General features: G+C 51.1%; 202 protein-coding genes, 9 tRNA genes, 3 rRNA genes, 3 pseudogenes and 1 other annotated feature (2 of these 218 cut by a window edge). Of the genes and pseudogenes, 108 read left to right on the top strand and 109 right to left on the bottom strand.

Going from position 1 to position 230686, the window contains the following annotated elements; translation table 11 throughout:
- The 4 genes in view from leuS to nadD are tightly spaced (at most 13 nt apart) and all read left to right on the top strand, a layout consistent with a single transcriptional unit that may run on beyond the window.
- Positions 1-1389, top strand: the 3' portion of a protein-coding gene (gene leuS, locus JC793_RS04900) for a leucine--tRNA ligase (RefSeq protein ID WP_218427668.1). 1194 nt of this gene lie to the left of the window's left edge; the window shows 1389 of its 2583 coding nt (coding positions 1195-2583); its start codon lies beyond the left edge, outside the window; the stop codon is at positions 1387-1389.
- A gap of 13 nt (positions 1390-1402) precedes the next feature.
- Positions 1403-1957, top strand: a complete 555-nt coding sequence (gene lptE, locus JC793_RS04895) for an LPS assembly lipoprotein LptE (RefSeq protein ID WP_107680533.1) — start codon at positions 1403-1405, stop codon at positions 1955-1957.
- Positions 1954-2997 (top strand): DNA polymerase III subunit delta, encoded by a 1044-nt coding sequence (gene holA, locus JC793_RS04890; RefSeq protein ID WP_218427666.1) that lies wholly within the window; start codon positions 1954-1956, stop codon positions 2995-2997. The genes lptE and holA overlap by 4 nt, the downstream gene beginning before the upstream one ends.
- Complete coding sequence (nadD, locus tag JC793_RS04885) at positions 2978-3634, top strand: nicotinate-nucleotide adenylyltransferase (protein ID WP_218427664.1); 657 nt, start codon at positions 2978-2980, stop codon at positions 3632-3634. The genes holA and nadD overlap by 20 nt, the downstream gene beginning before the upstream one ends.
- A gap of 1 nt (position 3635) precedes the next feature.
- Here the strand turns inward: nadD and JC793_RS04880 are convergent, their stop codons facing one another.
- Complete coding sequence (locus JC793_RS04880) at positions 3636-4355, bottom strand: SDR family oxidoreductase (protein WP_052926256.1); 720 nt, start codon at positions 4353-4355, stop codon at positions 3636-3638.
- Positions 4356-4458: 103 nt separating this feature from the next.
- On the opposite strand from JC793_RS04880, the gene JC793_RS04875 reads away from it, so the two are divergent.
- The gene (locus JC793_RS04875) at positions 4459-4818 is read left to right on the top strand and encodes a winged helix-turn-helix transcriptional regulator (protein ID WP_046893672.1); all 360 of its coding nucleotides are present in this window, start codon (positions 4459-4461) and stop codon (positions 4816-4818) included.
- On the opposite strand, the gene JC793_RS04870 is transcribed toward JC793_RS04875, so the two are convergent.
- Positions 4788-5315 (bottom strand): DUF1722 domain-containing protein, encoded by a 528-nt coding sequence (locus JC793_RS04870; protein ID WP_247717322.1) that lies wholly within the window; start codon positions 5313-5315, stop codon positions 4788-4790. The genes JC793_RS04875 and JC793_RS04870 overlap by 31 nt on opposite strands.
- Positions 5316-5602: 287 nt before the next feature.
- Here JC793_RS04870 and rsfS point away from each other — a divergent pair, with 287 nt between their 5' ends.
- The 10 genes from rsfS (at position 5603) to JC793_RS04820 (ending at position 15128) form a co-directional block, all read left to right on the top strand.
- Entirely contained in the window at positions 5603-5929 is a 327-nt protein-coding gene (gene rsfS / locus JC793_RS04865; protein WP_004240847.1) for a ribosome silencing factor, read from the top strand.
- Between the two features lie 3 nt (positions 5930-5932).
- Complete coding sequence (rlmH, locus tag JC793_RS04860) at positions 5933-6403, top strand: 23S rRNA (pseudouridine(1915)-N(3))-methyltransferase RlmH (RefSeq protein WP_004235593.1); 471 nt, start codon at positions 5933-5935, stop codon at positions 6401-6403.
- 56 nt (positions 6404-6459) lie between these two features.
- Complete coding sequence (mrdA, locus tag JC793_RS04855; RefSeq protein ID WP_166708925.1) at positions 6460-8340, top strand: peptidoglycan DD-transpeptidase MrdA; 1881 nt, start codon at positions 6460-6462, stop codon at positions 8338-8340.
- 5 nt (positions 8341-8345) lie between these two features.
- Positions 8346-9458: a peptidoglycan glycosyltransferase MrdB gene (gene mrdB / locus JC793_RS04850; RefSeq protein ID WP_052926296.1), complete on the top strand. Its 1113-nt coding sequence runs from the start codon at positions 8346-8348 to the stop codon at positions 9456-9458.
- Positions 9459-9475: 17 nt separating this feature from the next.
- Positions 9476-10465, top strand: coding sequence for an endolytic peptidoglycan transglycosylase RlpA (rlpA, locus tag JC793_RS04845; protein WP_046893670.1), 990 nt, complete (start codon positions 9476-9478; stop codon positions 10463-10465).
- Positions 10466-10556: 91 nt separating this feature from the next.
- A complete protein-coding gene (gene dacA / locus JC793_RS04840) occupies positions 10557-11771 on the top strand; it encodes a D-alanyl-D-alanine carboxypeptidase DacA (protein ID WP_046893669.1) in 1215 nt (404 codons plus the stop codon).
- A gap of 69 nt (positions 11772-11840) precedes the next feature.
- The gene (gene ybeD, locus JC793_RS04835; protein ID WP_046893668.1) at positions 11841-12104 is read left to right on the top strand and encodes a DUF493 family protein YbeD; all 264 of its coding nucleotides are present in this window, start codon (positions 11841-11843) and stop codon (positions 12102-12104) included.
- A gap of 143 nt (positions 12105-12247) precedes the next feature.
- Positions 12248-12880, top strand: coding sequence for a lipoyl(octanoyl) transferase LipB (gene lipB / locus JC793_RS04830; RefSeq protein WP_046893667.1), 633 nt, complete (start codon positions 12248-12250; stop codon positions 12878-12880).
- Positions 12881-13011: 131 nt separating this feature from the next.
- Positions 13012-13977, top strand: coding sequence for a lipoyl synthase (gene lipA, locus JC793_RS04825; RefSeq protein WP_107680377.1), 966 nt, complete (start codon positions 13012-13014; stop codon positions 13975-13977).
- 302 nt (positions 13978-14279) lie between these two features.
- The gene (locus JC793_RS04820) at positions 14280-15128 is read left to right on the top strand and encodes an EamA family transporter (RefSeq protein ID WP_166707212.1); all 849 of its coding nucleotides are present in this window, start codon (positions 14280-14282) and stop codon (positions 15126-15128) included.
- 91 nt (positions 15129-15219) lie between these two features.
- Here JC793_RS04820 and cspE read toward each other — a convergent pair whose 3' ends face one another.
- From cspE to mnmH, 3 genes are all read right to left on the bottom strand, one after another.
- The gene (gene cspE / locus JC793_RS04815; RefSeq protein ID WP_004235583.1) at positions 15220-15429 is read right to left on the bottom strand and encodes a transcription antiterminator/RNA stability regulator CspE; all 210 of its coding nucleotides are present in this window, start codon (positions 15427-15429) and stop codon (positions 15220-15222) included.
- A gap of 191 nt (positions 15430-15620) precedes the next feature.
- Positions 15621-16088: a methylated-DNA--[protein]-cysteine S-methyltransferase gene (locus tag JC793_RS04810; protein ID WP_218427661.1), complete on the bottom strand. Its 468-nt coding sequence runs from the start codon at positions 16086-16088 to the stop codon at positions 15621-15623.
- A gap of 181 nt (positions 16089-16269) precedes the next feature.
- Complete coding sequence (gene mnmH, locus JC793_RS04805; RefSeq protein WP_166707210.1) at positions 16270-17352, bottom strand: tRNA 2-selenouridine(34) synthase MnmH; 1083 nt, start codon at positions 17350-17352, stop codon at positions 16270-16272.
- A gap of 308 nt (positions 17353-17660) precedes the next feature.
- On the opposite strand from mnmH, the gene nrdH reads away from it, so the two are divergent.
- The 12 genes from nrdH to JC793_RS04745 all read left to right on the top strand — a co-directional run bounded on the left by nrdH (position 17661) and on the right by JC793_RS04745 (position 32049).
- Positions 17661-17879: a glutaredoxin-like protein NrdH gene (nrdH, locus tag JC793_RS04800; protein ID WP_046893662.1), complete on the top strand. Its 219-nt coding sequence runs from the start codon at positions 17661-17663 to the stop codon at positions 17877-17879.
- Between the two features lie 22 nt (positions 17880-17901).
- Positions 17902-18318, top strand: coding sequence for a class Ib ribonucleoside-diphosphate reductase assembly flavoprotein NrdI (gene nrdI, locus JC793_RS04795; protein WP_052926261.1), 417 nt, complete (start codon positions 17902-17904; stop codon positions 18316-18318).
- Between the two features lie 30 nt (positions 18319-18348).
- The gene (gene nrdE, locus JC793_RS04790) at positions 18349-20469 is read left to right on the top strand and encodes a class 1b ribonucleoside-diphosphate reductase subunit alpha (protein WP_218427659.1); all 2121 of its coding nucleotides are present in this window, start codon (positions 18349-18351) and stop codon (positions 20467-20469) included.
- Between the two features lie 22 nt (positions 20470-20491).
- Positions 20492-21454 carry a class 1b ribonucleoside-diphosphate reductase subunit beta gene (gene nrdF, locus JC793_RS04785; RefSeq protein WP_004235573.1) on the top strand — a complete coding sequence of 321 codons (963 nt, stop codon included), beginning with the start codon at positions 20492-20494 and terminating at the stop codon, positions 21452-21454.
- Positions 21455-22059: 605 nt separating this feature from the next.
- Complete coding sequence (gene proV, locus JC793_RS04780) at positions 22060-23265, top strand: glycine betaine/L-proline ABC transporter ATP-binding protein ProV (RefSeq protein WP_024474192.1); 1206 nt, start codon at positions 22060-22062, stop codon at positions 23263-23265.
- Positions 23252-24391, top strand: coding sequence for a glycine betaine/L-proline ABC transporter permease ProW (gene proW, locus JC793_RS04775; protein ID WP_218427657.1), 1140 nt, complete (start codon positions 23252-23254; stop codon positions 24389-24391). Before proV ends, proW begins: the two co-directional genes overlap by 14 nt.
- Before the next feature lie 88 nt (positions 24392-24479).
- A complete protein-coding gene (proX, locus tag JC793_RS04770; protein WP_046893657.1) occupies positions 24480-25478 on the top strand; it encodes a glycine betaine/L-proline ABC transporter substrate-binding protein ProX in 999 nt (332 codons plus the stop codon).
- 331 nt (positions 25479-25809) lie between these two features.
- On the top strand, positions 25810-27036 hold the full coding sequence (locus JC793_RS04765; RefSeq protein ID WP_218427655.1) for an MFS transporter: 1227 nt from the start codon (positions 25810-25812) through the stop codon (positions 27034-27036).
- Between the two features lie 484 nt (positions 27037-27520).
- A complete protein-coding gene (gene mprA, locus JC793_RS04760) occupies positions 27521-28036 on the top strand; it encodes a transcriptional repressor MprA (protein ID WP_107680386.1) in 516 nt (171 codons plus the stop codon).
- Between the two features lie 243 nt (positions 28037-28279).
- Positions 28280-29458: a multidrug efflux MFS transporter periplasmic adaptor subunit EmrA gene (emrA, locus tag JC793_RS04755; protein WP_046893654.1), complete on the top strand. Its 1179-nt coding sequence runs from the start codon at positions 28280-28282 to the stop codon at positions 29456-29458.
- Between the two features lie 12 nt (positions 29459-29470).
- Positions 29471-31003 (top strand): multidrug efflux MFS transporter permease subunit EmrB, encoded by a 1533-nt coding sequence (gene emrB, locus JC793_RS04750; RefSeq protein ID WP_166707205.1) that lies wholly within the window; start codon positions 29471-29473, stop codon positions 31001-31003.
- Positions 31004-31872: 869 nt separating this feature from the next.
- The gene (locus tag JC793_RS04745; protein ID WP_166707204.1) at positions 31873-32049 is read left to right on the top strand and encodes a hypothetical protein; all 177 of its coding nucleotides are present in this window, start codon (positions 31873-31875) and stop codon (positions 32047-32049) included.
- 47 nt (positions 32050-32096) lie between these two features.
- Here the strand turns inward: JC793_RS04745 and JC793_RS04740 are convergent, their stop codons facing one another.
- Positions 32097-33203 carry a tRNA/rRNA methyltransferase gene (locus tag JC793_RS04740; RefSeq protein ID WP_218427653.1) on the bottom strand — a complete coding sequence of 369 codons (1107 nt, stop codon included), beginning with the start codon at positions 33201-33203 and terminating at the stop codon, positions 32097-32099.
- Between the two features lie 180 nt (positions 33204-33383).
- On the opposite strand from JC793_RS04740, the gene JC793_RS04735 reads away from it, so the two are divergent.
- From JC793_RS04735 to JC793_RS04715, 5 genes are all read left to right on the top strand, one after another.
- Positions 33384-34088: a tRNA-uridine aminocarboxypropyltransferase gene (locus tag JC793_RS04735; RefSeq protein ID WP_218427651.1), complete on the top strand. Its 705-nt coding sequence runs from the start codon at positions 33384-33386 to the stop codon at positions 34086-34088.
- Between the two features lie 37 nt (positions 34089-34125).
- Positions 34126-36783, top strand: coding sequence for a bifunctional acetate--CoA ligase family protein/GNAT family N-acetyltransferase (locus JC793_RS04730; RefSeq protein ID WP_046893649.1), 2658 nt, complete (start codon positions 34126-34128; stop codon positions 36781-36783).
- Positions 36784-36966: 183 nt separating this feature from the next.
- Positions 36967-38325: a CDP-diacylglycerol--serine O-phosphatidyltransferase gene (gene pssA / locus JC793_RS04725; RefSeq protein WP_218428343.1), complete on the top strand. Its 1359-nt coding sequence runs from the start codon at positions 36967-36969 to the stop codon at positions 38323-38325.
- A gap of 55 nt (positions 38326-38380) precedes the next feature.
- Entirely contained in the window at positions 38381-38722 is a 342-nt protein-coding gene (locus JC793_RS04720; RefSeq protein WP_107680394.1) for a YfiM family lipoprotein, read from the top strand.
- Between the two features lie 445 nt (positions 38723-39167).
- Positions 39168-42749 carry an autotransporter outer membrane beta-barrel domain-containing protein gene (locus tag JC793_RS04715; protein WP_218427650.1) on the top strand — a complete coding sequence of 1194 codons (3582 nt, stop codon included), beginning with the start codon at positions 39168-39170 and terminating at the stop codon, positions 42747-42749.
- 151 nt (positions 42750-42900) lie between these two features.
- Here the strand turns inward: JC793_RS04715 and JC793_RS04710 are convergent, their stop codons facing one another.
- Both JC793_RS04710 and JC793_RS04705 read right to left on the bottom strand, forming a co-directional pair.
- The gene (locus JC793_RS04710; protein ID WP_218427648.1) at positions 42901-43134 is read right to left on the bottom strand and encodes a DNA -binding domain-containing protein; all 234 of its coding nucleotides are present in this window, start codon (positions 43132-43134) and stop codon (positions 42901-42903) included.
- A 1-nt stretch (position 43135) separates the two neighbouring features.
- Positions 43136-43612: a transcriptional regulator domain-containing protein gene (locus JC793_RS04705; protein ID WP_218427646.1), complete on the bottom strand. Its 477-nt coding sequence runs from the start codon at positions 43610-43612 to the stop codon at positions 43136-43138.
- 429 nt (positions 43613-44041) lie between these two features.
- Between JC793_RS04705 and JC793_RS04700 the strand changes: the two genes are divergently transcribed.
- The 17 genes from JC793_RS04700 to JC793_RS04620 all read left to right on the top strand — a co-directional run bounded on the left by JC793_RS04700 (position 44042) and on the right by JC793_RS04620 (position 65185).
- Complete coding sequence (locus tag JC793_RS04700) at positions 44042-45025, top strand: type VI secretion system protein TssA (RefSeq protein WP_166707197.1); 984 nt, start codon at positions 44042-44044, stop codon at positions 45023-45025.
- A 30-nt stretch (positions 45026-45055) separates the two neighbouring features.
- A complete protein-coding gene (gene tssB / locus JC793_RS04695; RefSeq protein ID WP_107680398.1) occupies positions 45056-45613 on the top strand; it encodes a type VI secretion system contractile sheath small subunit in 558 nt (185 codons plus the stop codon).
- The gene (gene tssC, locus JC793_RS04690) at positions 45610-47124 is read left to right on the top strand and encodes a type VI secretion system contractile sheath large subunit (protein ID WP_166707196.1); all 1515 of its coding nucleotides are present in this window, start codon (positions 45610-45612) and stop codon (positions 47122-47124) included. The genes tssB and tssC overlap by 4 nt, the downstream gene beginning before the upstream one ends.
- 132 nt (positions 47125-47256) lie before the next feature.
- Complete coding sequence (locus tag JC793_RS04685; protein ID WP_046893641.1) at positions 47257-47775, top strand: Hcp family type VI secretion system effector; 519 nt, start codon at positions 47257-47259, stop codon at positions 47773-47775.
- A 101-nt stretch (positions 47776-47876) separates the two neighbouring features.
- Positions 47877-48320: a type VI secretion system baseplate subunit TssE gene (locus JC793_RS04680; RefSeq protein WP_046893640.1), complete on the top strand. Its 444-nt coding sequence runs from the start codon at positions 47877-47879 to the stop codon at positions 48318-48320.
- A gap of 34 nt (positions 48321-48354) precedes the next feature.
- Positions 48355-50202: a type VI secretion system baseplate subunit TssF gene (tssF, locus tag JC793_RS04675; protein WP_218427644.1), complete on the top strand. Its 1848-nt coding sequence runs from the start codon at positions 48355-48357 to the stop codon at positions 50200-50202.
- A complete protein-coding gene (gene tssG, locus JC793_RS04670; RefSeq protein ID WP_052926273.1) occupies positions 50192-51166 on the top strand; it encodes a type VI secretion system baseplate subunit TssG in 975 nt (324 codons plus the stop codon). Before tssF ends, tssG begins: the two co-directional genes overlap by 11 nt.
- Before the next feature lie 37 nt (positions 51167-51203).
- A complete protein-coding gene (vgrG, locus tag JC793_RS04665) occupies positions 51204-53549 on the top strand; it encodes a type VI secretion system tip protein VgrG (RefSeq protein WP_166707195.1) in 2346 nt (781 codons plus the stop codon).
- A gap of 8 nt (positions 53550-53557) precedes the next feature.
- The gene (locus JC793_RS04660) at positions 53558-55762 is read left to right on the top strand and encodes a DUF2169 family type VI secretion system accessory protein (RefSeq protein ID WP_218427642.1); all 2205 of its coding nucleotides are present in this window, start codon (positions 53558-53560) and stop codon (positions 55760-55762) included.
- Positions 55763-55774: 12 nt separating this feature from the next.
- Complete coding sequence (locus JC793_RS04655; protein ID WP_218427640.1) at positions 55775-56878, top strand: pentapeptide repeat-containing protein; 1104 nt, start codon at positions 55775-55777, stop codon at positions 56876-56878.
- Positions 56871-57464, top strand: coding sequence for a DUF3540 domain-containing protein (locus JC793_RS04650; protein ID WP_218427639.1), 594 nt, complete (start codon positions 56871-56873; stop codon positions 57462-57464). Before JC793_RS04655 ends, JC793_RS04650 begins: the two co-directional genes overlap by 8 nt.
- 4 nt (positions 57465-57468) lie before the next feature.
- Positions 57469-57831 carry a PAAR-like domain-containing protein gene (locus tag JC793_RS04645; protein WP_046893634.1) on the top strand — a complete coding sequence of 121 codons (363 nt, stop codon included), beginning with the start codon at positions 57469-57471 and terminating at the stop codon, positions 57829-57831.
- Entirely contained in the window at positions 57824-58237 is a 414-nt protein-coding gene (gene tssJ / locus JC793_RS04640) for a type VI secretion system lipoprotein TssJ (RefSeq protein ID WP_218427637.1), read from the top strand. The genes JC793_RS04645 and tssJ overlap by 8 nt, the downstream gene beginning before the upstream one ends.
- A 129-nt stretch (positions 58238-58366) precedes the next feature.
- A complete protein-coding gene (gene tssK, locus JC793_RS04635; RefSeq protein ID WP_107680407.1) occupies positions 58367-59722 on the top strand; it encodes a type VI secretion system baseplate subunit TssK in 1356 nt (451 codons plus the stop codon).
- Positions 59719-61317, top strand: a complete 1599-nt coding sequence (icmH, locus tag JC793_RS04630) for a type IVB secretion system protein IcmH/DotU (RefSeq protein WP_218427635.1) — start codon at positions 59719-59721, stop codon at positions 61315-61317. The genes tssK and icmH overlap by 4 nt, the downstream gene beginning before the upstream one ends.
- Positions 61318-61336: 19 nt before the next feature.
- Positions 61337-64810 carry a type VI secretion system membrane subunit TssM gene (gene tssM / locus JC793_RS04625; protein ID WP_218427634.1) on the top strand — a complete coding sequence of 1158 codons (3474 nt, stop codon included), beginning with the start codon at positions 61337-61339 and terminating at the stop codon, positions 64808-64810.
- Positions 64811-64831: 21 nt separating this feature from the next.
- Entirely contained in the window at positions 64832-65185 is a 354-nt protein-coding gene (locus JC793_RS04620) for a DUF6277 family protein (protein WP_046893631.1), read from the top strand.
- Positions 65186-65241: 56 nt separating this feature from the next.
- Here the strand turns inward: JC793_RS04620 and JC793_RS04615 are convergent.
- The 13 genes and pseudogenes from JC793_RS04615 to rluD all read right to left on the bottom strand — a co-directional run bounded on the left by JC793_RS04615 (position 65242) and on the right by rluD (position 83171).
- Positions 65242-66619 (bottom strand): annotated as a pseudogene (locus JC793_RS04615) (carbohydrate porin).
- An 88-nt stretch (positions 66620-66707) separates the two neighbouring features.
- Positions 66708-67367 carry a beta-phosphoglucomutase gene (pgmB, locus tag JC793_RS04605; RefSeq protein WP_218427631.1) on the bottom strand — a complete coding sequence of 220 codons (660 nt, stop codon included), beginning with the start codon at positions 67365-67367 and terminating at the stop codon, positions 66708-66710.
- A complete protein-coding gene (locus JC793_RS04600; RefSeq protein WP_218427629.1) occupies positions 67364-70060 on the bottom strand; it encodes a glycoside hydrolase family 65 protein in 2697 nt (898 codons plus the stop codon). Before JC793_RS04600 ends, pgmB begins: the two co-directional genes overlap by 4 nt.
- Before the next feature lie 20 nt (positions 70061-70080).
- Positions 70081-71505, bottom strand: a complete 1425-nt coding sequence (treB, locus tag JC793_RS04595; protein ID WP_218427627.1) for a PTS trehalose transporter subunit IIBC — start codon at positions 71503-71505, stop codon at positions 70081-70083.
- Positions 71506-71624: 119 nt separating this feature from the next.
- Complete coding sequence (gene treR, locus JC793_RS04590) at positions 71625-72578, bottom strand: trehalose operon repressor TreR (RefSeq protein WP_247717321.1); 954 nt, start codon at positions 72576-72578, stop codon at positions 71625-71627.
- Between the two features lie 211 nt (positions 72579-72789).
- Positions 72790-72905, bottom strand: a 5S ribosomal RNA gene (gene rrf / locus JC793_RS04585).
- Between the two features lie 108 nt (positions 72906-73013).
- Positions 73014-75921 (bottom strand): 23S ribosomal RNA (locus tag JC793_RS04580).
- A gap of 315 nt (positions 75922-76236) precedes the next feature.
- Positions 76237-76312: transfer RNA gene (locus JC793_RS04575), tRNA-Ala, on the bottom strand.
- Between the two features lie 124 nt (positions 76313-76436).
- Positions 76437-76513 (bottom strand) — tRNA-Ile (locus tag JC793_RS04570).
- A gap of 66 nt (positions 76514-76579) precedes the next feature.
- Positions 76580-78122 (bottom strand): 16S ribosomal RNA (locus JC793_RS04565).
- Together the 16S, 23S and 5S rRNA genes with 2 tRNA genes alongside form the textbook arrangement of a ribosomal RNA operon.
- Before the next feature lie 629 nt (positions 78123-78751).
- A complete protein-coding gene (gene clpB, locus JC793_RS04560; RefSeq protein WP_218427626.1) occupies positions 78752-81325 on the bottom strand; it encodes an ATP-dependent chaperone ClpB in 2574 nt (857 codons plus the stop codon).
- Between the two features lie 121 nt (positions 81326-81446).
- Positions 81447-82184: a purine nucleoside phosphorylase YfiH gene (gene yfiH / locus JC793_RS04555; RefSeq protein WP_166707183.1), complete on the bottom strand. Its 738-nt coding sequence runs from the start codon at positions 82182-82184 to the stop codon at positions 81447-81449.
- 9 nt (positions 82185-82193) lie between these two features.
- Entirely contained in the window at positions 82194-83171 is a 978-nt protein-coding gene (rluD, locus tag JC793_RS04550; protein ID WP_046895225.1) for a 23S rRNA pseudouridine(1911/1915/1917) synthase RluD, read from the bottom strand.
- 137 nt (positions 83172-83308) lie between these two features.
- Here rluD and bamD point away from each other — a divergent pair, with 137 nt between their 5' ends.
- From bamD to JC793_RS04525, 5 genes are all read left to right on the top strand, one after another.
- Positions 83309-84043, top strand: a complete 735-nt coding sequence (gene bamD / locus JC793_RS04545) for an outer membrane protein assembly factor BamD (RefSeq protein WP_166708923.1) — start codon at positions 83309-83311, stop codon at positions 84041-84043.
- Positions 84044-84352: 309 nt separating this feature from the next.
- On the top strand, positions 84353-84697 hold the full coding sequence (gene raiA / locus JC793_RS04540) for a ribosome-associated translation inhibitor RaiA (RefSeq protein ID WP_004237887.1): 345 nt from the start codon (positions 84353-84355) through the stop codon (positions 84695-84697).
- A 122-nt stretch (positions 84698-84819) separates the two neighbouring features.
- Positions 84820-84941: a sequence feature (Phe leader region), on the top strand.
- Positions 84942-84970: 29 nt separating this feature from the next.
- Entirely contained in the window at positions 84971-86122 is a 1152-nt protein-coding gene (pheA, locus tag JC793_RS04535; protein WP_218427624.1) for a bifunctional chorismate mutase/prephenate dehydratase, read from the top strand.
- 154 nt (positions 86123-86276) lie between these two features.
- A complete protein-coding gene (epmA, locus tag JC793_RS04530; protein ID WP_046895222.1) occupies positions 86277-87254 on the top strand; it encodes an elongation factor P--(R)-beta-lysine ligase in 978 nt (325 codons plus the stop codon).
- Positions 87255-87422: 168 nt separating this feature from the next.
- Positions 87423-88088 carry a hypothetical protein gene (locus tag JC793_RS04525; RefSeq protein WP_218427622.1) on the top strand — a complete coding sequence of 222 codons (666 nt, stop codon included), beginning with the start codon at positions 87423-87425 and terminating at the stop codon, positions 88086-88088.
- 44 nt (positions 88089-88132) lie between these two features.
- Here the strand turns inward: JC793_RS04525 and tyrA are convergent, their stop codons facing one another.
- From tyrA to ffh, 7 genes are all read right to left on the bottom strand, one after another.
- Positions 88133-89254, bottom strand: coding sequence for a bifunctional chorismate mutase/prephenate dehydrogenase (gene tyrA / locus JC793_RS04520; RefSeq protein ID WP_166707180.1), 1122 nt, complete (start codon positions 89252-89254; stop codon positions 88133-88135).
- A gap of 17 nt (positions 89255-89271) precedes the next feature.
- Positions 89272-90366 (bottom strand): 3-deoxy-7-phosphoheptulonate synthase, encoded by a 1095-nt coding sequence (locus tag JC793_RS04515; protein ID WP_046895220.1) that lies wholly within the window; start codon positions 90364-90366, stop codon positions 89272-89274.
- Between the two features lie 435 nt (positions 90367-90801).
- Positions 90802-91155 carry a 50S ribosomal protein L19 gene (rplS, locus tag JC793_RS04510; RefSeq protein WP_046895219.1) on the bottom strand — a complete coding sequence of 118 codons (354 nt, stop codon included), beginning with the start codon at positions 91153-91155 and terminating at the stop codon, positions 90802-90804.
- A 60-nt stretch (positions 91156-91215) separates the two neighbouring features.
- Positions 91216-91968, bottom strand: a complete 753-nt coding sequence (gene trmD, locus JC793_RS04505) for a tRNA (guanosine(37)-N1)-methyltransferase TrmD (RefSeq protein WP_218427620.1) — start codon at positions 91966-91968, stop codon at positions 91216-91218.
- A gap of 39 nt (positions 91969-92007) precedes the next feature.
- The gene (gene rimM, locus JC793_RS04500; RefSeq protein ID WP_107679615.1) at positions 92008-92556 is read right to left on the bottom strand and encodes a ribosome maturation factor RimM; all 549 of its coding nucleotides are present in this window, start codon (positions 92554-92556) and stop codon (positions 92008-92010) included.
- An 18-nt stretch (positions 92557-92574) separates the two neighbouring features.
- A complete protein-coding gene (gene rpsP / locus JC793_RS04495; RefSeq protein WP_004237878.1) occupies positions 92575-92823 on the bottom strand; it encodes a 30S ribosomal protein S16 in 249 nt (82 codons plus the stop codon).
- A gap of 138 nt (positions 92824-92961) precedes the next feature.
- Positions 92962-94323 carry a signal recognition particle protein gene (ffh, locus tag JC793_RS04490; RefSeq protein ID WP_046895216.1) on the bottom strand — a complete coding sequence of 454 codons (1362 nt, stop codon included), beginning with the start codon at positions 94321-94323 and terminating at the stop codon, positions 92962-92964.
- A 183-nt stretch (positions 94324-94506) separates the two neighbouring features.
- Between ffh and JC793_RS04485 the strand changes: the two genes are divergently transcribed.
- Positions 94507-95298, top strand: a complete 792-nt coding sequence (locus JC793_RS04485; RefSeq protein WP_046895215.1) for a cytochrome C assembly family protein — start codon at positions 94507-94509, stop codon at positions 95296-95298.
- Between the two features lie 51 nt (positions 95299-95349).
- The gene (locus tag JC793_RS04480) at positions 95350-96642 is read left to right on the top strand and encodes a CNNM domain-containing protein (protein WP_166707178.1); all 1293 of its coding nucleotides are present in this window, start codon (positions 95350-95352) and stop codon (positions 96640-96642) included.
- A 71-nt stretch (positions 96643-96713) separates the two neighbouring features.
- Here JC793_RS04480 and luxS read toward each other — a convergent pair whose 3' ends face one another.
- The 19 genes from luxS to gpt form a co-directional block, all read right to left on the bottom strand.
- Positions 96714-97229, bottom strand: coding sequence for an S-ribosylhomocysteine lyase (gene luxS / locus JC793_RS04475; protein WP_052926464.1), 516 nt, complete (start codon positions 97227-97229; stop codon positions 96714-96716).
- A 163-nt stretch (positions 97230-97392) separates the two neighbouring features.
- Positions 97393-98952, bottom strand: coding sequence for a glutamate--cysteine ligase (gshA, locus tag JC793_RS04470; protein ID WP_052926452.1), 1560 nt, complete (start codon positions 98950-98952; stop codon positions 97393-97395).
- A 276-nt stretch (positions 98953-99228) separates the two neighbouring features.
- Positions 99229-99305, bottom strand: a tRNA-Arg gene (locus tag JC793_RS04465).
- Between the two features lie 24 nt (positions 99306-99329).
- Positions 99330-99406 (bottom strand) — tRNA-Arg (locus JC793_RS04460).
- Between the two features lie 52 nt (positions 99407-99458).
- Positions 99459-99535, bottom strand: a tRNA-Arg gene (locus tag JC793_RS04455).
- Between the two features lie 93 nt (positions 99536-99628).
- Positions 99629-99705 (bottom strand) — tRNA-Arg (locus JC793_RS04450).
- Positions 99706-99713: 8 nt separating this feature from the next.
- Positions 99714-99806, bottom strand: a tRNA-Ser gene (locus JC793_RS04445).
- 352 nt (positions 99807-100158) lie between these two features.
- Complete coding sequence (csrA, locus tag JC793_RS04440; RefSeq protein ID WP_004237871.1) at positions 100159-100350, bottom strand: carbon storage regulator CsrA; 192 nt, start codon at positions 100348-100350, stop codon at positions 100159-100161.
- Between the two features lie 229 nt (positions 100351-100579).
- Positions 100580-103207: an alanine--tRNA ligase gene (alaS, locus tag JC793_RS04435; protein WP_166707176.1), complete on the bottom strand. Its 2628-nt coding sequence runs from the start codon at positions 103205-103207 to the stop codon at positions 100580-100582.
- A gap of 371 nt (positions 103208-103578) precedes the next feature.
- Entirely contained in the window at positions 103579-104649 is a 1071-nt protein-coding gene (gene recA, locus JC793_RS04430) for a recombinase RecA (RefSeq protein WP_004237869.1), read from the bottom strand.
- An 88-nt stretch (positions 104650-104737) separates the two neighbouring features.
- Complete coding sequence (gene pncC / locus JC793_RS04425; RefSeq protein WP_112550334.1) at positions 104738-105259, bottom strand: nicotinamide-nucleotide amidase; 522 nt, start codon at positions 105257-105259, stop codon at positions 104738-104740.
- A 12-nt stretch (positions 105260-105271) separates the two neighbouring features.
- The gene (gene lplT / locus JC793_RS04420; protein ID WP_046895209.1) at positions 105272-106468 is read right to left on the bottom strand and encodes a lysophospholipid transporter LplT; all 1197 of its coding nucleotides are present in this window, start codon (positions 106466-106468) and stop codon (positions 105272-105274) included.
- On the bottom strand, positions 106465-108618 hold the full coding sequence (gene aas / locus JC793_RS04415; RefSeq protein ID WP_218427618.1) for a bifunctional acyl-ACP--phospholipid O-acyltransferase/long-chain-fatty-acid--ACP ligase: 2154 nt from the start codon (positions 108616-108618) through the stop codon (positions 106465-106467). The genes lplT and aas overlap by 4 nt, the downstream gene beginning before the upstream one ends.
- A gap of 153 nt (positions 108619-108771) precedes the next feature.
- Entirely contained in the window at positions 108772-109305 is a 534-nt protein-coding gene (gene aroL, locus JC793_RS04410; RefSeq protein ID WP_046895207.1) for a shikimate kinase AroL, read from the bottom strand.
- A 152-nt stretch (positions 109306-109457) separates the two neighbouring features.
- Positions 109458-110711 carry a glutamate-5-semialdehyde dehydrogenase gene (gene proA, locus JC793_RS04405; protein ID WP_052926448.1) on the bottom strand — a complete coding sequence of 418 codons (1254 nt, stop codon included), beginning with the start codon at positions 110709-110711 and terminating at the stop codon, positions 109458-109460.
- Between the two features lie 12 nt (positions 110712-110723).
- Complete coding sequence (proB, locus tag JC793_RS04400) at positions 110724-111827, bottom strand: glutamate 5-kinase (RefSeq protein ID WP_046895205.1); 1104 nt, start codon at positions 111825-111827, stop codon at positions 110724-110726.
- Between the two features lie 93 nt (positions 111828-111920).
- On the bottom strand, positions 111921-112322 hold the full coding sequence (gene crl, locus JC793_RS04395; RefSeq protein ID WP_080948057.1) for a sigma factor-binding protein Crl: 402 nt from the start codon (positions 112320-112322) through the stop codon (positions 111921-111923).
- Between the two features lie 68 nt (positions 112323-112390).
- Positions 112391-113638 (bottom strand): esterase FrsA, encoded by a 1248-nt coding sequence (gene frsA / locus JC793_RS04390; RefSeq protein WP_218427616.1) that lies wholly within the window; start codon positions 113636-113638, stop codon positions 112391-112393.
- Between the two features lie 9 nt (positions 113639-113647).
- The gene (gene gpt / locus JC793_RS04385) at positions 113648-114106 is read right to left on the bottom strand and encodes a xanthine phosphoribosyltransferase (protein WP_024472638.1); all 459 of its coding nucleotides are present in this window, start codon (positions 114104-114106) and stop codon (positions 113648-113650) included.
- Positions 114107-114374: 268 nt separating this feature from the next.
- On the opposite strand from gpt, the gene pepD reads away from it, so the two are divergent.
- Complete coding sequence (pepD, locus tag JC793_RS04380; RefSeq protein ID WP_166707172.1) at positions 114375-115835, top strand: beta-Ala-His dipeptidase; 1461 nt, start codon at positions 114375-114377, stop codon at positions 115833-115835.
- A gap of 54 nt (positions 115836-115889) precedes the next feature.
- On the opposite strand, the gene dinB is transcribed toward pepD, so the two are convergent.
- Complete coding sequence (gene dinB / locus JC793_RS04375) at positions 115890-116945, bottom strand: DNA polymerase IV (protein WP_166707171.1); 1056 nt, start codon at positions 116943-116945, stop codon at positions 115890-115892.
- A 215-nt stretch (positions 116946-117160) separates the two neighbouring features.
- Between dinB and JC793_RS04370 the strand changes: the two genes are divergently transcribed.
- The 3 genes from JC793_RS04370 to JC793_RS19505 all read left to right on the top strand — a co-directional run bounded on the left by JC793_RS04370 (position 117161) and on the right by JC793_RS19505 (position 119121).
- On the top strand, positions 117161-118012 hold the full coding sequence (locus JC793_RS04370) for a glycerophosphodiester phosphodiesterase family protein (protein ID WP_218427614.1): 852 nt from the start codon (positions 117161-117163) through the stop codon (positions 118010-118012).
- Positions 118013-118397: 385 nt separating this feature from the next.
- Positions 118398-118769, top strand: a complete 372-nt coding sequence (locus tag JC793_RS19510; protein ID WP_247717320.1) for a hypothetical protein — start codon at positions 118398-118400, stop codon at positions 118767-118769.
- Between the two features lie 22 nt (positions 118770-118791).
- The gene (locus JC793_RS19505) at positions 118792-119121 is read left to right on the top strand and encodes a hypothetical protein (protein ID WP_247717319.1); all 330 of its coding nucleotides are present in this window, start codon (positions 118792-118794) and stop codon (positions 119119-119121) included.
- 102 nt (positions 119122-119223) lie between these two features.
- On the opposite strand, the gene nqrM is transcribed toward JC793_RS19505, so the two are convergent.
- The 8 genes and pseudogenes from nqrM to JC793_RS04325 all read right to left on the bottom strand — a co-directional run bounded on the left by nqrM (position 119224) and on the right by JC793_RS04325 (position 126416).
- The gene (gene nqrM / locus JC793_RS04360; RefSeq protein WP_024472643.1) at positions 119224-119451 is read right to left on the bottom strand and encodes a (Na+)-NQR maturation NqrM; all 228 of its coding nucleotides are present in this window, start codon (positions 119449-119451) and stop codon (positions 119224-119226) included.
- Between the two features lie 18 nt (positions 119452-119469).
- Positions 119470-120507 (bottom strand): FAD:protein FMN transferase, encoded by a 1038-nt coding sequence (locus JC793_RS04355; RefSeq protein ID WP_218427612.1) that lies wholly within the window; start codon positions 120505-120507, stop codon positions 119470-119472.
- A 74-nt stretch (positions 120508-120581) separates the two neighbouring features.
- A complete protein-coding gene (gene nqrF, locus JC793_RS04350; RefSeq protein WP_054424757.1) occupies positions 120582-121808 on the bottom strand; it encodes an NADH:ubiquinone reductase (Na(+)-transporting) subunit F in 1227 nt (408 codons plus the stop codon).
- A 15-nt stretch (positions 121809-121823) separates the two neighbouring features.
- Complete coding sequence (nqrE, locus tag JC793_RS04345) at positions 121824-122420, bottom strand: NADH:ubiquinone reductase (Na(+)-transporting) subunit E (RefSeq protein WP_046895198.1); 597 nt, start codon at positions 122418-122420, stop codon at positions 121824-121826.
- 3 nt (positions 122421-122423) lie between these two features.
- Positions 122424-123052 (bottom strand): annotated as a pseudogene (locus JC793_RS04340) (NADH:ubiquinone reductase (Na(+)-transporting) subunit D).
- A complete protein-coding gene (locus JC793_RS04335; RefSeq protein ID WP_166707168.1) occupies positions 123045-123839 on the bottom strand; it encodes a Na(+)-translocating NADH-quinone reductase subunit C in 795 nt (264 codons plus the stop codon). Before JC793_RS04335 ends, JC793_RS04340 begins: the two are co-directional and overlap by 8 nt.
- Positions 123832-125070 (bottom strand): NADH:ubiquinone reductase (Na(+)-transporting) subunit B, encoded by a 1239-nt coding sequence (locus JC793_RS04330; RefSeq protein WP_218427611.1) that lies wholly within the window; start codon positions 125068-125070, stop codon positions 123832-123834. The genes JC793_RS04335 and JC793_RS04330 overlap by 8 nt, the downstream gene beginning before the upstream one ends.
- 2 nt (positions 125071-125072) lie before the next feature.
- Positions 125073-126416: a Na(+)-translocating NADH-quinone reductase subunit A gene (locus JC793_RS04325; protein WP_046895194.1), complete on the bottom strand. Its 1344-nt coding sequence runs from the start codon at positions 126414-126416 to the stop codon at positions 125073-125075.
- 413 nt (positions 126417-126829) lie between these two features.
- Here JC793_RS04325 and JC793_RS04320 point away from each other — a divergent pair, with 413 nt between their 5' ends.
- Entirely contained in the window at positions 126830-127576 is a 747-nt protein-coding gene (locus tag JC793_RS04320; protein WP_166707166.1) for a L,D-transpeptidase family protein, read from the top strand.
- Here JC793_RS04320 and JC793_RS04315 read toward each other — a convergent pair.
- Both JC793_RS04315 and lpcA read right to left on the bottom strand, forming a co-directional pair.
- Entirely contained in the window at positions 127546-128322 is a 777-nt protein-coding gene (locus JC793_RS04315) for a class II glutamine amidotransferase (RefSeq protein ID WP_052926443.1), read from the bottom strand. The genes JC793_RS04320 and JC793_RS04315 overlap by 31 nt on opposite strands.
- Before the next feature lie 207 nt (positions 128323-128529).
- Positions 128530-129108, bottom strand: coding sequence for a D-sedoheptulose 7-phosphate isomerase (gene lpcA / locus JC793_RS04310; protein WP_024472650.1), 579 nt, complete (start codon positions 129106-129108; stop codon positions 128530-128532).
- Between the two features lie 394 nt (positions 129109-129502).
- On the opposite strand from lpcA, the gene fadE reads away from it, so the two are divergent.
- The gene (gene fadE, locus JC793_RS04305) at positions 129503-131953 is read left to right on the top strand and encodes an acyl-CoA dehydrogenase FadE (protein WP_218427609.1); all 2451 of its coding nucleotides are present in this window, start codon (positions 129503-129505) and stop codon (positions 131951-131953) included.
- A 49-nt stretch (positions 131954-132002) separates the two neighbouring features.
- On the opposite strand, the gene JC793_RS04300 is transcribed toward fadE, so the two are convergent.
- The 3 genes from JC793_RS04300 to lysA form a co-directional block, all read right to left on the bottom strand.
- A complete protein-coding gene (locus tag JC793_RS04300) occupies positions 132003-133100 on the bottom strand; it encodes an ABC transporter substrate-binding protein (protein ID WP_218427607.1) in 1098 nt (365 codons plus the stop codon).
- Positions 133101-133130: 30 nt separating this feature from the next.
- A complete protein-coding gene (locus tag JC793_RS04295; RefSeq protein ID WP_247717359.1) occupies positions 133131-134081 on the bottom strand; it encodes an oxidoreductase in 951 nt (316 codons plus the stop codon).
- 333 nt (positions 134082-134414) lie between these two features.
- Positions 134415-135665, bottom strand: coding sequence for a diaminopimelate decarboxylase (lysA, locus tag JC793_RS04290; protein ID WP_218427604.1), 1251 nt, complete (start codon positions 135663-135665; stop codon positions 134415-134417).
- Positions 135666-135783: 118 nt separating this feature from the next.
- Between lysA and JC793_RS04285 the strand changes: the two genes are divergently transcribed.
- On the top strand, positions 135784-136698 hold the full coding sequence (locus tag JC793_RS04285; RefSeq protein WP_218427602.1) for a LysR family transcriptional regulator: 915 nt from the start codon (positions 135784-135786) through the stop codon (positions 136696-136698).
- Here the strand turns inward: JC793_RS04285 and JC793_RS04280 are convergent.
- Complete coding sequence (locus JC793_RS04280; protein WP_218427601.1) at positions 136688-137614, bottom strand: LysR family transcriptional regulator; 927 nt, start codon at positions 137612-137614, stop codon at positions 136688-136690. The two genes, JC793_RS04285 and JC793_RS04280, sit on opposite strands and share 11 nt — an antisense overlap.
- Positions 137615-137727: 113 nt before the next feature.
- On the opposite strand from JC793_RS04280, the gene JC793_RS04275 reads away from it, so the two are divergent.
- Positions 137728-138606, top strand: a complete 879-nt coding sequence (locus JC793_RS04275; protein ID WP_218427599.1) for an MBL fold metallo-hydrolase — start codon at positions 137728-137730, stop codon at positions 138604-138606.
- A 17-nt stretch (positions 138607-138623) separates the two neighbouring features.
- The gene (locus JC793_RS04270; RefSeq protein ID WP_243846718.1) at positions 138624-139238 is read left to right on the top strand and encodes a DsbA family protein; all 615 of its coding nucleotides are present in this window, start codon (positions 138624-138626) and stop codon (positions 139236-139238) included.
- Here the strand turns inward: JC793_RS04270 and JC793_RS04265 are convergent.
- Complete coding sequence (locus JC793_RS04265; protein ID WP_218427597.1) at positions 139218-139871, bottom strand: prepilin peptidase; 654 nt, start codon at positions 139869-139871, stop codon at positions 139218-139220. The genes JC793_RS04270 and JC793_RS04265 overlap by 21 nt on opposite strands.
- 241 nt (positions 139872-140112) lie before the next feature.
- Between JC793_RS04265 and rsmE the strand changes: the two genes are divergently transcribed.
- From rsmE to ruvX, 4 genes are all read left to right on the top strand, one after another.
- Positions 140113-140844: a 16S rRNA (uracil(1498)-N(3))-methyltransferase gene (gene rsmE, locus JC793_RS04260; RefSeq protein WP_054424789.1), complete on the top strand. Its 732-nt coding sequence runs from the start codon at positions 140113-140115 to the stop codon at positions 140842-140844.
- 9 nt (positions 140845-140853) lie between these two features.
- Complete coding sequence (gene gshB / locus JC793_RS04255; RefSeq protein WP_107679638.1) at positions 140854-141804, top strand: glutathione synthase; 951 nt, start codon at positions 140854-140856, stop codon at positions 141802-141804.
- A gap of 75 nt (positions 141805-141879) precedes the next feature.
- On the top strand, positions 141880-142443 hold the full coding sequence (locus JC793_RS04250) for a YqgE/AlgH family protein (RefSeq protein WP_166707159.1): 564 nt from the start codon (positions 141880-141882) through the stop codon (positions 142441-142443).
- Positions 142443-142865 (top strand): Holliday junction resolvase RuvX, encoded by a 423-nt coding sequence (gene ruvX / locus JC793_RS04245; protein WP_004237826.1) that lies wholly within the window; start codon positions 142443-142445, stop codon positions 142863-142865. The genes JC793_RS04250 and ruvX overlap by 1 nt, the downstream gene beginning before the upstream one ends.
- A 30-nt stretch (positions 142866-142895) precedes the next feature.
- On the opposite strand, the gene JC793_RS04240 is transcribed toward ruvX, so the two are convergent.
- A complete protein-coding gene (locus JC793_RS04240) occupies positions 142896-143918 on the bottom strand; it encodes a type IV pilus twitching motility protein PilT (protein ID WP_218427594.1) in 1023 nt (340 codons plus the stop codon).
- A 21-nt stretch (positions 143919-143939) separates the two neighbouring features.
- Between JC793_RS04240 and JC793_RS04235 the strand changes: the two genes are divergently transcribed.
- The 4 genes from JC793_RS04235 (at position 143940) to hemW (ending at position 146999) form a co-directional block, all read left to right on the top strand.
- Positions 143940-144638: a YggS family pyridoxal phosphate-dependent enzyme gene (locus tag JC793_RS04235; protein WP_218427592.1), complete on the top strand. Its 699-nt coding sequence runs from the start codon at positions 143940-143942 to the stop codon at positions 144636-144638.
- Positions 144639-144718: 80 nt separating this feature from the next.
- Entirely contained in the window at positions 144719-145267 is a 549-nt protein-coding gene (locus JC793_RS04230; protein ID WP_046895179.1) for a YggT family protein, read from the top strand.
- Between the two features lie 12 nt (positions 145268-145279).
- Positions 145280-145876 carry an RdgB/HAM1 family non-canonical purine NTP pyrophosphatase gene (gene rdgB, locus JC793_RS04225; protein WP_052926434.1) on the top strand — a complete coding sequence of 199 codons (597 nt, stop codon included), beginning with the start codon at positions 145280-145282 and terminating at the stop codon, positions 145874-145876.
- Entirely contained in the window at positions 145869-146999 is a 1131-nt protein-coding gene (hemW, locus tag JC793_RS04220) for a radical SAM family heme chaperone HemW (protein ID WP_166707155.1), read from the top strand. The genes rdgB and hemW overlap by 8 nt, the downstream gene beginning before the upstream one ends.
- Before the next feature lie 57 nt (positions 147000-147056).
- Here the strand turns inward: hemW and JC793_RS04215 are convergent, their stop codons facing one another.
- The 5 genes from JC793_RS04215 to trmB form a co-directional block, all read right to left on the bottom strand.
- Positions 147057-148013, bottom strand: coding sequence for a siderophore ABC transporter substrate-binding protein (locus JC793_RS04215; protein ID WP_054424799.1), 957 nt, complete (start codon positions 148011-148013; stop codon positions 147057-147059).
- A 160-nt stretch (positions 148014-148173) separates the two neighbouring features.
- Positions 148174-148902, bottom strand: a complete 729-nt coding sequence (locus JC793_RS04210; protein WP_054424802.1) for a DUF2884 family protein — start codon at positions 148900-148902, stop codon at positions 148174-148176.
- Positions 148903-148946: 44 nt separating this feature from the next.
- The gene (glsB, locus tag JC793_RS04205; RefSeq protein ID WP_046895174.1) at positions 148947-149873 is read right to left on the bottom strand and encodes a glutaminase B; all 927 of its coding nucleotides are present in this window, start codon (positions 149871-149873) and stop codon (positions 148947-148949) included.
- Positions 149874-149991: 118 nt separating this feature from the next.
- The gene (locus tag JC793_RS04200) at positions 149992-150318 is read right to left on the bottom strand and encodes a YggL family protein (protein ID WP_015422519.1); all 327 of its coding nucleotides are present in this window, start codon (positions 150316-150318) and stop codon (positions 149992-149994) included.
- Complete coding sequence (trmB, locus tag JC793_RS04195; RefSeq protein ID WP_112550321.1) at positions 150318-151037, bottom strand: tRNA (guanosine(46)-N7)-methyltransferase TrmB; 720 nt, start codon at positions 151035-151037, stop codon at positions 150318-150320. Before trmB ends, JC793_RS04200 begins: the two co-directional genes overlap by 1 nt.
- 228 nt (positions 151038-151265) lie before the next feature.
- Here trmB and mutY point away from each other — a divergent pair, with 228 nt between their 5' ends.
- From mutY to JC793_RS04175, 4 genes are all read left to right on the top strand, one after another.
- A complete protein-coding gene (gene mutY / locus JC793_RS04190) occupies positions 151266-152303 on the top strand; it encodes an A/G-specific adenine glycosylase (protein ID WP_218427590.1) in 1038 nt (345 codons plus the stop codon).
- Positions 152304-152327: 24 nt separating this feature from the next.
- Positions 152328-152600, top strand: coding sequence for an oxidative damage protection protein (locus JC793_RS04185; RefSeq protein WP_046895172.1), 273 nt, complete (start codon positions 152328-152330; stop codon positions 152598-152600).
- A gap of 67 nt (positions 152601-152667) precedes the next feature.
- Positions 152668-153744, top strand: coding sequence for a membrane-bound lytic murein transglycosylase MltC (gene mltC, locus JC793_RS04180; protein ID WP_218427588.1), 1077 nt, complete (start codon positions 152668-152670; stop codon positions 153742-153744).
- Between the two features lie 174 nt (positions 153745-153918).
- A tRNA-Phe gene (locus JC793_RS04175) sits at positions 153919-153994 on the top strand.
- 158 nt (positions 153995-154152) lie between these two features.
- Here JC793_RS04175 and JC793_RS04170 read toward each other — a convergent pair.
- The 5 genes and pseudogenes from JC793_RS04170 to JC793_RS04155 all read right to left on the bottom strand — a co-directional run.
- Positions 154153-154359: pseudogene (locus tag JC793_RS04170) on the bottom strand (IS3 family transposase); the annotation flags it as partial.
- Positions 154360-154415: 56 nt separating this feature from the next.
- On the bottom strand, positions 154416-154748 hold the full coding sequence (locus JC793_RS04165; protein ID WP_072125160.1) for a DMT family transporter: 333 nt from the start codon (positions 154746-154748) through the stop codon (positions 154416-154418).
- Between the two features lie 85 nt (positions 154749-154833).
- A complete protein-coding gene (locus tag JC793_RS04160; RefSeq protein WP_218427586.1) occupies positions 154834-156135 on the bottom strand; it encodes an HdeD family acid-resistance protein in 1302 nt (433 codons plus the stop codon).
- 27 nt (positions 156136-156162) lie between these two features.
- On the bottom strand, positions 156163-156573 hold the full coding sequence (locus JC793_RS19500) for a PAS domain-containing protein (RefSeq protein ID WP_247717318.1): 411 nt from the start codon (positions 156571-156573) through the stop codon (positions 156163-156165).
- Between the two features lie 25 nt (positions 156574-156598).
- Positions 156599-157438, bottom strand: a complete 840-nt coding sequence (locus JC793_RS04155) for an MASE1 domain-containing protein (RefSeq protein ID WP_247717317.1) — start codon at positions 157436-157438, stop codon at positions 156599-156601.
- A gap of 649 nt (positions 157439-158087) precedes the next feature.
- On the opposite strand from JC793_RS04155, the gene JC793_RS04150 reads away from it, so the two are divergent.
- The 10 genes from JC793_RS04150 to JC793_RS04105 all read left to right on the top strand — a co-directional run bounded on the left by JC793_RS04150 (position 158088) and on the right by JC793_RS04105 (position 168670).
- A complete protein-coding gene (locus JC793_RS04150) occupies positions 158088-158492 on the top strand; it encodes a DUF4878 domain-containing protein (RefSeq protein ID WP_218427585.1) in 405 nt (134 codons plus the stop codon).
- On the top strand, positions 158492-159055 hold the full coding sequence (locus JC793_RS04145; RefSeq protein WP_218427583.1) for a YiiX/YebB-like N1pC/P60 family cysteine hydrolase: 564 nt from the start codon (positions 158492-158494) through the stop codon (positions 159053-159055). The genes JC793_RS04150 and JC793_RS04145 overlap by 1 nt, the downstream gene beginning before the upstream one ends.
- Positions 159056-159097: 42 nt before the next feature.
- Complete coding sequence (gene rnz, locus JC793_RS04140; RefSeq protein ID WP_218427581.1) at positions 159098-160015, top strand: ribonuclease Z; 918 nt, start codon at positions 159098-159100, stop codon at positions 160013-160015.
- Positions 160016-160106: 91 nt separating this feature from the next.
- On the top strand, positions 160107-161030 hold the full coding sequence (locus tag JC793_RS04135; protein ID WP_046895165.1) for a LysR family transcriptional regulator: 924 nt from the start codon (positions 160107-160109) through the stop codon (positions 161028-161030).
- A 324-nt stretch (positions 161031-161354) separates the two neighbouring features.
- Positions 161355-162935, top strand: coding sequence for an L-lactate permease (locus tag JC793_RS04130; RefSeq protein ID WP_046895164.1), 1581 nt, complete (start codon positions 161355-161357; stop codon positions 162933-162935).
- 46 nt (positions 162936-162981) lie between these two features.
- On the top strand, positions 162982-164124 hold the full coding sequence (gene lldD / locus JC793_RS04125) for an FMN-dependent L-lactate dehydrogenase LldD (protein ID WP_166707145.1): 1143 nt from the start codon (positions 162982-162984) through the stop codon (positions 164122-164124).
- Between the two features lie 355 nt (positions 164125-164479).
- Positions 164480-166054 (top strand): PTS sugar transporter, encoded by a 1575-nt coding sequence (locus JC793_RS04120; protein ID WP_166707144.1) that lies wholly within the window; start codon positions 164480-164482, stop codon positions 166052-166054.
- 121 nt (positions 166055-166175) lie between these two features.
- Positions 166176-167018: a histidine biosynthesis protein gene (locus tag JC793_RS04115; protein WP_046895162.1), complete on the top strand. Its 843-nt coding sequence runs from the start codon at positions 166176-166178 to the stop codon at positions 167016-167018.
- Between the two features lie 43 nt (positions 167019-167061).
- The gene (locus tag JC793_RS04110) at positions 167062-167871 is read left to right on the top strand and encodes a Cof-type HAD-IIB family hydrolase (RefSeq protein ID WP_218427579.1); all 810 of its coding nucleotides are present in this window, start codon (positions 167062-167064) and stop codon (positions 167869-167871) included.
- 43 nt (positions 167872-167914) lie between these two features.
- Positions 167915-168670, top strand: a complete 756-nt coding sequence (locus tag JC793_RS04105; RefSeq protein ID WP_107679654.1) for a DeoR/GlpR family DNA-binding transcription regulator — start codon at positions 167915-167917, stop codon at positions 168668-168670.
- A gap of 2 nt (positions 168671-168672) precedes the next feature.
- On the opposite strand, the gene JC793_RS04100 is transcribed toward JC793_RS04105, so the two are convergent.
- Positions 168673-169350: a DUF421 domain-containing protein gene (locus JC793_RS04100; RefSeq protein WP_218427577.1), complete on the bottom strand. Its 678-nt coding sequence runs from the start codon at positions 169348-169350 to the stop codon at positions 168673-168675.
- Between the two features lie 310 nt (positions 169351-169660).
- Here JC793_RS04100 and JC793_RS04095 point away from each other — a divergent pair, with 310 nt between their 5' ends.
- Together JC793_RS04095 and JC793_RS04090 are read left to right on the top strand one after the other, a co-directional pair.
- Positions 169661-170170, top strand: coding sequence for a hypothetical protein (locus JC793_RS04095; RefSeq protein WP_112550312.1), 510 nt, complete (start codon positions 169661-169663; stop codon positions 170168-170170).
- A 430-nt stretch (positions 170171-170600) separates the two neighbouring features.
- Positions 170601-172601: a BCCT family transporter gene (locus tag JC793_RS04090; protein ID WP_218427576.1), complete on the top strand. Its 2001-nt coding sequence runs from the start codon at positions 170601-170603 to the stop codon at positions 172599-172601.
- Between the two features lie 44 nt (positions 172602-172645).
- Here JC793_RS04090 and hpaR read toward each other — a convergent pair whose 3' ends face one another.
- Positions 172646-173083: a homoprotocatechuate degradation operon regulator HpaR gene (hpaR, locus tag JC793_RS04085; protein WP_052926416.1), complete on the bottom strand. Its 438-nt coding sequence runs from the start codon at positions 173081-173083 to the stop codon at positions 172646-172648.
- A gap of 238 nt (positions 173084-173321) precedes the next feature.
- Here hpaR and JC793_RS04080 point away from each other — a divergent pair, with 238 nt between their 5' ends.
- The 4 genes from JC793_RS04080 (at position 173322) to ggt (ending at position 179372) form a co-directional block, all read left to right on the top strand.
- A complete protein-coding gene (locus JC793_RS04080; protein WP_218427574.1) occupies positions 173322-174794 on the top strand; it encodes an NAD-dependent succinate-semialdehyde dehydrogenase in 1473 nt (490 codons plus the stop codon).
- 147 nt (positions 174795-174941) lie between these two features.
- A complete protein-coding gene (gene hpaC, locus JC793_RS04075) occupies positions 174942-175466 on the top strand; it encodes a 4-hydroxyphenylacetate 3-monooxygenase, reductase component (RefSeq protein ID WP_052926414.1) in 525 nt (174 codons plus the stop codon).
- Positions 175467-175889: 423 nt separating this feature from the next.
- Positions 175890-177359 (top strand): dipeptide/tripeptide permease DtpB, encoded by a 1470-nt coding sequence (gene dtpB, locus JC793_RS04070; RefSeq protein ID WP_166707137.1) that lies wholly within the window; start codon positions 175890-175892, stop codon positions 177357-177359.
- Positions 177360-177608: 249 nt separating this feature from the next.
- Complete coding sequence (ggt, locus tag JC793_RS04065; RefSeq protein WP_166707136.1) at positions 177609-179372, top strand: gamma-glutamyltransferase; 1764 nt, start codon at positions 177609-177611, stop codon at positions 179370-179372.
- An 83-nt stretch (positions 179373-179455) separates the two neighbouring features.
- On the opposite strand, the gene JC793_RS04060 is transcribed toward ggt, so the two are convergent.
- From JC793_RS04060 to JC793_RS04035, 6 genes are all read right to left on the bottom strand, one after another.
- Positions 179456-180031 (bottom strand): TerD family protein, encoded by a 576-nt coding sequence (locus JC793_RS04060; protein ID WP_046895150.1) that lies wholly within the window; start codon positions 180029-180031, stop codon positions 179456-179458.
- Between the two features lie 63 nt (positions 180032-180094).
- Complete coding sequence (locus JC793_RS04055) at positions 180095-180673, bottom strand: TerD family protein (RefSeq protein ID WP_046895149.1); 579 nt, start codon at positions 180671-180673, stop codon at positions 180095-180097.
- Positions 180674-180715: 42 nt separating this feature from the next.
- Positions 180716-181750 (bottom strand): TerC/Alx family metal homeostasis membrane protein, encoded by a 1035-nt coding sequence (locus tag JC793_RS04050; RefSeq protein WP_046895148.1) that lies wholly within the window; start codon positions 181748-181750, stop codon positions 180716-180718.
- 22 nt (positions 181751-181772) lie between these two features.
- Positions 181773-182228: a tellurite resistance TerB family protein gene (locus JC793_RS04045; RefSeq protein ID WP_046895147.1), complete on the bottom strand. Its 456-nt coding sequence runs from the start codon at positions 182226-182228 to the stop codon at positions 181773-181775.
- A gap of 19 nt (positions 182229-182247) precedes the next feature.
- Positions 182248-183411, bottom strand: coding sequence for a TerD family protein (locus tag JC793_RS04040; protein WP_218427572.1), 1164 nt, complete (start codon positions 183409-183411; stop codon positions 182248-182250).
- Positions 183411-183998 (bottom strand): TerD family protein, encoded by a 588-nt coding sequence (locus JC793_RS04035; protein ID WP_046895145.1) that lies wholly within the window; start codon positions 183996-183998, stop codon positions 183411-183413. Before JC793_RS04035 ends, JC793_RS04040 begins: the two co-directional genes overlap by 1 nt.
- Before the next feature lie 294 nt (positions 183999-184292).
- Here JC793_RS04035 and JC793_RS04030 point away from each other — a divergent pair, with 294 nt between their 5' ends.
- From JC793_RS04030 to JC793_RS04005, 6 genes are all read left to right on the top strand, one after another.
- A complete protein-coding gene (locus tag JC793_RS04030) occupies positions 184293-185351 on the top strand; it encodes an ATP-grasp domain-containing protein (RefSeq protein WP_218427571.1) in 1059 nt (352 codons plus the stop codon).
- Positions 185352-185358: 7 nt separating this feature from the next.
- Positions 185359-186501, top strand: coding sequence for a phosphoribosyltransferase domain-containing protein (locus JC793_RS04025; RefSeq protein WP_218427569.1), 1143 nt, complete (start codon positions 185359-185361; stop codon positions 186499-186501).
- Positions 186491-187276, top strand: a complete 786-nt coding sequence (locus JC793_RS04020) for an HAD family hydrolase (protein ID WP_218427567.1) — start codon at positions 186491-186493, stop codon at positions 187274-187276. The genes JC793_RS04025 and JC793_RS04020 overlap by 11 nt, the downstream gene beginning before the upstream one ends.
- Entirely contained in the window at positions 187269-188351 is a 1083-nt protein-coding gene (locus JC793_RS04015) for a cysteine protease StiP family protein (RefSeq protein ID WP_218427565.1), read from the top strand. The genes JC793_RS04020 and JC793_RS04015 overlap by 8 nt, the downstream gene beginning before the upstream one ends.
- Positions 188348-189295: an HpcH/HpaI aldolase/citrate lyase family protein gene (locus JC793_RS04010; protein ID WP_112550304.1), complete on the top strand. Its 948-nt coding sequence runs from the start codon at positions 188348-188350 to the stop codon at positions 189293-189295. The genes JC793_RS04015 and JC793_RS04010 overlap by 4 nt, the downstream gene beginning before the upstream one ends.
- Before the next feature lie 165 nt (positions 189296-189460).
- The gene (locus JC793_RS04005; protein ID WP_046895139.1) at positions 189461-189943 is read left to right on the top strand and encodes a hypothetical protein; all 483 of its coding nucleotides are present in this window, start codon (positions 189461-189463) and stop codon (positions 189941-189943) included.
- Between the two features lie 58 nt (positions 189944-190001).
- On the opposite strand, the gene fbaA is transcribed toward JC793_RS04005, so the two are convergent.
- The 8 genes from fbaA to dnaQ form a co-directional block, all read right to left on the bottom strand.
- Positions 190002-191078, bottom strand: a complete 1077-nt coding sequence (fbaA, locus tag JC793_RS04000) for a class II fructose-bisphosphate aldolase (RefSeq protein WP_182107346.1) — start codon at positions 191076-191078, stop codon at positions 190002-190004.
- Between the two features lie 79 nt (positions 191079-191157).
- Positions 191158-192321 carry a phosphoglycerate kinase gene (gene pgk / locus JC793_RS03995; RefSeq protein WP_046895137.1) on the bottom strand — a complete coding sequence of 388 codons (1164 nt, stop codon included), beginning with the start codon at positions 192319-192321 and terminating at the stop codon, positions 191158-191160.
- A gap of 69 nt (positions 192322-192390) precedes the next feature.
- Positions 192391-193413, bottom strand: a complete 1023-nt coding sequence (epd, locus tag JC793_RS03990) for an erythrose-4-phosphate dehydrogenase (protein WP_052926407.1) — start codon at positions 193411-193413, stop codon at positions 192391-192393.
- Positions 193414-193678: 265 nt separating this feature from the next.
- Positions 193679-195673, bottom strand: a complete 1995-nt coding sequence (tkt, locus tag JC793_RS03985) for a transketolase (RefSeq protein WP_218427563.1) — start codon at positions 195671-195673, stop codon at positions 193679-193681.
- A 349-nt stretch (positions 195674-196022) separates the two neighbouring features.
- On the bottom strand, positions 196023-197360 hold the full coding sequence (locus JC793_RS03980) for a uracil-xanthine permease family protein (protein WP_046895236.1): 1338 nt from the start codon (positions 197358-197360) through the stop codon (positions 196023-196025).
- Positions 197361-197628: 268 nt separating this feature from the next.
- A tRNA-Asp gene (locus tag JC793_RS03975) sits at positions 197629-197705 on the bottom strand.
- Positions 197706-197871: 166 nt separating this feature from the next.
- Positions 197872-198126: a YkgJ family cysteine cluster protein gene (locus JC793_RS03970; RefSeq protein WP_046895235.1), complete on the bottom strand. Its 255-nt coding sequence runs from the start codon at positions 198124-198126 to the stop codon at positions 197872-197874.
- A complete protein-coding gene (dnaQ, locus tag JC793_RS03965) occupies positions 198123-198857 on the bottom strand; it encodes a DNA polymerase III subunit epsilon (RefSeq protein WP_166707128.1) in 735 nt (244 codons plus the stop codon). The genes JC793_RS03970 and dnaQ overlap by 4 nt, the downstream gene beginning before the upstream one ends.
- Before the next feature lie 61 nt (positions 198858-198918).
- On the opposite strand from dnaQ, the gene rnhA reads away from it, so the two are divergent.
- A complete protein-coding gene (rnhA, locus tag JC793_RS03960; protein ID WP_046895133.1) occupies positions 198919-199389 on the top strand; it encodes a ribonuclease HI in 471 nt (156 codons plus the stop codon).
- Between the two features lie 3 nt (positions 199390-199392).
- Here rnhA and JC793_RS03955 read toward each other — a convergent pair whose 3' ends face one another.
- Positions 199393-200124, bottom strand: coding sequence for a methyltransferase domain-containing protein (locus JC793_RS03955; protein WP_166707126.1), 732 nt, complete (start codon positions 200122-200124; stop codon positions 199393-199395).
- 40 nt (positions 200125-200164) lie between these two features.
- Here JC793_RS03955 and gloB point away from each other — a divergent pair, with 40 nt between their 5' ends.
- The gene (gloB, locus tag JC793_RS03950) at positions 200165-200947 is read left to right on the top strand and encodes a hydroxyacylglutathione hydrolase (protein WP_218427561.1); all 783 of its coding nucleotides are present in this window, start codon (positions 200165-200167) and stop codon (positions 200945-200947) included.
- 57 nt (positions 200948-201004) lie between these two features.
- Positions 201005-202402, top strand: coding sequence for a murein transglycosylase D (gene mltD, locus JC793_RS03945; protein WP_218427560.1), 1398 nt, complete (start codon positions 201005-201007; stop codon positions 202400-202402).
- 218 nt (positions 202403-202620) lie between these two features.
- Here mltD and JC793_RS03940 read toward each other — a convergent pair whose 3' ends face one another.
- The 8 genes from JC793_RS03940 to dgt all read right to left on the bottom strand — a co-directional run bounded on the left by JC793_RS03940 (position 202621) and on the right by dgt (position 215532).
- A complete protein-coding gene (locus JC793_RS03940; protein WP_166707123.1) occupies positions 202621-204006 on the bottom strand; it encodes an SLC13 family permease in 1386 nt (461 codons plus the stop codon).
- Positions 204007-204339: 333 nt separating this feature from the next.
- Positions 204340-205638, bottom strand: coding sequence for a phosphopyruvate hydratase (gene eno / locus JC793_RS03935; RefSeq protein WP_166707122.1), 1299 nt, complete (start codon positions 205636-205638; stop codon positions 204340-204342).
- Positions 205639-205711: 73 nt separating this feature from the next.
- Complete coding sequence (pyrG, locus tag JC793_RS03930; RefSeq protein ID WP_046895129.1) at positions 205712-207349, bottom strand: glutamine hydrolyzing CTP synthase; 1638 nt, start codon at positions 207347-207349, stop codon at positions 205712-205714.
- 223 nt (positions 207350-207572) lie between these two features.
- On the bottom strand, positions 207573-208361 hold the full coding sequence (gene mazG, locus JC793_RS03925; RefSeq protein WP_046895128.1) for a nucleoside triphosphate pyrophosphohydrolase: 789 nt from the start codon (positions 208359-208361) through the stop codon (positions 207573-207575).
- A gap of 265 nt (positions 208362-208626) precedes the next feature.
- Complete coding sequence (relA, locus tag JC793_RS03920) at positions 208627-210861, bottom strand: GTP diphosphokinase (protein WP_046895127.1); 2235 nt, start codon at positions 210859-210861, stop codon at positions 208627-208629.
- Positions 210862-210870: 9 nt separating this feature from the next.
- A complete protein-coding gene (rlmD, locus tag JC793_RS03915) occupies positions 210871-212253 on the bottom strand; it encodes a 23S rRNA (uracil(1939)-C(5))-methyltransferase RlmD (RefSeq protein ID WP_247717316.1) in 1383 nt (460 codons plus the stop codon).
- Between the two features lie 346 nt (positions 212254-212599).
- Positions 212600-213721: a glutamate-cysteine ligase family protein gene (locus JC793_RS03910; RefSeq protein ID WP_218427558.1), complete on the bottom strand. Its 1122-nt coding sequence runs from the start codon at positions 213719-213721 to the stop codon at positions 212600-212602.
- A 299-nt stretch (positions 213722-214020) separates the two neighbouring features.
- The gene (gene dgt / locus JC793_RS03905; RefSeq protein WP_218427557.1) at positions 214021-215532 is read right to left on the bottom strand and encodes a dGTPase; all 1512 of its coding nucleotides are present in this window, start codon (positions 215530-215532) and stop codon (positions 214021-214023) included.
- Between the two features lie 115 nt (positions 215533-215647).
- Here dgt and mtnN point away from each other — a divergent pair, with 115 nt between their 5' ends.
- The gene (mtnN, locus tag JC793_RS03900) at positions 215648-216349 is read left to right on the top strand and encodes a 5'-methylthioadenosine/S-adenosylhomocysteine nucleosidase (protein WP_054424051.1); all 702 of its coding nucleotides are present in this window, start codon (positions 215648-215650) and stop codon (positions 216347-216349) included.
- Positions 216346-217158 carry a vitamin B12 ABC transporter substrate-binding protein BtuF gene (gene btuF / locus JC793_RS03895; RefSeq protein WP_218427555.1) on the top strand — a complete coding sequence of 271 codons (813 nt, stop codon included), beginning with the start codon at positions 216346-216348 and terminating at the stop codon, positions 217156-217158. Before mtnN ends, btuF begins: the two co-directional genes overlap by 4 nt.
- Positions 217159-217234: 76 nt before the next feature.
- On the opposite strand, the gene JC793_RS03890 is transcribed toward btuF, so the two are convergent.
- Both JC793_RS03890 and JC793_RS03885 read right to left on the bottom strand, forming a co-directional pair.
- The gene (locus tag JC793_RS03890; RefSeq protein ID WP_218427553.1) at positions 217235-217417 is read right to left on the bottom strand and encodes a hypothetical protein; all 183 of its coding nucleotides are present in this window, start codon (positions 217415-217417) and stop codon (positions 217235-217237) included.
- Positions 217414-218934 carry an anti-phage dCTP deaminase gene (locus JC793_RS03885; protein WP_218427551.1) on the bottom strand — a complete coding sequence of 507 codons (1521 nt, stop codon included), beginning with the start codon at positions 218932-218934 and terminating at the stop codon, positions 217414-217416. The genes JC793_RS03890 and JC793_RS03885 overlap by 4 nt, the downstream gene beginning before the upstream one ends.
- A 239-nt stretch (positions 218935-219173) precedes the next feature.
- Between JC793_RS03885 and JC793_RS03880 the strand changes: the two genes are divergently transcribed.
- Positions 219174-220142: a macro domain-containing protein gene (locus JC793_RS03880; RefSeq protein WP_166707117.1), complete on the top strand. Its 969-nt coding sequence runs from the start codon at positions 219174-219176 to the stop codon at positions 220140-220142.
- A 49-nt stretch (positions 220143-220191) separates the two neighbouring features.
- On the opposite strand, the gene JC793_RS03875 is transcribed toward JC793_RS03880, so the two are convergent.
- The 6 genes from JC793_RS03875 to erpA all read right to left on the bottom strand — a co-directional run bounded on the left by JC793_RS03875 (position 220192) and on the right by erpA (position 227313).
- On the bottom strand, positions 220192-221046 hold the full coding sequence (locus JC793_RS03875) for a dimethyl sulfoxide reductase anchor subunit family protein (RefSeq protein ID WP_218427550.1): 855 nt from the start codon (positions 221044-221046) through the stop codon (positions 220192-220194).
- An 11-nt stretch (positions 221047-221057) separates the two neighbouring features.
- Entirely contained in the window at positions 221058-221600 is a 543-nt protein-coding gene (locus JC793_RS03870; protein WP_112550366.1) for a DMSO/selenate family reductase complex B subunit, read from the bottom strand.
- An 11-nt stretch (positions 221601-221611) separates the two neighbouring features.
- Positions 221612-224191 carry a molybdopterin-dependent oxidoreductase gene (locus JC793_RS03865; RefSeq protein WP_166707115.1) on the bottom strand — a complete coding sequence of 860 codons (2580 nt, stop codon included), beginning with the start codon at positions 224189-224191 and terminating at the stop codon, positions 221612-221614.
- Positions 224192-224223: 32 nt separating this feature from the next.
- A complete protein-coding gene (locus JC793_RS03860) occupies positions 224224-224910 on the bottom strand; it encodes a TorD/DmsD family molecular chaperone (RefSeq protein ID WP_218427548.1) in 687 nt (228 codons plus the stop codon).
- Positions 224900-226249, bottom strand: a complete 1350-nt coding sequence (locus JC793_RS03855; protein WP_218427546.1) for a radical SAM protein — start codon at positions 226247-226249, stop codon at positions 224900-224902. Before JC793_RS03855 ends, JC793_RS03860 begins: the two co-directional genes overlap by 11 nt.
- Positions 226250-226968: 719 nt before the next feature.
- A complete protein-coding gene (gene erpA / locus JC793_RS03850) occupies positions 226969-227313 on the bottom strand; it encodes an iron-sulfur cluster insertion protein ErpA (RefSeq protein ID WP_004235975.1) in 345 nt (114 codons plus the stop codon).
- Between the two features lie 239 nt (positions 227314-227552).
- Between erpA and hemL the strand changes: the two genes are divergently transcribed.
- From hemL to JC793_RS03835, 3 genes are all read left to right on the top strand, one after another.
- A complete protein-coding gene (gene hemL, locus JC793_RS03845; RefSeq protein WP_166707113.1) occupies positions 227553-228833 on the top strand; it encodes a glutamate-1-semialdehyde 2,1-aminomutase in 1281 nt (426 codons plus the stop codon).
- 159 nt (positions 228834-228992) lie between these two features.
- Positions 228993-229223, top strand: coding sequence for a hypothetical protein (locus JC793_RS03840; RefSeq protein WP_046895116.1), 231 nt, complete (start codon positions 228993-228995; stop codon positions 229221-229223).
- On the top strand, positions 229220-229546 hold the full coding sequence (locus tag JC793_RS03835) for a low molecular weight protein tyrosine phosphatase family protein (RefSeq protein WP_046895115.1): 327 nt from the start codon (positions 229220-229222) through the stop codon (positions 229544-229546). The genes JC793_RS03840 and JC793_RS03835 overlap by 4 nt, the downstream gene beginning before the upstream one ends.
- A 259-nt stretch (positions 229547-229805) precedes the next feature.
- Here the strand turns inward: JC793_RS03835 and JC793_RS03830 are convergent, their stop codons facing one another.
- Positions 229806-230378, bottom strand: a complete 573-nt coding sequence (locus tag JC793_RS03830) for a molecular chaperone TorD family protein (RefSeq protein WP_218427545.1) — start codon at positions 230376-230378, stop codon at positions 229806-229808.
- Between the two features lie 11 nt (positions 230379-230389).
- Positions 230390-230686, bottom strand: the final stretch of a protein-coding gene (locus tag JC793_RS03825; protein WP_218427543.1) for a dimethyl sulfoxide reductase anchor subunit family protein. The gene runs 606 nt beyond the window's last position; 297 of the gene's 903 nt are visible here — the last part of the coding sequence; its start codon lies off the right edge, out of view — the gene reads right to left on this strand; the stop codon is at positions 230390-230392.

The following is a 230686-nucleotide window of genomic DNA, read 5'->3' as shown; positions in this document are numbered from 1 at the left end:
ATTGCTGACAAACTGGTGGCACTCGGCGTCGGCGAACGCAAAGTGAATTACCGTCTGCGCGACTGGGGTGTTTCCCGTCAGCGTTACTGGGGCGCACCGATCCCGATGGCAACCCTGGAAGACGGCACCGTGGTACCGGTTCCGGAAGATCAGTTACCGGTTATCCTGCCGGAAGATGTGGTCATGGACGGTATCACCAGCCCGATTAAAGCCGATCCGGAGTGGGCAAAAACCACCATCAACGGACAGCCTGCCCTGCGTGAAACCGATACCTTCGATACCTTCATGGAATCCTCCTGGTATTATGCGCGCTACTGCTGCCCGGACTACGACAAAGGCATGCTGGACCCGGCTGCAGCCAACTACTGGCTGCCGGTCGATCAGTATATCGGCGGTATCGAACACGCCATTATGCACCTGATGTATTTCCGCTTCTTCCACAAACTGATGCGTGATGCAGGCCTGGTGAACTCAAATGAGCCGGCAAAAAATCTGCTGTGTCAGGGCATGGTACTGGCCGATTCTTTCTACTACACCGATACCGATGGTCACCGCGTGTGGGTTTCCCCGGAAGAAGCCATTCTTGAGCGTGATGATAAAAACCGTATCATCAAGGCAACAGATAAAGAAGGCCGCGAGCTGGTTCACACCGGCATGAGCAAAATGTCAAAATCGAAGAACAACGGCGTTGATCCGCAGATTATGGTGGAAAAATACGGCGCGGATACCGTTCGTCTGTTTATGATGTTTGCGGCACCACCGGAACTGACCCTGGAATGGCAGGAATCCGGCGTGGAAGGTGCAAACCGCTTTATCCGCCGTGTATGGCGTCTGGTGTATGAGCATGTTCAGAAAGGCAAAACCGCACCGCTGGATATCAGCAGCCTGACGCCGGCACAAAAAGATCTGCGCCGTTCCCTGCACAAAACGATTGCCAAAGTCAGCGATGATGCCGGCCGCCGTAAGCAGTTCAACACCGCCATCGCCGCGATTATGGAACTGCTCAACGAGTTACAGCGTGCACCTCAGGAAACAGAACAGGATCGCGCACTGATGCAGGAAGCACTGGATGCCGTTATCCGTATGCTGTCCCCGATTATCCCTCACGCCGGTTTCACCCTGTGGAAAGCACTGGGTCATGAAACCGATGTGGATGATGCACAGTGGCCGGTCGCCAGTGAAGAAGCAATGGTTGACGATACCAAACTGATTGTTATCCAGATCAACGGTAAAGTCCGCGGCCGTATTACGGTTGCCGCAGATGCGGAACAGGATGCGGTCATGGCGCTGGCGTCAGAAGAAGCGAATGTCGCGAAATACCTCGAAGGTGTGAGCGTTCGCAAAGTTATTTATGTGCCGGGTAAATTACTGAACCTGGTCGTCGGTTAATTAAGGAGATATCGTGCGACATCGCATTATCACGCTGTTGCTCGGGCTTGCGGTGCTGGTCACCGCAGGCTGCGGCTTCCATCTGCGCGGCACCACACAAATTCCGCCTGAACTGCAGAAAATGCAGATCAGTACCGGCGATCCGTATGGCGAACAGACCCGTGCTATCCGTCAGCAACTGCAGCTGAATAACGTACAGATTATTGAAAGCGGTGATGCCTCCGTTCCGGTACTGAAAATCACCGGTTCTTCCGAAGGTAAGGAAGAGACGGTATCCATTTTCCAGGACGGTAAAGCGGCTGAAAAAGAACTGGTTTATTTCCTGAATGCCCAGGTGATTATGCCGAACGGTTCGGTGTATCCGATCAATGTCCGCGTTGAGCGCTCATTCTTTGATAACCCGCTGGAAGCACTGGCAAAAGATGCGGAAAAAGACATGGTCCGCCAGGAAATGCGTGAACAGGCGGCAGCCCGTCTGGTCCGTAAACTGCTGATTATCCAGCCTTCAGAACAGCATAAGCAGGCTGAAAATGCCGAAGCGGCTGAGATTGTCGCACCGAAGGCATGATAAAAGTTTCACCAGAGCAACTCATCACGCAGCTCCGTTCGGGGCTGCGTGAACGTTACCTCCTCTGGGGGAACGAACCCTTATTACTCCAGGAATCCCGGGATGCCATCCGCCATGCGGCGCAGGAACAGGGATTTGACGAGCACTTTACCTTTTCACTTGAACAACATACTGACTGGGATGCGATTTTTTCTGTCTGCCGGTCACTCAGTCTGTTTGCCGGACGGCAGACACTCTCGCTGTATCTGCCGGAAAACGGTCCCAACGCCGCAATGGGCGAACAGCTTCTCCGGCTCGCCGGATTACTGCATCCTGATATTCTGCTGATCCTGCGCGGTCATAAACTGACCAAATCCCAGGAAAACAGCGCCTGGTTTAAAGCGCTGGCACAGGATGGTGTGTATATCGCCTGTATGACGCCGGATCTGAACCGGTTGCCGCAATGGGTCACCGCCCGGGCCGCACTGTTACAGCTTCAGCCGGATGAACAGGCTGTCCGCCTGCTCTGCTATTGCTACGAGGGCAATCTGCTGGCGCTGTCACAGGCTTTATCCCGCCTTGCCCTGATTTATCCGGACGGAAAACTCACCCTGCCCCGCGTGGAAGCGGCCGTTAATGATGCGGCACATTTTACCCCGTATCACTGGGTGGACGCCCTGCTGGCAGGAAAAAGTAAGCGCGCCTGTCATATTCTGACTCAGCTTCTGGCGGAGGATAACGAGCCGGTGATCCTGCTGCGCACCGCACAGCGCGAAGTGATGCAACTGCTGACGTTACAGCGGGAAAGCCGTCATCAGCCGCTGCGTACACTGTTTGACAAGCACCGTATCTGGCAGAACCGCAGGGGAATGATAACAGATGCCCTGGGGCGCCTTGATGCGCATACACTGCAGGTGGCGATATCCCTGATCACCCGTATTGAAATCCGTCTCAAGCAGGATTACGGGCAATCCGTCAGTGATGAGTTACTGACACTGACACTGCTTCTGAGCGGTAAAGCACAGACAGGACAGATCCTCTATGACGAACAACGCGGATAACCGGATTCTGGCGCTGTACGGCGGCACATTTGACCCGATCCACCAGGCGCACATCAATACCGTGAAAGCCATGGCGGCGGAAGCCGGTCTGGAACAGGTAATTTTACTGCCGAACAATGTCCCGCCGCACCGTCCGCAGCCGAAAGCCAATGCACAACAGCGGCTGATGATGGCCGGACTGGCGGTCAGCGGTGATCCGCTGTTCCGGGTGGATGACCGCGAACTGCACCGTGACGCGCTCTCCTATACCGTGGAAACACTGCGTCAGTACCGGTCAGAAATTGGTTCGCGGCGGCCGCTGGCCTTTATCATTGGTCAGGATTCTCTTCTGTCGATTGATACCTGGCATGAATGGGACAAGATTCTGACCCTGTGCCATATACTGGTCTGCAAACGGCCGGGGTACACCCTGGATTTTCCGTCTGAACGTCTCGCTGACTGGTTTGTTCAGCACCTGATCACCACACCGGACAGCCTTCACAAAAGACCGTCCGGCTATATTTTCCTGGCTGATACACCCCTGTTTCCGATTTCCGCCACCAATATCCGAGAACGGCTGAAAAACGGAGAAGACTGTCGTGATCAGCTGGCGCCCGCCGTTCAGGACTATATTCTGGCACAGGGACTTTACCGCTGACTCACCCTGCCTGCCGGGTTTTGGCAATCACAATCTCACGGATGCACACATCCTGCGGTTGCTGATAAGCAAACTGAATACAATCCGCGATTTTTTCCGGGTCCAGACCTGACTGAATCTCTTTTTTCCAGGTCTGGTAATTCTGCTTAATTTCCTCATTGGTGGTATGACTTAATAACGGCGTTTCCACCACCCCCGGCGCAATAGTAATTAAACGGACATTTGCGGATGCCACTTCTTCGCGGATATTTTCCGTAATAGCATGAACCGCAAATTTGGTACCGCAATACACGGAATGGCTGGGAAATGTTTTTCGTCCGGCAATCGAACTGATATTAATAATGGTACCTTCCTGACGCTCAACCATATCGTGCAATACAATATTAATTCCGGTCAGAACACCATTAATATTCACATCCACCATTTGCTGCCATTCTGCATAATCCTGATCATACGGATTATCCAGCAGCATGACGCCCGCACAGTTAATTAATAAATCCGTTTTGCCGTACAGGCTTTCCGCTTCGGCTATTGCGGCCTTCATGGCAGTAAGATCCGTTACATCCACACTGCGGCACAGACTGTCCGGCAGATGAAACCCTTCTGTAATCTGACTGCGGCGTGCCAGTAATAATACCGGATGCCCTGCCTGACTCATTCGTTTTGCCACAGATTCACCAATGCCGGAACTGGCGCCGGTAATAACCACTAATTTTTTCATTGCATTTGCCTTGAGAATATAAATAAAGTTGCATGATTTTATGCCTTGCATTACATATATCAAGAAGGCAGATTAATTTCACAAAGTAACCTGAAGGTAACTAATGGACGATAAAATAAAGAAAATTGTAGTGGTCAGTGAAATAGAAGTTACGCTGTCGGTTATCGGCGGGAAATATAAACCATTAATATTAAATTTATTATCTGAAAAAACCGTTCAGCGCTTTGGTGAAATACGGGCTTATATTGTCAATATTTCACAAAAAACATTAACCAATCAATTACGCGAGATGGAAGCAGATGGTTTACTTACCCGGACGGTCTTTGCCGAAGTGCCGCCCCGCGTGGAATACACAATTACAGATAAAGGCCGCTCACTGATCCCGATTCTGATGCTGATGTGTGACTGGGGCTATGAAAACATGGGCGATCGCTACACACTGCTGCGCCCGGAGTGTGACTGAGCCGGTGCTGCCGCCTGTAATATTGCCTGATCGCATAAATAATCTATCTGATAATGACGGGCAGTGGTGAGTAACAGATGCTTCACCCCCTCCGCCGGACAGGCACCGGTGCGGTAAGCCTCAATTGCCGCACTCATCTGCTGCTTTTCTGCCGGGCTCAGCAGGCGTTTAAAATAGCCCTGCATATGCATCAGCGCATTGGTCATATTGGCACGGGTCGCAGGCTGTGAAAATGCGGTCAGCAGTTCCCGCTGCCAGTGCGCGGCGGTTTCCGCCAGTTCGTCCGGCGATAATGTTCCCGCCTGTGACAACAATCGCCCGCTGCTTTTGTATATACGTGGTGAATAGGCCATCAGCGCATATTTATAACGGCTATGCTCACGGATCAGCCTGCCCGCACTGAGCGGCGGATTCAGTACCTGCGCGAGCGCCTGCTGTGCTGTCTGCCGCCATACTATTTCCTCCGGTTCTTCTTCCGGCTGCCGCTGATATGTCATATTTTCCGCCTTTTCATCTTTTATTGAGTGACTATAGTACAACACACACTGTTTCTGTTTTTCCTGCCCGTACATTTCCTTATATTTCTTTAATCTTTACTGCTTTGTATTCCCCCTGTTCGCTGTTATTCTTGCGGTGCCGGCGGCAACACAGGGCGAACCTCGCAAAATTACCCTGTGTAACGTAAAATAGCGATGATCCCCGGCACACAGCAACCCCGCGCCTGAACTGCATGGCGGTACTACTGACGGGGATGTGTTTCTGTTATCCATTAATCCGGAATAAGGTGAACCTTTTGCAAGGCACAGAATTGCTTGAGTTTATTATTGATAAACTCGAAGACTCAAAAGCGCAGGATATTATTACTATTGATGTACGCGGTAAATCCAGTATTACCGATCACATGATTATCTGTACCGGCACATCAAGCCGTCATCTGGCATCCGTGGCCGATAACCTCGTCACTGACTGCCGTCAGGCAGGTATGATGCCGCTCGGCGTGGAAGGTCAGGGAATTTCTGACTGGATTGTTGTCGATCTCGGTGAAGCTATCGTGCATGTCATGCAGGACGAAAGCCGCCGTATGTATGAATTAGAGAAACTCTGGAGCTGAGTGTTGAAGTTACAGCTCATTGCCGTCGGCACCAAAATGCCTGACTGGGTCGAAACCGGATTTCAGGATTATCTCCATCGCTTTCCGAAAGATATGCCGTTTGAACTGACAGAGATTCCGGCCGGAAAACGGGGGAAAAACGCGGATATTAAGCGTATCCTGGAAAAAGAAGGCGAATTAATGCTGGCGGCAGCGGGCAAAGGTAACCGGATTGTCACACTGGATATTCCCGGCGCACGCTGGGATACTCCGCAGCTGGCCGGTCAGCTGGAACGCTGGAAGCAGGACGGACGCAATATCAGCCTGCTTATCGGCGGCCCGGAAGGCCTTTCGCCTGCCTGTAAAGCCGCAGCAGAACAGAGCTGGTCACTCTCCCCGCTGACCCTGCCGCACCCGCTGGTGCGAGTGCTGGTCGCAGAGAGCCTGTACCGCGCCTGGAGTATTACTGCCAATCATCCGTATCACAGGGAATAACCGCAGTGCCCGGTCTGAATCCGCCTGACGGCGATAAGAAAAAACATAAGCAACGGATGGATTTCCGCGATTACAGTGCGGAATCCGCCCTGTTCATCCGCCGTGCGGTGGTTGCGTTTATCGGTATTGTTATTTTATCTGCCGTACTGGTGGTGAATCTCTATCATCTCCAGATTAACCGCCATGAAGATTATCAGACCCGTTCCAATGATAACCGGATAAAACTGGTTCCTATTCCGCCGAGCCGTGGCATGATTTATGACCGCAGAGGCACTCTGCTGGCGGAAAACAGAACGATTTATCAGCTCGAAATCATACCGGAGAAGGTCACTGACCTGCCGGATGTCCTGAATGAGCTGCGCGAAATCGTTGACCTGTCCGACGAAGACATCGCAAATTATGAAAAAGAGCGCCGCCGTTCGCGCCGCTTTACCTCTATTCCGCTGAAAACCCCGCTCAGTCAGATTCAGGTGGCGCGGTTTTCGGTTAATCAGTACCGTTTCCCGGGACTGGAAATCAAAGGTTATCAGCGCCGCTTCTACCCTTACGGGTCCGCCCTGACCCATGTCATTGGTTATGTGGCCAAAATTAACGACAAAGATGTCGAACGTCTGGATAAAGACGGGATTTTACCGAACTATGCTGCCACCCATGACATCGGTAAGCTGGGTATTGAGCGCTATTATGAATCCGTCCTGCACGGCAAAACCGGCTATGAGGAAGTGGAAGTCAACAGCCGCGGCCGGGTGATCCGCCAGTTACACGAGCAGGCACCGCAGGCCGGGAAAGATATCTATCTGACGATAGATCTTGAATTACAGATGTATATCGAAAAACTGCTGACCACCAGCCGGGCAGCTGTCGTGGTCAGTGATCCGCGCAACGGCGAAATCCTGGCGCTGGTGTCTAACCCGAGTTATGACCCGAACCTGTTTGTGAACGGCATTTCCGGCCCGGATTACCGCGGGTTGCTCAATAATCCGGATCGCCCGCTGATTAACCGTACGACTCAGGGACTCTATCCGCCGGCATCCACGGTGAAACCGTTTATCTCGGTGGCGGCTCTCAGTGAAAAAGTGATCACCCGCAACACCACCATTTTTGACCCGGGCTGGTGGCAGTTACCGGGTTCGGAAAAACGTTACCGCGACTGGAAACGCTATGGTCACGGCAATCTGAACGTAGTGAAATCGATTATTGAATCTGCGGATACCTTCTTCTATCAGGTGGCGTATGACATGGGGATCGACCGTCTGTCCGCCTGGATGACCCGCTTCGGTTACGGCGAATATTCCGGTATTGATCTGATAGAAGAATACAACGGTGTGATGCCGACCCGCGAATGGAAACAGCGGCGCTACAAGAAGCAATGGTATCAGGGTGATACCATCCCGGTCGGGATCGGCCAGGGATACTGGACATCAACCCCCATCCAGATGTCAAAAGCGCTGAATACCCTGATAAATGATGGTGTGGTAAAAACGCCGCATCTGCTGCTCGGTACCAAAGAGGGTGACGGCATGCTGCCGTATGAGCAGAAAGACTATATTACCATCGGTGATATTCATTCCGGTTACTGGGAGCTGGCAAAATCCGGCATGTACGGCGTGGCTAACGCGCCGAACGGCACCGGCCGTAAATTCTTTGCCGGAACACCATACAAAGCCGCCGCCAAGTCGGGGACAGCACAGGTGTTCAGCTATGAAACCTATAACGCCAGCAAACTGGCGGAACGTCTGCGCGACCATAAATTAATGATTGCCTACGCACCTTACGATAACCCGACGGTGGCAGTGACCATCATTCTGGAAAACGGCGGTGCAGGCCCGGCAGTAGGTACCCTGGTCCGTCAGATCCTTGATCATGTCCTGCTGGGTGATAACAACACGGTGCTGCCTGATGCCCCGCCATCGCCGCCCGGCAGTGAAACTGAGTAATGCCCATGACTGATAATCCGCGCAAAGTATCTCTGATGACCCGCATGCACATCGACTTCCCGTTGCTGGTGCTGCTGCTGATCCTGCTGGTTTACAGTGCGTTTGTACTGTGGAGTGCCAGCGGGCTGGACACGGAAATGATGGAGCGCCGCCTCGGGCAGATTTTCTCCGGTATCATTATTATGCTGATCATGGCGCAGATCCCGCCGCGGGTGTATGAAACCTGGGCGCCGCATCTTTATATTGTCTGTGTCATCCTGCTGGTCTTTGTCGATGTGTTCGGGCAGATCAGTAAAGGCGCACAGCGCTGGCTTGATCTGGGAATTGTCCGTTTCCAGCCGTCTGAGATTGCCAAAATTGCGGTTCCGCTGATGGTGGCGCGGTTTATGAACCGCGACCAGTGCCCGCCGACACTGAAAAATACGGCTATCGCCCTGCTGCTGGTGGTGGTACCGACATTACTCGTGGCCGCACAACCCGATCTCGGGACATCCATCCTGGTGGCGGCTTCCGGTATTTTTGTGCTGTTTCTGGCCGGTATGAGCTGGCGCCTTATCGGAATAGCCCTCCTGCTGCTTGCCGCCTTTATTCCGCTGCTCTGGTTTTTCCTGATGCACGATTACCAGCGCGGCCGCGTGATGATGCTGCTCGATCCGGAAACCGACCCGCTCGGTGCCGGTTATCATATTATTCAGTCAAAAATTGCCATCGGCTCCGGCGGGCTGGCCGGAAAAGGCTGGATGCTGGGCACCCAGTCCCAGCTGGAATTCCTGCCGGAACGTCATACTGACTTTATCTTTGCGGTCCTCGCGGAAGAGCTGGGGCTGGTCGGCGTGATCTTTTTGCTGGTACTCTATCTGCTGATCATTATGCGCGGGCTGATGATTGCCGCCCGTGCCCAGAATACGTTCGGGCGGGTGATGGTCGGTGGCCTGATGCTCATCTTCTTTGTCTATGTGTTTGTGAATATCGGTATGGTCAGCGGAATACTGCCGGTGGTTGGTGTACCGCTGCCGATGATGAGTTACGGCGGCTCCGCTCTGATTGTATTAATGGCAGGGTTTGGTATTGTCATGTCAATTCATACACACCGTAAGATGCTGTCAAAAAGCTTATAATACATTACGAGGTTTTCATGCGTTTACAATGGATTGCGGTCACAGCAATGGCCGCCCTGCTGGCAGGCTGCCCGTCAGTGCAACAGCCGGTTAAACAGACACCGCCGCCGGGACCGGCAAAAGAGATTCTCGGCGCCGTACCGGCCTATGAGCCGCTGCATCCGGGCGCGAATAATGATTATGTCCGTAATGGTCAGCAATATCAGATTGTCCGTGATCCGGAAAACTTCAGTCAGCAGGGTTATGCCTGGATTTACGGCCAGGCGCAGAACGGCAACCGGACAGCCACCGGCGAAATCGTCAACAGCGCCGAACTGACCGCCTCTCACCCGACTTTGCCAATCCCGGGCTATGCACGTGTGACTAATATGGCAAATAACCGCATGATGGTGGTACGGATAAACGATCGCGGCCCGTATATGCCGGGCAAACAAATCGGACTTTCCCGTGCAGTGGCAGATCGCCTGAACCTGCTGCCGAACACCAAAATTAAAATTGACCCGATTGTGGTCGCGGAAGACGGCTCTCTGAGCGGAACCGGGACTGTCGGCACCGTTGTCGCCAAACAGAGCTATGCCCTGCCGGGCCGCCCTGAGCTGGGAAAAACCAGTGCACTGGGTACACCGGTAACCAACACCACCCCGGTCGTGCCGATCAACAGCCGTCCGGTTATGGCACAACCGCAGCCTGAATCCGCACTTATCCCGGTCGTGAAACAGCCCGCAGCACCGGCAGATGCACAAACTGAAAACACAGACACTCCCGCACCGCAACCGGTCACGGTGAGTGGTTACCGTGTCCAGGTGGGTGCGGTGGCCAGTGAGGAACGCGCATCACAATGGCAGAAAGAACTCAGCGGCAAACTGGGCGTACCCGGAATGACAGAAACCGCAGGCGATATTTACCGCGTTCAGCTGGGGCCGTTTGCCAGCCGTGAACAGGCCGCAGAGGTTCAGGGACGCCTTCAGCAGCAGCTGAATATGAATTCATTTATCCTGGCACCGTAAAACAGGCTGTGATAACACTACGCGCTGTCATGGCACTTTGCTATGATAGCGTTTCTTTTTCACCGGCATCATCAATGTTGTTTTAACACTCATGAAATACGCAACGACTTATCAACACCGCGCCGGACGGCTGGCCGCATTCGGCCTGACCCTGGCATTGAGCGCCGCAGCTTCTGCCGCTGATGTTCCGAATCTGAATACCACAATCCCGGCCGTACCGGATATTGAAGCGGAATCCTATATTCTGATGGATTACCACTCCGGAAAAATACTGGCTGAGAAAAATGCCGATATCCGTCGTGATCCCGCCAGCCTGACCAAAATGATGACCAGCTATGTCATCGGACAGGCGATGAATGCCGGAAAATTCACACCGGAAACTATGGTCACTATCGGGGAAAACGCCTGGGCGACCGGTAACCCGGTGTTCCGCGGCTCCTCACTGATGTTCCTCAAACCGGGCGAACGCGTCAGCGTATCCGACCTGAGCCGCGGCATTAACCTGCAATCCGGTAATGATGCCTGTGTGGCGATGGCAGAATTTGTTGCCGGCGACCAGGAAACCTTTGTCAGCCAGATGAATGCTTATGTGTCACAACTCGGCCTGAAAAATACCCATTTTAAAACCGTTCACGGCCTGGATTCCGAAGGTCAGTACAGTACTGCCCGGGATATGGCTCTGATTGGTCAGGCCATGATCCGTGATGTGCCGAATGAATACGCTATCTATAAAGAGCGCTCATTCACCTATAATAATATTACCCAGCAAAACCGTAACGACCTGCTGGGTGATAAAAGCCTGAATGCGGACGGGATTAAAACCGGCCACACCAGCGGCGCGGGCTATAACCTGGTAGCGTCAGCCACTGAAGGGGATATGCGTCTTATTTCCGTTGTGATGGGCACCAAATCAGCCAAAGCCCGTAATGCGGAAAGCAAAAAACTGCTTACGTGGGGTTTCCGTTTCTTTGAAACCGTCAAACCGATGCAGAAAGATAACCCGCTGGTCTCGGAAATCGTCTGGTTCGGGGATAAAGACAAAGTGCAGTTAGGCGTGGAAAATGATGTCTATATCACTATCCCGCGCGGCCGCCTGAAAGATCTGAAAGCCGGTTTTGTTCTGACCAATCCGGAACTGCACGCTCCGCTGGCCAAAAACCAGGTGGTCGGCACGATTAACTTCCAGCTCGACAACCAGATTATTGAAACCCGGCCGCTGGTCGTCACTGAAGCGGTACCGGAAGGTAACTTCTTCAGTCGTCTGATCGACTATATCCGCCTGCTGTTTCACCGCTGGTTTGGCTGAAGACTTGAAATCAGATGAACTATCCCCATATTTAATTCATCTGAAGTTTTGCTTTATTAAGGAGCACCCATGAAAACCAAACTTGATGAACTGTTAGAGTTCCCCTGCTCATTTACCTACAAAGTGATGGGTGCCGCTGAACCGGAATTAGTGAATGATGTTCTGGAAGTGATTCAGCGCCACGCGCCGGGTGACTACAGTCCGTCAATCAAACCGAGCAGCAAAGGAACCTATCATTCCGTTTCTGTGACGATTGATGCGACACACATTGAGCAGATCGAGAATCTGTACGAAGAATTAGGCGCGTTAGAACGTGTCAGAATGGTGCTGTAATACCGTTATTTCTTCATCATTTCAGGCCGCCTTTCAGGGCGGCCTTTTTTTTTATCCTGCTGAACATTTTATGCCCGTCACTGGTACGTATTTGCCGTGCGCGTTATACTGCTGACCCGGCATACCGAACTGAAGATATCATTTTGCAAAATAACACCATCATTTTACGCCAGCTGGGCCTGCGGCCTTATCATCCTGTTTCCGAAGCCATGCACCAATTTACTGAGCAGCGTACTGCGGACACCGGCAACGAGATCTGGCTGGTCGAACATGAGCGCGTTTTTACCCAGGGACAGGCCGGTAAAGCAGAACACGTCCTGGCCCCCGGCGATATACCGGTGATCCAATCCGATCGCGGCGGCCAGGTGACGTACCACGGCCCGGGACAGCAGGTCATGTATGTGATGATTGACCTTAAGCGTGACAAAATCGGTGTGCGCGAACTGGTATCCGCTCTGGAAAATGCCGTGGTTGAAACCCTGAAACAGTGGAATATTGATGCTTATCCGCGCCCGGACGCCCCCGGCGTTTATGTGGCAGGTAACAAAATCTGTTCACTCGGTCTGCGTATCCGTAACGGCCGCTCATTCCACGGGCTGGCGCTCAATATCAATATGGATCTTGAGCCTTTTCACCGCATTAATCCCTGTGGTTATGCCGGTCTTGCCATGACGCAAATGGCTGATTTTGTTCCCGGTATTACCCTTGCGGATGTTCAGCCTGTGCTGACCGCACAATTCTGCCGGCAATTAGGATTCCAACTTGCCGCAGAATAGTGATATAATTTTTTTAACATTTTTAAAAAGATTTTTAAAAGATTGATGATATTGTTACATTCAGCAGACAGGCCGTCACCACGGCGCTCATCAATCACAATCCGATGAATCTAACCGGAAATGACATAAACATGAGTAAACCAATTCAGATGGAGCGCGGTATCAAGTACCGCGACGCCGATAAAATGGCGCTTATCCCGGTCAAAAACCTGGTATCAGAGACGACCGAACGATTACGCAAACCAAGCTGGATGAAAATCAAACTTCCGGCCGATTCCCATAAAATCAAGGGGATCAAAGATGCAATGCGCCGTAACGGCCTGCATTCTGTCTGTGAGGAAGCCTCCTGCCCGAACCTGAGCGAATGCTTTAACCACGGTACCGCCACATTTATGATCCTCGGGGCTATCTGTACCCGCCGCTGCCCGTTCTGTGACGTTGCCCACGGCCGCCCGAATGCACCGGATGCCAACGAGCCGCAGAAACTGGGTCAGACCATCAAAGATATGGGACTGCGCTATGTGGTGATCACCTCTGTTGATCGTGATGACCTGCGTGACGGTGGTGCTCAGCACTTTGCTGACTGTATCACCGCTATCCGCGATCACAGCCCGGCCATTAAAATTGAAACTCTGGTGCCGGACTTCCGCGGCCGTATGGATAAAGCACTGGAAATCCTGACCGCCACCCCGCCGGATGTTTTCAACCACAACCTGGAAAACGTACCGCGTGTTTACCGCCAGGTGCGCCCGGGCGCGAACTATGACTGGTCACTGAAACTGCTGGAACGCTTTAAAGAAGCGCATCCGGAGATCCCGACCAAATCCGGTCTGATGGTCGGTTTAGGCGAAACCAATGACGAGATCCTGGATGTTATGCGCGACCTGCGCCGTCACGGCGTCACCATGTTGACGCTGGGCCAGTATCTCCAGCCGAGCCGCCACCACCTGCCGGTTCAGCGTTATGTCAGCCCGGAAGAGTTTGAGGAAATGAAAGCCGAAGCCATGGCGATGGGCTTCACCCACGCTGCCTGCGGCCCGTTTGTCCGCTCTTCTTACCATGCTGATTTGCAGGCCAAAGGCGAAGAAGTTAAATAATTTCCCGCCGTTCTGTGAATACCGGAAACCGCCGCTGAAAAACGGCGGTTTTTTTATGCCGCTCCGGTGATGACGCCGGTAACGGGCAAAACGAAAAGTCGCTGTAAACACATCCTTTGCGCCCGGATCGCGCCATCCATGGCGCTTACGCTTTTCGTTCGCCTGCCCGTTACCGGTGTTTTACCTGACCGGAAAACAGCTCAATGATGTATGTCTTTTGTGCTCTGCCTCTCTGCCGCTATTCCCACTGCTACTGATACTGATTATGATGCGTGCCATAACACATTAATAATGAGTAAATTATGCAACGTAGTGGCGTTTTATGTCTGACCGCACTGGCTCCCGCCGTCTGGGGCAGTACTTACCTGGTGACAACCGAAATGCTGCCTGCCGGCTACCCGATGACTGTCGCTATGCTGCGCGCTTTACCGGCCGGTCTGCTGCTGATGCTGTTTATCCGTCAGTTGCCGAAAGGGATCTGGTGGGGGCGGATTTTCGTGCTCGGCGCGCTGAATTTCGCCGTGTTCTGGTGGCTGCTGTTTGTATCCGCCTATCGTCTGCCGGGCGGCGTGGCTGCGACGGTCGGCGCTATTCAGCCGCTGATAGTGCTGCTGCTCTCCCGTATGGTGCTGGGAAATGTGCTGAAACCGCTGGCGGTGATCGGCGCACTGTGCGGGATAGGCGGGGTGGCACTGCTGTTACTGACGCCGCAGGCAAAACTTGACACCATCGGTATCATTGCCGGGTTAGCCGGTGCCTTCTCCATGGCCGCCGGTACGGTACTGAGCCGCCGCTGGCAGCCGGATGTCTCACCGCTGACCTTTACCACGTGGCAGCTCACTGCAGGCGGATTACTCCTGCTCCCGGTCTCTCTGCTGCTCGAACCGGCACTGCCGCCGCTGACACTGCTCAATATCAGCGGATTGCTGTATCTGGGGCTGATTGGTGCAGCACTGACGTATCTGTTCTGGTTTCGCGGACTGGCGATCCTCGGACCGAATTCAGTCGCATCGCTCGGTTTTCTCAGCCCGCTGACTGCCGTATTGCTGGGCTGGTTTGTGCTGGATCAGCAATTGAGCCTGTTACAGTGTGCAGGAGTTATCGTGGTGATCGGCAGTGTCTGGCTCAGTCAGGTCGCTAACCGGCGCTGATATAAAAAAAACCCGTTACTATGGTGAGTAACGGGTTTTCGTCACGGTAATGTCGAATTAAAATAACGGCTACGGTATAGCGAGTTACAACTTAAATCGAGACAACGTTTGCAGCAGACGGGCCTTTTGCGCCATCAACGATTTCAAATTCCACTTTCTGGCCTTCTGCCAGTGTTTTGAAACCATCATTCAGAATTGCAGAGAAGTGAACAAACACATCTTTGCTGCCGTCTTCCGGAGTGATAAAACCGAAACCTTTTGCTTCGTTAAACCACTTCACGTTACCTTTGCGCTTTGACATTCAAAAAAACCTTTTTACAAGTGATAGTACTTCATCAGTACCCGGCCAGTCATCATCAGACTGTATTGATCCTGCCGGGCAATCTGGTTCGATACTAAACTACCCGTCGGATAATGGTATTCTGAGTGATATTTCGCTGATATACCAGAGGATTTGTCCTGGTTATTTCAGCGGACAATTGTATTTATCCCTCAGATGATCCCTTCATGGCGCAGCAGCCACTGCTTGATATCAAGGCCGCTGCTGTAGCCGCCCATTGAGCCGTCGTGTGCAATCACGCGGTGACACGGAATAATCAGACAAATCGGGTTACGCCCGTTTGCCATACCGACCGCACGGCAATAATTAGCCGATCCCAGTTTTAATGCCAGATCTTTATAAGACCAGGTAACCGCAAACGGAATCGTTGATAACTGCGCCCACACCCTGGTCTGGAATTCAGTACCGTGCGGATTGAGTTTTACACTGAAATCCTGTCGTTTCCCGGCGAAATATTCATCCAGCTCATGAATGCACTGTCTGATATGCGGATTATCACTGTCTGTCTGCTCCGGTGCAGTATCATCAAATCCCAGTTCAGTGATCCCCTGCTCATCCGCACTGATAATGATAAAACGGCGCGGAAATCCGGTTGGAGCCTTTATATAAGTCGTCGCCATACGTTTGCCCTTTGTGCTGGTTTTGCTATAGCAAAACCTAATTATGATAAAGAGACAAACATCATTTACGTCATTCATCTCACAACAGAGAAAATAACGAGGCAAATGAATTCATGCAAGTCAGTTCACCGGAAAATGATATCCCGGCGGACTGATTTATGACGAATGATGAGACAGCTGATTATTTCAGCCAGTCGGCGACGGCCTCATACGTGCCGCGAAAGAGGATGCGATCGGCTTTTTTACTCAGCTGATAGCGGTACATCGGGTCATAATATTCTTCCAGAAGCGGGCACAGCCACGAGAAATGCACTTCGGTATTGCCGCTGCGCCATTGCTCCGCGAGGGCACTATCGAGCAGTGCGGTCAGTTCCGCGGCACGCTGTGTGCCGAGCCGCCGCCGGATAGCAGACAGCCCGTGATGCAGATACTCGCTGTATGCCTCACGTCCCTTCTCTTCACCGTATGCGGTGGTGAAATCACAGGTCATGCGGTCAAAATACTCTTCTTTCAGGCGTTCCAGACGGCGCTCAAACGGATCTTCCACCACCACCAGCGACGCCTGTGCCATTTGTGCCCGCAGCGGCTCCGGCAGACCGTTAGCCCCGATAGCGCGGCCCTCATCTTCCAGCACCCAGCGGGTACAGGTTTCTTCTTTTTTTATCATCGCGGCAGCGAGATGGTTTTCAAATGTCGCCTGAGCAAACTGCGCCTCCAGCGTGCGGCCGAAAGACGATCCCCGGTGATGCGCCAGCCCTTCAAGGTCAATACCGTCAGCCAGTTCGCCCACCAGTGTGGTTTTACCGCTGCCGGTGCAGCCGCCGATCAGGATCACCGGACGTGCCACCAGCGCTTCCGTCACCTGAATGACCGCCTGGCGCAATGCTTTGTAACCCCCGGTGATCAGCGGGTATTCCGTCCCGGCCTCCCGCAGCCACTGCTGCACGATATGTGAACGCTGCCCTCCGCGGGCACAGCAGAGATACCCCTGCGGATATTCTGCACAGGCCGCCAGCCAGGCGGTCATCCGCTGCTCACGGATTTCACCGCTGACCAGCTGATGCCCCAGCGCAATCGCCTTTTCAGATCCCTGCTGCTTATAGCAGGTGCCGACAGCCGCCCGCTCCTCATCATTCATCAGCGGCAGGTTATGTGAAGCAGGCATCGCTCCCTGACTGAATTCGACCGGTGCGCGGACATCAATCAGCGGAGTATCAGAAGCAAGAAGTGTGCGGATGGTTCGGGAAGACGGGGCTAATTCCATAATAAATGTGTGATTTCAGTTCAGGTGCCAATAGATTCAGCTGTCTGTAAAAGACAGTTCAGATTTTTTTATTGTACGCCTGCCCGCGGCATTTGTCGCTGCGGATTTTCCGCCGCCGCATACTCACCGTACGGACAGTTCATCGTGCATTTACTCACATCCGGATTAATAATAGTGATAATCATTCAAATTACAAAAACACCATATATAGTGTGGTTGATATATTTAAAATCTACATATAGTATTCGAGACACAGCTAACCCACGATATCTGCTCATAACGGGCAGCCATAACCACGGGATACCACCATGACAGTGACTATCTACAGCAAACCCGACTGCGTACAGTGCAATGCCACCTATCAGATGCTGACACGGAAAAATATTCCGTTCAGTGTCATCGATATCACTCAGGATGAACAGGCGTATCAGCATGTCCGCACACTGGGCTATCAGCAGGTGCCGGTGGTGATCGCCGGTCAGGAACACTGGGCCGGGTTCCGTCCCGACAAACTTGCCGCCCTCTGAGCAGCATATCCCCGGAGGCACCATGACCACACAGGCACTGATTTATTTTTCCACCCGTTCAGAAACCTGTCACCGGTTCACTGAAAAGCTGGGAATTCCGGCCACCCGGCTGCCGGAAGACGGGAATCTGGCCGCCACACAACCCTTTGTGCTGCTGGTGCCGACCTACGGCGGCGGCCATCACAATGGTGCGGTACCGCGTCCGGTGATCCATTTTCTGAACCGCCCTGAGAACCGGGCATTGCTGCGCGGCGTGATTGCCGCCGGTAATACCAATTTTGGCCGCGCTTATGCCATTGCCGGTGACATTATCTCCGCCAAATGTCAGGTGCCGTTTTTATACCGCTTTGAACTGCTCGGCACGCAGGCGGATGTGGATAACGTCCGCCGCGGCTTACACCATTTCTGGCAGCAGCAGGCCGCTGAATCCGCCTGCTGAATGCTGCTTATCTGATACCGGAATAACACGATGACCACTGAATACACGGATTACCACGCCCTGAATGCCATGCTCAATCTGTATGATACAGAGGGAAAAATCCAGTTTGATAAAGATGTGACGGCCGCACACCACTACTTCCGTCAGCATGTTAATCAGAACACCGTGTTTTTCCATAATCTGCGGGAAAAGCTCGATTTTCTGATTAATGAAAACTATTACGAAGCTGATGTTATCGGACAATATGATTTTGAATTTATTAAAAATCTGTTCCGGCAGGCGTACAGTAAAAAATTCCGCTTTGCGACTTTCCTCGGTGCCCTGAAATATTATACCGGCTATACCCTGAAAACCTTTGACGGCCAGCGTTATCTGGAGCGGTTTGAAGATCGCGTCTGCATGGTGGCGCTGACGCTGGCACGGGGAGATACGAAACTGGCAGAACATCTGCTGGAAGAGATCATCAGCGGACGTTTCCAGCCCGCCACCCCGACGTTCCTCAACTGCGGCAAAAAACAGCGCGGGGAGTTTGTCTCCTGCTTCCTGCTGCGCATTGAAGATAATATGGAATCCATCGGGCGCAGTGTGAACTCGGCGCTGCAACTCTCGAAGCGCGGCGGCGGTGTGGCATTTCTGCTGACCAACCTGCGCGAATCCGGCGCACCGATCAAACTGATTGAAAACCAGTCCAGCGGCGTGGTACCGGTGATGAAGATGCTGGAAGATGCCTTTTCTTACGCCAATCAGCTTGGCGCGCGTCAGGGGGCCGGAGCCGTGTATCTGCATGCACACCATCCGGATATCCTCACGTTTCTCGATACCAAACGGGAAAACGCGGATGAAAAAATCCGCATCAAAACGCTCTCCCTCGGTGTGGTTATCCCGGATATCACCTTTGAGCTGGCCAAAAACAACGAGCCGATGTATCTCTTCTCCCCGTACGATGTTGCACGGGTGTACGGCAAACCGATGTCAGAGCTGAGTATCACAGAGCACTATACTGATATGGTCAACAATAAAGCCATCCGTAAGCGCAAAATCAATGCCCGTGAATTTTTCCGTATCCTGGCGGAGATCCAGTTTGAGTCCGGTTATCCCTACATCATGTTTGAGGATAATGTGAACCGGGCCAACCCGGTTGCCGGTTACATTAATATGAGCAATCTCTGCTCGGAGATCCTCCAGGTCAACAGCGCCAGTGAATACAACGACGACCTGAGCTACCGCCACACCGGCCGTGATATCAGCTGTAACCTCGGCTCGCTGAATATTGCGAAAATGATGGATTCCCCGGATTTCGCCCGCTCCGTTGACATCGCCGTGCGCGGACTGACGGCGGTATCGGATATGAGTGAAATACGCAGTGTGCCGTCCATTGATCACGGCAACCGCGGCTCTCATGCCATCGGGCTCGGGCAGATGAACCTGCACGGCTATCTGGCGCGGGAGCATATCCATTATGGTTCGGAAGAAGGTATTGATTTCACCAATATCTATTTCTTAACCATCGCCTACTATGCCCTGAAAGCCTCAAACCAGCTGGCGATTGAACGGCAGCAGACATTCCGTAATTTTGAACAGTCCGCCTATGCCAGCGGGGAATACTTCAGCAAATACATTGCGCAGAAATGGGAACCGGCGACAGAAAAAGTCCGCGCCCTGTTTGCGGATGCCGGAATTACCGTCCCGTCGCAGGCTGACTGGCAGCAGCTGAAAGAGAGTGTCATGGCGCACGGGTTGTACAACCAGAATTTACAGGCTGTTGCGCCGACCGGATCGATTTCCTATATCAATCACGCGACCTCCTCCATTCATCCGATTGTAGCCCGCATTGAGATCCGCAAAGAAGGTAAGCTTGGCCGCGTCTATTATCCTGCGGCGTATATGACCAACGATAACCTTGAGTATTACCGCGATGCCTATGAAATCGGGCCGGAAAAGATCATCGATACTTACGCTGCCGCCACACAGCATGTTGATCAGGGCTTGTCTCTCACCCTGTTTTTCAGTGACGAGGCATCCACCCGCGATATCAACCGTGCACAGATTTACGCCTGGCGCAAAGGGATAAAAACCCTCTATTACGTCCGTCTGCGCCAGTCCGCACTGGAAGGCACCGAAGTGGCGGGCTGTGTTTCCTGCGCCGTATAACCCATTTTTTAAGAGATATTATATGACCACATTAAGCCGCATTTCCGCGATCAACTGGAACCGGATTGAGGATGACAAAGACCTTGAAGTCTGGAACCGTCTGACCAGCAATTTCTGGCTGCCGGAAAAAGTCCCGCTCTCCAATGACATTCCGTCATGGCAGACGCTGACCCCGGCAGAGAAGCAACTGACTATCCGGGTCTTCACCGGGCTGACCCTGCTGGATACCATTCAGAATACGGTTGGCGCCCCTGCCCTTATCCCGGATGCCCTGACACCGCACGAGGAAGCCGTACTCTCCAACATCAGCTTTATGGAGGCGGTGCATGCCCGCTCTTACAGCTCGGTTTTCTCTACGCTCTGCTCCACACAGGAGATCGATGACGCCTACCGCTGGAGTGAGGAGGAACCGACACTGCAAAACAAAGCGGCGATTATTCTCGGTTACTATCGTGACCCGCACCCGCTGAAAAAGAAAGTCGCCAGTGTGTTTCTGGAATCCTTCTTATTCTATTCCGGCTTTTATTTGCCGATGTACTGGTCAAGCCGCGCCAAACTGACGAATACTGCCGATCTTATCCGCCTGATTATCCGTGATGAAGCAGTACACGGCTATTATATCGGTTATAAATTCCAGCGTTCATTACAGAATTATGACGAACAAACCCGTAAAGAAATAAAGGAATTTACGTTCAGTCTGTTATTTGATTTATACGAAAATGAAGTCAGTTATACACGAAAATTATATGACGGTGCAGGGTGGTCTGAGGATGTGATTAAATTCCTGCATTACAACGCAAATAAAGCACTGATGAATTTAGGCTATGAAGCGCTGTTTCCGGAGAGTGTGACAGATGTCAGCCCGGCAATATTATCGGCGCTGTCACCGGATGCCAACGAGAATCACGATTTCTTTTCCGGCTCCGGTTCTTCTTATGTGATCGGCAAAGCAGTGAATACCGAAGATGAGGACTGGGATTTTTAAATCAATAATTTCCGTTTAAGTGTCATGTGAAAAACACCGATTTTATTAATGCACTGATATTGCAGCATATTTATATCAGTGCATTTTTTGCTCATAAAACAACCTGAATTATCAATTTTTCCGGAGCTATTTTCCGGTTATTGGGGTATTTTTATCGAGTTATTTTTAAACTTAACCTAAATATCCATTATCACGACATTAATTACATATCATTATTAATAAGTATGTTTAATGTGGCGTGATTTTTTTTCACTGTTTTCGGGAGAAACATCACAACTTACTGACACCGGTATTATGCAGCGAAATATCATCATATTCTCTTTTCAGGTATTCCGGATAAAAAGCGGCTAAAACAAGCGCCTGGTTAACTTTCCGGGGATGTCTCTGTCTTATTTCCCGCAAGTCATTCATATATTAACAAATCGGTATATTTACCGGATATCAGTGATTTTACACTAAAAATATATCCGCTGTTTTTGATTAATTCTCATAAACAAGGGGTTGTCAGCATTATCTCGTATGCTAGGGTAAATAACGTTTTTTTTCAGGGAGAGGATTCACATTTACCCATTTCACATCCACGTTATTCTGAATGGATATACTGCATGGCAATAAAACTCGAAGTTAAAAATCTCTATAAAATATTCGGTGAGCACCCGAAACAGGCATTTGAATTATTAGAACAGGGCCTGGACAAAGAACATATCTTTGAAAAGACCGGTGCTACCGTCGGCGTACAGGACGCCAATCTGGCCATTGAAGAAGGCGAAATATTCGTCATCATGGGACTGAGCGGTTCAGGGAAATCCACCTTAGTTCGTCTTCTCAATCGCCTGATAGAACCGACCCGCGGCCAGGTGCTGATCGACGGCGAAGATATCGCTGTGATTTCTGATCAGGCACTGCGCGAGGTGCGGCGCAAAAAAATCAGTATGGTGTTCCAGTCCTTTGCTCTGATGCCGCATATGTCGGTTATCGATAATACCGCGTTCGGCCTTGAACTGGCCGGGATGAGCAAAGCGGAACGTCATGAACGCGCACTGGATGCGCTGAAACAGGTCAACCTGGAACAGTGGGCAAATTCCTATCCGGATGAGCTGTCCGGCGGGATGCGTCAGCGGATCGGGCTTGCCCGCGCGCTGGCAAATGACCCGGATATCCTGCTGATGGATGAGGCGTTCTCCGCCCTTGACCCGCTGATCCGCACCGAAATGCAGGATGAGCTGCTGAGTCTCCAGGGGGATAAACAGCGGACCATCGTCTTTATTTCCCATGACCTCGACGAAGCTATGCGTATCGGCGACCGTATTGCCATTATGCAGGGCGGTGTTGTGGTGCAGGTCGGTACACCGGATGAGATCCTTAATAATCCGGCCAATGATTATGTCCGCACGTTCTTCCGCGGCGTGGATATCAGTCATGTGTTCAGCGCCAAAGATATTGCCCGCCGCCGCGCGGATGCGCTGCTGCATGTGGCACCGGGATTCGGCCCGCGTTCGGCACTGAAAGTTCTCAATGATGATGATCGTGAGTACGGCTATCTGATTGAACGCGGACAAAAATTTGCCGGTATTGTTTCTGTTGCCTCTCTGGAGGCGGCACTGAAAGCGAAAAAACCTATCACAGATGCCATTCTGAGTGAGCCGCAGGCGGTCAGCGCCGACACGCCGCTGAATGAGCTGCTGACCGTTGTCGCGCAGTCACCGTGTGCAGTTCCGGTGGTCGGCAACAACAACCGCTATGCCGGGGTTATCTCAAAAGGGATGCTGCTGCAGGCTTTAGATAAGGAGACGCCGAATGAGCCGGAATAATCAACAGGATACAGAACTTGATCCATGGGCGGCAACGTCAGAACAGGATACTTCATCAGCACAAACAACCCCGGATGCCGCAGACAGCAGTGATCCGTGGGGAAGTGCCGCCGATACCGGCGGTGCGGATGCTGACCCGTGGGGCGGCGCGGCTGACAGCGGCAGCGACTGGCTGGATGCCGCACCGGCTGATACCGGCCCCGCCTTTGACTGGGCAAACCCGTTTGACCACTCGCTGATCCCGTTTGACAGCTGGGTAACCGATGCCATTAACTGGATTGTGCTGCACTTCCGCCCGGTTTTTCAGGGTATCCGTGTACCGATCGACTTTGTGCTCACGACCTTTGAACAGGGACTGACCGCTATTCCCGCGCCGATCGCGATTCTTATTTTTGCCCTGCTCGCCTGGCAGATGAGCGGTAAAGGACTGGGGATTGCCACTGTGGTATCACTGACCTTTATCGGTGCCATCGGGGCATGGAACGAGGCAATGGTGACATTATCATTGGTTCTGACCGCCCTGATGTTCTGTATTATCATCGGCTTACCAACGGGTATTGCCCTGGCGCGGCATGAACGCGCTGCAAAATTTATCCGTCCGCTGCTTGATGCCATGCAGACAACACCGGCCTTCGTCTATCTGGTGCCGATTGTCATGCTGTTCGGTATCGGTAACGTACCGGGCGTGGTGGTAACGATTATCTTCGCCCTGCCGCCGGTGATCCGCCTGACTATCCTCGGTATCCGTCAGGTGCCCGCCGATCTGGTGGAAGCGGCAGAGTCCTTTGGTGCCAATCCGCGCCAGATGCTGTTTAAAGTGCAGTTACCGCTGGCGATGCCGACCATCATGGCCGGGATCAACCAGACGCTGATGCTGGCACTGTCAATGGTGGTTATCGCCTCCATGATCGCCGTCGGTGGTCTGGGGCAGATGGTACTGCGCGGTATCGGCCGTCTGGATATGGGGCTGGCGTCAGTCGGTGGGGCCGGAATTGTGATTCTCGCCATTATTCTTGACCGCCTGACACAATCACTCGGGAAAGATTCCCGCAGCAAAGCCGGCCGCCGCTGGTATCACACCGGCCCTGCCGGGCTTATCACCCGTCCGTTCCGCCGCGCGCCGTAATCCGCGGCAGCGACAGGGAGCTTCCGCTCCCGCTCATTATCACCCTGCCGCTGTTATCCCGGCGGCAGGCACAACAAGAGGGAAAACGATGCGTAAGACAGCAATCGCAGCAATCGCCTTATCGGCACTCATTGGTACTCAGGCTTTCGCGGACACCGCACAGCCGGGCAAAGGGGTCAAAGTGCTGCCTGTACAAAGCACCATTACTGAAGAAACCTTTCAGACCCTTATCGTCAACAAAGCACTGGAAGAACTCGGCTATGATGTGCAGCCTATCCAGGAAGTGGATTACAACGTGGCCTATGCATCAATCGCCAACGGTGATGCCACCTTTATGGCAGTGAGCTGGGTACCGCTGCACAACTCCCAGTACAAAGCCGCCGGGGGCGACGACAAATTCTACCGCAAAGGGGATTATGTCGTGAATGCCGCCCAGGGGTATCTGATTGATAAAAAGACCGCTGAAAAATACCACATCACCAACATTGAGCAGCTGAAAGATCCGGAAATTGCCAAACTGTTTGACAGTAACGGCAACGGTAAAGCGGATCTGACCGGCTGTAACCCGGGCTGGGGCTGTGAGGCCGCCATCAACAACCACATGAAAGCCTATAAGCTGACAGATACGGTTGAGCACAACCAGGGGAACTATGCCGCGATGATGGCAGACACCATCACCCGTTATAAAGAGGGCAAACCGGTTCTCTACTATACCTGGACACCGTACTGGATCAGTGATGTCCTGAAACCGGGCCGTGATGTTGTCTGGCTGGAAGTACCGTTCTCCTCCATGCCTGACGGTGAGAAGATCGATACCAAACTGCCGAACGGCAAAAACTACGGCTTCCCGCCAAGCACCATGCATATTGCAGCCAACAAAGCCTGGGCTGAACAGAACCCGGCTGCCGCTGAGCTGTTTGCCGTCATGAAACTGCCGGTTTCGGCAATTAACGCCCAGAACCTGCGCATGCATAACGGCGAAAATTCACAGGCGGATATTGAACGTCACGCCAATGCCTGGATTAAAGCCAATCAGGCTAAGTTCGACGGCTGGATTGAACAGGCACGAAAAGCCGCTGATAAATAACCGGATCTGACATATCCGTCCGGCGGCCATAGCAATATGGCCGCTGAGATTGCTGACAAAGCAGGATAAAACGTGGTTTTTCCTGCTTTGTGTTATCAGCCGAAAATCAATAAATTGATTTTCCTGGTTTATTGTTACAACCTCTGGCGGTCGTCGCCCCCCCCTGCGGGTTTGTCAACGGCCCGGGCGGCCATAGCAATATGGCCGCTTTTTTTCCTCAACAAAACGTGATGAATCTCACAAAACCGATACCCTTTCCGGTCTGCTTTCTATATAGTACCGCTCCGTAGTACCCGTAATCATTTCATACTCAGTCAATCTTATAATAATCATGAAAAAGAAAACCATTGATGCGGTTCTGACACCTCAGCTTATCTGCCTGATGGCAATAGCAACCGGGTTGTTAGTCGCAAGTAACTATTATGCACAGCCTTTACTGGAGACGATTGCCGCACAATTCAGCGTGACTGCCGGTATGGCAGGCTTTATCGTCACGACCGCGCAGCTCAGCTATGCCGCCGGTCTGATGTTTCTGGTACCGCTCGGGGATAAATTTGAGCGCCGCAACCTGATTGTCACCATGACACTGCTGTCCGCTATCGGGCTGGTCATCTCCGCCCTGTCACAGACGCTCTGGCAGTTACTGCTGGGTACCGCACTGGCCGGGATGTTTTCCGTGGTGGCGCAGATTCTTATCCCGCTGGCGGCGACTATCGCCAAACCGCAGCATCGCGGCAAAGCGGTCGGGATCATTATGAGCGGCCTGCTGCTCGGTATTCTGCTGGCACGGACCGTGGCTGGTGTGCTCGCGGAATTCGGCGGCTGGCGGACAGTCTACTGGGCGGCTTCCGGACTGCTCGTTCTGCTGGCGCTGATCCTGTATCTGCGTCTGCCGCAGTACAAACAGGTGTCTGATCTGAAATACGGTCAGTTACTGGCCTCCATTGTGACACTGTTTATCCGCACCCCGGTTCTGCGTGTCCGCGCCGCACTCGGTGCCATTGTCTTTGCCGCATTCGGTCTGCTCTGGACATCAATGGCCTTCCTGCTGGCATCGGATCCGTTTAACTATTCCGAAAGCACTATCGGGCTGTTCGGCCTCGCCGGTGCTGCCGGAGCCCTGATGGCCGGTCCCGCCGGACGTTTTGCCGATAAAGGCAAAGGCCGTCTGACCACCAGCGCCGGTCTGCTGCTTCTGCTGCTCTCCTGGATACCGCTGGCGCTGAGCGGTTATTCTGTCGCGGCTTTTGTGGCCGGTGTGGTGATCCTTGATCTCGCCGTACAGGCTGTTCACGTCACCAATCAGAGTACCCTCTACCGGATGATGCCGGAGGCACGCAGTCGCCTGACCGCAGGTTATATGACCTGTTATTTCTGCGGCGGTGCATTCGGTTCACTGCTTTCCGGCTATGCATACAGCCACTACGGCTGGGATGGCGTCTGTTACAGCGGTGCTGCCGTCAGTGCCCTGGGCCTGGTGATCTGGCTTGCCGGGAAGAAGTATGATGTCCCGCAATCCGGCGAAACAGCCACGCATCAGCAGCCCTCACACACCTGATTCCTCCGTAAAAAGCACCTTCCGGTGCTTTTTACACTCAAAAATCAAACGAAAATCGCATAATAATCTACCACCCGTGGATTATCCCTTCATAAAAAGTTACAAATAACACTGTTAATCAAAGAAAATAATTTTTGACCACGTAAAATAGATACTACAGCAATAATCACTGACATAACGGCTAATGAAAGTCATTTGATATTCTTCATTATCATGGTTCACTAATAAAAATTGACGTAATTTATGAAGCAAAAATTACGCATAATCAGAGTCAGCCACTCGGTAATGAAAATGTAAGTGATTTGCTAAATAATAAGTGATATTTGTGACTAACATTCATAAAATTTATGAATCAGTTGGCATTATCAGAAAAAATGTAGTGATATTAACCTGCTATAATTGTTAAATTAATCTTTTGGCCGGCCATCCCGCCGGGTCATAGCCGGGTTAACATACCAACAGAAACTAATAAGGTATCTCAATAATGGAAAGTTCATTTACACCGACAGAAGAGTTGCTTAACAGCCGGATCACACAACAGAATAATCTGGGTGCGGATCTGCCGTATCAGGAAATTTTACTGACCCGGCTTTCAATGCACGTTCAGAGTAAATTATTAGAAAAACGTAACAATATGCTGAAATCTCAGGGGATAAATGAAACATTATTCATGGCCCTGATGATTCTGGATACTAAAGAATCTCACAGCATTCAGCCTTCAGAACTCAGTGCAGCACTCGGCTCCTCCCGCACCAATGCGACCCGTATCGCGGATGAACTGGAGAAAAACGGCTGGATTGAGCGCAAAGAGAGCCACAATGACCGCCGCTGCCTGCATCTGCACCTGACAGAAAAAGGTTCCGATTTTCTGCACAGCCTGCTTCCGCCTCAGCATGATGCATTACGTCATATCTGGTCAGCGCTGGACAATAATGAGCAGAAAGACCTGGAAAAACTGATGCGAAAATTACTTATTCAGCTCGATAAGAGCGACAACTAAATAACCTTTTATTGTTTAAGGTTAATGAATAAGAGCTTTTCTCAATAAGTATGTGTAAAAAAACCTTTTCTGTTGGCCCGGATCCTTTATTCTTCACAGGCTGACATTTCTGACATCAATTGATGTGCTGACCATCCCGGCTTGCAGTTGTCGTTAACCACAGTGACGACAATAGCAAGCCTGTCTTTGTTGCGGTTATGTCATACAACACCTTAAAAAAAGAACAAGACCCGGAGATAACTGATGAGTGTCAGTGAGGAAACTCAGGCTGCACAGCCCCCTGTCCGTAACAAAAAACGACAACGCCGTAATGCGCTGATGTTGCTGACGTTACTGTTTGTATTACTGGGGGCGGCTTATACCGTTTACTGGTTTATGGTACTCCGCCACCATGAATCAACCGATAACGCCTATGTGACCGGTAATCAGGTCATTGTGATGTCACAGGTATCAGGCAGTGTCACCACTGTCAGTGTGGATAATACCGACTACGTGACCGCCGGCACACTGCTGGTTCAGCTCGACAAACGGGATGCCGGACTGGCGCTGGAAAAAGCACAGGTCGCGCTGGCAAACAGTGTCCGCCAGACACATCAGCAGATGATCAACAGCCGCCAGTTACTGGCCGGTATTGAAGTCCGCCGTTCAGAACTGACCCGTCTGCAAAATGACCTCCGCCGCCGGGAAGTGCTGGGTGCGCAAAATCTGATTGGCAAAGAAGAACTTCAGCATGCCCGCGAAGCAGTAGTCAGCGCCAAAGCACAGCTGGATGTCGCCACTGAGCAGTTTAATGCCAATAAAGCCGTTATTCTCGATACCCCGCTGGGCGAACAGCCGGCAGTGAAACAGGCCGCCACTGAAGTGCGCAATGCCTGGCTGGCACTGGAGCGGACCGATATCCGCAGTCCGGTGGACGGCTATGTCTCCCGCCGCAGTGTGCAGGTCGGCGCACAGATCACACCAGCCACCCCGCTGATGGCGGTCGTACCGGCAACCGGCATGTGGATTGACGCCAACTTTAAAGAAACACAGCTCAGTGCTATGCGTATCGGACAGCCGGCTGAAGTGATCACCGATTTCTACGGCGATAAAGTGGTCTTCACCGGTACCGTTACCGGACTGGATATGGGTACCGGCAGCGCGTTCTCACTGCTTCCGGCACAGAATGCCAGCGGTAACTGGATTAAGGTCGTTCAGCGTCTGCCGGTGCGTATCGCACTGGACCCGGCACAGCTGGAGCAATACCCGCTGCGTATCGGTCTTTCCGGTGATGTCACCGTGGACACTCAGAATACTGACGGCCCGGTGCTGTCAAAAAGTGTGCGCACCGATCCGGCCTATCATACCAATGCCCTGAGCATTGATATGCAACCGGCTGATCAGATGATCTCAGAGATAATCAGCCGCAATGCCGGTCAGTAAGGAGTCAGGGTTATGCAGGCGCCACTGACCGGAGCAAAACTGGCCTGGATGACGATCGCCCTGTCACTGGCGACCTTTATGCAGGTGCTCGACTCCACCATCGCCAACGTGGCGATCCCGACGATCGCCGGTAACCTCGGTTCTTCTAACTCTCAGGGAACCTGGGTGATTACCTCATTCGGGGTGGCGAATGCTATCTCCATTCCGATCACCGGCTGGCTGGCCAAACGGATCGGCGAAGTCCGTCTGTTTATGTGGTCGACGGCATTATTTGCCATCTCTTCCTGGTTATGCGGTATTTCCAACAGCCTGGGCATGCTGATCTTTTTCCGCGTGATCCAGGGTCTGGTGGCCGGGCCGCTGATCCCGTTATCACAAAGTCTGCTGCTCAATAACTATCCCCCGGCAAAACGCACCATGGCACTGGCACTCTGGTCGGTGACAATTGTTATCGCCCCGATCTGCGGGCCGATCCTCGGCGGTTATATCAGTGACAACTATCACTGGGGCTGGATTTTCTTTATTAACGTGCCGTTCGGGATTGTGATCATGATGCTGACCGCAAAAACCCTGGAAGGCCGGGAAACCAAAACAGAAATTCGTCCGATTGATACCGTCGGGCTGATCCTGCTGGTGGTCGGGGTCGGCTGCTTACAGATTATGCTCGACCAGGGCAAAGAGCTGGACTGGTTTAACTCAACGGAGATTATTGTCCTGACCGTGATTGCGGTGATCGCCATCGCCTTCCTGATCGTCTGGGAGCTGACGGATGAGCACCCCGTGGTGGATTTATCACTGTTTAAAAGCCGGAACTTCACGATAGGCTGCCTCAGTCTCAGTCTTGCCTATATGCTCTATTTCGGCACCATTGTTCTGCTGCCGCAGCTGTTACAGGGGGTATTCGGCTACACTGCCACCTGGGCAGGACTGGCCTCCGCGCCGGTCGGTATTCTGCCGCTGCTGATCACGCCGCTTATCGGTAAATATGCGCATAAAGTGGATTACCGTATCATCGTGACATTCAGTTTCATTATGTATACCGTCTGTTTCTACTGGCGTGCCTATACATTTGAACCGGGCATGGACTTTGCTGCCGCTGCCTGGCCGCAGTTTGTACAGGGGCTGGCAATTGCCTGTTTCTTTATGCCACTGACCACCATTACCCTCTCCGGCCTGCCGCCGGAAAAAATGGCGTCGGCATCCAGCCTGTCAAACTTTACGCGGACGCTGGCGGGGGCTATCGGGACATCCATCACCACCACACTGTGGACGCAGCGGGAATCGATGCATCACGCCAATTTTGCCGAACATATCAACCCGTTCAGCCCGGATACACAGCAGATGTATCACACGCTGGGTGAAATGGGGATGTCGCAGCAGCAATCGTCGGCTTATATTGCAAAAGTGATCACCGACCAGGGGTTGATTATCTCTGCCAATGAGATTTTCTGGCTTTCAGCCGGTGTCTTCCTGGTACTGATGCTGCTGGTCTGGTTTGCCAGACCTCCGTTTACTGCCGGCGGCGGTGGCGGCGGCGCGCATTAAGAAAAAAAGAAAGGCACTTCGGTGCCTTTGAGATTGCTGACAAAGCAGGATAAAACGTGGTTTTTCCTGCTTTGTGTTATCAGCCGAAAATCAATAAATTGATTTTCCTGGTTTATTTTTACAACCTCTGCCGGTCGTCGCCAACCCCTGCGGGTTTGTCAACGGCCTGAAAGGCACTTCGGTGCCTTTCTTTTTATTTCCAACTTAAATAATAAGATGGGATATATTCATTTTATGATTTATTAAACAATAATAAAACACAACTTTATTAACAGAATAATCACTTGCTCTTAAAATCATTAAATTGCTATTCTTATTTCACCGCAGAAAAAGACATTTTTGGTTGCGGTATTAATATCACGGATGATTATTTATATAACATTCACAAGGGAGTGTGACCATGATTTAGCATCATTAATACGATTTGCCATAATTTTTATTTTTAATGCATATTTTTGCACCATGCTCCGGCATGGTTTTTTTATAATATTAATATCTGTTATTAATAGCAGTCATTCCGCTACAGCCGGTATGATTGGCGCGCTGACAGACAGGTGAAAAACTGCAGGATATCCATGAGCGCATTGTTAGATAAATTCATAAATCTCTGTAATATTCCGAAATGGGATATTCATAACTATCTTCCCGGTAATAAACATAAAAATCAGGATACAATAATTACGAATTATCATCTGATAAAGTTTGATGGTCATTATTATTTTCGCCATGATACTACGAGAGATATTTATTTGTGTTTACAGGGCGATGTTTACTTTTATATTCGTTCTGAATATCCTGATCAGGTTCACTGTGTACTGCCGTTATCACCAACGAATAATCTTCATCATCATATTTCAGAAAAAGAATTCATGAATGTTATTAATAATAACAGCGATATTCTGATGGCGGGAAAACTGTCCCTGGATGACGGACGGATTAAAAGCTGGCGGCCTTTTGATACCTTTACCGCTGATACAGGAAGGTACTACCGGGCACTGGACTCTGATGCCATCAAAAGCCTGCTGACACTGCATCTGATCGATTAAAAAACCCGGCAAATGCCGGGTTTGAATCAATCACTGTCAGACGTATATCAGCTGACTTTATTCTGCTGCCACCAGCGCGCCAGGATAATCCCGGTTGCAACTGATACGTTCAGGCTTTCCACATTGCCGGTACCGCCGACTGACAGGCGCATATCCCCGCCTTCCCAGACCGCGTCACTCAGGCCGTCGCTCTCTTCACCCAGAACCAGTACCATTTTTGCAGGCAGTGTGGCTTTCGCCAGATCAGTGCTGCCTTTATGGCTGGAGGTGGTGACGATGGCGTAACCTTTTTTACGGAATAAATCCAGCGTGTCGGTCAGACCATCCGCATCAATCCCAGCCAGATGCTCAGCGCCACCTTCCGCAGTGCGGACAGCCGCACCGGATTCCAGTACCGATGCATCCTGGAGGATCACGCCGTTGACACCGAAGTGAGCACAACTGCGCATAATACCGCCGAGGTTATGCGGGTTACCGACGTTTTCCAGCGCCAGCACGCAATCCTGCTCACCGGCAGTTTCCAGATAGGTTTCCGCACTCACACCGCCGCGTTTTTTAATCAGGAAACAAACGCCGCCGTGATGTTCTGTACCGGACGCTTTTGCCAGCTCTTCCTCATCCACCACATGATAGGCTTTGCGGTTGGCCGCCAGCCATTTCAGGGCATCGCGGAAACGCGGTGTGACGGACTGAACAAACCAGGCCCGCACAATGCGCTCAGGGCGGCTGCGGAACATTGCCTGACAGGCGTTTTCCCCGTAAATACGGGTCTCTTCCTGGCGCTGACGGCGCAGCTGGGCAGGATCAATCTGGCTTTTGCCGCTGATACCACCGTGATCAGGAAGCAGTGCTTCTCCCTCTTCTGACGGCTGGCGGGACACCGTTTTCCACGGTGAACGGCCGTCATCGGAATAACTGCCCTGACCTCTGCGTTCGCCGCGATCACCACGGTCACTGCGGTCACTGCGGTCACTGCGGTCACTTCGTTCGCCACGGTTAGTGCGTTCATTACGCGGGCCGCGGCTGTTACGGTCGCCGCGATCCGATCCCCGGCCGCCGCGTCTGTCTGATTTTTTCTGATCGTCCGGTTTATCCTCACTGCGGACATACATCACTTTTACTTTGCCGTTTTTACCATTTAAAGAGTCGTTCATGTGTTTCTCCCACGCCATTTCCGGGGGCGAAGATTACCCGATATCGTCCGGACCTGCCGGTTACTGTCACCGGCCGCCCCGCCGGAGGCACTGAACTCAGGCGCCCCCGCGAAAAATCATGCTATTGTGCAGCGTTAACAGTACAATGCATACTGTTTTTTGTGAAACCAGCCGATAAAAATGAAGACCAATTCTGTTTACCAGTTACGCCAGCGGCGTCTTGCACAATCCACCCGCGTTTTCCGCGCCCGCGGATGCCGTGTAGTCCGTTGTAATTACTGTTTATTACCCGAAAAAAACTGTTTGTGCGACACCATACAAACCCGGGATGCACGCAGTCAGTTCTGCCTGCTGATGTATGATACAGAGCCGCTGAAACCCAGCAATACCGGGAAACTGATTGCCGATGTCCTGCCGGACACACAGGCTTTTCTGTGGTCGCGTACCGAACCGGACGATGCCCTGCTCACACTCCTGAAAGATGACACCCGTCAACCGTACCTGATTTTCCCGCAGGCGTATGCCACACCGCCGCGTCAGGTATTCAGTGATGTACCGGAAAAGACAAAACCGCCGCTGTTTATTCTGCTCGACGGCACCTGGCCGGAAGCCCGGAAAATGTTCCGCAAAAGCCCGTATCTGGACGAAATCCCGCTGCTCTCCATCAATGATCTGGCTCAGAAAGATTATCTGCTGCGGGTCGCCGCCCGGGAAGATCAGCACTGCACCGCCGAAGTGGCTGCCGCCGCACTGATGATGGCCGGGGATACCGCAGCCGGAAAACAGCTGCTGGATCACTTCACCTGCTTCCGCCGTCAGTATTTGAAGGGTAAGTCACATCTTCCTGTAGCACAAATCAGAGCAGAGGAGCTGCTTTTAGGCTAAATTAAAGCACACGGGAATCCGGTCTGAGGAGAACACCATGAGTCAGCGCGGCCTTGAAGCATTACTCCGGCCTCAATCCATTGCGGTTATCGGTGCATCCGAAAAACCCGGACGGGCGGGTTCCCGGATGATGAGCAATCTGCTCAGCGGCGGTTTTGCCGGGCCGGTTCTGCCGGTCACACCATCACGCCGTTCCGTGCAGGGAGTGCTGGCATATCCGTCTGTTGCTGCTCTGCCGCTGGTGCCGGATCTGGCCATTATCTGCACCCACCCCAAACGCAATAACGGCCTGCTGAATGAACTCGGTGAGCTCGGCTGCCGGGCGGTGATTATTCTCTCTGCTCCTGCGTCACAAACCGCTGAACTGAAACAGACCTGCCAGCACTATAATATCCGCCTGCTCGGCCCGAACAGCCTGGGATTACTTGCGCCCTGGCAGGGACTGAATGCCAGCTTTTCCCCGGTACCGGTCCTCAAAGGTAAACTGGCATTTATCTCCCAGTCTGCCGCCGTTTCCAATACCGTGCTGGACTGGGCACAACAACGGGAAACCGGGTTTTCTTACTTTATTTCACTCGGCAGCAGTGCAGATATTGATATCGACGATATGCTGGATTTTCTTGCCCGTGACAGCAAAACCAGCGCCATTCTGCTCTATCTCGAACATATTCATGATGCGCGGCGTTTTATGTCCGCCGCCCGGAGTGCCTCACGCAACAAGCCGATTCTGGTGGTCAAAAGCGGCCGGACCCAGCGTGCGCAGTTGCTGACCGGTGAGACGCCAAGTCTGGATATCGCCTATGATGCGGCGATCCAGCGCGCCGGTCTGCTGCGGGTACAGGATACCCACGAAATGTTTTCCGCCGTGGAAACCCTGACCTTTATGAAGCCGCTGCGCGGCGAACGCCTGGCCATTATGAGCAACGGTGCGGCACCGGCAGCCATGGCATTGGATGAACTCTTCCGCCGCCGCGGTAAAATTGCCGGTCTCAGCGACGAAAGCAGTGCCGCACTCGCGGCGGTGCTGCCGGATGATTTTGTGATCAGTAATCCGCTGGATCTGCGCGATGATGCCACGGTGGATCGCTATATCGCCACCCTGAATATCCTGCTCGACAGCCACGATCATGATGCTCTGCTGATCCTGCATTCCCCCAGCGCTGTTGCGCCGGGCAAAGAAGCCGCCGCCCGGATTATTGCCGCTGTCGCACAGCATCCGCGCAGCCGCTGGCTGACAATATTCACCAACTGGAGCGGCGAATACTCCTCGCAGGAAGCGCGCCGCCTGTTCGGTGAGGCCGGTATCCCCACTTACCGGACACCGGAGGGGGCGGTGACGGCGTTTATGCATATGGTGGAATTCCGCCGCAACCAGAAACAACTGGCGGAAACACCCGCCCTGTCTGAAGGACTTACCGCTAACCGGCAGCAGGCACATCACTGCATTGACAGCGCTCTGAGCCGTCAGCACACCATACTTGATACGTATGAAGTCGAACCGGTGCTGGATGCCTACGGGCTGAATATTCTGCCGACCTGGATTGCGCATTCTGCGGAAGATGCCGTTACTATCGCCGAAACACTGGGGTATCCGGTGGCACTGAAACTGCGCTCACCGGATATCGTGCATAAATCCGATGTACAGGGTGTGATGCTTTATCTGCGGGATAAACAGGAAGTCGCCACCTCGGCAGCCGCCATTATTGATCGCGTGACACAGAATTTTCCCGATGCCCGGATAGACGGCCTGATTGTTCAGTCGATGGCTAACCGGGCCGGCGCACAGGAACTGCGGATTGCCGTTGAACAGGATGCGGTTTTCGGCCCGGTGATTATGCTGGGGGATGCCAGCCGCCCGTGGCATGACGAATCCCCGGCAGCCGTTGCCCTGCCGCCGCTCAATATGGCGCTCGCCCGTTATCTGGTCATTCAGGCCATTCAAAATAATAAGCTGGCTGCCGGCAGTGCGCTTAATCAGCTGGATATCGCGGGACTGAGCCGGGTACTGGTACAGGTTTCCAATCTGATTACCGATTGCCCGCAGGTCGTTAAGCTCGATTTACACCCGCTGCTCGCGTCCGGCTCCGGCTTTACTATTCTGGATGCCACCATGACGCTGGCACCTGCTTCCGGTGACAGCCGTCAGCGCCCGGCTATCCGCCCGTACCCGGCAGAGCTGGAAGAGAATTTCCGGTTAAAAGACGGCGCTGAAGTACATGTCCGCCCTATCCTGCCGGAAGATGAACCGTTACTGAAAGCCTTTATTGACCGGGTCACCAAAGAAGATCTTTATTACCGTTATTTCAGCGAAATCAGCGAATTTACCCACGACGACCTGGCAAAAATGACTCAGATTGATTATGACCGTGAAATGGCCTTTGTGGCGGTGGACAGCAGCGGTCAGATTATCGGGGTGACCCGTGCAATGTCCGATCCGGATAACCGGGAAGCCGAATTTGCCGTGCTGGTGCGGTCAGATATGAAAGGTAATACGCTGGGTTATCAGCTGATGCACAAACTGCTCGCCTACACAAAATCGCGCGGCATCCTCCTGCTGACGGCCATCACCATGCCGGAAAACCGCAATATGATCCGGCTGGCTAAAAAACTCGGTTTTACCGTTGAAACACAGTTTGAGGACGGTATCGTCAACCTGACGCTTCATCTGAATTCCGAAATGGCCGCAGCGCAATAGCCAAAAACGAACAACGTGATAGATGACACAGACTTAGCGCTCACTTAAGCAGAAAGTGAATTGCTGCGCACAATCAGACAAACTGGTGATATAATCTTTTGATCTGTTCATCTTTTCATTACCGGCCCGGTTTTGGTTATTCTGTCACCGCCGCCTATAACTAAAGAGATAATTCGCACTGTGATGTTGTCAAAATTCAAATCCGCGAAACACCAACAGCACCTTGCACAACTGCCGAAGTTAGCACAGTCAGCGGATGATGTTGAAACGCTGTTCCATACCCGCGACTTTAAAGGGCGTCTGTTAGCAGAAATCGCCGGTGCAAAAAAAACCATTTATATTTCTGCGTTATATATTGAGCATGATGATGCAGGCCGGGATTTCCTGGATGCGTTATATGCCGCCAAACAGGCCAATCCGGAACTGGATATTAAAGTCTTTGTTGACTGGCACCGTGCACAGCGCGGGCGTATCGGCGCAGAAGCGAATGCCACCAACGCCGACTGGTATCATTCCGTCGCGGCATCTCACCCTGATTTGCTTATCCCGATCTTCGGGGTGCCGGTAAATACCCGCGAAGCACTGGGTGTGTTGCATCTGAAAGGCTTTATTATTGACGACACCGTCATTTACAGCGGTGCCAGCGTCAATAATGTCTATCTGTATCAGCATGATAAATACCGTTATGACCGTTACCACTTCCTGCGCAATCCGGAACTGGCTGCGGCGATGAAGCTGTTTATTGATGAAATGCTGCTGCCGGAACAGGCAGTGCAGAAACTGGATACCGAAACCCGCGTAAAAACACCGGAGATCAAAAACCAGATCCGTGATTTCCGCATGAAACTGCGCCAGGCCGCATACCATTTCACACCTCAGGCACTTCCCGATGATCAGCTGGCCGTTACGCCACTGATTGGCCTCGGCAAAAAGAACCGCCTCAATAACACCATTGAGCATCTGATGTGTTCCGCGCAGGAAAAAGTGGTTATCTGCACGCCGTATTTCAACCTGCCGTCAACGCTGGTGCGTATTATCAGCCGCCTGCTGCGGGACGGGAAAAAAGTTGAAATTATTATCGGTGACAAAACCGCAAATGATTTCTATATCCCGCCGGAAGAGCCGTTCAAAATCATCGGTGGTCTGCCTTATCTCTATGAAATCAACCTGCGCCGCTTTATGCAGCGTTTCCGCCGGTTCTCGGATAATGAGCAACTGACCATTCGTCTGTGGAAAGATGATGACAACACCTATCACCTGAAAGGGATGTGGGTGGATGATCAGTGGCAGCTTATCACCGGTAACAACCTGAACCCGCGCGCCTGGGGACTGGATCTGGAAAATGCGATCCTTATCCGTGATCCGAAACAGGAACTGCATGCACAGCGTCAGGAAGAGCTGGCCAATATCCGCACTAATACAACCATTATCCGCAGCTACAACGAGTTGGATAACATCCGTGACTATCCGGTCAAAATCAAAAAACTGCTGCGCCGTCTGCGCCGCGTCCGCCTTGACCGTCTGATCAGCCGGATCCTCTGATATACACCTCCCGGCTCCGGCCGGGATTTTTTTATCTCATCTGCGGAGTGTGGTTATGTCCGTGACATTGCGTACCGGTTTAATCGTGTCTTTCAGCCTGCTGCTGAATTCAGGTTGCTCGATGCATCTTGCCAATGACAGCTGGACCGGCCGCGATAAAGCGCAGCATTTTGCTTTTTCGGCCGCAACAGCGATTGCCGCTAATGCTTACGGCGATCACCAGAACTGGCAGCACCGGCACAGCGCACAATTCGGTATCGGATTTTCTGTCGCACTGGGAGCGGCCAAAGAATTTTACGACAGCCGCCCCGGCGGCACCGGCTGGAGTGTGAAAGATTTTGTCTGGGATATCGCCGGTGCTGTTGCCGGTTACAGTCTGTACCAATCGCTGAAATAAAAATCCGATGACCGGACAGTGTTAATTTTGTGAACAACATCACACACAAAATTATTTGTTACCTTTTATCTTTAAACAGTAACATCTCCCCTGAAAATTTAAATAATTAATAACCTTTCGATTTAAATCGTGTTATTTATTTCTATTTATTTTTTAATAGTGAAAATTAAAATTAATACAACGTAAAAAACACAGATATGAAAATAATACTTTCATCATTAAAAAAACAAGAAAAATAATGATCAAAATAAAAAATCCGGAATGAAAATAATATGTCTACGTGCAAACACCTATATTAAAAATAAAATAATAACGTATTCACAATGTTAGATGACAGCAATAAGAATCCACTTATTTCCTTCGTAGTAAAAACCCCGTAATTGCCTGATAATTATAACCATCATCCTTTTTCATTTTACCTATATTCCGAACACAGGCTACTATTATGACATTCAAACTTTCACAAATTACCGTATTGGTAGTTAGTGCGCTTTCCGTATCTGCGGGAATGGCGGCTACTATCGATAAAACAGTTCAAGTAAACAATAACACCCCCGGTCCGGTTATCACCGGCGATAAGTATTCTAACGATACCATCAAATATACGGGCAGCATCAATAATAGTCCAAACACTATTACATTTGTTGGTCGGGAATCGGCAACAGAAAGCAATCAGTATTATTCCTATGGCAAGGATCATAACGATGCTCCCATAGCTATCGGCGTCCACTATGATTACAAATATTTTTATTCACCTGTAGAAGTCGATACCCTGGCGATTACCGATTCCAGTGTCCGCATCAATGGCAAGGCAAACAATTTAACTGTTGGCGGTGACTCTGTTGTCACTATCACCGGCAGTGATGCTTACTCAAATTATCGTGGCGCCAGCTATGAGAAGCCATCTGAATTTACCTCATCATTGACACCTCACCGTAACGACTATAACAACACTCGTCATGATGAAGTCACTATCACCACCGGAAACGGTACTTACAGTGATTCAGCCAAACAATATTTAGATGGCGAACACATCGGTGATATCAAAAAATCAGACAACAGTGATGCAACATTAGCCATCAAAGGCACCAACGTTACTGATGATCGCTTAGAGGCTGATAAAGGCGAATACCTGGTTGCCACCGGTGATACCTTTAACGGCAAAGCTCAGCAGCATGTCGGTGAGCGTTCACTGTCACAAGGCGCAACATTTAACGGCCAGAGCTCACAATATCTCAAAGGTAAAGCCGGTAAAAAAGCAGTATCCCTTGATGCGACCTTCACCGGTGATAAAGCAACCGGCCAGCGGGCAGGACAAACAGTAGATGATAATGGTCTGGCAATCGATTCAAAATTTGACTATGCCGACCAGACTATCAATACCGGTGGTGTCGCCAAAGGTAACACCATCAAAGATGGTGATCAGGTTGTCAAAGGCACAGCAGAAAAAAACAGTATCACTAATGGTAATCAGACCATTGGTGCCGGCGGCAATGCCACCACAAACAGTATTGATAACACCACTGGTACTCACGGTCTTCAGTTAGTCAGTGGTACAGCAACTGACAATACCCTGAAAAACGCCGGTCAGGTCATTGAAAAAGAGGGTTCCGCAAAAAATAACGTTATCGATAATGCCGGTGCTGATCACGGCATCCAGGTAGTACGCGGTAAAGCGATTGATAATACGCTGACCAACACCGATCAGCGTGTTGAGAAAGACGGCCGGGCCTCCGTTAAAAACGATATCACTGACGGCAGCCAGCTTGTGGACGGTTTTGCTGAAAACAATACCATCACTAATAAAGCCGGTAATCGCGGTAAGCAGGTTATTAACGGCACAGCCAATAACAATACGCTGACCGAAACGGATCAACTTGTCGGTAAAAACGGTATTGCCGGGGTTAAAAACAGCATCACCAACGGCAGCCAGGTTGTGGAGGGTTTTGCCGAAAACAATACCATCACTAACAAAGACGGTAATCGCGGTAAGCAGGTTATTAACGGCACAGCCAATAACAATACTCTGACCGAAACGGATCAATTTGTCGGTAAAAACGGTATTGCCGGCATTAAAAACAACATCACCAACGGCAGCCAGATTGTGGAAGGCTTTGCTGAATACAATACCATCACCAATCAGGCAGATAAACGTGGTGAGCAGGTTATCAGCGGTACTGCTGATAATAACAAACTGACTAATACCAATCAGACAGTTAAAAAAGGCGGCCTGGCCGGAGTTAAAAATGACATCACTGATGGTAATCAGTATGTCGGCGGTACTGCCGTTAATAACACCATCAACAATACTGATGCCAAAAAACCGGGCGAACAGATTGTCAGTGGTACAGCAACCACTAACGAGCTGAACAATGTCAGTCAGGTGATTAAGAAAGGCGGCCTTGCCACCGATAATACCCTGACCGGCAATTCTCACTTAACCGTTGAAAATGGCGGTGAAGCGAAAAATAATACCCTCAACGGCGACATCAATATGATTGTTGAGGCGAACGGTAAAGCCACCGGTAAAACTATCTTTAACGGTAAAAACCATCTGGATCTGTATGCTGCCACCACTAATGGTGCGTACGCGGAAGATCTTGCTCTTAGCCAGACCAAAGGCAAAAGCACGGTCACTGTTTATGAAGGTACTCAGGAGCACGATGCCGTCACTATCGGTACCTTAAACGGTAAAGCGGCGGTGAATTTTGACCACCGGACCAACCCGGCAGGTCATACTCAGATGAATATCAATAATCTGGGTAACAATGATCCGGCTCAGTATGATAACACCACGTTAGATTTCACCCTGAACAGTAATATCCTCAATGGTAATTCTGATTTTATCAATACGGACAATGCGTATGGTCAGCACTATGTCACCATCATTGAGCGGGATACCGGTAAAGAAGCGGTTCTGAACCGTCCTCAGTCCGCCGATTTTGCCTATGTGAAAAACGTGGCCGGTGACAGCAATGCTGTCTTTGGCATGAAAGATGCTGACGGGAAAATTCTGGATCTGATGGATGCCGGTACTTATATCCACAATATTCAGACCCGTACCGGTGCCGGTAATGACACCACATGGTCATTCACTGCGACAAATCGCCTGACACCAAGCGCCCGTGCGGTACTTGCACTGTCCTCCGCACCGCAGCTGATGTACAACAACGAAGTTGATCATCTGCGCGCCCGTCTGCACATGCTGCGTAACAGTGACAGTGTTGAGAACGGCCTCTGGATGCAGGGTATCGGCAATAATACCAAAGTGGATAAAGATCAGGTTCAGTACAAACTGAAACACGCCGGTCTGGAGCTGGGCGCGGATTATCAGTTGGCGTTAAACAGTGACAGTAAACTGGTTCTGGGCGGATTCACCGGGTTTGATAAAGGTGATGTCAAAAATGAATGGGCCGGTACCAGCGATATCGACAGCTACACCTTCGGTGCCTATGCCACTTACCTGAATACCAATGGCTGGTATGCCGATGCATTACTGAAATATAACCATTTTGATAATAAACTGAAGACAACGTCCACCAACGGTTATGATGTCAGCAGCGATAATTATTCCACCTCTGTCTGGGGGATGGCACTGGAAACCGGTTATTCCTTTACCTTCAGTAACCAGACTTTTATTACTCCGTACGGTCAGTTAGCCTACAACCAGATGGGTAGTAAAAACATCACACTGAGCAATGAAATGGAAGCTGAAATCAAAAATCAGCGTTCATTCACCAGTGAACTGGGTGTGAATGCCGGTAAAGATTTCAGCTTCAATAATGGCCTGATGTTCTCCCCGTACGTAAAAGCAGCGTGGAATCATCAGTATGAGAACGGAAATGAAGTTGAGTTTAACCGTTACAACACCATTAACAGCGATCTATCCGGCAGCACCGGTAAATTCGGTGCCGGTTTCAATGCCCGCTATAACAACATGAATATTTTCATGGAATTACAGCATATTGCCGGTGATGCGGTTTACTCGCCAATCAACGGACAGATCGGTATCCGCTATAACTTCTGATGCATTGTCAGAACCTGAAAAAAGCTGCCTTATGGCAGCTTTTTTCATCTGGTTAATGATACATTTACAGTAAATAATAAATGCCCTGAAAAATATATTACCCTCAGAAATAATATATCATTCACTTTACAGATAATGCAGGAAGAAAAAATCAAATATAATCAAGATAGCCTTGCTGAATAATATCGTTTAATTTCTTTATACGATAACGAATATTTGAACGTAACCAACTGTCCTGTGTCCATTCATTATCAACCGTTTCCTGGCCAAACAAATGCGATGCAATTTCCCGCTGAGAATAACCTTTGTTCAGGCTATCCATAATTCTTAGTAATAACTTATTATCCTCAGAGAGCGATGAACATTTAGATTTATTATCAAGCACCTCATTGATAATGTCTACATTCTTTTTTTTTACTGTTCAACTCTAGTGATATATATATATATCTATTGAATATATCCTCAGTATCACTTCCGGGATTAACAAAAAACTGGAAGTAACCATGATTATTGAAGACCTTAATACAGTATATTCCATTATTTAAAATGATGGTTCTGTAATCGATATTCTCTTTTTTTAAGATATTTTCTATTGATAAATTACCCTCATGACTCAGCAATACCCTGAATGAGCGTCTGCTGAGCCCTTCTGCCCAGAAAACATCATCTGCTGCACACTCAGGGTCTACATACCTTAATAAACCCCATTTTGTTTCCGCATTCATATCTGCGGCGGTTTGTCTTTGAGGGCCGTCGTGGTGATGTATCCCGGATGTATTACAGTGTAATTCCCAGTCTTCAGTATACTCAGGAATTCTGCGCAGAAACTCCCATGCAATGTCGATACTTCCTTTGATACTCATAACAATACCTCTGCTGACCTGATACTATCTGAATATAAAGATGATTGTATTTTTTTAACTAAATTGTTAAAAACAAAATTAATATATGTAGCTATATCAATCAACCAGAAACAACAATATTCTATTTTTATGTTAAAATCATGCCGAAGTATAAGAACATGAAATGACAATTAGCATCACAACACTGAATAAACTTATGAAAAAGATGGATTATCAATGATATTGCCATGTTTTTATTTATACTTACACTCCCTTATTTTAAGACAAATCCTTGTATTTCACACTTCTGTAAAACTCAATAACATTAAGATTTGTCCTCGTAAATCATACAAGGTGATAATTATAATTTTAAATTTATCCCTTTTTCAAAAACAGACTCCGATATTAGGATAAAATAAAACAGGGCGTTAATAGCTTCGGGGTGTGATAATGAATATAAATGATCACGATATTTACGGTGTGGAATTCGACCCGCTTTTCAGTGAGATTGAAGCTATTCTTACTCAGTCTGAAGAGTCAGCAAATCCGTTGTCAGGAGAAGATGAACTTCCGCAAATTAACTGGATTACTATTTCAGAAAAAACCAGTGAGTTATTGTATCAGTATAAAGATCTGCGTGTCCTGCTGTGGTCATTACGGGCAAATCTGTATATTGACGGAATTTCATCATTATTCAGCGGAATAAAAAATCTGAGTGAACTGGTTGAAAATAACAGTGAATCATTATATCCGAAATCAGAGGATGGCAATATCCGCAGCGGTCATGCTGCGGCGCTGGGATGGTTATCTGCATCACAATGTATTTCAGAACTGAAGCAGACAAAAATCACCACTGACCATCATTATACCCTGAATGATATCGCCTCCATCGACAGCGGTGAAATACGGGATAATTATGCCACATCGCTGAGTGCATTATTAACATCTCTGACAAACAGTGATGAGATTAATATCAGTAATATTTCCGGGCATTTTTCCTCGGTTATACAGTCGCTTGATAAAATTGAAGAGTATGCCAACCAATATACTGACGGTTATATTCTCGATTGCAGCGTACTGAAACAATTCCTGACGCGCTGTATCAGTACCCTTAATCATCTGACCGCGTTCTCTGATGCAGATAATCATGAAGAACCGCAGGCGTTACTCCCTGACGGCAATCATCCGGATACCCCGGTAACCGCATCACCAGGCGGGCCGGTCAGAATTACGGATATTACATTACGTTCCCGTCAGGAAGTCTTAATTATGCTGGACTGCATACTTGATTATTTTCAGCGTTATGAACCCAGCCACCCGGTTCCGATATTTATCCAGCGATCCAAACAAATGATTGGAATGGATTTCGCCTCAATCGTTGAAAAACTCCTTCCGGAGTCAGTCAGCACATTACAACAATTTACCGGAAAGTAATATTTCCATTATTGCAATGAGGATTGTGAGATGGCCAAAGATATCAGCTCTCAGAAATTTATCGGCAGAAATAATGCACCGCGTGTGCAGATTGAGTATGACGTCGAAATTTACGGTTCGCAAAAGAAAGTTGAACTTCCGTTTGTTACCGGCGTTATGACTGATTTATCAGGACATCGCGCCGCTCCGCTGCCATCGGTGGAAGAACGTCAGTTCCTCACCTTTGACCAGGATAATTTTGACTCCAGGATGCGGGCAATTCGTCCCCGCCTTGCCTTCTATGTCGAAAATATGCTCGGCGACAATCCTGAAGAGCTGATGGATATTGAGCTGGAATTTGAATCGATGGAAGACTTCGAGCCGGGTGCGATTGCTGCCCGGGTCCCGCAGATGCAGAAACTGCTGGAAGCACGGGCACATCTGACGGATCTGATCACCTATATGGACGGTAAATCCAGTGCCGAAGATGTAATCCGGCAATTACTGGAACAGCCCGACTTCTTAATCCGCCTGGCAAATGATGCGAAAGGCACCGTCGCTTCTGCCGAAGCCGATATTACTGATGTGAACGGGGAGAATGACGAATGAGTGAGCAATTAGCCCGGAGTACGGGCGCAACAGAACAGTCGGTACTGACTGCCTCCGGTGAACAGAGTGAATTAGATATTCTGTTACAGCGTTCATTCAGACCCAGCACCACAGAAGCGTCTGTCGCCGTCCGCAGTGCCATCAACACCCTGGCGGAATACGCCAATTTCGGCAAAGTAAAAGTCAGCCGGGATGTGGTGCTGACCATTGAATCCATGGTCGCGGAGATTGATGATAAATTATCTGCGCAAATGAACCGGATACTTCACAACAAAGAGTATCAGAAACTGGAATCCTCCTGGCGCGGACTCAGCTATCTTGTTGATAATACGGATGTCAGTGAAACACTGAAGATCCGTGTATTAAATATCAGCAAAGATGAGCTGTCCAAAACGCTCCGCCGCTACCGGGGTTCCGCCTGGGATCAGAGCCCGATCTTTAAAGCGGTATATGAACAGGAATACGGCCAGTTTGGTGGTGAGCCGTTCGGCTGCATGATCGGCGACTTTGAATTTGATCACAGCAACAAAAGCGTCTCTCTGCTGACAGAAATTTCCAAAATTGCCGCCGCAGCGCACTGCCCGTTTATTACCTCCGCCGCACCATCCATCATGCAGATGAATAACTGGCAGGAGCTGGGGAACCCGCGCGATATCGGCAAGATTTTTACCACGCCGGAATATGCGACATGGCGGCGTCTGCGTGACAGCAATGACTCCCGTTATCTGGTGATGACGATGCCGCGTTTTCTCTCCCGCCTGCCGTATGGTGAGAAAACCAATCCGATTGAGGATTTCGCCTTCGAGGAAGTCGTGAATCCGTATGATGTCAATGACTTCAGCTGGACCAACGCGGCCTATGCCATGGGGGTGAATATCAACCGTGCCTTTGCTGAGTACGGCTGGTGCTCACGTATCCGCGGGATTGAATCGGGTGGTTCGGTGGAAGAATTACCGGCTTATGCATTCCCGTCAGACGAAGGCGGTTATGAACTGACCTGTCCGACGGAAATTGCCATTTCCGATCGCCGGGAAAATGAATTATCCAATGCCGGATTTTTACCGCTGGTTTACCGCAAACATTCTGACTTTGCTGCCTTTATCGGTTCCTGCACACTGCACAAACCGGTGATTTACGAAGATCCGGATGCCACTGCGAATGCGAAATTATCCGCCCGTCTGCCTTATATTTTTGCCACCTGCCGGTTTGCACATTACCTCAAATGTATTGTGCGCGACAAAATCGGTTCTTTCCGCTCACGGGATGATATGCAGATCTGGCTGAATGACTGGCTGATGAAATATGTTGACGGCGATCCGACTATTTCCACGGAAGCCACAAAAGCAAAACGTCCGTTAGCCGCTGCCGAAGTGCATGTGGAAGATGTTGAAGATGACCCGGGTTTTTATAAAGCACATTTTTATTTACGCCCGCATTATCAGCTGGAAGGAATGACCGTGTCATTGCGCCTGGTTTCTAAATTACCTTCCAGTAAAGAAAATAATAAATAAAAGATTTATTGCTGAGCATGAATACGTATTTTTACCATCAGGAGATACATTCTCAGGGACGAGAAAATGATATCTATATTTCATATCAGAAATATATTTAATTGTCGTAATATCAATTCAGGAGTGAATTAAATGACAGCATTAGTCGATTATTTTTTAAAAATTGAAGGTGTTGAGGGTGAATCTCCGGATCAGCAATATGGCGGCTGGATCCAGCTTCAGGCCTGGCAATGGTCCGAAGAAAACGCCGGCCGCTGGGGTTTCGGCAGTGGCGGCGGTTCCGGTAAAGTGGAAATGAAAGACTTTGAATTCCGCATGGTCAGTAACAAAGCATCACCAAAACTGTTTCTGATGTGTGCGACCGGGGAACATATTCCGCAGGCAAAACTGGTATGCCGTAAATCCGGCAACGGTCAGCAGGATTTTATGACTGTTACCTTCAGTAATTGTCTGGTTTCAACCTTTAAAACGGTCGGTAATATGCCTCTTGACCCGCAGACTAAAGTGGATACAGATACCGTACTGCCGACAGATGTTATCAGTCTGAACTTTGCCCGCATTGAAGTGGAATATAAAGAGCAGAAAAATGATGGTTCCATGGGTGCCATTATTAAAGCAGGTTATGACCTGAAGGCAAACGCCCGTATTTAACCGGCTGTAATACAGGAAAACTATGTCGCGATTATTATTTATCTGTAAGACGGATAAATAATGTATTGCGGTATGGTTTTCCCTTTACGGAAAAATAAAACATGAAATCATCCGCTCCGATGTTATTTGATAAATTAAGTCTGAACAGACGAAGAATACATTTACCGCAGTGGCGTGATGTTTTATTACGCGATATTGAATTGTTATTAAATGATGCCGCACACAGCGCCTCATTAGCATTAGATAAAAAAACATACTGTATTAATTCAGTGATTAATTACGGGCTGCCGACACTCAGTGCAAAAGTCCCGGTAAATACAGACCCGATTGTGCTGGCAAAAAAGATACAGCAAATCATTGCAACATTTGAACCGAGACTGGACCCGCGCTCAATCCGGGTCACACCGTTTGTGAATAAGAATGAAACCTGGACCCTGGCACTGCTTTTCGACATTTATGCCAAAACCAATTTGCCGGGTGAAGATCTTACCGTGAATTTACGTATCGCGCTGGATTATTCATACGGCAGTGTCCGCGTCATCTGATCCGGCACACTGACTTTAACGACAGGATACCCTTATGCTGAGTGACCGTTTTCTGACATTGTACAACGAGGAATTGCGTTTCCTGCGGGAGGAAGGGCTGCTGTTCGCCAAAGCCAATCCCCAGGTGGCGCAGCATCTCGGCATGATGCCGGACGGCGTTCTCGATCCTTTCGTTGAACGCCTGCTGGAAGGTACCGCTTTTCTCAGCGCGCGTGTGCATGAGCGGCTCAATAATGAACAGCCGGAAGTGGCTATTCAGATGATAAACCGCCTCGCGCCTTACTGGTTTACCCCGCTGCCCTCCATCGCCACTGTCGCGGTGGAACCGGATCTGACGTCCCCGCAGTGGCATTCGGATGTCACACTGCCGCGGGGCAGTAAACTGACGCTTCACGATACCGCTCCCGGCCACCGAAATGCGACCTTTACCACCGGCCGTGATCTGAATATTCAGCCGCTGGTGATTGCACATGCCGAATGTGCCACCACCCCGTCAGCACAACTTCCGCAGTCCGTGCTGCAATGCATGCAGGATGGCAGAGCACATATCTCCCTGACCATGAACACACAGGGGGTAGTGTCATTATCTGAACTGAATTTTTCGCCGATGACACTGACATTTGCAGGCGATATCGTGCATGCCAACCAACTGCTGACCGCTATTCAGAGTGATACGCTGAGAGTGATCCTGTGGTGCAGACAGGATAATAACGCACCGCAGATGCATCTGCTGGAGCCGGGAAATATCCGCCAGGCCGGGTTACAGGCGGAAGATGCTCTGTTACCGGCGGTCAGCGGGGAATTGCCGGGCAGCCGCCTGCTGCGGGAATACTTTGCCGCCCCGTCCCGCTTTTTCAGTATTGAACTGCACGGCCTGATGCCGTTTTTACAGGCGGGCGACAAATGCACGGAATTCAATATGATTTTTGTGCTGAATAAAACGCCGGTTAAGTTAACCGGTAATGTCAGCAAGGATGATTTCCGTCTGTTTTCCACCCCGGTGATTAATTTATCGCGCCGCCGGTGCAGCCCGGTGCTGGTCAACGGCGAGCATACCGAATATCCGGTTATTGTCGATAAACTCAACCCCGGTCTGTATGAAATCCATCATCTGTTACAGGTGGACGGCCTGCTGGCGGATAAAGGCTATGTGCCCTTCTCCCCGCTGCACGGCTATGCCCGCTTTGACGAGCCGCCGGTTTCCGCCGGTTACAGCCTGCGCCGTGTCCGCCGTGTGACAGAAGACAAATATGACAGTGCACCGGCCATGCCGAAAGACAGCCTGTTTATCTCGCTCTCCGCCGGTCCCGATAATTTTTCGCCGGACAGTGTCCGTTCCCTGAGCATTGAAGCACTGGTATGTGATCGTCATCTTGATCCTTCCCGTCTGCAGCAGCCGGTCTTCCGTCCGGACACCGCGCTGCCGGTAGGTCCGGTCGAAATCCTGCGCACACCGTCCCGCCCGCAGGGCGTACCGTGCAGCACACAGGCGTGGAAAGTGCTCCAGTTACTCTCTGTCAACCCGCTGCGCTACGCCCTGCCGGATTTTCAGGATAACAGCCAGCTGCTCAGAGAATGGCTTTCCCTGTTCTGTCCGCCGGATGACAGCCGTCAGCAGCGCCGGATCGACAGTCTGCGGCACGCCGTTATTGCACACCGCTTTGAATGTAACCCGCTGCCCGGCCCGCTGGCCTGGAGCCGGGGCGCTGAAATCACAATCGATTTGCGGGGTAATCATCACAGTGACCGCGGTGCATGGCTGTTTGCCCGCATTCTTCATCATGCTCTCGCGGAGTATTGCGAACTGGGGCAGACGCTGAGGATGCAGCTGAATGTTGATAGTGAACCACTTGCACAATGGGAGCCGATTGATGGCAGATAAAACACCGCTCCGTATCAACGGGCTCAGTGCCAGACAGGATTTCGCCGAAGTATTGCGCCGCATTGAGCGGGTCAGCCCGGATCTCGCGGCAAACGGCGTGGTGCGCGGAAGCAGCCCCGCCCGACTGCGGATAATCCAGACCGCCGATACCGGATTTGCCCCGCGTGAGGTAGCCGATATCCGCCAGTCTGCCAATCCGGTCACCAATGCCGCGGAAATTACTGTCTGGTGCCGCCATTTCGGGATGTTCGCCCCTTACGGTCCGCTGCCGATTCACATTACCGAGCATGCCCGTACCGAATTACTGGCGCGCCGCAGCCATGCTTTTCAGGACTTTTCATCGCTGCTCAGTCAGCGTCTGGCGCTGTTTTCCTACCGGGCACAGACTCAGCTGCATGTCGCGGCCGGACATGACAAAAACAATAAAAATGCATTTCAGCAGCGGATGAACCAGGTGACCGGCATTTCACCGCAGCTCTCTGCCGGTGAGCATGTTCACCGGCTCCGGCAGGCGTTTCCCGGCTGCTATCTGCCCGGGCGCAGTATCCTGAAAAACTTACAGTCACTGCTGACACACTATTTTGCCGTTCCCGTCACTGTTCAGGCCAGGCAGGGTATGTGGATTGATGATCCGCAGAATGCCGCCAGCCAGCGGATGGGACGCCTCGGCAAAACCCGCGCCGGAAAACGTTTTTTTGATGTCGAACACAGCCTGTCTGTACAGATAGGCCCGGTGGGCAGTCAGCAATATCACCTGTTCCAGCGCGGCAGTGAACGTCTGAAAGTGCTGGTGGCGGTCTGCAACGATTTTGTCGCACACCGCCGTGTACTGGATGTGAAGCTGCTGATCCGGACATCCCCTGATATGGCCGGTCACACCGGCAGCGGAAAACTGGGCCGCAGCGGCTGGCTGAAACCGGACGGCACAATCCGGATTCAGTCCCTGTATACAACCGCAGCCTGATGCAATTAACCCGATATGCAATGAAAGGATGAGTGTTATGCCCCTGATTGAAATTGATAATGAAAAGCTCAACGGGATCGATGCTTTCCCGCTCAGCTTTACCGCGCAGGAACATCTTTCGCAGGATCCGGTTTACCGCCTGACGTTTCAGGTCCCGGATCCTGATCTGGATATCGGGGAACTGCTCGGTGAAAAAACTCTTATCTCTGTTGAACAGCCGGATCAGAGCCGCCGCACCTTCACTGCCCGCGTGGTCGCGGGGGGTGATGAGGGGCAGCATCAGGATCAGTATGTTTATCAGCTGGAACTGCGCAGCTGGTTATGGTTTCTGATGCAGAACCGCAACTGCCGTATCTTCCAGCACCGCAACGTACTCACTATTATCGAGGAGATATTTACCCGTTACAGTGTGGCGGATTACCGCATTGAAACGGAGGGAACCTATCCGGATAAAGAGTATTGCGTCCAGTTCGGTGAAAGCGATTTCAGTTTTGTCAGCCGCCTGATGGAAGATGCCGGGCTTTGGTATTACATCGACCACAGTGATAACCGGGATGTCATGGTGATCACCGACCACCAGCAGTTCAAACCGCTGAGTGACGGCTATGATTCTCTGAGCTTCCTGCCGGACAGTGAAGAGCACCGCGCTATCCGTGAAGGTATCCAGCGCATCCGCCGCAACCGCCGTATCCACGCCAGTGAGGTGGTATTGCGTGATTTCGACTTCCTTAAGCCGCGCCACTCCCTCCAGACTCAGGCGGAAGAGAAACGTCCTCATTTACAGGGTATTCCGCTGGAATGGTATGACTATGCCGCCGGTTACGATGACGTGCAGCAGGGCGAAGTGATTGCCCGCAAACGCCTGGAGGCATTCCGCTGTGAAAACCAGATCCTGCAGGGCGAAAGCAATGCCACCGGGCTGAAACCGGGACATACTTTTGAACTGAATCAGCACCCGGATTCAACCCGCAACCGTGGATTTAAAGTGCTCGGCTGTGATTATACGTTTATCCAGGACGGCCCGGACAGCAGCAGCACCGGACGGCGGGTTTCCTGTCGTTTCCGCGCACTGAACGACGATGAGGTTTACCGTCCGCTCTGCCGGACACCCCGCCCGCAAATTCCGGGGATTCAGAGCGCGACAGTGGTCGGTGCACCGGACTCCGAGGTTCATACCGATAAATATGCCCGTATCCGCGTGCATTTCCACTGGGATCGTTACAAAACCACGGAAGAGGACAGCTCCTGCTGGATCCGGGTGATCCAGGCCTGGGCCGGTAAAGGCTGGGGTGTCCTGGCGATGCCCCGTGTCGGCCAGGAAGTGCTGGTAACCTATATTGACGGCGATCTGGACAGACCGATGGTGACCGGGATTGTCTATAACGGCGAAAACCCGCCGCCGTATCAGTTACCGGAGCATATCAACTATTCCGGCCTGGTCTCCCGTTCGCTGCGCCACGGTATGCCGCAACACGCCAGCCAGATCACCTTTGATGACAAACGCTACAATGAGCGGGTGATGATCCATGCCGAGCGTGATATGCAGCACACCGTTGAGCGTAACTCTGCTGCCACCACCGGCCAGGATCGCTATGAAGTGGTAAAACGCACGGCGACAGACTGGTTTAAAAATCATGTCTCCTATAAGGACGTTAATTTCTCATTTACCGGATTTAATTTCAGTGCCACCGGTACCAATATCAGCCTGACCGGTCTGAGTATCAGTATGACCGGCGCCAGCATCGGACTCACCGGTGTCAGCACCTCCTTTACCGGAGTGAGTACTTCCTTTACCGGAATCAGCACGTCGTTTACCGGGCAATCCACATCATTCACCGGCAGCAGTGACTCCTCAACCGGCGTCAGTAATTCCCGGACCGGAAGCAGTACCTCGTTTACCGGTACCAGCAGTTCCATGACCGGCAGCTCACACAGCCTCACCGGCTTCAGCACCAGTATGACCGGCTGTTCCGCCTCCAAAACCGGTCAAAGCTACAGTGCCACCGGCTCAAGCCTTTCCCATACCGGCACCAGTGTCAGTACCACCGGCAGCAGCACCTCAAGCACCGGTGTCAGTGTCAGTACCACCGGCAGCAGTACCAGTGTCACCGGTGTCAGTGTCAGCACCACCGGCAGCAGCACCAGTGTCACCGGAAGCAGTGTAACTGCAGTCGGCTCTTCCGTATCCGCGACAGGAAGCAGTGTCGGAGTGAAAGGCAGTGATGTCTCTGCCACCGGCAGCTCCGTCAGTACCACCGGCAGTGATATTTCAGCAAAAGGCTCCAGTATGTCCGTCACCGGATTTTCTTTCAGCTATACCGGCGCCAGTTACTCCGATACCGGGATTGACCTGAAAACGGTCGGTATGCAGAGCAAAAATTAAAAGGAAGCATGATGCGTATTATTCGTCCTCAGCAACTTGCTGTACTCAGAAACAGCTACCAGATTGGCAGGGAATGCCGGTCCGGTATCAGTGTGATCGCGGGCAGTTATTTATCCGCCCCTGATCACTTTGTCACTGAAGCACAGATTTGGCAGGCATGGAAGTCTGCCCCCCTTTCCTTTCGGATGTTGGACACCGCTGAGCCGAAACCGCATGCCGAATATATCCTTGCCGGTCATGCCGGAACCGGGCAGACACTCACGGCACTGGATGTTGCCGTCCGGGTCGGCTCACTCAGCCGGGCCTGGCGTCTTGAGGGGGAGCCGTTTACCCGGGTTGCGATGGATCACACCGAAGCGCCGGGCGGCAGCGACTGCAAAGAAAACCCGCTGGGCAAAAACGCCCGCAGCGGTACACGCCCGGTGCTGAGAGAGGCCCGCGCCGACGGAGCCGCAGACCCTTATATCAACCTGGCCGCACCTTCACCGGTGCCGCCGGATTTTCATGTCCGCCGCAGACACATTGATGCCGTCGCTCACGTGATGACCGACAAACAGTATATGGAAAGCTGGTTTCCCGGGCTGCCGCCGGCCATTGACTATCGTTATTTTCAGATGGCACCGCCGCAGCAGCAGCTTTCCGCCTCTCAGTGGCCGCGCCATGTACCGTTTGAACTGCACGGCTTCAGGCCGGATAACGCGGTGATTTCCGGTACATTCCCTGCTGTCCGTGCCAGAGCATTTGCGATCGGTAAAGATGCGGCAACCGCAGAAGAGATAATCCTGGAGAAAAAGACCCTGTGGCTGCTGCCGGATGATGACCTTTGTCTGACGATTTTCACCGGCAGTATTCCGCTGCCCCACCTGTTTGCCACCCCGGCTGTCACACTGCTGGCCGCGCTGGACACCGATGGGGCGGAACGACCGCTGACGCATTATCAGGATGTGTATCAGCGCCGCAGCCGGACCGATACCGCCAATTTTGAATTTCTCCGCGACCGGGAACTGATGCCGGAAAACAGTCATTTCAATGTGATCCGCGATATGGCGGAACACCCGGATTCTCTGCGCTACAATGCCCGCCCGCTGACAAAGCAGGATACCGATACGTTTTACCGGGACGTGGAAAAAGCAATCGCACTGCATGAAGAGAATCAGCAACAATACTTCGCCCCGCCGCCGGAGCAGAACGCTGCCGTGCCGGTCAGTGATACGCTGCGCCGGAAAACAGTACAGCCGGCACCGGATTGCGGGGCGGTAACCGAACACCGGGACTTTATCTCACTCTCCTTTGCCAACACAACATTACAGGGAAAAACCTTTAAACACTGCCATTTTAATCAGTGTGATTTCAGTGAATCACAGCTGGCGCAATGCCACTTTGAACACTGCCGGTTTACATCATGTCTGTTTACCGGGGCGGTGATAACAGATTCACAACTGACCGGCGGCCGCTTTCAGCTCAGTAATCTGAGCGGAAGTACATTTACCGGCACACGCTGGGAAAACCTCACGCTGGATGACTGCCTGCTGGAAAAAGGGGTATTCACCCGCTGCACCTGGGCGAAATGTCTGATCAATGACACACAGATCATCCGCAGCGGATTCACAGAGTGTGATATCAGCGGCGTGATGCTGTCCCGGTCCGGACTGACACATTCCGGTTTCCGGCAGAGCACGCTGACATCCCTGATCGCCGATAAAACAGAGGCTGACGGCGTACAGTTTACCGGGTGCAGTCTGACAAAAAGCTCACTGATCGGCGGAAACTGGAAAACATGTACATTTACTGACACCACACTGGAGAGTGTGACATCCGGTCAGTACACCGATTTTTCCGGCAGCAGCTTTACCGGCTGCCATCTGAACAAAACCGGTTTCAACAGTGCCGGATTAAATCACTGCCGCTTTTCCGGATGTGAGCTGATCGAAACCTGCGCCGACGACAGCAACCTGACCGGCGCGGTTTTCAGTCACTGTGATATGGCCGGAATACGCCTGAAAGATGCAGTAATGATCCATGCCTCACTGACCAAAAGCAGTCTTCAGCAGGCCATGCTCTATAACGCCGATCTCCGTGACAGTACTTTCCGGCAGTGTAATTTCGCCGGGGCAAACCTGGCCATGATGAACGGCAATTCCGGCACTCACTTTGATTTATGCCTGATGGACGGCGCACATCTGTTACCGCGCCGCTTCCGGCTCACCGCCTGACAGGAGATCTGAATGAACGAAACCGCAAAACAGATTATGGATTTGCAGGCTGTGAAACTGATCCGCGATAAGCATTTCAGTCAGCTGCAGCTGAAAGATGACACCATGACACATCTGCATTTTACAGACTGCCGCTTTGATCATCTCAGCACGGAGAATGTTCAGGCGCATCAGCTCTGTTTTCTGCGCTGTAAATTCGCTGCCGTGTCACTGAGTAAAAGCCTGTTAAATTCCTGCACTTTTATTGAGTGTGAGATAGACACTATCACACTGACAGAGTGCGGCCTGCTCAGTGTCTCTTTGCAGCAGACCACCATACAGTCACTGAATGCCGGAAAATGCCTCGCGGAACGCTGCATGATTTCCGGCGGTAAGGTCAGTGAGAGTGTCTGGAAAGAGGTTTCCCTGAGTTACTGGTCGGCGAATGACTGTGAGATAAACAACTGGCATACGGAAGGCGGCCTCGTGCAGGACAGCAACTGGTTCGGCTGCACTCTGACACAATTCCGCTGTACCGGAGCGCAGATTACCCGCCTGGTTTCCGGTAACAGCAAACTGACCGATTGTCAGTTTACCGGCAATGAATGCGACATCCTGGTCTGGCAGAACTGCCTGCTGACACGGACTGACCTGCGGAAACTGAATCTCACCTCCGCCGGGTTCGCCAAATCCCGGCTGGAACAGTGCCGCCTCGACGGCAGTAATCTGCACTATGCACAGTTTAATGAAGGATCACTGCACGACTGCACACTGACCGGCACACAACTGACCTGCGCCCAGTTTACTGATACTGAACTGTATCAGTGTGACCTGAGCGGCGCACAACTGATTTCAGCCGTTCTGGTACGGGCCGTGCTCACTCACTGCATTCTGGATGATACGAAATTAACCCGCACCGATATGCGTTTCTGTCAGCTGAAACAAACTCCGCTGCACAGCGCGGCCGTACAGAAAGTACGCCTGCACGGTGCGGAAACCGGTCTGACTGACCGCGGGCAGAAAGCGGATGAACCGCTGCTGACATCCGTTGATTTATGGTACGCCCGGCATCAGCCCGGCCTGAAAGATGACACCGGATCCCCCCGTTTAACCCCAGGAGCCAGCCGTTATGTTTGACACAATACATCATACTGATACACCGGTCTTATCCGGCAGACCGCTTTTTTCCGCCCCGGAAACTCCGGTTATCGCCGCAACACGGCTTATTGCCGGCGAAAACGGAGAGCTGCTGTTGCAGTCACATCCGTATTCCGCCGTGACTACCGCAGCCGGGTGCCTGATCGCCCCGGAGAAAGGCGATCTGGTCTGCGCCATGGTACAGGGAGACTGTGCCTATGTGCTGTCCGTTCTGGAACGGCATGCCGCCACCGCACCGCTGATACTCGGCACGCAGGATACGCCTCTGCATATCCGTGCACCGTCACTGGCGCTGGAAGCATCAGAGAGCATCACAATGAAAACCTCCCGCTTTTCCCTGGTATCACACACCTCAAAGTGGGTCGCACAAACACTGCGGCAGATTGCCGGTTCTCTGTTTATCAGTGCGGAAAATGCCCACAAAAAGGTTGAAAACCTTGATGCCACCGAAGCCGGTCACATTGCCCAGCATGCCGAAAAAAGCATGGTTCTGGACAATGAAATCGGCGCTATCACATCACGTGCCGTCCTTCGTATTGATGGCGGCCAGGTACATATGGGGTGACCACATGACAGCAGCAAACACACGGGCAGGCGGTATCAGTTTCTCCGGATGCGAGCCGATGATCCCGATCCCGGGACCTAATATCGCCCCGAACGCCACAGGTATACCCAATGTCTTCAATTATTTCTGCTGCGGCGGTAACGAGCAGAATCTGATGTCGATACGGGCATCAACCATTTCCACCGGCATTGTTATCGGTGCCACCGGAGCAAACTCAGCGCAGATGATGCCCGTTCAGGGCTCAGGCAAATATTTTATTCAGGGCTGCCCGGCGACCCGGCTGGGCGATACGAGTATGACGAATAACTGCAACGCGCCCGGCACCCAGATTGCGCCGAGCCAGACGAAGTATTTTATCAATGCCTGATTACCGCAGATGGCTGCGCTGCCTGCTGACAGTGCCGGGTATTGCACTTCTCAGCAGTTGCAGTCTGATTTGGCCGGACACGCCGGAACCGCTGCCCGCGGACAGAACCGTCAATCTGCGGATTGATGCGGCGGCCCGGGTTAACACCGACAGAGCAGGTAACACACTGCCTGTCCGGATTTGTGTCTTTGAAATCAGCAGGGATGACTGGCAGCCGCCCGGTCTCTACCGGAACGCCCCCTGCGATGAAGCTGCACCGGACCCGGTCATGATCCGTCAGATGCAGCATATTTTAACCCCCGGTGAATCCCGCCGGTATTCCTTTGCGATCCCGCGGGAAGCAACACGCTGGCTGCTTGTGGCCGCGGAGTTTCAAATCCCGGGAAAAATAAAAATACTGTTCTGATCAATACGGAAGTTAATAAAAATTCAAATGTTGTTGTCGTGGTCAGGGAGCGCAGTCTGACACAGATGAAAGTACCTGTTTCAGATAAGCCCTGACACCACGCTTGAGGACGGAACTGAGGACATAATTATGTTGTTAAAACAGCGTGTTGCCTGGGTTGAAGGAATGCTGATGGAACCTCAGCATTTTCAGCAGCAGGAGCGGTATTTCGAACATTACACGGATATGCGTATCCGCAGCACAGATGCTCTGGCCTGGGGTTTCCGTCAGATACATCTCGACACCGGATTACTCGATCAGGGAAAAATCGCCCTGACCCGTGCCCGCGGCGTTTTTCCTGACGGCACCCCGTTTGATCTCGGCAGTGACAACCCGCTGCCGGTGCCGTTTGATCCGGGACCGGACTGTCAGGGACACATTATTTGTCTCTCTGTCCTGATGGATATGCCGGGGAATACCTTTATCGATCTGTCACAAAGCAAAGGACAGAGCCGCTTCAGTGTGATTAACGCCGATGTCCGTGACCGCAACGCCGGTCTGGCCTCAGAGGGCACACCGCAGATGGCCACACTCCAGCTCGGGGATCTCTGTACCCGGCTGAATATCCGGAGTGCAATCAGCGATGCGGAATCCCTGCTGCCTGTAGCCCGGATCACCGAAAAAACCCGCGACGGCCGCCTGATACTGGATGATAAATTCCTGCCGCCGATGCTGGATTTCCGCGCCTGCGGCTGGCTGAAAAGTGCCGTTACCGAACTGCTCGGTCTGATGGTACAGCGGCTGGAGAGTGTTTACCGTCCGGATGTTCCGCTGACCACCGGCGGGCTGACTGAATTACTGGAACTTTTGCTGTTACAGACACTGAGTGAATACCATCTGCGTCTTGCTCATCTGCTGTCACTGCCTCAGGTTCATCCTGAACGGATGTTTTTCACGCTGCTGGGTCTGCTCGGCCGCCTGAGCATCATTCCGGGCAAAGAGAATACGTCGCTGCACCAGGATTTCCATTATTCACACAATGAGCCGCAGGATGCCTATTTCAGGCTGTTTGCCGCACTGCGCCGTGCCCTGTCACTGGTGATTGAGGCACCGGCCATCGCCCTGCCGTTTATCGAGCGCGGCGACAATATCTATCTGTACCAGAATGATCCGCAGTTACGTCTGGAAAAACTGATCTTTATCGTCAGTGCGGAGTTGCCGGGCGATACCATGAGAAGTCATTTCCCTGCCCAGACAAAACTGGCGCCGGTGGAAAAAATTGTCCAGCTCATCGATTTGCAATTGCCGGGCGTGCGCATCACTCCGATGTCATCACCGCCGCGCCACATCCCGTATTACCCGAACAGTGTTTACTTTGAGGTGGATAATGCGGATCCGATGTACAGAGATATGCTGGCCGGCAGTGCCGCGGCACTGAGTATTGTCGGTGATTTCCCGGGATTACGTTTTGAGGCATGGGGCTTACGCCAGGGGAGAGTAGGATGAATGAATTCGAACGCCAGATCAGGAGTGCCATATCGGCGGCCCGTACAGGAGTGAAACAGGCCGAGCACTCATTAACTAACCCGATATGGCAGGCCAAAAGCACTGCCGCCTCCATCGGCGGCATCATTCCGGCCGGGATGCGGGGGATGGGCAACGCGCAGCCTCAGGATGACGACCAGCCGGAATTCACGGCGGCTAATGAAGATCCGCCGGTATCATCTGTGAACCGGACGCAGGGAAAACATAACCCGCTTCCGCCGATGCGCCCCTCACAGCAGCGGGAGCATCAGCAGAGTTCCCGCACGACCGGACAAAACACGTCACTGTTCGGTCTCTGGCATAACCCGTATGTTTCCGCCGCGATGCCGCTGCTGTTGCAGATTGAGTGGTTCCGTAATGAACCAGAGACCGATTTTGTCTGTGCCCGCCTGCAGATTGTCAGAAAACTGGAGTTTTTCCGCAAAGATCTGCGTAAACAGGGTTTTCCGCCGGAGGAGATCGATCACCTCTCTTATCTTATCTGCACCTATGCAGACGGTCTTTTTACCGACATGGTGAAAGAGGAGATGACGGGGCTGAGTCTGCTGGTGGAATTTCATAAAGATGCCTGGGGCGGTGAGAACTGCTTTGAGCATCTGAAAGAATACATCAGCAATCCGCAGGACAACCGTGATGTGCTTGAGTTCTATTATCTGATCCTGTCCATGGGATTTGAGGGAAAATACCGGATGCTGGAACGCGGAGCGGTATTACTGATGGATCTGCGCAATCACCTCAGCGGCCTGCTCTATTCACAGAATACCACCCTGTTCTTATCCGATGTCAGGGCGGAGAAAGTTAAGCCGCCGAAACGCCGGTTTATCACCGCATTACGTATCCTTATCACCGGGCTTATCCTGGCCGTTATCGCCTACGGTATTTCCGCCTGGTATCTTCATGAGCAGGCACGTCAGATCCGTAATGATATTCTGGCGTGGGTTCCGCCGGAGCCGCGCAAAATTAATATCATGGAAACCCTGCCGAACCCGCTGACACAAATATTAAGCGAGGGCTGGCTGGAAGTCCGTAAAGATCCGCGCGGCTGGCTGCTGATCTTCACCTCTGACGGTGCGTTCCTGACCGGTAAATCCGAACTGACGGAAGATTTCCTCAGCAAACGCAACATCGAACGTCTGGGTGCCGCCCTTGCGCCGTGGCCGGGGGACCTGGAAGTTATCGGTCATACCGATGCCACCCCGTTCCGCAAAACCTCCGCCAATAACAACCTGAAGCTGTCGGAAGCCCGCGCCGTGGTTGTCGCCGATATTCTGCGGACCAATACCATGATTAATCAGACCCATAACCGCGAAATTACCGCGACAGGCCGGGGTGAAAGCGATCCAATCGCCGATAACACCACAGATGAAGGCCGCAAACGTAACCGCCGCGTTGATATCTTATGGAAAATCGGCAAACGCGATGCGGAACAGGCCATGCAGGGCTATCAGGACGGTGATGTTCCGGCGGTGCTGAACAGCACCCCTGCACCGTCGGCAGGTAATTATGATAACAACACTTCAGCGGAACCGCCTGTGCTCCCGGCCTGGATGAAGTAACGGTATACAAGGACGTATTATGATCAGACGATTTATTATCCTTATCATCGCATTGATTCTCAGCTACATCATCTGGTGGGTCGGACCGATGATTGCCATCGGCAACTTCTACCCGCTCGCGCGGGTGCTGGTACGCCAGATCATTATCGGTATTATTCTTTTCTGGGCGTTATGGCCGTTTGTGGCTTTCCTGTTCAGCCGTCTGTTCCGGTTTCTCCGCACCCCGCTGCCGAAACCGAAAAAGAAGATTATCCAGCTTGACCGGGTGACTGCCCGTTTTACCGATGCCATCCGGACGCTGCAATTTATTGCGCTGGCGGGTAAAAAAACCCGCAGTGAGCGGATGAAAATCCATCTCAGCCGTGAATATATCAACAACAAACCCTGGTTTGTGGTGATGGGGCCTGCCGGATGCGGCAAAACCTCTGTGATTTATGACAGCGGCGAACAGTTCCTGCTTTCCGAGCAGTACGGATTATCCCGCACAACCGATGTCGGTCCGACAGTGGATTGTAACTGGTGGCTGACAGAGCGGGCTGTGTATATTGATACCGCCGGGGAATGGGTGCAGATGCACGGACAGAGTGATGACGCCGGAAATGCGCGTCAGAAATTGTACGCCCTTATCCGTAAACACCGCCGCTATCCCGGCATCGACGGGATTATTTTGTGTGCGGATGTCGGCACACTGCTGTATGCCCCGCTGACTGAGCGGAAATCACTGGCAGATACACTGCGTATCCGCATCCTCGAAATGGCCGCTCTTTTTCAGTCTGATATTCCGGTCTATCTTCTGCTGAATAATATTGACCATCTGCCCGGCGGTGAGGCATTTCTGAACATCGCCGATGACGACCTGCTCGCAGGCGGTCTGGGGATCAAACTGCAATGTACTGACGATCACCGTAATAATTTCATTCATGATGAAAATACCTATCACCAGTTTCAGATCCGGGTCAGCAACTATATTCTTGAAACCCTGCACAATGTGCCGGATGACGGATTACGCCACCAGCTGCTGCTGTTTATTGAATCGCTCGGCGCACTGCAAAAGCCGCTGTTTTCCTTCCTTGAACAGATTTTTCCGGCCTCGGCCACCGGCTACACCGGATGCCTGCGGCAGCTGTGGATGGGCAGTACCATTCCGCTGATAGCCCGCGAGAGCCTGTATAACGCAGAGGCGGACGGACTGTTTGATGAGCGTCAGTCCGGCGGAATGTACCTCCCGGCGCTGACTCAGGCCATCACCGAGCGGGGCGTGCTGCACAGTGCCCGCTACCGTCCGCTGCGTAACAAGCTGTTTTCCGCCGCCCGCTATTTCGCAGTAACCGCCGGTCTGCTGGCTGCGGTGATGCTGCTCTCCTCCCGCTATTTCTGGGAATCGGATTTTATCGCCTATGCCAGCGCCCGCTTTGAGGAAACCAAGCGGATCGTCCGCGATATTCCGGTGACCAGCCAGTTTAATGATGACCTGATCGCCGCTTATGAACAGCTCGGTTATATCAACACGCAGTTTCTGGAAAGTTCACCGCCGCTGCTGACACCGTATTTCGAGCACAAACTGCTGAGCAGTGCGATGGAAAAGACATACCGCCGTCATCTCTACAAGATTTTCTGGCCTGCTGTGGAAAATTATATCGCCAACGAACTGAAACAGAGTGCGTTCAGCGGTAATACCGATGCCTACGACACCCTCAAGGTCTATCTGATGATGGTTTATCCCTCATACCGGGAGCCGGAGGCGCTGGAAAACTGGTTTATGATCCGCTGGGAAAACTACGCGGTCCAGGGCTATACCGAAAACGATCGCCGTCTGTTCCGCTATCATCTGCATGAGTTATTCAGTGACACCTCCTCCACGGCACCGGTGGCTAAAATGAATGCAGAGCTGGTACGTATTGCCCGTGTCAATGCCATGAAAACCCCGATCCATCTGCGGGTGGTTAACCGTATCAAAGACAAACCGCTGCCTGCCGGTATTCAGAATATCTCGCTGGCAGATGCCGCAGGTCCCAGCGTGTCGCTGATGCTGCGCCGCAAGAGCACCAATACCGTGACAGATACCGCCGTTTCCGGTTTTTACACCAAAGCAGGTTACCGGGATGTCTTCCTGCCGCAGTTACAGGATGCGGCCACGGATATGATAAGCGAAGAAAACTGGGTACTCAGTGATAACACTGAAAAGCGCGGTGATATCGGTACACAGGAAGCGATTCAGACATTATCCAATGAAGCGCTGAAAGCCTACCTGTCTGAATATGCCAATCAGTGGGACAGTTTCCTGAAAGATATCCGTGTCCGGCCAATCAGTGACCTCGATGATGCGGCGCAACTCGCCCGTCAGTTTACCGAGCCGTCTTCGCCGCTGACCGGTCTGGTTCAGTTTGCTATCGATGAAACCACACTGAGCCGCGAAAATCAGCAGGATGCCACCGGATGGTTTGCCCGCCAGGAAAACAAACTGACTCAGACCCGCCGGTCACTGCTGGACGGGGTCAGTAATGATCGCGCGGCCGGAAGCACGCCGGAGAAAAGCCTGGAAGCCCGGTTTGAAGCGCTGCACCGTCTGCGTCAGGCCGAAACAGCCGGCGCCAATGATCCGCTGTTCTCGGCTTTTGATCAGGTTTACAACAAACTGGCCACCCTCTCCGCCTCACTGCGGGCTGGTCAGATCCTGCCGCAGAACGGTGAAATCAACCGGTTACGCGATGATATGCTGCGCCAGCCGGAACCGGTACGCAGTGTCATGATGGATCTGCTTTCAACAGGCGAAAAACAGAGCCTGCAAAAGAGCAAAGAAAACCTCAGCCGCGGTGCATCATCCATTGCTTCTGATTCCTGCCGGACCACGATCAGCGGCCGCTATCCGTTTAACCGGGGCGCACGGGAAGAAGTCGGGATCGGTGATTTCACACGGATGTTCGGGCGCGGCGGGGCCATCCAGAGTTTCTTTGATGAAAACCTGGCGTCCTATGTGAATACCGGTGCGACCCCATGGCAGATCCACCCCGGCAGCCGCGGCGTGGTGTCCGCCAGAACGGTGGCATCATTTGAAAATGCCGCCCGTATCCGGGATTCCTTCTTTGATCCGTCAGGTTCGATGTCAATGTCCATGATTATCCGCCCGATCTCATTATCCCCTTCAGTTCTTGAAGCTGTGCTGGATATTGACGGACAGATAATCCGCTACAGCCACGGCTATCAGGAGCCGGTCAAAATTAACTGGCCGGGCCCCAAAGGCGGCATTTATACGCGTCTGACATTCAAAACACAGGACGGACAGGTGGAAACGGTCAGCTTTGACGGTCCGTGGGCACTCTTCCGGATGTATGACGCCGGTAACCCGGCACAACTGAGCAGCAACAGCCGCCAGCTCACTATGGCAATGGGTCAGGTGAAAGGATTCTTTATTGTCGAGCTCAATTCAACAATGAAGGATTATCCGTTGTGGTCACGGGCATTAAAACAATTTTCCTGCCCGGGTAATATCTGATAAACGAAAAGGACAGTCATTATGTTAGATCCGAAAAATGTACAGTCAGTACTGAAATTCAGTACTGAATCAGGAAATGATTCTGCTTCAGAATTACAGAAACCCTTTATGGACGGGGTTAAAAATATGAAGATGTCCGGTTCGGATGCCTCCCGTTCCATTCTGAAAAACGTCAATCAATCCTGTGACCAGATGATGAAGGAAATGGGAAAAATGTTTGACGGCCTTCAGGATAATCTGGATGCACATCAGAAAATGCAGCAGGCAGAACGGCCGAAAGACTTCGACACGGCCATGAAAGATTTGCGGTCAACACTCTCCGCCGGCTTCCCGGAAGAGATGAAAAGCATGTTTGATAAAATGCCGAAGATATAATCCGGACACAAAAATACCGGGATTTTCCCGGTATTTTTTACTGTGATAATAAACAATCAGAATAAATATTTAAAACGGATACGGGCGCCGTAACGGTCGTTATCTTTACTGTCAACGATCGTCATATCATCCTTCCCGTTAATATGAGAGTAGTATGCACCGAGGTACGTTTTAAAGTTATCCATTCCCAATATATCCGGTAATTCATACGACATAAACACCGTGTGAATATTATATTTTCCCGGATATAAAATATCATATTTGCTGTCATCAGCTGAGTTTACAACCTGGTAGGATTTAATATCATTATGAGCATATATATACCCCAGCTGGAACTTACGCCATAACACGTTAGTTCCGGCAGAGAAGTCATTTTCATTCTTCGCATCCAGATACGCAGTACTGACGTTAACGACCATGCCATTTTCCGGATCATCTTTCAGTGTATCCCATTTCATCGTCAGGCCATAACCGGTACGGCGCGACTGATCCTCAAACTTTCCGTCCGCATTATTAAAGCCGTAAGCATTGCTGATCACGTTAGCATCCACCGCCCCCGCAATCGTCACGTTATCATAATTCCATGCCACTACCGGACGGACATAAATCACATTCTTTTTGTTCTGTAATTTACGGCCATGGTATTCCTGATCTTTAAAGACGCGGCTGCCATCCTCAACCAGTGTATTCACCTCAAAATACCAGTTATCATAATTACTGCTGAGGTTCATAGCACCGCCGCTGTTACTCCGTCCGCGCCCTTCTTTCATCATATAGATATAGCCGAATCCGTCAGCATAGAGATCATTGGCGCTGTTACCCGAATGTTCGACAAATGTATCCTGATTCAGCGGGAACATATCATAAGCCTCATAACGGCCGATTTTATATTTCCATTTATTTTCTTTACCAAAATAGAATACAGCATCATCAAGCCCGATATTTCCGGACATATTGGCTAACGGCTGAACACTGAAACCGGCATAATTGCCGTTATCCAGTTTCCGTTGTCCGTCAAGACCGATTAAGATCCGCCCGTTAATATCCCAGCGTTCTTTATCACCGAAATCATCCGCTCCGCGTCCGGCCTGAGTCTGCATAGATGTAATCTGCCCTTTGCGGCTGGCTGCATCAATATTAAACTCCACATCACCGTATAATTTCAGTGTTCCTTTTTCATTATCGGCGCTGACAATATTACTGAAACCGGATGTATTCTCCCGGCCGGTATTTCCTGCCGGAGCCGTATTCCGGGCCATTAAATTTTCCAGACGTTCTGCTTTTTTTTTCTGCTGCCACTGCTCTTGCTTCAGCTTCAGACGCTCTTTTTTCAAGACTGTTCAGACGTGCCTCAATATCACTTAATGATGTTTCAGCACCGGCAGAAAAAGAAATAGCAAATCCTGTCAGCAATGCTAATTGAGTTAACTTCATTATATCTACCTCTGTTCACAAAGATCGGATGGCAGCAGCATACGAATATGCTGTGCCTTTATCAGAAATATTATTATCGGTAATTTAATTATTGTTTTATTTTTAATACAGATTCAGGTGTAATTTCTTCAAATGAAGAAATAATAAGATCAGCACCGGTTAACAGTGAACGATCTGCTGTTACACCGACTGAGAAAATACCCGCTCTGTTCAGTGCGGTAATACCTGATTCCGCATCCTCAAAGCCGATGGCATCCTGCGGAAGAACATCAACAGATAATGCAGCTTTCAGAAATATTTCAGGATCCGGTTTTCCCTTACTCAATAGTGCAGGGTCGACAATAGCGTTAAAATAATTATCAATATTTAATTTTTTTAAAATAAACGGTGCATTGCGGGATGCAGAAGCAACCGCACACGGTATATTAAGCTTGTTTGCCCGGATAATAAAATCCTTAACACCGGGAAGAATATCCTTTTCAGATAACTCCCCGAGTAGCTTCACATAATACTCATTTTTTTCATCCGCCAGTAATATCTTTTCTTCATGGCTGTACATATCAGACTGATGACCATAATCTAATATTTTTTCTAATGACTCCATCCGGCTGATACCTTTGAGTTTTTCATTAAACTCATCACTGATATCAAAACCCGCTTTGTTGGCAATATATCGCCAGGCGATATAATGATATTTTGCCGTATCAACAATCACGCCGTCCAAATCAAATAAAAATCCTGATTTCATGATGTGTATTCCTTCACATAAGTATATGAAAACGGCATACCTGCTGTAATCTGATGTTTTTCATTATGAATATCGATAAAGACCGTTTGGTCGGCGGTGACTGATACCGATTTCTGTGAGATCAAAAAGCAGTAATGAACACCACGATGCTGCAAATTAAAACTGATACGATTCCATTCAGCCGGTAATGACGGTGAAACGGATAAATGATCACCCCTGATATCCACACCTGCATAGGACATCACTGCTGTATTGATAGTTGCGGCCATCACCCCGGTATGAATACCTTCTGCGGTGGTTCCGCCCTGAATATCGCCATAATCAGACCGCAACGCCTGCTGATATAATTCCCGCGATAAATCATGTAATCCGGTATTGCAGGCCAATTGGGCATGCACGACTCTGGATAATGTTGAACCATGAGAAGTCCGTTTTAAATAATAATGAAGATTTGTCTGTGCATAATCACGATCTAAGTGATAGCCCATATTATTCAATATTCCGGTAACATCATCACGGGAGAAATTATTGAATATCATTAACGCATCAGCCTGTTTGGCCACCTTATAGTCATCGGCACTTTTACCTTCAGCACGCAGTATTCTGTCCATCCGGTAAATATTTCCGTATTTATTCTGATAATATTCCCAGTCGATCTCTTTCAGGGAAAAATACCCGCCAAACTGCGCAATCACATCATCTTCAATCACCAGCGATAAACATTTACCTGTGTGGCTGATTTTCCGGATAAATGCAGTATCCTCCTCAGTGGTATTAAATTCCGGAGACAATTCAGTCAGAACGGAAAATAACCAGGAGATCATTAAATTGGTATACGCATTATCTTTAAGCCCGGCGGCGCTGCTGCCGCTGATATGCTCATGAAATTCATCCGGCCCCATCACACCGCTGACAGAATAACGCCCGGTTGATTCATTATATTCGGCTTTACTCAGCCAGAAGCGGGCAATGTCTGTCAGCATTTCCATGCCATACAACCGCATAAATTCCGCGTCACCGGTCGTTTTCCAGTACAGCCAGATGTTATACGCAACGGCCAGAGAAACATGACGCTGGAGGTGGCTGTAATCCGGGTCCCAGTGGCCGTTCAGCGGATTCAGGTGGACGGATTGTGTCTGCTCACTGCCATCCAGACCGGACTGCCACGGATACATTGCCCCCTGACAGCCGCTGTCCTGTGCAATTTTCCGCGCCGCCGGTAAACGGTTATAGCGGTACATCAGCAGCTGACGGGCCGTCTGCGGAAAATGCATGATATAGAAAGGCAGAATAAAGATTTCATCCCAGAAAATATGCCCCCGGTATGCCTCTCCGTGTAATCCGCGGGCCGTTACCGACACATCGAGTTTATATTTTCCGTTACTGTAAGGTGAGCACGATGACAACAGATGACAAATATGTAAACGCAATAACTTCTGCGCCATTAAATCACCGTCAATGACAATATCCGCTTTATCCCATAAATTTTTCCATGCCTGTCCGGAGGCTTCAGCCTGAACGGAAAAATCAGCCAGTGTTGTTTTATCCGCATCCGCCCAGCTATCCGGAAAAACAGAAGAGAGACGGATATTAATACTTTTCTCAAGACGGTATGTTTTGCCTTTCTGTGCATGGCAGGAAATAAACTGCTGCACTTTACCGGTGTTTTCTTTTATCTGAATATCACTGTCAGTAAAAAAATTACCACGTATTTTTGTGGTCACGCCGATACCGATACCGGATTGCAGTGTCCGTGCATTTAATTGCGCATAGCTGCCTTCTGCCCCGCGGGATAATACCCGGTAGTGGTGTGACGTCAGGCTCCGGTAACGTTCCACACCATAATTACGGGTCGTACCGTCAATACAGGTAACAACCGTAATCTCAGCATCAAAATTCAGGGGGGTGAAGCTGTATTCAACCGCAAACCGCTCCGGACAGGACATATCCGCCAGCATCCGGCTGTTAATCTGAATAAGATGTTTGCGGGAATCCTCCGCAATCCAGGTCTGATCCAGAATGCCGTTTTTTAAACACAGGTTCCGGTACAGCATTTTATTACGGCAATTTTCCGGTGACAGCCATTCACCGTCACCGATCTTTATCCGGACAGAGCGGGCGTCAGGAACATTAACGAAATCCTCATTGGATACCGTCTTTCCGGCAATATCTGACTCAGCCTGGTTATAACAACCGGCCAGATAGGTTGCGGGATAGGTTGCATCACCCGCCTGCATATCCGGCAATGTACCACGCACACCTAAATATCCGTTTGCCGTGGTTAATAATGATTCAGCCGCATATTCGTCTTTACCCGCAGTGAACCCGGAATAATCAATATTCCAGCAGAGCTGCTCATATTTTTCTTTTAATACCTGCGCCAGTTTATCTTCTGTGAATACAGCCTTTCCCTGCTGTGCAACAAAAGGGGCATTAAAGATTTCGGAAAATGATTTTTCCAGATCAATAATGACATGCCCGGCCAGTTCAGCACAGAATGAAGGATAATCCGGTATCCGCTCTCCCGTAATGACACCACCTTTAATACCGGGAAAATCCCGGCTGATCTCCGTTAAAATATCCAGACATGCTTTAACGGATATGTCACTCCAGCGGAATGCATAATCATATTTATCGCTGCCGGAAAAAATATCAGCACCACTTTCTTTTACAGACACAGTCAGATAACACATATTAAATTCACTTTATTAATTTACAGAGAAGTTACCAGGGTGCCTTTGCGCTGCTGATAACGATACATCATCATTGTTAATAAGATTGGAACAACAATGGCGACTATCATGGCAACAAGGTAAATACCCCAGAAAGCAGGCTGAATAGACAAGATTCCCGGAATACCACCGACACCGATACCATTGGATAACACATGGGCAAAACCGCAAATTAACCCCGCCAGTGCGGCACCAATCATGGCGCACAGCATCGGGAAACGGTAACGCAGGTTCACGCCGTACATCGCCGGTTCAGTCACCCCCAGATAGGCAGATATCGCCGCCGGAATCGTTATTTCCCGTTCATCCTTTTTGCGGCTCATAATAATGATGCCGACAACCGCAGAGGCCTGGGCAATATTCGATAATGCGATGATAGGCCAGATAGGTGTTCCGCCGATGCTTTGTGTCAGCTGCATATCAATAGCCAATGTAGTGTGGTGCAATCCGGTGATTACCAGAGGCGAATAGAAAAAACCAAATATCATCGAGCCGAGTAACGCAAAATCACCCAGCATTAAATAACGGACGCCATCCGAAATAAGATTACCGGCAGCACGTCCGAACGGCCCCAGAATGGCATGAGCCACCACGACAGAAACCAGAATACTGATGATAGGTACGACCACCAGGGTTAAATATTCAGGGATACGGCGGCGTAATTTCACTTCAAACCAGCCGAGGAATAAACCCGCCAGAATAGATGGTATCACCTGAGCCTGATAACCCACTTTCTGGATGGCAAATAAGCCGAAATCCCAGACATCCGGTGTTTGACTGCCGATGCCATAAGCATTCATCAGCTGAGGCGATACTAATGTAATACCCAGCACAATACCCAGAATCGGAGAGCCGCCCATTTTTTTGGTTGCTGACCAGCAGATAGCCACCGGCAGGAAATGGAATATAGCCTCACACGGTAACCACAGGAAATCATATATTGGCTTAAGCCAGGAATAATACTCCGTCAGTGGTTTATCATCCCGGACAGGCATTTCACCGATGACATTTCTCAATCCCAGTAATAAGCCACCACAAATCAACGCCGGCAGCAGCGGAACAAAGATTTCCGCCAGATTGGCAATCAGTCGTTCCCAGAACTTCATATTTTTCCTGGCAGCGACTTTTGTTTTTTCTTTATCTGATTCAGATATATTGAGTTTTTCAATCAGACCCCGGTAATAGTCACCAACATTCATACCGATAATGATCTGAAACTGACCTGCATTATTAAAACATCCCTTAACCCCGGGGATTTGCTTAATAGATTCAATATCAGCCAGTTCAGGATCATTTAAAACAAAGCGTAAGCGTGTCAGACAGTGAGAAACTGTACTGATATTCTCCTTTCCGCCGGTAAATTTGATGATCTTATCCAGTTCATCACTGTGAACATTAAATTCCATATCCCCATCCCCGTATAAAACGTCTGTGTTTTAAAATACGTTCAGTATGGAAATGACTCAATGGGAACGATCCCATTACGGGACGAACGTCACACTAAAGTTTATTTAACTCAATAAAATCAATAGGTAAATGAAGGTGATGGGATCAGGTGTGTTTTTGGTGAAAAGTTGCCATTAACCATATCAATCAATAAGTTGACTGATGTCTGACCGGTTTCACGAATACCCAGGCGACATGTTTTCACATCAGGAAAAAGGAAGGTTAATAAGTCATTTCGCCCGATACAGGCAACAAAAATAGTATTAATCTGATGATGAACGAGATATTTTTTAACACCAAACGCCAGTGATTCTGTCGCGCATAATATGGCCTGAGGACGTTTCAGTACGATATTTTCCGCAAGCAGATATCCGCTTTCGTAGTTTAATTCTCCCAATGCTGAGTCCGCTGTTATCTTATATTTATCGCAATAATGCTTATAAGTCTGATGGCGTAATAATCCGGTTGTTTCATCCTGTTCATTAACGCCAATATAGCTGACAGCTGTAAAGTTCTTCTCTTTGTACAGATAATCCATTAAATGATTAACTGTTCCGGTATCATCATTACAGACACAGGTATAGCCTTCGAAAGAACGGGCAATAACAACGATATTCTGTTGCCAGGAGACTAATTGTTCTTTATCCAGCCCGGTAAAAGCAAACAGAATAACACCATCTACCTTCCGTCTTTCCAGCATGGACAAATGCTCATCAACCTTTTCAGGATCAAACTGGCTTTCCAGAATAATAGGGTCAATATTATTTTTATATAACACAGGCAGCATCGCGCGGATTGCCTGGTTCTCAGAATAAGAATCAAGCCGGGTGACAATAATCCCGAATGTCCGGCCTGTTAACCCCCGCATCGCCCGTGCTGATTTTGATGGCGTAAAGTTATTCTGTTCAATTACCGCCAGTATTTTACGACGGGTTTCTTCATTGACATTCTGTTCGTTATTAATCACACGGGAGACAGTGGACTTGCCGACATTACAGATAGCAGCAATATCTTTGATGGTGAGTTTTTTCACAGCGTTGCTCCCGTTGATTCATTTCGATCTGGTTATCAGAACAGATGCCGGGTGAATCCCGTAATCCGATACCGGGTATTATACGCATTTAAATGTGAAATTACTGATTGTTATAATTCCTCATCCGGAAAATAAGCACACATTGCGTTATTTTTCTTTTCGCCCAAACGCAAAAAAGCCACCCAAAGGGTGGCTTCTTCACTTAATAATAACCTGGCGGTTCCCTACTCTCACATGGGGAGACCCCACACTACCATCGGCGCTACGGCGTTTCACTTCTGAGTTCGGCATGGGGTCAGGTGGGACCACCGCGCTACGGCCGCCAGGCAAATTCATTTAATCCAAAACAAGCTTTTCATAATGAATGACTCTGTTGTCTCTTCACTATGCTGAAAAATCTCTTCGTCTCTCAACTCAAAACACCTTCGGTGTTGTCAGGTTAAGCCTCTCGGTTCATTAGTACTGGTTAGCTCAATACATCGCTGCACTTACACACCCAGCCTATCAACGTCTTAGTCTCAAACGTTCCTTCAGGACCCTTAAAGGGTCAGGGAAGACTCATCTCGAGGCAAGTTTCCCGCTTAGATGCTTTCAGCGGTTATCTCTTCCGCACTTAGCTACCGGGCAATGCAATTGGCATCACAACCCGTACACCAGTGGTGCGTTCACTCCGGTCCTCTCGTACTAGGAGCAACCCCTCTCAATCTTCCAGCGCCCACGGCAGATAGGGACCGAACTGTCTCACGACGTTCTAAACCCAGCTCGCGTACCACTTTAAATGGCGAACAGCCATACCCTTGGGACCTACTTCAGCCCCAGGATGTGATGAGCCGACATCGAGGTGCCAAACACCGCCGTCGATATGAACTCTTGGGCGGTATCAGCCTGTTATCCCCGGAGTACCTTTTATCCGTTGAGCGATGGCCCTTCCATTCAGAACCACCGGATCACCAAGACCTACTTTCGTACCTGCTCGAGCCGTCACTCTCGCAGTCAAGCTGGCTTATGCCTTTGCACTAACCGCATGATGTCCGACCATGCTTAGCCAACCTTCGTGCTCCTCCGTTACTCTTTGGGAGGAGACCGCCCCAGTCAAACTACCCACCAGACACGGTCCCCAACCCGGATTACGGGTCTGGGTTAGAACATCAAACGTTAAAGGGTGGTATTTCAAGGTCGGCTCCGTGCAGACTGGCGTCCACACTTCGTTGCCTCCCACCTATCCTGACACATCAAGGCTCAATGTTCAGTGTCAAGCTATAGTAAAGGTTCACGGGGTCTTTCCGTCTTGCCGCGGGTACACTGCATCTTCACAGCGAGTTCAATTTCACTGAGTCTCGGGTGGAGACAGCCTGGCCATCATTACGCCATTCGTGCAGGTCGGAACTTACCCGACAAGGAATTTCGCTACCTTAGGACCGTTATAGTTACGGCCGCCGTTTACCGGGGCTTCGATCAGAAGCTTCGCTTGCGCTAACCTCATCAATTAACCTTCCGGCACCGGGCAGGCGTCACACCGTATACGTCCACTTTCGTGTTTGCACAGTGCTGTGTTTTTAATAAACAGTTGCAGCCAGCTGGTATCTGCGGCTGGCTTCAGCTCCGTGAGTAAATCACTTCACCTAATGCCAGCGTGCCTTCTCCCGAAGTTACGGCACCATTTTGCCTAGTTCCTTCACCCGAGTTCTCTCAAGCGCCTGAGTATTCTCTACCTGACCACCTGTGTCGGTTTGGGGTACGATTAATGGTAACCTGGAGCTTAGAGGCTTTTCCCGGAAGCAGAGCATCAATCACTTCACCACCGTAGTGGCTCGTCGTCACGCCTCAGTGTTAACAACCGACCGGATTTGCCTGGTCAGTCCACCTGCACGCTTAAACCGGGACAACCGTCGCCCGGATGATTTAGCTTTCTCCGTCCCCCCTTCGCAGTTACCACCAGTACGGGAATATTAACCCGTTGCCCATCGACTACGCTTTTCAGCCTCGCCTTAGGGGTCGACTCACCCTGCCCCGATTAACGTTGGACAGGAACCCTTGGTCTTCCGGCGTGCGGGTTTTTCACCCGCATTATCGTTACTTATGTCAGCATTCGCACTTCTGATACCTCCAGCAACCCTCACAGGTCACCTTCACAGGCTTACAGAACGCTCCCCTACCCAACAATATTTACATATCGCTGCCGCGGCTTCGGTGCATAATTTAGCCCCGTTACATCTTCCGCGCAGGCCGACTCGACCAGTGAGCTATTACGCTTTCTTTAAATGATGGCTGCTTCTAAGCCAACATCCTGGCTGTCTGAGCCTTCCCACTTCGTTTCCCACTTAATTATGACTTTGGGACCTTAGCCGGCGGTCTGGGTTGTTTCCCTCTTCACGACGAACGTTAGCACCCGCCGTGTGTCTCCCGTGATAACATTCTCCGGTATTCGCAGTTTGCATCGGGTTGGTAAGTCGGGATGACCCCCCTAGCCGAAACAGTGCTCTACCCCGGAGATGAATTCACGAGGCGCTACCTAAATAGCTTTTCGGGGAGAACCAGCTATCTCCCGGTTTGATTGGCCTTTCACCCCCAGCCACAAGTCATCCGCTAATTTTTCAACATTAGTCGGTTCGGTCCTCCAGTTAGTGTTACCCAACCTTCAACCTGCCCATGGCTAGATCACCGGGTTTCGGGTCTATACCCTGCAACTAAGACGCCCAGTTAAGACTCGGTTTCCCTGCGGCTCCCCTATTCGGTTAACCTTGCTACAGAATATAAGTCGCTGACCCATTATACAAAAGGTACGCAGTCACACCATAAAGGTGCTCCCACTGCTTGTACGTACACGGTTTCAGGTTCTTTTTCACTCCCCTCGCCGGGGTTCTTTTCGCCTTTCCCTCACGGTACTGGTTCACTATCGGTCAGTCAGGAGTATTTAGCCTTGGAGGATGGTCCCCCCATATTCAGACAGGATAACACGTGTCCCGCCTTACTCATCGGACTCACAACACCAGTGCTTTCAGATACAGGGCTATCACCTGCTGTGGCCAGCCTTTCCAGACTGTTCTCTTAACACTGATGCTGATTAAGGTCCTGGGCTGCTCCCCGTTCGCTCGCCGCTACTGGGGGAATCTCGTTTGATTTCTTTTCCTCGGGGTACTTAGATGTTTCAGTTCTCCCGGTTCGCTTCATTACCCTATGTATTCAGGTAATGATAGTGCAACGAATTGCACTGGGTTTCCCCATTCGGAAATCGCCGGTTATAACGGTTCATATCACCTTACCGGCGCTTATCGCAGATTAGCACGTCCTTCATCGCCTCTGACTGCCTAGGCATCCACCGTGTACGCTTATTCGCTTAACCTCACAACCCGAAGGTGTCTTATATGAACCGACGGACTGCGCTTTGCGATTTCTTTGTCGGGCGGTGCTCGTGATGCTCACATACCTGAGTATGCTGCGCTCACTGTGCTCCGGCCTTCGCGAAATCACTTCGCTCGCCGCGTCTTACACTGAAGAACACGTTCAAAGTTGTTCGGCTGAGAGACTCATCAATATTACCTCGGTGATAATATTGATTGTTTCAATTTTTCAGCTTGTTCCGGATTGTTAAAGAGCATAATAATTCACAGCATACCGTTTCCGGTAAACTCTGAATTATTTTTCAGATATCAGATAATGGTGGAGCTAAGCGGGATCGAACCGCTGACCTCCTGCGTGCAAGGCAGGCGCTCTCCCAGCTGAGCTATAGCCCCATTATTTGGTTTTTCCGGGTCACCTTCACCTTCCTCAAAAGGTGCTTTTTACTGAGACAAGGCGTGGGTTCGCGAAGTTTACTGACGTAAACGAGCGGAGCCGCAACGCAGTATCAGTGAAAAGTGGTAGGCCTGAGTGGACTTGAACCACCGACCTCACCCTTATCAGGGGTGCGCTCTAACCACCTGAGCTACAAGCCTATTTCCGGTATCTGCTTCTTTCTATCAGACAATCTGTGTGAACACTCACATTCCAAATCAACTAGGTAAGGAGGTGATCCAACCGCAGGTTCCCCTACGGTTACCTTGTTACGACTTCACCCCAGTCATGAATCACAAAGTGGTAAGCGCCCTCCCGAAGGTTAAGCTACCTACTTCTTTTGCAACCCACTCCCATGGTGTGACGGGCGGTGTGTACAAGGCCCGGGAACGTATTCACCGTAGCATTCCGATTTACGATTACTAGCGATTCCGACTTCATGGAGTCGAGTTGCAGACTCCAATCCGGACTACGACGTACTTTATGAGTTCCGCTTGCCTTCGCAGGGTCGCTTCCCTTTGTATACGCCATTGTAGCACGTGTGTAGCCCTACTCGTAAGGGCCATGATGACTTGACGTCATCCCCACCTTCTTCCGGTTTATCACCGGCAGTCTCCTTTGAGTTCCCGACATTACTCGCTGGCAACAAAGGATAAGGGTTGCGCTCGTTGCGGGACTTAACCCAACATTTCACAACACGAGCTGACGACAGCCATGCAGCACCTGTCTCAGAGTTCCCGAAGGCACCAAAGCATCTCTGCTAAGTTCTCTGGATGTCAAGAGTAGGTAAGGTTCTTCGCGTTGCATCGAATTAAACCACATGCTCCACCGCTTGTGCGGGCCCCCGTCAATTCATTTGAGTTTTAACCTTGCGGCCGTACTCCCCAGGCGGTCGACTTAACGCGTTAGCTCCGGAAGCCACGCCTCAAGGGCACAACCTCCAAGTCGACATCGTTTACAGCGTGGACTACCAGGGTATCTAATCCTGTTTGCTCCCCACGCTTTCGCACCTGAGCGTCAGTCTTTGTCCAGGGGCCGCCTTCGCCACCGGTATTCCTCCACATCTCTACGCATTTCACCGCTACACATGGAATTCTACCCCCCTCTACAAGACTCTTAGCTGACCAGTATCAGATGCAATTCCCGGGTTAAGCCTGGGATTTCACATCTGACTCAATCAACCGCCTGCGTGCGCTTTACGCCCAGTAATTCCGATTAACGCTTGCACCCTCCGTATTACCGCGGCTGCTGGCACGGAGTTAGCCGGTGCTTCTTCTGTCGGTAACGTCAATTGTCAAGGTTATTAACCTTAACACCTTCCTCCCGACTGAAAGTACTTTACAACCCGAAGGCCTTCTTCATACACGCGGCATGGCTGCATCAGGCTTGCGCCCATTGTGCAATATTCCCCACTGCTGCCTCCCGTAGGAGTCTGGGCCGTGTCTCAGTCCCAGTGTGGCTGATCATCCTCTCAGACCAGCTAGGGATCGTCGCCTAGGTAAGCCGTTACCTTACCTACCAGCTAATCCCATATGGGTTCATCTGATGGTGCGAGGCCCGAAGGTCCCCCGCTTTGGTCCGTGGACATTATGCGGTATTAGCTACCGTTTCCAGTAGTTATCCCCCTCCATCAGGCAGATCCCCATACATTACTCACCCGTCCGCCGCTCGTCAGCAGAGAAGCAAGCTTCTCCCTGTTACCGCCCGACTTGCATGTGTTCAGGCCTGCCGCCAGCGTTCAATCTGAGCCATGATCAAACTCTTCAATTAAAAGTGTCTGATGCTCAAAGAATTAAACTGTTTACTGCTGCTTATTTCTAAGCTGCTGTATTGGTCACTCTTCAAGACTTCTCAAAAATAATATTTTTTGTGATATGTCCTGCGAGTGCCCACACAGATTGTCTGATAAATTGTTAAAGAGCAGTTGCAACATTCGCTGCCGTTGCCGGTCTTCTGCGTTGTTGCGAGGCTGCGTATATTACGTTTTCAGCCCCTTCGAGTCAAGCGTTGTTTTTCAACTTTTTCGCTTTTTCTCTGCTGCCGGCGCGCTTCTCAGCGTGTTGCTCCGTGTCAGTGAGGGCGCATTATAGACACTCGCTGAGATCACGCAAGTGTTTATTTCAACTTTTTTTCCGTTTGCTCAAAAACCGGGCAAACACACAAGATATCGCTGATTTCCTGTGCATGATGCACAAAAAAGGGGCGCTTTCGCACCCCTGAGATTGCTGACAAAGCAGGATAAAACGTGGTTTTTCCTGCTTTGTGTTATCAGCCGAAAATCAATAAATTGATTTTCCTGGTTTATTTTTACAACCTCTGCCGGTCGTCGCCAACCCCTGCGGGTTTGTCAACGGCCTGAGGGGCGCTTTCGCGCCCCTCTGTTTTGCTTTCTGTTGTTATTACTGTTTCGCGGTAATCACACCATCGGCTAAATCCAGGGTGATCATTTTGCCCGGAATCAGTTTGCCGGACAGCATCGCCTGCGCCATCGGGTTTTCGATCTCCTGCTGAATAGCCCGTTTCAGCGGACGCGCCCCGAATACCGGGTCGAATCCGGCTTCCGCCAGTTTATCCAGCGCACTGTCAGTGATAGTAACCTGATAGCCGTGCTCTTCCAGACGTTTGTACAGACGTTTGAGCTGAATTTTCGCAATCGCGTGGATCTGCTCTTTCGCCAGCGGATGGAATACCACCACTTCATCAATACGGTTGATGAATTCCGGTCTGAAGTGATGAGAAACCACTTCCATGACCGCGCCTTTCATTGCATCGTAGTTCAGTTCACCAAAGTGCTCCTGAATCCGGTCAGAACCCAGGTTAGAGGTCATAATCACCACCGTGTTACGGAAATCCACGGTACGCCCCTGACCATCTGTCAGCCGTCCGTCATCCAGCACCTGTAATAAGATGTTGAAGACATCCGGATGCGCTTTTTCCACTTCATCCAGCAGAATGACGGAATAAGGACGACGGCGGACCGCTTCGGTCAGATAACCGCCCTCTTCATACCCGACATATCCCGGAGGTGCCCCGATAAGCCGTGCCACGGAGTGTTTTTCCATAAACTCGGACATATCGATACGCACCATGGCATCATCGCTGTCGAACAGGAAGTCAGCCAGTGCTTTACACAGCTCGGTTTTACCCACCCCGGTCGGCCCCAGGAACAGGAACGAACCAATCGGACGATTCGGATCAGATAATCCGGCACGGCTGCGGCGGATAGCATTCGCCACCGCATCGACCGCTTCATCCTGGCCGATCACACGACTGTGCATTACCTGCTCCATACGCAGCAGTTTTTCACGCTCGCCCTCCAGCATGCGGGATACCGGAATACCGGTCCAGCGCGCCAGGATTTCAGCGATTTCCACATCCGTTACTTTATTACGCAGCAGTTTCATATCTTTATCTTCTGCCGCATTCGCTGCCGCCAGCTGTTTTTCCAGCTCCGGAATTTTACCGTACTGTAATTCCGACATTTTGGTCAGATCACCGGTACGGCGTGCCTGTTCCAGTGCGGTTTTCGCCTGCTCCAGTTCTGCTTTGATATGCTGGGTGCCGGACAATGTTGCTTTCTCGGCTTTCCACTCTTCTTCCAGAGACGCATACTCGCGCTCTTTCTCACTTAATTCCTGCTCCAGCATATCAAGCCGTTTTTTACTGGCATCATCAGACTCTTTCTTCAGAGCCTGCTGTTCCAGTTTTAACTGAATGATACGGCGATCCAGTCTGTCGAGGGATTCCGGTTTGGAATCCATCTGCATACGCAGACTTGCACCCGCTTCATCAATCAGGTCAATCGCTTTATCCGGTAACATACGATCCGTGATATAGCGGTGAGATAATGTTGCCGCCGCGACAATGGCCGGGTCAGTGATCTGCACATGGTGATGCAGTTCATAACGCTCTTTCAGGCCACGCAGAATCGCGATGGTATCTTCCACTGTCGGCTCTGCCACATAGACTTTCTGGAAGCGGCGCTCTAATGCCGCATCTTTCTCTATATACTGGCGATACTCATCCAGTGTGGTCGCACCCACACAGTGCAGTTCACCACGGGCCAGTGCCGGTTTCAGCATGTTCCCTGCATCCATTGCGCCATCGGCTTTACCTGCGCCGACCATCGTATGCAACTCATCAATGAAGAGGATGACATTCCCCTCTTCTTTGGATAATTCATTCAGAACCGCTTTCAGACGCTCTTCGAAATCACCGCGGTATTTGGCACCGGCCAGTAACGCACCGAGATCCAGTGACAACACGCGTTTGTTTTTCAGTCCTTCCGGCACTTCGCCGTTGACGATACGCTGCGCCAGTCCTTCCACGATAGCGGTTTTACCCACCCCGGGTTCCCCGATCAGCACCGGGTTGTTTTTGGTTCTGCGCTGTAAGACCTGGATAGTCCGGCGGATTTCTTCATCACGGCCGATAACCGGGTCAAGCTTGCCGGATTCGGCGCGCTCAGTTAAATCAATTGTATATTTCTTCAGGGCCTGGCGTTGATCTTCCGCGCCCTGGTCATTCACATTCTCACCACCACGCATAGTGTCTATAGCCTTCTTAATTGTTTGTTTATTAATCCCGGCTGTTTTTAATACGTCTGCTAATGAGCTGTTGCTCTCTAATACAGCCAGAACAAAAATTTCGGATGCGATATAAGCATCATTTTGTTTTTGTGCAATCTGGTCACATATATTCAGGTGACGGATTAAATCCTGCGAGGGTTGCACATCCCCGGCGGAACCTTCCACCTGCGGTAAACGATTGATAGTGTCATCAATCCTCTGATTAAGCTGCGCAATATCCGCCCCGGCTGATGCCAGTAACGGACGCACCGACCCGCCGTCCTGATGCAGAAATGCTGACAGTAAATGCACGGGTTCAATAAACTGATTGCTGTGCCCGACTGCAAGAGACTGGGCGTCGGCGAGCGCTTGCTGGAATTTATTCGTGAAACGATCCAAACGCATAACACCTCCCAAAAATGGCTTTGAATTTTCGCTAAGTACTAAATGAGGACTTTTGTCAAATATTCAAGCCGGATTTTGAAAAAATATTAAATATTATGCGTAATCCTGAAGGTTATGACTTTTACTGAGGGTTGATCCAGATAAATGACGCCATACGCCCGGTCCGGGCATCGCGCCGGTAAGAGAAGAAACGGGCACTGTCCGTCACAGTACATTCGGTGCCGCCGGAAACAGCGGTCACACCGGCTGCGGCCAGGCGCTGACGGGCAAGCTGATAAATATCCGCCAGATATTTATCACCATAAGGTATAAATGCCGAGGCCGCTTCTGCGGCGTGCGCCATAAACGCCTCCCGCACTTCCGCACCGACCTCAAATTTCTGCGGGCCGATGGCCGGCCCCAGCCAGGCGATGATATCTGACGGCGCAGCAGCAAAGCAGGACACGGTATTTTCCAGCACGCCGCCGCATAAACTGCGCCAGCCTGCATGGGCCCCCGCCACTTCACGCCCGTCACGGGAGCAGAACAGCACCGGCAGACAATCTGCCGTCATGATCGCACAGACTTTCCCCGGCGTACGGGTATACACCGCGTCAGCCTGCGGGCCGCGCGGTGTGTTGTCATCAAGAATGGCAACATCCGTTCCGTGTACCTGATTCAGCCAAAGCGGCGTACCGGGGAACCCGGCCGCCTCCGCCAGAATCGCCCGGTTGCGGGCGACATCCTCCGGGTCATCACCGGTGTGCAGCCCCAGATTCAGGCTGTCAAACGGCGGCTGACTGACACCGCCTGTACGTAGTGAACTACAGGCACTCACGCCTGCGGGCAGCGGCCATTCCGGGGTAATCAGTGCGGTCATGGTGACTCCTTACCAGTCCATATCATCCTGATGCGCTTGTGCATCAGCTTTGAGAACCTCAATCAGTTTCACCATATCATCCGGAATCGGCGCGTGCCACTCCATCTGAATACCGGAGATCGGATGATAAAGACGCAGCATAGTGGCATGCAGAGCCTGGCGGTCAAACTCACGCAGTGCATCGCGGAATTCATCACTTGCGCCTTTCAGCGGACGCGGACGACCGCCGTAAAGCTGATCACCCACCAGCGGATGGTTGATATGTGCCATATGGACACGAATCTGGTGCGTACGGCCGGTTTCCAGACGCAGCCGCAGACGGGTGTGGGCACGGAAATGCTCCATCACACGGTAATGTGTCACTGCCGGTTTACCCATCGGGTTAACGGCCATATGGGTGCGCTTGGTCGGATGGCGGGAGATAGGCTCTTCCACTTTGCCGCCTGCCGTCATACGGCCGTTGGCCACCGCTTCATATTCACGGGTGATCTCACGCAGCTGCAGTGATTCCACCAGCCGGGTCTGAGCCGGAACAGTTTTCGCCACCACCATCAGTCCGGTGGTGTCTTTATCCAGACGGTGAACAATCCCCGCACGCGGTACATCGGCAATATCCGGATAGTGATACAGCAGCGCATTAAGGACGGTGCCGTCAGGATTACCCGCGCCCGGATGCACCACAAAATCACGCGGTTTATTAATCACCAGGATATCATCATCTTCATAAACAATATTGAGCGGCAGGTTTTGCGGTTCAAAACGCATGTCTTCATCGATCAGTGCATCAATACTGACCTGTTCCCCGCCCAGCATTTTTTCTTTTGGTTTGTTGACAAGACGGCCGTTAACCTGAACCCTGTCATCTAAGATCCATTCTTTTATACGTGATCGTGAATAATCAGGGAACAATTCCGCCAAAGCCTGATCTAAACGCTGACCGAGCTGTGATTCATTGATAGTTGCGGTAAGTTGTATTTCTTGAGCCATGTTTGTCTCTGTTTCAGAAAGTTATATTTTGAACGGTAACACCGTTTCATTTAAACTATGTGGTATTGTATCGTGATCGCCAGCGGGAGCTGTACGGAGTGCTCCCTAAAAAATATTCAGAGGATAATCAACACGTGATGATACGTATGAAATATCTCGTGGCCGCAGCCACGCTAAGCCTCATGTTGTCCGGCTGTTCCGGAAACAAGGAAATTCTCCCGGATGCCTCACCGTCAGAGCTGTATACTGTCGGCCAGGAAAAATTACAGGACGGTAACTATAAAGGGGCCATCACGCAGCTTGAAACCCTCGATAACCGTTTTCCTTTCGGCCCGTATTCACAGCAGGTTCAGCTGGATCTGATTTACGCCTACTATAAAGCAGGTGATTTACAGATGGCACTGGCCTCCATTGACCGTTTCATGCGTCTGAACCCGACACATCCGAACATCGATTACGTTCTGTATATGCGTGGTCTGACTGCTCAGGCGCTCGATGATAACATGCTGCAGAGCTTCTTTGGTATTGATCGTGCAGATCGTGATCCTCAGAACGCACGTGTTGCATTCCAGGATTTCAGCCAGTTACTGCGCTATTATCCGAACAGCATTTATGCAACAGACTCAGCGAAACGTCTGGTGTTCCTCAAAGATCGTCTGGCGGCCTTTGAGCTGGCCGTTGCGAAATTCTACACGAAACGCGGGGCATATGTCGCGGTGATTAACCGGGTTGAATTAATGCTGCGTGACTATCCGGACACACTGGCGACACGCCAGGCGCTGCCGCTGATGGAAAATGCCTATAATGAACTGGGATTAACGGCGGAAGCCGGAAAAGTGGCAAAACTGATTGCTGACAATCCGCGCGACTGAGTTCCGTTTTACTCATCTGATTAAAAAAGCCATCCCCGGATGGCTTTTTTATTGTCTTATCATGGTGTTATTGCATAAAAAATGGCCGACAGCCTTCTCTTCTCTGAGAATATGCGGTCAGCCAACTTATCGATAATGCACGATTCAGTCCTTTCCCGCAAGTTGTATCCTCCGTATTCTCAGTCTGAGTCACAAAATTATAACCTTTTGAAAAAACTAAAAAATATTAGTGACGGCGATCAATTTTTTCTTGCGGCCATCAACGTATTCTGAGTATCAACAAGACGGATGTAACAAAGAGAGGTCACTATGAATGTGAATATCACCAGTAAGCAAATGGAGATCACCCCGGCAATCCGGGAGCATGTTGAAAACCGTCTCGATAAGCTGAGTAAGTGGCAGGTTCCTTTAATTAACCCGCACATTATCCTCGCGAAAGATCCGCAGGGTTTTGTGGTTGATGCCACCATCAGCACACCGAATGGAAATTTAGTTGCCAGCGCCAAACACGCTGATATGTATGCCGCCATCAATGAATTACTGGCGAAACTGGAACGGCAACTGAATAAAGCACAGCACAAAGGAGAAGCACGCCGCGCGGATAACAGCGTCAAAGAAGCTAACCTTGTGTCTGATGAAGAATCCGCAGAATAAAAAATATAATAAATTGAGTTTTGTCTCTGCGCGCCCTCCGGGCGCGTTTTTTTTGGTTGACACAACCGGTTGCATCGGGTCTATTAACTGTTATCTGATAACACAACGGACAGCATACTGACCATGTATTCCCGGATCCGCTTCTTCTTTTTCTTTTTTCGCTTCTGTTAATGAGGCTTTTTGTCGTGTGAGAAAGAAAACGAAGACGCACAGAAAAGCCTCCCGCCGCGGAGGCTTTTTTTATCGCCGGGAAACAGGGTCTGAGGACAACATATGAACGATCTTTTAGCTATACGGGAACAAATCAGCGAGTTGGATGCACAATTGCTGGATCTGCTGGCACAGCGGCGGCAGCTCGCTGTGGCTGTCGCACAAACCAAACTGCAGGATAACCGCCCCATCCGCGATAAAAACCGCGAGCGTGAACTGCTGGATGTGCTGATAAGCAAAGGCAAGCCGCACGGGCTGGACGGATTTTATATCACCCGGCTGTTTCAGCTGATTATTGAGGATTCGGTCTTAACCCAGCAGGCGATTTTACAAAAGCACCTGAACCAGACACCGGATAACAGCGCCCGGATAGCCTTTCTCGGCCCGAAAGGTTCATACTCACATGTGGCAGCCCGTCAGTACTCCGCCCGTCATTTTGATCATATGACCGAATTCAGCTGCCGCAAATTCCGCGATATTTTCGAGCTGGTTGAGAACGGTCAGGCAGACTACGGAATGCTGCCGCTGGAAAATACCAGTTCCGGTGCCATCAATGATGTCTATGATTTGCTTCAGAGCACCCCGCTTTCGATTGTCGGCGAACTGCGCCTGCCGGTGAATCACTGTCTGCTGACTATTCCGGGCGCGGACATGGCCGGGATTACCACCCTGTACAGCCATCCGCAGCCGTTTGAGCAGTGCAGTCAGTACCTCTGCCAGTTTCCGGATCGTAAAATTGAATACTGTGAAAGTACCGCGGCAGCGATGGAAAAAGTCGCCGCTCTCAACCGGACAGATGTTGCCGCCCTCGGCAGTGAAGCGGGTGGCGCGCTGTACGGCTTGCAGGCAGTTGCACAGAATCTTGCCAATCAGCAGACCAATATGACCCGCTTTATTGTCATTGCCCGCCAGCCTATTGATGTATCAGAACAGGTTCCGGCAAAAACCACACTGCTGATGGCGACCGGACAACAGGCCGGTGCGCTGGTCGATGCCCTGATTATCCTCAAAGAGCATGACATTGTGATGAGTAAACTGGAGTCCCGCCCTATTCACGGCACACCATGGGAAGAGATGTTTTATATTGATGTGCATGCCAATCTGCGCTCAGTCTCTATGCAGCAGGCACTCAAAGCCTTACAGGCAATCGCCCGTTCGGTGAAAGTGCTCGGCAGTTATCCGGGGGAGCATGTCCCGCCGGCCTTAATCGACTGATTATTCCTGTCAGGGGTGCTTCCGCCCCCCGCCTCAGCACAATACGCCTGTTCAGAGTCAGGTTTTACACGTAGCATGTTCTGCATATCTGTTTGTCACCATCAGAGGTTGCAGGTAAACTGCACCCTTTATTTTTATTCGGAGTTCTTACGGCATGAGTGATATTGCGGGCTGGCAGCCGACTGCCCCGATAGCCAATCTATTAAAACGTGCAAAAATTGTTAATGAAATCAGACATTTTTTTGCAGACAGAGGTGTATTAGAAGTCGAAACGCCGACCATGAGTCAGGCGACCGTCACCGATGTCCATCTGCGCGCCTTTGAAACTCAGTTTACCGGCCCCGGTGCCGCACAGGGAATAACGCTTTATCTGATGACCAGCCCGGAGTACCACATGAAACGGTTGCTGGCAGCGGGCAGCGGCCCCATTTATCAGATGGGCCGCAGCTATCGTAACGAGGAAGCCGGACGTTATCATAATCCGGAGTTCACCATGCTTGAATGGTATCGCCCTCATTATGATATGTACCGTCTGATAAATGAGGTTGATGATTTATTACAGCAAACCTTAGAGTGTGAAAGTGCAGAATCGTTATCCTACCAGCAGGCTTTCCTGCGCTACCTGGATATCGATCCGCTGACCGCAGAGAAAGATAAACTGCGCGAAGTCGCGGCCAAACTGGATGTCAGCAATATTGCCGATACTGAGGAAGATCGCGATATCATTTTACAACTGCTGTTTATGGTGGGTGTTGAACCGCATATCGGGCTGGAAAAACCGACCTTTATTTATCACTTCCCGGCAAGCCAGGCTTCACTGGCGGAGATCAGTTCTGAAGATCACCGTGTGGCTGAGCGCTTTGAGGTGTATTACAAAGGGGTTGAACTGGCCAACGGCTTCCGTGAACTGACCGATGCCACTGAGCAGCGTCAGCGTTTTGAGCGGGATAACCGCAAACGGGCAAGTATGGGCCTGCCGGAACAACCGATTGATGAGAACCTGCTGGCGGCGCTTGAGCACGGATTCCCGGAATGTGCCGGTGTGGCTCTGGGGATCGACCGTCTGATTATGCTCGCTCTGGGTGCAGAGCGGATCAGCGATGTTATCGCGTTCCCGGTTGATCGGGCATAATATTTTCTCAGCCATCTGTTATACGGATGGCTGATTCACCTCCCCTTATTCCCCCTTTATTTTTATTTGACATAACTAATCAGCTCATTATTTGAAAGTGATTTACCCGGCCAGATGCTATTTTTCGCTGAACTAATTCTGCCGATATAAATCAATGGAAAATAAGTTATGCATGTATCATCAGAAACCTTATCAGCTAAATTTCATACATTTGAATCGACTGTAAAATCAACGATTAAGAATCTGTTTTCTTCCTTGTATTCTGTTTCTCAGATTAAAATGACCACTCATAAACCAGTCGGTTTCAGCGCAGTGATGTTCAGCTTAGATGACGATATCGGCGCAAGAAGCGGAAAAACTATCCTGCAAGGCTATTCAAATAATTTCAGAGGCAAGGGAGAAGATGCCATCATACTTCATGGCAGTACCGACGGACGGTTGACTGTCGGCACAAAGGCCTGCAAAGTCATCGAAAATGGCCGTGAAGTGACAAAGCTGGACACATCAGAAACACACCATCTACGCGCTGATGAGTTGGTCGAATATATTAAAAAAGAGTCCGGTAACCAGATTGATCTCACCGGCAATACGGGTCCTATACATCTGCTCAGTTGTTACGGAAAGCGTTATGCTGCACAGGAGTTGGCAAACGCCACCGGTCGTGATGTCATTGCTTATTCACATCAGCAAATCCGGTGCGGTGGTCTGCAACAAATAGAACGAATCAATTTTTCAGTTGAAAGTGCCTATAAAAATAAATATGACCCGAGAAAAATTATTTATGGATCAGAAGCCTACCCTTCTGTAGCTAAAACTTTTCATCCTGTAAAATAAACGAGTGAAATCACTGGTGCTGAATAATATCAGCACCAGCCTTATCAGCGGCGGCTGTCACTCGCCTGTTGCAGCAATCCGCGACTCTCTTTCATAAAGCGCTGCGCATGTTCACCGAACCAGTCACTGACGGCGGAAAACTGTGTGATAAATTCAGCCTTATCGCGACGTTCCAGCAGCGCCATGGCGTCACCGAACTCACGGTGATAATCCTCTATCACATCCAGATTATCTTCTGAGGCCATAATAATATCGGCATAAAGCTGCGGGTCTTGGGCAAACAGGCGGCCAATCATCACCAGTTCCAGCCGGTAAATCGGTGACGACAGCGATAACAACTGTGCAAGATCGACATTCTCTTTTGCCAGATAACGCCCGTAAGCAAACGTGGTAAAGTGGCGCAGCGCCTGAATATAGCGCATATTGCGATCATGCTCCTGCGCCTTAATGCCCTGCAAATGTGCTCCCCAGACAGTGATCTGTTCCAGGAACCACTGGTACTGCTCCGGAAAACGTCCGTCACAGAATGCCACCACCTGCTTGGCAAAACTGCCAACATCCGGCCCGAACATCGGGTGCAATCCGAGCACCGGACCGTTGTGTACTGCCAGCATCGCCTGTAACGGCCCCGCTTTGACCGACGCGAGATCCGCCAGGATGCAATCTTCCGGTAACGGCGGTAATTGTTTGATCACCTGCTCTGTCAGATGGATAGGCACACTGACAATCACCATTCCCGCATCCGACAGCAATTCAGGCGCATCGGCCCAGTCACCACTGTCAAGGACACGCACGGTATAACCGGACAACTCCAGCATCCGCCGGAATAACTGCCCCATTTTGCCGTCACCGCCGATAATCACGATCGGGCGTGCCTGCGCATTGAGCTTTTTAAAACCCTTATCATTTTCGCGGGAATACGATTCCCGCATGATACGGCGCAGAACATCTTCTATCAGATCCGGCGGAACCCCGAGAGATTCCGCCTCCTGCCGCCGTGAAGCCAGCATTGCGGCTTCGCGATCCGGTGCATAGACCGGCAGACCGTGCTGACTTTTCACTTCCCCGACTTCCGCCACTAACTGCAGGCGTTTTGCCAGCAGTGACAGCAGCGATTTATCCACTTCATCAATTTGATCACGTAAATGTGTTAATACACCGGACATACAACCTGCCTGTTTTATTATCCTGCCTGCTGTAACTGAACCACACGCTTTGCCAGCGCCGGTGAAATCTGCTGATGCAGCTGACGCAGAACTGTTTCAGTGGTTTCCCAGCTGATACAGGCGTCTGTCACTGATACACCGTACTTCATGGCGCTGCGCGGCTGTTCTGATGACTGATTGCCTTCATTAATATGGCTTTCCAGCATAATACCGGTAATTGATGTATTTCCGGCACAAATTTGTTCTGCCACAGCGTCCACCACCAGAGGCTGACGACGGAAATCTTTATCCGAGTTGCCGTGACTGCAGTCTACCATCAGTGAAGGGGTCAGACCGGCTTTCTTCATTTGTGCCCCGCATTCCGTAATATCTTCCTCACTGTAGTTCGGGCGTTTTCCGCCGCGCAGGATCACATGGCCGTTCGGGTTCCCCTGCGTCTGTAATAAACAGACCTGGCCGGACTGATTGATACCCATAAAACGGTGCGGCATGGAAGCGGCTTTCATCGCGTTGATTGCGGTGCTCAGGCTGCCGTCAGTACCATTTTTAAAACCGACCGGCATTGACAGACCGGATGCCATTTCACGGTGCGTCTGTGATTCAGTGGTACGCGCGCCGATAGCAGACCAGCTGAACAGATCGCCGAGGTATTGCGGGTTATTCGGGTCCAGTGCCTCACCGGCCAGCGGCAGGCCGAGCTGAACCAGATCCACCATCAGTTTGCGGGCAATGTGCAGACCTTTTTCCATCTCGAAAGAGCCATCCATAAACGGATCACTGATCAGCCCTTTCCAGCCTACTGTTGTCCGTGGTTTTTCAAAATAGACACGCATCACGATATACAGACTGTCACTCAACTCAGCAGATAATTCTTTCAGACGACGGGCGTACTCCAGCGCCGCATCCGTGTCATGAACGGAACACGGACCACAGACAACCAGTAAACGCGGATCGCGGTGATGGACAATATCCGCAATCGTCTTACGTGCACCGGCGATGGCATGCTGGTCGTTGCGACTCAATGGGTACTTTTGCTTCAGCTCTTCCGGTGAGATTAAAACAATTTCATCACTGATATGGACATTATTGAGTGCGTCTTTTTGCATGATCATAGTGTTTTCCTGCTGAGTTTTACAAAAAATGAATTACGTGTTGAGTGTCTGAGAAAACACCATAACATTCTTCGTAAATAATTCAATCCAAAATCGTAAAATATTTATATTTTCGTACATTTTAAATTACAAAAATAAAATGACAACATCTGACAAAGGAATGAAAATAAGTAAAATAAACTACAAATAATATGTAATATGATGATAATAAAGAAATATACTGACATAAAACAGAGGCAGGAAGAAAAACAAACCCAGATAATGGCACTTGTAATACAGATATGAATGTAAATAAATATTTACATCAATAAAATGATGTCATATAAACAATACAGCAGATTGAACGGAAAACAGACAGGAAGGAAACATAAAATAGTGCAATAAAAAAGGCCAGCACGAGGCTGGCCTTTTATTATCATATCGGATGCTTGCGCATTATTTTGCGTTCAAACGCTCTTTAATACGAGCTGCCTTACCTGAACGCTCACGCAGGTAGTACAGTTTAGCACGACGAACGGCACCACGGCGTTTAACGCTGATGCTGTCAACAACAGGTGAGTGAGTCTGGAATACACGCTCAACACCTTCGCCGTTAGAAATCTTACGAACAGTGAATGCAGAGTGCAGACCGCGGTTACGGATAGCGATAACCACGCCCTCGAATGCCTGCAGACGTCTTTTAGAACCTTCAACGACCCATACCTTAACTTCCACGGAATCACCCGGACGGAATGAAGGTACGTCTTGTTTCATCTGCTCTTGTTCAAGTTGTTTAATAATGTTGCTCATAATAAATCTCTTACCCTAGGTAAACTGATATTTCAAAAGATATCCCGCAGGATACCTGGATTAACTTGTTGCTCCGGACTGATATTCCCGTTGGAACTCAGCCAGCAACATCCTTTGCTCGTCAGTCAGAGCTAGGCTTTCCAGAAGTTCAGGTCTTCTGAGCCAGGTGCGACCGAGTGACTGTTTCATACGCCAGCGATCAATTTCTGCATGATTGCCCGACAGTAAAACCGGCGGAACATTCATGCCATCCAGCACCTCAGGACGGGTATAGTGCGGATGGTCAAGTAAACCTTCAGCAAAGGAATCTTCTTTTGCTGACGCCTGATGTCCGAGGACACCGGGGACAAAACGCGATACTGCATCAATCAGTACCATCGCCGGTAATTCACCACCACTGAGCACATAATCCCCGACTGACCATTCTTCATCAATCTCAGTCTGGATAATGCGCTCATCTACACCTTCATACCGGCCGCATACCAGAATTAACTTCTCGTTAGCGGCCAGCTCACAAACTCCCTGTTGGTCGAGTTTGCGGCCCTGCGGCGAAAGATAAATCACTTTCGCATCGTCACCTGCGGCAGCTTTTGCTGCATGGATAGCTTTGCGCAGAGGCTCCACCATCATCAGCATGCCGGGACCGCCCCCGTAGGGCCGATCATCCACAGTGTGGTGCCGGTCATACGTGAAATCACGCGGGTTCCAGCAATCAACACTGATCAGGCCATTTTTTACTGCCCGTCCGGTTACACCATGCCCGGTTATTGAGAGGAACATTTCAGGAAACAGGCTGATAACCCCAATCCACATTTTCGTGTCCCACTTAATGACAAAACCATCACCGGAGGTTTAAAAACCGGGATCCCACTCAACTTCAATCAGTTTTTCAGTGAGATCAACTTTCCTGATAACCTGCCCGTCAAGATACGGTACTAACCGCTCTTTCATGCCGAAGGCATCTTTCAGATTTGCTTTAATCACCAGAACATCATTCGACCCGGTTTCCATTAAATCGGTTACGGTGCCGAGATCATATCCGCCGGTGGTCACTACACGGCAGCCCATCAGGTCTTTCCAGTAGTAATCATCGCCGTCTAATTCCGGTAATAATGAACTGTCCACCACGATTTCCGCGTTGGTCAGCGCATTTGCCGCATCTCTGTCGTCAACCCCTTTGAGTTTGACGATCATATCCTGGCTATGGGATTTCCAGTCTTCCGGGTCAATGTGTTGCCACACGCCGTTACGCTGAATAAACCACGGTTGATAATCAAAAATACTTTCAGTATTTTCGGTGGAAGAAAACACTCTGAGCCACCCTTTAATACCGTAAGAGGACCCCAGTTTGCCGAGTACAATCGGATCAGCAGGGGCTTGCGGATTAGTGTGCTTGCTCATTGTTGCCACCGTGACAGATTAAGCTGCTTTCTTCGCGTCTTTGATCAGTACAGCAACACGATCAGAGACAGTAGCACCCAGACCAACCCAGTGTTCAACACGGTCCAGATCTAAGCGCAGAGTTTCAGCCTTACCGGCAGCGATAGGGTTGAAGAAACCAATACGTTCGATGAAACGACCGTCACGTGCATTACGACTGTCGGTTACGACGATTTGGTAGAACGGACGCTTTTTTGCGCCGCCACGAGCTAAACGAATTGTTACCATAACATCCTCATTGAATTGACAAACAACCAGACCCCATCGAGGAATGGCGTCCGGTTGTCATAGAAAAAGCCCGAAAAGTTTACTCACTTTGGCGAAAAAATCAATCCAAAGTGATTATTCTTTGTGACTTTCTTTGTTTTACCGCCCCATCATACCCGGCGGCATCATACCTTTCATGCCCCGCATCATCTTCGCGAGGCCCCCTTTCTTCATCTTTTTCATCATGCGCTGCATATCATCGAACTGCTTGAGCAGCCGGTTGACATCCTGCACCTGAGTCCCGGAACCCGCCGCGATACGGCGTTTGCGGGACCCTTTGATAATTTCCGGTTTGACGCGCTCTTTTTTGGTCATGGAATTGATCATCGCTTCCATTTTGGTCAGCACGCTGTCATCCATCTGCGATTTCACCGCATCCGGAACCTGAGACATGCCCGGCAGTTTGGTCAGCATCCCGGCCATACCGCCCATATTGCGCATCTGCTTCAGCTGTTCCAGGAAGTCGTTGAGATCAAACCCGTCGCCTTTTTTCAGTTTTGAGGCCAGTTTTTCCGCCTGATCGCGGTCAACTTTGCTCTCGATTTCTTCAATCAGAGACAGCACATCGCCCATACCCAGAATACGCGAAGCTACGCGATCCGGATGGAACGGCTCCAGTGCATCGGTTTTTTCGCCGACACCCAGGAATTTAATCGGTTTACCGGTGATATGGCGGATAGACAGCGCCGCACCGCCGCGCGCATCACCATCGACTTTAGTCAGCACCACACCGGTCAGCGGCAGGGCTTCGTTGAAGGCTTTGGCGGTGTTTGCCGCATCCTGACCGGTCATGGCATCCACGACGAACAGGGTTTCGACCGGGTTAATCGCCGCATGCAGCTCTTTGATTTCACCCATCATGCCTTCATCGACATGCAGACGACCCGCGGTATCCACCAGCAGGACATCAAAGAATTGCAGTTGCGCATGTTTCAGCGCTTTCTTAGCGATATCAATTGGCTTCTCTGACACATCAGACGGGAAGAATTCAATTCCCACTGTCTCTGCCAGTGTCTGTAACTGTTTAATCGCCGCCGGACGGTAAACGTCCGCAGAGACAACCAGTACTTTTTTCTTATGTTTTTCTTTCAGCAGTTTACCGAGCTTCGCCACACTGGTGGTTTTACCCGCACCCTGCAGACCGGCCATCAGCACCACAGCAGGCGGCTGGGCGGAGAGATCAAGGGCGTTGTTTTCCTCGCCCATCGCCGCAACCAGTTCGCCCTGAACGATTTTGACGAACTCCTGCCCCGGCGTCAGGCTTTTGTTCACCTCATGGCCGACGGCACGCTCTTTGACGCGGCTGATGAAATCCCGTACCACCGGCAGGGCAACATCGGCTTCCAGAAGCGCCATACGCACTTCGCGCAGCGTTTCTTTAATATTGTCTTCCGTCAGTCGTCCGCGACCACTGATATTGCGCAAGGTGCGCGAAAGTCTGTCAGTTAAATTATCAAACATGTCATCGACTCTGCCAAAACTGAGCTAAAAATAGGAAAGATAACCGGGATTATAACACGCACGGCAGCAAATCAGCGAACCGATTTACGTAAAGTATCGTGTAATCATTGGAGTGATCTGCGGGCTGCGGTATACTGACGTATGAATTTTGTTTCATCTTACTGACTGAATAATCACAAAACCATGCCTGAAATCTCTGTTGTTGCAATTAGCGCTTATCTGTTAAGTCTGGTACTTCTGATGCCGGGCGTGCTCCGCTATCAGCGCGGCTACCGGAAACTGGCGCTTATCTTCGCGGTTATCGCCCTGATATGTCATGGCGCGGCGATTAAATCACAGATTTTTCAGGGCGTTGGTCAGAACCTGACACTGCTGAATCTCGGGTCGGTGGTCAGCCTGCTGGTATCCGTCATTATGACGATTGTCGCCTTTCAGGGCCGGGCATGGTTCCTTATCCCGATTGTATACAGCTTCTCGATGGTCAATCTGATTCTGGCCACCCTGATGCCGGGCGAGTTTATCACCCATTTGCAGGCCAGCGTACCGCTGTTTGTGCATATCGGGCTGGCGCTGCTCAGTTTCGCGACACTGATTATTGCTGCACTGTACGCCATGCAGCTCGGCTGGATGGATCATCAGCTGAAAAATAAACGTCTTAAGTTTACGCCGGATATGCCGCCATTAATGGTTATCGAGCGTAAAATGTTTCATATCACGCAGGTCGGCGTGATTCTGCTGACACTGACACTCGCCACCGGTATTGTGTTCATGGATAACATCTTTGATAAAGATAATATTCATAAATCATTACTGTCGATGGTCGCCTGGTGTGTCTACATTGTGCTGCTGTGGGGGCACTATCACGAAGGCTGGCGCGGTAAACGCGTTATCTGGTTCAACTTTGCCGGCGCCTTTATCCTCACTCTTGCATTTTTCGGGCACCGCCTGTTTCAGGAACTGATGCTGTATGCATAACCGCATCAGTAACCCCCGTTTCCGCTCATCACAAAAGAAAGGAACACCGCTGTGGAGCACGTATCAACAAGCACGCTGATTATTATTCTTATTTTACTGGTAATAATTTCGGCGTACTTTTCCGCATCCGAAACCGGGATGATGACCATCAACCGCTACCGGCTGCGCCATCAGGCCAAACAGGGAAACCGGTCTGCCCGCCGTGTCGAGCGGCTGCTGGAGAAACCGGATCGCCTGCTGAGCCTCATTCTTATCGGCAATAACCTGGTCAATATTGTTGCCTCCGCACTGGGTACAATTGTCGGTATGCGTCTGTACGGTAATGCCGGCGTGGCTATTGCCACCGGTGTGCTGACCTTTGTTATCCTTATCTTTGCCGAGGTCATGCCGAAAACTATTGCGGCACTTTACCCTCAGCAGGTGGCGTTTCCGAGCAGCTTCCTGCTGCGTCCGCTGGCAAAAATCTGTCTGCCGATCGTCTGGGCATTTAATGCGATAACGCTGATTCTGATGCGCTGTATCGGTATCCGCGGTACGGTGATCCGCAGTGATGCGGTATCAAAAGAAGAACTGAAAACCATCGTTAATGAGTCAAAAGGCAAACTGTCCCGCCGCAACCAGGACATGCTGATTTCCATCCTCGATCTGGATAAAGTCAGTGTGGATGAAATTATGGTGCCGCGTACCGAAATCTTCGGGATTGATATCAATGATGACTGGAAATCGATTCTGCGCCAGCTGACACACTCACCGCACGGCCGGATTGTGCTCTACCGCGATTCTCTCGATGATGCTATCGGTATGCTGCGGGTCCGTGAGGCTTACCGCCTGATGATTGAGAAGCAGGAATTCACCAAGCAAATGCTTATCAAGGCGGCCGATAAAGTCTATTTTGTGCCGGACAGCACACCGCTGAACCTGCAACTGGTCAATTTCCAGCGCAATAATGAGAAAGTCGGGCTGATCGTGGATGAATACGGTGATATTCAGGGGCTTATCTCCGTGGAGGATATCCTGGAAGAGATTGTCGGTGATTTCACCACCTCCATGTCACCGTCACTGGCGGAAGAAGTCACCCGGCAGCCTGACGGCTCACTGCTGATTGAAGGTTCTGCCAATATCCGCGAAATCAATAAAGCCCTGAACCTCGCCCTGCCGGAAGAAGGTGCCCGCACCATCAACGGTCTTCTGCTGGAAGAACTCGGCGATATTCCGACACTCAATACCCTGGTCACTATCGGGCATTATCAGTTTGAAGTCATTGCCATCGGTGAGAACGTGATTAAAACCGTGAAATTATTACCGCTGAAACCGGCCGGTGCCGATATCGCCGCTGATATCTGACGGCAGACAGTCACCATAAAAAAACCTGCGTGCATTGCTGCCGCAGGTTTTTTTGTATCCGGGCTGAAAAATTACGGATGCAGTTTTTCCAGCTCTTCATCAGATAACAGCAAATCATCATTTTTATTGACGCGGACATCGCGCTCAATGATGTTTTTCGCAATCTGATGTGCTTCATCCAGTGAATGCATCTGGTATGTCCCGCACTGATACAGATTCAGTTCCGGGATCTTCGCCTGATCTTTGACAGTCAGGATATCCGCCATTGCATCTTTCCATGCCTGTGCAACACGGGTTTCTGACGGTGAACCAATCAGACTCATATAGAATCCGGTACGGCAGCCCATCGGCGAGATATCAATGATTTCAACACCATTGCCGTTTAAATGATTACGCATGAAACCGGCGAACAGATGTTCCAGTGTATGCGTTCCTCTTTCCGGCAGAATCTCTTCATTAGGAACACAAAAACGCAGATCGAAAACAGTGATGGTATCACCACCCGGGGTAGTCATGGTTTTCGCTACGCGTACCGCAGGTGCCGCCATGCGTGTGTGGTCAACTAAAAAACTATCCAGCAAAGGCATAATTCCCGCTCCTCTTTTTTTATAAAAAATGCCGAACGAATGAAACTTTTTCTGAATACGCTGGTCTGATGTATTGAAAGACGCGCAAATTGTTATCATCCCTATTCTCTGAGAGATTTTTTTTGGCCACATTGATTGTGGCCATTTTCTTATCTGTCAGAAATCAGCGACCGCCGTGCAGCGCCAGATACTCATCAAAACTTATCGTATCACTCTCTTCCATCGCTTTTTGTTTATCGACAGAAGCCTGCCATTGTTCAGCAAAGTCTGCTTCACTGATCACCTCATACGGCTCGTGAGTCAGTTCTTCATGATACCGATCTGCCAGGGCCAGCCCGTAACTTCCGATACCTGCTTCTTTTATCAGTGCCAGCATCCGGCCCGAGAACGTCAGTTCCGGATCATCAAACTGTGCTTTCAGTGCTTCGCACACTTCGCGATACTGTGTGCCTGAACAGGTATCTAACACATCGGCAACACGCAGGAGATCATTAAACAGTGCGTGACCCACTTTTTGCAAGGGTTGTTTTTCACGACCGCAGCCGATACCGATTTCCTGTCCCGGTTTACGCCCTTCCAGAATCACACGATTCCAGTTATGGCGGGCACACGCCAGCTCATCCGCGCTCATTTCCGGCGCATCTGCCAGCACACACCAGATGAGGAACAGGTCGAGGAAACGGATTTGTGTTTCATCGACACCGGTGGCAGAGAACGGGTTGATATCCAGGGCACGGACCTCGATATACTCCACCCCGCCGCGCTGTAAGGCGTCAGACGGTGACTCATCACCTTTCTGCACACGCTTCGGACGGATTGGCGCATAGAACTCGTTTTCAATCTGCAATACGTTGGCGTTAATCTGAAGGTGTTTGCCGTCTTTGGTTAATCCCAGCGCCGCAAATTCCTCAGACGGGATCTGAATCGCATTCTTCAGTCCGGCGACATACGTGTCCAGATGGTTGAAGGTGATGTTCAGATCACTTTGTGACTTGCTGGTATAGCCAAGGTCACTTAAACGCAGTGACGTGGCATACGGCAGGTATAATGCCCCTGTCGGCAGCTTTTCAAACGGCAGATTGGTTTTGCGGCCGCGCAGGAACGAACTGCAAATTGCCGGAGAGGCGCCAAACAGGAACGGGATCACCCAGCCGAAACGGTAATAGTTACGGATCAGGCGGAAATAACCGTCAGAGATTTTATCCTTGCCGCTTTGCGCATCACTGATACCACTCCACGCCTGCCAGAATTCCATCGGCAGAGAGAAGTTATAGTGGACACCGGAAATGGTCTGCATCAGCGCACCATAACGGTTTTTCAGCCCTTCACGGTACAGCGTTTTGAAACGCCCGGCGTTAGATGTGCCGAACTGCGCCAGTTCGATATGCTCTTCAGAATCAATGAAGCATGGCATGCTCAGCGGCCACATCCGTTCATTGTTCAGGTGACGCGCAGTGTAACGGTGCACATCCCGCAGAAATTTCACGGTGTAATCAATACGTGAATCCACCGGAGTAATAAACTCCAGCAGTGACTCTGCAAAGTCTGTGGTGATCCACTTATGCGTTAATGATTTTCCCAGCGCTTCCGGGTGACCGGTGCGTGCCAGTGCACCATCCGGCGTGATACGCAGTGTTTCGCGCTCAATACCGCGGTTGATGCCTTTTAAAATCCGGGGGTGCGTCTCTAACCATGAGAGCGCTTTAGATACATCCGGGATCAAATCGACCTCCCGTCCTGATTATGGATATTATTCATAAGGGGGATACTTTATCGCAAAGCCGGGTTATTGTCGCTGTGATTCAGCCCTGCCCCACACAAACGGAACAGCAGAAACAACTGCCGTTACAATACATTATCCCTCTTACACGTCATTGCTGTACGATCAGTTTCAGAAGCATCTGTACTTCAGATAAGGAGTATGACGTAAAAACGGATTCGATTCAGTGACGGGAAAAACGGAAAAAAAAAACCCCGCTCAAAGAGCGGGGTTTTTATATGGTGCACCCGAGAGGATTCGAACCTCTGACCGCCCGGTTCGTAGCCGGGTACTCTATCCAGCTGAGCTACGGGTGCTGAATATGGGATAAGAGAGGAAGATGGTGCACCCGAGAGGATTCGAACCTCTGACCGCCCGGTTCGTAGCCGGGTACTCTATCCAGCTGAGCTACGGGTGCATCGCATACTAATTCTGTTACCGGAAATCAGTTTTGAAATAAAGTGATAAGATGGTGCACCCGAGAGGATTCGAACCTCTGACCGCCCGGTTCGTAGCCGGGTACTCTATCCAGCTGAGCTACGGGTGCGTACCTTAAAACATCTTTTCAGAACTGATTTTTTTATTTTAGCATTTTCTTTTGCCAAAATAAAAACCCCATGACAGTATCGTGGGGTTTAAATGGTGCACCCGAGAGGATTCGAACCTCTGACCGCCCGGTTCGTAGCCGGGTACTCTATCCAGCTGAGCTACGGGTGCAATCTGAATGGCGGTGAGAGAGGGATTCGAACCCTCGATGCAGCTTTTGACCGCATACTCCCTTAGCAGGGGAGCGCCTTCAGCCTCTCGGCCATCTCACCATTGTTTCAGACCACACAACGATGAATTTCGTTTCCGTCATCTCGTCGTCGTGTGGCGCACATATTACTTTCCCCCACTGAGAAGTCAAACAATTTTTCCCAACTTTTTAAGATCTCACGATCGTTTGCACAATTACCGCGCACTATGTTGATTTTCACAACGATACGTGCGTTTTTCCGGCGGCATGAATCCCGTCTGCATCACGCAGCGGTGCAGAAAAAATGTGGCAGCAAAAGAGAAAGTAACAGAATGACGGGCGATTTTTGCAGGAAAAAAAGTGAAGAACCGGGATAATAGCGGCAGGAAGAAAAGAAGAAGGCGCCCGTCGCGGTAACGAGCGCGCCTCACAACTTAATAGTTATTATTATTGGGTTGAGATTTTTCAGCCTGGATCCGCTGGTAAATTTCTTCACGGTGAACAGAAACCTCTTTTGGGGCGTTGACACCAATTCGTACCTGGTTTCCTTTAACACCCAGTACAGTCACTGTTACCTCATCGCCTATCATGAGTGTTTCACCAACTCGACGAGTCAGAATAAGCATTCTTTGCTCCTTGAAATATTAAAAGAGTCGGGCCACTGAGTTTACCCGCCATTATCCATCCAACACCGTGAAAGCGTATAGCAATGATTATTTGTAAACTATATGTAGTTTTATACACATTGCAATATTTAGTGTAGTTAAAAATTGCGACCTAACGTTAGTGATACAAAGACGTTATCACCAATATCAGGAGCACGCCGGAGCGCGCCCCTGTTCAGATATACTCCGATTACAGGTGAGATGCCACCCAGCTTTCAACGCTTGCCATCGCAGCAGGTAAAGCAGCGGTATCTGTCCCGCCGGCTTGAGCCATATCCGGACGACCGCCTCCTTTACCACCGATTTGTTCAGCAATAAAGGCAACCAGTTCGCCGGCTTTGACTTTGCCGGTCAGATCTTTTGTTACACCTGCAATGAGACTAACTTTATCATCACTGATAGTTGAAAGCACAATAATTCCAGAGCTTAATTGATTTTTTAGATCATCAACCATCGTCCGCAGCATTTTAGGTTCGGCGTTAGTCAGTTGTTTCACCAGAAGTTTAACACCGTTCACTGAAACGGCATCTTTGGTCATGGAGGAACTTTCCTGCGCAGCCTGCTGTTCTTTGAGTTGCTGTAACTCTTTTTCCAGACTGCGGATTTTATCCAGTGCGGCTTTTACTTTCTCGCTCACACCCGCTTCATCACTTTTCACCAGCTGTGCCACGGAAGTCAGTGCATCAGACTGCTGATTCACGCTTTCCAGTGCGCCGATACCGGTGACCGCTTCAATACGGCGGATACCGGCCGCTGTGGCGGATTCGCTGACAATACGGAACAGACCGATATCACCGGTGCGCGCAGCGTGAGTACCGCCGCACAGCTCGGTTGAGAAGTCACCCATGCTCAGTACACGGACACGTTCATCGTATTTTTCACCGAACAGTGCCATCGCACCTTTGGCTTTCGCGTCTTCCAGATCCATCAGCTCAGTCACAACCGGCTCATTTTTACGGATTTCGGCGTTGACCAGTGCTTCCACTTCCCGGATTTGTGCCGGTGTCATGGCTTCAAAATGAGAGAAGTCAAAACGCAGGTATTTATCATTTACCAGCGAGCCTTTCTGTGACACATGCTCACCCAGAACCTGACGCAGTGCGGCATGCATCAGGTGCGTTGCCGAGTGGTTCAGGCGGATGGCGTTACGGCGCTCTTCATCAATTTTCGCCGTAATTTTGTGGTTCACAGTCAGTTTACCGCTCACCACACGACCGGCATGACCGATCGCCTGGCCGTATTTCTGCGTATCCAGAACGCTGAACTGAGCATCGTTGCCGGACAGCACACCGGTATCACCGACCTGGCCGCCGGATTCCGCGTAAAATGCGGTTTTATCCAGGATCACCAGACCTTCATCACCGGCGTTCAGCTCTGTGACCGGCTGACCTTCTTTGTACAGCGCAACAATCGTTGCCGTCTGCTCATTGTGGTCATAACCGGAGAAATCACTGCGTTTGTCGACTTTGATAAGGCTGTTGTAGTCAGCACCGAAGCCGCTGTTTTCACGGGCACGGCGGCGCTGTTCTTCCATTGCCGCTTCAAAACCGGCTTCGTCCACTTTCAGGTTACGTTCGCGGCAGACGTCTGCGGTCAGATCCAGCGGGAAACCATAGGTGTCATAAAGACGGAATGCGGCTTCACCGCTCAGGGTATCCCCGGTCAGTGAGGCTAATTCATCATCCAGCAGTTGCAGACCACGTTCCAGCGTACGGGCAAACTGCTCTTCTTCTGACTTCAGTACTTTCTCAACCATCACACGCTGGCGGGCCAGCTCTTCACCGGCAGACTCCATCACGTCGATCAGCGGAGCAACCAGTTTATAGAAGAAGGTGTCTTTTGCGCCGAGCATGTAACCATGACGGACAGCACGACGGATGATACGGCGCAGCACGTAACCGCGGCCTTCATTGGACGGAATAACACCGTCGCAAATCAGGAAGGCACAAGAGCGGATATGGTCGGCGATCACCCGCAGTGATTTGCTGGTCAGGTCTTCAGCGCCGGTCACTTTCGCCACATCAGCGATCAGTTTACGGAACAGGTCGATGTCATAGTTGGAGTTGACGTGCTGGAGAACAGCTGTAATACGCTCCAGGCCCATACCGGTATCAACAGATGGCTTCGGCAGCGGCTCTAATGTACCGTCAGACTGACGGTTGAACTGCATAAAGACGATGTTCCAGATCTCGATATAACGGTCGCCGTCTTCTTCCGGTGATCCCGGAGGACCGCCCCAGATGTGGTCGCCGTGGTCAAAGAAAATTTCAGTACACGGACCGCACGGGCCGGTATCGCCCATCTGCCAGAAGTTGTCAGAGGCGTATTGGGCGCCTTTGTTATCACCGATGCGGATAATGCGTTCAGCCGGCACACCGACTTCATCTTTCCAGATGTTGTACGCTTCGTCATCGGTGGCATAGACGGTTACCCACAGCTTGTCTTTCGGCAGGTTAAACCATTCTTTGCCGGTCAGCAGTTCCCAGGCGAAATTAATGGCATCGTGTTTGAAGTAATCGCCGAAGCTGAAGTTACCCAGCATTTCAAAGAAGGTGTGGTGACGTGCAGTATAGCCGACGTTTTCCAGGTCGTTGTGCTTACCACCGGCGCGGACACAGCGCTGCGCTGTGGTGGCACGGGTGTAAGGACGTTTATCCAGGCCCAGGAAAACATCTTTGAATTGGTTCATCCCTGCATTAGTAAAAAGCAGCGTTGGGTCGTTGTTTGGAACCAGCGAACTGCTCTGGACAATCTGATGTCCTTTTGTATGGAAAAAGTCGAGAAACGCTTGACGGATCTCAGCGGTGCTTTTGCTCATATTTATCCCGAAATCAAGCTGAAATAATAAGATTTATGAAATGCGAAACAGACTGTGAAGCCGCTCCGATTCAACCTTCGGATCAATCAAGGCGGAGAGAAATTTAAGGGTTTCCCTTGAACATTAATTCCCAGATAAATCCATTCGCTGTACCCATTGTAAAGCGAATAAACTTTTTCTGAAAGTCTGTTCGCACAAACGACGCTCATCCGGCCGGGAGCGCAGTTTCTGTATCAGGAACACATAGCGGGAGACAAAGGCAGGCTGTTATACGCAGACAAAAAGAAAGCCGTACCCGTCACGGATACAGCTTTCGAAATAACTCAATGATTTTATTACTGTAAATTCTTTAATTCGTGTAATTCTGTGAATTAAAACTCTTCGTTGCCTGCATCTTCAGTTTCACTTTCTTCATTGAAACTTTCTGCTGCGGTACTGAATTCACCGGAATGGTTCAGTAATAACTCACGTAATTTTTTGTCCAGTTCATCGGCCATTTCCGGATGTTCTTTCAGGTAGATAGTGGCGTTTGCCTTACCCTGACCGATTTTTTCACCGTTGTAGCTGTACCATGCACCGGCTTTCTCAACCAGTTTATGTTTCACACCCAGGTCAATCAGTTCGCCCATGGTGTTGATACCTTCACCGTACATGATCTGGAACTCAGCCTGTTTGAACGGTGCAGCCACTTTGTTTTTCACCACTTTCACGCGGGTTTCGCTGCCGACCACTTCATCGCCGTTTTTCACTGCGCCGATACGGCGGATATCCAGACGAACAGACGCATAGAATTTCAGTGCGTTACCCCCGGTGGTAGTTTCCGGGTTACCGAACATCACACCAATCTTCATACGGATCTGGTTGATGAAGATCAGCAGGGTGTTAGAGTTTTTCAGGTTACCGGCCAGTTTACGCATTGCCTGGCTCATCATACGTGCTGCCAGACCCATGTGAGAATCACCGATTTCACCTTCGATTTCAGCTTTTGGTGTCAGTGCGGCCACGGAGTCAACAATGATGACATCAACCGCACCGGAGCGGGTTAAGGCATCACAGATTTCCAGTGCCTGCTCACCTGTGTCCGGCTGGGAGCACAGCAGGTTATCAATATCCACACCCAGTTTCTTGGCATAGACCGGATCCAGTGCGTGTTCCGCATCGATAAACGCACACACACGACCCTGACGCTGTGCAGCCGCGATGACCTGTAACGTCAGCGTGGTTTTACCGGAAGATTCAGGCCCGTAGATTTCAACAATACGACCCAGCGGCAGACCACCTGCACCCAGTGCAACGTCCAGTGCCAGAGAGCCGGTTGAGATGGTTTCCACGTCCATGGAACGGTCTTCGCCCAGACGCATGATTGAACCTTTACCGAACTGCTTCTCGATCTGACCTAAGGCTGCTGCCAGTGCTTTCTGTTTGTTCTCATCAATAGCCATGTAAACTCCCTTCTCAGCCCCTGAGACAGTGCCCCCGGGTTATTAAAATGGTTTCAACTGAATCTGTTGAAGTGATTATACTGTATAGTCATACAGTATCAAGCGATTTTTTTGTCAGAATTGCAATTAATCCGCCGAGCCCTTTCAGCACCGCCTGACAGCGTACCGCATTGCGATCGCCCGGAAAACACCAGCAGCGGGCAGCGGTTTTTATCTCTGCTTTTTCCCGCCACGCCCAGCCGAACCAGACGGTTCCCACCGGCTTTTCATCGCTGCCGCCATCCGGCCCGGCAATGCCGCTGACCGAGACAGCCAGATCCGCACCTGCGGTATCCAGCGCCCCGGCGGCCATTTCCCGCACCACTGCCTCACTGACCGCACCAAAGACAGATAATGATTGTTCTGATACCCCGATCATACTGTGTTTGGCATCATTACTGTAGGTGACAAACCCGCGCTGAAAATACGCCGAACTGCCCGCGATATCCGTGATCACCTTGGCAATCCATCCGCCGGTGCAGGATTCTGCCGCTGTAACACTCAGGCCGGCCTCAAGGAGATAATGCCCCAGTTCTGTACTGCGCCGGGTCAGAGCCTGTTCATCATGCATCTGTCACTCCTGTTATGAAATCTGTTTTTTGCGGCGGATATCCCAGAGCCATAACCCGCCGATCGCGAGGGCAAACAGGCTGCCGAACGCCGCACCGATCACCACTACCGGCACACCGGCTTTGACCGCCAGGGAATACAGCCCCAGCATCAGCAGCATCGCGCCGTTTTCCCCCATATTCTGTACCGCAATGGCGTTACCCGCCCCGACCGTCTCTTTGCCGCGCTTTTGCAGCAGCGCATTGAGCGGCACCACAAACAGGCCGCCGAATACGCCGAGCAGAATCAGCGTGATATTGGCCGGTATCACCGAAGTCTGAAAGGTGAATATAATCACCATCACGCCGATCAGAATCCCGGCCGGCATACAACGGCGTACCGTTTCCAGGGTAATAAAGCGGGCCGCCAGACCGGCTCCGGCCACAATTCCGACAGCCACCATCGCATTAAGGAGTGTCGGCATGGTCTGACCGGTGATCCCCAGTGCCGCCGGTACCCACAATACCAGCATCAGCCGCAGTGTCACCCCCGCTCCCCAGAACAGACTGGTACCGGTCAGGGAAAAACGGCTTTCCTGATTTTTCCACAACGATACCGTGGCACGGAAAAAAGTGCTCATCATCGTGCGCGGGTTACGGCTCAGCCCGGTTTTTGCCGGGGGCAGGCGCGGAATACTGAGATTGGTCAGCGCCGCCAGTCCGTACATCACCGTGCATAAAATCAGCGCCATCATAATATGGTAATCAGACAGGAAACCGCCGGTTACTGATCCCAGCAGGATCGCCACAATGGTCGAGGCTTCAATCAGCCCGTTGGCTTTTACCAGCTGTTCACCGGTCGTCAGTTCACCGAGTATCCCGTATTTTGCCGGGGAATACGCGGCAGCACCCACCCCTATCAGCCCGTATCCCAGGAACGGGTCTGCGCCGAGGCAGATCACCACCGCACCGATCAGCTTACAGCCGTTCGACAGCAGCATAACCCGCCCTTTCGGGAAGCTGTCAGCAATCTGTCCGACAAACGGCGCCAGTACAATAAAGGTCAGCACAAACACCATTTGCAGCATCGGCTGGCTCCACTCCGGATAGTGCCGGGCGCTGAGCTGAGCAAGGATAGCAAACAGAATCGCGTTATCCGCAAACGCAGTAATAAACTGCGAAATCAGTACCGCTTTCATGCCTTTGTTCAGTAACGGGGCAGATGCTGTCATATCTGCGGCTCCTGTAATGCCTGCTGCTTCAGTGTGACGAAGTCCGGTTTACCGCTGCCGAGTACCGGCAGTTGTCTGATATAACGGATATCACGCGGGACAGCCAGTTCCGGCAATCCTTTTGCTTTTGCCTGTGCCATCAGTTGTGCACGATCCAGTTCGCTGTCTGTGGTAAACATCACCAGCGCTTCGCCGCGTTTTGCATCCGGTTTTGTCACCACCGCATGCAGTTTATCCGGCGAGACACTCAGTGCCAGTTGTTCAACGCTCTCCAGTGAGATCATTTCACCGGCCAGTTTGGCAAACCGCTTCACCCGCCCGCGGATGGTAATGAATCCGTCTTTATCCACCGTGACGATATCGCCGGTGTCATACCAGCCGGGCTGCGCCTCACCCTGCGCGTTTTCCGCTGACGGCGGCTCAGTATGCCCCGGTTTTTCCACCCGCAGATACCCTTTCATGACATTCGGGCCGCGAACCTGCAACAGTCCGCCATTATCAATCCCGGCGACCGGCAGAAGACGTGATTCCATTCCCGGTACCAGCCGTCCGACCGTGCCGGTGCGGGCCGCCATCGGCACGTTGATGGAAATAACCGGTGCACACTCTGTCACCCCGTAGCCTTCCAGGATGCGCAGGCCAAATTTATCCTGCCAGGCCTGTTTGGTGCCTTCCGCCAGTTTTTCTGCCCCGGCCACCGCATAGCGGACACGGGCAAAATCATACGGATGCGCAAAGCGGGCATAGTTGGCGAGGAAGGTGGAAGTACCGAAAATCACTGTACAGTTCTGATCATAGGTCAGTTCCGGCACCATGCGGTAATGCAGCGGGCTCGGATAGAGGAAGATACGGCTGCCGCACAACAGCGGCGTAAACAGTCCGGCGGTCAGACCGAAAGCGTGAAACAGCGGCAGTGCTGACATAAACCGGTCTTTCGGCGTGAAATCCGCAACGGTTTTAATCTGTTCCACGTTAGCCAGCAGAGAGTCGTGGCTGTGTACCACGCCTTTTGGTGTGCCTTCCGAACCGGAGGTAAAGAGAATAATGGCATCATCTTCCGGTTTCTGCGGCAGCAGTGCCGCCTGCGGCGTAATCAGATGGCGCATCACCCACAGTTTATCTTTCAGGGTAACGGATGCTTTTGCCTCTTCCAGATAAACCCAGTTGGCTTCTGTCAGTTGTTCCGGCAGATGTGTCAGTTTGCCCTTTTCCAGAAACTGACGTGAGGTGATGATGGTAGTGATACCGGCCGCTTTCATGGCATTACGCAACCCGGCGACACCCGCCGTGTAGTTGAGCAGCGCCGGAATACGGCGGCGCATGGAGGCACCGAGGATCGCCGCGGCCATCACCGTGGCATTCGGCAGCAGGAAACCGGTACGTTCCCCCTCTTTGGTATAGTGGCTGATAATGCAGCTCAGTCCGAGGGATTTTTTCAGCAGCCCCTGATAACTGTCCTCGCTGAAATTAATATCATCAATGATCCGCTGAAAACGCCCGTAGCGTTTTACCGCGCCGAGAAACGCCTGCGGCAGCGTCAGTGACGGGCGGCATGCCATGCGCGCGTTCATCATGATATCGCGCAGATGTTCCCCTGCCAGACGGCGGCGCTCTGCGGCACGGGGAGCTTCCGGCATCGGGATCACTTCCGGTGGCAGAACATGAATGGTGATGGCCGGGAAAACGTGACTTTTGATCACTTTGCGCATCCGGCTGAAAAACGTCAGTTCCGCACCGTCAATGCGCACCGGGATGACTTTTGCCCCTGTTTTGGCGGCAATAAAAGCAGCACCGTCATAGATTTTCATCAGGGAATCCGTGATAGTCACCCGCCCTTCCGGGAAGATCACTATCTGACGCCCTTTTTCCACTTCACGGATCAAATGCCGCAGTGCCAGCGGATTGCGCGGATCCACAGGGATAATATCAGCGATAGGTTTTAAGCAGCGGATAAAAAATGGTGTGGCGTAGTTAGTGTACATCGCGAACACCGGCCGGGTCGGCAGGAATAATCCCAGCAGAACACCATCAATAAAAGAGGCATGGTTCGGGGTGATAACACTTCGCGGTTGATTAAGATTACTCAGGTCACCGGTAACACGAATGCGGAATAATCCGCGGAGCAGTGCACGTAACACATTCATCAACATACTGAATTCCCTGTGTATTTATTATTCCGCCAATCGGTTTGGCGGGCAGACGCATCAATAATAACACAGCGGATTGATTAACCAACTGACAGAACAGTACGGCATTATCTTTATTCGATTCGTGTCACTGTTCACAATAAAACAGCCGCAGAATTATACAGCGGCGTGAAGGCGGGTACAGATATGACTGATAAGTTCCGGTACAGGGCAGGTGGCATCCACCACAATATCCGCGCATTCCAGGTACAGCGGTTCGCGTTTGCTCAGGACTTCCGCCATCTCCTCCACAATGCATTTGCCGGTCAGACTCGGGCGCTGATGCGCCTGCGGAGTGTGTGACAGGCGTTCCGCCAGTGTTTCGGCACTGGCCCGCAGATATACCACTTTGCCGGCGGATTGCATAAATGCACGGTTTTCCGGCGCCATGACAATACCGCCGCCGGTTGACACCAGATGCAGCGGTTTGCTGACCTGACGCAGCACATCACTTTCCAGTTCACGGAAACGGCGCCAGCCCGATTGTTCCACCAGCTGAGAGATAGACATCCTGCACTGCTCTGTCACGCAGGCATCAGTGTCAATAAAATCGTACAATAATGCCTGAGCCAGCGGTTTGCCCAGAGTGGTTTTACCTGCTCCGCGAGCGCCGATAAGATAAATAACCGGTTTTTCATCCTGATGATTCATACTATCCGCTTCCCCGCAGGTGTTCAAAATATTTTACATAGGTGTAAATTAAGAGAGCCTATCATAGCGTACTCAGATAAAAAGCAAAAGTGCGATCCGCAGAACGGTTGTCATCTGACAAAAAAACGCCCTGCGGATACCTGATGATCCGGTTATGAACGGATAGTGTGGTCGCCGGTACCAATCCATTTATACGTGGTCAGCGCCGTCAGCCCCATCGGGCCGCGGGCGTGCAGTTTCTGTGTGCTGACGGCGACTTCCGCCCCCAGCCCGAACTGACCGCCATCGGTGAAACGGGTACTGGCGTTAACATACACGGCTGATGAATCAATATTTAATACGAAATAATCAGCCTGAGACATAGATTGCGTCAGAATCGATTCTGAGTGCTGTGTGCCGTAATGACGGATATGCTCAATCGCACCGTCAATATCAGGCACAATCACCACATTCAGGTCGAGAGATAACCATTCATCTGACAACTGCGCATCAGTCACCGCTTCTGCTTTTGCCGGGCCGTTTTTCAGCAATGCCAGCGCCGCCGGATCGGCATGCAGGGTGACATTGTCAGCAGCCATTTTGTCACTCAGCAGCGGCAGAAATTCCGCCGCGACTTTTTCATGTACCAGCAGTGTTTCCACCGCATTACAGACACCCGGACGCTGCACTTTCGCATTCGTGATGACCGGCAGTGCTTTATGCAGATCGGCGGTCTCATCAACATAAATATGGCACACACCGATACCGCCGGTGATCACCGGAATAGTGGACTGCTCGCGGCATAAGCGGTGCAGAGCGGCACCGCCGCGCGGGATAAGAATATCCACATAGCGATCCATCTTCAGTAATTCATTGACCAGTGCGCGATCCGGATTATCAATGGCCTGAATCGCGGCCTGCGGCAGCCCGCATTCACTGAGCGCCTGCTGGATCACACTGACAACCGCCACATTCGTATTATGTGTTTCTTTGCCGCCGCGCAGGATCACCGCATTCCCGGTTTTCAGACACAGCGAGGCAACATCCACCGTGACATTCGGACGAGCTTCATAAATCACACCGACCACGCCCAGCGGGACACGGCGGCGCTCAAGACGCAATCCGCTGTCCAGCACACCGCCGTCAATCACTTCCCCGACCGGATCTGCCAGCTGACACACTTTACGCACATCAGCAGCAATACTTTCCAGACGCGCCTGAGTCAGCAACAGACGATCAAGCATCGCCTCAGATGTCCCCTGCTCACGGGCTTTGGCAATATCGAGTTCATTGGCAGCAAGGATCGGGGCGCTGTTTTGCTCCAGCAGATCGGCAATACGGGCCAGTGCCCGGTTCTTTTGTTTTCCGGAGAGCTGAGCCAGTACCCGGGAGGCGGCTTTGGCCGCTTTACCTGTTTGTTCTAACATATGCTGATATCCTTAACTGACAATCATATCGTCGCGGTGGACAGCCACTGCGCCGTATTCATAACCTAAAACCGTGCTGATTTCCTGTGACTGCCGTCCGGCAATCAGGCGCAGCGCATCGCTGTTATAACGGCAGACACCGTGTGCCAGATCCCGGCCGTTCAGAGCCCGGATGCGGACAACCTCACCGCGTGAGAAATTACCGTTCACGGTTCTGATACCGCTCGGCAGCAGAGAACTGCCCTTATCTTTCAGCGCTTTCTCCGCGCCGTCATCCACAATGATTTCGCCGGCAGGCGGTGCCCCGAAGATCCACTGCTTACGCGCTTCCATCGGCGCTTTTTTCCCGAAGAACCGGGTGCCGACCGGAATATCATCGATGACATCACAAATCACCCCGGCGCGATCACCGGCAGCAATAATGACATCAATTCCCGCACGCCCTGCGACCGTCGCAGCCTGAAGCTTGGTCGCCATTCCGCCGGTGCCCAGCCCGGATACGCTGTCGCCTGCGACACTGCGCAGCTCATCACTGATATCGTGCACTTCGGCAATCAGAGTGGCATCCGGGTTGCTGCGCGGATCCGCGGTATACAGCCCCTCAATATCCGTCAGCAGCAGGAGTTTATCCGCCCCGCCGAGAATAGCGGCCAGCGCGGAGAGGTTATCGTTATCCCCGACTTTGATTTCCGCTGTGGCAACCGCATCATTCTCATTAATGACCGGCACGATACCGTTATCCAGCAGCGCGGTCAGTGTGTCACGGGCATTCAGGAAACGCTCGCGGTCTTCCATATCCGCGCGGGTCAGCAGCATCTGGCCGATATGAATACCGTAAATAGAAAACAGTCGTTCCCACAACTGGATCAGGCGGCTCTGTCCGACCGCAGCCAGCAGCTGTTTGGACGCAATGGTGGCGGGGAGTTCAGGGTAACCGAGATGTTCACGTCCGGCAGCAATCGCCCCGGAAGTCACAATAATAATACGATGCCCTTTTTCATACTGCTGCGCACACTGCCGGACCAGTTCAACGATCCGCGCCTGATTTAAATGTCGTGATCCGCCGGTCAGCACACTTGTGCCCAGTTTGACAACCAGCGTTTGGCTGCTATTCATTGCGTTCTACCATTATTTTGCGAGATAAGAAAAGATGACCTGTTTTAACAGGTGATGCGCGCCATGCCAACAGGCACAACGCAAAACCGGACATTAATCCGGCTGCTTTCCGGGGGGCGGTGATTCCGGTGACGGCGTCAGAGACAGATCCAGTTCCTGAAGAACGGCCTGTAAACGGGGATAAAAATCAGTCAGCGTTTTTCTGACTGCATCGCAGGTTTCTTTATCAGACACTGTTTTTTTCTGCCAGAGCCCGTTTTTATCAAATACCCCGGTATGGTATTCAGAGACGAACCCGGTTTCCTGCGGGATCAGTGACAGCCACCAGCCATAAAACTCACGTTTTTCCGGTGCGGCTGATGCATTCACACACACCGCCAGACAATCAAAAAAATAATGCCCTTCCTGACACTGCGGCTCACGGATATACGGACCCAATGCGGTAAAACATCGCAGCAACCTGCCGCGCGTGTAATCTGAAACCAGCGCCATCATCAAGCCTCCTTTCAGTGGAGGCTTAGTTGTAGCAAACAGACAGGAATTATCAATGGTTTTTATGCTGTTCAGGATAAAATTCTGGTGAGCCAGCGGGTCGCTTCATCCAGCGATTTATGAAAGGTGTCAAAAACCGGCGTCTGACCAAATTCCAGCAGTTTACCGTCAGCACTGGAGCGGGTAATCAGTTCCGATTCACTTTTCGGGCTGAACACATCCTCTTTCCAGCACATACTCAGTACCGGCAATGAACAGCGGCGGCCGAGCAGTCCCTGATTTTTCAGTGACAGGCAGCTGAGCCGGGAGCGGACGGTATCAGGGTCGGTACAGCGCGCTGCCGCACGGCTGGCCAGCACATCCATATACATGGCAGGAACCTGATCCTGCCGCTGCGGACTGACAAAGAGATCATGCACCACCGGTCCGAACAACACAGCGCCCCGCAACTGATGTGCGGATAAATACGCCATACGCATCGCCACATTGGCACCGAAACGCAGCCCCATCACAGCCACACGGGTGTGATCGATCCACGGTACATTGCGCAGCTGATCCAGCACCTGCTGGTGCATCAGACTGCTTTCCTGGCCTAATACCTGTTTGGCGGAGTAACCGACTGACGGCATATCCAGTGTCAGCAGGGCAATTCCCTGCGGTGCCAGATAATCACGGAAGTAGCGGCAATAATCACTTTGCAGATTATCCAGACTGCCGCACATCATCACGACCGGAAAAGCACCGGTTTTTCCCGGCGGGAGGTGCAGGAAAGCGCAGACATTGCCGCCGCTCTCCATTTTGAATTCAATTTTTTTCAGTTCATACGCAGCAAACCGGGCGGAATTTTCATACGCCTGATTTGCCAGAACTGTAGCCTGATCCGCCAGCTCATCCCCTTTCAGATGAGGATATCCCGCAATACTGTACAGATTTGCGGCAATCAGCCAGGCTTCACAGGCTTTGTCGCCGGATTCAAATTCCAGCGCTTTACGCTGCCACAACATCGCCTGCTGAGACCATTCATAAGCCCAGTTGCCGCGGCGGTAACCGATTACCGTATCCAGCAGTGTATCATCACTGCGGGGGGCATCGGATGCTGCGATACGGCTGAGAACCTCTTCGGTTTCCAGCGGCGGTATCCCCCGCCAGGCCCACATTAAGCGGTTAATCATGCGATACCAGCCCGGATGCGTACATCCGCTCAGGACGCTGCCCTTGACTTGTTTCATACCGGAACGGGTAAAATTCACCAGCACGGATGTCTCAGGGTGTTTGATTTTCGGCTTAAACAGTTTCTCTGACAGGTTCTGTTGTGTCATGGCATTCGCTTACTGATCGCAGATTGGTTTAACAAAACTGACGGTCATATCCCACGGCTGCTCGATCCAGGTATCCTGCGGGATATCAACCACATAATCGTCAACCAGCGGACGTCCGGCCGGTTTGGCAAAAATAGTGACGAAATGCGCTTTCGGATACATATCGCGGATCATCTGGGCAGTACCGCCGGTATCCACCAGATCATCAACGATGATAAATCCTTCACCGTCACCGTCGGCTTTTTTCAGGACTTTCATGTCGCGCTGATGGTCATGATCATAGCTGGAAATGCAGACAGTATCCACATGACGGATACCCAGTTCACGAGCGAGTAAAGCTCCCGGCACCAGACCACCGCGGCTTACGGCAATAATGCCTTTCCATTGTTCGGTTGGCATTAAACGCTGTGCCAGTTTACGGGCGTGCATTTGCAACATATCCCACGTTACGACGTATTTTTCGCTCATATCAGATTGATCCCGGCTTGATGATTTACAGAAAAGAGTCTTTTTTGCGGAAAAAAGGTTGCGCGAGATTATAGTGACTTGAGCCGCCAAAGACCAGAGTATCTGACAAATTCATCATAATTCCCTGTTATGACACACGCACTTTGTGTAAGAATTTGCTATTCTCCGGACATCGGATATTCGCGACCGCTCATTTTAAACAGCGTCACCGGCCGCCTTCAGGTATCCTCCCCCTTATAATGAAAAATGCAGTAACAGGAGATCGAACGTGTCTGAACTATCACAATTATTTCCGCAGCCGCTGTGGGACATTTTTGCCAAAATCTGCTCTATTCCTCACCCGTCCTACCACGAAGAGCAACTGGCCGCACATATCATTGAATGGGCAAAAGAAAAGGAATTCCACGTTGAACGCGACAGCGTCGGTAATATCCTGATCCGCAAACCGGCCAGCAAAGGCCTGGAAAACCGTAAAGCGGTCGTCCTGCAGGCGCACCTGGATATGGTGCCGCAGAAAAACAATGATACAGCACACGATTTCGAAAAAGATCCGATTCAGCCGTATATCGACGGCGACTGGGTTACCGCGAAAGGCACCACATTAGGTGCGGATAACGGTATCGGTATGGCATCTGCGCTGGCGGTGCTGGCTGATGATTCCGTCAAACATGGTCCGCTGGAAGTTCTGCTGACCATGACCGAAGAAGCCGGGATGGACGGCGCATTCGGTCTTCAGCCGGACTGGTTGCAGGCTGATATTCTGATCAACACCGATTCCGAAGAGGAAGGTGAGATTTATATGGGTTGTGCGGGCGGTATTGACGTCACCACCACCCTGGCACTGAGCCGTGAAGCCGTTCCGGCCGGTTACAGCATCTTTACCCTGACCCTGAAAGGTCTCAAAGGCGGCCACTCCGGCGGCGATATTCACCTGGGTCTGGGCAATGCCAACAAATTACTGGCCCGTTTCCTGGCCGGTCACGCCGCAGAACTCGGCGCGCGTCTGGTTGATTTTCAGGGCGGTACACTGCGCAACGCGATTCCGCGTGAAGGCCACATCACCCTGGCAGTACCGGCAGATAAAGCCGCACAGCTGAAATCACTGGCACAGACCTTTGAAGCTCTGCTCAGAGAAGAACTGGCACAGAAAGAGAAAAACCTGGTGGTCACCCTTGAAGCCGCAATTGCCGCTCAGGGTGTGCTGACCGCTGATGTGCAGTCCCGTTTTATCAATATGCTCAACGTAATGCCGAACGGCGTGATCCGCATGAGTGACGTGGTACCGGGCGTGGTCGAAACCTCACTGAACGTCGGTGTGGTGAAAATGAGTGAAGAGCGTGTGCAGGTTATCTGCCTGGTGCGTTCCCTGATTGAATCCGGCAAATCCTCTGTGGTCAGTATGCTGACCTCTCTGGCGGCACTGTCCGGTGCGGATATTGTTGCCGAAGGCGGTTATCCGGGCTGGCAGCCGGATGCTGACTCCCCGGTTATGCATCTGGTCAGCGAAACCTATCAGCAGCTGTTTGATAAAACGCCGAACATCATGGTGATCCACGCCGGTCTTGAGTGCGGTTTATTCAAAAAACCGTATCCGGACATGGACATGGTTTCCATCGGGCCGACCATCACCGGTGCTCACTCTCCGGATGAGCAGGTGCATATCAAGAGTGTCGGACAGTACTGGCAGTTACTGACCGCTATCTTAAAAGCGATCCCTGAAAAAGCATAACAGCATCATTCAGTTCAGCGGCGGAACATCTGTTCCGCCGTTTTTATATGTGCTTCAGAATCCCAGCAGCAACTGCCGCTCCAGCTGCGGGTCCAGCAGTGTCACATGCAGCCCCACCAGCCTGACACCCCGCCCTTCCCGGCGGCTTTTCCAGGCCAGTTCCGCCGTCTTCAGTAAATCCGCTTTATCCAGCACCGGATGAACATGTTCCTGTGTGGTTTGCTGGAAATCCGCAAACTTGAGTTTGATTCCCTGCCGGGCAATCCGCAGATCCGATGACACCTTTGTCAGACGGCGCTCCAGCTCCGGAAACAGCGCATCAATAATGGTCTGACACTCATCCCACGACACAATATCTTCCGCCAGTGTCCGCTCAACACCGACCGATTTCCGTTCCCTGTCCGGACAAACCGGACGCTCATCTGTGCCGTGACTGCGCTCCCAGATGATCCGGCCGAACTTTCCGAACTGCTTCAGCAATGTTATCTGATCATAATGCTGCACATCCCGGCACGTTTCCAGCCCGAGATCAGTCAGCCGTTTTGCGGTCACTTTTCCCACACCGGGAATTTTACGCAGCGGCAGAGACAGGACAAAATCCGCCACCTGCTCCGGTGTGATAATGTACTGCCCGTTTGGTTTATTCAGATCAGAAGCGATTTTGGCGAGAAACTTGACCGGTGCCACCCCGGCAGATGCCGTCAGTCCCAGCTCAGTAAAAATAGTCCGGCGGATCTCTTCTGCCATCAGCGTGGCGGAGCCCCGGCACTGCGGACTGTCCGTCACATCAAGATAGGCTTCATCGAGAGACAGCGGCTCAATCAGTGAGGTATAACGGGCAAAAATAGCATGCAGATGGCGGGAGGTGGTTTTATATAACTCCATCCGCCCCGGGATCACTTTCAGGTGCGGGCATAACAGCAATGCTTTTGCCGTCGACATCGCACTGTGCACCCCGAAACGCCGTGCCGGATAATTGGCGGTTGCAATCACACCGCGCCGGTCGGCACTGCCGCCGATAGCCAGAGGGATATCGCGCAGACGGGGATCGTCACGCATTTCAATCGCCGCATAAAAACAATCCATATCAATATGAATAATTTTACGCATCCGCCTCTCCCGCTCACCAATATTACTGTTTAAATATACAGTTAAACTTAATTCAATTCAAATCGATTAATCCACTCATTATTCACTGCATCAATCAGCAGGCTGAAATTTGCAAGTTTGTGTTTTTTTTCTGTGATTACATCCGGTTGTCATGTTGCTTTGGTAAAACAGCCGCGTGACACACACCCGAGCACTTTCTTTCTGACGGACGGATTATGAAAAAAATACTTTCTGCCCTTTTTCTGAGTTGTATTGTTATGACAACCCACGCAGCACCGCAAATTATTGCTCACCGCGCCGCCACTGCGGATGCGCCTGAAAACACCCTGTACGCCATCGATAAAGCACTGGGCAACAAAGCGGATGCTGTCTGGATCACGCTTCAGTTATCAAAAGACAACCAGGTGGTGTTATACCGCCCGTCTGATCTGAAATCCCTGACCGATAAAACCGGCCCGGTTTCCGGTTACACGGCCGCAGAGCTGGCAAAAATTGATGCAGCCCGTGACTATAATCAAAAAAATAACACCCATATCAACGCCGCGATCCCGTCACTGGACACGGTACTGAGCCGCTATCCGGAGACTTTTTTCTATCTCGATATCAAATCCCCGGATGCAGTACCTGCCATCTTTGCACAGCAACTGGATACCGTACTGACCCGTCATCAGGCGAAAAACCGGGTTCGTGTCTATTCGACCAGCCAGGATTATCTGGCCGCACTGCCGCAATCAATCCCGGTATTTGAAAGCCGTGATACCACCCGTAATGCACTGGCCGGCAGCCTGATTACTCACACCTGTGACCTGACGGATAACCCTCAGCCACGCTGGTATGGCTTCGAGCTGCATCGAAAAGTTGATGTGGTTGAAACCTTTACACTGGGCGAAGCCCGCTCTCCCGCTGTACTGACATGGGATAAAACAGCCATGGACTGCTTCCGTAAAAATAATAAAAACCGGGTTGTACTGTTCGGTATTAAAACACCGGCAGACTTACAGCTGGCAACAGAGTTAGGAGCAGATGGTGTGATGGTCGATTCATTACTCAATATGAAAATAAAATAATTAATTTTCGTATTATTACTTATCTATACTGAGGTACTGAAAAATAAGAGTGGCATTTAATAAATTATAAATATCACTCTTATTTAATACGTTACGTCCCTTCCCGCAACTACCCCTGTCACTCCCGTATAATATTTTATAATCTCAGCAACTCTAATTAATTATAGTAATTTATTTATCAGGCCAACTTTGTTATAACTATAAGAAACATCCGGGAGGTCATACGGTGATAAGTAACCTATTTATTGATTTCAATTCACCCCCAAAATCCCCTCTTGTTTTTATGGGATTATTTTTGCTGTTATTCAGTCTTTATTCTTATGCAGATTGCCGGCTGTATTCAGATGAAACACGCAGCAGTAACTTTATTATTCTGGGTGCCGGTATGATTAACGGGCCGGTAAAATCCGTCATCACAACAACCCGTGCCCCGGACAGTAAGAACGATAATATTATTATCAACGGGCGATATAACCTGACCCCCTGTGGTGAACTGAGTGATTTTTCGCTGGAAGTGACTGAACGTTATCCCGGTCTGCAAAACCGGATGTATTCCGAAGGTCAGAAAACGGAACAGGGCTATACTTTATTATTTACGTCGCAATTGCTCAACAGCGGAAAAGCGCCGGTAACCCTTATTAAAGCCCGCAGCCATCTTTTTTATAACAATCAAAAGCAAATCATCCGTGCCGAATCAGATTCCAACAGCGGCGGAAACACACCAAAATTCCGGATGGATACAGATTTTTTTTTATGAAGACGGTTTAATCGCACATGCCGTGTTAAAAGGCGGTTCCTCAGATACCGTTGGTGAAATCCGTTACGACTGGCGCAGTGACCGGCAAATAAATTCGATAACGTCACAGGGGAATGGCCTGCCTCCGATGAACTATGAATTTGCGTATAATGATAACGGTCAGGTTATCCGGCAGACACAAACACAGCACACACCGCTGGGCCGGGTAAAAGCAATCTATATTTGTCAGCAGACAGACAGCTACGGGAACTGTGAAAAAGCACTCTGGCAGAGCATGACTGAAGGGAATAACACGAATAATATTATTGTGATAAATACCGCAATTGTGACATCGCGTTATCATTATTACTGATCCGCTATTACTGACCTGCGGTTAATGAACAACAATAAACAAAGGCGCCTGACAGGCGCCTTTGAGATTGCTGACAAAGGCGCCTTTTTATATTATTTAATACTATACAATCCGGTTTTTATTCAGTTTCTCTTCACGGGCAGCTTCACGCGCCATCCGCTTTTTCCGGGCATCACACGGTTCGGGACAGTCACAGACTTTCTCAACACCAATGCTGCTCAGCCCGCCGCAGCTTCCCTGAATGCTCTTGCGCTTAATAATATAGCCAAGAGACATCCCCAGAAATGCGACCAGAAACAGGATAAAGGTTGCGATAAATACTTTTATCATCATATCAGCCACCCTCTTTTATTTTTGCTGCAAATAGGGCTTAAATGCCTCACTGTAGCGTTCTTCAAATCCCTTCTCTGTTTTGACAATCATAAAGACAGGGATATTTTGTGCATTCGCTACTTCAAGACCGCGCTCCGGCCCGAGCACATTCAGCCCGGTAGAAAAGCCATCCGCACTCATACAATTATCCGCAATAACGGTAATCGATACCAGATTGTGGTTAATCGGACGTGCTGTTTTCGGATCAATGGTGTGTGAATAACGAATATTATTTTCTTCAAAATAATTCCGGTAATCTCCGGATGTTGCCACTGATGCATTACCCGGTTCAATGATTTCCTGTGCGGACTGACTCAATCCTTCTGATGAAGGTTTTTCAATCGCAATGCGCCACGGCTTACCTTTGCCGTTAATGCCCTGAGTCCGGACTTCACCGCCCACATCCACCATATAATTGCGGATATTCTGTGATTCCAGATATTCGGCCACCGCATCCACCCCGTAGCCTTTCGCTATGGAGGACAGATCCACATACAGTTCCGGTACGGTCTTAATCAGATTATTGTCTTCCACCTTCAGTTTATCAATCCCGGTCCACTGACGGCGGGCTTCGATATCCTGCTCAGTCGGCACATGAGTCACGCGTCCTTCCGGGCCAAATCCCCACAGATTGACCAGCGGGCCGACAGTGACATCCAGTGCGCCGTCTGTCAGCTGATTGATACGGATAGCCTCACGAACCACCTTTGCGGTTGCGGCAGAAACCGGGAACGGTGTATTTACGTCGCGGCTCTGATTAAAGCGGCTGAGTTCAGAATCCGGCCGGTAGGTGGACATCTGATCATTGACCTCTTCCAGCACCACATCAATATCTTTCTGCACGGATTCCGGTGACGGATTTTTCGGATCAGCCACATATTTTACCGCGTAAGAGGTGCCCATCGTTTTGCCGTTCAGGGTTACCTGCTGTGTTTCCGGTGTTTTATCACCACACGCACTCAGTAACAATGCCATCAGTGCCAGCGGCAGAAAGGCCCGTTTTATTTTTACCATACACAATCCAGTCTGATTTCAGATCATCTGCGCCCACAGGAGTGGGCGCAGTTTCGTTATGACAGGGGCGGAAATCAGCCGCCGAAGTCATCCAGCATAATGTTTTCGTCTTCCACACCCAGATCTTTGAGCATCTTGATCACGGCGGCGTTCATCATCGGCGGCCCGCACATGTAGAACTCACAATCTTCCGGTGCCGGATGGTTTTTCAGGTAATGCTCATAGAGAACATTATGAATAAACCCGGTGTATCCGTCCCAGTTATCTTCCGGCAGGGCATCAGACAGTGCCACGTTCCAGGTGAAGTTTTCATTCTCAGCCTGAAGCTGGTCAAAATCTTCTTCATAGAACATTTCACGTTTTGAACGTGCACCATACCAGAAAGACATCTTACGTTTGGAGTGCAGACGCTTAAGCTGATCGAAGATATGCGAACGCATCGGCGCCATCCCCGCACCACCGCCGATAAAGATCATTTCCGCGTCAGTTTCTTTCGCGAAGAATTCCCCGAACGGCCCGGAAATCGTCACTTTATCACCCGGTTTCAATGACCAGATGTAAGAGGACATAATGCCCGGAGGTGCATCCGGCACACGCGGAGGCGGTGTGGCGATACGCACGTTCAGCAAAATAATCCCGTGCTCTTCCGGATAGTTTGCCATGGAGTATGCGCGGACGGTCGGTTCTTTCACTTCAGACACATAGCGGAATAAATTAAACTTATCCCAGTCTTCCCGGTACTCCTGCGGTACATCAAATTCATCATAACGCACCACATGCGGCGGACATTCAATCTGAATAAAGCCACCGGCACGGAACGGTACAACTTCACCATCAGGAATTTTCAGTTTCAGCTCTTTAATGAATGTTGCTTTGTTATCATTGGAGATAACTTCGCACTCCCATTTTTTCACCCCGAAGATCTCTTCCGGCAGCTCAATTTTCAGATCCTGCTTCACATTCACCTGGCACGCCAGACGGCAGCCTTCACGCGCTTCGCGCTTGTTAATGTGCGACATCTCTGTCGGCAGAATATCACCGCCGCCTTCTTTGATCTTCACGCGACACTGGCCGCAGGTTCCGCCGCCGCCACAGGCAGAAGAGACAAAAATCCCCTGACCGGACAGCACATTCAGTAATTTATCACCGGCAGGTGCGCTGAAGCTTTTTTCCGCATCGCCGTTGACGTCAATCTTAACGTCCCCTGTGTTCACCAGTTTTGATTTTGCGAACAAAATCAACGCGGTCAGCGCCAGAACAATCAGGGTAAACATTGCCACGCCTAAAATAACGATATCCATAATTGCGTTTCACCCTTATAACTGTACGCCGGAGAAGGACATAAAGCCCAGAGCCATCAGTCCGGTAGTCACGAATGTGATCCCCAGCCCTTTCAGGCCGGACGGGACGTCAGAGTATTTCATCTTCTCGCGGATAGCGGCCATCAGCACAATCGCCAGCAGCCAGCCGATACCGGAAGCAAAACCGTAAACCACAGATTCCGTAAAGTTGTAGTCGCGCTGCGCCATAAAGGACACACCACCAAAAATCGCACAGTTTACAGTGATTAACGGCAGGAAGATGCCCAGCGCGTTATACAGTGCAGGGAAGTAGCGATCCAGAATCATCTCCAGAATCTGTACCAGTGCCGCAATGACCCCGATAAAGGTAATGAAGTTCAGGAAGCTTAAATCCACACCGTCCATCAGTGCGCCGTCGCGCAGCAGCAGGTTATAAACCAGGTTGTTGGCCGGAACCGAAATCCCCAGCACCACGGTAACTGCCACTCCGAGCCCGAACGCCGTTTTGACATTTTTGGACACCGCCAGGAAAGTACACATCCCGAGGAAGAAAGCCAGCGCCATGTTTTCAATGAATACAGCCCGCACAAAGAGACTGATATAATGTTCCATATCTTAATCCTTCTCGACTTGTGACGGCTTCAGGGTACGAATACCCCAGATGAGCATCCCGATGATGAAGAATGCGCTCGGAGCCAGCAGGAACAGACCGTTCGGCAGATACCAGCCGCCGTTCTGTACCGTTTCCAGCATAGTCACACCAAAAAGTTTACCGGAGCCGATCAGTTCGCGGAAGAAGCCTACCAGCAGCAGGATCACGCCGTAACCTAATCCGTTACCGATACCATCCATAAAGCTTTCCAGCGGCGGCGCTTTCATCGCATACGCTTCCGCACGTCCCATGACAATACAGTTGGTAATGATCAGGCCGACGAACACGGAAAGCTGTTTGGAGATGCCGTAGGCGTAAGCCCGCAGAATCTGGTCAACAAGAATAACCAGCGAGGCGATAATCGCCATCTGAACAATAATCCGCACACTGCCCGGAATGAAATTACGGATCATTGAGATAAACATACTGGAGAATGCTGTTACCAGGGTGACCGCGATGGTCATAACCAGTGCGGTTTCCAGTTTGGTGGTTACCGCCAGCGCCGAACACACCCCAGAACCTGGAGGGCAATCGGGTTGTTATCTAATAACGGTCCGAGAAGAACGCGTTTAATTTCTTTACTATCAGCCATGATTCAACGCTCCTTCGCGTACTGTTTTCAGGAACGGGCCAAAACCGTTGTCGCCCAGCCAGAAATCAAACATATGCTGGATGCCGTTTGAGGTCAGTGTCGCACCGGATAAACCATCAATGCCGTACGGGCTGTCAGTTGAGCCGCTGCGGACAATTTTAATGGCCGGCATACCTTCTTCATTAAACAGCTTTTTACCAATCCACTGTTTACGCCATTGCGGGTTATCCACTTCACCACCCAGTCCCGGCGTTTCACCGTGCTGGTAATAAGTGATCCCCTCAGAGGTAATACCGTCCACGTCAATCGCGATAAAGGCATACATCACCGACCACAGACCGGAGCCGTAAACCGGCAGAACAATCTTGCTGGTTTCACCCTGCTCATTCTGTACCAGATAGATTTCCGCGCTGTTAGCACGGCGGCGGATTTTCGCCAGATCTTCTTCCGGTGACAAGGCAATACTGGTCTCATCGCTGCGCAGTTCATCGTTGAGATCGTATTTGGCGGTACTGTCAGTCATCTGACCGGTTTTTAAATCCACCATTTTTGCTCTGATGAATTTTTTATAGACTGCGTCGATTTCATTCGCCGGCATGGATGGCGTGAGTAACCCGGCCACATCCAGAATGTTACGCTGCTTATCCAGCATAATCTGTGTCTGCTGCGTGGATTTCAGCCCCACCGCAGAACCGGCCACGACTATCGAACACACAAGGCAAAGGACGAAGACTACGATAAACGTTCTTGCGACACTGTCCTTGTTTTTCGTTTTTTCATTAGCCACGTGCTTTTCTCCGTTTAATGTTTGCCTGAACCACCAGATAATCAAATAACGGGGCGAATAAGTTGGCGAACAGGATAGCCAGCATCATCCCTTCCGGATATGCCGGGTTTGCCACACGGATCAGGACACACATAACCCCGATCAGTATCCCGTAAGCCCATTTACCTTTATCGGTAAACGAGGCTGAAACCGGGTCCGTCGCCATGAAAATCATACCGAAGGCAAAACCGCCAAGAACCAGATGCCAGTACCACGGCATAGCAAACAGCGGGTTGGTGTCAGAGCCAATCATATTAAAGACGGCTGACATCGCGATCATCCCGATCATCACACCGGCCACAATACGCAGAGAAGCGATACGGGCAAACAGAATGACGGCACCACCGATCAGAATCATCAGTGTGGATACTTCACCAATCGAGCCCGGCACGTTACCGATAAAAGCATCCATCCATGAAATCGGCTGATTGGTCATGGTGTTGACCAGCTGATGCTCACCACCGACAGCCCACTGTGACAGCGGCGTTGCGCCGGAGAAGCCGTCAGCGGCAGTCCAGACCGTGTCACCGGAAATCTGAGCCGGATAGGCAAAGAACAGGAAAGCACGACCGGCCAGCGCCGGGTTCAGGAAGTTACGTCCTGTCCCGCCGAAGATTTCCTTCGCGACCACCACACCAAAGGTGACAGCCAGCGCAGCCTGCCATAACGGCAGTGTCGGCGGAACAATCAGTGCCAGCAGAATGGAGGTAATAAAGAAGCCTTCGTTGATTTCATGCCCGCGAATCATCGCAAACAGGACTTCCCAGAAGCCGCCCACGATAAAAATGACTGCGTAGATCGGCAGGAAATAAACGGCACCGAACAGCATTTTGCTGACCCAGCCCGCATCCTGAGTAAAGGACACGCCGATGAGTTCTGCCAGACGATAATGCCAGTCACCGGCAATCACCTGCTGAAGCTCCGCACCGCTGTACATATCCAGCAGCACCGGCATTGCCTGGTTACCGACGTTATACATCCCCCAGAACATTGCCGGGAAAACGGATAACCAGACCAGGATCATCAGACGCTTAAGGTCGATGGAATCACGGACATGTGAACGCCCGCGGGTAACTGTCCCCGGGGTATAGAAGATGGTGGCCGCTGCTTCATACAGTGCATACCATCTCTGTAATTTACCGCCCGGTTCAAAATGCGGCTCAATTTTTTCCAGAAATTTTTTCAGACCCATGATTATCCTTCCTGCTCAATCCTGGTCAGTACGTCACGCAGCACCGGTCCGTACTCATATTTACTCTGACAGACATAGGTACACAGCCCCAGATCTTCCTCATCCAGCTCCAGCGCACCCAGCGCCTGTGCGCTGTCAGTATCGCCCGCCAGCAGATCGCGCAGGAAATGTGTCGCCATAATGTCGAGCGGCATGACACGTTCATAACTGCCGATTGGCACCATGGAACGTTCGCCGCCATTCATTGATGTAGTAAATGAGAATAGTTTCTTCTTAAAGAAGTGACCCAGAGTGGTGCGGGTAACGGTGTATTTGTCAGTCCCCGGCATGATCCAGCCGAACAGCTCTTTTTCACGGCCTTCTTCCAGAACGGATACCTGATTGGTAAAGCGTCCCAGATAGTGATGCACTTCATCACTGGCCACACCCCACAGGACAGAACCGGAAATGATGCGGTTTTCACCGGCTTTCAGCTGCCCTTCGGTCAGTTCATACAGATCCGCACCAAGACGGGTTCTCAGCAGACGCGGGTTTTCCACCTGCGGGCCGCCGAGTGCCACAATACGGTCGGTGTACAGAAAACCGGTCGTAAACAGTTTACCGATAGCGATAACATCCTGGTAATTCAGAGACCAGACTGTTTTCGTTGCGCTGACCGGCTCCAGGAAATGGATATGCGTACCGGCAAGACCTGCCGGATGCGGGCCGCTGAACTGTGTATAACTGACACGATTGTTATCGGTAACTTTTACGAAGTCAGCTGTACCGTGGCAGACATGAACCTTCCCTTCCGTCAGACAGCTCAGTACCTGTAAACCGTCATCAAACGCGATTTGTTCCTGACGGATAATCACCACCGGGTCGGCCGCCAGCGGATTGGTATCCATCGCGGTGACAAAAATGGCGGCAGGCACAGAGCCCGGTGCGGGGGTACGGCTGAACGGACGGGTCCGCAGCGCGGTCCACAATCCGGAGGCCACCAGGTTTTTCTCTGCCTGTTCACGGGTCAGTGACGGCAGATCCCGGCGGTCATAACTGTCAAATGTGAATTGCTCGTCTCCCTGTATTTCAATCACCACCGATTGTAATACACGACGTTCGCCACGATTGATGGCTTTTACCTGTCCGCAGGCGGGGCTGGTAAAAATCACACCGGGGTTCTTTTTATCTTCAAAAAGAGCCTGTCCTTTCTTCACTGATTCACCTTCCTGAACCAGCATAGACGGACGCATCCCGATGTATTCTTCACCCAGCAGCGCTACGTGGCGGACTGAGGGGCCATCTTCTGTGACTTGAGCAGGTGATCCTGCGATCGGCAGGTCGAGTCCTTTTTTAATTTTAATCATAAAATTTGCACAAGTTTTCGTTAAACCCACGTCATTACTGCCGCAGCAGCGTATGACAACTCAACAATAAAAACACTCCGGGCCGCTGTTGTCGCCCCGGGCTGTTTTCTCCGATGTATGTCACGATTTTGCTTAAACCAGATCCGCATTATTTTACCACTTCACAACAATTCTGTCCGGTGAAACGAGTGACCTGGCTCAAGCAAATGGGATTATTGTGATCAGAAAAAGCCGGAAAACTCGTCTTTACCGAGTAATTTAATCACCTTTACCGACTGCTGTTTATTTTTTAACCACAATAATGTTTGTAACAAACGATTTTATTCTCACCGGAAACCATTCACAAATTATCTGCATCATGGCAATCTGTTGTTACTTTTTTCACCAACCTATTGCCATCCTGAATACTGAGAATGCGACATATCATTTTTATCATGATCGGCCTGCTGTTTTTTGCAGGGCAATCATCGGCAACGACGGGAAAATCCCCGTCATTATGGCTTACGGCACCGGTAAGTGATGTCCGTAACAGCCGGGTATTTATACAGATATTTAAAGAAGAAAAAGAGCTGGAGTTATACACGCGGGAGAATAACGGACGTTTTAAACTGGTAAAACGCTATCCGGTTTGTCAGTTTTCCGGCGGTCTGGGACCCAAACAGCTGACCGGTGATTTAAAAAGTCCTGAAGGTTTTTACCGCATCAGTTTGTCACAGCTCAACCCGAACAGTCGGTTTTACCGAGCTATTAACCTTGGTTTTCCCAATGAATTTGACCGTGCACACGGCTATACCGGGGATTATCTGATGGTTCACGGCGACTGCAAATCTGTCGGCTGCTACGCCATGACAGATGCCTATATTGATGAGATTTACCGCTATGTGGAAAGCGCCCTGCTGAGCGGACAGGCGGATCTGAATATTGCGATTTATCCTTTCCGGATGACACCGGAGAATATGAACCGCCACCGGAATTCCTCACATCTGGCCTTCTGGCAGCAGTTACAACCCGCTTATCAGTACTTTACCGAGAATCAGATCCCGGCGGTGGTTGCTGTTATTAACGGCCGTTATGTCACCGCCGCACACACGGCCGTACCGGGACCTGCAGCAGAAGCCGGCCTGCTGACTCAGAACACGGATGCATCACGCTCGCCGTAGTAAAAAAGAACCGCCTCACCCGGCCGGATTTTCTGCCACTGCTCATTGCCGGTCAGCGGTTGTGTGGCGATAACCGAGACCACATCATCCGGGCTGGTGTGCTGAGAAAAATCGATCTCCACATCACTGTCCACCAGCCGCGCTTTACCAAAAGGCGCGCGGCGGGTGATCCAGTGCAGATTGGTGGAGCAGTACGCCAGCACATAGCTGCCGTCTGACAACAGCATATTAAAGACGCCGAACTGCCGTAACTCATCCGCCAGCCGCTTCATATCACGGAATACTGCCTGCAGATCCTGCGGCGGCTGCGGGTATTTTTCTTTCAGCTGATTCAGCAGCCAGCAGAATGCATGTTCGCTGTCAGTCTGACCGACGGGGGTAAAAAAACCGGTCGCCAGGTGTTCATAGCCGCTGAGCTGCCCGTTGTGGGCATATGTCCAGTTCCGGCCCCACAACTCACGGGTAAAAGGATGGGTATTTTCCAGCGAAACCACTCCCCGGTTTGCCTGGCGGATATGTGCAATCACCGCTTCGGATTTGACGGGATAATCGCGGACAAAACGGGCGACAGGTGAATGACAGCAGGCACGCGCGTCTTTGAAGGTCCGGCACCCCATTCCTTCATAAAACGTAATTCCCCACCCGTCTTTATGCGGCCCGGTTTCCCCTCCGCGCGGGATCAGACCGCTGAGACTGAAATGAATATCAGTCGGGACATTCGCGCTCATCCCCAGCAATTCACACATTGCCTTTCTCCCTTACCCGGTTTCGTGATAACTGAAGACTATTGTTACCCGCAATTCGTTAGTTTCACAATTACGGAAATATCATTTTTTTAGATGATTTGGTTATATATAAGATACTTTATGCTTATCATGAATAAGTCCTGCCTCACGGCATAAAAAAAAGCACCCGGCCGGATAGCGGAGTGCTTTTTCAGATGCCGGGCCGGGTTATTTCACCATTTCTTTTTCGATCAGCATGATCAGAATATGAATAACCTTAATATGGATTTCCTGAATGCGATCCGCATAACCAAAGTGTGGTACACGAATTTCAATATCCGCACTGCCCGCCATTTTACCGCCGTCTTTACCGGTCAGTGTGATCACTTTCATACCTTTGGCGCGTGCCGCTTCAATCGCTTTGATAATGTTGCCGGAGTTACCGGATGTGGAGATACCGAGTAACACATCCCCTTCACGGCCGACAGACTCCACAAAGCGGGAGAAAACATATTCATAGCCGAAATCATTACTTACGCAGGATAAGTGGCTGACATCAGAAATAGCAATTGCCGGATATCCCGGACGATTTTCACGGTAACGTCCTGTCAGTTCTTCCGCAAAATGCATCGCATCACAGTGTGAACCACCGTTACCGCATGACATCACTTTGCCGCCCGCTTTAAAAGAATCAGCCAGCATGACAGCAGCCCGGCGGATTGCATCAATATTATTCTCATCTTTCAAAAAGTTATCGAGGGTTGCCGCTGCTTCGGTCAGTTCACCGCGGATAAGTTCCTGGTACATAGAGATAGGCTCCTGAAAATGAATCGGATTTGTCTGTTCTGAGTGTAACGGATCTGCCCCGGTGAAAGAAGTCACAATCCGTGGCATCTGCAAATAAGACACATAGAGATTGCTGACAAAGCAGGATAAAACGTGGTTTTTCCTGCTTTGTGTTATCAGCCGAAAATCAATAAATTGATTTTCCTGATTTATTTTTACAACCCCTGGTGGTCGCCGCCAACCCCTGCGGGTTTGTCAACGTCAGGGTTTTGTTCTGCTAATTTTGTGAGCTGAGTTGTAAATAAAATGTGAAATCATTGAAGTTATTTTTTGGTTGCGCTAGATCTGAACACAACAGGTCAGACCTCTGATGTCACATTGTACTGACACGAATACCCCTATACGGAGGTTCATCATGTTACTACTCAGCATAATTTTATTTATCGCCGCCACCGGGCTGCTCGCTTTTCACCGGGTCAGTCTGAAGTACAGTGCAACAGCACTGATACTGTTCAGTCTCATCATGAATGTCTTCCGTTTATGGCCGTTTGCTGTCACCGTTCTTCTGGCACTGATTTTCCTGCCGTTTGTGATCACGTCCGTCCGCCGGGCTTTGTTCAGCAGCCGTCTGATGCTGCTGTTCCGTAAAGTGATGCCGCCGATGTCACAGACAGAAAAAGAAGCGATTGATGCGGGCACCACCTGGTGGGAAGGCGATCTGTTCCGCGGACAACCGGACTGGCAGAAGCTGCACAACTACCCCGCTCCGCAACTGACAGCGGAAGAACAGGCGTTTCTTGACGGCCCGGCAGAAGAAGCCTGCCGGATGGCCAATGATTTTGAGATCACCCATGAGCTGGCGGATCTGCCGCCGGAATTATGGCAGTTCCTGCGTGATCATAAATTCTTCGCCATGATTATCCGCAAAGAGTATGGCGGTCTGGCGTTCTCCGCCTATGCCCAGGCGCGGGTGCTGCAAAAACTGGCCGGGGTTTCCGGTATTCTGGCGATAACCGTTGGTGTCCCCAATTCACTGGGGCCGGGCGAGTTGTTACAACACTACGGAACTGACGAGCAGAAAAAACGCTGGCTGCCGGGGCTGGCCTCCGGGGAAGAAATCCCCTGCTTTGCCCTGACCAGCCCGGAAGCCGGTTCTGATGCCGGAGCTATCCCGGATACCGGGATTATCTGTACCGACGAATGGCAGGGTGAACAGGTGATCGGGATGCGCCTGAACTGGAATAAACGCTATATCACGCTGGCACCGGTTGCCACCGTCCTGGGCCTTGCCTTTAAACTGTATGATCCGGATAAATTGCTCGGTGAGAAAACCTCGCTTGGGATCACCTGCGCACTGATCCCGGTGAATACGCCGGGGGTTGAAACCGGTACCCGTCATTTCCCGCTCAATGTCCCGTTCCAGAACGGCCCGACACGCGGTAAAGATGTCTTTGTACCGCTCGACTATATTATCGGCGGTCCGGCAATGGCCGGACAGGGCTGGCGCATGCTGGTGGAATGCCTGTCTGTCGGGCGCGGTATCACACTGCCGTCTAATGCCACCGGCGGACTGAAAAGCGCAGCAATGGCGATTGGTGCTTATTCTTATATCCGCCGTCAGTTCCGGATGCCGATCGGCAAAATGGAAGGGATTGAAGAGCCGCTGGCGCGTATTGCCGGGAATGCCTATCTGATGGATGCCGCCGCCACACTGATCACCACCGGTATTATGCTGGGCGAAAAACCGGCGGTTCTGTCCGCCATTGTAAAATATCACTGCACTCACCGGGGGCAGCGTGCCATTATTGATGCGATGGATATTGCAGGCGGTAAAGGTATCTGTCTCGGGCCATCCAATTTCCTCGCCCGCAACTATCAGGGGGCGCCTATCGCGATTACTGTTGAAGGTGCCAATATCCTGACCCGCAGTATGATTATCTTCGGCCAGGGAGCCATCCGCTGTCACCCGTATGTACTGACCGAGATGGCCGCTGCGGCGGATAATCAGCTGAATGACTTTGATAACGCGCTGTTTGCCCATATCGGCCATGTATTAACTGCCGCCACCCGCAGTTTCTGGCTGGGGTTATCACACGGATATTTCAGTCCTTCACCATTCCGGGATGCCACCCGCCGCTATTATCAGCACCTTAACCGGCTGAGTGCCAACCTGGCACTGCTGTCAGATATCGCGATGGCGACACTCGGCGGCAGTCTGAAGCGTCGTGAGCGGATTTCTGCCAGACTCGGGGATATACTCAGCCAGCTTTACCTCGCATCCGCCACTTTAAAACGGTTTGATGAGGATGGCCGTCCGCAGGCTGACTTACCGCTGGTACACTGGGCAGTACAGGATTGTCTGTATGAAGCCGAAAAAGCGATGGATGAACTGCTGACAAACTTCCCTGACCGGAAAGTCGCCGCCCTGCTGCGTCTGACTATCTTCCCGTCAGGCCGCCATCACCGTCCGCCATCCGATAAACTGGACAGCAAACTCGCCCGTCTGTTACAGGAACCGTCTGACACCCGTGACAGAATCGGACGCGGGCAATATCTGGCACCGGAACCCAATAACCCGCACGGCCTGCTCAATGCCGCACTCAGTGATATTCTGGCCGCCGAACCGCTGGTGGCCCGCCTCAGTCGTATGGCCGAAAAATATATTGATTTTACCCAGCTGGATAAACTGGCGGATACTGCACTGGAGGACGGAAAAGTCACTCCGGAGGAGGCTGATATCCTGCGCAAAGCGGAAGCCAGCCGCCTGTGCTCGATCAATGTGGATGAGTTTGCACCGGAGATTATCGGCCTGAAGTCACACGCCAATTCTCATCGTTACCGTAAAGGGGAAAACCCCGGCGCATAAAATAACATGGCGGAGCCGTTCCCTGCTCCGCCATAACTGCTCTGTCTTCTTACCGGTCAGTGCTGCTGTAACCGGTTATATTGGCATCCAGGCTGAGGATCTCCCGCATTTGTGCTTCTGTCAGGTCGGCACCGAAGAATTGCTTAAAGAACTGACGGATATCCTGCTGCATTGCTGCATCATCAGCCGGTTTGCGCATAATGCGGGCTTCAATCCATTTCATCATCAGCGGCGTTTCTATTCCCGGCGCATCCCAGCGGTAAATACCGATAGGGGCTTTATAAACACGTCTGTTCTTCACGGCAGACATCGTTTCTGCCCCCTGCCAGCCAACCGTATTCCGGTAGACATCTTCCGGCACAAATGAATCAAACTGGCTCAGAATAATAATGTCCGGATCCAGATTAATCACTTGTTCTGCTGACACCGTGATCCAGTTTGGTTTAACCGGCATGTCATCTGTCACATTAATGCCCCCGGCCCGGTTGATCATCAGGCTGTTTACCGAGGTCTTTCCGGCCACCGTCAGGTTTTTATCTCTGACATACAGAATACCCGGTTTTCCGTACGGCACCTCACGAATAGTCACCGGGGTTGAGTCTCTTGTCACCGTGTTCACTGACTGAATCTGATGGTCAAAAAAAGCCAGTAAATCTGCGGCACGCTTCTCTTTGCCCAGAATGTCGCCCAGCAACCTGATTCCGTTTTTGACATCATCCAAATCACCGTATCTGATTGCCACCGCCGGAATACCGAGTTTATCCAGCTTCTCTTTTTCCTCTTTCTGGTAATCCCAGATAATCACCAGATCCGGATTTAATCTGACCAGTTCCTCACCGTTGATGGTGAAATCTTTATTCACAAAGGTGCTGTTGACCTTTTCAATACCGGGTGCCAGTGTTTTCAGGATACTATTGCGGTAAGCCTCTTTCGCTGACGGATGCATCCCGGCAATTTTTGCATCCGAGCCATCCACCACATAAATCATCGACATCCACGGAATAGGTACGACCGCAATCCGCTCTACTGTATCCGGAATAGTGACCCGGTTTCCGGCGAGATCAGTGATTTCTTTTGCCCCGGCACAACTGAAACACAGTAATAAAACACCGGCACTGAAAATACGCTTTAAGGCTGATATTGCCATAACATCTTCCTGTCATTGTATTTACTGTTATCAGCGAAACGCCCGGATATACGGACGGGGAATTAATTTACGATCATGCTTCAGTAAATATTCCAGATACCAGTTAGGATTACGTAATAATCCGCGGCCGACAGCAATTAAATCCGCATACTGATGCTCTAATATATCGTCTGCCAGCTGATGGTCACGAATACCACCAACAACAATGACAGGTTTTTCACAGCCTTTTTTAACACCTTTGGTATCTTCCAGCTGATAAGCAACACCTTTATTTGTACCATGCATCTGACTGCCGCCATTAGATATGTGAACAATATCAATAAGCGGATTAATATTACGCAGAATTTTTTGTGTAAATAAAATACTGTCCTCTTCGCAATACCGCGTACCGATACGCAGAATAATCGCTTTCTCTTCCGGCCAGGATTGGCGGACAGCGGTCAGTAACTCTGTCAGAAAAATAACCGGATCGGCGTATTTATCAGTACGCTGATTTGTCCGCCGGTCAATAAACTGAGAAATTAAAAACTCATGAGATGCCATAATTTCCAGTGCATCAAACCCGGCTTTATTTGCCCGCGCGGCGGCCTTTGTATAGCAGTCAAACAATGCTGTAATTTCATCTGCTGTTAATACATTAATATCCTGAATAATATTGCCGGATTCCAGCCGTGATTTACTGCCAGCATGGTTCAGCTGAATCGCCACTTTGCTGCCTTCATTTTGCAGCATCGTCACAATCTGAGCCAGCATGGCGACATGCCCGTCCTCATATAAACCCAGTGCACCACTGCCCAGACGTCCGTCAGCCGTAACCGCACACTCTTCCATAATAATCAGTCCGACCTGACCGACAGCAAAAGACATATAATGCGCCAGATGAAAGTAATCAGCGTAACCGTCAGTGGCTCGTTTTATTCTGACAGGCGGATAAACTAATTTATTTTTAAGCGTTAATTTTTCTGATACAAATGGCTGCATTAAATTCATAATACGCACGTCCCCGGAAAAAAGCTGACCGGTACTGTTATATAAAAACTGCACCGGTAATAAATAATAAAATGACTGAAGGGATAATAAAGGGAACAGTGCAGAGACTCTATGACAGGCAATCTGTTTTATAACACCAGTCACACTCTGCCGGAATACAGCCTCCGGATGCGATTATTGCGTTAACAATCATCATTCTGTTGTTGTTTTTATGTAATGGAAAAACAACATTAATATACTCCCGGGGAGTATTAATAATAAAATCCCCGGGATGTGATTCCCGGGGATTTTCAATATCAGTCAGAAACGATAACAGATAATCTATTATTCAGTGATTTCCAGCGCCATCAGTTCATCAATGGTCTGACGACGGCGGATAAGTTTTGGTTTTCCGTCTGTAAACAGAACTTCCGGTAATAATGGCCGGCTGTTGTAATTCGATGACATCGATGCACCGTAAGCGCCGGTATCGTGAAAAACCAGGAAATCATTCACACTGACTTCCGGTAACGCACGCGGTACTACCATTCCGCCCTCCAGCTGAGTAAAAACATCACCGGATTCACATAACGGCCCCGCCACAATGGTTTCCCGCAATGTGCTGTTTTGCGGCTCTCCCGCTGCCGGTAATACCGAAATATGGTGATAACTGCCGTACATTGCCGGGCGCATCAGGTCATTAAAACCGCTGTCCACCAGTACATAGTGACGGCTTCCCATTCCTTTCACTGCCCGTACCTGAGCCAGCAGAATACCGGATTCCGCCACCAGATAACGCCCGGGCTCAATTTCCAGAGTAATATCCCGGCCGAGATGGCGGGCTATACGTGTCCGGGCCGCATCCCAGAGTGAGAAATAATTGTCGATATCAATAATTTCGTCCCCCTCACGATAAGGGGTCGATAAGCCGCCGCCGGCAGAAATCGCACGGATATCCAGATTATTGGTGATCACCAGTTCTGCCATCGCATCACAGACCGTCGCAAGGTGCTCATAGTCCACACCGGAACCGATATGCATATGAATGCCGGTCAGTGTCAGCTGATACTGACGGATTTCTGCCAGCGCTTCACCAAGATCGGAAAACCAGATCCCGTGCTTGCTGTTCTCGCCGCCGGTATTGGTTTTCTGGCTGTGTCCGTGACCAAAACCCGGATTGATACGCAGCCACACCGGATGCCCCGGACAGCGGGCGCCAATCTGGCGCAGCATATCCACCGAGCCGGTATTCACCGCAATACCCAGTTCCAGCACGCGATCCAGCGTTTCTTCCGTGATCATATCTGCTGTAAAAACTATCTCATCCGGACGGTAACCGGCTTTCAGCGCCCGTTCAATTTCACCGGCGGATACGGAATCCACTTTCACACCATGCTCATGCATCAGGCGTAAAATATGAATGTTGGAATTGGCTTTCTGCGCAAAACGGATCACATCAAAGCGCTTCAGACGGGCAATACGGCTGATAATCACCTCACTGTCATATAACCAGAGAGGAGTACCGTACTGCTGAGCCAGGCTGCGCAGGGCATCCGGGGTAAACGGGGCGCGGAGTGTTTTGGTTGCGATGGTCATGATGTTGTGCTCTTTTTGATCGTGATCTCATTTTTTTCCATCGTGACAAAAAATCTTCGGGATTTAAAATATCTGATTTGCTAAGGTCTATTCATTGCTGATATGGATTTGATGGATAATGGAACACTACTCCTGGCGTCACATTGATATATTCCACGCGGTTATGACAACAAAAAGTCTGACCGATGCCGCACAACTTCTGCACACATCCCAGCCGACTGTCAGCCGGGAGCTTGCCCGTTTCGAAAAAATCCTGGGATTCCGTGTTTTTGACCGTATCAAAGGCCGTCTGCACCCGACTGAACAGGGACTGCGGCTATTTGAGGAGGTGGAACGATCATATTACGGACTTGAGCGCATCAGCCGTGCTGCGGAGAGTATCCGCCAGTTTCAGCATGCTCAGCTGGCAATCACCTGCCTGCCCGCCTTTGCTCAGTCCTTGCTGCCTGCTGTCTGTCGCACGTTTCATACACAATACCCGGATGTAAATTTTGAAATCGCCCCGCAGGAATCTCCGCTCCTTGAAGAGTGGCTCTCCGCCCAGCGTTATGACCTGGGGATCACCGAACATCAGCTGACGCCGCCCGGCACGCTGCAGGAAACCCTGCTCACACTCAGTGAAGTCTGTGTGCTGCCGGAATCGCACTCGCTGTGCAGCAAAGCGGTTCTGACACCCGCTGATTTTGCACATCAGAATTTTATCAGTCTGTCCGTTACGGACAGTTACCGGCAGAAAATTGATGCATTATTCAGTGAAAAGCGAATTCTGCGGCGGATGATTATGGAAACACACAGTGCCGCCTCAGTCTGTGCCATGGTCAGAGAGGGATTAGGGGTGTCTGTTGTCAACCCGCTGACCGCGATGGATTGCAGCGGGATTTGTGTCCGTCCGTTCAGTGCGGATATTCCGTTCACCGTAAGCCTGATCCGCCCGCAGCACAGGCCGCATTCTGTATTGACGGATATTTTTGTTACACATCTCCGTCAGCATATGCAGGTCATTTTGCAGCAATTAAAACAGGTCAGCGGTTAGTTTTTTCATCCAGCAGATACGGCAGCCAGTCCGGCGAATGTGCAAACCACTCCGCCAGGAAATCCAGCAGCAGACGCAGAGGCCTGGCCATATGCTCGCGGCTGGTATAAATGCCGTAGATACCGAGTGCAGGCAGCCGGTATTCCGGGAACAGGCGCACCAGACGCCCGGTTTTCAGATACTCATACACCGAGCAATACGGCTGCAATGCAATGCCTTCCCCATTCAGCGTCGCTTCCAGAAGAAACGTGGATTCATTGGCACTTAGCGCCCCGCTCACCGGCACAGAAATGACCTCATCATCCCGTTCAAACAGCCACAGGCTGCGGCCGTAGAAATTATAAGTCAGACAGGTCAGCTCACTGAGCGATTCGGGTGACGTCGGATAACCATGTTTTTCCAGATAGGCCGGTGATGCACAGACCACTGAATCACAGCGGGAAAGCGGCTTTGCAATCAGATTCGGCTCAAGATTGTTGGTGATACGGATACCCAGATCAATCCGCTCCTCCACCAGACTGAGCGCCTTATTCGTCACCTGCACATCCACGGCAATGGCCGGATAACGGGCACGAAACTGCACAAGCGCTTTAGACAGTGCCACCATCGCCAGCGACTGAGCACAGGTTATCCGTACCAGACCGCTTACTGCTTCATCTTCTGTCACCACCGGGCGGGCAATTGCGGTCGCCAGTGACAGCAGCTCCCGGCTTTGTATCAGCACCGTTTCACCGGCGGAAGTCAGCGTCAGGCTGCGGGTTGTCCGGTTCAGCAACCGCACACCGGCCCAGTTTTCCATTTCGGCCAGATAGCGTGTCACCATCGCACGGGACATACCCAGCATATCTGCGGCTTTGCTCATGCTGCGCTGTTCAGTAATGGCGATAAAAACCTGAGCGGCAGTGATCCTGTCCATTTTATTTGTCCGTTTTATGCAACAATGAAGACCGGATTATGGGGTTTTTCCGGCGGATTATGCAACTTATTATAGCGTCATCTCAACGATTCACCTGCAAAAAGGATAACACTATGACTTCTGCAATCCGTACTTCTCTGGTATTCAGCGCACTGATGAGTGCTTCTTTTATCACTGCTGCCGCACCACTCTCTCTGGAAGTGTATAACCCGGGCGAAAAAAGTATCTTCCCGGTATCTTCAGAGATCATCAGCGGCAAAAATGAGGTGGTTCTGATTGATGCTCAGTTTCAGAAAGATGATGCTCAGGTACTGGCGGATAAAATCCGTGCGACCGGCAAAACACTGACCACCATTTATATCAGCCACTCTGATCCGGATTTCTATTTCGGACTGGATGAACTGAAAAAAGCCTTCCCGCAGGCTAAAATTGTCGCCACTCCGCAAACTGTCGCGCTGATCAAAGAGAGCAAAGACGGCAAACTGTCTTACTGGGGACCGGTACTGAAAGAGAATGCCCCGCAGAGTATCGTTGTACCGGAGCCGTTAGAGGGCAACCGCATTATGCTGGAAGGGGAAAGTATCCTGATTGAAGGACTGGACAGCCCGGCACCGGAACGCAGTTATGTATGGGTACCGTCACTGTCTGCCGTGATGGGCGGCGTGCTGGTGTCAGAAAATATCCATGTCTGGCTGGCTGATACCCAGACCCCGGAATCCCGTCAGTACTGGCAGCAGTCACTGAAAAGTATGCAGGACAAAAAACCGGCCACCGTGGTACCCGGCCATTACACCGGTAACAGCCATTTTTCACCGGCTGCCATTACCTTTACCGCAGATTATCTGACCCGCGCGGAAACCGCGCTGAAAGAGAGCAGGGACTCACAGCAGATGATCAGCACACTGAAAGCGGCTTACCCGGCTCTGGCAGATGAATCCAGCCTGGAACTGAGCGCCAAAGTGCTCAAAGGCGAAATGCGCTGGCCGCAGTAATCTGATTTAAGGAAAACATGATGTCAGTAAAAACGCTGCACTATATTTATGATCCGCTCTGCGGCTGGTGTTATGGTATCGCGCCGTTTATTCAGGCCGCACATAAACAGGGCGTAACCATCGCCCTGCACGGCGGCGGGATGATCACCGGTTCACAACGCCGTCCGGCGGATGACAGTATGCGGGACATGATCCGCAGCCATAATCAGCGCATCACTCAGATGACCGGACAGCCATTTACCGATGCCTTTTACACCCTGCTGAAAAATCAGGAGTGGGTGATGGACTCTGTACCGCCGATTGCCGCCATTCTCAGCGCGCAGGCACAGTCAGGTAAAGGCATTGACATGCTGGATGCCTGCCAGAAAGCGTATTATCAGGACGGGCTGCCACTTAACCGCGATACCCTGCGCAAGCTGGCGGATAAGCTGGGGATCAGCGATATTCAGTCTGATAATACTGAGCAGCATATCAGTGAGAGCCGTCAGTTATTTGTCCATAATCCAACCGGCGGCTTCCCGACACTGCTGCTGGAAGAAGACGGCGTATTTCAGCATATTCCTAACCAGGCGGTACTGGGTGCGGAATCACATTGGGAAAGGCTTATCCCGTTACTGAAAACGACTGACTGACATCAGTCCCATCACCATAATCATCCCCGCAATTAAATGTGGCCCGAAGGCAATAATACCCGGGCTGCATGGCGGGAGATGATTATAGCGGTGACGGAAATAGTGAAGCCCGTACACCACCAGCGCGGATACACATGCCAGCATCAGCAGCAGTGCGAGCTGTTCCGCTCCCACCCAGGCACCCGTTGCTGAAAACAGTTTGATATCCCCGCCGCCCAGCCCGCTTTTTTTACGGCACCATGCATAACCCTCCGCCACAAACCAGAGCAGAAAAAAACCGCCGATCACTCCGTACAGTGCGGAAGAAATCGTCACAAGTTGTACCTCATTCTGAAACAGCAACCCGGCCCACAGTACCGGAAACACCAGCTTATCCGGCAGATAAAACACCGCATTATCGATATGAAACAGCATCACCAGGCATAAAAACAGCAGTGTCAGAAACAGAACAGATACGCCCTGCCCGTCAGACCAGAATACAATAAAGATGCCGGACAACAGGCAGTGCAGATACACACGACAGCCGGATAACCGTTGCGGATACTGATAATACTGCCGCAGAATATATTCCGTCCCGGCTTTTACCGGCAACGGTAAAACGACTCCCCAGATAATCATAATCAGCCAATTCATGTGTCCTCCGCTGCGTTCCCTGTTGCGATATCCGCAGCCTGCCTGACCGCCCCGGGAAAGACACGTTTTTTCCCCTGATTACAGCTGAATTACATTTTTTTTCGGGTCATCACGCAATATTGACAGTCTTTGCGGGCGGTGTTGATCCCGGCTGATGCTTGCAGTGAGATTCCCCCCTCTATTATCATGGGGCAATATATATAAACCGGCGGCGTGCCGGCAGAACGAAAAGGATATTTTCATGCGGATCCCGCGCATTTATCACCCCGGCACTTTAACCCCCGGCATGGTGACTGAACTGACCGATGACGGCGCCAACCATGTTGCCCGTGTGCTCCGGATGAAAACCGGTTACTCCCTGATCCTGTTTAACGGCACCAACCGGATTTTTAATGCCGAAATTGCCGGTATCAGCAAAAAAAGTGTGACTGTCCGTATCGCTGATGAACAGGACGACAACCGTGAATCCCCGCTGGCCATCCACCTCGGACAGGTGATGTCACGCGGTGAAAAAATGGAATTTACCATCCAGAAATCGGTTGAGCTGGGTGTTCAGATTATTACCCCCCTGATCTCTGAGCGCTGTGGTGTTAAACTGGATGGTGAACGGCTGGAGAAAAAACAGCAGCAGTGGCAGAAAATTGCCATCGCCGCCTGCGAGCAGTGCGGACGTAATGTGATTCCGGAGATCCGCCCGGTGCAATCCCTGGAAGCATGGTGTGCGGAAACGGATGATGCACTGAAGATAAATTTACATCCGCGTGCCTCACAAAGTATCAATACACTACCGGCAGAAACCGCTAAAGTGCGGTTACTGATTGGTCCGGAAGGCGGGCTGTCAGCAGAGGAAATCGCGATGACTGCCGGTCATCAGTTTACCGACATATTATTAGGGCCGCGTGTATTACGCACAGAAACTACCGCGCTCACTGCAATCACCGCATTGCAGGTGCGTTTCGGCGATCTGGGTTAAGGAGAAAAAATGATCAAGCTCGGTATTGTGATGGATCCTATCGATTCCATCAAAATCAAAAAAGACACCAGTTTCGCGATGCTGCTCGAAGCACAGCGCCGTGGTTATGAAATCCATTATATGGAAATGAATGACCTCTACCTGCATCAGGGCGTTGCCCGTGCCCGTACCCGCACACTGACAGTAAAAGAAGATCCGGCAGGCTGGTATCAGTTCGGCAGCGAACAGGATATCGCCCTGGGAACGCTGAATGTTATCCTGATGCGCAAAGATCCGCCGTTTGATACTGAATTCATTTACGCCACTTATATTCTGGAGCGGGCGGAAAGCGCCGGTTCCCTGATCGTCAACAAACCACAGAGCCTGCGTGACTGTAACGAAAAACTGTTCACCGCCTGGTTTGCAGACCTGACCCCGGACACCCTTGTTACCCGCAGCGCACAGCGCCTGCGTGAATTCCATCAGAAGCACGGTGATGTGATTTTCAAACCACTCGACGGTATGGGCGGTGCCTCGATTTTCCGTCTGAAACAGGATGATCCTAACGTCGGTGTGATTATCGAAACCCTGACCAATCACGGCCATACTTTCTGCATGGCGCAAAACTTCCTGCCGGCCATTAAAGACGGTGACAAACGTATCCTCGTGGTGGACGGTGAGCCGGTTCCTTACTGCCTGGCCCGGATACCGGCCAAAGGCGAAACGCGCGGTAACCTCGCTGCCGGTGGTCACGGTGAAGTACGGCCGCTGAGCGAAAGCGATTGGGCCATTGCCCGCAGCGTGGCACCGGTCCTCAAAGAAAAAGGTCTGATTTTTGTCGGTCTGGATGTGATCGGCGACCGTCTGACTGAAATCAACGTAACCAGCCCGACCTGTGCCCGCGAAATTGAAGCCGCACACCCGGATGTTTCTGTCACCGGCATGCTGATGGATGCCATTGAAAAACGTCTCGGCCGGTAACAGCAGGCGCTGTGTCCGTACACTCACACCCGCAGACGGTATTATCCGCTCTGCGGGCAGACTGAAAAGAAGGTTATGAACTTACAACATCATATTCTCATTGCCATGCCTTCACTGGATGATCCGTATTTTGCGCGTTCAGTTGTGTATCTGTGTGAACACAATGAAAACGGGGCGATGGGACTGGTGATCAACAAACCCATCGAACAGCTTTCCGTCGGTAAAATTCTGCAGAAACTGAAAATATCGCCGGATATCCGTGATGAAAATCAGTCGCTGGAAAAGCCGGTTCTGGTCGGTGGCCCGGTGTCTGAAGAACACGGTTTCGTGCTGCATTCCGGTGATAAAAAGTATGCCGCCAGCACCCGTCTGACGGATGATCTGTTTCTGACCACGTCGAAAGACGTGCTGGAAACGCTGGGAACCGCAGAGCAGCCGGAGCATTACCTGATGACGCTCGGTTACTCAAGCTGGACAGCCGGTCAGCTGGAGCGGGAAATTATGGAAAACAGCTGGCTGGTGGCTGATGCCAGTCAGCGTCTGCTGTTCCGCACACCGATGCCCGACCGCTGGCGTGAAGCGGCTGCCGGTATCGGCGTCAATATTTACACCATCGCGCAACAGGCCGGACACGCATAATGAGCAGCAATACTGTTATTGCCTTTGACTTCGGCACCAAAAGCATTGGTGTGGCCGTCGGTCAGACCATCACCGGTACCGCCCGCCCGCTGGCTGCACTGAAAGCCCGTGAGGGTATTCCCGACTGGGAACTGATAGCGGCGGTGTTCCGTGAATGGCAGCCGGATTATGTGGTTGTCGGTCTGCCGCTCAATATGGACGGCACGCCGCAGCTGGTAACGAATCAGGCGAAAAAGTTTGCCAACCGCCTGCACGGCCGTTTCGGCATTCGCGCGGAACTCCATGATGAGCGCCTCAGTACGGTGGAAGCCCGCGCTAATTTATTTGCTGACGGCGGTTACCGTGCGCTCGGCAAAGATAAGGTGGACTCCGCCTCTGCCGTGATTATCCTCGAAAGCTGGTTTGAACAGCTTTACGGCTGATTATCCCGCACGCCGGGCGCGCCGTTCTCCTTACCATGCCGGGATCGCGCCCGTTTCTCCGGCAATATCCCCTCTGCTGCGCCGCCATTGCAGGCACTGCTCTTCTGTCATCATCCCGGACTGCGCGCCTGACTGCTGATGGGTGGCTATCTGATACGCTTTATTATCACGGATAAGACTCGCCACCGCCGGGGTATTAATCAGCACATCAAACAATGCACAGCGCCCGCCCCCTTGTTTTGCCACCAGATGCTGACTCAGCACCGCCACCAGACTGCCGGCCAGCTGATTGCACACACGGCTTTTCTCTGCACCGCTGAACGCATCCGTCAGCCGCTCAATCGCCGCAACAGCGCCGCGCGTATGAAGTGTGCTCAGCACCAGATGCCCGGTTTCCGCCGCTGTCAGGGCAAGCCGGATCGCCGCCTCATCCCGCAGTTCCCCCAGCATAATCACATCCGGGTCCTGGCGCAGCGCGGCGGTCAGTCCCTGCTGATAACTTTCACAGTCACGACCGATCTCCCGCTGGCGGATCAGCGACTGCCTGTTGCGGTGACGAAACTCCACCGGATCTTCCAGGGTAATCACATGCCGCCGGAAATGCTGATTGATATAGCTGAGCAGCGCCGCCAGCGTGCTCGACTTTCCGCTTCCCGTCGCGCCGGTAACCAGGATCAGCCCGCTTTGTGTCTTTGACAGCAGTCCGGCAAAAACCGGCGGCGCCAGGATGTCCTCCAGAGAAGGAACAACCGGACTGATCAGCCGCAGTGCAGCGTTCAGTAATCCCCCTGCCATAAAAATATTCGCCCGCAAAGGTTGATCGCGGATAAACAACGCAAGATCGGCCTGCCCTTTTGTCATCAATCTGTGGTAATTTGCCTGGTCGAGGATCGTCTTTACCCAGTCGCGCAGTGCGTCTTCCGTCACCGTCGCACAGTGTGTCTGAGAAAAAAGCTCTCCATCCACCCGTAATACCGGCACCCGGCCAACACAAAGGTGCAGATCGGATGCATTATGCTTTACACTAAGGGCGATTAAATTATCCATATTCATTAGGTTATCTCCCGGATCATCATGAAACCAATAAAAGACAATCTGACAGAAATCAGAGAACGTATAACCGCTGCGGCGCAAAAATGCGGCCGCGATCCACACACAGTGACCTTACTTGCCGTCAGTAAAACCAAACCTGTGAGCGCGCTCGAAGAAGCGATAGCAGCCGGACAAAACCGCTTTGGTGAAAATTATGTGCAGGAAGGTGTTGAGAAAATTCAGTATTTCTCCGGTAACACCAGCCTCGAATGGCATTTTATCGGCCCGTTACAATCGAATAAGAGTCGTCTGGTCGCTGAGCACTTTGACTGGTGCCACACTGTCGACCGGCTGAAAATCGCACAGCGCCTGAGTGACCAGCGCCCGGCAGACAAAGCGCCGCTGAATGTGCTTATCCAGATCAATATCAGTGATGAAAACAGCAAGTCCGGTATTACCCTTGCAGAATTACCGGCACTGGCAGAACAGGTTGCAGCCCTGCCGAACGTCTGCCTGCGCGGGCTGATGGCAATCCCGGCACCGGAAACAGATCCGGAGCGCCAGTGTGCGGTTTTCCGTCAGATGGAAACGACTTTCCGCGAACTGCAGGTTAAATACCCGCAGGCGGATACGTTATCGATGGGTATGACTGACGATATGGACGCTGCCATCACCTGCGGATCGACCATGGTGCGTATCGGTACTGCAATTTTCGGTGCGCGTAACTATTCTGTATCCTGATCATTCTGTATCATGACCTTCCTGTACCTTAGTGCGTTATCACAAACCGGTTAATTTGTTTTCTGTTAAGGATTTCACCGATGCAAACACTGAATTTTGTTGTCACCACGCTCCTGCATGCCTATGCCACGATTTTACTGCTGCGTGTCTGGATGCAATGGGCGCGCGCGGACTTTTATAATCCGTTTGCCCAGTTTGTTGTGAAAGCCACACAGCCGGTTGTCCGTCCGCTGCGCCGTATTATTCCGGCTATCGGCCCGATTGATACGGCCTCGGTGCTGGTGGCCTATGTCGCTGTGCTGCTGAAACTGCTCTTTCCGTGGTTCCTGGCTGGTTTTCAGGGACAGCTCGGCGGGCTGATGCTGTTAGTTGCTTTCTTCAATCTTCTCTATCTTGCAGGGATGACGGTATTCTGGGTGATCCTCGCCCGCGCGCTGCTCAGCTGGTTCAGCCAGGGCCGCAACCCGGTGGATTATGTACTGATGCAGCTGACTGAGCCGCTGATGTCACCGTTCCGCCGTATCATTCCGCCGATGGGCGGCATTGATTTCTCTGCAATGATTGTTATTTTTATTCTTTATGCACTGGGCTATCTCTATAACGATATTGTTCAGTGGATATTTTTATAATCAGGTTCAGATATGACCCGAAAAATTGTTTTAGCTACCGGTAATGCCGGAAAAGTCCGCGAAATGGCCTCACTGCTGGCCGATGCCGGTATGGATGTGGTGGCACAGACGGAACTGGGGGTCGGTTCCGTTGAAGAAACCGGCCTGACATTCGTCGAAAATGCCATTATCAAAGCGCGTCACGCAGCGAAAGTCACCGGTTTACCGGCCATTGCTGATGACTCCGGAATTTCCGTGGATTACCTCGGCGGTGCACCGGGCATCTACTCCGCCCGTTATGCCGGTACTGACGGTAACGACGGTGGCAATATCGTGAAACTGCTGGCTGCCCTTGACGGCGTTCCGGCGGAACAGCGTCAGGCGCACTTCAACTGCGTGCTGGTTTATATGCGTCACGAAAATGATCCGACGCCGATCATCTGCCACGGCCGCTGGGCCGGTGTGATCGCAGAGCAGGCTCAGGGCGAAGGCGGTTTCGGTTATGACCCGGTCTTCTGGTTACCTGAACTGAACAAAACCGCCGCACAACTGCGCCCGGAAGAAAAACAGGCCATGTCTCACCGCGGCAAAGCGCTGGCACTGCTGTCGGAAGCCCTGCGTAATGGGTAAGCTTCCCCCGCTCAGTCTGTATATTCATATTCCGTGGTGTGTTCAGAAGTGCCCTTACTGTGATTTCAACTCTCACGCGCTGAAAGGTGAAGTGCCGCATGATGATTATGTGGCACATCTGCTGGCTGACCTGGATGCCGATCTGCCGCTGGTGGCCGGGCGGGAAATCCGCACTATCTTTATCGGCGGCGGCACCCCCAGCCTGCTGAGTGCGGAAGCCATGCAGACACTGATGGACGGTGTGCGTGCCCGTATCCCTGTCGCGGCAGATGCGGAAGTGACCATGGAGGCCAACCCCGGCACCGTGGAAGCCGATCGTTTCAGCGGCTACCAGAAAGCCGGTATCAACCGTATTTCCATTGGTGTGCAGAGCTTCGGCGATGACAAACTGATCCGCCTCGGGCGTATTCACGATGCCGGAGAAGCTAAACGGGCGGCACGGCTGGCGGCCACACTCGGACTGCGCAGCTTTAACCTCGACCTGATGCACGGGCTGCCGGAACAGCATCTCGGCGAAGCACTCAGCGATTTGCGCCAGGCTATTGAACTCGCGCCGCCGCACCTTTCCTGGTATCAGCTGACGATTGAGCCGAACACCAGTTTCGGCTCCCGCCCGCCGGTACTGCCGGATGATGATCTGCTGTGGGATATTTTTTCTCAGGGTCATCAGTTACTGACACAGGCTGGTTATGTGCAATATGAAACCTCCGCGTATGCCAAACCGGGATTTCAGTGTCAGCATAACCTCAACTACTGGCGTTTCGGGGATTACCTCGGGATCGGCTGTGGTGCGCACGGCAAAATTTCATTTGCTGACGGCCGCATTCTGCGGACAGTCAAAACCAAACATCCGCGCGGATATATGGCCGGACGCTATCTTGATCAGCAAAATGAAGTGGCGGCAGAAGACCGGCCGTTTGAGTTCTTTATGAACCGGTTCCGGTTACTGGAAGCCATGCCGCGCTGTGATTTCACCGATTATACCGGTCTGCCGGAATCCGTGGTTCGCCCGCAGATTGAGGCGGCACTCAACGCCGGAGAGATTTCTGAAACCGAAACCCACTGGCAGATAACCGAACACGGTAAGTTATTCCTCAATACCCTGCTGGAACGGTTTTTATAAAACAAAAAACCCGGCCGCTTTCACGTCCGGGTTTTATTATTCAGATAAATCAGCTAATTACAGCGCGCTTTCCACGGCCTGAACCTGGCGATTCAGACTGTCCAGCCCGCCGCCGGAGAGATACCAGAGATCCGGCTGTAACACGATAATTTTGTCATTTTTGAAAGCATTGGTCTTTTTCACGCCATCGGTTTCAAATGCCGCTTTATCCCACTGCCCTGCGCCGATCGCCGCACTGCGGTCAATCACCAGAATCACGTCCGGATTCAGCTCTGCCACCATTTCCGGCGTTACCAGCGGACGCTTGCCCTTCTCTGCATTCGGGTCAACCGGCACATCAACAGATGCCGCTTTTACGACCTGATAAACAACCGGCTGTTTATTCGGGAATAATTTACCGTCATTGTGCAGCATCACCAGCACTTTTTTACCGGATTTTGCCGCTTTCTCCTGAGCCTGAGCGATGGTTTTATTCAGCGTGGCCAGTTCTTCTGCGGCTTTCTTCTCAATATCATAAAGCTGACCGATCAGAGTAATATTGGCCTCTGCCGCTGCCAGATAATCATCACCGCCGGTGCCGAGGTTGACTGTCGGTGCGATTTTGTTCAGTTCATCAAATGATTTACCCTGACGGCCGGTGATCACAATCAGATCCGGTTTCAGTTCCGCAATTTTTGCCAGATCCGGGGTTTTCATTCCGCCCGCATCAGCAACTTTGCTGTCCACCTGCCCTTTCAGGTATGACGGCAGATTACCCAGCGGCAGTGCGACAACATTATCAGCCAGTCCCAGTTTATTCATGGTGTCGTACACACCAAAATCAAACAGCACCACGCGCGATGGCTTTTGTGCCACTTTTGCGGAGCCGGACTGATGTTCGATGGTCAGTTGCGGGCTTTTATCCGCCGCAACGGCAATATGATTCGGGGTATATTTCGGCGCGGAGTCAGCCAGCGCGGAAGCGGAGGCAAAGCCTAAAAACGGAATTAACACTAACGGAATGATCTTTTTCATGTTCCTGCCTGATTAAATGCGTTTAACGTCGCAGTTCATTCTAGGCAGAAGCGGAAACAAGTCAATCAAATAAGAATCATTATCATAACAATTACTATTTATTTGAACCTGATCGGCTAAAAAAACAGTTACCGGCACATAATGTACCGGTAACCTTATATTACTTAAGGGAATTAACCAGCTGAATACGCTGCTGTTCCAGCGTCGTCACTTTACCGCATACCTGTTTGCTGAACTGTTTAAAATCATCTTCCTGTTCGCGCACAGCCTGCTGTAAGGATTTCTGTAATCCGTCCAGCCCGCTCAGTGCCGCACCGGCAGCGCTTTTATCGCCGGTCAGCCCCGCAAGCAGTTGTTTACGGCCGATTTCATTAATCGCATCCTGGAGCATACCACCGAGACGCTGCTGAATTTGCGCACGTCCGTCCTGCTCCACCTGTTTAATCGCCTGATGATGGAATGCGTAACCATCCGGGCGGGTTTCAATAATCCGGTCAACCTGTTTATTCAGATCTGCTTCCAGGGTTGTCAGATGGCCGCGCAGTTTGCTGTCCTGCCCCATTTCTTTGATCAGCACTTTGTCCACCGCCTGACGGGATTTACCGATCCGGTTCACCGCCTGCTGTTTAATCCACGGCACATCCTGACGCACACCCGACTGATAGCGTTTTGCATCCGCACTTTGTGCGGCGCTGAGTGTCAGGGATTTACCGTCGCGGGTGATCTGCCCGTCAGGGGTGATCTTCATGTCCCCGCTTTTTCCGATCACCTGCACATAGGCCGGTGTGATAACCAAATCATCCTGCGGGGTGACACTGCACTGATAACCTTCCGCAGATGCCAGCGATGCGGCACCCAGACTCAGAACGGCAATCCATTTACGTAACATAAACACTCCTGATTCTCAGACAGAGGGCGCTGAACCCGGCGGGTTCAGAAAATAGAACGCCCGATTTTTGCAGATAACATTTCTAAGGCAGCGCAACCGGCCAAAGAGTTCCCTGAATCATCCAGTTCCGGTGACCAGACCACCACAGAGAACTCATTCGGTACCACACACACAATCCCGCCGCCGACCCCGGATTTGCCGGGCATACCTATCCGGTAAGCAAACTCTCCCGAGCCGTCGTACATACCGCAGGTCAGCATCAGGGCGTTTATCTGCCGTGACTGTAACGGCGTGATCACCGGCTCGCGGCCGCCCAGCGGCACACCGCCGTTGGCCAGATAAGCAAAACAGGTTGCCAGTTCAGCACAGTTCATTGAGAGTGCGCAATAGTGAAAATAGTTCTCCAGCACAGTCAGTACATTATTCTCAAAATTGCCGAAGGATTTCATCAGAAAAGCGATAGCCGCATTGCGGCTGCCGTGCTCCAGTTCAGAGCGTGCCACCTGCAAATCATAGGTAATATCATGACTGCCGGTCAGTTTACGGACAAACTCCAGCATCCGCTGGCGCGGCGCGCTGAGGCGTGACTGCAGCATATCCGCGATAATAATCGCCCCTGCATTAATAAAGGGATTGCGCGGAATGCCTTTTTCCATCTCCAGTAAAACCAGCGAGTTAAACGGCAGGCCGGACGGCTCTTTTCCGACCCGCGACCAAATCTCGGATTCTTTATAACGCGTCATCGCGAGTGTCAGACTAAGCACTTTGGAAATGGACTGCACTGAAAAACGCTGATATGCATCGCCGGCGGAAAAAATCTCCCCGTCCACGGTACAGACCGCTATTCCCAGCCGGTCCGGAGAGACTTCTGCCAGCGCCGGAATATAATCCGCCACTTTACCGGAGCCAATCAGCGGCCGGACACGGTGTAAGATATCGTCCAGCAGTTCATTACTAAAGTGTGTGGTCAACGTTGTTACTCCAAAACGTTACTCCAAAACACGACGCCCGGAAACCCGGATGCCGGAGAGAGATAAGGGCACCTGAACGGGTGCCCTTATTAATAATTAGCGTGGTAAATAATTAATCTCAGTCCCACCAGATGTCGAACAGTTCAGACATCTGAATGTTCTGCATTCCTTTGGCTTTCAGCCAGTCACCCACCAGCTTGCGGTGCTCATCGGTACATTCACCGATTTTCTGTAAGCAGACCATCGCTTCCCAGCTAAGGTAACCGCTGGCATCAAGCGCCAGGCCGTTCGGCTCAATCACTTCCTCAACCAGCTGATCAACCGTACGGTCAATAGTGTCCACATCAGTGCCTTCCGGGAAATCCCATTTGAAGGAAAAACCGAGTTCGCGGAACTCATCAATACGCATTTTTTTCCGTAAACGACGACTACGTTGTGTTGCCATTATTCCATCCTCTCAAACATCAGATCCCAGACGCCATGGCCTAAGCGATGGCCGCGTTTTTCAAACTTCGTGACCGGCCGGGTATCCGGACGCGGTACATAATCCTGTGTGGCTGACAGATTACGGTAACCCGGTGCCTGAGTCATTACCTCAAGCATGTGCTCCGCATACGGCTGCCAGTCTGTCGCCATATGGAAGATACCGCCCTGCGCCAGTTTTGTCCGTAATTTTTCCGCAAACGGCAGCTGAACAATACGCCGCTTATTGTGACGGGCCTTATGCCACGGATCGGGGAAAAACAGCTGCACCATATGCAGGCTGTTATCCGGGATCATTTTATCCAGTACTTCGATGGCATCATGGCACATGACCCGCAGATTCGTCACCCCGGCCTCCTGTGCATCTGCCAGACAGGCACCGACACCCGGGGCATGAACTTCAATTCCCAGATAATTTTTATCCGGATTCTGTTTTGCCATCTCCACCAGAGAGGTGCCCATGCCGAAGCCGATTTCCAGTGTGACCGGCGCATCACGCCCGAACAGCGCGGTAAAATCCAGCCGTTCCGGGATAAAATCCACACCCGCTGACGGCCACAGGTCAGTCAGGGCATCTTCCTGACGTTTGGTCAGCCGTCCCTGACGCCGCACAAAACTGCGGACGCGGCGCATGGCTCTGCCGTCTTCATTAAATTCCGGCGAAATTACATTGTTGATCATAAGGTTTGCTGTCAGTATCCCGGCAAAAATAAATCATAATGTGTCCGGCACAACGGGCTGCGCTGCGCTGACACACGCAAAGTGCGGCAAGTTTAGCAAGAGACAACCGACTTCGCACCGGTTAATCATCCCCTTTCGCACAATTTCAGGTAAAAGTTGGTTTACAGTCGCAAAACAGTGTGCTGGAATTCCCGTCAATTAAAACTATTCAATTATTATTTTATTCTCATGGAAGCACAGCAATTTTCGCAATCCGTTCTGACGTGGTATCACCGTTACGGCAGAAAAAACCTGCCCTGGCAGCAGGAGAAAACGTCTTACCATGTCTGGCTCTCTGAAGTGATGTTGCAGCAGACTCAGGTGGCAACGGTTATTCCTTATTTTAACCGCTTTATTGAACGGTTTCCGGCCGTGACCGATCTGGCCGCCGCGCCGCTGGATGAAGTCCTGCATTTATGGACCGGGCTCGGCTATTACGCCCGCGCCCGCAATCTGCACAAAGCAGCGCAGACAATTGCCTCTGAGTTTGGCGGACAGTTTCCGGTCACGTTTGAGGATGTGGTTGCCCTGCCCGGTGTCGGACGTTCAACCGCAGGTGCAATTCTGTCACTTTCTCAGAATCAGCATTTCCCGATTCTGGACGGCAATGTCAAACGGGTGCTGGCACGCTGTTATGCAATCAGCGGCTGGCCGGGTAAAAAAGAGGTGGAAAACCGCCTCTGGAAAATTGCGGAAGAAGTCACACCCGCGGACGGCGTACAGTATTTTAATCAGGCGATGATGGATCTGGGGGCGATGGTCTGCACGCGCAGCAAACCCAAGTGTGATTTGTGTCCGCTGCAATCCGGCTGTGTCGCGTATGCAGAACACAATCCGTCAGCCTATCCCGGCAAAAAACCGAAACAATCTATTCCGGAAAAAACAGCTTACTTTCTTATCATTCAGCATGATAATGAAATCTGGCTGGAAAAACGGCCGGCGAAAGGGATCTGGGGCGGATTGTACAGTTTTCCGCAGTTTGAAACGGAAGATGCGATGCACAACTGGCTGGCACAGCGCCGTATCAGTCACTCGCCCTTACAGCAGCTGATTGCCTTCCGTCACACATTCAGCCATTTTCATCTGGATATTGTGCCCGTGGCTGCAAACGTCACTGATCGCACAGCAGTCCATGACGACAGCGACGGGATTTGGTATAACAGCCAAAATCCGCCGGCGATCGGCCTGGCCGCCCCGGTGGAAACCTTGCTTAAGCAAATCGGGTAAAGCCCCTATTTTTGAGGATGTTACATGAGCAGAACAATTTTTTGCACCTTTCTTCAGCGTGATGCCGACGGCCAGGATTTCCAGCTTTATCCGGGTGAATTAGGCAAACGTATTTTTAATGAAATTTCCAAAGAAGCCTGGCAGCAGTGGATGTCCAAGCAGACCATGCTGATCAACGAGAAAAAACTCAGCACCATGAACCCGGATGATCGCAAACTGCTCGAACAGGAGATGATCAAATTCCTGTTCGAAGGCCACGATATCCATATTGAAGGCTATACTCCGCCTGAAAAATAATCCTGTCATCAGAGCCTTTTTCCGGCTCTGATGTTGTATCTGTTCCCGGCTGCCCGTATTTATACCCATGAAAAAACTTGCTGCACTGATCATTATTGCGCCGCTGCTGGTTTCCTGCAGCGGTTCACAGAAACAGACGGATTACCGTCTTGAATATGTTAAGGATACCAACGGATTTGATATTCTGATGGGCCAGTTTGCCCATAACATTGAAAATATCTGGGGTATGAAAGAGGTTCTGATCGCCGGTCCGAAAGATTACGTCAAATACACCGATCAGTACTACACCCGATCCCATATCAACTTTGATGCCGGTACCGTTACGATTGAAACTCTGGCGGGTGTTGAACCGGAAGCTCATCTGCGTCAGGCGATTATCAATACCCTGCTGATGGGGGAAGATCCGGGGTCGGTTGACCTCTATTCGGATGCCAACGATGTCACCATCAGTAAGGAGCCGTTCCTGTTTGGTCAGGTACTGGATAATACCGGGCAGCCGATCCGCTGGGAATGGCGCGCCACCAAATTTGCGGATTACCTCGTCACCAACCGCCTGCAGCGCCGCCAGTCCGGCTCACAGATGATTACCTACATCACGCTGAAACTGGTACCGAACCACCTGGATCAGCGCGCTCATAAATACCTGCCGCTTATCCGTCAGGCATCGGCCAAATACGGCGTGGAAGAGTCGCTGATCCTCGCGATTATGCAGACAGAATCCAGCTTTAACCCGTATGCGGTCAGCCGCTCAGATGCACTGGGGCTGATGCAGATTATGCCGAACACGGCCGGGCGGGATGTATTTAAGTCACAGGGCCGTTCCGGTGTGCCAAGCCGCAGCTATCTGTTTGACCCGGCAAGTAATATCGACACAGGGACCGCATACCTGGCGATTCTGCAGAATATGTATCTTGGTGAGATCAGCAACCCGACCTCACGACGCTATGCGGTTATTACGGCCTATAACGGTGGTGCGGGCAGTGTGCTGCGTGTCTTCCACAGTGATAAGAAACAGGCCGCCCGCATTATCAGCGGTATGGAACCGGGTAAAGTATATGAAACCCTGACGACGAAACACCCGTCCGGAGAATCCCGTAATTACCTGCGTAAAGTCAACGACCTGCAAAAAGGCTACCGCCGTTAAGTTTTCCGGCGGACAGCATCTGCAATTGTCCGCCGGTAATTTTACGTGTTATGACGTAAAAACGGATATCACTGATTAAAATTTCAGTAAATTGCAGAAAAAACCGGCACTTGATTAAATTTGAGGGAAATAATATTGACGCCCTGAACGGAATCGGGTTTAATACGCCTCGTTGCCCGGATAGCTCAGTCGGTAGAGCAGGGGATTGAAAATCCCCGTGTCCTTGGTTCGATTCCGAGTCCGGGCACCACTAATTAAAGAAACCAGCCTTCGGGCTGGTTTTTTGCTTTCCGGGGTTCCGGCAGAAGATATCTGATCATTCTGACTACAGATGTTGCTGCTTTACCTCCTGATTCCCCCCCCCTGACATCTGCCTTTAGCGACACCCTGCTCTTCCGGTCACTGTGCCAACCAGTAAATACGGTGGATACTTTTGTGATTCAGCGGATATCCCTGCCGCCGCAGAACCCGGAAAAGTTTCGGAAAACCCTATCGCGGATACCGCTCTGTCATCGCCTGCAACGCAACAATAATAGGTTCATCACACGTAGTATCCGGACGATAATGGTAAACTATTCTGCTCAGATTCAGACTCCTGCAGGCCTGACGGATACTGAAGAGGTCAATATCGGATAATGACAGACAGCCCTGTAATTCAGGGCTACCAGAACTCAATGAGTAATTGATTTAGAGAATAACTGGATAATAATAATGCCCAGTGCAATACATCCCAGACCAATTAATGCCGGAAAATCAAGTTTTTGTTTATAAATAAAAAATGACAGGGCTGAAACAAGAAATATCCCTGCTCCGGCCCATATCGCATAGGCGATACCAATATTCATACTTTTGACAACTTGCGATAAACCATAAAAAGAAATAGCGTACCCGATTATTACAATAATGCTGGGTACTAACTTTGTGAATCCATGAGACGCCTTCATCATGGTTGTCGCTGTTGTTTCAGCGATAATAGACACCATTAAGATTGCGTATACTTTCAGCATAAAAACCTCTTTAACTTATCCGGCAAATATCTCAGAAAATGACTCTTTCGCTCGTTTCTTTGGATTTTAATTACTATTAAACTCAACGCCTTAGCAAGCGTTTATACCAGGGAACCGGAACCGGATGTACAATAGCACGTAAAGCACGTGCATAATCCATAATTAATCCGGGGGTCCATGCCATCATCAGAGCACGCCGGCGAATTTGAGCGGCAATCCACAACTCCGGCATACAAAGTACACTTAAAACGCCCATAAAATAACTTCTTTTTTGTATGGACAAAACGCCATCTAATGCGGCTTCCAGCGCATATGCAACACTACTGGAACAGTTCTGGTATGTCAGGTTATAAACAGGATGCCGGCGATATTTTTCCCAAAAATTCAGCAAAGAAGCATGATTATAAATATTAAAAACAATCTGTCTGTCAGATTCACACCACTCGGATGCTTCAGTTTGATAATCGGGTAAAAACCTTCCGGGAACATTATTATCAGCAGTTGCTTTTAATAACCTGAAAAACTCTGACGGAGAACGATCAATATCTTCTTCCGGGTATAAACTGATATAGAGATGCGGACGGAGCTCCAGTGATGCATGTCCTGTAGAGATAACCCCCTCAGAATCAACCGCCGCAATATAACGGTTAATAATCGGACGTGGCACAGGACGCTGGTTTGCTGAGCCTTCGGGTGTCCAGATATGAACAGTTAAAACAGCACCTTGCCCTGCTGTTGCATTTAAAGACGGTAATTGTGCCGTATCCGTTATTGGCAGAGCTATTCCTTTCTTCTTAAACGATACCGGTGAAGGTCTCATCAATTCAAATACGGATGTTCCCCGCTGAATATGACGAGCCCGGAATGCTATCTTCAGGCATCCGAAACCACTCCCTGTCATTAAAAATCCGATAAAAAAGGAAATGGTCGCCTGGTGATGGGTAAACAGAAAAAAGGCAAACAGAATTTCTGTTCCCCCCCATAACAGGATTAATTTCCATCCCGGAAAACGAATAATCCAGGCTGATGCAACAACAAATAACCCGGTAACGAAAAAAATAAAACCAAACATTGCCGATAGTAATACATTACTATATGTCTGATTAATTAAGATAACCAATGCACAGAATAAAAACAGACCGCCTTTAAAGAAAAGTATCGTTTTTTGTGTCCCTATACTGCCTGAAGCGACACATAATGTAATCAGACTTTCAAGTAATAATAAAAAGCCAAACAAATGTATCGGGAAAAAAAGAATACCATCAAGACCATCAATAAAAATAAATATACCCATCAAACCCCAGAGGAGGCCCAGCCCCCAGAGGTAATGAGCTTTCCCTCTGATAAATTCGGCACCGAAGAGTAATAATGTAATCTGTAGCATTACCTGTCCTTTATTACCATATCAATATCAGGAAATTTCACCTAAAACAAACCAGTTCCCGACAATCGTTACCGGATCATTATTACTGAAAATAACACTCCCGCGATCTTCTATATTCCACCAACGGCCTTCCTTATCTTTTATACTAAAGGTTATCCCCGGAAGAGTGGTATTTGCCTGCTTTTGTTCCCAATGCCGAGCGAGCTTTTCACGATCGTCAGGATGAACAGATGCCATAATCTGATTTATGTCAGAAAGAGCTGTGAAATCAGTTTGTTGAAATAAACCATCTGTATTTCCCCATTCGATAACACCATTATCCAGATTAAGTTGATATACCAGATGCTGTGGTTTATAAACCCCTTGAGTGTTATCAATTCGATGAGTACTTCGGGTCACAACCCGTAAAAAAACCATTAATAACGATATTAATGTCAAATATCCCTGTATCAGCCACAGTGATTCATGACGAAACAAACCATGAAGATAAAAAGGTCCCTGCTTGCTGCGGGTGTAATAGATTGTAATCGTCGCAAGTATTAACAATGCTATTGATCCCCCCCCGGTTTCCCCACAGCACAGACAGCATAACAGCAAGTAAAACCGGGATGCAGAGTAACGATAATTTGGCAATATTGCGTTGCTGATGAAAATAGGAATGGTATATCTGTATCGCAGTGTCATTGAATATCAATATAGTGCTGGTAATAAGAAGAAACAAAATAGCACTACCCCAAATTATATTAACTTTAAGGGAGGGAGCCATCCATTTGAAACGGGTGTTAATTAACCCCATAATTACCGTTGTTGCAAAGATATTACCGGTAATATCAGCAATAAATCCATCCCAGAATATATCTTTAAGTGATGTATTATCAAACCAATACATATGGACAGAAAATAAAACTGCATCAGCAAAGCTGACAATTATTGTTGCTGATAGCCATAACAATATTATTTGCAGGTCATCTCCCTTCCGGGCATACCTGCGGACAATCCAGGCAATAACAATACAAGAAAGTACAGCCAGAACAGCGTATATAAGTGAAAGGGTAAATTCCTCACTATCAAAGCCATTCAGTACCATGTTTAACACGATGAAGCCAATTAGCAGCAGCAGCCATTGGCGTTTGTGCATACATAAAAAAGCAGTTGTTGCGACTCCGGCAGGAAACCAGACAACAGATATATCAGAATTTTCAGGTGTAAGTATTTCAGAGATTTCACCTGTCACGTAATAAAGTAATAACCATCCTATTATTACGATTAATGTGGTTTTGTTTGATAACAAGGATGTTTTCATAGTTTATTTTAGATTGTGTATCATAATGATATGTCTGACCTTATCTTTACATAAGAAGATCAGTATTATTTTCCTTTTCGGAAAATATCAAAATTGTATCTTTAAGTATAGTCATGATACTGAATTTATCTCATTTTCAGTTTTCCGCAGCGGAACATCCCCCCGGTTTCGATATCCCCCGGCCTTTATCATTATCAGCAGTCTGATCTTGCTATTCAGCACCTCTGCATTACCATTCGGGACCCGGGTTACCAGAAAGCACTCTCCTTATTGATAACCTTAAAAACAGGGAATGCAGATTTATTAAATCTCTCTCATGGTTATAATATCCCCATTAAACAACGCATTTATTTCACAGAAATACACAACCAAACAGTCTCTGGTTTTATATTAAAGATACACAGCAAATCACATTAACATATCTAATGTTACCAACACTCAGTTACGCATTGAATGATGATCTTTCCTGCTCAATTCATTGAATTATTTCACTAAAAATCAACAAAAACAATATGATGGAAATGCCATTTTTCCCTGAATCCGGTGTCATCGTTATATACAGGATTGCCAAGCCGACGGATGTCCGTATACTTCCGGTATTCTCATCAGAAAATAATAAAAACCACTGTTATCTCTTAAAGGAAAAACTATGTTTAAAAAAATCGCCCTCTCCCTGATGCTGCTGGCCGGCAGTATGATGCTGACAGCCTGCGGCAGTGATTCCCCGGAAGATGTTGTTAAACAGTTCTACAGTGCCGTCGAGAAAAAAGATGCGGATAAAGCCTATGATCTGCTCGCCATCCCGGAAAAAGATAAACAGAAAAATGAGATGGAAATCAAAGGCAAAGTGCAGATGATTGTCGGCGATATGGCGCGCCGTATTGAAGGTAACGGCGGCGTGGAAAGCACCGAAGTGAAATCCGTGGATATTGATGAAAGCAAAAAACGCGCAACCGTGATCCTGACTGTGAATTTCAAAGACGGTAAACAGAAAGATGAGCGTTTCCTGCTGACACAGGAAGACGGCGGCGACTGGAAAATTATCCTGCGCTGATGAAAGCCACACTCCGCGCCGGGCTGCTGTTTCCGGCGCTGCTGATGACCGCACTGCCGTTATCTGCGGCAGTGCCCCCGGCCGGTATTCAGAGCGGTGACCTGATTTTCCGTGACGGCGGCGAAGCCATCAGTGAGATTGTCAGAAGTATTGACAGCAGCGGATTCAGCCATGTCGGTGTTGTTGATATCACACCGGAAGGCACCTATGTGATCCATGCCACACCACAGGAGCACCCCGGCGGCATCAGCGGTGTGAATCGTGACCCGCTTGATTTCTTTATTCAGCATGCCAAAAACGGACAGGTGACCTGGTATGCCGTACAGGCAGACAGTGAAAACCACCGGCGCGCACGTGATTATGCTCTTGCGCGTCTGGGCACCCCTTTCAGTATCAACCCGCAGGACGGTTTGTACTGCACGCAACTGGCGGCAGACGCCTGGCAGGCAACCGGAGTCACTATCATCACCGGAAAAACCCGTCTGAGTTTACCGCTGGCTGAAGAACCGTTAATCTTACCGGAAAATATGACCCGCTCGCCGCAACTTCGCCGTATTCCGTAATACCGGCCTCTGTCCGGCAGCAACTGCAATACAGGGAACAACATGGAGTTAATTTTTCTGGGCACCGGTGCCGGTGTTCCGTCGAATGACCGCAACGTCAGCAGCCTGGTACTGGATCTCAAATCATTACAGCGCGGTCTGTGGATGTTTGACTGCGGCGAAGGCACTCAGCATCAGATTCTGAAAAGTCCGGTCAAAATCCCGAAACTGGAAAAAATCTTTATCACCCATCTGCACGGTGACCATATTTTCGGTCTTCCCGGTCTGTTATGCAGCCGCTCTATGGGCGGATGTGAGGAACCACTTACTCTCTTTGGTCCGCAAGGGCTGGCGCAGTTTGTTGAAACCGCTCTGACACTCAGCGGCTCATATCTGACCTTTCCGCTGGAGATTATTGAGATAGATGAAGAAGGCGTGATTTATGATGACGGGCAACTGAAAGTCAGCGCTTACTCACTTGAGCACCCGGTAGTCAGCTACGGCTATCGCATTGAGGAATACGATAAACCCGGCGCGCTGGATGCACAGCGTCTGAAAGCCGAAGGCGTCTCCGGCGGTCCGTGGATGCAGACACTGAAACAGGGCGGCGAAGTGACACTGGACGATGGCCGGGTGATCTGCGGGGCAGATTACCTCGGTAAACCGCAGCGCGGACGCCATCTGGTGATTTTCGGGGACACCGCGCCGTGCGAAAATGCACTGAAGCTGGCACAAGGTGCTGATGTAATTGTTCTGGAAGCCACGCTTGACGGCACCATGTCTGAAAAAGCCAACAGCCGCGGGCACTCTTCCACCGTGCAGACTGCGACGCTGGCGCGGGATGCGGGGGTCGGCACGCTGATCGCCACCCATTTCAGCGGACGCTACAATGAAGAAGATTGTGAGCGTTTACTTCGCGGGTGTCAGGCGATCTTCCCGGCTACCGTGTTTGCCTTTGACCATATGGTGTACCCGCTTTAACTCTTGTGTCTCCGGCGTGATTATCACTGTTACACAGATTTTGATATAGTGGATGCTGTTCATTATTTCATTCACTGCCGGAGGTTTTACTATGCTGCCCGCCCACGAGTACGCCAATGATCTGATTTTATTTGCGCTGATTGTGGATTGCGGCTCCTTCAGTAAAGCGGCGGAAATGGCCGGTGTTACCGGCTCCGTGCTCAGTAAGCGGATCGGGCGGCTGGAAAAAGCGCTCGGTGCCCGCCTCCTGTACCGCACCACCCGCAGCCTCTCTGTCACAGAAAACGGTCGTGTGCTGTATCAGCACGCAAAATCCCTCACCGGCCAGGTGCACAGCGCATTACAGGCGGTCAGTGCCAACAGTGATGAACTGACCGGGCTTATCCGTATGTCAGTACCCACTATCTCCGGAGAGCTTGTTCTCAGTGACAGTGTGGCGGAATTCTGCGAAAAATACCCGAATGTGAAAGTGGAAATGCACCTGGAAAACCGGTTTGTTGACCTGGTCAACGAAGGGATCGATCTGGCCATCCGTACCGGTATGATGGGGGACTCCAGCCTGATAGCCCGTCCGCTGATTGATTCTCACTGGGTGATCCTCGCCTCCCCCCGTTATCTGGAAAAACACCCCGCCCCGCAGAACCCGGAAGATTTACTGACACACAACTGCCTGACTTACACCTATCAGCAGAGCGGCACCTCAAACTGGCTGATGCGCCGTCCGGATACCGGTGAAATCTATGAATTACAGGTGAGCGGCAATATCGCCTTCAATAACGCCCGCGCCATCCGCAAAGCACTGCTCAGCGGCCACGGTATCGCTATGGTGCCGCGCTGTATGGTGCATGAGGATCTGGAGGCCGGATTGCTGACCGAAGTCCTGCCGGGTTACAGCGGCAAAAAACTCGGCGTGTATGCGGTTTATCCTTATACCCGTCATCTGCCGGTGAAAATCCGTCTGCTGATCGACCATATTCAGCAGTCATATCAGGCAATCCGCCCTTATTTCGGCTGATATATTCAGAATTGTTATCTGTTTATGGCTCCGGATTAGTCGATTTTTGGAATTTCTCTATTGACCGTTGTGGCCTAATTAATGTGACCCTGTCCTTTCATCATACAAATTAACTGATTAATTTACTGATAAATAACGTCTTTTTATTTCTTTTTTTCACCTGATTTTCCGCGTTTTTCTTATTTCCTGTCCGTTTTCAATTGTTAAAAAAATGCAGCATAGATAATTCCTTTTGGTTGTGATTAAAATAATTCCGTAATGAAAATTTAACGAATCCTGCATGTAACAAGAATTCCTACAACAATAATAATGTCAGAGGGCTTTATGGCTATTTTTTTCAGTCTTGCACCTATCGTGATGTTAATCTGGATGATGACAAAGCGCCGCAGTATCCCTTCCTACATCGCATTACCTTTCACGGCCGCAGTCGTGTTCTGTATCCAGCTGCTCTGGTTTAAAACGGATATCACACTGCTGAGTGCCAATATTGTCACCGCCTTTATTTCTGTGCTGACACCGATCACCATCATTGCCGGGGCAATTATGCTCAATAAGCTGATGCAGGTGAGCGGCGCGGAAAATGTGGTACGCAGCTGGCTGGAAAATATCAGCCCTAACCCGGTGGCACAGCTGATGATTATCGGCTGGGCATTCGCCTTTACCATTGAGGGCGCAAGCGGGTTCGGTACCCCGGCTGCTATCGCCGCACCGATCCTGGTGGGCCTGGGCTTCCCGGCCATGCGTGTCGCCCTGCTGACGCTGGTGATGAACTCCGTACCGGTTTCTTTCGGCGCTGTCGGCACCCCGACCTGGTTTGGTTTTGCCAACCTCGGGCTGAGCGAGGAGAGTGTTTATCAGATAAGCCACTACTCCGCACTGATCCACTTTGTGGCAGCATTTGTGATCCCGCTACTGGCGCTGCGTTTTATCGTCAGCTGGCAGGATATCCGCCGTAATATCGTGTTTATTCTGATCAGTGTTCTCGCCTGTACCGTGCCGTATCTTCTGCTGGCACAGGTCAACTATGAGTTCCCGGCGCTGCTCGGCGGGGCAATCGGTCTGGGTATCTCCGTAGTGACCGCACGCGCCGGTATCGGCCTGACCCGCACCGAACAAAAAACAGAGAAAAAAGTGATCCCGTTCGGGCAGGTAATCAAAGCGATGACTCCGACCCTGCTGCTGATCGGTATTCTGATTGTCACCCGTATCCACCAGCTCGGCCTGAAAGGGCTGCTCAACAGCACTAACGTGATTTGGGAAGGAACTCTCGGTTTCCTCGGCCATATCACGCTGAGTGATGCCCTGATTGTCCGTCTGAGCAACGTATTCGGTACTCCGGCGGCGGCAGATTATAAAACGCTGTATGTCCCGGCGCTGATCCCGTTCTTCCTGGTCGTGCTTATCGGCATTTTCCTGTTCGGCCTGAAACGGACACAGGTAAAAACCATGTTTGTGCAGACCGCACAACAAACCAATAAACCGTTTATTGCCCTGTTTGGTGCGCTGATTATGGTCAATCTGATGATGCAGGGCGGCGAAAATGCGCCGGTTTACATTATCGGCCGCTCTCTGGCGGGAGCCACCGGTGAGAGCTGGATCTACTTCGCCTCTTACCTCGGCGCACTCGGCTCGTTCTTCTCCGGCTCCAATACCGTATCCAACCTGACGTTCGGCGGTATCCAGCAGTCGATTGCGCAAACCACCGGGCTGAATGTCAATTTAACCCTGGCGCTCCAGTCTGTCGGCGGTGCGATGGGGAACATGGTGTGTCTGAATAATATTATCGCTGTCTGTACGATCCTCGGCATTACCAACGCCGAAGGATCAATTATCAAAAAGACAGTGATTCCGATGTTTATCTACGGCGTGATTGCCGCCGTGATGGCACTGATACTGACCCTGTAACCGGGCACAGTGCTGAGTTTGTTACATACATATACAGGTATTTAAGATGATTATTTCCGCTTCAACAGACTACCGGGCGGCCGCCGAATCCAGACTGCCTCCCTTCCTGTTTCACTATATTGACGGCGGGGCGTATGCCGAGCATACCCTGAAGCGCAATACGGCGGATCTGGCGGATATCGCCCTGCGTCAGCGGGTGCTGCGCGATATGTCTTCTCTCAGTCTGGAAACAGAACTGTTCGGGGAAAAACTGGCGATGCCGGTTGCGCTGGCACCGGTCGGACTGACCGGGATGTACGCCCGGCGCGGTGAAGTTCAGGCGGCAAAAGCAGCGGCGAATAAAGGTGTCCCGTTTACCCTGTCCACGGTATCCGTGTGTCCGATTGAGGAAGTTGCCCCGGCGATTGAGCGCCCGATGTGGTTCCAGCTCTATGTGCTGCGCGATCGCGGTTTTATGAAAAATGCCCTTGAGCGCGCCAAAGCTGCCGGGGTCAAAACGCTGGTCTTTACCGTTGATATGCCGGTGCCGGGAGCGCGTTACCGTGATGCTCATTCCGGGATGAGCGGCCCGAATGCCGCCATGCGCCGTGTGTTACAGGCAATGGTTCATCCGCGCTGGGCGCTGGATGTCGGCGTGCTCGGCAAACCGCATGATCTGGGTAATATCTCTGTCTACCGCGGTGCTCCGACCAAACTGGAAGATTATATCGGCTGGCTGGGCGCGAACTTCGATCCGTCCATTTCCTGGAAAGATCTGGAATGGATACGCGAGTTCTGGGAAGGCCCGATGATTATCAAAGGAATTCTGGATCCGGAAGATGCAAAAGACGCGGTACGCTTCGGTGCGGACGGTATTGTGGTGTCAAACCACGGCGGCCGTCAGCTCGACGGTGTGCTCTCTACCGCCCGCGCCCTGCCTGCCATTGCTGATGCGGTAAAATCGGATATCACGATTCTGAGTGATTCCGGGATCCGCAACGGCCTTGATGTGGTACGGATGCTGGCGCTGGGAGCAGATTCAGTCCTGCTCGGCCGTGCCTTTGTTTACGCCCTCGCAGCACAGGGACAGGCGGGGGTCGAAAACCTGCTGGATCTGATTGATAAAGAGATGCGCGTGGCAATGACGCTGACCGGCGCAAAAACCATCCGCGATATCACCCGCGATTCGCTGGTGAATCTGCCCGCCTGATCCGCTTTTTTACTTTTCTTCTGAAGCCACTCTCCGGAGTGGCTTTTTTGTTTTGTGTGGTTTCCGTGTGTAATAAGTCCAGTTAATTATGATCAAACTCACACAAAACAACATAAAGCAAAATAATTAGTTAATAATTAAATAGCATAAAATAAAACAAAAATCGTAGTTTTAAGTTTGTAACACTAAAAAATTTCCTGTTTAACACCACTTCACCTTAATCGAATCCATTCAGCGGTTATTTAATAAACAACACGTCTTATTTAGATGTGTTGCTTTACGTTGTTATACCAAGCAATATCAACAAAAAACAACAATAAGTCGTTACTTACCCTGAACCCCCTGAGGTCCGATTATGAAAAAAATTGTCATACTGGGCAGTAGTGGCGGGAACCTGTACAACCTCGGTGGTGCAGATCCTGAAAAACTTCTGAGCGAAATCTACACGCAATGTCAGTCCGCCGGTATTTCTGTTGCTGCAGTGCAGTTTATTGCAGCACAGGCGTCGATGGATGTTGCCAAACCCACTACCGCCGCCGCGGTCTACACCCTGACAGACGCAGATGCCGTACCTGCAATCACGTTCTCCGGCACTCTGGCGGAAGTCAACGATGCAGTGCGCGGCAGTGATGAACAGATTGCCCGGCTGATAGAACAGGGCGATATCGACGGCATCATTATTATGAGCGGCGATCCGCACAACGCCAACCGTCTCGCACTTCAGGCCGCAGCAGAAAAGAAAGTCCCGATCGCCGGGACCGGCGGTACCTCTATGGCTCATATCGCCGCTGCCGGTGCCAATGTGATTGCCACTTCCGGAACCACCGGTACCACCAGCAGAACCCGGGCCATCTCGTTTATCTCCTCGCTGTGCAAACACTGGGGGATTAAATTCCGTCCGGTTCTGGGCAGTGCAGGCAGTGCCGGCGGGCCGTCTGATAAGAGCCTGCTTAAGCGGATGAATATCCGCGGTATTATGATCCCCGCCCTGCCCGGCTTTATTGCCATGGCGATTGTGCTGGCGCTGAGTCATATCCCGGGGCTGGAAAGCCTGGATGCGATTTTCCAGCTGCTGCTCAAAGGGCTGCCGGTGATTGTGGCGGTGATTGCAGCCAAACAGGTTTCCGAGCTGGATGAAGTCTCTATTGTTTCCGGGGTCGTCGCCGGGGTGCTCTCTGTCGAGGGCGGGCTGATTGGCGGGATCGCAGGCGGGATCATGGCGGGTATTTTTGTCCGTTACCTGTTTGCGCTGTGTATCAGCTGGAAATTCCCGATGACCACCGTGAACATCGTGGCGGGCGGGATTTCCGGTCTGGCCGCCGGTCTTATCATGTTCTACTTCCTCAGCCCGCTGGCACTGCTGGCCGGTAACTACATCAAGCTGGCGCTGGAAAGCACCCTCGCGTTCAGCCCGGTACTGGCGGGTCTGCTGGCGGGTCTGGTTATCTGGCCTGCGATCCTCGGCGGTGTCTATCACGCGGTGATCCTGCCGCTGGTGCTGCTTGAGATGGAAAAAACCGGTGTCAGCTTCCTCGGCGCGGTGGATATGGTCGGGCTGGTGATGGTGGCAGCAGGGATTAACCTGGCAAACGTCATTGCCCCGCGTGAACGCAGTGAAGCGGCGGTTGCCGCACCGGGACTGCTGATCAATATGGGATTCGGGACCTTTGTGGAATCGGCATATCCTTTCATGTTTGCCAACAAAATCGTGTTCGGCGGTGCCATTCTTTCCGCCGGGATCGGCGGCATGATGCTCGGTATGTTTAATGTCAAAGGGGTGGCGTATGTACCAGCGTTTGCCTCTCCGTTCTTATCCAGTAATGCACTTTACATGGCGCTGACCATGACCGTGATTCTGGTTTTAACCTGCACCATTACTGTCATCGCCAACCGTTTCAGTGCCGTGACAACCGCGAAAGCAGCAGGCTGATGCAAAGACTACACAGCAAATAGTAAGTGTGAAAAATATCACACGCCAACACCAGGGCTTTATGAAAACGGCACCTCCGGGTGCCGTCACACAAAATATAAAAAAGTAATAAGAGGTTGATATGTTTATAGGTGATATGAATAAAAAACGTGCACAGGCGATGGCGAAAGTCAGAAATGCGATTGCGCTGCACAACGGACAAACGCTGCTCAGCACAGGTATCACCGGTGATGACGCGCGACTGGCGAAAGCTGTGTGTGATGCCGGGGTCAAAATGCTGGAGCCGAACCATCCGGCGCTGGCACTGGCACGCGGGCACAGAGGCGTGAATAACATGCACGCCGCCGAGCAGATCCGCCATGAGATCTCCACCGCACAGATGGCGGAAGCCGTTAACGGTATCCGTAATGTTATCCCGGATGATGTCTTTATTACTGTCGGGATCGCCGGCGGATTCACCGAAACCATCCCCGTCCCGGTGACTGAAGAAGACATTTTACAAATTGCCCGCGCCGGAGCAGACGGCCTGCACACCCATAAATCCACCTTTGAAGATCTGGCAGATATTGTCAATCTTGCGCACCGCTTCGGCCTGACCGTGGATGCCTACATTGGTCACCCTGACGATCTGCACACCTTCGGTATTCCGGCAGAAACCCCGGAAGACGTCGCGGAAGTGGCGAAGAAAATGGAAGCCATCGGCGTGGATATGATCGGCCTGATGACCGGTATGAGCTACGAGGGTGTGGCTGCGGGTGAAATCCCTGATCAGATTAAAGCCCGCCTGAAAGCGCTGGTGGGGGCGGTCAGTGTCCCGACACTGGCAGAAGGCGGTATTAACGTCGCCAATGCCAAAGCATTTAAAGAAACCGGCGTGAATATTCTGGTGGTCGGCACCGCAATTGATAACGTGGTGTGTCAGGCGGCCGCACAGGTCACTCAATCCTTCATTCATCACGACTGACCGGCATTCCCGGGCGGGGGCTTCGCTCCCGCTGAGGCTTTTTATGACAACACTGGCTATCGATCTCGACGGCACCCTGCTGCACCCGGACAATATGATTTCAGAGGCTAACCGCCGGGCACTGCTGGCGCTGCCGCCGGAAACAGATATTGTGATTTGCTCTGCCCGCCCGCTGCGGGCGATTTTGTCTCTGATGAACAGTGCCGGGCTTCTTCCGGTACTCCGGGCTATCGGGGCCTGCAACGGCGCGGTGATTTATGACTGCCGCACGCAATCTGTCCTGAGCCGGACGAGCCTGTCTCCGGCCATGTTATCCCCGTTGCGGAATGTTCTCACCGCCGGCTGGCATGCATTCAGTGAAGATGCCCTGCTCTGTCCGCCCGGAGAAATATCAGAATACACAATCCATGAATCTGAATTATTCGGGTTGCCAATGCATACCATGGCTGCTGACGATATTCTCAGCCGGGCAGATATCATCAAAATCACCCTGTGCGGGGAAGCAGAAACACTTCTCTGCCGGGCAGACGTATTGCGGCCGCAGTTACCGGCGGACATCAGTGCGTTCTTTACTGATCAGCACTATTTTGAACTGGTTCCGGCATCGGTCAGCAAAGGAAATATCCTGCATATACTGGTGGCACGCGGTATTCTCCGGCCGGGAACCATTATGGCCATCGGAGATCAGGAAAATGATCTCTCTTTATTTGCCGCAGCAGATATCCGTGTGGCGATGGGCAATGCCGTTCCGGCACTGAAGCAGGCCGCCGGATACATTACCGCTGACTGCCGGGAAGATGGCGTTGCTGCCGCACTTCAGCATTACAGGGCGGCATTTCGCAACGGTGCATAATGCGCTAATATTGTTCATGTTTACGAGTGTGATGAGAACGGTCATGAATCCGATAAAAAGAAAGGAATATATCCTCGATCTGCTGAATCAGAAAGGCGAGGTCAGTGTGCAGGATCTCGCTGATACGCTGAATGTCACCTCTGAGACGATCCGCCGTGATCTCTCTATTCTGGAGAAAGAGGGCGAGATCATCAAAATCCACGGCGGGGCAATGAAGAAAAAGAGTGTCAGCGAAGGCAGCTTTGAGCAGCGGCTGGAACTGAACCGTGAGGAAAAAATGGCGCTCGCACGCTATGCCGCCGGACTGATTTCCGAACACGATACACTGTATATCGATTCCTGTTCGACAACACTGTTGTTTTCCGCGCAGTTACCGGCCATTGCGTTTACCGTTTTCACCAACTCTGCCCTTATCGCGGATAAAATCACCTCACAAAATCCGCTGGCAAAAGTCTATGTGCTGGGTGGTGAATACAGCCATGAATTCCGCGCCAACCTGGGCGCAAAAACCCTGCATGAGATTGATCATATCTATGCGGATTTCGCCTTTGTCGGCGCGGGCGGTGTGCGCGATGAAGGTATTCTGGTCAAAAGTGTTGAGGAAGGAATGATTGCACGGAAAATGCTGGAGAAAAGTAAGCAGAAAATTATTCTGGCCGACTCCAGTAAATTCGGCCAGCAGGGGATTTTAAAAATCGCGGAAATTGCCGTTATCGATAAAATTATCTGTGACGATAAATGGCAGAAAGCACACGAATTCCGCGAAAAATATCCGGAAAAAGTCGTTATCGTGCCGTAATCTTACGGCTGTGACGGTTCGCGGTGATGGCCGGTCATCCGCCCGTCTTTCATCACCACATTGAGGCTGCCGTTATAAAACTCCGCCAGGAACACGGTCTCAGGATCGTCAATGCCCTGCTGTTTCAGGTGGTCTGCCAGCCACTCCTCATCATGACCGATCTGTTCCAGCTCATGTTTGCGCGGCACGCCGTCTTTCATCACGATGACAGACGGCATTTGTGACTGGTCACAAATCACCGTCAGCTGACCGTCCGGCTCTATCTGCGCATAATATACATCACGGAATGAATAGATCCCCCGTGAATGCATGCGGGAAGTGATATTCAGAATATCGATTTTATTGCGCTTCTCATGAATGCTGTCCATGATAAACGCCCCGTTCTTAATAATCGGGATCGGGTTACCGATAGTTACCGCCCGCAGGACATTGATATGCTTACTGACCCAATTGATTATGCTGATAAAACTCACGCCCATCAGCAGTATAATAATATATTGCGTCAGCGGAATAGTATCACTGTAAATAACCCCGCCGATAATGCCGCCCAGTACAAAGTTTCCGATAAAATCAACCGGTGTCATTTGTGATAATTGGGTTTTACCGGAGAGATTCATGTGCGTTAACACAATAACAAAGCCGATGATAAATTTAACGATAACCAGAAGATAATATGTCATGGTATTTCCTTACACTGACAAACGATGCTAACCAACTGAAATAAAACACGTTACTATGTTACGCTTATAAGATTACATTCTGTATTGATATTACCGGATATTTTTATGCAGCGGGATATTATTTTATGGCGTTACGGATAAATTACCCTCAGCACTATACAACCGGTGCTTCATTTTCTATGCTGAAAGGGATAACGCTGACAGAAAATTATATCTGTCAGCAGACTGCCTGATTTTATTATATACTCAATGATCACGGACACGATGTTATCCGGTTATTTTACTCAGTATTGCTGAAGAGGAGTTAATCATGAAGAAAGCATTATTAAGTTCACTCATCCTTGCAGGGGTATTCGCACTGGCCACCGGCTGTGACGACAGCAGCAAAACCGACCCTGCTGCGCAAAAAGCACAGGAAGGCGCTGCGCAGATAAAAGAAGCCGCTGAACAGAAAACGGATGAACTGAAGCAGGATGCCAAAGACGCAGCTGATAAAACAGAGCAGAAAGCCGCAGAACTGAAACAGGACGCCACAGAAGCCGCCGGTGATGCCAAAGAAAAAGCCGGAGCGGTAATGGCTGATGCGAAAGAGAAAGCCGGCGAAATCCGTGATAATGCTGATGCCAAAGCGGATGAACTGAAGAAAGAAGCGGATGCCCTGCTGGCTGACGCCAAAGATAAAGGCGAAGACGCCAAAAAAGCCGCGGAAGAAAAAGCCGCAGAGCTGAAACAAAAAGCGGATGAAGCCAAAGCCGCCGCTGATAAAAAAATTGATGAGCTGAAACAGGATGTCTCAGAAAAAACCGGGGATGCTCAGTAAAGACTGAACACGTAATATCCCGTACCTGTCTGTAAAACAGCCGTCAGCCGGAAACAATCTGTGTTTCCGGCTTTTTTATTGCGTTATTTCAGAGACTTTACAGACTTCCGCAACGAAAATTCACAGATAAAAATACCTCTGTTTTCCGCCGGAAAGCAGGATGACTTGCCGCAGAGTGACATTTTTGGCACTATAATCCTCTTTTTTTCACCAACAGGGGAAATAAAATCTGATATCACCGTTTTTTTTCCCGCAGGTTTAGCCTGTATTCATTTCTGTTTTTTCTGATCTCCCGCTGACTATTCTGCCGGGGTTTCTATTTTACCGCTACGCAGCCGCGTACCGTTTTCAGAAGGAAAATCTGACGCTTTGGTGCAGTACACCCCTTTTTACTGCCGGCGTTATCTGCAACTGATAAAAGGAATAATTCATGAGTCATCAGGACACTGAACAATCCGCAAAAAAAATGAAGATTAATCCGCCGGTTTTTTATATTTCGGCCCTGGTTATTCTCCTGATTGTCGGCTTTGCCGCCCTGTTTCCCCAGACGGCGGATATACATCTTAAAGCCCTTCAGACCAGCCTGTTTAAAAATGCCAGCTGGTTCTATATTCTCGCCGTCGCCCTGATTTTACTGAGCGTCACCTTTATGGGGCTGTCCCGTTTCGGTGATATTAAACTCGGCCCTGACCACGCCCGTCCGGCGTACAGTTATATATCCTGGTTTGCCATGCTGTTCTCCGCCGGTATGGGGATCGGGCTGATGTTCTTTGGTGTCGCCGAACCGGTGATGCACTATCTTTCCCCGCCTGTCGGCACACCGGAAACGGTTGAAGCGGCAAAAGAGGCCATGCGCCTGACCTTCTTCCACTGGGGGTTACACGCCTGGGCTATTTACGCGGTTGTGGCGCTGATCCTTGCGTTTTTCAGCTACCGCCACGGCCTGCCGCTGACACTGCGCTCCGCGCTTTACCCGATTATCGGTGATCGTATTTACGGTGCAGCCGGTCATGCGGTGGATATTTTCGCGGTGGTCGGTACCGTCTTCGGGGTCGCGACTTCCCTCGGTTTCGGCGTGTTACAGGTGAATGCCGGGCTGAATCATCTGTTCGGCCTGCCGCAGACCGAAACCGTTCAGGTGGTGCTGATTGTGGTGATCACCTCACTGGCAACATTGTCAGTGGTGTCCGGTCTGGATAAAGGCATCCGTTTTCTGTCAGAACTGAACCTCGGTCTGGCGGTTCTGCTGCTGATTATGGTTGGTGTGTTAGGCCCGACGGTACTGCTGCTGAAATCCTTTGTTGAGAACACCGGCGGTTATCTTTCTGAAATCGTCAGTAATACCTTTAATCTCTTCGCCTATGAGCCGAAATCCGATGACTGGCTGGGTGGCTGGACGCTGCTTTACTGGGGCTGGTGGCTGTCATGGTCGCCGTTTGTCGGGATGTTTATTGCGCGGATTTCACGCGGGCGCACCATCCGTGAATTTGTCTTCGGCGTGTTATTTGTCCCGGCGGGCTTTACCCTGCTGTGGATGACGTTCTTCGGTAACACCGCTATTGATCTGATCAAAAATCAGGGTGCCACTGCACTTGCAACAGTCGTGAAAGAGGATGTATCACTGGCGCTGTTCCAGTTCCTTGAGTATTTCCCGTTCTCCACCGTGCTTTCATTCTTTGCCATGCTGATGGTGATTGTCTTCTTTGTGACTTCCGCTGACTCCGGCGCGATGGTGGTGGACACCCTCGCCTCCGGCGGGGATACACACACCCCGGTCTGGCAGCGGATTTTCTGGGCCGGACTGATGGGCGTGGTAGCCATCACTCTGCTGCTGGCGGGGGGATTATCTGCCCTGCAAACCGTGACTATCGCCAGTGCTCTGCCGTTTGCCGTCGTACTGTTATTCTCAATTTACGGACTGATTAAAGCACTGCGGATTGATGTGCATAAACGCGACAGCCAGCAGCTGGCGACGATTGCACCGACCGCAAGCCGCAATCCGATCCCGTGGCAGCGCCGCCTGCGTAATATCGGCTATTTCCCGAAACGTTCGCTGGTTAAGCGCTTTATTGATGAAGTGGTGTCAGAAGCGATGGAGATGGTGTCGCAGGAGCTGGAAAAACAGAGCACCCCGAGCCATATCGACCGCAGCCGTGATGACAGGATCACCTTTGAGGTCGATCTGGGCGATGATATGAACTTTATCTATGAAACCCGCCTGCGCTATTACAATCAGCCTTCTTTTGCGCTGTCCGGTATGACGGATGAGGAAAAAGATGAGGAGCACCGCTATTACCGCGCTGAAATTCATCTGAAAGAGGGCGGACAGGATTATGACATCATGGGCTGGAACAAGGAGCAGATCATTCATGACATCCTTGACCAGTATGAAAAACATATTCATTTCCTGCATCTGCTCGGCAAGAAATAAATCTGTCACTGAAACCGCGCCGCTCATCTGAGCGGCGCTTTTTTTTATTCTTCTTCTTCACCGCCGTCACGCTGCGGCAGTGCAACCAGGTCATCCAGCAGCGCATAGAGCTGACGTACTTTCTCCGGCGTGAACTGTAGTTCCAGCGCCTGATAGCCGGTCTCCACTTCCGCCTGAACACGGTGATACAACGCCGTGCCCTCGTCAGTCAGGGAGAGATAGAGTTTGCGCTGGTCACTGAGGGGTTTGAGCCGGTGAATAATGCCCGCTTTTTCCATCCTTGTCAGAATGCCGGTCAGGCTGGGACGCAGAATACAGCTTTTCTGTGCCAGGAGATGAAAATCGAGTGACGGGGTCTTAGCCAGTATGCGGATAATCCGCCACTGCTGCTCTGTCAGCCGGTGTGCTTTCAGGGTCGGGCGAAAGTAGCCGAGGACCACTTCACGGGCCTGCAAAAGGGCGATAAGTAATGATTCATGCATAATGGGTAATTTCTCCGCGATGTGCTCACATCATAAACATCGACGTTATCAAAAAAAGGCGCAATTTTATCGGGAAAATGCGCAATCAGATATCCTCTGTTAGAATAAAAAGTATATCAGCCACAAAGACCCAAAGGACTCTCCTTTTATTAACGCTATATTAACAATAAATCAATGGTCTTCTGCTGATATCTCAGTGCCCTCATCACTTTTTTGAGAAAACGCAACGGAGCTCTCTATGTTCACCTCATCGTTAACCGATCCTTCCTTTTCCCTGCTGCGCACCGGCGGCTATATCAATGGTCAGTGGACCGATGCACAGGATAAGGCCACGTTTGATGTGACCAACCCGGCCACCGGCGGGCTGATTACCCGCGTCAGCGACCTCGGCGCACACGAAACCCGGCTTGCCATTGCGGCCGCAAAAAATGCCCTGCCGGGCTGGCGCGCACTGACGGCCAAAGCCCGTGCGCAGATTCTGCGCCGCTGGTTTGATCTTGTCATGGAGAATCAGGAGGAACTGGCACAGCTCCTGAGTCTGGAACAGGGTAAACCGCTGGCTGAATCACGCGGGGAAATCGCCTACGGCGCAAGTTTTATCGAATGGTTTGCCGAAGAAGGCAAGCGCGTGTACGGCGAAACCATTCCGGCCACACAGAGCGGACAGCGGATTGTCACCATCCGCCAGCCGATCGGGGTGGTCGGTGCAATCACGCCGTGGAATTTCCCGAATGCCATGATCACCCGTAAAGCCGCCCCGGCACTGGCGGCAGGCTGTACGATGGTACTGAAACCGGCAGCGGAAACCCCGCTCTCAGCCCTCGCACTGGCTGCACTTGCTGAGCAGGCCGGTATTCCGGCCGGGGTGTTTAATGTTGTCACCGGCCTTGATGCGGCAGCTATCGGCGGCGAACTGACCACCAGCCCGGTCGTGCGCAAAATCTCCTTTACCGGCTCCACCCGCGTCGGCAAGCTGCTGATGGCACAGAGTGCGGAGACGGTGAAAAAACTCTCTCTCGAACTGGGCGGTAATGCGCCGTTTATTGTGTTTGATGATGCCGATCTTGATGCCGCGGTTGCCGGTGCCATGGCCGCCAAATTCCGTAACAGCGGGCAAACCTGTGTCTGTGCCAACCGCCTCTATGTGCAGGATGGTGTGTATGACGCTTTTGCCGCCAAACTGGCAGAGGCGGTCAGCGCGCTGCATGTCGCACCTTACACGGATGAAAACGCACAGCAGGGCCCGCTGATTAATGAAGCGGCAATCCGCAAAGTCAGTGAGCATATCGCAGATGCGGTCAGCAAAGGCGCAACGGTTCTCAGCGGCGGTAAACCGGCGGCACAGGGCGGATTATTTTTTGAGCCGACTGTACTGACCGGTGTCACACCGGACATGCTGGTCACCCGCGAGGAAACCTTCGGCCCGCTGGCACCGCTGGTGCGTTTCCGTGATGAAGAAGAAGCCATCCGTGCGGCAAACAACAGTGAGTTCGGTCTGGCTGCTTATTTCTATTCCCGCGATATCGGCCGGGTCTACCGCGTGGCGGAAGCGCTGGAAGCCGGGATGGTCGGTATTAATGAAGGGATTATTTCAACGGAGGTGGCACCGTTCGGCGGTATCAAGCAATCCGGCCTCGGCCGTGAGGGCTCCCGTCACGGTATTGATGACTATCTGGAAATCAAATATCTCTGCTTCGGCGGTATCCGTTAATCTCCGCTGACCACCCCATGCGGCTGCCTCTTCCGGCGGCCGCATTTTCTGACTCTCCCTTGTATTTTTCCCCGGCTATCATTAGACTGCGTATCATTCGCAAATAAGCAACAATTGCGTCACATTTTTATCCCACCGGGAGTTGGTATGTCTTTGGATAATTCACAGCGTCTGTTATTCCGCGACGCAATGGCGACACTCTCCGCTGCCGTCAATATTGTCACCACCGACGGCGATGCCGGACGCGGCGGGCTGACCGCCACCGCAGTCTGCTCTGTCACCGATACCCCGCCGACACTGCTGGTGTGCATCAACCGCAGCAGTGCGCTCAGTGAGGTGTTCAGAGCCAACGGGCGGCTGTGTGTCAATGTGCTCACCCATGAACATCAGGCACTGGCCTGTGATTTTGCCGGGATGACCGGCCTGAGTATGGATGCGCGTTTTGCCGGTGATCACTGGCAATCCGGAGAACTGGGACAACCTTGTCTTCACGGTTCTCTCGCCTGTCTGGAGGGTGTGGTGACTCAGGTTCAGGAAATCGGCACACATAATATCTTTATGGCTGAGATCCGTAATATCGGTGTCCGCGACGAAGGACACGGTCTGATTTATTTCCGCCGCGATTTCCGTACTGTCGAAACCGGTGATATCCCCGCTGCTGCCGTTGCCTGATCCCCTTTCATTCTTATCATAAGTTTGTCAACGGCCTGATTCGTTAACACATATTGTGTTAACGAATCATTATTCATAAGAAAAATAACTGTTACAAATTGTCATATTTAATTCCGTCCCGCGCCGGACAGCAGAATAAATAACCATCAATCTGCTCAATACGCCATCAACAAAACCATTGCAGAGTAATTATTGATGTCAATCTAATGAATTTTATTTCAATTATGATATTAATTATTGTAGTAAGTGTGATCTGCCTTTGAGATGCTCAGCAGGCAATATATTAGTCTGAGCCCTTTGGCAAATACCCTGACAAATACGCAAACACTCAACCTTACGCAAGAGTTTATCTTTTAGCTTTGCCTCCGCGATGCCGGGAAGGCTTTTGCGTGATGAATAATTATTAATAAGAGGCATTAAACCATGAGTAAACCCGCGCAGGTTGGATTGTTTAACCAACCTAAGCCATTCTTCATGATTTTTATCGTGGAGCTGTGGGAACGCTTCGGCTATTACGGTGTGCAAGGCATCCTGGCCGTCTACTTCGTTCAGAAACTGGGATTCAGTCAGGAACAGGCATTTATCACCTTCGGGGCATTCGCCGCGCTGGTATACGGTCTGATCTCTATCGGTGGTTACGTCGGTGACCATGTCCTCGGTACCAAGCGGACCATCATCTTAGGGGCCATCGTGATGGCTGTCGGTTATTTTATGACCGGCCTGTCTATCATGCACCCGGATCTGATTTTCTACGCACTGGGTACCATTGCTGTCGGTAACGGCTTATTCAAAGCTAACCCGGCCAGCCTGCTGTCAAAATGCTATGCACCGAAAGACCCGCGTCTGGACGGGGCATTCACCCTGTTCTATATGTCGATCAATATCGGCTCCCTGATTTCCCTGTCACTGGCACCGGTTATCGCGGACAAATACAGCTATACCGTCACCTATAATATCTGTGGTATCGGCCTGCTGATCGCCCTGGCGGTCTTCCTGTTCTGCCAGAAAATGGTGAGCAATATCGGTTCCGAGCCGGATCACAAACCAATGAAATTCGGCAGCCTGCTGGTGGTTATCGCCGGCAGTGTGGCAACCGTCTTCCTGTGCGCATGGTTACTGCATAACGTTATCATTGCCAACTATGTGTTACTCGCCGTTACCGCCGTGGTTATCTTTTTCTTCTTCCGCGAAGCGTTCAAACTGAAAGGTGTTGAGCGGAACAAGATGTATGTCGCGTTCGTTCTGATGCTGGAAGCCGTTATCTTCTACGTGCTGTACGCACAGATGCCGACCTCACTGAACTTCTTCGCTATCTATAACGTGCATCACACCATTATGGGTATTGATGTGCATCCGGTCAGTTTCCAGGCGCTGAACCCGTTCTGGATTATCGTACTGAGCCCGGTTCTGGCTTACTTCTACAGTAAAATGGGTGCGCGCGGCAAAGACTTCTCAATGCCGGGTAAATTCACCATCGGTATGTTCTGCTGCTCCGCCGGTTTCCTGACTGCTGCCGCATCCGGTATGTGGTTTGCGGATGCGACCGGTCTGACATCACCGTGGTTTATCGTGCTGGTTTATTTCTTCCAGGCAGTCGGTGAGCTGATGATCAGTGCGCTGGGTCTGGCGATGGTTGCTGCGTTCGTTCCGCAGCACCTGATGGGCTTTATTCTCGGGATGTGGTTCCTGACTCAGGCAATGGCAACACTGCTGGGCGGTTATGTGGCAACCTTTACAGCACCGCCTGAAGGCGTGACTGACCCGCTTCAGACACTCGGTATCTACACCGATGTATTCGGTAAAATCGGTATCGCAACAGCCGTTGCCGGCCTGATTATGTGGGCGATTGTACCGAAACTGAATAAAATCATGAAAGAAGAAAAAACAGCCTGATTGTGTTAACCGGTGCTGTGCAGACAGCACCGGTTACCGTCATGTTTGCGTAATGACAAGCTGTTCTTCAGGACCCGGACTATCCGGGTTTTTTATTATTTCCCCGCCCTGCTTTTCCGTCCGGTTTCACATTTTTCCGCACATCATTTCTCAAATATTTGTATCCCTGCTATACGTTAATTAACCATTAATTAACAAATAATAAATCAATACATCATAAAAATACCTGCAAAACCGACGGAGATAATAATGATAACCCCATGGCGAACACCTGTTCTTTTGCTCTCTCTGCTGCTTTCCCCGCAATTATATGCCGCTTCCGAACCTGCCGTTGAGGCCCGTAACGGAATGGTGGTGTCTTCCCAGCATCTGGCATCACAGGCCGGTGCAGACATTCTGAAAGCCGGCGGTAACGCGGTGGATGCAGCGGTAGCTGTCGGTTATGCCCAGGCTGTGGTGAATCCCTGCTGCGGTAATATCGGCGGCGGCGGTTTTATGACACTGCATCTGGCAGACGGTAAAAACATTTTCATCAATTTCCGTGAGACTGCCCCGGCCTCAGCTTCAGCGGATATGTATCTCGATAAAGACGGGAATCTGATCAAAGATGCCAGCCTGTACGGCTACCTTGCCGCCGGGGTTCCCGGAACCGTTAAAGGGCTGGATTACGCCCTGGAGAAATACGGCACCATGAAGCGGGAGCAGGTGATGGCGCCGGCGATTAAGCTGGCCCGCGACGGCTTTATCCTGACCCGCGCGGATACTGATGTGATGGATACCACCACAGCCCGCTTTAAGCAGGACCCGGAAGCAGCCCGGATTTTCCTCAAACCTGACGGCTCTGCATTTCAGCCGGGCGACCGCCTGATTCAGACCGATCTTGCCAATACCCTGGAGCGTATCGCCAAAGAGGGCCCGTCCGCCTTTTACGAGGGTGAGATTCCGCAGTTAGTGGAAAAAGCATCTCAGGCCGGGGGCGGTAAGCTGACAGCCAAAGATTTTGCGGATTACACGATTGCAGAGGTCGCACCGGTGACCTGTACTTATCGCGGGTATGAATTTATTTCCGCCCCGCCGCCGAGCTCCGGCGGTGTCACCATCTGCCAGACGCTGAATATTCTGGAAGGTTATGATCTGAAAGCGATGGGCTTTAACTCGGCGGATTATATCCATACGCTGACCGAGGCGATGCGCCACTCTTATATGGATCGTAATACCTTCCTCGGTGACCCGGCGTTTGTGAACAATCCGACCGAAAAACTGACCAGTAAAGCCTATGCGGAAGAGCTGCGCAAAGAAATCATTCCGGGTAAAGCCACGCCTTCCGCTCAGGTGCAGCCGGGTACCGGCCCGCATGAAAAGCCGGAAACCACACACTATTCCGTGGTGGATAACAAAGGCAATGCGGTTTCCACCACCTATACCATCAATGGCCGTTTTGGTGCGGTGGTGATCCCGCCGGGTACCGGTTTCTTCCTCAATGATGAAATGGATGATTTCACCACCAAAATCGGCGAGAAGAATATGTACGGCCTGGTTCAGGGTGAGCGCAACGCGATTGCCCCGGGCAAGCGCCCGCTTTCTTCCATGAGCCCGACTATTGTCACCAAAGACGGCAACATATTCCTGGTACTGGGTTCACCGGGCGGTTCACGGATTATCTCCATTACCTTACAAACCGCACTGAATATTATCGATCACGGTATGGCGCCGCAGGAGGCGGTAAATGCACCGCGTATTCACCATCAGTGGCTGCCGGATGAGGTGTATTACGAGCAGCGCGGTGTATCAAAAGACTCACTGAATCTGCTGGATAAAATGGGTTATAAAATGGTTGAGCAGACACCGTGGGGTGCTGCCGAGCTGATCATGGTGGGATTACCGGGTGCCGCCGGGGTCAGTGCAGACTCTTCCGGCAATGATGCCGCCGTATCCGGTAAGGTACGGGAAGGTTATTTATACGGTGCCAATGATGTGCGCCGTCCGGCCGGAGAGGCAGCAGGAGTCGAATAATCTCCCGGCCGGATCTGTAAACGCAGTATGCCCTGTCCGTCACGGACAGGGCATTTTTTACTGCAGCCAGCTGATATTAATAATTAAATATTAACACCGTGCTGTGATGCTAATGCCGCCAGACCACCGGCAAAGCCCTGGCCGACAGCTTTGAATTTCCACTCTGCGCCGTGACGGTATAATTCACCGAAGACCATCGCGGTTTCTGTTGAAGCATCTTCAGACAGATCAAAGCGGGCAATTTCAGTACCGTTATCATTATTGCAGATACGGATGAAACTGTTGCTGACCATACCAAAGTTCTGTTTACGTCCTTCCGCATCATAAATCGTCACGGAGAAGACCAGTTTTTTCACCTCTGCCGGGAGAGTATTCAGGCTGATTTTCACCTGCTCATCATCGCCGTCGCCTTCACCGGTACGGTTATCGCCCTGGTGTTCCACCGCGCCGCACGGGCTGGTTTTGTTATTAAAGAAGATGAAATGACCATCGGATAATACTTTTCCGTCATCACCGACCATAAATACCGATGCGTCGAGGTCAAAATCCTGACCATCAGTCACACGCGCATCCCAGCCCAGACCAACCATTGCCACGCTCATTGACGGGGCTTCTTTGGTCAGGGAGACGTTACCACCTTTTGTAAGAGAAACTGCCATTTTCGGACTCCTGCTGCGGATTATTATAAAGAGGGCTGATTCTCAGCCCGCTGAAAGAAATTATCAGGACGCATTAATACCGTATTGCGCACAGACGGATGACAGACCACCGGCATAGCCCTGCCCGACGGCACGGAATTTCCACTCGGTGCCGTGACGGTAGAGTTCACCAAACAGCATAGCGGTTTCGGTGGACGCATCTTCCGTCAGGTCATAACGGGCGATTTCCGTATTGGTGTCATCATTCACCAGGCGGATAAACGCACCGGACACCTGGCCGAAGCTCTGGCGGCGGGTCTGCGCATCATGAATGGTGACCACGAAGACGATTTTATCGATCTCTGCCGGAATCATATCCAGTTTGATAATCAGGGATTCATCATCACCATCACCCTGGCCGGTACGGTTGTCGCCGGTATGGGTGACAGAGCCGTCAGTCGAACGCAGGTTGTTATAGAAAATAAAGTCTGCATCACCGCGCACTTTACCGGCTGCTGTCAGCAGGAACGCGGAGGCATCAAGGTCAAAATCCTGACCATCTGTGGAACGAACATCCCAGCCTAAGCCTATCAGGACGTTTTTCATTGAAGGGGCTGTTTTACTCAGCGACACATTACCACCTTTAGAAAGAGAAACGCTCATTTCACTTACTCCTTAGTTAAATCAGTGACGGGTGGCGGATAATTACTTATCCGCATTTTCCGTTTTTTCCGGGAACATAAAGCTGGCGATGATACCGAGTGCCAGAACCCCGAGCACGACGAACAGGCTGCTGGTGGCCGAAATATGTAATCCGTGACCCCAGAGGCTGTCTGTTGCATTCAGACCCAGTTTCACCGCGATAAAGAACAGCAGCGCAATAACCGCTTTTTCCAGGTGAACCAGGTACTGCTTCAGTGCTTCCAGGACAAAGTACAGGGTACGCAGGCCGAGAATCGCAAACATCATGGCACTGTAAACAATCAGCGGCTCACGGCTGACGGCGATAATCGCCGGTACAGAGTCAAACGCAAACATCACATCGGACAGTTCCACTACCGCCACACACAGCATCAGCGGCGTGGCATACAGTGCGGCTTTTTGACCGCGGCCGATAGTGACGTCTTTGTTCTCCGGTTTTGCCAGTTCGGCATCCACTTCTTTCTGCGTCAGCAGGAAAGCGTGTCCGCTCAGTTTCGGCCAGATAGGGAACAGTTTTTTCACCATCCGGTAAGCAATGTGCTGCGAGTAATCTTCTATCTCATCCTGCTCTTCGCGGTTCCGCAGCATCATGACAGCGGTCCATGCAACGATCAGGGCGAAAATCACTTCCACATACGGCCCCAGACTCAGCAGACCGGTACCTATCGCCACGAAAATCCCGCGGAAAACGATAGCCCCGATAATCCCCCAGTACAGAACACGGTGGCGGAAACGATCCGGAACCGAGAACCAGGAGAAAATAGCCATCATCACAAACAGGTTGTCGACGGACAGCACTTTCTCAAGCGCATAACCGGTGACAAACAGGCTCGCGACTTCCGAACCGTGGTGGATATACAGAAACCCGGCAAAACCCATTGCCACAGCAACCCAGAAAACAGACCAGATTGCCGCATTTTTCAGTGAAACCGGCTTATCGCCCCGGTGCATAAACAAATCAAGAAAAATCGCACCGATAGCGAGGACGACGAAAACGGTAACTGTTTCCATCGGAAAACCGATATGTGTTGATTCCATAATTAACCCTTAGGTATAAAAATCAGAGACCAAATTCTGCCGGGTCAAACCCCAGCGCTGCAGCGATCTCTTTTACTGCTTTCTGCTCATCCTGGTCGAAGTCACCATCACTCTTCGCGACCGCAATCCCGACACGCACCGCTAACTGCGCTGCTTCCGGCTGATCCTTCAGCGCCAGGATATATTTCATGGTTTCACCTTTTCCGATTTCCATGTCGAAATCGAAACTGGTCACCAGTTTGTTGAAAAACGTAATTACTTCTTCGGTTTCAAATACTTTCAGTTCTTCGGAGGACTTCAGAAAACCAATCATTTTCTGTTTTTCTTCCGCGCTTACCCCGTCACTGGAAACCGCAATACGGGCACAGACTGCAATTGTACCTTCCATAAACTTACGGTTTCTGAAACGACTGACCTGTTTTGTCAGTTCTTCGCGGCCTGAATTAAACGCATTTTTGACCCGGTTCAGTATACTCATTGCTGTATCCTCAATTAAATTATTTCGAGCCGGCTTTCCAGCGGAAACCCCACCCGAACGCTTCGTCCATATCGCTTTGATTTTTGAAGAAACGGTTAAGACGCTCAACTTTGATCGCCCCGTTCTCATTGACCAGGCGGGCAATCGCGCACATGGTGCGGCGGTTATCCCCTTCTGTCAGCCGGGTTTCCACCGGCGGCTGCTCCGGTACAAAGACCGTGACCACGCCATCTGTTTTATCCCAGCTCGGTACGCCCTGGTAAATAAAGGCGTAGATAAGGATCTGGCGGATATGTTTCCATTCGCCGCCGTTAATATGCAGCCACTCACCTTCAGACACCGAGCCGGTGCGATCATCACCCTGCAGCTGAATAAACGGTTCGCGGCGGTAATCACCAAATGCATTACCCAGCGCCTGAATCACGGATTTCTGACCATTTTGTAATTCAACAAATGCGCCCAGATCCAGGTCGATACCTTTGTTGCCGCCACCGAATACATTGCTGAGAAAACCACCGGAACTGCTGCTCTGCGCTTCCCGGTGCCAGTTCAGATTAATGCGGATTTCACCGAAGTTATCCCGCTTGCTCAGGCTGATTGACGGCTTCTCTTTACTCAGCGATATCTTGCTTAAACTGATTTTGCTTTCTGCCGGTTTTGGTGCCGGCGCAGGTTTTGGTGCCGGCTCAGCGGCCACATCCACCCCGAAATGTTCCGCCAGCGGTTGCAGCCCGCCGTTGAAACCCTGGGCAACAAAGCGGAATTTCCACTCATTATTACGGCGGTACAGTTCGCCGAGGATCAGTGCCGCTTCCTGACGCCCCGTGGTATCCACATTGCCGCTGAGCAGTTTTTCCTGATCCGCATCAACCTGCACTTCCAGGCTTCGCAGTCCGGCAACAGTCTGTCCGCCGTCACAGGTGACCACAAATGCCACTTTCTGCACATCCTGACGCAGACGGCTGAGATCAACCGTAAAGACGGTATTGTTACCGTTCTGCTGCCAGCTGATGGTGCTGTCATCATTCTGCGGCTGGCCGTAAAAGACCATGTCCGGGTCACCTTTCACTTTGCCGTCAGCGTACAGGCGGAAAGCAGAAGCATCCGCCGCCGCGCCGGACAGCACCGTAATCCGCAGTGTTTTCAGCGGAACGGGCGCGTTCGCCCCCGGCGTCATAGTCATCAGCGCACCACCGTACTGACAATGTCAGAAGACATATCATCAATAGTGCGGCCACGGCACGCAGCACCGTGTGCGGTAAAGTTCCACTCACCGCCGCTGCGGCACAGGGAGGCAATCACAATACCGGTATGTGAGCCCTGCTCATTCAGCTGATAACGCACCAGCTCTTTACCGCTCTGATCCAGCACACGGCAGAAGGCATTTTCCACATCATTAAATGTCTGGCCGCGGAAGCTGTTCACGGTAAAGGCCAGATATTCGGTATTCTGCGGCAGACGGTTCAGATCCACGCGGATCACTTCATCATCACCGTCACCCTCACCGGTCAGGTTATCCCCTTCATGAACCACCGATTTGCAGTCTGATTTCAGTTTGCGGAACCAGATGGTATCGAGAATACGGCCGTCTTTATCCAGCAGAATGCAGCTGGCATCCAGATCGATCGAGTCGTTACCGCCGCCGAACAGCGAACCGAGAAAACCTTTCTTTTTCTGAACAGGATCCCAGCCGAGGCCAAAATGCAGCTGATTTAAAGCGGCTGATGCCTTGCTGAGAGATACCGTCTGATTCTTCGTCAGTGAAACCATATTTTCATTCCTTAAACGGGAGAGGAATCCCAGTGACAGGTACACGTTATAATGAATTTTGAAAAATCATATCATGACGGAGTTCTTTGGCAAGATATATTTCACATAAAATTAATAAGCAAATAAAAACAAATAGTTAAATAATCAAAAGTAACTTACAAAACTATGTGTTATGTCAGACTTCGTCAGCTTATCTTCAATAACAACATAATCATAATATGATTGACATGTTGAGTAATCATAAATAAACTCCCTCCCAATCTATCGGATAAAACAGAACAGGAATAAACAAAAATGGCGCATGCAATCTGGCTGACGGAAGGTCTCTCTTCCCAGCGTGATCTGATCCGGAATATCAGGCTGTTCGCGCAAACATTACAGGTTGATCTCACGATATTTGCCTCTCACCGGCAGCCCCGTCATGAGATCCTGTCAGAAGCCGGTTTCTCGCTGACTGAACCGGCTGACGATAATGCCCGGCTGGCGTTTATTCTGTCTGTTACGAAAAAATACGGTATTCAGGCCATCCACGCCGGACGGAATACCCCGTGGTTTGAAACGCACAGAAACACTATCACCGCCTCCGGCGCCCGGCTGACAACCGGTGTCGTTTCTCTGTCTGATTACGCCGTGGCGGATGATAAAGCCCGGTTTGCCGCTGAAATGGCATCACACGGTCTGCCGGTCGTACCTTCGGTACAAATCACGTCCGCCGCACAACTGCGTGATGCACTGACTGACTCCCCGTTTCCGGGACTGCCGCTCTGTATCAAACCGGTACAGGGTATTTATGGCACCGGTTTCTGGCAGTTTGATGACAAAGCATCACCGATGGCGATGTTCAGCCATCCTGAACGGCGGATCACCACACCGGAGCAGTACCTGTCCGCATTCGGCAGTACCGGAAAATGCGTCCCTCAGGTACTGATGCCCTGCCTGCCCGGCCCGGAGTATTCTGTGGATATTCTGGCTGATCGCGGAGAGGTCCTGGCGGCTGTTGCGCGGCGGAAAGAAGGTTCCCTGCAATACCTTGAACATGATGGTCCCGCATTTGAGCTGGCCTGCGCCTGTGCGCGGGTGATGAACGCTGACGGGCTGGTGAATGTGCAGACCCGCCATGACCATCACGGGCAACCGCTGCTGCTTGAAATCAATATGCGGCCGTCCGGCGGCATCGGCTATACCGCACTGAGTGGTGTGAATCTGCCGGGACTGTTTGCCCTGTACCAGCTTGGCCTGCTCAGCGCGGATGAAGTCAGAGAATATGACCGCACTGCATTTCGTCCGGCGGTTGTCCGTCCCCTGACCGAAGCCGTCAGCTACCCGTCTTCCCTGAATAATGCAATACACTGAGGTCACTATGCCCGGTTTTTCCCGTCCCGGTCATCACCGGTTCACACTGACTACCGGCACGCTGGAAGTCCGCAGCGATGCCACTCCGGAAACACTGGATACCCTGTTTGGTATCGCGGAGCGGCGTAATCCGAAACGGGCATTTCTGTTTGTCAGCAAAGTGCTTGGCCGTCATATCCCGGCAGAGCCGGAAATCATGCGCGGCGTTTACCGTCGCCTTGCTGAACAGTTTCCGCAGGATCTTCCGCAGCCGTTACTGGTTATCGGTATGGCGGAAACCGCTGTCGGGCTGGGTGCGGGGGTATACAGTGAAATCCGCCGTCAGTATCCGGCGTCCCTGTATCTCTCTTCCACCCGTCATCCGGCAGACGGGGAGCTGCTGTGTGAGTTTAAAGAGAACCACAGCCACGCGACGGATCATCTGCTCTATTTTCCGGATGATCCGCAACTGAAAGCCCGGTTGCAGCAGGCGAAAACCCTGGTGCTGGCAGATGATGAAGCCACCACCGGCAATACCTTTACCAATCTGCTGACCGCATTACATGAAAGCGGACAATTACCTGATTTACAGCAGGTTGTCACTGTCACACTGACAGACTGGCGTGATACGCCGGCCACTTCTCAGCACGGATTACCGTTACAGCATGTCTCGCTGATTAACGGAAGCTGGCGCTGGGAAGCTGATCCCGATGCCACGCTGCCGGAGATGCCGGATGTGAATGTCAGTTCAGCAGGCACCGTACCGATCCGCCGTCCGCTGACGCGGGTACGGCTGGGTCTGCATGAACCGCATACTGATTTCGGCTGTGCGGTGACCGCGCTGCCGGGTGAGCGGATTCTGGTGCTGGGTTCCGGTGAATTTGTCTGGGAGCCGTTCCTGCTGGCCGAACGGCTGACGGACGCCGGGGCGGATGTGAAATTCAGCGCCCTGACCCGCTCTCCGATAGCCCCGGGCGGTGCCATTGAATCGGTGATTTCCTTTACGGATAACTACGGACTGGGGATCGCCAACTACCTCTACAATGTGGCACATCAGTCATTTGACCGCATTCTGCTGTGCACAGAAACTGACCCGGCGGCATTTGATCCGCAGTTATTACAGGCGCTGTCCGGCTGCGCACCACTGACGGAGATTATTTATGACGACTAAACCGGTGATCCTGACCGATCTGGATGACACCCTGTTCCAGACAAAACGCAAAATGACACAGGAGCAGGATCTCACGCCATTCCGCACCGGCGCTCTTGACCGCACATTGCAGCCGCGCAGCTTTATGACTGAAGAACAGGCGATGCTGACGGACTGGCTGCTGACATATGCCGATCTCATTCCGGTTACGGCACGTGGTACAGAAGAACTCCGGCGCGTGACTGTTCCGTTCCGTTCTTACGCCATTACCACACACGGTGCGGTGATCCTGCAACCGGACGGCTCACCGGAGCCGGTCTGGCAGTCTCAGATGCTGGCCGCCCTCGCCCCTTACCGTGAGCGCCTGCTGTCACTTCAGCAGTTTTGTACTGACCTGATGGCGGAACGCGGTATTGAGGCATGGGCCCGTATTAATTATGAGTACGATGACGTGCCGGTCTATCTGGTGATGAAACACACCGACAGCACCCGTACAGATGAATTGTATGCGGTTGCCGCAGAGATTGAACAACAGTTTCCGTCAGACGGATTTTATATTCACCGCAACAGTAACAATATTGCCTGGCTGCCGGACCCGGTGGAAAAAGGCCTGGCAGTCACCCGCCTGCTGACGTTATTACGGGCAGAGCGCGGCACCTTTCCGGTTATCGGCCTCGGCGACAGTCTGAGCGATTACCGTTTCATGAAGCACTGTACCTGGTTCGGTATGCCATCCCGCAGTCAGTTTGCGGATGCTGTCGCCGCCCGGATTTTCAGTGAGGTATCCGATGTATAATTTCCCCCCGTTCTCAGGCAGTTATCTGCCGGATGATGTGCAGTTTCTGCTCCGGCCGGTCACCATTGATATGACACCGGTTGAACTGAAAGAGCAGCTGATTCAGTCCGGACAGAAACACTATTCCGATATGCTCAGTCAGGAGCCCGCGCCTACCGCCTGGCATCTTGATCTGTTTAACCGTGCGCTGGAAAAAGGTGCGCCGCGGCTGGCGCAGGATGTGAGTTCCCTCGCCCGTACGCTGGGTGATTACTTTGCTGATCAGCCGGTTGTGCTGGTCAGTCTGGTCCGTGCCGGTGTGCCGTTGGGCGTGATGCTGCATCAGGCACTGCGTGATGCGGGAAAAACCTCGCACCATTACGGTATCAGCATTATCCGTGACCGCGGTATTGATACCGCTGCGCTGGAATGGATCGAACACCATCACGGCACGACCGGTATTGTGTTTGTGGATGGCTGGACAGGCAAAGGCGCTATCACCGGTGAGCTGATCCGATCGCTGAAAGACAGACCCGGCTACCCGGCCGATCCGCGTCTGGTGGTGCTGGCCGATCCGGCCGGATGCGCCTGGCTTTCTGCTGCTGACGATGACTGGCTGATCCCCTCCGGGATTATGGGAGCACCGGTTTCCGGGCTTATCTCCCGCTCCGTCTGGTCGGATACCGGCCCGCACGGCTGTGTTCATTGTGAGCACTTACAATCTTATGAATGCAGCCGGACACTGACCGGTACTGTTGCTGCATTACGCCGTCAGCAGAATACTGCGGTTTCTGCGGCGGTATTTCCCGATCCTGAGACTAAAGCCGCATTGCGGGCAAAAAGCCTCGCGGTGATCACCGCGCTGGCCGCACGCTGCGATGTGAGTGACCTGAACAGAATCAAACCCGGTATTGCCGAAGCGACCCGCGCCGTTCTTCGCCGGGTGCCGGATCATGTCTTTGTGCGTGACTGTACAGAGCCGGACGTGGAATTACTGCTTTATCTCGCCCGTCAGAAAGGGATCACTATCACGGAAGCCGGCGACGCCCTCGGGCAGTACCGCGCCGTCACTATTATCAGGAAGGTATCACCATGACTCTGCGTCTCTCACCGTGGAATTTAGGGGCTTCACTCTATATGCCCGCCACCCGCACTGATATCACAGATGCTGTTATCAATAATAAAATCAGCGGATTACGCTCTCTGATTATTTGTCTGGAAGATGCGGTCAGTGAAACGGATCTCCCGCAGGCACTGAATAATTTGCAGGTTATCCTGGCGGCACTGACGGCAGAAAAACAGCGTGCCGGTAACCAGAACTGGCCGCTGGTATTTATCCGTCCGCGTCATCCTGAAATGGGATTATGGCTGCGGGAGCACTGTGATCTCAGTGCGATCGACGGGCTGGTTCTGCCGAAGTTCACACAACAAACGCTGCCGGTCTGGTGGCAGGTGGTACAGGATACCCCGCTGTGCATGATGCCGACCCTGGAAACTGAAGAGGTCTGTGATGTGGTGCAGATGCGGGAACTGGCACAGGTTCTCAAATCCCATCCCTGCCATGACCGGATCATCGCACTGCGTATCGGCGGTAATGACCTGATGAATGTGATTTCACTGCGCCGCCCGCGTCATCTCACACTGTATGACGGTCCGATGGGCTATGTGATTAAAATGCTGGTCGCTGTTTTTGCCCCGTACGACTTTGCCATGACCGCACCGGTCTGCGAGCACATTGATGATCACGATGTCATGACCCGGGAACTGGCGCTGGATATTGCTCACGGGCTGGTAGGTAAAACCGCAATTCACCCGAACCAGGTGGCGGTGATTGAACACGCACTGCGGGTCTCTGCCGATGAACACGCCGATGCGCTGCGGATACTGAACTCCACACAGGCGGTATTCAAATCGCAGGGAGCCATGTGTGAACCGGCAACACACCGCCGCTGGGCATCCGCTATTCTGGCCAGGGCACGGGTATACGGGATCGCACAACGAAAATCTGACGGACAACCGTTTAAAACACAAAACGCGTAATATTGCAGACAAAAATATCATCAGGCAGAATATCCGGTACTATTATATCTGAGTGCCTTGATATATTCTGGCTTGCTGATTAAATAGTACGGTTATCTGCGGCACAGGCTGTTCCGCAATAATCGTTACTCAGTCTCTTTGTTTTTATACAGGTGTCCCCAGACTATGCAACTAAGCACACGACAGGTTCGTTTATTCACCCTGGCAACCCTGCTCGGCCCCGGAAAACCGGTTCCGTCAGATGAGATCCTGGCGACACTCCGCTGCTCAGAGGCAACACTGACCCGTACATTCAAAGAGTTACGTGATACCTGGTCAGCCGAAATCCGCTACCGGAAAGCGTCACATACCTATGAGATGACGGATGCCGGCACACTGGATCGCAAAACACTGAAGAAACTCAGTGAAGAACTGAACAGCAATGAAAGTCCGAAATCCGTGTATTACCGCGGGAAAGTGTCGCTGGATAAAGAGAAAAAGAAAGCCGTGTCATTATCGCTGACCGGCACAACAGTCAGAAAAATTAACCACCTGTCACTTCTTTCCGGCAAAACCCGCAGTGATGCGGTTGAAATGCTGGTCAATCTTCATATCGATGAGTTAATTGAATCGATAATCCGGCGTAATGAAAGCCAGCAGAAAAAATAATTCATACAAAAAAACCGCCCGGCAAAATACCGGGCGGTTTTATTATTCACGCAACAAATTACAGAACGTTAACGCAGTTCAGTTCTTTGAATGCTTTTTCCAGACGTTCGATCATTGTCTGCTGACCGGCACGTAACCATGCACGCGGGTCATAGTATTTTTTGTTCGGTTTGTCCCGGCCTTCCGGGTTGCCCAGCTGGCCCTGCAGATAACCTTCATTTTTCTGGTAGTAGTGCAGGATACCTTCCCAGGTTGCCCACTGAGTATCGGTATCGATATTCATTTTCACCACACCGTAACCCACTGCTTCTTTGATTTCTTCCGCAGTTGAACCGGAACCGCCGTGGAATACGAAATCCAGGCTGTTGTGCGGCAGGTTATATTTCTCAGAAACATAGTCCTGAGAGTTACGCAGAATTTTTGGTGTTAACTGCACGTTACCCGGCTTGTAAACACCGTGCACGTTACCGAATGACGCCGCGATAGTGAAACGCGGGCTGATGGCATTCAGTTTTTCATAGGCATACGCGACATCTTCCGGCTGGGTATACAGTGCGGAGTTATCGAGGTGGGAGTTATCCACGCCGTCTTCCTCACCACCGGTACAGCCCAGTTCGATTTCCAGAGTCATACCAATTTTCGCCATACGCGCCAGGTACTTGCTGCAAATCTCAATGTTTTCTTCCAGTGACTCTTCTGACAGGTCGATCATGTGAGAAGAGAACAGTGGTTTACCGGTCGCGGCAAAGTGTTTCTCACCGGCGTCCAGCAGGCCGTCTAACCACGGCAGTAATTTCTTCGCACAGTGGTCAGTATGCAGAATGACCGGCACGCCGTAATATTCTGCCATCTGATGCACATGATGCGCACCGGAGATTGCACCCAGAACAGCAGACTGCTGACCTTCGCCTTTGAAACCTTTACCGGCGATAAATGCGGCACCGCCGTTTGAGAACTGAACAATAACAGGAGCACGGACTTTGGCCGCCGCTTCCAATACGGCGTTGATCGAGTCTGTCCCGACGCAGTTTACCGCTGGCAGTGCAAAATTATTTTCTTTGGCTACCGCAAAGATTTTCTGAACATCATCGCCAGTGACGACACCGGGTTTTACAAAATCAAAAACTTTAGACATGTCAAATTTCCTGTATTGGTCTTTCGGAAGTTGTCACGGGCGGCCTGCACCGCCCGTTGTTGTCATCTGATTATGACTGTTACTGTTTTGCACGCTCTTCCAGCATCACAACGGCTGGCAGTTTTTTGCCTTCGACGAATTCCAGGAATGCGCCGCCGCCGGTAGAGATGTAGGAAATTTTATCCGCAATGCCGAATAAATCGATAGCCGCCAGGGTATCACCACCGCCTGCGATAGAGAACGCGTCGCTGTCAGCAATCGCGTTAGCCACGATTTCAGTTCCTTTACGGAAGTTAGGGAACTCAAACACGCCGACCGGACCATTCCACAGAATCGTTTTGGCATTTTTCAGAATTTCAGCCAGGTGGTGTGCGGATTCGTCACCGATATCCAGTACCTGCTCATCATCTTTGATGTCATTGGCTGATTTCAGTACCGCTTCTGCGGTTTCAGAGAACTCAGTCGCCACACGGACATCAACCGGAACCGGGATATCACAGGTGCTGAGTAATTTTTTTGCTTCCGGGATCAGGTCATCTTCATACAGTGAGCGGCCGACATTGTGCCCTTCTGCTGCAATAAAGGTGTTGGCGATACCACCGCCGACGATGATCTGATCCGCGATTTTGGACAGAGAGTCCAGTACCGTCAGTTTGGTAGACACTTTGGAGCCGCCGACAATCGCGACCATCGGACGTGCAGGGTTACCCAGCGCTTTGCCGAGTGCATCCAGTTCCGCCCATAACAACGGGCCGGCACAGGCGACAGGCGCAAATTTTGCCACGCCGTGGGTCGATGCCTGGGCGCGGTGTGCAGTACCGAAAGCGTCCATCACAAAAATATCGCACAGAGCGGCATACTGTTTAGACAGGGTTTCGTCGTCTTTTTTCTCGCCTTTGTTAAAGCGGACGTTTTCCAGCACCACCAGCTCACCGGCATTCAGTTCCAGTCCGTTGAGGTAATCTTTTTCCAGGCGCACCGGGCAGCTCAGTTTATCTGCCAGATAATCAACAACCGGTTTCAGTGAAAACTCTTCGTTGTATTCCCCTTCAACCGGACGGCCGAGGTGAGAGGTCACCATGACTTTGGCACCCTGTTTCAGTGCGGCTTCGATTGTCGGGAGCGAGGCACGGATACGTGCATCAGAGGTAACTTTGCCATCTTTGACAGGAACGTTCAGGTCAGCACGGATAAAAATACGTTTACCCGCCAGATCCAGATCGGTCATCTTAATTACGGACATGGTGAATCCTCTTGTTGATTCTCTTATCAGTTAAATTGTGTTCAATTTTCTGCCGGGGCACGCCGTCCCTCAGTGAAAACCCGCCTCAGCCATTACCAGAGTGGTATCCAGCATACGGTTCGCAAAGCCCCATTCGTTATCGCACCAGACCAGCATTTTTATCAGATGCTGTCCGCTGACGCGGGTCTGTGTGCCGTCAACGATAGCACTGTGCGGATCATGGTTAAAATCCGCCGAGACTAACGGTAACTCTGTGTAGTCCACTATACCACGAAATGCCCCCGTCGCTGCGTTTTGCAGAAGGCGGTTTACATCCTGCGTGGTGACATTACTTTTGACGGTAACGCTCAAATCAATCGCCGTCACATTAATTGTAGGCACCCGGACTGAAATCGCCTCAAAATGATCTTCAAATTTAGGGAAAATACGCCTGATCCCCGCAGCCAGTTTGGTATCCACCGGAATGATGGAGTGCCCGGCCGCCCGCGTGCGCCGTAAATCACTGTGATAAGCATCAATCACCGGCTGATCATTCATCGCCGCGTGAATAGTGGTCACCGTACCGGATTCGATACCGAATCCCTCATCCAGTAATTTTATCACCGGAATGATGCAGTTGGTGGTACAGGACGCGTTCGATACAATTTTATCCTGTGCAGTCAGTGTATTATGGTTAACACCGTAGACAATGGTCGCATCCAGGTCATTACCGCCGGGATGGGAAAACAGGACTTTTTTCGCACCGCCCGCAATATGTGCGAGCCCGTCATCACGGGAACCGTACACGCCGCTGCAATCAAGTACCACATCCACACCGAGTTCCGCCCAGGGAAGCTGATGAATATCCGCTTCATGCAGGATGCGGATCGTGTCATCGCCGACTTTCAGTGTATTTTTATCTGTCAGCTTCACCGGTTTAAAAAAGCGTCCGTGGCTTGTGTCATATTGAAGTAAGTGTGCAATACCTTCGGAATCCGCCAGTTCGTTAATAGCAACAACGGTAATCTGCGTATTACGCCCGGTTTCATACAACGCCCGCAGCACACTCCGCCCGATTCTCCCAAACCCGTTGATTGCAATTTTTATTGTCATAGTATCCTCAGAAATAGCCAAATTATCAGCGAACTAAGAATAACGGACTCACGGGTTTTTGTACGGGGTATTTATCATAGAAACCGCAATCTTTTTTATCCCGTGCGGCACAATCTGAACACCCCTGCGACTGAAACGGTTCAGCTCAATAAAGACAGGTTATGCTAAATGAAAAAAGATCGCAAGAAAGTCAGACAGGCAAAGATAAAAAAAGCGCATTCGGTCAAAAAAACCGGAATGCGCTTTCAGAATCTGTATCAGCAGATTATTTCAGCAGGGCTTTCGCCTGAGAAACCACGTTCTCAACAGTGAAACCAAACTCACTGAACAGCTGACCGGCAGGTGCAGATTCACCGAATGAATGCATGCCGACGATGGCACCCTGCATACCTGTGTATTTGAACCAGTAATCCGCAATACCCGCTTCAACAGCAACACGTGCTGTCACCGCTGACGGCAGAACAGATTCACGGTACGCGGCATCCTGTTTATCAAATGCATCAGTGGACGGCATAGATACCACACGCGCTTTACGGCCTTCGGCTGTCAGCTGCTCGTATGCTTTCACGGCCAGTTCCACTTCAGAACCGGTGGCAATCAGGATCACTTCCGGCTGACCTGCGCAATCTTTCAGGATATACGCCCCTTTTTCGATATCAGCCAGCTGCTGCGCGGTACGCAGCTGCTGTGCCAGATTCTGGCGGGAGAAGATCAGGGATGTCGGGCCGTTTTTACGCTCAATCGCATATTTCCACGCCACAGCGGATTCCACCTGGTCACACGGACGCCATGTGCTCATGTTTGGTGTCACACGCAGGCTGGCGATCTGCTCAACCGGCTGGTGAGTCGGGCCGTCTTCACCCAGACCGATAGAGTCATGAGTGTAAACAAAGATGCTGCGGATCTTCATCAGTGCCGCCATACGCACCGCGTTACGGGCATATTCAACGAACATCAGGAAGGTCGCGCCGTAAGGAATGAAACCGCCGTGCAGAGCGATACCGTTCATGATGGCAGACATGCCGAACTCGCGCACGCCGTAATGGATGTAGTTACCCGCTTTATCTTCATTGATTGGCGCAGAGCCGGACCACATGGTCAGGTTACTCGGTGCCAGGTCAGCGGAACCGCCCATAAATTCAGGCAGCACTTTACCGAATGCTTCCAGTGCATTTTGTGATGCTTTGCGGCTGGCAATGCTGGCCGGGTTGTCCTGGAGATTCTGAATAAAGGCGTTTGCGTCAGCTTCCCACTCAGCAGGCAGCTCACCGTTTACACGGCGGCGGTATTCGCGGGCCAGTTCAGGGAAGGCTTTTTCGTAGTGAGCGAATTTCACATCCCACTCAGATTCAGCAGCAGCACCGGCTTTCTTCGCATCCCACTCAGTATAGATTTCCTGCGGGATTTCGAACGGCGCATACGGCCAGTTCAGTGCTTCGCGGGTAGCGGCGATTTCCGCATCACCTAACGGAGAACCGTGTGCATCCGCAGTACCGGCTTTCTTCGGCGAACCGAAACCGATAACTGTTTTGCACATCAGCAGGGATGGTTTGTCAGTAACCGCTTTGGCTTCTTCAACCGCCGCTTTGATCTGGTCAGGATTGTGACCGTCAATGCCGCGCACGACGTGCCAGCCGTAAGCTTCAAAACGTTTGGCGGTATCATCAGTAAACCAGCCCTGAACGTTACCGTCGATGGAAATGCCGTTGTCATCGTAGAAGGCAACCAGTTTACCCAGCTTCAGGGTACCGGCCAGAGAGCAGGCCTCGTGGGAGATCCCTTCCATCATACAGCCGTCGCCCATAAAGACGTAGGTGTGATGATCAACAATATCGTGACCCGGACGGTTGAACTGCGCCGCCAGTGTCTGTTCTGCCACAGCAAAACCGACTGCGTTTGCGATACCCTGGCCTAACGGGCCGGTAGTGGTTTCCACACCCGGGGTATAACCGTATTCAGGGTGACCCGGGGTTTTGGAATGCAGCTGACGGAAGGCTTTTAAGTCATCCACCGATACATCATAGCCGGTGAGGTGCAGCAGGCTGTAAATCAGCATTGAGCCGTGGCCGTTTGACAGCACAAAGCGGTCACGATCACTCCAGTGCGGGTTGGTCGGGTTGTGCTTCAGATAGTCGCGCCACAGTACTTCCGCGATATCAGCCATGCCCATTGGTGCGCCGGGGTGTCCGGAATTTGCCTTTTGCACCGCGTCCATGCTCAGGAAACGAATCGCATTAGCAAGAGTTTTACGAGAGGTCATTGTCTACTCCAGGTTCGGATAAAAAGCAGATACAGGCTATTTTCGCAGTGCCGCGCACGGATGGCAATCCTTATCACCGGTCAGAGGCAAAGGGTCGGGGCTGAAAAGACAACAATGAGACGTCAGGCGAGGCGTGTCTGAGAACAGAAACAAGACTTCGCACAGGCGGCATTTTCGCTGACTAAATCGTTTTAGCACCAGGTATTGCGCAACAGCGGAAGTGACCTATTAAACCCGATTACCACAATGAATAGCAAGCGGAAATACTGCATTCTGTGTGCTTATCCGGCGGATGGCAGGCGTTTCCTGCCGGTGACGGAAAAATTCCGCTTACCGGCAGGCAAAGATATTACGGTTTTTCTTTTTTACCGATCACACTGTCAAAATTAAATAAAAGATTCAGCACGATAGCCAGAACAAAGGTCACTATCACGCCCTGGGAAAGAATAATCCGCAACATTTCCGGCAGCTGAGAAAGGGCTTCCCCCTGTCCGTTAAACATCAGCCCGACACTGACTGAAATTCCGACAACCATCATATTGCCCATTTTGGTCATATCGACGGATTTTGTCAGTGTGTCTATCCCGGCAACAGTAATAAAAGCAAAAATCACCAGGGTCGCGCCACCGAAAACAGAAGCGGGGATCATGGTCGCAATCGCAGAGAATTTGGGAATAATACTGAGGATAATCAGAATCACTCCGCTGCACGCCGTCACATAACGGCTGCGCACACCGGAGATAATAATGACCCCTGCATTGTTAATAAAAGAGGTCAGCGGCGTACAGTTAAACAGCCCGGAAATAGTTACCGCCACCCCTTCCCCGCGCATCGGAGAGTTCAGAGCATTGCCTTCCATAGAGCGGTTACACAGGCGGCCGACGGTGGAAAAAGTGCCGACTGAATCCAGTGTGGCCATAAAAGTACCGAGGAACATCAGAATAATCGCGGTCAGATCAAAATGAATACCGTAATGGGCGGGACGGACAAACGAAAACCACCCGGCACTGCTCACCGGGCCGAAATTGACCATATCCATTACCACCGCCACCAGGGTAGCCACGATCAGGCCGATAAGAATCGACATTTCCCGCAACGCGCCTTTACCGAAGCGGTTTAACAGCACAATCACCGCGATAGTCAGCACACCGAGAAAAATACCGGCCGGGTCACCGTAGGAAGCCTCCCCCGGATAACCGACAATCCCGGAAAACGAAACCGGCAGCAGGGAAACACCGAGCATAATAAGATAACAGCCAATAACTATCGGTTTGAATAAGAAAGCGATTTTTCCGTACAACGGCGCAAGAAAGAACAGCAGCACCCCGGAAACCAGTGTCCCGCCGAAGACATAAGGCAGTGACTCAATTCCCCCGCCGAACTGCGAGGCGATAATAAAAACCGGCGGCATCGCCACAAACGAAGTGCCGAGGATCAGCGGCAGACTGACGCCGACATATTTGGTGATACTCAGTGACTGGATAAGCGTCCCCACGCCGGAAACAAAAATCGCCGCGGCAATCAGCAGGGTGGTATCTTCCTGCGACAGTTTCAGAACCTGGGAAATCACTATCGGCACGGCAATGGTGCCGGTAAACATGGCAAAAATATGCTGAACAGCATACGGAAACAGTTTCCGCATCGGCATCATTTCATTGACTTCATCACTCCCGGTGTTTGTTTTCATAAATACAACCTCTGTGATTGGTTTTATTGTTTTTACCGGCACAGCGGCGACGGCCGCGCAACCGGTTACGGAAAACAAACAGCAAGATATGTGCCAGCACCTGAACATTATTTATTCATATAAAGTATGAGTGTGGTCACAACGCATTATCAAAATGATAAGAGAGGTAATACCGGGGGATGATAATGATACAACGCGATTATGCAGAGAGAAATTGTACAGCACGAAACAGAAAAGCCCTGACATTGCTGTCAGGGCTTCTGTAATCTGGCGGAACGGACGGGACTCGAACCCGCGACCCCCTGCGTGACAGGCAGGTATTCTAACCAACTGAACTACCGCTCCGTGTGTTCCTTTTCGGGAACGGTGCGAATAATACGATGCCGGTTTCCGTTCGTCAATAGCTGATTTGTGTAAACCCATGCAATTGCACAGTTTTTCGCCTGAAAGACCGGTTTAATACGGAAAAGTGCACACGACATACACGATCCCGCCACGCGGTCATCCGTGCTCAGGGAGACGTTTGTTTTTCCAGATCAAGAAGATAAGTCATCGCATCATCACGGCTCTCCCCGCACATTTCCCGCGAGGGCTGCAATCCGGCACAAACAGCCGGGCGCAGCGGTGAGCCGAAAATCAGACACAGATTTTGTGCTGACAACTGCACACAGCGGGTATTGGCCGGTTTCCCCTCCGGCATACCGGGAATGGGGGACGAAATGGATGGCGCAGTGCAACAGGCACCGCATCCGCTGCGGCAGGTCAGCTCCGCCAGATGCAAGGATTGGCTCCTTTTTTCTCAGCCAGATCCAGACGTGCTTCGTGTTCCGAGATTTCCTCATCCGTGGCATATACCACGCGCAGGCCGCTCTGCGGGCGGGCAATCCGCTGAATGGCCTGAACGTTCTCTTCGCCGCCGCTCTCATTATCTGCAGAAAAAGCCAGTGATGTCTGGCCGCCGGTCATCGCCAGATAGACATCCGACAGAATTTCGGCATCGAGTAACGCGCCGTGCAGCAGACGTTTTGAGTTATCTATCTGATAGCGGTCACATAACGCATCGAGGTTATTACGCTTACCCGGGAATAGTTGTCTGGCAAGCGTCAGGCTGTCGGTGATGGTACAGAATTCAGCCGTCGGCGGGATACCCCGGTTCAGCTTGCGGAATTCATAATCCATAAAGCCGATATCGAAGGGCGCATTATGAATCACCAGCTCTGCACCACGGATAAATTCAATAAATTCATCCGCGATATCGGCAAACACCGGTTTATCCATCAGGAATTCATCACTGATCCCGTGCACACCAAAGGCTTCCGGGTCCACCAGCCGGTCAGGCCGGATATACAGATGGAAATTACGGCCGGTCAGGCGCCGGTTGATCACTTCAACCGCACCGATCTCAATAATATTGTGCCCCTCGTAGTGGGCACCCAGTTTGTTCATACCGGTGGTTTCGGTATCGAGAACAATTTGTCGTGTAATATCAGTGCTCATAATGACGTTTTGTGTCAGACTCAGGTAATTGCCAATCAATCAGAGGAAGAGTCTACCAGAGATGAGTGACAAGGTAGAAATTTTCACCGACGGCTCCTGCCTCGGAAATCCGGGCCCCGGCGGCTACGGTGCGCTGCTGCGTTATAAAGGCCGTGAAAAAACGCTCAGTGAGGGCTTTTTTCTCACCACCAATAACCGGATGGAACTGCTGGCCGCTATTATGGCGCTGGAAACGCTCAAACGCCCGTGTGATATCGTGCTGACCACCGACAGCCAGTATGTCCGCCAGGGGATCACGCAGTGGATACATAACTGGAAACGGCGCGGCTGGCGTAAAGCGGATAAATCCCCGGTGGTGAATGTCGATTTGTGGCAGCGTCTGGATTCCGCTATCACCCGTCATCAGATTGACTGGCAGTGGGTGAAAGGCCATGCCGGACATCCGGAAAACGAACGCTGTGATGAGCTTGCCCGTGCGGCGGCAGAGTCCCCGTCACAGAACGATACCGGTTATCAGCCCGCCGCTGAATAATCCTCAGCGGCGTTTCAGACAGCGCGGCGGCGTCTGCTCGCGGGCCGCGCCCACCACATTATTCAGTTTCGGCCGCAGCAGGCGCAGCTTCTGCGGTGTGAATGTCAGCGGTACCGTGCGTTTGCGCGCCACAATCACCCCCAGACAGCCGAAAATCCGTGCATAGCGGTTGCCGGCGCTGTCCGGGTTACACCACGGGATCGGGATGGTAAGCCGGTGATACATAATTTCGTAGTTGAGCAGACTGAGCCAGTCCAGCATGCGGAACTGTGAAAACATCCGGCTGCACTGCGGCTGCTGATTCAGACGCCACGGGATCAGTTTACGCGCCCCCAGCAGGCTTAACGGGTTGAACCCGCTGATAATCAGCCAGCCGTCCTCAATCAGGACACGGTCAGCCTCGCGCAGCAGCCGGTGCGGGTCACTGCTGTAGCCCAGATTATGTGCCAGCACACAGACATCCGCGGATTTGTCCAGAAACGGCAATTGCGCCGCCTCCCCGAATACCTGTAAGGTGTTACCCTGCGGTGCCATATTCACCTGATGCGGAATCATGCAGCTGCTGCTGTTAATTTCACAGCTCAGTGCACCAATCTTAATCAGATGGAAGCCAAACATTTTCGGCCACCAGGGTGCCAGTTGTGCTTCCAGCGACTGCCGGAAGCGGCGCCCGCAGGGGATATCGCACCACGAGTCCGGCATCGTCAGAGTTTTTGTCGCTCGTGCAGAAAACATGGCTTTATCCTTGGTTTACACTCAAAAAGGTGAGGTATCTATGGAGCTTATCAGAATTTCCGCGTTATCAGATAACTACATTTGGCTATTACGGGATAATGCGCACACCTGCGTCATCGTTGATCCCGGCGTCAGTGCACCGGTGCTGAATACATTGCGGGAACAGGGACTGACCCCCTCTGCCATCCTGCTGACACACCACCATGCGGATCACACCGGCGGTACGGCTGAGATTGTCTCACACTACCCCGGCCTGCCGGTTTACGGCCCCGCTGAAACCATGGCGAAAGGTGCAAATCACTGCGTACAGGATAATGACATTATCACCTGCGGCGGGCTGACATTTCAGGTTATGGCTGTACCGGGACACACGCTCGGCCATGTGGCTTATTACTGCGAACCGTATCTTTTTTGCGGCGATACGCTGTTTTCCGGCGGTTGCGGCCGGATTTTTGAAGGTACACCGGCGCAGATGTTCCGCTCCGTCAGCCGTCTTGCGGCACTGCCGGATGAGACACTGGTCTGCTGTGCGCATGAATACACACAGTCAAATCTCGCCTTTGCACACGCAGTCTGGCCGGAAAACACCGATATTCAGGCATATCAGCGTTATATTGAACAATTACGCCGTAATAATGAAGCCACACTGCCCGTCACACTGAAAACAGAAAGGAAAATTAATGTTTTTCTTAACTGTGATAATATTGATCTGCAACATAATTTATCAGTAAGTAAACATACTGCGACGGCTGAGGAAACTTTTACGTCTTTACGCGCAAAAAAAAGATCAATTTTAGCCGTAATCGTTGTCAGGGCGGAATAACACCAGTATGATTGCGAAACCTACAGACTGAAGAATAATAATGCTGATTCCGCCAACATGAAAATCAAAGCCACACTTCTTGCCGCCGCAATCTTGCTGGCGGGGTGTCAGACTGCGCCGCAGAAAACCACTCAGAAACCTCATTATCCTTCCGGTAACGGCTTTTTACTGACTGCTCAGCAGATGGATGCAGCAAAAATGTCCTCCGTCAGCCCCGAAGATGACATCTGGGGTTATATCCGCGATGAGATGAAAATGAACATCCCGGATAACGACCGCATCCGGGCTGAAGAAGCCTCTTACCTCGCCAAAAAGAGCTATCTCCACGATGTGACACTGCGCGCAGAACCTTACATGTACTGGATCATCGGTAAAATCGATGAACGTAACATGCCGATGGAACTGGTTCTGCTGCCCATAGTGGAGAGTGCTTTTAATCCGCATGCCACCTCACCGGCTCAGGCTGCCGGGTTATGGCAGATTATCCCGAGCACCGGCAAAGCAAACGGGCTGAATCAGAACCAGTGGGTTGATGACCGCCGTGATGTGGCAGCCTCCACCACTGCCGCGCTGGATTTGCTGGAACGTCTGAATAATATGTTCGGCGGAGACTGGGCTCTGACCCTGGCTGCTTATAACAGCGGCGAAGGCCGTGTGCTGCGCGCGATGGAAGCGAACGCTGCAGCCGGAAAACCAACGGATTACTGGTCATTATCCCTGCCGAAAGAGACCATGGATTATGTTCCGCGTATTTTTGCCCTGAGCAATGTTATCCGCAACAGCGACCGCAACGGTGTGAATTTACCGGTACCCAATGCAGAACGCGCTCTGGCACGGGTAAATATCGGCCAGCAGATTTCCCTGGATGTTGCGGCACAGTTGCTGGATATGCCGGTTTCCAGACTGAAAGATTACAACCCGAGCCTGAAACGCGGTGTAACGTCTCCGGCCGGTCCTCACTATCTGATGCTGCCGAAAACCAAAGTCGACCAACTGATGAGCGCGTTATCTGATGACGCGGTGCTTAATGATATCCGCACAGCAGTCGCGAAAAACAATCAGCGTACAGAACAGTTAAGCACACCAGCCGGTCGTGCACAGGCTGCGAAGTATAAAGTGAAAAGCGGTGATTCATTCTACGCCATCGCTAACCGCCATAAGATGACCGTTGCTGAGCTGAAAAAGCTGAACGGACTGAAAAGCGCCTCTGTTCTGCAACCGGGACAAACATTACGGGTGAAAGGCAGTCCGGTGGTGAAACCATCAAAAGCGGCCACCAAAAATGCAATGCGTCTGGCGAAGTATAAAGTCCGTCAGGGTGATTCTTACTACAGCATCGCGCAGCGTCATGGCGTGACACTGAAAGAACTGATGTCCTGGAACAGTAAAGTCAAAATGAAGGATTTACATCCGGGTATTGAATTAACCGTATATGTTGCGAATAAACGCGGCTGATATCATCTCTCTTATCCGAAGCCCTGCCTGATGCGGGGCTTTTTTATATCTGATAATACCTGTGTCTCTCTCCGGCTGATCTTCTGTACTTTTGCAGTATCTCAGTGCCGATGCATCCGCACCGATATTCTTTGCTTACCGGTATAAAAAAACCCGCTGATAAATCAGCGGGTTTTTTGTGTTGTACTTTGTTTGTATCTTTATCGTCAGAGGGACTGTTATACCCAGAACAACCAGGCAAACGCTGAGATAACGATAATACAGGCAATATTCAGTACACCACCAACCCGCACCATTTCGGACTGTTTGATAAACCCGGTTCCGAAGACTATCGCGTTCGGCGGTGTCGCCACCGGCAGCATAAAGGCACAGGATGCACCGATACCGATAATCATAGTCAGCGCCATAACCGGCATTCCCAGACCTTCAGCCACACCGGCAAAGATAGGCACCAGAAGCGCGGCGCTGGCGGTGTTACTGGTGAACTCGGTCAGCACAATGATAAAGGTGGTGACGGCGATAATAATCACCAGCCAGCTGCTGTTACCAAATGAGGTTTTCATCCAGTCCGCCATCACTTCGCTGGCACCGGAATCTTTCAGGATCATACTCAGTGTCAGACCACCACCAAACAGGAACAGAACGCCCCACTCCGTGTTGTTCTGGATCTGTGACCAGCTGGCCACCCCGGTAATACCAATCAGCGCGGCGGCACTCAGCGCGATAATGGTATCGAAGTCCTTAATGTTACCCAGCAGTTCACTCAGCGGCGCGCTGCCAATCCAGCAGATAACCGTCAGACCGAAAATACCAAGTGTCAGCAGACGTTTTGGTGTCCAGTGAACCTGCTCCACTTCAATTTCAAAACGGGCACCCAGCTTCGGACGTAACATCAGATACATAATACCGAACATAATCGGCATCAGGATCAATACCATCGGAATGCCGTATTTCATCCAGGTGAAGAAATCCATACCCAATTGGTTTGCGGCAATAATATTCGGCGGACTGCCGACCATGGTTCCCAGACCACCGATACTGGCACTGTAAGCGACCCCCAGCAGCATAAACACAAACGTGTTACGGTCATGACGGATATCCAGGTTGCCCAGAATACCCAGCACCAGCGGTAACATCATCGCAGCTGTCGCGGTATTACTGATCCACATGGAAAGCGCACCGGTGACACTGAACAACAGGATCACCGCCGCCCATAACCGGCCACGGGCGATCAGCAGAAGACGGTTGGCAATCAGGCGATCAAGCCCCTGGATATGCAGTGCCGTCGCCAGAGCGAAACCACCGAAGAACAGGAAAATCGTCGGGCTGGCAAATGACTGTAACGCCTTACCTGCGCCCAGCAACCCGAGAAATACAGCCAGAATCGGGATCAGTAACGCGGTCAGCGTGACATGAATCGCCTCAGTCAGCCATAAAACAGCAACAAACACCATTAAGGCCAGTCCTGCATTCTCTTTGTCGCTGTAGGGCAGATATTTCAGCAGCAGTATCAGCAGCACAATGTCCAGAGCCAGGATGATGAGTCCTTTTGTGTTAAAAGAACTCAGCCCGGTGGATTGGGTGAGCGTTTCTGAAGCGTCCATGATAATTCCCTCAGTAGGATGTAAAGTATTCACGAAACCGGTTGCTGTCATAATTTAATAGCCGGCGTTTTTGCATGAATGCTAAAAATGTTAAACAATTTATCTTCATGTGAAATATAAAAAGTATTAATAACAAAATACATCACAAAACGTCCATTTTGCGATCTGAGGCAACAGAATAAGTAAAAAAACTTGTCATAGCATGGTAAATGACCAGTTTTAGTCATTGAGGGAACGGATAAAAACCGGGGAAATATTCGTAAGATAAGATAGCTGAGTCATAAAAAAAGGTGTGTCCGCCGGACACACCTTTTTTAACATTCACAGTAACAATTACTGACCTTTGATCTCTTTGCGGCCGTGGAACGGTGCACGTTCACCCAGCGCTTCTTCAATACGGATCAGCTGGTTGTACTTGGCAACACGGTCAGAGCGGCTCATAGAACCGGTTTTAATCTGGCCTGCTGCGGTACCGACTGCCAGGTCTGCAATGGTGGCATCTTCGGTTTCACCGGAACGGTGAGAGATAACCGCGGTGTAACCGGCTTCTTTTGCCATTTTGATAGCAGCCAGTGTTTCGGTCAGTGAACCGATCTGGTTGAATTTAATCAGAATGGAGTTAACGATACCTTTTTCGATACCTTCTTTCAGGATCTTGGTATTGGTCACGAACAGGTCATCACCGACCAGCTGGATTTTGTCGCCCATGACTTTAGTCTGATACGCGAAACCATCCCAGTCAGATTCATCCAGACCATCTTCGATAGAGACGATCGGATACTCTTTGGTCAGTTCTTCCAGGTAATGAGTGAATTCCTGAGATGTGAAGGTACGGCCTTCACCTTTCAGTTCATACATACCGGTTTCTTTGTTGTAGAACTCAGAAGCGGCACAGTCCATCGCCAGGGTAACGTCTTTACCTAATTCGTAGCCTGCTGCTTTAACAGCTTCTTTGATATCAGCCAGCGCTTCAGCGTTAGAACCCAGGTTTGGTGCATAACCACCTTCGTCACCCACTGCGGTATTCATGCCTTTCGCTTTCAGCACTTTCGCCAGGTGATGGAAGATTTCAGAACCCATACGGACAGCTTCTTTCAGAGAAGGTGCACCGACAGGCTGAATCATGAATTCCTGGATGTCCACGTTGTTATCAGCGTGCTCACCACCGTTCAGGATGTTCATCATCGGCAGCGGCATAGAGTATTTGCCCGGCGTGCCGTTCAGTTCTGCGATGTGTGCGTACAGAGGTAAACCTTTTGATGCCGCAGCGGCTTTGGCGTTTGCCAGAGACACAGCCAGAATCGCGTTTGCACCGAAGTTGGATTTGTTTTCAGTACCATCGAGGTCGATCATGATCTGGTCAACTTTAGCCTGATCTTTGGCATCCTGACCCAGCAGCGCCTGTGCAATCGGACCATTTACCGCGCCGACAGCCTTCAGAACCCCTTTACCCAGGAAGCGTGATTTATCACCGTCACGCAGTTCCAGTGCTTCACGGGAACCGGTGGATGCACCTGACGGCGCAGCAGCCATACCCACAAAACCGCCTTCCAGGTGTACTTCAGCTTCTACAGTCGGGTTACCGCGGGAGTCGATGATTTCACGGCCGATCACTTTAACGATTTTGGACATTAGGTTTTCCTCAGTACAAGTTAAATTTTCAGATAAGTAACCGGCACTTACGGCCGGTCACTCACCTCACATCTTATTTTAGCAGACCTTTCTGATTATCAGAGGCCGCTTTGACAAAACCTGCAAACAGCGGATGACCATCACGCGGGGTAGAGGTGAACTCCGGATGGAACTGACAAGCCACAAACCACGGATGATTCGGGTTCTCGATGATTTCCACCAGTTTGTTGTCCACTGAACGGCCGGCAACCAGCAGACCTGCATCTTCAAGACGCTTCAGTAACATGTTGTTCACTTCATAACGATGACGGTGACGTTCAGTAATCGCATCTTTGCCGTACATCCGGCGAACCAGAGAATTGTTCGTCAGGTGGCATAACTGACCGCCGACACGCATTGTACCGCCGAGATCGCTCTCTTCGCTGCGGACTTCAATATTGCCGTCTTCATCACGCCATTCAGTAATCAGCGCAACGACCGGGTACTTACAATCAGCATCAAATTCCGTGGAGTTCGCATCTTCCATACCGGCCAGGTTACGGGCAAAGTCAATCAGTGCCACCTGCATTCCCAGGCAAATGCCCAGATACGGAATGTTGTTCTCGCGGGCATAGCGGGCGGTCATAATCTTGCCTTCCACACCACGGGAACCGAAGCCGCCCGGCACCAGAATCGCATCCAGTCCCTGTAACAGTTCTGTACCGCGGGTTTCCACATCCTGAGAATCAATCAGTTTGATGTTCACAGTAACGCGGTTTTTCAGGCCGCCGTGTTTCAGTGCTTCGATAACAGATTTATAGGCATCCGGCAGTTCAACATATTTGCCGACCATCCCGATGGTGACTTCACCTGACGGATTGGCTTCCTCATAAATCACCTGCTCCCATTCGGAGAGATCTGCTTCCGGAGCATTAATGCTGAATCGTTTACAGATATAATCATCTAATCCCTGGGATTTCAAGAGGCCGGGGATTTTATAAATGGAATCGACATCTTTCAGACTGATAACCGCTTTTTCAGGAACGTTACAGAAAAGCGCGATTTTCGCACGTTCGTTAGCAGGAATCACTCTGTCTGAACGGCAAATCAGCACATCCGGCTGAATTCCGATGGATAATAATTCTTTTACTGAGTGCTGAGTCGGCTTGGTTTTTACTTCACCGGCTGCGGCCAGATACGGAACCAAAGTCAAATGCAGATATAAGGTGTGCTCACGGCCGACTTCCGCCGCCATCTGACGGATAGCTTCCAGGAACGGCAGTGATTCGATATCACCGACAGTCCCGCCGACTTCCACCAGCACCACGTCATGACCTTCACCGCCACGGATGATACGGTCTTTGATTTCGTTGGTGATATGCGGGATAACCTGAATGGTGGCACCGAGATAGTCGCCGCGGCGCTCTTTGCGCAGGACTTCAGAGTAAACACGTCCGGTAGTAAAGTTATTACGGCGGGTCATTTTGGTGCGGATGAAGCGCTCGTAGTGACCTAAGTCGAGATCAGTTTCAGCGCCGTCGTTAGTGACGAAAACTTCCCCGTGTTGGGTCGGGCTCATGGTTCCCGGATCGACGTTGATGTACGGATCCAGTTTCATCATGGTGACATTGAGTCCACGGGCTTCGAGTATAGCCGCTAAAGAGGCTGCGGCAATGCCTTTACCCAGAGAGGATACGACCCCGCCGGTCACAAAAATATAATTAGTTTTCATGCTGAACCTGAAAGTTTAGGTGTAATAGATGATGGATATAACAGGACGGGAAAATAGTATACCCTAACCTTATTTTGGCGACAAATAATCTCGTCACCTCTTTTCGGTTATCCGTCGCTCCCGGGGCGGTAAAAACCGCCTTTTTACACTAACTAATCAACGTCTTACATTTTATAAAAAACTTTTCATTCTCCGGTAAAATCATTAGCTGAAAGCATTAAGCTTACCCCTCACGGGATTTAACATCCTGCCAACTTTTCTCCATTTCATCAAGTGTTGCTGATTCCATCGTCAGTCCGCGGGCGGCGATATCGTTCTCCACCTGCCGGAAACGGTTTTCAAACTTGCGGCAGGCTTTTTGTAACACCATTTCCGGTTTATGTCCCAGATGACGGGAAAAATTCACCACTGCGAACAGTAAATCCCCCAGCTCTTCGGCCACACGCTCATCATTCACCTGCGGCTGATTCACTTCCTCCATCACCTCATCCAGTTCCTCGTACACCTTACCGAGCACCGGCGGGAGTGTGTCCCAGTCAAATCCGGCTGACGCACAGCGTTTCTGGATTTTATAGGCTCGCATCAGGGCAGGCAGTGTTGCCGGGATATCATCCAGCAGAGAATATTGTGATTTTTCAGCGCGCTCCGCACTTTTGCGCTGTTCCCAGCCGGAAATAGCCGCTTCCGCGCCGATCCCCTGCTCACGGGCAAAAATATGCGGATGGCGGCGGGTCAGTTTATCGCTGACCGCGGCGGCAATATCCTCAAAGTCAAAACGCCCTTCTTCTTTCGCCATCTGTGCATAGAACACCACCTGAAAAAGTAAGTCACCTAACTCACCTTTCAGATCGTCAAAATCAGCCCGCTCAATGGCATCCAGAACCTCATAGGTTTCTTCCAGGGTGTAAGGGGCGATAGTGGCATAAGTTTGCGCTTTGTCCCACGGACAGCCGTTTTCCGGGTCGCGTAACTGCGACATGATCGCCAGCAGGCGTTCAACTGATACAGACATGTGATTAGTTCCTGAATATGATTTCCGCGAGTGATAAAAAAAGCAGACCAGAGTCTGCTTTTCAGGCCGTTGACAAACCCGCAGGGGTTGGCGACGACCGACTGAGGTTGTAAAAATAAACCAGGAAAATCAATTTATTGATTTTCGGCTGATAACACTTTCGGCTAATAACACAAAGCAGGAAAAACCACGTTTTATCCTGCTTTGTCAGCAATCTCAAAGCAGACCAGAGTCTGCTTTTCAGTGTAACCGATTTCCGGCCGTTTTACTGAGTGTGGCGTTTGGCCTCAATCACATCCGGCAGCTGGTTCAGTTTTGCCAGCACACGGCTGAGGGTCTGGATATTGTAAATTTCCATGTCCATATCGATGGTGGCAATCTGCTGTTTCACATCACTGTGGCTGCGCACCCCGAGAACATTCACTTTTTCGTTAGCCAGAATCGTGGTGATATCACGCAGCAGACCGCTGCGGTCATTTGCCACCACCCGCACCACCAGAGAATAGCCGCTGGAGTAACTCGCGCTCCAGACTGCTTCCACCAGACGCTCCGGTGCCTGCTCCTGCAATTCCGCCAGCTGTTCACAATCCGCGCGGTGGATGGAGATCCCCCGGCCTTTGGTGATAAAACCGATAATATCATCCCCCGGAATCGGCTGGCAGCAGCGGGCGATGTGATGCATCAGGTTACCGACACCTTCAACCACAATGCGGCCGCTGCTCTGGTGAGCCGGTGCCGGTTTGGCCGGCGGCGCTTTTTCAAGGGTTTTCAGGGCTTCACGATCGGCTTCTTCCGCTGTCGGTTTGTTCAGCTTGCTTTGCAGGAAGTTCGACAACTGGTTGATACGGATATCACCGACACCAATACCGGCCAGCACTTCATCCAGCGAATGCACGTTATAGCGGGCGATCAGCAGTTTTTCCGCCTCTTTCAGGCTGATATCCTGCGCGGCCAGTTCATTGTCCAGCATCTGCCGTCCGGCAATAATATTTTTATCGCGATCCTGTTTGCGGAACCAGTTATGGATTTTTGCCCGCCCGCGGCTGGTGGTGACATAGCCCAGGTTCGGGTTCAGCCAGTCACGGCTCGGGTTCGGCTGTTTCTGGGTGATGACTTCAATCTGATCGCCCATCTGTAACTGGTAGCTGAACGGCACGATACGGCCGCCGATTTTCGCGCCGATGCAGCGGTGCCCCACATCGCTGTGGATATGGTAGGCGAAATCGAGCGGCGTGGAGCCGGCCGGTAAATCCACCACATCCCCTTTCGGGGTAAAGACGTAAACACGGTCGTCAAACACCTGACTGCGCACTTCATCCAGCATTTCGCCGGAATCGGCCATCTCTTCCTGCCACGCAATCAGTTTACGCAGCCAGGCAATGCGGTTCTCGTAACTGCCGGTTTTCCCGCCGCCTGCGGTACCTTCTTTGTATTTCCAGTGCGCCGCAACGCCGAGTTCCGCATCTTCATGCATCTGCCGGGTACGGATCTGAATTTCCAGGGTTTTGCCTTTCGGCCCCAGCACCACGGTATGAATGGACTGATAGCCGTTCGGTTTCGGATTCGCCACATAGTCATCAAACTCATCCGGCAGATGACGGAAATGGGTGTGGACAATCCCGAGTGCGGCGTAGCAGTCCTGGAGACGCTCCACCACAATCCGCACGGCGCGGACATCAAACAGTTCATCAAAAGAAAGTGATTTTTTCTGCATCTTGCGCCAGATGCTGTAAATATGCTTCGGCCGCCCGTAGATCTCTGCCTGAATACCCTCTTCTTTCATGTCTTCACGCAGTGACGTCACAAAATTATCGATATACTCTTCGCGGTCAAGACGGCGCTCATGCAGCAGACTGGCAATGCGTTTGTAATCATCCGGGTGCAGATAACGGAAGCAGTAATCCTCCAGCTCCCATTTCAGTTGCCCGATCCCGAGGCGGTTCGCCAGCGGGGCATAAATATTGAAACACTCTTTGGCGGCCAGGACGCGTTCGTCCTCACCGGCATCTTTCACTTCGCGCAGATGGGCGATCCGCTCCGCCAGCTTGATAACCACGCAGCGGAAATCTTCCACCATGGAGAGCAGCATGCGGCGGATGTTATCCACCTGCACCGAACTGGTTTCGTCATTATGGGTGGCTTTCAGCTGACGGATAGCATCCATATCCATCACACCTTTGACCAGCAGCCAGATAGCGGAGCCAAAGGCTTCGCTTATCTCTTCCTCACCGAGGATCTCCGCTTCGGCCAGCGGAAAAAGCAACGCTGCACGCAGACTGTCGAGATCCATACTGAGGGTGGATAAAATTTCCACCATCTCAATACCGCGCCCCAACAGCAGCGCCGCATCCTGATGACCATCAACCTGCTGATGACAGTAATGCCAGACCTCTTCCAGTTTTTCACCCGTCACCGGGTTATGCAGCCCGAGGCTGTTAATCCAGTGTGCCGGGTCAAACTCACCGGCCGGTGTTAAATGCGCACTTCTTACCGCGACCATACATTCTCCCTACTGACTGACCGGTGGTGTCTTCGTGAAAAGCACCATCGACTCCAAATGGCCGGTTTGCGGAAACATATCCAGCATGCGGACAGCATTCCGGTGATACCCGGCACCATGCAGAACCTGACTATCCCTTGCAAGTGTTGTGGGATTGCAGGAAACATAAACGATGCGCTCAGGGGAAAGCGCAACAATATGCGGCATAATCTCAGCCGCCCCGGCTCGTGCCGGATCCAGTAATACTTTATTAAACCCGGAAGCCGCCCACGGCTCCCCGGTAATATCCTGCGACAAATCCGCGTGATAAAACGCGGCATTCGCCAGATGATTGAGACGGGCATTCTCCCGGGCCGTGCGGACCAGCGCTTCCACGCCCTCCACTCCGACAACTTCACCGGCGCGTTCCGCTACCGGCAGCGTAAAGTTTCCCATCCCGCAGAAGAGATCTAACACGCGATCGTGTTTTGTCAGCTCCAACCAGTTCAGCGCCTGTGCGACCATCTGCTCATTCAGGTCACCGTTCACCTGGATAAAATCCTGCGGGCTGAACTGTAATTTTAACCCGGCCACCGCGTAATACGGAGGATACTGCGCACAAACTGACACAGGCGGAGTATCCGCACTGCCCTGCAAATAAAGCGCAGTGCTGTATTCAGAACAAAATGCCGTCAGTACCGACATATCCGCATCACTGAGCGGCGCCAGATGGCGCAGCACCAGCAGAGGACCACTTTCCGTATCCGCCAGTTCCGCATGACCGAGTTTCGGTGCGGCAGCCAGCGACGCGAGACAGGCCTGTAAGGGTACCAGCAATGCTTCAAGACGCGGAACCAGTACCGGACACTGTTTTACGGCGACCGTTGATTTGCTCTGCGCCTGACGAAATCCCATGGTCAGCTGTTTTGTTTTCGGGGAATACACCAGTGCCAGCCGCGCCCGGCGGCGGTAGCCGTACTCTTCCCCGCTCAGTACAGGGATATCCCCGCACGCCTCACCCGTTTCGCGGGTCAGCAGGTAAGAGAGATAAGCAGCTTTGGTTTCCCGCTGCATTGCAACCGGAATGTGCTGCTGCTGACAGCCGCCGCACTGTCCGTAATGACGGCAGGCCGGTTTGCGGCGTGCCGGATTATCAGACAGACGTTTCACCACACTGCCTTTGGCGTAGTGGCGCTTTTCTTCCGTCAGCCTGACCTGTGCGGACTCATCCGGCATCAGATCCGGGATAAAAACAGTTTTGCCCTGAAGGCGGGCAATGCCCTGCCCGAGAGCATCGAGAGAGTCAGCGGTGACAGTGACAGTACGGGACTGCCGCGGGGCCTGACGGGGCTGAGAATAAAATTGCGCCATAATGATAAAAAACGTTGTCTGTGAGGCCGGTGATTTTCCCATAAAGCAGCGTATTGACCAACGGATTATTCGGGTACGCTGCAGGTTACACGCTGTAAACCGGTAAAAATACGAGCTGATGATGATACCATAATGCCGGATAGCACCTCAGCACTATTTATTAAAATGATAAATAATATTTATCGTTATACCGTCGTGCTGCCGGTTTCATTATTAATGCTGTCAGAAACAGCAGTATTCTGTGAATAATACGCAGGATCAGTCTCTGATAAATATTAAATTTACATGAACTTACCAGTGCTGATTTTTTTACCGCAAAAAAAACCGTTATTAAAAAAATAACGGTTTATTATTGCCGGTAACAAAAATGTATCCTGATATGACGGTGTTACGCATTAAGATCCGGCCACAGCCCGCCGAAATGCATTAACTCACCACTGACCATAAAACGGGTGATCATTTCATCCGCAGGCGTCATTCTGTTTGCCAGACGTTCACTGAGTAACTGCAGCCGGTCAGCTTCATGCAGCAGACCATGTTGTTCCAGCGCCCGTCGGGCGGCGTTCAGCAGCGTTTCCGCCACCGTGGAAACGGTCAGATCCGCAAACGGATCACGGGCAATCGCATTAAAGCGGGAATCCGGCTGCACGCCGTAATTAAAGGAGATGGTATCATCCAGCACCAGCCCGAGAACCCACGCGCAGAATGCGCCCAGCAGCGCCGGATCAGGAACGGCATCAAACGCTTTGAACTCAATCCGTCCGTGCTCTCCCTCGTTACGCGCAGGGTAAATAAAGTCATGCGGATACACCGCCGAGTTGGTCAGAAACCCTTTGCAGGCCGGACGATGACAACTGCGCAGTGCGGTACGGCGGGATAAACCGCCCCATAACTGCCCGTTTTCCAGCGGGCCGTTCAGCGAAAGAGCCACCAGATACGGCGCGAAAAAGGTCAGTTTTTCCACTGCCTGGACAACACGGACATCGCTCATTTCCGGTACGGAGATATTGATATCCGGCCCGCAGGTCTGCATCACCAGGTCGGCATGGCGGAATGCGGCATGTTCCTCGCGAAAGTCTTTTTCCCACGCATTCAGCGGCGGATTAAACTGATAGCGCGGCGAAACCGGGTGATAAGCGCTGATCCCCAGTCCCAGCCCGCAGTCCTTCAGGCGCTCACTCAGCTGAATTTCTATCGTTTGCAGGGAATTTAATGCTGCCGTTACTGACTCTGCCGGCGGGGTACGGATTTCTATCCCTTTGATAACCTGTGCAACAAGCTGACCTTCCGGCGAAAAACGCTCATCGCCCTCAACATACCAGTAACCGGCTTTAATGCCCGCATCTCCTTTATGCAGCGAGGCATCATCCATCCCCGGACGGTTATTCAGTGCAGGCTCCAGCTCTGACAAGGTAATATTGTCAAAAGATTTAATACCGGCGGCACTTTTATTCCGGTACAACGTCAGCCAATATTCAAATTCAATCCCGACCCGATACTCTTTTTGCATACGTGATGTAATCCCGGTTAATACATTTGGTGCGACGGTATAGTCCCTGAAACATATTCAGGCTGCGATAATATGATGCACATATAAAAAATAAGAAATAATAACAATTTGCTTTATATTCATTAACATTTGCATCGCAAATTGTTTTGATATTTCGTCCTTAAATAACAGATATCCGCCACCGAATACAGTGAATCTATTTCAGCAACAACTGCAGATTAATCGTAGCAACAATTCCGGTAATATTGAACCGGAATTGTCAGGTCATTTGTGAGAAAGTGCTGCCATTAATCAGCAGCTTACTGACAAACAGAGAAACGCCGGTATTCTTCGTAAGCGTAATGGTCGGTCATACCGCTGATATAATCCTGAATCAGCCGGGCCCGGTAATAAAATTCCAGAATCGTCCGCTCTTCCGGCGGGTGTTCCGCCAGTGCGGCAACCGCTTCACTGTAAGCCGCCCGCTGCTTGCGTGACAGCTTATGCAACAGCCGGGTTTCGATAAAATAGTATTTGTGGAAATTTTCACGGACCAGATCCGCAAAATCGGCCTGCGGCATCATTAATAATGGCCGGTAGAAATCCAGCAGACCATTGATGATTCTGAATCCCTGCAATTCAAGCTCTTCCACTTCGTGATGGGTAAACACATACTTAAACGCGACCCGTTTCAGGGTCTTCAGCAGGCGGTGTTCTTCACTTTTATCTTCCAGCAGCGCCTGATTGTAAGTGCCCGCAAACACCGCAGGCAGATTATCAATAAAGCGTTGTGCGGTGTACGGCACCAGTTTGTTGGTGATATAGACCCGCAGATACATGAAAAACTGATCCTGCGGGCTGCGGTGATGACTGCGGGTAAGCGACTGGTAAGCCAGTTCCACCGTATCCCGGAACAGGGCGGAATCCTCTGAGCCTTCCAGCGCCTGCCACTCCTGGCGCAGATACGTCACCAGCGTATCCGGGGTCAGAATGCCTTTCTCCACCGCATCATCCAGATCAGCAATGCAATACGAGATATCATCCGCGGCTTCCATAATATAACTGAGCGGAAAACGGCAGAATTCACCGAGCTGTAACTCATCACGCAGCCGCTGAATCAGGGTATTTTCAGACCAGTAATAGCCCGGTTTTTTGGTGAGATAATCGAATTCTTCCGGCACCGGCTCTAACTGCCAGGCGGGACGGGTATATTTCAGCACACTGCCTATCTGGGCAAATGTCAGATTGAGTTTCAGCAGATGGTGCGCCATCCGCATTCCCTGGGCATTCCCCTCAAACTGACATAAATCGCGGCGCAGCTGACGGCGCAGATTATCCGCCTGCGGTGAACCGGTCAGGCGCAGTACGGTAATCTGACAGTTATCTTCCCCGCCGGTCTGCGGTTCACCCAGCAGACTGCCGAACCATTTCTGAATCGCTGCCTCGCCGAAATGGCCGAACGGCGGGTTACCGATGTCATGCATCAGACACGCCATTTCCACCACACTTTCAAAAGCATCCGTGCGCTCATCCAGGCCATATTCTTCCAGCTGTTGTGACTGTTTCAGCTGACTGAGGATGGTTTTGGCGATATAGCGCCCGACCTGCTGTACTTCCAGAGAGTGAGTGAGACGGCTGCGGACAGCGGAATTCTGCTCCAGCGGAAAAACCTGGGTTTTCTGTTGCAGACGACGGACAGCGGCGGAATTGATGATGCGCCCGCGATCACTTTCAAATGCCTGATTCACCAGAAACTCTTCTGCGGATTCCGCCGCTGAAGCACCAAACTGGCGGTGGAAATTCAGCTTCTTTTTAAAATCGATCACCGGCACGTCGCCTCCGTCTTTTTATCCGCACGGGAAAAGACACCGCCCGCCGGGATTCAGTGATAAACTGTTGCTAATCCGTTATTATGCAGTTCAATTTCTATTCAGGGAGTATGACATAATGAAAGTCGGTATCATAGGTGCGATGGAGCAGGAAGTAACCCTGCTGCGTGATCAGATTACCAACATGCAAACCCTCCGCCACGGCGGCTGTGAAATCTATACCGGTCAGATCAACGGTGTTGATGTCGCCCTGCTCAAATCCGGTATCGGTAAAGTGGCGGCCGCCATCGGTACCACCCTGCTGCTGGAGCTGTGCAAACCGGATGTGGTGATTAACACCGGTTCTGCCGGTGGCCTCGCCCCGCACCTGAATGTCGGCGATATTGTTGTCTCCTCGGAAGTCCGTTATCACGACGCGGATGTCACTGCATTCGGCTACGAGCCGGGCCAGATGGCACAATGTCCGCCTGCCTTTACCGCTGATGCCGGTCTTATCACACTGACTGAGAAATGTATTCAGACGCTCGGCCTGAACGCCGTACGCGGCCTGATTTGCAGCGGTGACGCCTTTATTAACGGCGCAGAGCCGCTGGCGCGTATCCGTGCAACGTTCCCGTCCGTGGTGGCGGTGGAAATGGAATGTGCGGCTGTCGGCCATGTGTGCCATCAGTATCAGGTACCGTTTGTGGTGGTTCGCGCCATTTCTGATGTGGCAGATAAAGCCTCTCACCTCAGTTTTGATGAGTTTCTGCCGCTGGCGGCAAAGCAGTCTTCCCTGATGGTGGCGGAAATCCTCGCCAATATTGATTCGCTGAAATGATCAGACGATCATTGCGCTTCGCCGGTCTGCTGTTTCTGCTGGCATCCGCCGGAGCACAGGCTGCGGCACAGCGGGTGATCGCCCTCTCCCCGTCACTGGCGGAGATGGCCTATGCCGCCGGTCTGGGAGATAACCTGGTCGGCGTCAGTGCCAACGCGGATTACCCCCCGGAAGCAAAAAACATCGAACAGGTGTCCAGCTGGCAGGGACTGAATCTTGAACGTATTATTGCCCTGAAGCCGGATCTGATCATGGCCTGGCGCGGCGGCAACCCGCAGCGCCCGCTGAGTCAGCTGGAGCATCTCGGGATAAAAGTCGAGTATTTTGATCCGCACAACCTCGGTGAAATTGCGGATGATCTGGATCGCCTTGCTTCTTACAGTCCGCAACCGGCCCTGGCGGAACAAGCTGCTTCAGATATGCGCAGCGGGATTGAAACCCTGAAAGCCCGCTACGGTGATAAACCGGAAAAACGGATCTTTCTCCAGTTCGGCCAGAACCCGATTTTTACCGCATCCGGCAACACCCTGCAAAGCGAAGTGGTCACACTGTGCCGTGGTAAAAACGTGTTTGCCGACAGCCCGGTTCCCTGGCCGCAGGTCAATCGTGAGCAGGTACTGACCCGCAGACCGGCGATGATCCTGATCTCAGGGGATGACCGCGAAGTGGAGAATGTAAAACGCTTCTGGTCTCCGCAGCTTGATGTGCCGGTTATTACTATCAATGCCGACTGGTTCCAGCGCGGCACGCCGCGGCTGTTAAAGGCTGCGGAAGAATTGTGTGAGAAGATAAATGGAACGACCGAATAGTAACTATAGCGTAAAAAGCGAAATCAGCAGCGTTAATGCCACCTGCTGTATGGGTGGCTTATCTGTAATAAACGACTCAGGATGCTGCTTCAGTTTCAGCGCGATGTTGTTCTGCCAACTGACTACCACAAAGTGAATCTTCGTGATGATTGTTCCGGACACTATCACTATCTTCACGCTTCCATGCAGGCCATCCATCCACAATTTCTTTAGATTCTCTTATATGGTCTAAAAATGCTTGTCTTTGTTCATAAGTCATTCTATTTTTCTCTTTTTATCAAATAGTTGTGATGCTGCATAACGTTCACGTTCAATATACGATGAAGGTAACATCACTGTTTTTAGTTTAGCATTCTTCGGATTAAAATCCACAATATTTCCATCAGCATCTTTCCTTTTTATTGTATTCCCGCCTCCCAAACTAATAGAAAATAACTTTAAGAATGATTTTGGGCCAACGCCAACAAATGGCTCAAAAATTACTTTTTCTATTTTTTCTTTTTCATCATCTTCATTATTGTTATCAGAATCACTAAGGATAATTGAATCACTATGAAACTTAGTTGCTTTACTTTTTGGATATGGTTCAATATAGGTAACTCGCTTTATACCTGATGCTATTATATGCTTCGCACAGTTATGACAAGGGAATGTTGTACAATATAACTCCGAATTTTTTGTTGAAACATAATTCCTGGCACATGAAAGGATGGCTTCCATTTCTGCATGAACAACTCTGCCATACTCTGTTATATCCTTTATTCTTGATTTTTTTAATTTAAACTCTATTTCTTCAATTTGTTTTTTATTAAATTTAACATTACTTTCCTTCTTCAGGGAATTAATCACCCCATCAATAATTTCTTTTTGCTCTTTCTTATTAGAGTCGAATTTTTTTTTGTAATCACGACCGTCTTCAACATCAATTATTTCAATATTTTTTTCATCATAATGAGGCCAATAGAGTCCACCACCACTTCTGGGAACATCGTTAGCACCTGTAGACATTATCTGCTGATCTTTTGTTACTACAGCACCAACCTGTCTGGATAGATCGCCTGAGCGTAAAGCGGCTGAAAATGCCATGTACATAGCATATTCATCAAACGTAGGTGTTATGTAAGGGTGACCAAATAATAAATCTATTACTCTTCCTATGTCATGACTAAATTTATCAAAATTACCATCATAGTTTATGAAGAAATCAGATAAATGATATGTGTCTCGTGTTTTTTGTCCATAGTCATCTGACTCATCCTTATCCCTCTCTATTAATTCTTCAGCTTGCCTTCCTTCCATTTCCTTATTTTCAGTCAATGCCTGAAATCGCCTTTCCTCTGATGAGTATATACCAAAAAGATAAAACCCATCAGAGTATATTTTTCTTAATTCGTTTACTTCCTCTGGTGTTTTCAATGATGAAACAACCCATACAGTCCTTTCCATCAATTCATCTTTTTTGTTTTCATCCTTCCTTCTTAAATTAACATGCAAAGCAAAACCTTTTGCTAAAATTGAATTATCCTGATAACTCTTCCTTATCTCATTACCTTTATTCATAAGGTAATTTATTCGTTGATATTTACCCTCTTCTTTTTCACATTCAATAAAACCGGGAATTACATCAGAAGATATCTTTATTAATTCTGAATTATATTTAAATGAATTAAATTTTTTCTCAATAATCCTAAACACTTGTTCAAGATCAACACCAACAGCACCAACTAATCCAATTACAACTTCTGAATTATTAAAACCATCGTAATTAATTTCCATGTAACCCCAACCCCACCAACCAGCCAATAAACGATAATTATTAATTTAATTAAAATAAAATACCGTGACCAGAATCAATATTCAAAATAAATTAAACTTAGGTTGTTATTAAATAAACTTTAGATATTTATACTTAAAAATTATTTTTAATTTAATAAAAACCCAAGAAAATTCCTATACCCGTCAGCGTCATAGCAGGCGACAATATTGCAGACTGAAATATAAAACGGACTGTAACGATGATTAAATACCTCAAGGGTGATTTACTGAGATCTGATGCGCAGGCATTGGTAAATGCCGTTAATTGTCAGGGCGTCATGGGAAAGGGAATTGCCTATCAGTTCAGGCTGGATTATCCGGTCAACGCACACGCCTATGAAGCTTTATGCAAAGAAAATAAAATAGGCGCCGGTCAGCTGTCAGTTACGGACGAACACGGCCGGAAAGTGATCAACTTCCCGACCCGCGATAAATGGGACTCCCCTTCCGGTTATGAATTTATCGAAAGCGGACTGCGCGAGCTGAAAGCCCTGATTAAAAAACAGGGACTGAAATCCGTGGCCATTCCGGCACTCGGCTGCGGCAGCGGCGGGCTGGATTGGCGTCAGGTGGATAATCTGATCCAGACACATCTCGGCGAGTTAACAGATACCGATATTATGATCTATCCGCCGGTCAAATATATTGATGACAGTATCAGCCCGCATCATGTGCTGGTCTGGTGGATTGATAACTGCCTGCTGATCCCGTCACGCTACAATCTCTATATTGCCATTTATATTTTACAGCGCCTGAACGGCATGAATCTGTTTAATTTCAGCGGCACGATCAGCACGCTGTATTCCGATGATATTGATCGCTATGTCAATGATCTGCGTGACCGGATTGCACACTACGGTATTGATTTTAATACGGTGATCGATGTGCAGATCAAACTGAACCGCGAGCTCCCGGAAAACCCGCTGCCAATCTTTGATCACTACCTCAACCGGGTGATGGGTTCACTCAATCCGCTGACCTACCGTGATCAGTCTCTGCTGCTGGCGATGATGATTGACGGATTATTGCAGGGGAAAGCAATCAAAGAGATCACCACGATTCTGCGCGAGCGCTATCAGGCGCGGGATATTGATTTTGTGCTGTTCCAGGCCAAAAACGGCGGCCTGCTGAAAGATAATATTTTAGGGGATGTCATTCTTACCCGCTGATAAAAAATCCGGACGTGAAGGCGTCCGGATCTTTGTTTCATACCGCGTATTACCCGCCGAGCGAGAAGAACACCACACGCCCGACCGCTTCACCGGCAAAGACACAGATAACCGCCAGTGCCATCATCAGCGTGCCGTTAGTGACCTGTGCATTTTTCTGACACAGCAGACGTCCGGCAAAGAACATTCCCAGTCCGATCAGCACCACACGGATAATATGCAGGTTCAGCAACCCTTCCGGCATAACCCGTGGTGTCATTCCGGCATAGATCGGCTCACCGATGTTACCGGTCAGCGACAGCGCACTCAGCAGTATCAGCAGCAATCCCGCCACGCCCGCCGCAAGCGCAATCTTCACCACACGCTGAATCAGCACATCCTCACGGGCGTAACCCAGTGCAGTCACCAGCAGCAGCCCGGCAATCATTCCGCCGGTCAGCAGCACGGAACCGAAGAACCCGGTATAGGTAAACAGTCCGCCCCACAGATTAAACAGGGTGTTTGCGTACAGCGCGGACATCACATACATATACACCAGCCCCGCCACTGCACTTAACAGCAGCAGGAAGCCGTTCACTTTCTGTTTTAACAGCAGCAGCGCGACACTGAAGAACAGCAGCGCCATATAAACAGCCGTCGCCCAGACTTCACGGCTCATCCACGAGTCAGAAACGTGCAGCATGGTATAAAACATATGGAACGGATTCCCCATATGGAACAGGGAACCCAGCAGACCGGCACAGCCCAGCAGGAAAGAGACAACCAGCGGAACGCGCACCCATTTCATCGCGGTGCGGGCATCCGTGCAGCCGAACAGGCGGAAGTAACAAAGTAACGTGATCACCAGACAGCCGACCGAAGCCTGCATAAATAAGGTGAATATAACAAGAGGCAGTTCATGCATGATCATTCTCCTTATCCTTTGGTGCCGACAACCAGGTTCGGCCGGGTAACGGATGAGTTAGGCAAACCGCCGATATCGGCATTGGTACCGTATTTTTTGCGCAGTTCGCTGATAAGACCGAACTCAATGGCGCGCATCGGGCAGGAATCCACACACATCGGATTGCCGCCCTGCTCCCGCAGATCCAGACAGGTATCACATTTGGTCATCATACCGAGCGCAGGGTCAAACTGCGGTGCTTCATACGGACAGGCCCAGGTACAGTAACGGCAGCCCACACACTTGTCATGATCCACCAGCACCACCCCGTCCTCTTCCCGCTTATGCATCGCGGTTGTCGGACAATGGCTGACACACTGCGGATCGTCACAATGGTTGCAGGCAATGGAGAGATGCCAGCGGCGCGGGCGCGGATACTCCCCGGCCTCGATATCATACACCCGGCGGAAATTACGCCCGACCTCGAGATCGTTCTTATCCTTGCACGCCACAACACAGGTTTTGCACCCGATGCAGGCGGCGACATTTATATAAAATCCAACTTGCTTATCCATGTCTGTGCCCCTTATCCGATAATCCGCTGCGGCAGACGCGCATCGTCAGTTAATTGCTCACCGTGCCATTTTTCGATATTACACAGCATCGTGTTCCACCCGGAGGTACCCAGCCCGGTCGGTACCTGAATCGTCAGGGAGTTATCCGCCCCGGCCATATCGATCCCGGTGGTTTCATCCACATTGGTCCAGCTGCCGTGCGGCAGTGCAACCACACCCGGTTTCATGGTCTGGGTCACCAGTGCCGGACGCAGGATTTTGCCCTGCGGGCTGGTCACCAGAACCGTTTCACCCTGTTTGATATCCAGACGTCTGGCATCGGAGGCATTAATATAGATAGGGCTCGGCCACTGCTCACGCAGCCACGGCACGTTATCCAGGGTACTGTGTGAACGGCGCAGATAGTGCGGGTTATAGACCTGGAACGGATAATCCCCTTTCTCTTTTTTGCTGAAATCTTTAAAACTGGCTTCATAACCACTGGCTGACGGGATGTATTCGGCGATTGGCGGTAATTCAGTCCAGCCGCACTCTTTCGCTTTCTCCGTCAGCGTTTCGCAGTAGATTTCGAATTTACCGCTTGGTGTCGGACGCGGATTCGCAACCGGATCGCGGATAAAGTCCTCATACGCGATATAGCGGTAATTATCATCTGCGGTGCGCTCCACCTGATATTTCCCTTTGGTCAGGAATTCATTCAGCGTGATGCGTCCTTCCTGCGGCGTACCGGTCACCTGCCACTCATCAATATCCGCCTGCGTAATGGTAAACAGCGGCGCTTTGGTGACACCATCTTCGGTAATGATGGTTGCACCGTTGAGTTTGTTGAAGAACTGCTGCTTTTCGGAGATCGGGAAGATCTCGTCCACATTGACACCCAGCCGTTTACCCAGCTCTTTCGCGATCCACTGGTCGCTTTTCGCTTCATACAGCGGCGGGGTCACATTCACCGCAGCAATGATTACTTCACGGTTACTCGGGTTAAGAATGGTACCCTCGCGCTCCCACTCGGTTGTCACCGGCAGGATCACATCCGAATATTTCGCACAGGTATGCGGGACATAGGCTGCGGTCGCGATAAACTCCACACCGCTGCGGTAAGCCTCGATTCCCTGCATAATATTGGCGCGGGTCTGTAAGGTGGCGTTAAACGGATGAAAAATCATCTGAATATTGGCATCCACATCCCCGACACCACGCTGACGGAATTTTTTCTCCAGCAGAGCGCGGTTCAGTTCATTGTGGTTGATTTTCAGACTGACCGGGTTTTTCACTGCCGGTAAGCCGTTCGCACCGGCCATCAACAGGCGGGTGCCGTTGTTCCCGGCGGCATAGTGACAGCACGCGCCGGTCATGCGGCCCGGGCGGCCCATATGGCCGGTCATAAAGCCGAGTGTTGAAAATGCCTGAACCCATCCCTCACCGTTATGAATACGTGCCGGTGCCCAGCCGGTTAACAGCGCCACGCGCTGTGTGCCGCCAATCTGACGTGCCAGCGAGCGGATATCCGATGCGGAGATACCGCAGATCTCTGCTGCCCATTCCGGAGTGGTCGGTTTGCCGGTATAGGTACCCAGCAGATAATCTTTGAAGTTTTTCTTCGGATCAGCCCCTGACGGCATATTGCTTTCATCGAAACCGACAGTGCAGCGGCGCAGGAATTCCCAATCGATCAGCGGATTTTCCGGGCTGTCCATCTCCAGCAGTGCATGCATGATCCCCAGCGCCAGCGCGTGGTCTGTACCCGGGTTGATCGGATACCAGTCTGCATCCATCAGTTCTGCGGTGGCGGTATAGCTCGGGTCGATACTGATAAAACGCGCTCCGGCTTTTTTCGCCTGATAATAGTTATAAGTCGGACTGCCCGGACTGGACCACGCCGGGTTCGCACCCCACATCACAATCAGCTGTGAGTTACGCATATCAAAACGGTCATTGGTGCCGAAGGTGTAGAACCCTTCCAGCAGCCCCAGATGTGCCGGCGTTTCAAACCACGCTCCCCAGGAAGTTGTTCCCCAGTCACCGGTAAAACCACCTGCGGCAGAGAATACACTCTGAAAATCCGTACCGTTACCACCGGTTACCCACAGGGATTCATTACCGTGTTGTCCGGTGATGCGTTTGGTTTCGGATGCCACAATATCCAGCGCCTCATCCCAGCTGATACGCACCCACTGATCGCGGCCGCGCAGGGTTTTATCCCCGCCGCCCGGTGCCCAGTTTTTACGTTTCATCGGGTATTTCAGGCGATCTGCGCCGAACACCTGTTTGCGCTGGGAACGGCCGCGCAGACACCCGCGCTGCTGCGGGAAGTCAGGGGAATCGGCCACCACATCATCGGTTTTTTGTCTGATCACCACGCCATCGGCCACCAGTGCTTTATTAACACAGCGGCCGCCGCAGTTATGCCAGCAGGCGACAGGTTTCCACTGCCCTTTGGCGGCTGAAGGTGCCGCCGGGGTGGTCTGTGCCGGTGCCGGGGTGGCGGCATGAAGTTGTCTGCTCAGCGGCAGTGCCGCCATGGCGGATGCTGCCGACGTCCATTTCAGAAATGAACGGCGGGTTACGCCGGTTTTCTGTCTGTCTGACATTGCTCTTACCTCATCATCATGTTTTTAAATTATTATTGTAAGTTTATTAATTCATTGATTTTTTTATAATCATTCCGGACAAAGACTTCCAGAAGCGTACTGAGCTGACGATAAAACCCCGTTTCCGCGTGATTATTCAGTTCACGGCAGAACGGTGTGATAAACGCCAGCAGATGTGCCTGCATAAATTCAGATGAAACCGCCAGCAGTACGGTAATGCGCTCACATATCGCCTGTTCACGGTCAAGTTCCTGTGACGCCTGCTCACTCAGCTTCCACAGGAAATCCAGTTCATAGCCGATGTGATCCGCCGCCTCATACTCTGTTTCCGGCAGGTGAAAACCGTGCTGCTGATAAAAGGTTTTCACGCTCAGGGTGCTCTCCTGAAACAACAGTTTGTCGCGGGAGACATAAACTGACTCCCACGGCGGCGCAGGCGGTGATTCCGGTCCGATAAACAGACGCGTAAAGTCCCAGTGCAGCGCCTCAAAATCAGATGCCCCCTGTTTAAGCATGCGGGTATTCAGATCATCCCGCATGGCATCGAGCGCACTCTGCATGGCGGGCAGCGAGTCATCTGCCGGAAACAGTGACAGCCCCTCATCACGCAGATAAACCAGCAGTTCCGCTGTCGGCTCGTCCGTCAGCAGACGGCGCAGAACGTCATAAGCAAACTGACGCGCATACAGATAATCCGGGTCCCGGTCATCACTGTTCACACATACCTCCGTGGATATCGTCGGACGAAAATTCAGCGGGCGTGGTGAGTTCAACCCGCACTTCTTTAATCAGGGGATTGCCCTGCTCATCGGCCTCCGCAATATGGGATGTCAGCAGAACAGGCAATTCAGGGGTGTCCGTCAGGTGCATAATCGATTCAGGACTGAATTGTAAAAAACCGTGCAGGAGATCTTCCCGGAAGGGTGCATCTGCTTTACGCAGCACCGCCGCGACAGCAGCGCAATCCTCACCGAACACCTTCGCGCTTTTGAAAAAATAATCGCGGGGAGAAAAAAGATAATACGGCTCCGCGCTGAGAAACGCGTTGCTCTGATACACCTGGCCGGTGTGTTTGTTCTCCAGTGAGCAGTAATGCACACCGGCGGAAAGCTGATTTTCGAGGGCAAATTTCAGTACCCGCAGACAGGCAAGTTCACTGTCCGCCACCGCCAGACCACCGGCATACCAGTAATTGTAATAAACTTCGTAAGGCGGATTTTTCAGGGCAAAGCCCCGTTCCTGATAGGCCGGGCTGTTGGTCAGCGGAAAACAGAATTCCAGCAGATTGATGCCGTTCACGCCGATAGCATCCAGTTTCAGCAGCAGGTCATACATCTGCTCTTCACTGCCGGGGATCACCGGCATTTCCACCATCACATCCGGAAAAATCTCCCGTGCCAGCGCTATCCGGCTGAGCACTTTTTCAATTTTCTCCGGCGGATCATCAATTTTGATACTGAAACGCACCTCTTTCAGACCGGCTGCCGCCAGTGCCAGCGCGGTATTGCGATCCAGCGGATCACCGGCGGTATACAGCCGGGTATGAACGCCGGGCAACTTCGCCTGTACCGTCTCAAAAAAGCGGATGCTCTCCTGACGAAACAGCAGCGGCTCGCCGCCGGTCAGCGCAATGTGAGTAAGCGGATACCCTTCTCCGGCAATCGCATTCACTTCACCAATGGCATCACGCATCTCATGCTGAAAACCATCGTAATTTTCCTGATTCGGATTGAAGCAAAAATAGCAGTCGCGGTGACATTTCAGTGATAAAAATGTGGTGTAACTGCCCTCACCGGTGCGGCACTGCACACACGCGGATGACAGCCAGCGGCTGTGAATACTCTTGCCGTTATTGGCAAAAACCGCCCCCAGCGCTTTGACTTCACGGCGCAGTGCATCCGTTTCCGCCCGGCGGCGGTGGGGTGCTTCAAATGGTAATCCGTACTGCGCAATGGCCTGCTGTGTCTGTTTTTCAATATCGGCATAGCGCCTGACATACCGCTGCAACGCCGCATTATGCTGTAAAACCGGGGTCTGTTCTGTCAGCGGGTAAATCATAGAAGATTCCTTAACGTACACTGCCGGAAACGCTCCGGCGGGTATCACTGGCTGAGATAAAATAGTCCGGTATATTCCTGCATTTATTTCTCATATTTCAGGTGTGACCGATGTGAACAGGTAATATTTTTACATGTTCAGTGTAAATGAGTGAAATACCGGCATATTGAGCGGGATCAAGATGAAATCAATTTATCGCTATAGATACAAGTATATATCGATAATATTATCAGCCAATGATGAATATAATAAAGTCAGAGAGGATAAATAAAAAAATAACTATAAATCAAAATAATACAATGATGCAGTACTGCATTAAAATGCCGTAAATGCGATTGATATTTAATAAATAATTAAATTAAAAACCATATAGCAATAAAAATCCGGATTAAAAATATTAAATAATATATTTTTATTTCATTTTATTAATTCATCAGTTTATCTGACAAATAATATTAGCATTACACCGTTATATAATATAATCCGTGGTATTTAAACGCTCCTGTTTCAGCCGGAGATCCTGATTTTTACAGTGCAGCGGAATAAAATCATCCCGAATGACCGATTTTCTCTGTCTGAGGCCGGATATACACAATTATCCTCTTTTATTGTATGGATACAGGTTGCAGACAATAACCCTTCTTTCTTTAATGATACTTATCGGCATAAAAACAAAACGGGCGCAAAAGCGCCCGTTTTGTTTGTTGTCTGCGGATAAATCAGATACTGAAAGATGAACCACAGCCACAGGTTGTTTTGGCATTCGGGTTGGTCACAATAAACCGTGAACCTTCCAGCCCTTCGGTATAATCCACACAACCGCCGACCAGATATTGCAGGCTCATCGGATCAACCACCAGCGCCACGCCCTCTTTCTCGATGGTCATGTCGCCGTCATTGATGGCATCATCAAAAGTGAAGCCATACTGGAAACCGCTGCAGCCGCCGCCGGTGATATACACACGCAGACGCAGGTTCGGATTTTCTTCATCCGCGATTAATATTTTTACTTTTTTAGCTGCCGCATCAGTAAATTGCAGAGGCATTGCTGAATCATCGCTCATTTATTACTCCAGACTGGCCGTGACCAGTAAACACACGCAGAAGCTGACCGCTTCCGGACACTACCGGTGATTATCCACCACCTCCGGCAATCGTTCAAGTTTCGTCACACAGAAAGCACAGTATCCACATTATTAATAAGGATATAGTTATCATGAGGATAATGCGATAAGTTGGATTCACCGGCGCTCTCCTTTACAATAGCCGCAATTTCCCGCTCACCGACTGACAGGAGTCCTGCATGAGCCGTTCTGAAAATCTCTATACTGAAGCACAACATTTTATCCCGGGTGGCGTGAACTCACCGGTTCGTGCCTTTAACGGCGTCGGCGGTACTCCGCTGTTTATCGAACGCGCCAACGGAGCCTATATTTATGACGTCGACGGCAAAGCCTATGTCGACTATGTCGGTTCATGGGGACCGATGGTACTGGGGCATAATCACCCGGCCATCCGCACCGCTGTCATCAAAGCGGTGGAAAAAGGGCTGAGCTTCGGTGCGCCGACCGCCGATGAAGTGGAAATGGCCAAATTTGTCACCGAACTGGTGCCATCCATGGATATGGTGCGGATGGTAAACTCCGGCACAGAAGCCACCATGAGTGCGATTCGTCTGGCGCGCGGCTACACCGCCCGCGATAAAATCATCAAATTTGAAGGCTGCTACCACGGGCACGCTGACTGTCTGCTGGTCAAAGCCGGTTCCGGCGCACTGACCATCGGCCAGCCAAACTCACCGGGTGTCCCGGCAGACTTTGCCAAACACACGCTGACCTGCACCTACAATGATCTCGGTTCTGTCCGTGAGGCATTTGAAAAACACCCGCACGATATCGCCTGTATCATTGTCGAACCAGTCGCCGGGAATATGAACTGTATACCGCCGTCAGCGGACTTCCTGCCGGGCCTGCGCGCCCTGTGTGATGAATTCGGTGCACTGCTGATTATCGATGAAGTAATGACCGGCTTCCGTGTCGCCCTCGGCGGTGCGCAGGCACATTATGATGTTGAGCCGGATCTGACCTGTCTGGGTAAAATTATCGGCGGCGGAATGCCGGTGGGCGCCTTCGGCGGCCGTGGTGAAATTATGGAAAAACTGGCTCCGACCGGCCCGGTTTACCAGGCAGGAACCCTGTCCGGTAACCCGATTGCGATGGCAGCGGGCCTTGCCTGCTTACATGAAATCGCTCAGCCGGGTGTACATCAGCGCCTGACCGAACTGACAGATATGCTGGCAGACGGCCTGTGCGAAAAAGCCCGCGAAGCCGGTATTCCGTTTGTGGTTAACCATGTCGGCGGGATGTTCGGCCTGTTCTTTACCGATGCACCGGCAGTTACCTGCTATCAGGATGTGATGAACTGCGATGTTGAGCGCTTTAAGAAGTTCTTCCATCTGATGCTGGAACAGGGCATTTACCTGGCGCCATCCGCCTTTGAAGCCGGGTTTATGTCTGTCGCTCACAGTGATGAAGATATCCGTAAGACGATTGATGCGGCCGCTTACGCCTTCTCAAAACTGTAATACCGCATAACCCGTCACGCCCGGCATCTGTCCGGGCGTTTTTGTTTTTCGTCTTGCTTTTTTTTTTTTTCTGCTTAAAATTCCCTCTGTTAGCCCACTCTTTTTCCGTATTACCGCGGCTGCTGAACCCGGTAATTCAATTCTGAAAGAGAGAAAAAGATGGATAACACCCGAAACCGCGCCTGGCGCAGATTCAAAAACCGTATCAATAAGTCCCGTGATCAGAAGCACGATGCATCGTTATATGATTATCCGGCAGAAAAATGCTGGAAAATGATGTACGGACGCAGTGAAAAAATGATCCGGGCGGCTCAGTTGGGCATGGCATATCCGCAAATCAGTCAGGCGGTTCTGACGCGCAACGCCTGCGATGAGGAAGATAAAGTATGAATGTCCTGTTTATCTGCAGCCGCAATCAATGGCGCAGTCCGACGGCCGAACATCACTGGCGGAATCACCCGCAGTGGTCAGTTCGTTCCGCCGGTACCAGCCGCAATGCAAAACGCCGGGTTACCCCGGCGTTACTTCAGTGGGCTGATGTGATTTTTGTGATGGAGCAAAAACACAAAAACCGCCTGAAAGCGGAATTTACCCGCCTGTTGGATCACAAACCCCTTCATGTCCTTGAGATCCCGGATGATTATCATTACGGCGATCCGGCGCTGATCGCCCTGCTGGACGATCTGGTGCCACCGTATCTTTCCGCTGACTGAACCTTACCGGATCAGAATTCCCGCTGCTCTGTCAGCCAGCCGTTAAAGCGAACCGAGCACTCATCCTTGTCAGCCAGTCCGGAGGCGATAAAGATATTCTTTTTATTGTCCCTGTGACAATAAATTGACAGCACAGTGCCCATACACGGTAATTTAACTTAAGGTGGATTACGCGGTGCTGCAACAAAAAAATACGCCTCCCAGAGAAAGAGGCGTATAAGATTACGAGCAATGTAATCAAACCTTATAACTGTGAATATTATACTTTTATAAATGATTGCACGGTGGTCAGCGCCAGCCGGGTCAGTGCAGAATAAAACGGGCTGTTTCCGTGGGTATCCAGCCGCTGCGCGTAACGCGGCAGCCAGTTCATCAGGTGCTGACTGAGCAGCGTGTTAACGGCCGCTGCCCGCATTTCAGAGGCCAGTACCGCCGCCTGAAATAAAATCAGCCCGACATGGTCAGCCGGTTCCGGATACGGAGTATTCAGCTTCAGTCGTTCCTGTTTTAAAAACGCACTCAGCGCCAGAGTGGAGTCCCCCTGCAACAACCCTTCCGCATCCAGATATACCGACCCCCAGGGCGGAGCCGGTAACGCTCCCGGCCCGGCAAACAGTGACTGCCATGCGGATTTCAGCATTTCTGTGCCCGCTGCCGCCGTACGGCTCAGTTGCAGGCAAAGTGTGTCATCCACCTCACACGGCCACTGCTGCGCAAACCCCGGTAAGGAAAACAAACGCATGGCGGTCCGGTTGCTGTCATCATCCGGCGGGAACAGATAGCAGATCCCCAGCACGTTAAATGCAGCCGCATAGTGAGCTGTTCTGCTCATAACATCCCCCGTCAGATATGAATGTAATAGAACACATAGCGCAGCATAAACTCTGCCGCGATGGTCAGCAGACAGCCGCTGATAAATCCGCCGCAGACCGGTAAACCGCTGCGTGCTTTTTTCTGTACCCGCACCAGAGAGATACCGCAGAGTGCCACACCAATCACCGACGCTGCCCAGACACCAATCCGCAGCCCGGCAATACTGTCATACGCCTCAATCGGTGACAGCGGAAAGGTGATTGATGTGTGTGTCAGTTGCGTACGCGTCAGGTAATGCGCATAAAACGGCTGATACAACAGGCGCCC

The organism is Morganella morganii, from assembly GCF_019242955.1.
Lineage (GTDB): Bacteria > Pseudomonadota > Gammaproteobacteria > Enterobacterales > Enterobacteriaceae > Morganella > Morganella sibonii.
This window is presented reverse-complemented; position numbering and strand designations above follow the sequence as displayed.

What these genes read in the sequence shown, in the direction of transcription:
- icmH (WP_218427635.1), top strand. Translation starts at nt 59,719, where the DNA reads ATGAATGAATTCGAACGCCAGATCAGGAGTGCCATATCGGCGGCCCGT.
- JC793_RS03980 (WP_046895236.1), bottom strand. Translation starts at nt 197,360, where the DNA reads ATGAAAACAAACACCGGGAGTGATGAAGTCAATGAAATGATGCCGATG.
- JC793_RS03870 (WP_112550366.1), bottom strand. Translation starts at nt 221,600, where the DNA reads ATGGATAAGCAAGTTGGATTTTATATAAATGTCGCCGCCTGCATCGGG.
- rplS (WP_046895219.1), bottom strand. Translation starts at nt 91,155, where the DNA reads ATGAGCAACATTATTAAACAACTTGAACAAGAGCAGATGAAACAAGAC.
- rsmE (WP_054424789.1), top strand. Translation starts at nt 140,113, where the DNA reads ATGCGGATCCCGCGCATTTATCACCCCGGCACTTTAACCCCCGGCATG.
- mprA (WP_107680386.1), top strand. Translation starts at nt 27,521, where the DNA reads ATGGAAAGTTCATTTACACCGACAGAAGAGTTGCTTAACAGCCGGATC.
- JC793_RS04265 (WP_218427597.1), bottom strand. Translation starts at nt 139,871, where the DNA reads ATGAATTGGCTGATTATGATTATCTGGGGAGTCGTTTTACCGTTGCCG.
- JC793_RS04200 (WP_015422519.1), bottom strand. Translation starts at nt 150,318, where the DNA reads ATGGCAACACAACGTAGTCGTCGTTTACGGAAAAAAATGCGTATTGAT.
- frsA (WP_218427616.1), bottom strand. Translation starts at nt 113,638, where the DNA reads ATGACACAACAGAACCTGTCAGAGAAACTGTTTAAGCCGAAAATCAAA.
- mnmH (WP_166707210.1), bottom strand. Translation starts at nt 17,352, where the DNA reads ATGGAATTAGCCCCGTCTTCCCGAACCATCCGCACACTTCTTGCTTCT.
- nadD (WP_218427664.1), top strand. Translation starts at nt 2,978, where the DNA reads ATGACGAACAACGCGGATAACCGGATTCTGGCGCTGTACGGCGGCACA.
- JC793_RS03830 (WP_218427545.1), bottom strand. Translation starts at nt 230,378, where the DNA reads ATGAGCAGAACAGCTCACTATGCGGCTGCATTTAACGTGCTGGGGATC.
- gpt (WP_024472638.1), bottom strand. Translation starts at nt 114,106, where the DNA reads ATGAGCGAAAAATACGTCGTAACGTGGGATATGTTGCAAATGCACGCC.
- nqrF (WP_054424757.1), bottom strand. Translation starts at nt 121,808, where the DNA reads ATGGATATCGTTATTTTAGGCGTGGCAATGTTTACCCTGATTGTTCTG.
- JC793_RS03865 (WP_166707115.1), bottom strand. Translation starts at nt 224,191, where the DNA reads ATGTCAGACAGACAGAAAACCGGCGTAACCCGCCGTTCATTTCTGAAA.
- pncC (WP_112550334.1), bottom strand. Translation starts at nt 105,259, where the DNA reads ATGCATGATGAACAGGCTCTGACCCGGCGCAGTACAGAACTGGGGCAT.
- JC793_RS04090 (WP_218427576.1), top strand. Translation starts at nt 170,601, where the DNA reads ATGAGTCATCAGGACACTGAACAATCCGCAAAAAAAATGAAGATTAAT.
- dnaQ (WP_166707128.1), bottom strand. Translation starts at nt 198,857, where the DNA reads ATGAGCACTGATATTACACGACAAATTGTTCTCGATACCGAAACCACC.
- aas (WP_218427618.1), bottom strand. Translation starts at nt 108,618, where the DNA reads ATGTTGATGAATGTGTTACGTGCACTGCTCCGCGGATTATTCCGCATT.
- JC793_RS04275 (WP_218427599.1), top strand. Translation starts at nt 137,728, where the DNA reads ATGACTTCTGCAATCCGTACTTCTCTGGTATTCAGCGCACTGATGAGT.
- pssA (WP_218428343.1), top strand. Translation starts at nt 36,967, where the DNA reads ATGTTGTCAAAATTCAAATCCGCGAAACACCAACAGCACCTTGCACAA.
- trmB (WP_112550321.1), bottom strand. Translation starts at nt 151,037, where the DNA reads ATGATCAACAATGTAATTTCGCCGGAATTTAATGAAGACGGCAGAGCC.
- JC793_RS04300 (WP_218427607.1), bottom strand. Translation starts at nt 133,100, where the DNA reads ATGGCAATATCAGCCTTAAAGCGTATTTTCAGTGCCGGTGTTTTATTA.
- JC793_RS04370 (WP_218427614.1), top strand. Translation starts at nt 117,161, where the DNA reads ATGAAAAAAATACTTTCTGCCCTTTTTCTGAGTTGTATTGTTATGACA.
- JC793_RS04720 (WP_107680394.1), top strand. Translation starts at nt 38,381, where the DNA reads ATGTCCGTGACATTGCGTACCGGTTTAATCGTGTCTTTCAGCCTGCTG.
- erpA (WP_004235975.1), bottom strand. Translation starts at nt 227,313, where the DNA reads ATGAGCGATGATTCAGCAATGCCTCTGCAATTTACTGATGCGGCAGCT.
- hpaR (WP_052926416.1), bottom strand. Translation starts at nt 173,083, where the DNA reads ATGCATGAATCATTACTTATCGCCCTTTTGCAGGCCCGTGAAGTGGTC.
- JC793_RS04025 (WP_218427569.1), top strand. Translation starts at nt 185,359, where the DNA reads ATGCCCGGTTTTTCCCGTCCCGGTCATCACCGGTTCACACTGACTACC.
- JC793_RS04035 (WP_046895145.1), bottom strand. Translation starts at nt 183,998, where the DNA reads ATGGTTTCACTGACGAAGAATCAGACGGTATCTCTCAGCAAGGCATCA.
- emrB (WP_166707205.1), top strand. Translation starts at nt 29,471, where the DNA reads ATGCAGGCGCCACTGACCGGAGCAAAACTGGCCTGGATGACGATCGCC.
- hpaC (WP_052926414.1), top strand. Translation starts at nt 174,942, where the DNA reads ATGTCTTTGGATAATTCACAGCGTCTGTTATTCCGCGACGCAATGGCG.
- JC793_RS04765 (WP_218427655.1), top strand. Translation starts at nt 25,810, where the DNA reads ATGAAAAAGAAAACCATTGATGCGGTTCTGACACCTCAGCTTATCTGC.
- treB (WP_218427627.1), bottom strand. Translation starts at nt 71,505, where the DNA reads ATGGAATTTAATGTTCACAGTGATGAACTGGATAAGATCATCAAATTT.
- JC793_RS04715 (WP_218427650.1), top strand. Translation starts at nt 39,168, where the DNA reads ATGACATTCAAACTTTCACAAATTACCGTATTGGTAGTTAGTGCGCTT.
- JC793_RS04240 (WP_218427594.1), bottom strand. Translation starts at nt 143,918, where the DNA reads ATGAATATGGATAATTTAATCGCCCTTAGTGTAAAGCATAATGCATCC.
- hemL (WP_166707113.1), top strand. Translation starts at nt 227,553, where the DNA reads ATGAGCCGTTCTGAAAATCTCTATACTGAAGCACAACATTTTATCCCG.
- JC793_RS04050 (WP_046895148.1), bottom strand. Translation starts at nt 181,750, where the DNA reads ATGGAATCAACACATATCGGTTTTCCGATGGAAACAGTTACCGTTTTC.
- JC793_RS04655 (WP_218427640.1), top strand. Translation starts at nt 55,775, where the DNA reads ATGAACGAAACCGCAAAACAGATTATGGATTTGCAGGCTGTGAAACTG.
- JC793_RS04095 (WP_112550312.1), top strand. Translation starts at nt 169,661, where the DNA reads ATGAAGAAAGCATTATTAAGTTCACTCATCCTTGCAGGGGTATTCGCA.
- JC793_RS03940 (WP_166707123.1), bottom strand. Translation starts at nt 204,006, where the DNA reads ATGGACGCTTCAGAAACGCTCACCCAATCCACCGGGCTGAGTTCTTTT.
- trmD (WP_218427620.1), bottom strand. Translation starts at nt 91,968, where the DNA reads ATGTGGATTGGGGTTATCAGCCTGTTTCCTGAAATGTTCCTCTCAATA.
- tssM (WP_218427634.1), top strand. Translation starts at nt 61,337, where the DNA reads ATGATCAGACGATTTATTATCCTTATCATCGCATTGATTCTCAGCTAC.
- JC793_RS04525 (WP_218427622.1), top strand. Translation starts at nt 87,423, where the DNA reads ATGCATGTATCATCAGAAACCTTATCAGCTAAATTTCATACATTTGAA.
- tyrA (WP_166707180.1), bottom strand. Translation starts at nt 89,254, where the DNA reads ATGTCCGGTGTATTAACACATTTACGTGATCAAATTGATGAAGTGGAT.
- JC793_RS04150 (WP_218427585.1), top strand. Translation starts at nt 158,088, where the DNA reads ATGTTTAAAAAAATCGCCCTCTCCCTGATGCTGCTGGCCGGCAGTATG.
- JC793_RS03890 (WP_218427553.1), bottom strand. Translation starts at nt 217,417, where the DNA reads ATGACTTATGAACAAAGACAAGCATTTTTAGACCATATAAGAGAATCT.
- rlpA (WP_046893670.1), top strand. Translation starts at nt 9,476, where the DNA reads ATGCGTTTACAATGGATTGCGGTCACAGCAATGGCCGCCCTGCTGGCA.
- holA (WP_218427666.1), top strand. Translation starts at nt 1,954, where the DNA reads ATGATAAAAGTTTCACCAGAGCAACTCATCACGCAGCTCCGTTCGGGG.
- JC793_RS04210 (WP_054424802.1), bottom strand. Translation starts at nt 148,902, where the DNA reads ATGTTACGTAAATGGATTGCCGTTCTGAGTCTGGGTGCCGCATCGCTG.
- emrA (WP_046893654.1), top strand. Translation starts at nt 28,280, where the DNA reads ATGAGTGTCAGTGAGGAAACTCAGGCTGCACAGCCCCCTGTCCGTAAC.
- JC793_RS04295 (WP_247717359.1), bottom strand. Translation starts at nt 134,081, where the DNA reads ATGCAGCCATTTGTATCAGAAAAATTAACGCTTAAAAATAAATTAGTT.
- rimM (WP_107679615.1), bottom strand. Translation starts at nt 92,556, where the DNA reads ATGAGCAAGCACACTAATCCGCAAGCCCCTGCTGATCCGATTGTACTC.
- JC793_RS04325 (WP_046895194.1), bottom strand. Translation starts at nt 126,416, where the DNA reads ATGATTAAAATTAAAAAAGGACTCGACCTGCCGATCGCAGGATCACCT.
- lpcA (WP_024472650.1), bottom strand. Translation starts at nt 129,108, where the DNA reads ATGTACCAGGAACTTATCCGCGGTGAACTGACCGAAGCAGCGGCAACC.
- rnhA (WP_046895133.1), top strand. Translation starts at nt 198,919, where the DNA reads ATGAGTGACAAGGTAGAAATTTTCACCGACGGCTCCTGCCTCGGAAAT.
- nqrE (WP_046895198.1), bottom strand. Translation starts at nt 122,420, where the DNA reads ATGGAACATTATATCAGTCTCTTTGTGCGGGCTGTATTCATTGAAAAC.
- JC793_RS04160 (WP_218427586.1), bottom strand. Translation starts at nt 156,135, where the DNA reads ATGCTACAGATTACATTATTACTCTTCGGTGCCGAATTTATCAGAGGG.
- nrdE (WP_218427659.1), top strand. Translation starts at nt 18,349, where the DNA reads ATGACCACTGAATACACGGATTACCACGCCCTGAATGCCATGCTCAAT.
- lysA (WP_218427604.1), bottom strand. Translation starts at nt 135,665, where the DNA reads ATGACCATCGCAACCAAAACACTCCGCGCCCCGTTTACCCCGGATGCC.
- JC793_RS04880 (WP_052926256.1), bottom strand. Translation starts at nt 4,355, where the DNA reads ATGAAAAAATTAGTGGTTATTACCGGCGCCAGTTCCGGCATTGGTGAA.
- JC793_RS04030 (WP_218427571.1), top strand. Translation starts at nt 184,293, where the DNA reads ATGGCGCATGCAATCTGGCTGACGGAAGGTCTCTCTTCCCAGCGTGAT.
- tssB (WP_107680398.1), top strand. Translation starts at nt 45,056, where the DNA reads ATGGCCAAAGATATCAGCTCTCAGAAATTTATCGGCAGAAATAATGCA.
- luxS (WP_052926464.1), bottom strand. Translation starts at nt 97,229, where the DNA reads ATGCCTTTGCTGGATAGTTTTTTAGTTGACCACACACGCATGGCGGCA.
- gshB (WP_107679638.1), top strand. Translation starts at nt 140,854, where the DNA reads ATGATCAAGCTCGGTATTGTGATGGATCCTATCGATTCCATCAAAATC.
- JC793_RS04235 (WP_218427592.1), top strand. Translation starts at nt 143,940, where the DNA reads ATGAAACCAATAAAAGACAATCTGACAGAAATCAGAGAACGTATAACC.
- proW (WP_218427657.1), top strand. Translation starts at nt 23,252, where the DNA reads ATGAGCCGGAATAATCAACAGGATACAGAACTTGATCCATGGGCGGCA.
- JC793_RS04145 (WP_218427583.1), top strand. Translation starts at nt 158,492, where the DNA reads ATGAAAGCCACACTCCGCGCCGGGCTGCTGTTTCCGGCGCTGCTGATG.
- JC793_RS04105 (WP_107679654.1), top strand. Translation starts at nt 167,915, where the DNA reads ATGAATCCGATAAAAAGAAAGGAATATATCCTCGATCTGCTGAATCAG.
- JC793_RS04735 (WP_218427651.1), top strand. Translation starts at nt 33,384, where the DNA reads ATGAAGACCAATTCTGTTTACCAGTTACGCCAGCGGCGTCTTGCACAA.
- pgk (WP_046895137.1), bottom strand. Translation starts at nt 192,321, where the DNA reads ATGTCCGTAATTAAGATGACCGATCTGGATCTGGCGGGTAAACGTATT.
- JC793_RS04280 (WP_218427601.1), bottom strand. Translation starts at nt 137,614, where the DNA reads ATGGACAGGATCACTGCCGCTCAGGTTTTTATCGCCATTACTGAACAG.
- mltD (WP_218427560.1), top strand. Translation starts at nt 201,005, where the DNA reads ATGAAAATCAAAGCCACACTTCTTGCCGCCGCAATCTTGCTGGCGGGG.
- proB (WP_046895205.1), bottom strand. Translation starts at nt 111,827, where the DNA reads ATGAATAGCAGCCAAACGCTGGTTGTCAAACTGGGCACAAGTGTGCTG.
- tssG (WP_052926273.1), top strand. Translation starts at nt 50,192, where the DNA reads ATGGCAGATAAAACACCGCTCCGTATCAACGGGCTCAGTGCCAGACAG.
- JC793_RS04730 (WP_046893649.1), top strand. Translation starts at nt 34,126, where the DNA reads ATGAGTCAGCGCGGCCTTGAAGCATTACTCCGGCCTCAATCCATTGCG.
- mutY (WP_218427590.1), top strand. Translation starts at nt 151,266, where the DNA reads ATGGAAGCACAGCAATTTTCGCAATCCGTTCTGACGTGGTATCACCGT.
- rnz (WP_218427581.1), top strand. Translation starts at nt 159,098, where the DNA reads ATGGAGTTAATTTTTCTGGGCACCGGTGCCGGTGTTCCGTCGAATGAC.
- JC793_RS04020 (WP_218427567.1), top strand. Translation starts at nt 186,491, where the DNA reads ATGACGACTAAACCGGTGATCCTGACCGATCTGGATGACACCCTGTTC.
- pheA (WP_218427624.1), top strand. Translation starts at nt 84,971, where the DNA reads ATGAACGATCTTTTAGCTATACGGGAACAAATCAGCGAGTTGGATGCA.
- JC793_RS03880 (WP_166707117.1), top strand. Translation starts at nt 219,174, where the DNA reads ATGATTAAATACCTCAAGGGTGATTTACTGAGATCTGATGCGCAGGCA.
- tssC (WP_166707196.1), top strand. Translation starts at nt 45,610, where the DNA reads ATGAGTGAGCAATTAGCCCGGAGTACGGGCGCAACAGAACAGTCGGTA.
- dtpB (WP_166707137.1), top strand. Translation starts at nt 175,890, where the DNA reads ATGAGTAAACCCGCGCAGGTTGGATTGTTTAACCAACCTAAGCCATTC.
- rluD (WP_046895225.1), bottom strand. Translation starts at nt 83,171, where the DNA reads ATGGCTCAAGAAATACAACTTACCGCAACTATCAATGAATCACAGCTC.
- tssF (WP_218427644.1), top strand. Translation starts at nt 48,355, where the DNA reads ATGCTGAGTGACCGTTTTCTGACATTGTACAACGAGGAATTGCGTTTC.
- aroL (WP_046895207.1), bottom strand. Translation starts at nt 109,305, where the DNA reads ATGAATCATCAGGATGAAAAACCGGTTATTTATCTTATCGGCGCTCGC.
- JC793_RS04740 (WP_218427653.1), bottom strand. Translation starts at nt 33,203, where the DNA reads ATGAACGACTCTTTAAATGGTAAAAACGGCAAAGTAAAAGTGATGTAT.
- nrdH (WP_046893662.1), top strand. Translation starts at nt 17,661, where the DNA reads ATGACAGTGACTATCTACAGCAAACCCGACTGCGTACAGTGCAATGCC.
- JC793_RS04285 (WP_218427602.1), top strand. Translation starts at nt 135,784, where the DNA reads ATGGAACACTACTCCTGGCGTCACATTGATATATTCCACGCGGTTATG.
- JC793_RS04015 (WP_218427565.1), top strand. Translation starts at nt 187,269, where the DNA reads ATGTATAATTTCCCCCCGTTCTCAGGCAGTTATCTGCCGGATGATGTG.
- mrdB (WP_052926296.1), top strand. Translation starts at nt 8,346, where the DNA reads ATGACTGATAATCCGCGCAAAGTATCTCTGATGACCCGCATGCACATC.
- ggt (WP_166707136.1), top strand. Translation starts at nt 177,609, where the DNA reads ATGATAACCCCATGGCGAACACCTGTTCTTTTGCTCTCTCTGCTGCTT.
- JC793_RS04820 (WP_166707212.1), top strand. Translation starts at nt 14,280, where the DNA reads ATGCAACGTAGTGGCGTTTTATGTCTGACCGCACTGGCTCCCGCCGTC.
- JC793_RS04680 (WP_046893640.1), top strand. Translation starts at nt 47,877, where the DNA reads ATGAAATCATCCGCTCCGATGTTATTTGATAAATTAAGTCTGAACAGA.
- JC793_RS04230 (WP_046895179.1), top strand. Translation starts at nt 144,719, where the DNA reads ATGCAAACACTGAATTTTGTTGTCACCACGCTCCTGCATGCCTATGCC.
- ruvX (WP_004237826.1), top strand. Translation starts at nt 142,443, where the DNA reads ATGAGCAGCAATACTGTTATTGCCTTTGACTTCGGCACCAAAAGCATT.
- JC793_RS04645 (WP_046893634.1), top strand. Translation starts at nt 57,469, where the DNA reads ATGACAGCAGCAAACACACGGGCAGGCGGTATCAGTTTCTCCGGATGC.
- JC793_RS04080 (WP_218427574.1), top strand. Translation starts at nt 173,322, where the DNA reads ATGTTCACCTCATCGTTAACCGATCCTTCCTTTTCCCTGCTGCGCACC.
- fbaA (WP_182107346.1), bottom strand. Translation starts at nt 191,078, where the DNA reads ATGTCTAAAGTTTTTGATTTTGTAAAACCCGGTGTCGTCACTGGCGAT.
- rdgB (WP_052926434.1), top strand. Translation starts at nt 145,280, where the DNA reads ATGACCCGAAAAATTGTTTTAGCTACCGGTAATGCCGGAAAAGTCCGC.
- lldD (WP_166707145.1), top strand. Translation starts at nt 162,982, where the DNA reads ATGATTATTTCCGCTTCAACAGACTACCGGGCGGCCGCCGAATCCAGA.
- JC793_RS04315 (WP_052926443.1), bottom strand. Translation starts at nt 128,322, where the DNA reads ATGTGTGAATTGCTGGGGATGAGCGCGAATGTCCCGACTGATATTCAT.
- mazG (WP_046895128.1), bottom strand. Translation starts at nt 208,361, where the DNA reads ATGTCTGTATCAGTTGAACGCCTGCTGGCGATCATGTCGCAGTTACGC.
- JC793_RS04870 (WP_247717322.1), bottom strand. Translation starts at nt 5,315, where the DNA reads ATGACATATCAGCGGCAGCCGGAAGAAGAACCGGAGGAAATAGTATGG.
- nrdI (WP_052926261.1), top strand. Translation starts at nt 17,902, where the DNA reads ATGACCACACAGGCACTGATTTATTTTTCCACCCGTTCAGAAACCTGT.
- JC793_RS19510 (WP_247717320.1), top strand. Translation starts at nt 118,398, where the DNA reads ATGATTAACGGGCCGGTAAAATCCGTCATCACAACAACCCGTGCCCCG.
- clpB (WP_218427626.1), bottom strand. Translation starts at nt 81,325, where the DNA reads ATGCGTTTGGATCGTTTCACGAATAAATTCCAGCAAGCGCTCGCCGAC.
- pyrG (WP_046895129.1), bottom strand. Translation starts at nt 207,349, where the DNA reads ATGAAAACTAATTATATTTTTGTGACCGGCGGGGTCGTATCCTCTCTG.
- JC793_RS04120 (WP_166707144.1), top strand. Translation starts at nt 164,480, where the DNA reads ATGAAAAAAATTGTCATACTGGGCAGTAGTGGCGGGAACCTGTACAAC.
- JC793_RS04515 (WP_046895220.1), bottom strand. Translation starts at nt 90,366, where the DNA reads ATGATCATGCAAAAAGACGCACTCAATAATGTCCATATCAGTGATGAA.
- rlmD (WP_247717316.1), bottom strand. Translation starts at nt 212,253, where the DNA reads ATGGGAAAATCACCGGCCTCACAGACAACGTTTTTTATCATTATGGCG.
- rpsP (WP_004237878.1), bottom strand. Translation starts at nt 92,823, where the DNA reads ATGGTAACAATTCGTTTAGCTCGTGGCGGCGCAAAAAAGCGTCCGTTC.
- JC793_RS03855 (WP_218427546.1), bottom strand. Translation starts at nt 226,249, where the DNA reads ATGATTTACCCGCTGACAGAACAGACCCCGGTTTTACAGCATAATGCG.
- vgrG (WP_166707195.1), top strand. Translation starts at nt 51,204, where the DNA reads ATGCCCCTGATTGAAATTGATAATGAAAAGCTCAACGGGATCGATGCT.
- mtnN (WP_054424051.1), top strand. Translation starts at nt 215,648, where the DNA reads ATGAAAGTCGGTATCATAGGTGCGATGGAGCAGGAAGTAACCCTGCTG.
- lplT (WP_046895209.1), bottom strand. Translation starts at nt 106,468, where the DNA reads ATGACAGCATCTGCCCCGTTACTGAACAAAGGCATGAAAGCGGTACTG.
- JC793_RS04155 (WP_247717317.1), bottom strand. Translation starts at nt 157,438, where the DNA reads ATGAAAACATCCTTGTTATCAAACAAAACCACATTAATCGTAATAATA.
- JC793_RS03885 (WP_218427551.1), bottom strand. Translation starts at nt 218,934, where the DNA reads ATGGAAATTAATTACGATGGTTTTAATAATTCAGAAGTTGTAATTGGA.
- proX (WP_046893657.1), top strand. Translation starts at nt 24,480, where the DNA reads ATGCGTAAGACAGCAATCGCAGCAATCGCCTTATCGGCACTCATTGGT.
- JC793_RS04005 (WP_046895139.1), top strand. Translation starts at nt 189,461, where the DNA reads ATGCAACTAAGCACACGACAGGTTCGTTTATTCACCCTGGCAACCCTG.
- proV (WP_024474192.1), top strand. Translation starts at nt 22,060, where the DNA reads ATGGCAATAAAACTCGAAGTTAAAAATCTCTATAAAATATTCGGTGAG.
- JC793_RS04185 (WP_046895172.1), top strand. Translation starts at nt 152,328, where the DNA reads ATGAGCAGAACAATTTTTTGCACCTTTCTTCAGCGTGATGCCGACGGC.
- bamD (WP_166708923.1), top strand. Translation starts at nt 83,309, where the DNA reads ATGATACGTATGAAATATCTCGTGGCCGCAGCCACGCTAAGCCTCATG.
- proA (WP_052926448.1), bottom strand. Translation starts at nt 110,711, where the DNA reads ATGTTAGAACAAACAGGTAAAGCGGCCAAAGCCGCCTCCCGGGTACTG.
- epmA (WP_046895222.1), top strand. Translation starts at nt 86,277, where the DNA reads ATGAGTGATATTGCGGGCTGGCAGCCGACTGCCCCGATAGCCAATCTA.
- JC793_RS04130 (WP_046895164.1), top strand. Translation starts at nt 161,355, where the DNA reads ATGGCTATTTTTTTCAGTCTTGCACCTATCGTGATGTTAATCTGGATG.
- JC793_RS04700 (WP_166707197.1), top strand. Translation starts at nt 44,042, where the DNA reads ATGAATATAAATGATCACGATATTTACGGTGTGGAATTCGACCCGCTT.
- tssK (WP_107680407.1), top strand. Translation starts at nt 58,367, where the DNA reads ATGTTGTTAAAACAGCGTGTTGCCTGGGTTGAAGGAATGCTGATGGAA.
- JC793_RS04600 (WP_218427629.1), bottom strand. Translation starts at nt 70,060, where the DNA reads ATGTGTTATCTGACTGTGTCTGTAAAAGAAAGTGGTGCTGATATTTTT.
- JC793_RS04810 (WP_218427661.1), bottom strand. Translation starts at nt 16,088, where the DNA reads ATGGCGACGACTTATATAAAGGCTCCAACCGGATTTCCGCGCCGTTTT.
- fadE (WP_218427609.1), top strand. Translation starts at nt 129,503, where the DNA reads ATGTTACTACTCAGCATAATTTTATTTATCGCCGCCACCGGGCTGCTC.
- JC793_RS04660 (WP_218427642.1), top strand. Translation starts at nt 53,558, where the DNA reads ATGATGCGTATTATTCGTCCTCAGCAACTTGCTGTACTCAGAAACAGC.
- yfiH (WP_166707183.1), bottom strand. Translation starts at nt 82,184, where the DNA reads ATGACCGCACTGATTACCCCGGAATGGCCGCTGCCCGCAGGCGTGAGT.
- epd (WP_052926407.1), bottom strand. Translation starts at nt 193,413, where the DNA reads ATGACAATAAAAATTGCAATCAACGGGTTTGGGAGAATCGGGCGGAGT.
- JC793_RS04685 (WP_046893641.1), top strand. Translation starts at nt 47,257, where the DNA reads ATGACAGCATTAGTCGATTATTTTTTAAAAATTGAAGGTGTTGAGGGT.
- JC793_RS03840 (WP_046895116.1), top strand. Translation starts at nt 228,993, where the DNA reads ATGGATAACACCCGAAACCGCGCCTGGCGCAGATTCAAAAACCGTATC.
- JC793_RS04060 (WP_046895150.1), bottom strand. Translation starts at nt 180,031, where the DNA reads ATGGCAGTTTCTCTTACAAAAGGTGGTAACGTCTCCCTGACCAAAGAA.
- JC793_RS04215 (WP_054424799.1), bottom strand. Translation starts at nt 148,013, where the DNA reads ATGAAAAAGATCATTCCGTTAGTGTTAATTCCGTTTTTAGGCTTTGCC.
- cspE (WP_004235583.1), bottom strand. Translation starts at nt 15,429, where the DNA reads ATGTCAAAGCGCAAAGGTAACGTGAAGTGGTTTAACGAAGCAAAAGGT.
- pgmB (WP_218427631.1), bottom strand. Translation starts at nt 67,367, where the DNA reads ATGAAATCAGGATTTTTATTTGATTTGGACGGCGTGATTGTTGATACG.
- JC793_RS04745 (WP_166707204.1), top strand. Translation starts at nt 31,873, where the DNA reads ATGAATGTTATTAATAATAACAGCGATATTCTGATGGCGGGAAAACTG.
- btuF (WP_218427555.1), top strand. Translation starts at nt 216,346, where the DNA reads ATGATCAGACGATCATTGCGCTTCGCCGGTCTGCTGTTTCTGCTGGCA.
- JC793_RS03955 (WP_166707126.1), bottom strand. Translation starts at nt 200,124, where the DNA reads ATGTTTTCTGCACGAGCGACAAAAACTCTGACGATGCCGGACTCGTGG.
- JC793_RS04270 (WP_243846718.1), top strand. Translation starts at nt 138,624, where the DNA reads ATGATGTCAGTAAAAACGCTGCACTATATTTATGATCCGCTCTGCGGC.
- tkt (WP_218427563.1), bottom strand. Translation starts at nt 195,673, where the DNA reads ATGACCTCTCGTAAAACTCTTGCTAATGCGATTCGTTTCCTGAGCATG.
- JC793_RS04355 (WP_218427612.1), bottom strand. Translation starts at nt 120,507, where the DNA reads ATGGTAAAAATAAAACGGGCCTTTCTGCCGCTGGCACTGATGGCATTG.
- csrA (WP_004237871.1), bottom strand. Translation starts at nt 100,350, where the DNA reads ATGCTTATTCTGACTCGTCGAGTTGGTGAAACACTCATGATAGGCGAT.
- JC793_RS04705 (WP_218427646.1), bottom strand. Translation starts at nt 43,612, where the DNA reads ATGAGTATCAAAGGAAGTATCGACATTGCATGGGAGTTTCTGCGCAGA.
- alaS (WP_166707176.1), bottom strand. Translation starts at nt 103,207, where the DNA reads ATGAGCAAAAGCACCGCTGAGATCCGTCAAGCGTTTCTCGACTTTTTC.
- mltC (WP_218427588.1), top strand. Translation starts at nt 152,668, where the DNA reads ATGAAAAAACTTGCTGCACTGATCATTATTGCGCCGCTGCTGGTTTCC.
- JC793_RS04250 (WP_166707159.1), top strand. Translation starts at nt 141,880, where the DNA reads ATGAACTTACAACATCATATTCTCATTGCCATGCCTTCACTGGATGAT.
- raiA (WP_004237887.1), top strand. Translation starts at nt 84,353, where the DNA reads ATGAATGTGAATATCACCAGTAAGCAAATGGAGATCACCCCGGCAATC.
- JC793_RS03875 (WP_218427550.1), bottom strand. Translation starts at nt 221,046, where the DNA reads ATGCATGAACTGCCTCTTGTTATATTCACCTTATTTATGCAGGCTTCG.
- JC793_RS04135 (WP_046895165.1), top strand. Translation starts at nt 160,107, where the DNA reads ATGCTGCCCGCCCACGAGTACGCCAATGATCTGATTTTATTTGCGCTG.
- JC793_RS04320 (WP_166707166.1), top strand. Translation starts at nt 126,830, where the DNA reads ATGCGACATATCATTTTTATCATGATCGGCCTGCTGTTTTTTGCAGGG.
- ybeD (WP_046893668.1), top strand. Translation starts at nt 11,841, where the DNA reads ATGAAAACCAAACTTGATGAACTGTTAGAGTTCCCCTGCTCATTTACC.
- JC793_RS04010 (WP_112550304.1), top strand. Translation starts at nt 188,348, where the DNA reads ATGACTCTGCGTCTCTCACCGTGGAATTTAGGGGCTTCACTCTATATG.
- eno (WP_166707122.1), bottom strand. Translation starts at nt 205,638, where the DNA reads ATGTCCAAAATCGTTAAAGTGATCGGCCGTGAAATCATCGACTCCCGC.
- mrdA (WP_166708925.1), top strand. Translation starts at nt 6,460, where the DNA reads ATGGATTTCCGCGATTACAGTGCGGAATCCGCCCTGTTCATCCGCCGT.
- JC793_RS04330 (WP_218427611.1), bottom strand. Translation starts at nt 125,070, where the DNA reads ATGGGTCTGAAAAAATTTCTGGAAAAAATTGAGCCGCATTTTGAACCG.
- relA (WP_046895127.1), bottom strand. Translation starts at nt 210,861, where the DNA reads ATGGTCGCGGTAAGAAGTGCGCATTTAACACCGGCCGGTGAGTTTGAC.
- JC793_RS04650 (WP_218427639.1), top strand. Translation starts at nt 56,871, where the DNA reads ATGTTTGACACAATACATCATACTGATACACCGGTCTTATCCGGCAGA.
- JC793_RS03835 (WP_046895115.1), top strand. Translation starts at nt 229,220, where the DNA reads ATGAATGTCCTGTTTATCTGCAGCCGCAATCAATGGCGCAGTCCGACG.
- tssJ (WP_218427637.1), top strand. Translation starts at nt 57,824, where the DNA reads ATGCCTGATTACCGCAGATGGCTGCGCTGCCTGCTGACAGTGCCGGGT.
- dinB (WP_166707171.1), bottom strand. Translation starts at nt 116,945, where the DNA reads ATGCGTAAAATTATTCATATTGATATGGATTGTTTTTATGCGGCGATT.
- JC793_RS04045 (WP_046895147.1), bottom strand. Translation starts at nt 182,228, where the DNA reads ATGAGTATACTGAACCGGGTCAAAAATGCGTTTAATTCAGGCCGCGAA.
- JC793_RS04115 (WP_046895162.1), top strand. Translation starts at nt 166,176, where the DNA reads ATGTTTATAGGTGATATGAATAAAAAACGTGCACAGGCGATGGCGAAA.
- ffh (WP_046895216.1), bottom strand. Translation starts at nt 94,323, where the DNA reads ATGTTTGATAATTTAACTGACAGACTTTCGCGCACCTTGCGCAATATC.
- JC793_RS04055 (WP_046895149.1), bottom strand. Translation starts at nt 180,673, where the DNA reads ATGAGCGTTTCTCTTTCTAAAGGTGGTAATGTGTCGCTGAGTAAAACA.
- JC793_RS04620 (WP_046893631.1), top strand. Translation starts at nt 64,832, where the DNA reads ATGTTAGATCCGAAAAATGTACAGTCAGTACTGAAATTCAGTACTGAA.
- dacA (WP_046893669.1), top strand. Translation starts at nt 10,557, where the DNA reads ATGAAATACGCAACGACTTATCAACACCGCGCCGGACGGCTGGCCGCA.
- JC793_RS04110 (WP_218427579.1), top strand. Translation starts at nt 167,062, where the DNA reads ATGACAACACTGGCTATCGATCTCGACGGCACCCTGCTGCACCCGGAC.
- hemW (WP_166707155.1), top strand. Translation starts at nt 145,869, where the DNA reads ATGGGTAAGCTTCCCCCGCTCAGTCTGTATATTCATATTCCGTGGTGT.
- JC793_RS04875 (WP_046893672.1), top strand. Translation starts at nt 4,459, where the DNA reads ATGGACGATAAAATAAAGAAAATTGTAGTGGTCAGTGAAATAGAAGTT.
- JC793_RS04100 (WP_218427577.1), bottom strand. Translation starts at nt 169,350, where the DNA reads ATGACATATTATCTTCTGGTTATCGTTAAATTTATCATCGGCTTTGTT.
- nqrM (WP_024472643.1), bottom strand. Translation starts at nt 119,451, where the DNA reads ATGATAAAAGTATTTATCGCAACCTTTATCCTGTTTCTGGTCGCATTT.
- JC793_RS04040 (WP_218427572.1), bottom strand. Translation starts at nt 183,411, where the DNA reads ATGACTATGACGCCGGGGGCGAACGCGCCCGTTCCGCTGAAAACACTG.
- nrdF (WP_004235573.1), top strand. Translation starts at nt 20,492, where the DNA reads ATGACCACATTAAGCCGCATTTCCGCGATCAACTGGAACCGGATTGAG.
- JC793_RS03910 (WP_218427558.1), bottom strand. Translation starts at nt 213,721, where the DNA reads ATGCAAAAAGAGTATCGGGTCGGGATTGAATTTGAATATTGGCTGACG.
- lipA (WP_107680377.1), top strand. Translation starts at nt 13,012, where the DNA reads ATGAGTAAACCAATTCAGATGGAGCGCGGTATCAAGTACCGCGACGCC.
- crl (WP_080948057.1), bottom strand. Translation starts at nt 112,322, where the DNA reads ATGATGGCGCTGGTTTCAGATTACACGCGCGGCAGGTTGCTGCGATGT.
- recA (WP_004237869.1), bottom strand. Translation starts at nt 104,649, where the DNA reads ATGGCTATTGATGAGAACAAACAGAAAGCACTGGCAGCAGCCTTAGGT.
- gloB (WP_218427561.1), top strand. Translation starts at nt 200,165, where the DNA reads ATGGAGCTTATCAGAATTTCCGCGTTATCAGATAACTACATTTGGCTA.
- JC793_RS04485 (WP_046895215.1), top strand. Translation starts at nt 94,507, where the DNA reads ATGCCTGAAATCTCTGTTGTTGCAATTAGCGCTTATCTGTTAAGTCTG.